The sequence below is a fragment of the Vagococcus proximus genome, from assembly GCF_029143285.1.
Classification (GTDB): domain Bacteria; phylum Bacillota; class Bacilli; order Lactobacillales; family Vagococcaceae; genus Vagococcus_D; species Vagococcus_D proximus.
In genome coordinates, this window is record NZ_JAPDSH010000001.1 from 57,113 (window position 1) to 287,798 (window position 230,686).

General features: G+C 35.7%; 212 protein-coding genes, 1 other RNA gene, 2 pseudogenes and 2 other annotated features (2 of these 217 cut by a window edge). Of the genes and pseudogenes, 173 read left to right on the plus strand and 42 right to left on the minus strand.

Annotation, left to right across the window (positions count from 1 at the left end; genetic code table 11):
• From OL233_RS00320 to OL233_RS00360, 9 genes are all read left to right on the plus strand, one after another.
• Window positions 1–1,031, plus strand: the 3' portion of a protein-coding gene (locus tag OL233_RS00320; protein ID WP_275470390.1) for an APC family permease. 400 nt of this gene lie to the left of the window's left edge; the window shows 1,031 of its 1,431 coding nt (coding positions 401–1,431); its start codon lies beyond the left edge, outside the window; the stop codon is at window positions 1,029–1,031.
• Between the two features lie 126 nt (window positions 1,032–1,157).
• Window positions 1,158–1,844 carry a TetR/AcrR family transcriptional regulator gene (locus tag OL233_RS00325; RefSeq protein WP_275470391.1) on the plus strand — a complete coding sequence of 229 codons (687 nt, stop codon included), beginning with the start codon at window positions 1,158–1,160 and terminating at the stop codon, window positions 1,842–1,844.
• Window positions 1,838–3,565, plus strand: a complete 1,728-nt coding sequence (locus tag OL233_RS00330) for an ABC transporter ATP-binding protein (protein ID WP_275470392.1) — start codon at window positions 1,838–1,840, stop codon at window positions 3,563–3,565. Before OL233_RS00325 ends, OL233_RS00330 begins: the two co-directional genes overlap by 7 nt.
• On the plus strand, window positions 3,562–5,412 hold the full coding sequence (locus OL233_RS00335) for an ABC transporter ATP-binding protein (RefSeq protein ID WP_275470393.1): 1,851 nt from the start codon (window positions 3,562–3,564) through the stop codon (window positions 5,410–5,412). Before OL233_RS00330 ends, OL233_RS00335 begins: the two co-directional genes overlap by 4 nt.
• Window positions 5,413–5,529: 117 nt before the next feature.
• Complete coding sequence (locus OL233_RS00340; RefSeq protein WP_275470394.1) at window positions 5,530–6,285, plus strand: CppA C-terminal domain-containing protein; 756 nt, start codon at window positions 5,530–5,532, stop codon at window positions 6,283–6,285.
• 193 nt (window positions 6,286–6,478) lie between these two features.
• A complete protein-coding gene (gene murA / locus OL233_RS00345; protein ID WP_275470395.1) occupies window positions 6,479–7,741 on the plus strand; it encodes a UDP-N-acetylglucosamine 1-carboxyvinyltransferase in 1,263 nt (420 codons plus the stop codon).
• A gap of 3 nt (window positions 7,742–7,744) precedes the next feature.
• Window positions 7,745–9,046: a transcription termination factor Rho gene (gene rho, locus OL233_RS00350; RefSeq protein ID WP_275470396.1), complete on the plus strand. Its 1,302-nt coding sequence runs from the start codon at window positions 7,745–7,747 to the stop codon at window positions 9,044–9,046.
• Window positions 9,047–9,143: 97 nt separating this feature from the next.
• The gene (locus tag OL233_RS00355; RefSeq protein WP_126831085.1) at window positions 9,144–9,407 is read left to right on the plus strand and encodes a type B 50S ribosomal protein L31; all 264 of its coding nucleotides are present in this window, start codon (window positions 9,144–9,146) and stop codon (window positions 9,405–9,407) included.
• A gap of 123 nt (window positions 9,408–9,530) precedes the next feature.
• Window positions 9,531–10,031, plus strand: coding sequence for a P-loop NTPase family protein (locus tag OL233_RS00360; RefSeq protein WP_275470397.1), 501 nt, complete (start codon window positions 9,531–9,533; stop codon window positions 10,029–10,031).
• Window positions 10,032–10,069: 38 nt separating this feature from the next.
• On the opposite strand, the gene OL233_RS00365 is transcribed toward OL233_RS00360, so the two are convergent.
• A complete protein-coding gene (locus OL233_RS00365; protein WP_275470398.1) occupies window positions 10,070–10,459 on the minus strand; it encodes a phosphate-starvation-inducible PsiE family protein in 390 nt (129 codons plus the stop codon).
• A 184-nt stretch (window positions 10,460–10,643) separates the two neighbouring features.
• Between OL233_RS00365 and OL233_RS00370 the strand changes: the two genes are divergently transcribed.
• Entirely contained in the window at window positions 10,644–12,638 is a 1,995-nt protein-coding gene (locus OL233_RS00370) for a bifunctional metallophosphatase/5'-nucleotidase (RefSeq protein ID WP_275470399.1), read from the plus strand.
• 46 nt (window positions 12,639–12,684) lie between these two features.
• Here the strand turns inward: OL233_RS00370 and OL233_RS00375 are convergent, their stop codons facing one another.
• Entirely contained in the window at window positions 12,685–13,512 is an 828-nt protein-coding gene (locus tag OL233_RS00375; RefSeq protein ID WP_275470400.1) for a helix-turn-helix domain-containing protein, read from the minus strand.
• 223 nt (window positions 13,513–13,735) lie between these two features.
• On the opposite strand from OL233_RS00375, the gene OL233_RS00380 reads away from it, so the two are divergent.
• The 4 genes from OL233_RS00380 to OL233_RS00395 all read left to right on the plus strand — a co-directional run bounded on the left by OL233_RS00380 (window position 13,736) and on the right by OL233_RS00395 (window position 19,343).
• Complete coding sequence (locus OL233_RS00380) at window positions 13,736–15,277, plus strand: MFS transporter (protein ID WP_275470401.1); 1,542 nt, start codon at window positions 13,736–13,738, stop codon at window positions 15,275–15,277.
• A 13-nt stretch (window positions 15,278–15,290) separates the two neighbouring features.
• Window positions 15,291–15,677, plus strand: coding sequence for an HsmA family protein (locus OL233_RS00385; protein WP_275470402.1), 387 nt, complete (start codon window positions 15,291–15,293; stop codon window positions 15,675–15,677).
• A 139-nt stretch (window positions 15,678–15,816) separates the two neighbouring features.
• Window positions 15,817–17,547, plus strand: coding sequence for an ABC transporter ATP-binding protein (locus tag OL233_RS00390; RefSeq protein ID WP_275470403.1), 1,731 nt, complete (start codon window positions 15,817–15,819; stop codon window positions 17,545–17,547).
• 14 nt (window positions 17,548–17,561) lie between these two features.
• Entirely contained in the window at window positions 17,562–19,343 is a 1,782-nt protein-coding gene (locus OL233_RS00395) for an ABC transporter ATP-binding protein (RefSeq protein ID WP_275470404.1), read from the plus strand.
• A gap of 41 nt (window positions 19,344–19,384) precedes the next feature.
• Here OL233_RS00395 and gnd (OL233_RS00400) read toward each other — a convergent pair whose 3' ends face one another.
• Complete coding sequence (gene gnd / locus OL233_RS00400; RefSeq protein WP_275470405.1) at window positions 19,385–20,281, minus strand: phosphogluconate dehydrogenase (NAD(+)-dependent, decarboxylating); 897 nt, start codon at window positions 20,279–20,281, stop codon at window positions 19,385–19,387.
• 167 nt (window positions 20,282–20,448) lie between these two features.
• On the opposite strand from gnd (OL233_RS00400), the gene OL233_RS00405 reads away from it, so the two are divergent.
• The 4 genes from OL233_RS00405 (at window position 20,449) to OL233_RS00420 (ending at window position 24,114) form a co-directional block, all read left to right on the plus strand.
• The gene (locus OL233_RS00405; RefSeq protein WP_275470406.1) at window positions 20,449–21,300 is read left to right on the plus strand and encodes a MurR/RpiR family transcriptional regulator; all 852 of its coding nucleotides are present in this window, start codon (window positions 20,449–20,451) and stop codon (window positions 21,298–21,300) included.
• 106 nt (window positions 21,301–21,406) lie between these two features.
• Window positions 21,407–22,150: a threonine/serine exporter family protein gene (locus tag OL233_RS00410; protein ID WP_275470407.1), complete on the plus strand. Its 744-nt coding sequence runs from the start codon at window positions 21,407–21,409 to the stop codon at window positions 22,148–22,150.
• A gap of 7 nt (window positions 22,151–22,157) precedes the next feature.
• Window positions 22,158–22,631, plus strand: a complete 474-nt coding sequence (locus OL233_RS00415; RefSeq protein WP_275470408.1) for a threonine/serine exporter family protein — start codon at window positions 22,158–22,160, stop codon at window positions 22,629–22,631.
• A gap of 217 nt (window positions 22,632–22,848) precedes the next feature.
• Window positions 22,849–24,114, plus strand: a complete 1,266-nt coding sequence (locus OL233_RS00420; protein WP_275470409.1) for a YeeE/YedE family protein — start codon at window positions 22,849–22,851, stop codon at window positions 24,112–24,114.
• A gap of 17 nt (window positions 24,115–24,131) precedes the next feature.
• Here the strand turns inward: OL233_RS00420 and OL233_RS00425 are convergent, their stop codons facing one another.
• On the minus strand, window positions 24,132–25,046 hold the full coding sequence (locus OL233_RS00425) for a LysR family transcriptional regulator (protein ID WP_275470410.1): 915 nt from the start codon (window positions 25,044–25,046) through the stop codon (window positions 24,132–24,134).
• Window positions 25,047–25,219: 173 nt separating this feature from the next.
• Between OL233_RS00425 and OL233_RS00430 the strand changes: the two genes are divergently transcribed.
• From OL233_RS00430 to OL233_RS00450, 5 genes are all read left to right on the plus strand, one after another.
• Window positions 25,220–26,512, plus strand: coding sequence for a YeeE/YedE family protein (locus OL233_RS00430; protein WP_275470411.1), 1,293 nt, complete (start codon window positions 25,220–25,222; stop codon window positions 26,510–26,512).
• 64 nt (window positions 26,513–26,576) lie between these two features.
• Window positions 26,577–28,280: an FAD-dependent oxidoreductase gene (locus OL233_RS00435; protein ID WP_275470412.1), complete on the plus strand. Its 1,704-nt coding sequence runs from the start codon at window positions 26,577–26,579 to the stop codon at window positions 28,278–28,280.
• Between the two features lie 99 nt (window positions 28,281–28,379).
• The gene (locus OL233_RS00440) at window positions 28,380–29,159 is read left to right on the plus strand and encodes an ABC transporter permease (RefSeq protein ID WP_275470413.1); all 780 of its coding nucleotides are present in this window, start codon (window positions 28,380–28,382) and stop codon (window positions 29,157–29,159) included.
• Window positions 29,160–30,200 carry a taurine ABC transporter substrate-binding protein gene (locus tag OL233_RS00445; protein ID WP_275470414.1) on the plus strand — a complete coding sequence of 347 codons (1,041 nt, stop codon included), beginning with the start codon at window positions 29,160–29,162 and terminating at the stop codon, window positions 30,198–30,200.
• 15 nt (window positions 30,201–30,215) lie between these two features.
• The gene (locus OL233_RS00450; protein WP_275470415.1) at window positions 30,216–30,995 is read left to right on the plus strand and encodes an ABC transporter ATP-binding protein; all 780 of its coding nucleotides are present in this window, start codon (window positions 30,216–30,218) and stop codon (window positions 30,993–30,995) included.
• A 38-nt stretch (window positions 30,996–31,033) separates the two neighbouring features.
• Here the strand turns inward: OL233_RS00450 and OL233_RS00455 are convergent, their stop codons facing one another.
• The 7 genes from OL233_RS00455 to OL233_RS00485 all read right to left on the minus strand — a co-directional run bounded on the left by OL233_RS00455 (window position 31,034) and on the right by OL233_RS00485 (window position 38,245).
• Entirely contained in the window at window positions 31,034–32,020 is a 987-nt protein-coding gene (locus OL233_RS00455; RefSeq protein ID WP_275470416.1) for a tRNA dihydrouridine synthase, read from the minus strand.
• A 135-nt stretch (window positions 32,021–32,155) separates the two neighbouring features.
• Window positions 32,156–32,320, minus strand: coding sequence for a hypothetical protein (locus tag OL233_RS00460; RefSeq protein WP_275470417.1), 165 nt, complete (start codon window positions 32,318–32,320; stop codon window positions 32,156–32,158).
• A 70-nt stretch (window positions 32,321–32,390) separates the two neighbouring features.
• The gene (locus tag OL233_RS00465; protein WP_275470418.1) at window positions 32,391–33,506 is read right to left on the minus strand and encodes an NAD(P)/FAD-dependent oxidoreductase; all 1,116 of its coding nucleotides are present in this window, start codon (window positions 33,504–33,506) and stop codon (window positions 32,391–32,393) included.
• A 68-nt stretch (window positions 33,507–33,574) separates the two neighbouring features.
• A complete protein-coding gene (locus tag OL233_RS00470) occupies window positions 33,575–34,462 on the minus strand; it encodes a cation diffusion facilitator family transporter (RefSeq protein ID WP_275470419.1) in 888 nt (295 codons plus the stop codon).
• A 184-nt stretch (window positions 34,463–34,646) separates the two neighbouring features.
• Window positions 34,647–36,554 (minus strand): PTS fructose transporter subunit IIABC, encoded by a 1,908-nt coding sequence (locus OL233_RS00475; RefSeq protein ID WP_275470420.1) that lies wholly within the window; start codon window positions 36,552–36,554, stop codon window positions 34,647–34,649.
• 13 nt (window positions 36,555–36,567) lie between these two features.
• Window positions 36,568–37,491: a 1-phosphofructokinase gene (gene pfkB / locus OL233_RS00480; protein ID WP_275470421.1), complete on the minus strand. Its 924-nt coding sequence runs from the start codon at window positions 37,489–37,491 to the stop codon at window positions 36,568–36,570.
• 1 nt (window position 37,492) lies between these two features.
• Window positions 37,493–38,245, minus strand: coding sequence for a DeoR/GlpR family DNA-binding transcription regulator (locus tag OL233_RS00485; RefSeq protein WP_275470422.1), 753 nt, complete (start codon window positions 38,243–38,245; stop codon window positions 37,493–37,495).
• A 195-nt stretch (window positions 38,246–38,440) separates the two neighbouring features.
• Between OL233_RS00485 and OL233_RS00490 the strand changes: the two genes are divergently transcribed.
• On the plus strand, window positions 38,441–38,959 hold the full coding sequence (locus OL233_RS00490; protein ID WP_126831061.1) for a YehS family protein: 519 nt from the start codon (window positions 38,441–38,443) through the stop codon (window positions 38,957–38,959).
• Between the two features lie 35 nt (window positions 38,960–38,994).
• Here the strand turns inward: OL233_RS00490 and ypfJ are convergent, their stop codons facing one another.
• From ypfJ to OL233_RS00505, 3 genes are all read right to left on the minus strand, one after another.
• Window positions 38,995–39,891 (minus strand): KPN_02809 family neutral zinc metallopeptidase, encoded by an 897-nt coding sequence (gene ypfJ, locus OL233_RS00495; RefSeq protein WP_275470423.1) that lies wholly within the window; start codon window positions 39,889–39,891, stop codon window positions 38,995–38,997.
• A gap of 159 nt (window positions 39,892–40,050) precedes the next feature.
• Complete coding sequence (locus tag OL233_RS00500; protein ID WP_275470424.1) at window positions 40,051–40,773, minus strand: amino acid ABC transporter ATP-binding protein; 723 nt, start codon at window positions 40,771–40,773, stop codon at window positions 40,051–40,053.
• Window positions 40,773–42,221, minus strand: a complete 1,449-nt coding sequence (locus OL233_RS00505; protein ID WP_275470425.1) for an ABC transporter substrate-binding protein/permease — start codon at window positions 42,219–42,221, stop codon at window positions 40,773–40,775. Before OL233_RS00505 ends, OL233_RS00500 begins: the two co-directional genes overlap by 1 nt.
• A gap of 220 nt (window positions 42,222–42,441) precedes the next feature.
• Between OL233_RS00505 and OL233_RS00510 the strand changes: the two genes are divergently transcribed.
• The 10 genes and pseudogenes from OL233_RS00510 to nifJ form a co-directional block, all read left to right on the plus strand.
• Window positions 42,442–43,413 (plus strand): ribose-phosphate diphosphokinase, encoded by a 972-nt coding sequence (locus tag OL233_RS00510; RefSeq protein ID WP_275470426.1) that lies wholly within the window; start codon window positions 42,442–42,444, stop codon window positions 43,411–43,413.
• A 333-nt stretch (window positions 43,414–43,746) separates the two neighbouring features.
• Window positions 43,747–44,367 carry a sugar O-acetyltransferase gene (locus tag OL233_RS00515; RefSeq protein ID WP_275470819.1) on the plus strand — a complete coding sequence of 207 codons (621 nt, stop codon included), beginning with the start codon at window positions 43,747–43,749 and terminating at the stop codon, window positions 44,365–44,367.
• Between the two features lie 204 nt (window positions 44,368–44,571).
• Complete coding sequence (locus OL233_RS00520; protein WP_275470427.1) at window positions 44,572–45,099, plus strand: YqeG family HAD IIIA-type phosphatase; 528 nt, start codon at window positions 44,572–44,574, stop codon at window positions 45,097–45,099.
• Window positions 45,099–46,208 carry a ribosome biogenesis GTPase YqeH gene (gene yqeH, locus OL233_RS00525; protein WP_275470428.1) on the plus strand — a complete coding sequence of 370 codons (1,110 nt, stop codon included), beginning with the start codon at window positions 45,099–45,101 and terminating at the stop codon, window positions 46,206–46,208. The genes OL233_RS00520 and yqeH overlap by 1 nt, the downstream gene beginning before the upstream one ends.
• 44 nt (window positions 46,209–46,252) lie before the next feature.
• A complete protein-coding gene (yhbY, locus tag OL233_RS00530) occupies window positions 46,253–46,564 on the plus strand; it encodes a ribosome assembly RNA-binding protein YhbY (protein WP_275470429.1) in 312 nt (103 codons plus the stop codon).
• Between the two features lie 23 nt (window positions 46,565–46,587).
• The gene (locus OL233_RS00535) at window positions 46,588–47,184 is read left to right on the plus strand and encodes a nicotinate-nucleotide adenylyltransferase (RefSeq protein WP_275470430.1); all 597 of its coding nucleotides are present in this window, start codon (window positions 46,588–46,590) and stop codon (window positions 47,182–47,184) included.
• Complete coding sequence (yqeK, locus tag OL233_RS00540; RefSeq protein ID WP_275470431.1) at window positions 47,177–47,776, plus strand: bis(5'-nucleosyl)-tetraphosphatase (symmetrical) YqeK; 600 nt, start codon at window positions 47,177–47,179, stop codon at window positions 47,774–47,776. The genes OL233_RS00535 and yqeK overlap by 8 nt, the downstream gene beginning before the upstream one ends.
• Window positions 47,777–47,791: 15 nt before the next feature.
• On the plus strand, window positions 47,792–48,145 hold the full coding sequence (rsfS, locus tag OL233_RS00545) for a ribosome silencing factor (protein WP_437184394.1): 354 nt from the start codon (window positions 47,792–47,794) through the stop codon (window positions 48,143–48,145).
• Between the two features lies 1 nt (window position 48,146).
• Window positions 48,147–48,884, plus strand: coding sequence for a class I SAM-dependent DNA methyltransferase (locus OL233_RS00550; protein WP_275470432.1), 738 nt, complete (start codon window positions 48,147–48,149; stop codon window positions 48,882–48,884).
• A 194-nt stretch (window positions 48,885–49,078) separates the two neighbouring features.
• Window positions 49,079–52,627 (plus strand): annotated as a pseudogene (nifJ, locus tag OL233_RS00555) (pyruvate:ferredoxin (flavodoxin) oxidoreductase); the annotation flags it as partial.
• A gap of 19 nt (window positions 52,628–52,646) precedes the next feature.
• Here nifJ and OL233_RS00560 read toward each other — a convergent pair.
• A complete protein-coding gene (locus tag OL233_RS00560) occupies window positions 52,647–53,132 on the minus strand; it encodes a hypothetical protein (RefSeq protein WP_275470433.1) in 486 nt (161 codons plus the stop codon).
• Window positions 53,133–53,299: 167 nt separating this feature from the next.
• Here OL233_RS00560 and OL233_RS00565 point away from each other — a divergent pair, with 167 nt between their 5' ends.
• From OL233_RS00565 to OL233_RS00665, 21 genes are all read left to right on the plus strand, one after another.
• Window positions 53,300–54,301: a LacI family DNA-binding transcriptional regulator gene (locus OL233_RS00565; RefSeq protein ID WP_275470434.1), complete on the plus strand. Its 1,002-nt coding sequence runs from the start codon at window positions 53,300–53,302 to the stop codon at window positions 54,299–54,301.
• Window positions 54,302–54,365: 64 nt separating this feature from the next.
• Window positions 54,366–55,991 carry a glycoside hydrolase family 13 protein gene (locus OL233_RS00570; RefSeq protein WP_275470435.1) on the plus strand — a complete coding sequence of 542 codons (1,626 nt, stop codon included), beginning with the start codon at window positions 54,366–54,368 and terminating at the stop codon, window positions 55,989–55,991.
• Between the two features lie 133 nt (window positions 55,992–56,124).
• Window positions 56,125–57,006, plus strand: coding sequence for a diadenylate cyclase CdaA (gene cdaA, locus OL233_RS00575; RefSeq protein WP_437184393.1), 882 nt, complete (start codon window positions 56,125–56,127; stop codon window positions 57,004–57,006).
• Complete coding sequence (locus OL233_RS00580; RefSeq protein ID WP_275470436.1) at window positions 57,006–57,974, plus strand: CdaR family protein; 969 nt, start codon at window positions 57,006–57,008, stop codon at window positions 57,972–57,974. The genes cdaA and OL233_RS00580 overlap by 1 nt, the downstream gene beginning before the upstream one ends.
• Before the next feature lie 29 nt (window positions 57,975–58,003).
• Window positions 58,004–59,359, plus strand: coding sequence for a phosphoglucosamine mutase (glmM, locus tag OL233_RS00585; protein WP_275470437.1), 1,356 nt, complete (start codon window positions 58,004–58,006; stop codon window positions 59,357–59,359).
• Between the two features lie 373 nt (window positions 59,360–59,732).
• Window positions 59,733–61,547, plus strand: a complete 1,815-nt coding sequence (gene glmS, locus OL233_RS00590; RefSeq protein WP_275470438.1) for a glutamine--fructose-6-phosphate transaminase (isomerizing) — start codon at window positions 59,733–59,735, stop codon at window positions 61,545–61,547.
• A 134-nt stretch (window positions 61,548–61,681) separates the two neighbouring features.
• A complete protein-coding gene (locus OL233_RS00595) occupies window positions 61,682–62,395 on the plus strand; it encodes a glucosamine-6-phosphate deaminase (protein ID WP_275470439.1) in 714 nt (237 codons plus the stop codon).
• Window positions 62,396–62,552: 157 nt separating this feature from the next.
• A complete protein-coding gene (locus OL233_RS00600) occupies window positions 62,553–63,755 on the plus strand; it encodes a hypothetical protein (protein ID WP_275470440.1) in 1,203 nt (400 codons plus the stop codon).
• A gap of 33 nt (window positions 63,756–63,788) precedes the next feature.
• Window positions 63,789–64,529: a tRNA (adenosine(37)-N6)-threonylcarbamoyltransferase complex dimerization subunit type 1 TsaB gene (gene tsaB / locus OL233_RS00605; RefSeq protein ID WP_275470441.1), complete on the plus strand. Its 741-nt coding sequence runs from the start codon at window positions 63,789–63,791 to the stop codon at window positions 64,527–64,529.
• Window positions 64,480–65,076 carry a ribosomal protein S18-alanine N-acetyltransferase gene (gene rimI, locus OL233_RS00610; RefSeq protein ID WP_275470442.1) on the plus strand — a complete coding sequence of 199 codons (597 nt, stop codon included), beginning with the start codon at window positions 64,480–64,482 and terminating at the stop codon, window positions 65,074–65,076. The genes tsaB and rimI (OL233_RS00610) overlap by 50 nt, the downstream gene beginning before the upstream one ends.
• Window positions 65,051–65,503: a ribosomal protein S18-alanine N-acetyltransferase gene (gene rimI / locus OL233_RS00615; protein ID WP_275470443.1), complete on the plus strand. Its 453-nt coding sequence runs from the start codon at window positions 65,051–65,053 to the stop codon at window positions 65,501–65,503. Before rimI (OL233_RS00610) ends, rimI (OL233_RS00615) begins: the two co-directional genes overlap by 26 nt.
• A 19-nt stretch (window positions 65,504–65,522) precedes the next feature.
• Complete coding sequence (gene tsaD, locus OL233_RS00620; protein ID WP_275470444.1) at window positions 65,523–66,536, plus strand: tRNA (adenosine(37)-N6)-threonylcarbamoyltransferase complex transferase subunit TsaD; 1,014 nt, start codon at window positions 65,523–65,525, stop codon at window positions 66,534–66,536.
• A 196-nt stretch (window positions 66,537–66,732) separates the two neighbouring features.
• Window positions 66,733–67,512, plus strand: coding sequence for a 30S ribosomal protein S2 (gene rpsB / locus OL233_RS00625; protein WP_126831030.1), 780 nt, complete (start codon window positions 66,733–66,735; stop codon window positions 67,510–67,512).
• 144 nt (window positions 67,513–67,656) lie between these two features.
• Entirely contained in the window at window positions 67,657–68,532 is an 876-nt protein-coding gene (gene tsf / locus OL233_RS00630) for a translation elongation factor Ts (protein ID WP_302470505.1), read from the plus strand.
• Window positions 68,533–68,681: 149 nt separating this feature from the next.
• Window positions 68,682–69,404 (plus strand): UMP kinase, encoded by a 723-nt coding sequence (pyrH, locus tag OL233_RS00635; protein ID WP_126831028.1) that lies wholly within the window; start codon window positions 68,682–68,684, stop codon window positions 69,402–69,404.
• A gap of 1 nt (window position 69,405) precedes the next feature.
• Window positions 69,406–69,963 carry a ribosome recycling factor gene (gene frr, locus OL233_RS00640; protein WP_275470445.1) on the plus strand — a complete coding sequence of 186 codons (558 nt, stop codon included), beginning with the start codon at window positions 69,406–69,408 and terminating at the stop codon, window positions 69,961–69,963.
• A 262-nt stretch (window positions 69,964–70,225) separates the two neighbouring features.
• Window positions 70,226–70,915 carry an undecaprenyl pyrophosphate synthase gene (gene uppS / locus OL233_RS00645; protein ID WP_437184395.1) on the plus strand — a complete coding sequence of 230 codons (690 nt, stop codon included), beginning with the start codon at window positions 70,226–70,228 and terminating at the stop codon, window positions 70,913–70,915.
• A gap of 42 nt (window positions 70,916–70,957) precedes the next feature.
• Entirely contained in the window at window positions 70,958–71,764 is an 807-nt protein-coding gene (locus tag OL233_RS00650) for a phosphatidate cytidylyltransferase (protein WP_275470447.1), read from the plus strand.
• 209 nt (window positions 71,765–71,973) lie between these two features.
• Window positions 71,974–73,260, plus strand: a complete 1,287-nt coding sequence (gene rseP / locus OL233_RS00655) for an RIP metalloprotease RseP (RefSeq protein WP_275470823.1) — start codon at window positions 71,974–71,976, stop codon at window positions 73,258–73,260.
• Window positions 73,261–73,294: 34 nt separating this feature from the next.
• The gene (locus tag OL233_RS00660) at window positions 73,295–75,007 is read left to right on the plus strand and encodes a proline--tRNA ligase (RefSeq protein WP_275470448.1); all 1,713 of its coding nucleotides are present in this window, start codon (window positions 73,295–73,297) and stop codon (window positions 75,005–75,007) included.
• Between the two features lie 87 nt (window positions 75,008–75,094).
• The gene (locus tag OL233_RS00665; protein ID WP_275470449.1) at window positions 75,095–79,432 is read left to right on the plus strand and encodes a PolC-type DNA polymerase III; all 4,338 of its coding nucleotides are present in this window, start codon (window positions 75,095–75,097) and stop codon (window positions 79,430–79,432) included.
• Window positions 79,433–79,457: 25 nt separating this feature from the next.
• Here the strand turns inward: OL233_RS00665 and OL233_RS00670 are convergent, their stop codons facing one another.
• Window positions 79,458–80,279: a metallophosphoesterase gene (locus tag OL233_RS00670; RefSeq protein WP_275470450.1), complete on the minus strand. Its 822-nt coding sequence runs from the start codon at window positions 80,277–80,279 to the stop codon at window positions 79,458–79,460.
• Between the two features lie 260 nt (window positions 80,280–80,539).
• Here OL233_RS00670 and rimP point away from each other — a divergent pair, with 260 nt between their 5' ends.
• The 9 genes from rimP (at window position 80,540) to hemW (ending at window position 89,093) form a co-directional block, all read left to right on the plus strand.
• Entirely contained in the window at window positions 80,540–81,013 is a 474-nt protein-coding gene (gene rimP, locus OL233_RS00675; protein WP_126831021.1) for a ribosome maturation factor RimP, read from the plus strand.
• Window positions 81,014–81,045: 32 nt separating this feature from the next.
• Window positions 81,046–82,221: a transcription termination factor NusA gene (nusA, locus tag OL233_RS00680; protein WP_275470451.1), complete on the plus strand. Its 1,176-nt coding sequence runs from the start codon at window positions 81,046–81,048 to the stop codon at window positions 82,219–82,221.
• Between the two features lie 19 nt (window positions 82,222–82,240).
• Window positions 82,241–82,540, plus strand: coding sequence for an RNase P modulator RnpM (gene rnpM / locus OL233_RS00685; protein WP_275470452.1), 300 nt, complete (start codon window positions 82,241–82,243; stop codon window positions 82,538–82,540).
• Complete coding sequence (locus OL233_RS00690) at window positions 82,530–82,835, plus strand: YlxQ-related RNA-binding protein (protein ID WP_275470453.1); 306 nt, start codon at window positions 82,530–82,532, stop codon at window positions 82,833–82,835. The genes rnpM and OL233_RS00690 overlap by 11 nt, the downstream gene beginning before the upstream one ends.
• A gap of 12 nt (window positions 82,836–82,847) precedes the next feature.
• A complete protein-coding gene (gene infB / locus OL233_RS00695; protein ID WP_275470454.1) occupies window positions 82,848–85,403 on the plus strand; it encodes a translation initiation factor IF-2 in 2,556 nt (851 codons plus the stop codon).
• Window positions 85,404–85,430: 27 nt separating this feature from the next.
• Window positions 85,431–85,781: a 30S ribosome-binding factor RbfA gene (gene rbfA, locus OL233_RS00700; protein WP_126831016.1), complete on the plus strand. Its 351-nt coding sequence runs from the start codon at window positions 85,431–85,433 to the stop codon at window positions 85,779–85,781.
• Between the two features lie 125 nt (window positions 85,782–85,906).
• Window positions 85,907–86,824 (plus strand): tRNA pseudouridine(55) synthase TruB, encoded by a 918-nt coding sequence (gene truB / locus OL233_RS00705; RefSeq protein ID WP_275470455.1) that lies wholly within the window; start codon window positions 85,907–85,909, stop codon window positions 86,822–86,824.
• Window positions 86,825–86,843: 19 nt separating this feature from the next.
• Window positions 86,844–87,785, plus strand: coding sequence for a riboflavin biosynthesis protein RibF (gene ribF / locus OL233_RS00710; RefSeq protein WP_275470456.1), 942 nt, complete (start codon window positions 86,844–86,846; stop codon window positions 87,783–87,785).
• Window positions 87,786–87,932: 147 nt separating this feature from the next.
• Complete coding sequence (gene hemW, locus OL233_RS00715; protein WP_275470457.1) at window positions 87,933–89,093, plus strand: radical SAM family heme chaperone HemW; 1,161 nt, start codon at window positions 87,933–87,935, stop codon at window positions 89,091–89,093.
• A gap of 382 nt (window positions 89,094–89,475) precedes the next feature.
• Here the strand turns inward: hemW and OL233_RS00720 are convergent, their stop codons facing one another.
• Window positions 89,476–91,023 (minus strand): YfcC family protein, encoded by a 1,548-nt coding sequence (locus OL233_RS00720; protein WP_275470458.1) that lies wholly within the window; start codon window positions 91,021–91,023, stop codon window positions 89,476–89,478.
• Window positions 91,024–91,565: 542 nt separating this feature from the next.
• Here OL233_RS00720 and hrcA point away from each other — a divergent pair.
• From hrcA to OL233_RS00785, 13 genes are all read left to right on the plus strand, one after another.
• Window positions 91,566–92,597, plus strand: a complete 1,032-nt coding sequence (gene hrcA / locus OL233_RS00725) for a heat-inducible transcriptional repressor HrcA (RefSeq protein ID WP_275470459.1) — start codon at window positions 91,566–91,568, stop codon at window positions 92,595–92,597.
• Between the two features lie 38 nt (window positions 92,598–92,635).
• The gene (grpE, locus tag OL233_RS00730) at window positions 92,636–93,217 is read left to right on the plus strand and encodes a nucleotide exchange factor GrpE (protein WP_275470460.1); all 582 of its coding nucleotides are present in this window, start codon (window positions 92,636–92,638) and stop codon (window positions 93,215–93,217) included.
• A 49-nt stretch (window positions 93,218–93,266) separates the two neighbouring features.
• Window positions 93,267–95,099: a molecular chaperone DnaK gene (gene dnaK / locus OL233_RS00735; protein ID WP_275470461.1), complete on the plus strand. Its 1,833-nt coding sequence runs from the start codon at window positions 93,267–93,269 to the stop codon at window positions 95,097–95,099.
• 167 nt (window positions 95,100–95,266) lie between these two features.
• Complete coding sequence (gene dnaJ / locus OL233_RS00740) at window positions 95,267–96,421, plus strand: molecular chaperone DnaJ (RefSeq protein ID WP_275470462.1); 1,155 nt, start codon at window positions 95,267–95,269, stop codon at window positions 96,419–96,421.
• 222 nt (window positions 96,422–96,643) lie between these two features.
• Window positions 96,644–97,576, plus strand: a complete 933-nt coding sequence (locus tag OL233_RS00745) for a metal ABC transporter substrate-binding protein (protein WP_275470463.1) — start codon at window positions 96,644–96,646, stop codon at window positions 97,574–97,576.
• Between the two features lie 131 nt (window positions 97,577–97,707).
• Window positions 97,708–98,838, plus strand: coding sequence for an alanine racemase (alr, locus tag OL233_RS00750; protein ID WP_275470464.1), 1,131 nt, complete (start codon window positions 97,708–97,710; stop codon window positions 98,836–98,838).
• A gap of 28 nt (window positions 98,839–98,866) precedes the next feature.
• Window positions 98,867–99,313 carry a class Ib ribonucleoside-diphosphate reductase assembly flavoprotein NrdI gene (gene nrdI / locus OL233_RS00755; protein WP_275470824.1) on the plus strand — a complete coding sequence of 149 codons (447 nt, stop codon included), beginning with the start codon at window positions 98,867–98,869 and terminating at the stop codon, window positions 99,311–99,313.
• 101 nt (window positions 99,314–99,414) lie between these two features.
• Window positions 99,415–100,356, plus strand: coding sequence for an AEC family transporter (locus tag OL233_RS00760; protein WP_275470465.1), 942 nt, complete (start codon window positions 99,415–99,417; stop codon window positions 100,354–100,356).
• Window positions 100,357–100,433: 77 nt separating this feature from the next.
• Window positions 100,434–101,783, plus strand: a complete 1,350-nt coding sequence (locus tag OL233_RS00765) for a DEAD/DEAH box helicase (RefSeq protein WP_275470466.1) — start codon at window positions 100,434–100,436, stop codon at window positions 101,781–101,783.
• A 236-nt stretch (window positions 101,784–102,019) separates the two neighbouring features.
• Window positions 102,020–102,952 (plus strand): alpha/beta hydrolase, encoded by a 933-nt coding sequence (locus tag OL233_RS00770; protein WP_275470467.1) that lies wholly within the window; start codon window positions 102,020–102,022, stop codon window positions 102,950–102,952.
• A 14-nt stretch (window positions 102,953–102,966) separates the two neighbouring features.
• On the plus strand, window positions 102,967–103,905 hold the full coding sequence (locus OL233_RS00775) for a DUF7278 family profilin-like fold-containing protein (RefSeq protein ID WP_275470468.1): 939 nt from the start codon (window positions 102,967–102,969) through the stop codon (window positions 103,903–103,905).
• 327 nt (window positions 103,906–104,232) lie between these two features.
• Window positions 104,233–106,872, plus strand: coding sequence for an alanine--tRNA ligase (gene alaS / locus OL233_RS00780; protein WP_275470469.1), 2,640 nt, complete (start codon window positions 104,233–104,235; stop codon window positions 106,870–106,872).
• A 65-nt stretch (window positions 106,873–106,937) separates the two neighbouring features.
• Window positions 106,938–107,447 (plus strand): GNAT family N-acetyltransferase, encoded by a 510-nt coding sequence (locus tag OL233_RS00785; protein WP_275470470.1) that lies wholly within the window; start codon window positions 106,938–106,940, stop codon window positions 107,445–107,447.
• A gap of 8 nt (window positions 107,448–107,455) precedes the next feature.
• Here OL233_RS00785 and OL233_RS00790 read toward each other — a convergent pair whose 3' ends face one another.
• Window positions 107,456–108,286, minus strand: a complete 831-nt coding sequence (locus tag OL233_RS00790) for a Cof-type HAD-IIB family hydrolase (RefSeq protein ID WP_275470471.1) — start codon at window positions 108,284–108,286, stop codon at window positions 107,456–107,458.
• A 146-nt stretch (window positions 108,287–108,432) separates the two neighbouring features.
• Here OL233_RS00790 and OL233_RS00795 point away from each other — a divergent pair, with 146 nt between their 5' ends.
• From OL233_RS00795 to OL233_RS00865, 15 genes are all read left to right on the plus strand, one after another.
• Window positions 108,433–109,353 (plus strand): hypothetical protein, encoded by a 921-nt coding sequence (locus tag OL233_RS00795; protein ID WP_275470472.1) that lies wholly within the window; start codon window positions 108,433–108,435, stop codon window positions 109,351–109,353.
• A gap of 121 nt (window positions 109,354–109,474) precedes the next feature.
• The gene (gene murC / locus OL233_RS00800; RefSeq protein WP_275470473.1) at window positions 109,475–110,809 is read left to right on the plus strand and encodes a UDP-N-acetylmuramate--L-alanine ligase; all 1,335 of its coding nucleotides are present in this window, start codon (window positions 109,475–109,477) and stop codon (window positions 110,807–110,809) included.
• A 134-nt stretch (window positions 110,810–110,943) separates the two neighbouring features.
• On the plus strand, window positions 110,944–111,408 hold the full coding sequence (locus OL233_RS00805; protein ID WP_275470474.1) for a MaoC/PaaZ C-terminal domain-containing protein: 465 nt from the start codon (window positions 110,944–110,946) through the stop codon (window positions 111,406–111,408).
• Window positions 111,409–111,425: 17 nt separating this feature from the next.
• Entirely contained in the window at window positions 111,426–112,124 is a 699-nt protein-coding gene (locus OL233_RS00810; protein WP_275470475.1) for a Bax inhibitor-1/YccA family protein, read from the plus strand.
• 125 nt (window positions 112,125–112,249) lie between these two features.
• The gene (gene polA, locus OL233_RS00815) at window positions 112,250–114,904 is read left to right on the plus strand and encodes a DNA polymerase I (protein WP_275470476.1); all 2,655 of its coding nucleotides are present in this window, start codon (window positions 112,250–112,252) and stop codon (window positions 114,902–114,904) included.
• A gap of 63 nt (window positions 114,905–114,967) precedes the next feature.
• Window positions 114,968–115,804 carry a DNA-formamidopyrimidine glycosylase gene (gene mutM, locus OL233_RS00820; RefSeq protein WP_275470477.1) on the plus strand — a complete coding sequence of 279 codons (837 nt, stop codon included), beginning with the start codon at window positions 114,968–114,970 and terminating at the stop codon, window positions 115,802–115,804.
• Window positions 115,805–116,398 carry a dephospho-CoA kinase gene (coaE, locus tag OL233_RS00825; RefSeq protein ID WP_275470478.1) on the plus strand — a complete coding sequence of 198 codons (594 nt, stop codon included), beginning with the start codon at window positions 115,805–115,807 and terminating at the stop codon, window positions 116,396–116,398.
• A 168-nt stretch (window positions 116,399–116,566) separates the two neighbouring features.
• Entirely contained in the window at window positions 116,567–117,028 is a 462-nt protein-coding gene (nrdR, locus tag OL233_RS00830; RefSeq protein WP_275470479.1) for a transcriptional regulator NrdR, read from the plus strand.
• A 23-nt stretch (window positions 117,029–117,051) separates the two neighbouring features.
• A complete protein-coding gene (locus OL233_RS00835) occupies window positions 117,052–118,455 on the plus strand; it encodes a replication initiation and membrane attachment family protein (protein WP_275470480.1) in 1,404 nt (467 codons plus the stop codon).
• On the plus strand, window positions 118,455–119,387 hold the full coding sequence (gene dnaI, locus OL233_RS00840) for a primosomal protein DnaI (protein WP_275470481.1): 933 nt from the start codon (window positions 118,455–118,457) through the stop codon (window positions 119,385–119,387). The genes OL233_RS00835 and dnaI overlap by 1 nt, the downstream gene beginning before the upstream one ends.
• A 128-nt stretch (window positions 119,388–119,515) precedes the next feature.
• On the plus strand, window positions 119,516–120,085 hold the full coding sequence (locus OL233_RS00845; RefSeq protein WP_275470482.1) for a YceD family protein: 570 nt from the start codon (window positions 119,516–119,518) through the stop codon (window positions 120,083–120,085).
• Window positions 120,086–120,148: 63 nt separating this feature from the next.
• Window positions 120,149–120,331, plus strand: coding sequence for a 50S ribosomal protein L32 (gene rpmF, locus OL233_RS00850; protein ID WP_126830950.1), 183 nt, complete (start codon window positions 120,149–120,151; stop codon window positions 120,329–120,331).
• A gap of 199 nt (window positions 120,332–120,530) precedes the next feature.
• Window positions 120,531–121,946: an NADP-dependent phosphogluconate dehydrogenase gene (gene gnd, locus OL233_RS00855; protein ID WP_275470483.1), complete on the plus strand. Its 1,416-nt coding sequence runs from the start codon at window positions 120,531–120,533 to the stop codon at window positions 121,944–121,946.
• Between the two features lie 159 nt (window positions 121,947–122,105).
• Window positions 122,106–122,792, plus strand: coding sequence for a response regulator transcription factor (locus tag OL233_RS00860; RefSeq protein WP_126830948.1), 687 nt, complete (start codon window positions 122,106–122,108; stop codon window positions 122,790–122,792).
• Complete coding sequence (locus OL233_RS00865) at window positions 122,792–124,294, plus strand: HAMP domain-containing sensor histidine kinase (RefSeq protein ID WP_275470484.1); 1,503 nt, start codon at window positions 122,792–122,794, stop codon at window positions 124,292–124,294. The genes OL233_RS00860 and OL233_RS00865 overlap by 1 nt, the downstream gene beginning before the upstream one ends.
• A 58-nt stretch (window positions 124,295–124,352) precedes the next feature.
• Here the strand turns inward: OL233_RS00865 and OL233_RS00870 are convergent, their stop codons facing one another.
• The 4 genes from OL233_RS00870 to OL233_RS00885 all read right to left on the minus strand — a co-directional run bounded on the left by OL233_RS00870 (window position 124,353) and on the right by OL233_RS00885 (window position 127,624).
• Window positions 124,353–125,351, minus strand: a complete 999-nt coding sequence (locus tag OL233_RS00870) for an inorganic phosphate transporter (protein ID WP_275470485.1) — start codon at window positions 125,349–125,351, stop codon at window positions 124,353–124,355.
• A 12-nt stretch (window positions 125,352–125,363) separates the two neighbouring features.
• Window positions 125,364–125,984, minus strand: a complete 621-nt coding sequence (locus OL233_RS00875; protein WP_275470486.1) for a DUF47 domain-containing protein — start codon at window positions 125,982–125,984, stop codon at window positions 125,364–125,366.
• Window positions 125,985–126,248: 264 nt separating this feature from the next.
• Complete coding sequence (yidC, locus tag OL233_RS00880) at window positions 126,249–127,211, minus strand: membrane protein insertase YidC (RefSeq protein ID WP_275470487.1); 963 nt, start codon at window positions 127,209–127,211, stop codon at window positions 126,249–126,251.
• Between the two features lie 137 nt (window positions 127,212–127,348).
• Complete coding sequence (locus OL233_RS00885; protein ID WP_275470488.1) at window positions 127,349–127,624, minus strand: acylphosphatase; 276 nt, start codon at window positions 127,622–127,624, stop codon at window positions 127,349–127,351.
• A 152-nt stretch (window positions 127,625–127,776) separates the two neighbouring features.
• Between OL233_RS00885 and OL233_RS00890 the strand changes: the two genes are divergently transcribed.
• The 9 genes from OL233_RS00890 (at window position 127,777) to OL233_RS00930 (ending at window position 137,104) form a co-directional block, all read left to right on the plus strand.
• Window positions 127,777–128,538, plus strand: a complete 762-nt coding sequence (locus OL233_RS00890) for a TrmH family RNA methyltransferase (protein ID WP_275470489.1) — start codon at window positions 127,777–127,779, stop codon at window positions 128,536–128,538.
• A gap of 108 nt (window positions 128,539–128,646) precedes the next feature.
• Window positions 128,647–129,153 carry an HD domain-containing protein gene (locus OL233_RS00895; protein WP_437184396.1) on the plus strand — a complete coding sequence of 169 codons (507 nt, stop codon included), beginning with the start codon at window positions 128,647–128,649 and terminating at the stop codon, window positions 129,151–129,153.
• 85 nt (window positions 129,154–129,238) lie between these two features.
• Complete coding sequence (locus OL233_RS00900) at window positions 129,239–129,571, plus strand: winged helix-turn-helix transcriptional regulator (RefSeq protein ID WP_275470490.1); 333 nt, start codon at window positions 129,239–129,241, stop codon at window positions 129,569–129,571.
• Between the two features lie 53 nt (window positions 129,572–129,624).
• Window positions 129,625–129,846 (plus strand) — a binding site (T-box leader).
• 60 nt (window positions 129,847–129,906) lie between these two features.
• A complete protein-coding gene (gene pheS, locus OL233_RS00905) occupies window positions 129,907–130,956 on the plus strand; it encodes a phenylalanine--tRNA ligase subunit alpha (RefSeq protein WP_275470491.1) in 1,050 nt (349 codons plus the stop codon).
• 1 nt (window position 130,957) lies between these two features.
• Window positions 130,958–133,375: a phenylalanine--tRNA ligase subunit beta gene (gene pheT, locus OL233_RS00910; protein ID WP_275470492.1), complete on the plus strand. Its 2,418-nt coding sequence runs from the start codon at window positions 130,958–130,960 to the stop codon at window positions 133,373–133,375.
• Between the two features lie 128 nt (window positions 133,376–133,503).
• Window positions 133,504–134,028, plus strand: coding sequence for a hypothetical protein (locus tag OL233_RS00915; RefSeq protein WP_275470493.1), 525 nt, complete (start codon window positions 133,504–133,506; stop codon window positions 134,026–134,028).
• Between the two features lie 6 nt (window positions 134,029–134,034).
• Window positions 134,035–134,724: a cytochrome c biogenesis CcdA family protein gene (locus OL233_RS00920; RefSeq protein WP_275470494.1), complete on the plus strand. Its 690-nt coding sequence runs from the start codon at window positions 134,035–134,037 to the stop codon at window positions 134,722–134,724.
• 21 nt (window positions 134,725–134,745) lie between these two features.
• The gene (locus tag OL233_RS00925) at window positions 134,746–135,306 is read left to right on the plus strand and encodes a TlpA family protein disulfide reductase (RefSeq protein WP_275470495.1); all 561 of its coding nucleotides are present in this window, start codon (window positions 134,746–134,748) and stop codon (window positions 135,304–135,306) included.
• A 124-nt stretch (window positions 135,307–135,430) separates the two neighbouring features.
• Window positions 135,431–137,104 carry a formate--tetrahydrofolate ligase gene (locus OL233_RS00930; RefSeq protein WP_275470496.1) on the plus strand — a complete coding sequence of 558 codons (1,674 nt, stop codon included), beginning with the start codon at window positions 135,431–135,433 and terminating at the stop codon, window positions 137,102–137,104.
• 40 nt (window positions 137,105–137,144) lie between these two features.
• On the opposite strand, the gene nhaC is transcribed toward OL233_RS00930, so the two are convergent.
• Complete coding sequence (nhaC, locus tag OL233_RS00935) at window positions 137,145–138,527, minus strand: Na+/H+ antiporter NhaC (protein ID WP_275470497.1); 1,383 nt, start codon at window positions 138,525–138,527, stop codon at window positions 137,145–137,147.
• A gap of 13 nt (window positions 138,528–138,540) precedes the next feature.
• Window positions 138,541–138,693 (minus strand): hypothetical protein, encoded by a 153-nt coding sequence (locus OL233_RS00940; RefSeq protein ID WP_275470498.1) that lies wholly within the window; start codon window positions 138,691–138,693, stop codon window positions 138,541–138,543.
• Window positions 138,680–138,873: a binding site (T-box leader), on the minus strand. Its footprint overlaps the gene before it by 14 nt.
• A 143-nt stretch (window positions 138,874–139,016) precedes the next feature.
• Between OL233_RS00940 and OL233_RS00945 the strand changes: the two genes are divergently transcribed.
• The 14 genes from OL233_RS00945 (at window position 139,017) to OL233_RS01010 (ending at window position 155,181) form a co-directional block, all read left to right on the plus strand.
• The gene (locus OL233_RS00945) at window positions 139,017–139,967 is read left to right on the plus strand and encodes a LacI family DNA-binding transcriptional regulator (RefSeq protein WP_275470499.1); all 951 of its coding nucleotides are present in this window, start codon (window positions 139,017–139,019) and stop codon (window positions 139,965–139,967) included.
• Between the two features lie 128 nt (window positions 139,968–140,095).
• Entirely contained in the window at window positions 140,096–141,772 is a 1,677-nt protein-coding gene (locus OL233_RS00950; protein WP_275470500.1) for an alpha-glucosidase, read from the plus strand.
• Between the two features lie 22 nt (window positions 141,773–141,794).
• Complete coding sequence (locus OL233_RS00955; RefSeq protein ID WP_275470501.1) at window positions 141,795–143,561, plus strand: glycoside hydrolase family 13 protein; 1,767 nt, start codon at window positions 141,795–141,797, stop codon at window positions 143,559–143,561.
• Between the two features lie 124 nt (window positions 143,562–143,685).
• Window positions 143,686–144,945, plus strand: coding sequence for an extracellular solute-binding protein (locus OL233_RS00960; protein ID WP_275470502.1), 1,260 nt, complete (start codon window positions 143,686–143,688; stop codon window positions 144,943–144,945).
• A gap of 103 nt (window positions 144,946–145,048) precedes the next feature.
• A complete protein-coding gene (locus tag OL233_RS00965) occupies window positions 145,049–146,353 on the plus strand; it encodes a carbohydrate ABC transporter permease (RefSeq protein WP_275470503.1) in 1,305 nt (434 codons plus the stop codon).
• 1 nt (window position 146,354) lies between these two features.
• The gene (locus OL233_RS00970) at window positions 146,355–147,203 is read left to right on the plus strand and encodes a sugar ABC transporter permease (RefSeq protein WP_275470504.1); all 849 of its coding nucleotides are present in this window, start codon (window positions 146,355–146,357) and stop codon (window positions 147,201–147,203) included.
• A gap of 6 nt (window positions 147,204–147,209) precedes the next feature.
• Window positions 147,210–148,046: a hypothetical protein gene (locus tag OL233_RS00975; RefSeq protein WP_275470505.1), complete on the plus strand. Its 837-nt coding sequence runs from the start codon at window positions 147,210–147,212 to the stop codon at window positions 148,044–148,046.
• Window positions 148,047–148,069: 23 nt separating this feature from the next.
• Window positions 148,070–150,340 (plus strand): glycoside hydrolase family 65 protein, encoded by a 2,271-nt coding sequence (locus tag OL233_RS00980; RefSeq protein ID WP_275470506.1) that lies wholly within the window; start codon window positions 148,070–148,072, stop codon window positions 150,338–150,340.
• Between the two features lie 62 nt (window positions 150,341–150,402).
• Window positions 150,403–151,062: a beta-phosphoglucomutase gene (gene pgmB / locus OL233_RS00985; RefSeq protein ID WP_275470507.1), complete on the plus strand. Its 660-nt coding sequence runs from the start codon at window positions 150,403–150,405 to the stop codon at window positions 151,060–151,062.
• A gap of 126 nt (window positions 151,063–151,188) precedes the next feature.
• A complete protein-coding gene (locus OL233_RS00990) occupies window positions 151,189–151,728 on the plus strand; it encodes a TetR/AcrR family transcriptional regulator (RefSeq protein ID WP_275470508.1) in 540 nt (179 codons plus the stop codon).
• 37 nt (window positions 151,729–151,765) lie between these two features.
• Window positions 151,766–152,098 (plus strand): DMT family transporter, encoded by a 333-nt coding sequence (locus OL233_RS00995; protein WP_275470509.1) that lies wholly within the window; start codon window positions 151,766–151,768, stop codon window positions 152,096–152,098.
• On the plus strand, window positions 152,099–152,410 hold the full coding sequence (locus tag OL233_RS01000) for a DMT family transporter (RefSeq protein WP_275470510.1): 312 nt from the start codon (window positions 152,099–152,101) through the stop codon (window positions 152,408–152,410). It begins immediately after the preceding gene.
• Window positions 152,411–152,567: 157 nt separating this feature from the next.
• Window positions 152,568–153,338: an ABC transporter ATP-binding protein gene (locus OL233_RS01005; protein ID WP_275470511.1), complete on the plus strand. Its 771-nt coding sequence runs from the start codon at window positions 152,568–152,570 to the stop codon at window positions 153,336–153,338.
• Window positions 153,339–153,342: 4 nt separating this feature from the next.
• Entirely contained in the window at window positions 153,343–155,181 is a 1,839-nt protein-coding gene (locus tag OL233_RS01010) for an FtsX-like permease family protein (RefSeq protein WP_275470512.1), read from the plus strand.
• Window positions 155,182–155,254: 73 nt separating this feature from the next.
• Here OL233_RS01010 and OL233_RS01015 read toward each other — a convergent pair whose 3' ends face one another.
• From OL233_RS01015 to OL233_RS01030, 4 genes are all read right to left on the minus strand, one after another.
• Window positions 155,255–155,596, minus strand: a complete 342-nt coding sequence (locus OL233_RS01015) for a YxeA family protein (RefSeq protein WP_275470513.1) — start codon at window positions 155,594–155,596, stop codon at window positions 155,255–155,257.
• Between the two features lie 129 nt (window positions 155,597–155,725).
• The gene (locus OL233_RS01020; protein ID WP_275470514.1) at window positions 155,726–156,355 is read right to left on the minus strand and encodes an NAD(P)-dependent oxidoreductase; all 630 of its coding nucleotides are present in this window, start codon (window positions 156,353–156,355) and stop codon (window positions 155,726–155,728) included.
• Window positions 156,356–156,433: 78 nt separating this feature from the next.
• Window positions 156,434–156,847 carry a DUF2871 domain-containing protein gene (locus OL233_RS01025; protein WP_275470515.1) on the minus strand — a complete coding sequence of 138 codons (414 nt, stop codon included), beginning with the start codon at window positions 156,845–156,847 and terminating at the stop codon, window positions 156,434–156,436.
• Between the two features lie 13 nt (window positions 156,848–156,860).
• The gene (locus OL233_RS01030; RefSeq protein ID WP_275470516.1) at window positions 156,861–157,481 is read right to left on the minus strand and encodes a TetR/AcrR family transcriptional regulator; all 621 of its coding nucleotides are present in this window, start codon (window positions 157,479–157,481) and stop codon (window positions 156,861–156,863) included.
• Window positions 157,482–157,661: 180 nt separating this feature from the next.
• Here OL233_RS01030 and OL233_RS01035 point away from each other — a divergent pair, with 180 nt between their 5' ends.
• The 5 genes from OL233_RS01035 (at window position 157,662) to OL233_RS01055 (ending at window position 163,896) form a co-directional block, all read left to right on the plus strand.
• A complete protein-coding gene (locus OL233_RS01035; RefSeq protein ID WP_275470517.1) occupies window positions 157,662–158,108 on the plus strand; it encodes a hypothetical protein in 447 nt (148 codons plus the stop codon).
• Window positions 158,109–158,120: 12 nt separating this feature from the next.
• Window positions 158,121–158,627: a GNAT family N-acetyltransferase gene (locus OL233_RS01040; RefSeq protein WP_275470518.1), complete on the plus strand. Its 507-nt coding sequence runs from the start codon at window positions 158,121–158,123 to the stop codon at window positions 158,625–158,627.
• Window positions 158,628–158,791: 164 nt separating this feature from the next.
• Window positions 158,792–159,232 carry a MarR family winged helix-turn-helix transcriptional regulator gene (locus OL233_RS01045; RefSeq protein ID WP_275470519.1) on the plus strand — a complete coding sequence of 147 codons (441 nt, stop codon included), beginning with the start codon at window positions 158,792–158,794 and terminating at the stop codon, window positions 159,230–159,232.
• 142 nt (window positions 159,233–159,374) lie between these two features.
• A complete protein-coding gene (locus tag OL233_RS01050; protein ID WP_275470520.1) occupies window positions 159,375–161,141 on the plus strand; it encodes a glycerophosphoryl diester phosphodiesterase membrane domain-containing protein in 1,767 nt (588 codons plus the stop codon).
• A 292-nt stretch (window positions 161,142–161,433) separates the two neighbouring features.
• Complete coding sequence (locus tag OL233_RS01055; RefSeq protein WP_275470521.1) at window positions 161,434–163,896, plus strand: SpaA isopeptide-forming pilin-related protein; 2,463 nt, start codon at window positions 161,434–161,436, stop codon at window positions 163,894–163,896.
• Window positions 163,897–163,928: 32 nt separating this feature from the next.
• Here the strand turns inward: OL233_RS01055 and OL233_RS01060 are convergent, their stop codons facing one another.
• Both OL233_RS01060 and OL233_RS01065 read right to left on the minus strand, forming a co-directional pair.
• The gene (locus tag OL233_RS01060) at window positions 163,929–164,360 is read right to left on the minus strand and encodes a hypothetical protein (RefSeq protein ID WP_275470522.1); all 432 of its coding nucleotides are present in this window, start codon (window positions 164,358–164,360) and stop codon (window positions 163,929–163,931) included.
• A 1-nt stretch (window position 164,361) separates the two neighbouring features.
• Complete coding sequence (locus OL233_RS01065) at window positions 164,362–165,804, minus strand: helix-turn-helix domain-containing protein (protein ID WP_275470523.1); 1,443 nt, start codon at window positions 165,802–165,804, stop codon at window positions 164,362–164,364.
• Between the two features lie 339 nt (window positions 165,805–166,143).
• Here OL233_RS01065 and OL233_RS01070 point away from each other — a divergent pair, with 339 nt between their 5' ends.
• Entirely contained in the window at window positions 166,144–166,347 is a 204-nt protein-coding gene (locus OL233_RS01070; RefSeq protein WP_275470524.1) for a hypothetical protein, read from the plus strand.
• Window positions 166,348–166,361: 14 nt separating this feature from the next.
• Here OL233_RS01070 and fni read toward each other — a convergent pair whose 3' ends face one another.
• From fni to OL233_RS01095, 5 genes are all read right to left on the minus strand, one after another.
• Complete coding sequence (gene fni, locus OL233_RS01075; RefSeq protein WP_275470525.1) at window positions 166,362–167,435, minus strand: type 2 isopentenyl-diphosphate Delta-isomerase; 1,074 nt, start codon at window positions 167,433–167,435, stop codon at window positions 166,362–166,364.
• Between the two features lie 21 nt (window positions 167,436–167,456).
• Entirely contained in the window at window positions 167,457–168,542 is a 1,086-nt protein-coding gene (locus tag OL233_RS01080; RefSeq protein WP_275470526.1) for a phosphomevalonate kinase, read from the minus strand.
• A 29-nt stretch (window positions 168,543–168,571) separates the two neighbouring features.
• A complete protein-coding gene (gene mvaD, locus OL233_RS01085; RefSeq protein ID WP_275470527.1) occupies window positions 168,572–169,543 on the minus strand; it encodes a diphosphomevalonate decarboxylase in 972 nt (323 codons plus the stop codon).
• Window positions 169,521–170,483 (minus strand): mevalonate kinase, encoded by a 963-nt coding sequence (gene mvk / locus OL233_RS01090; protein ID WP_275470528.1) that lies wholly within the window; start codon window positions 170,481–170,483, stop codon window positions 169,521–169,523. The genes mvaD and mvk overlap by 23 nt, the downstream gene beginning before the upstream one ends.
• A gap of 235 nt (window positions 170,484–170,718) precedes the next feature.
• Window positions 170,719–171,492, minus strand: a complete 774-nt coding sequence (locus OL233_RS01095; RefSeq protein WP_275470529.1) for a peptidylprolyl isomerase — start codon at window positions 171,490–171,492, stop codon at window positions 170,719–170,721.
• Window positions 171,493–171,683: 191 nt separating this feature from the next.
• On the opposite strand from OL233_RS01095, the gene OL233_RS01100 reads away from it, so the two are divergent.
• The 9 genes from OL233_RS01100 (at window position 171,684) to OL233_RS01140 (ending at window position 181,287) form a co-directional block, all read left to right on the plus strand.
• Entirely contained in the window at window positions 171,684–172,775 is a 1,092-nt protein-coding gene (locus OL233_RS01100; protein ID WP_275470530.1) for a DUF871 domain-containing protein, read from the plus strand.
• Between the two features lie 468 nt (window positions 172,776–173,243).
• Entirely contained in the window at window positions 173,244–174,071 is an 828-nt protein-coding gene (locus OL233_RS01105) for a 3D domain-containing protein (RefSeq protein WP_275470531.1), read from the plus strand.
• Window positions 174,072–174,196: 125 nt separating this feature from the next.
• Window positions 174,197–175,513: a GTPase ObgE gene (obgE, locus tag OL233_RS01110; protein WP_275470532.1), complete on the plus strand. Its 1,317-nt coding sequence runs from the start codon at window positions 174,197–174,199 to the stop codon at window positions 175,511–175,513.
• Window positions 175,514–175,636: 123 nt separating this feature from the next.
• The gene (locus tag OL233_RS01115) at window positions 175,637–176,167 is read left to right on the plus strand and encodes a DUF1269 domain-containing protein (protein ID WP_275470533.1); all 531 of its coding nucleotides are present in this window, start codon (window positions 175,637–175,639) and stop codon (window positions 176,165–176,167) included.
• 33 nt (window positions 176,168–176,200) lie between these two features.
• Window positions 176,201–177,151 carry a ribonuclease Z gene (rnz, locus tag OL233_RS01120; protein WP_275470534.1) on the plus strand — a complete coding sequence of 317 codons (951 nt, stop codon included), beginning with the start codon at window positions 176,201–176,203 and terminating at the stop codon, window positions 177,149–177,151.
• Between the two features lie 9 nt (window positions 177,152–177,160).
• Window positions 177,161–177,961, plus strand: a complete 801-nt coding sequence (locus tag OL233_RS01125; RefSeq protein WP_275470535.1) for an SDR family NAD(P)-dependent oxidoreductase — start codon at window positions 177,161–177,163, stop codon at window positions 177,959–177,961.
• A 16-nt stretch (window positions 177,962–177,977) separates the two neighbouring features.
• A complete protein-coding gene (locus OL233_RS01130) occupies window positions 177,978–178,388 on the plus strand; it encodes a lipopolysaccharide assembly protein LapA domain-containing protein (protein WP_275470536.1) in 411 nt (136 codons plus the stop codon).
• A gap of 68 nt (window positions 178,389–178,456) precedes the next feature.
• A complete protein-coding gene (gene recJ / locus OL233_RS01135; protein ID WP_275470537.1) occupies window positions 178,457–180,760 on the plus strand; it encodes a single-stranded-DNA-specific exonuclease RecJ in 2,304 nt (767 codons plus the stop codon).
• A gap of 14 nt (window positions 180,761–180,774) precedes the next feature.
• Entirely contained in the window at window positions 180,775–181,287 is a 513-nt protein-coding gene (locus tag OL233_RS01140) for an adenine phosphoribosyltransferase (protein ID WP_275470826.1), read from the plus strand.
• A gap of 81 nt (window positions 181,288–181,368) precedes the next feature.
• On the opposite strand, the gene OL233_RS01145 is transcribed toward OL233_RS01140, so the two are convergent.
• Window positions 181,369–181,986: an acetate uptake transporter gene (locus OL233_RS01145; protein ID WP_126830844.1), complete on the minus strand. Its 618-nt coding sequence runs from the start codon at window positions 181,984–181,986 to the stop codon at window positions 181,369–181,371.
• A 243-nt stretch (window positions 181,987–182,229) separates the two neighbouring features.
• Between OL233_RS01145 and OL233_RS01150 the strand changes: the two genes are divergently transcribed.
• The 4 genes from OL233_RS01150 (at window position 182,230) to nth (ending at window position 186,698) form a co-directional block, all read left to right on the plus strand.
• Window positions 182,230–182,877 carry a lysozyme family protein gene (locus OL233_RS01150; protein WP_275470538.1) on the plus strand — a complete coding sequence of 216 codons (648 nt, stop codon included), beginning with the start codon at window positions 182,230–182,232 and terminating at the stop codon, window positions 182,875–182,877.
• A gap of 34 nt (window positions 182,878–182,911) precedes the next feature.
• Window positions 182,912–185,227 carry a cation-translocating P-type ATPase gene (locus OL233_RS01155; RefSeq protein WP_275470539.1) on the plus strand — a complete coding sequence of 772 codons (2,316 nt, stop codon included), beginning with the start codon at window positions 182,912–182,914 and terminating at the stop codon, window positions 185,225–185,227.
• A gap of 104 nt (window positions 185,228–185,331) precedes the next feature.
• Window positions 185,332–186,033, plus strand: a complete 702-nt coding sequence (locus OL233_RS01160) for a DnaD domain-containing protein (RefSeq protein WP_275470540.1) — start codon at window positions 185,332–185,334, stop codon at window positions 186,031–186,033.
• Between the two features lie 20 nt (window positions 186,034–186,053).
• Entirely contained in the window at window positions 186,054–186,698 is a 645-nt protein-coding gene (nth, locus tag OL233_RS01165; RefSeq protein ID WP_275470541.1) for an endonuclease III, read from the plus strand.
• 41 nt (window positions 186,699–186,739) lie between these two features.
• On the opposite strand, the gene OL233_RS01170 is transcribed toward nth, so the two are convergent.
• Window positions 186,740–189,193, minus strand: a complete 2,454-nt coding sequence (locus OL233_RS01170; RefSeq protein ID WP_275470542.1) for a PBP1A family penicillin-binding protein — start codon at window positions 189,191–189,193, stop codon at window positions 186,740–186,742.
• Entirely contained in the window at window positions 189,177–189,818 is a 642-nt protein-coding gene (recU, locus tag OL233_RS01175) for a Holliday junction resolvase RecU (RefSeq protein ID WP_275470543.1), read from the minus strand. Before recU ends, OL233_RS01170 begins: the two co-directional genes overlap by 17 nt.
• Before the next feature lie 71 nt (window positions 189,819–189,889).
• Between recU and OL233_RS01180 the strand changes: the two genes are divergently transcribed.
• The 5 genes from OL233_RS01180 (at window position 189,890) to hemH (ending at window position 193,547) form a co-directional block, all read left to right on the plus strand.
• Window positions 189,890–190,426: an SLOG family protein gene (locus OL233_RS01180; RefSeq protein WP_275470544.1), complete on the plus strand. Its 537-nt coding sequence runs from the start codon at window positions 189,890–189,892 to the stop codon at window positions 190,424–190,426.
• Window positions 190,427–190,522: 96 nt separating this feature from the next.
• A complete protein-coding gene (gene gpsB, locus OL233_RS01185; RefSeq protein ID WP_126830827.1) occupies window positions 190,523–190,885 on the plus strand; it encodes a cell division regulator GpsB in 363 nt (120 codons plus the stop codon).
• A 21-nt stretch (window positions 190,886–190,906) separates the two neighbouring features.
• Window positions 190,907–191,274: RNase P RNA component class B (gene rnpB, locus OL233_RS01190), an RNA gene on the plus strand.
• A gap of 86 nt (window positions 191,275–191,360) precedes the next feature.
• Entirely contained in the window at window positions 191,361–192,515 is a 1,155-nt protein-coding gene (locus tag OL233_RS01195) for a THUMP domain-containing class I SAM-dependent RNA methyltransferase (RefSeq protein WP_275470545.1), read from the plus strand.
• A gap of 84 nt (window positions 192,516–192,599) precedes the next feature.
• Complete coding sequence (hemH, locus tag OL233_RS01200) at window positions 192,600–193,547, plus strand: ferrochelatase (protein WP_275470546.1); 948 nt, start codon at window positions 192,600–192,602, stop codon at window positions 193,545–193,547.
• A 30-nt stretch (window positions 193,548–193,577) separates the two neighbouring features.
• Here the strand turns inward: hemH and OL233_RS01205 are convergent, their stop codons facing one another.
• On the minus strand, window positions 193,578–193,985 hold the full coding sequence (locus OL233_RS01205) for a ribonuclease HI family protein (protein ID WP_275470547.1): 408 nt from the start codon (window positions 193,983–193,985) through the stop codon (window positions 193,578–193,580).
• Between the two features lie 76 nt (window positions 193,986–194,061).
• Between OL233_RS01205 and OL233_RS01210 the strand changes: the two genes are divergently transcribed.
• Entirely contained in the window at window positions 194,062–194,502 is a 441-nt protein-coding gene (locus OL233_RS01210; protein WP_275470548.1) for an EbsA family protein, read from the plus strand.
• A gap of 14 nt (window positions 194,503–194,516) precedes the next feature.
• On the opposite strand, the gene OL233_RS01215 is transcribed toward OL233_RS01210, so the two are convergent.
• Window positions 194,517–194,723, minus strand: a complete 207-nt coding sequence (locus tag OL233_RS01215) for a cold-shock protein (protein ID WP_275470549.1) — start codon at window positions 194,721–194,723, stop codon at window positions 194,517–194,519.
• A 215-nt stretch (window positions 194,724–194,938) separates the two neighbouring features.
• Between OL233_RS01215 and OL233_RS01220 the strand changes: the two genes are divergently transcribed.
• The 18 genes from OL233_RS01220 (at window position 194,939) to OL233_RS01305 (ending at window position 213,663) form a co-directional block, all read left to right on the plus strand.
• Window positions 194,939–195,652: a CBS domain-containing protein gene (locus OL233_RS01220; protein WP_275470550.1), complete on the plus strand. Its 714-nt coding sequence runs from the start codon at window positions 194,939–194,941 to the stop codon at window positions 195,650–195,652.
• Window positions 195,652–196,107 (plus strand): signal peptidase II, encoded by a 456-nt coding sequence (gene lspA / locus OL233_RS01225; protein ID WP_275470551.1) that lies wholly within the window; start codon window positions 195,652–195,654, stop codon window positions 196,105–196,107. Before OL233_RS01220 ends, lspA begins: the two co-directional genes overlap by 1 nt.
• Window position 196,108: 1 nt before the next feature.
• Window positions 196,109–197,011: an RluA family pseudouridine synthase gene (locus tag OL233_RS01230; protein ID WP_275470552.1), complete on the plus strand. Its 903-nt coding sequence runs from the start codon at window positions 196,109–196,111 to the stop codon at window positions 197,009–197,011.
• 206 nt (window positions 197,012–197,217) lie between these two features.
• Entirely contained in the window at window positions 197,218–197,751 is a 534-nt protein-coding gene (gene pyrR / locus OL233_RS01235) for a bifunctional pyr operon transcriptional regulator/uracil phosphoribosyltransferase PyrR (RefSeq protein ID WP_275470553.1), read from the plus strand.
• A gap of 192 nt (window positions 197,752–197,943) precedes the next feature.
• Window positions 197,944–199,230 (plus strand): solute carrier family 23 protein, encoded by a 1,287-nt coding sequence (locus OL233_RS01240; RefSeq protein ID WP_275470554.1) that lies wholly within the window; start codon window positions 197,944–197,946, stop codon window positions 199,228–199,230.
• 24 nt (window positions 199,231–199,254) lie between these two features.
• Complete coding sequence (locus OL233_RS01245; RefSeq protein WP_275470555.1) at window positions 199,255–200,172, plus strand: aspartate carbamoyltransferase catalytic subunit; 918 nt, start codon at window positions 199,255–199,257, stop codon at window positions 200,170–200,172.
• Window positions 200,172–201,461 (plus strand): dihydroorotase, encoded by a 1,290-nt coding sequence (pyrC, locus tag OL233_RS01250; RefSeq protein WP_275470556.1) that lies wholly within the window; start codon window positions 200,172–200,174, stop codon window positions 201,459–201,461. Before OL233_RS01245 ends, pyrC begins: the two co-directional genes overlap by 1 nt.
• Window positions 201,461–202,546 carry a carbamoyl phosphate synthase small subunit gene (locus OL233_RS01255; protein ID WP_275470557.1) on the plus strand — a complete coding sequence of 362 codons (1,086 nt, stop codon included), beginning with the start codon at window positions 201,461–201,463 and terminating at the stop codon, window positions 202,544–202,546. The genes pyrC and OL233_RS01255 overlap by 1 nt, the downstream gene beginning before the upstream one ends.
• 1 nt (window position 202,547) lies before the next feature.
• Window positions 202,548–205,727 (plus strand): carbamoyl-phosphate synthase large subunit, encoded by a 3,180-nt coding sequence (gene carB, locus OL233_RS01260; RefSeq protein WP_275470558.1) that lies wholly within the window; start codon window positions 202,548–202,550, stop codon window positions 205,725–205,727.
• A gap of 24 nt (window positions 205,728–205,751) precedes the next feature.
• The gene (locus OL233_RS01265; protein WP_275470559.1) at window positions 205,752–206,528 is read left to right on the plus strand and encodes a dihydroorotate dehydrogenase electron transfer subunit; all 777 of its coding nucleotides are present in this window, start codon (window positions 205,752–205,754) and stop codon (window positions 206,526–206,528) included.
• Window positions 206,525–207,445: a dihydroorotate dehydrogenase gene (locus OL233_RS01270; protein WP_275470560.1), complete on the plus strand. Its 921-nt coding sequence runs from the start codon at window positions 206,525–206,527 to the stop codon at window positions 207,443–207,445. The genes OL233_RS01265 and OL233_RS01270 overlap by 4 nt, the downstream gene beginning before the upstream one ends.
• Window positions 207,445–208,173 carry an orotidine-5'-phosphate decarboxylase gene (gene pyrF / locus OL233_RS01275; protein ID WP_275470561.1) on the plus strand — a complete coding sequence of 243 codons (729 nt, stop codon included), beginning with the start codon at window positions 207,445–207,447 and terminating at the stop codon, window positions 208,171–208,173. The genes OL233_RS01270 and pyrF overlap by 1 nt, the downstream gene beginning before the upstream one ends.
• A complete protein-coding gene (gene pyrE / locus OL233_RS01280) occupies window positions 208,160–208,786 on the plus strand; it encodes an orotate phosphoribosyltransferase (protein WP_275470562.1) in 627 nt (208 codons plus the stop codon). Before pyrF ends, pyrE begins: the two co-directional genes overlap by 14 nt.
• Before the next feature lie 24 nt (window positions 208,787–208,810).
• The gene (locus OL233_RS01285; protein ID WP_275470563.1) at window positions 208,811–209,509 is read left to right on the plus strand and encodes a carbonic anhydrase family protein; all 699 of its coding nucleotides are present in this window, start codon (window positions 208,811–208,813) and stop codon (window positions 209,507–209,509) included.
• 120 nt (window positions 209,510–209,629) lie between these two features.
• The gene (locus tag OL233_RS01290; RefSeq protein ID WP_275470564.1) at window positions 209,630–210,544 is read left to right on the plus strand and encodes a Gfo/Idh/MocA family protein; all 915 of its coding nucleotides are present in this window, start codon (window positions 209,630–209,632) and stop codon (window positions 210,542–210,544) included.
• Window positions 210,545–210,573: 29 nt separating this feature from the next.
• The gene (locus OL233_RS01295) at window positions 210,574–211,323 is read left to right on the plus strand and encodes an HAD-IIB family hydrolase (RefSeq protein WP_275470565.1); all 750 of its coding nucleotides are present in this window, start codon (window positions 210,574–210,576) and stop codon (window positions 211,321–211,323) included.
• A gap of 150 nt (window positions 211,324–211,473) precedes the next feature.
• The gene (locus tag OL233_RS01300; RefSeq protein WP_275470566.1) at window positions 211,474–212,715 is read left to right on the plus strand and encodes a chloride channel protein; all 1,242 of its coding nucleotides are present in this window, start codon (window positions 211,474–211,476) and stop codon (window positions 212,713–212,715) included.
• 78 nt (window positions 212,716–212,793) lie between these two features.
• Window positions 212,794–213,663: a DUF975 family protein gene (locus OL233_RS01305; protein ID WP_275470567.1), complete on the plus strand. Its 870-nt coding sequence runs from the start codon at window positions 212,794–212,796 to the stop codon at window positions 213,661–213,663.
• Between the two features lie 40 nt (window positions 213,664–213,703).
• Here OL233_RS01305 and OL233_RS01310 read toward each other — a convergent pair whose 3' ends face one another.
• Window positions 213,704–214,138, minus strand: a complete 435-nt coding sequence (locus OL233_RS01310; protein WP_275470568.1) for a universal stress protein — start codon at window positions 214,136–214,138, stop codon at window positions 213,704–213,706.
• 183 nt (window positions 214,139–214,321) lie between these two features.
• Between OL233_RS01310 and OL233_RS01315 the strand changes: the two genes are divergently transcribed.
• The 6 genes from OL233_RS01315 (at window position 214,322) to OL233_RS01340 (ending at window position 222,892) form a co-directional block, all read left to right on the plus strand.
• On the plus strand, window positions 214,322–217,120 hold the full coding sequence (locus tag OL233_RS01315) for a helicase C-terminal domain-containing protein (protein WP_275470569.1): 2,799 nt from the start codon (window positions 214,322–214,324) through the stop codon (window positions 217,118–217,120).
• A gap of 76 nt (window positions 217,121–217,196) precedes the next feature.
• Window positions 217,197–217,673: a cell wall elongation regulator TseB-like domain-containing protein gene (locus tag OL233_RS01320; RefSeq protein WP_275470570.1), complete on the plus strand. Its 477-nt coding sequence runs from the start codon at window positions 217,197–217,199 to the stop codon at window positions 217,671–217,673.
• A 41-nt stretch (window positions 217,674–217,714) separates the two neighbouring features.
• Window positions 217,715–219,031, plus strand: a complete 1,317-nt coding sequence (gene asnS / locus OL233_RS01325; RefSeq protein ID WP_126830778.1) for an asparagine--tRNA ligase — start codon at window positions 217,715–217,717, stop codon at window positions 219,029–219,031.
• Window positions 219,032–219,310: 279 nt separating this feature from the next.
• The gene (locus OL233_RS01330) at window positions 219,311–220,990 is read left to right on the plus strand and encodes an ABC transporter ATP-binding protein (RefSeq protein ID WP_275470571.1); all 1,680 of its coding nucleotides are present in this window, start codon (window positions 219,311–219,313) and stop codon (window positions 220,988–220,990) included.
• An 89-nt stretch (window positions 220,991–221,079) separates the two neighbouring features.
• Window positions 221,080–221,835, plus strand: coding sequence for an alpha/beta fold hydrolase (locus OL233_RS01335; RefSeq protein WP_275470572.1), 756 nt, complete (start codon window positions 221,080–221,082; stop codon window positions 221,833–221,835).
• Window positions 221,836–221,953: 118 nt separating this feature from the next.
• Window positions 221,954–222,892 carry an NPCBM/NEW2 domain-containing protein gene (locus tag OL233_RS01340; RefSeq protein WP_275470573.1) on the plus strand — a complete coding sequence of 313 codons (939 nt, stop codon included), beginning with the start codon at window positions 221,954–221,956 and terminating at the stop codon, window positions 222,890–222,892.
• A gap of 8 nt (window positions 222,893–222,900) precedes the next feature.
• Here the strand turns inward: OL233_RS01340 and OL233_RS01345 are convergent.
• Window positions 222,901–223,023, minus strand: a pseudogene (locus OL233_RS01345) (transposase); the annotation flags it as partial.
• A 659-nt stretch (window positions 223,024–223,682) separates the two neighbouring features.
• Between OL233_RS01345 and OL233_RS01350 the strand changes: the two are divergent.
• The 9 genes from OL233_RS01350 to OL233_RS01390 form a co-directional block, all read left to right on the plus strand.
• Window positions 223,683–224,324: a hypothetical protein gene (locus OL233_RS01350; RefSeq protein WP_275470574.1), complete on the plus strand. Its 642-nt coding sequence runs from the start codon at window positions 223,683–223,685 to the stop codon at window positions 224,322–224,324.
• Window positions 224,314–224,724 (plus strand): hypothetical protein, encoded by a 411-nt coding sequence (locus tag OL233_RS01355; RefSeq protein WP_275470575.1) that lies wholly within the window; start codon window positions 224,314–224,316, stop codon window positions 224,722–224,724. Before OL233_RS01350 ends, OL233_RS01355 begins: the two co-directional genes overlap by 11 nt.
• A gap of 769 nt (window positions 224,725–225,493) precedes the next feature.
• A complete protein-coding gene (locus tag OL233_RS01360) occupies window positions 225,494–225,676 on the plus strand; it encodes a hypothetical protein (protein ID WP_275470576.1) in 183 nt (60 codons plus the stop codon).
• A 138-nt stretch (window positions 225,677–225,814) separates the two neighbouring features.
• A complete protein-coding gene (locus tag OL233_RS01365; RefSeq protein ID WP_275470577.1) occupies window positions 225,815–226,282 on the plus strand; it encodes a hypothetical protein in 468 nt (155 codons plus the stop codon).
• A gap of 96 nt (window positions 226,283–226,378) precedes the next feature.
• A complete protein-coding gene (locus OL233_RS01370) occupies window positions 226,379–226,957 on the plus strand; it encodes a hypothetical protein (protein ID WP_275470578.1) in 579 nt (192 codons plus the stop codon).
• Between the two features lie 545 nt (window positions 226,958–227,502).
• Window positions 227,503–227,946 (plus strand): CopY/TcrY family copper transport repressor, encoded by a 444-nt coding sequence (locus tag OL233_RS01375; RefSeq protein ID WP_275470579.1) that lies wholly within the window; start codon window positions 227,503–227,505, stop codon window positions 227,944–227,946.
• Between the two features lie 24 nt (window positions 227,947–227,970).
• Window positions 227,971–228,183, plus strand: a complete 213-nt coding sequence (gene copZ / locus OL233_RS01380; protein ID WP_275470827.1) for a copper chaperone CopZ — start codon at window positions 227,971–227,973, stop codon at window positions 228,181–228,183.
• Window position 228,184: 1 nt separating this feature from the next.
• Window positions 228,185–230,401: a heavy metal translocating P-type ATPase gene (locus OL233_RS01385; RefSeq protein WP_275470580.1), complete on the plus strand. Its 2,217-nt coding sequence runs from the start codon at window positions 228,185–228,187 to the stop codon at window positions 230,399–230,401.
• A gap of 240 nt (window positions 230,402–230,641) precedes the next feature.
• Window positions 230,642–230,686: the 5' portion of an acetate and sugar kinases/Hsc70/actin family protein gene (locus OL233_RS01390; RefSeq protein WP_275470581.1), read on the plus strand. It continues 468 nt past the right edge of the window; the window shows 45 of its 513 coding nt (coding positions 1–45); the start codon lies at window positions 230,642–230,644; the stop codon falls past the right edge of the window.

A 230,686-nucleotide genomic window follows, 5' to 3' on the forward strand; every position in this document is an offset into this window, starting at 1 on the left:
TTTTCTTGATTTTCCTATGGATTGCTTCAAAAGGATTAACAACACTTAAAATGATTGGTAACATGGCAGGAACTGCAATGTTCGTTATGTCATTACTATTTATCTTATTAGCAGTATCAGCTCCAGCTTTAACGGGTTCAGATATTGCGACACCAAATATGGGTCAAATTTCAACTTATATTCCTAAGTTTAATTTCTCATATTTAACAACAGTTTCAATGTTAGTATTCGCAGTAGGTGGTTGTGAAAAAATCTCACCTTACGTAAATAATACTAAAAACCCATCTAAAGAGTTTCCTAAAGGGATGTTAATTTTAGCGGGTATGGTTGCAGTCTGTGCACTATTAGGTTCAGTTGCAATGGGTATGATTTTTGATGCTAATAATATTCCTGAAGATTTAATGGTTAATGGTGCTTATGAAGCATTCCAACGTTTAGGTGTGTTCTATAATGTAGGACCATTATTCGTTATTTTATATGCGATTGCTAACTCATTAGCACAAATTTCTGCATTAGCATTCTCTATTGATGCACCACTTAAGATTTTACTTTCAGATGCGGATCCTAACTATATTCCATCTAAATTATCTAAAGTAAACAAAAAAGGAACACCGGTTAATGGTTATATCTTCACTGGTATTCTGGTAACGATCTTAATCGTATTGCCTTCATTAGGTATTGGTAACATGAATGAATTATTCAAATGGTTAACAAACTTAAATTCAGTTGTAATGCCTATGCGCTACATGTGGGTATTCTTGGCCTTTATCTGGATTAATAAAAAACATACTGAATTCGAATCAGACTATAAATTTATTAAAAATCCTAAAATTGGTTATATCGTAGGTTGGTGGTTATTCTTATTCACAGCATTAGCATGTATCTTTGGTATGGTACCAAAAGTAGACTATGCGACTCACCAAACAGAGTATATTTTCCAATTGGCTTTAAATATTGCGACACCAATCGTTTTAATTGCATTAGGTATGATTATGCCTGCCATTGCACGTCGTGAGCAAGCTAAAAAATAATATTTTTAAAAGAAGTAGCTATGAGCTGCTTCTTTTTTTGTTGCAATATGACAGGTTGTCATATATAATGACGTAGTGTCATATGACAACCTGTCATATATTTTGGAGGAGAATGGAGGAAACGTAATGCCTAAGGAAACTTTTTTTAATTTACCGTCAGAAAAGCAAGAACGTTTGATGGAAGCTGCTCAAAAAGAATTTTCAAGAGTACCCTTACAAGATGCGTCAATTGCTAAAATTGTTAAGCTTGCAGGGATTTCACGTGGTAGTTTTTATCAGTATTTTGAAGATAAAGATGATTTGTACTACTATTATTTCGACACGTTACGTTTGTCTAGTAAGAGCGATTTTGAAAGTTTATTAAAGCAGTCTAATGGTAATTTATTTGAAGCAGCGGTAGTCTATTTTAATCGTTGGTTTGAAGAGGCATTGTATGGTCCAAACTCAGCTTTTTATAAAAATCTGTTTATGTATTTAGATTTTAAAGGAACAGCACGAGTTTCACCTGAAATTTCTCAAGAAGCTCATTACGCGAAACTTAAAGAACAACGTAAATCAGAACATAAAGAGAAAATCGAAACGATGATGGATATTATCGATACAAGTCAATTGAGATTTTCGAATGATAAAGAACTGATTATGCTAGTTAAATTAGTGACGGGTATGATGTTTACATCGATTAACCATGCGTATAAACAGGAAGTACGTGGTGAAAAAGTGAGTGTTAGTGACATCAAAGAAGAGTTTGCAACAAAATTGGGTTGGTTGCAATATGGTGTGTATAAAAATGAGGTAGGTGAAGATGAATGTTAAAAATAGTTAAACGTATGTCCTTAGTGTCGGTATTTGTAGCTTTGGGCTTCATGTTGGTTCAGGTAATGAGTGATTTGTATCTACCAACACTAACATCTAATATTATTGATAAGGGAGTTGCTCAAGGCGATATTCCTTATATCTGGTCTGTGGGTGGTGTTATGATAGGATTTTCTTTTATCAGTATACTAGCAGCAATTGGAAATACTTATTTTGCAACAAAAGAAGCACAAAAATTAGGAAAACAATTACGTTCTGAAATTTTCTCTAAGGTGAGCCACGCGTCTCATAATCAAATGGATAAATTTGGGACGGCATCTTTGATTACACGTACAACAAATGACGTGAATCAAATTCAGATGGTTGCTCAAATGTTTTTACGTCTGATGATTCATGCTCCGATTACATTAGTGGGGGCAAGTTTCTTGGCGTACCAAAAAAATGCTGAGTTAACGAAGGTCTTTTTAATTACGATTCCAATTTTAATTGTCTTTATCGGAATTGTGATGTACTTTGCGGTTCCTCTATTTAAGAGCATGCAAAAGAAAACAGATAGACTCAATTTAGTTTTCCGTGAAGGTTTAACGGGAGTTCGTGTTATTCGAGCTTTTAATCGTGGAGACTATGAAGCAGATCGTTTTGATGAAGCCAATCACGATTTTGTTTCAACAGCAATTAAAGTAAATACAATTATGGCTATGATGATTCCGATTGTGACAGTTATTATGAGTGGAACGACAATATTAATTGTATGGCAAGGCAGTCATTTGATTGCTGATATGAAAATGGAAGTAGGGCACATGATTGCCTTTATGACTTATGCGACAGAAATTTTAATTAGTTTCTTAACGCTATCTATGATTTTCATTATGGTTCCTCGTGCACAAGCATCAGCGGTTCGTATCAATGAAGTTCTAGATTTAGAAGATGATTTAGAACAACCGAAAACACCAACAGCGTTATCTACTACTCAAGAGAATGTATCATTAGAATTTGATCACGTGGATTATCGCTATAAAGGGGCTGAAAATCTAGCTCTTAAAGATGTTAATTTTTCACTAAAAGGTGGCGAAACGTTAGCTATTATCGGTGGAACAGGGTCTGGTAAAACAACTTTAGTTAATCTAATTCCCCGTTTCTTTGACATTGAATCTGGCGAAATTAAATTAAACGGTGTTCCAGTTAACACAGTGGATAAAGAAGAATTAGTCGATCATATTGGATTTGTTCCACAAAAAGCAATGTTATTTACAGGAACAATTAGAGAGAACTTACAGTATGGGAAAGAAAATGCGATAGATGAAGAATTGTGGCATGCATTAGAAATTGCTCAAGCTAAAACCTTTGTCTCTGAATTAGAAGAAGGCTTAGATAGTCACGTTGAACAAGGTGGAGGGAACTTCTCTGGCGGACAACGTCAACGTCTATGTATTGCTAGAGCCTTGGTCAAAGAGGCAGACGTCTTTGTATTCGATGATTCGTTCTCCGCACTTGACTTTAAAACAGATGCTAAGTTACGTGACGCACTTAAAAAAGATATTAAAGAAGAAATTGTCGTTATTGTAGCCCAACGTATTAGTACCGTTATTGACGCAGATTTAATTTTAGTAATTGATGAAGGTAAAATAGTAGGGCAAGGAACGCATGATGAGTTAAAAGAATCATGTGAAACCTACCAAGAAATTATTAGTTCTCAAATGAGAGAGGAGGAGATTGCATGAGTGGAAGACGTGGTGGACCAGGAGCAGCTTTAGGAACGAAGCCTGAAAAGGCAAAAAATTTCTGGGGAACAACGAAACGTTTACTTAGATATATGTCCAAACGTGCGTATGCGATTCTATTAGTATTTGTACTAGCAATCGCAGCAACTATCTTTCAAATTAGTACACCTAAGGTATTAGGTAAGGCAACAACCGAAATTTATAACGGAATTATGAAAGGGGTAGCTCAAGCCAAAGCAGGAACACCTCTTGAAAAGTTTCCAATTGACTTTGATAAAATCGGTCAGATTTTATTGATCGTTATTGGGATGTATGCTATCTCAGCAATCTTTAGTTTCACCCAACAATTTATCATGACACGTGTTTCACAGCGTACAGTGTACCAAATGCGTCAAGAGTTAAAGGTGAAAATGAATAAAGTACCGATTCATTATTATGATACGCATTCAAATGGAGATATTATGTCTCGTGCAATTAATGATATGGATAATATTTCGAGCACGTTGCAACAAAGTTTGACACAATTTGTGACGAGTATTGTGACAGTAGTCGGTGTCTTGGCGATGATGTTATCAATTAGCTGGCAATTAACATTAGTTGCGTTAGCAACTGTTCCGCTAAGTTTGATTGTTGTAATGGTAGTAGCGCCTAAATCCCAAAAATACTTTAGCCAACAACAAAAAAGTTTGGGACTATTAAACAATCAAACCGAAGAAACTTATGGTGGTCACAATGTTATTAAAAGTTTTAATTATGAGTCTCAAGCTATTGAAGTATTTGAAGAACAAAATGAAAAATTATATGAAGCAGGACGTAAAGCTCAATTTATTTCTGCGATGATTATGCCTTTGATGAACTTCATAAAAAATATTGGGTATGTTTTAGTTGCGGTACTTGGTGGGATCAAAGTAGCAAATGGGAACATGGATTTAGGGGATGTTCAGGCATTCTTACAATATACCAAACAATTCTCACAGCCTTTAACGCAAATTGCCAACTTGATGAATACCATTCAATCAACAATTGCTTCGGCGGAACGTGTCTTTGAAGTCTTGGATGAACAAGAAATGTCAGATGAAAAATCTGATTATCCTGTAGTTGAAACGTCTAAAAAAGTAATTTTTGATGATGTCCAGTTTGGGTACGATGAGTCAGAATTATTAATGACAGGGTTTGATTTAGAGGTAGATGAAGGCGAAATGATTGCTATCGTTGGCCCAACAGGTGCTGGTAAAACGACGCTTATTAATTTATTAGAACGTTTCTATGATGTTAGTGGTGGTTCTATTAAATTAGACGGTCAAGATGTTCGAGATATGACACGTGAAGAATTACGTGCCCGTTTCTCGATTGTCTTACAAGATAGCTGGTTATTCACCGGTTCTATTTACGATAATATTCATTACGGTAACCCTAATGCGACAGAAGAACAAGTTTATAAGGCAGCTAAAGCAGCCCATGCAGATGAGTTTGTTCGTCGCTTACCAGAAGGTTATGATACAGTATTAAATGAAGATGCAAGTAATATTTCTCAAGGTCAGCGTCAATTGATTACCATCGCACGTGCGTTCCTTGCTAATCCTGAAATTTTGATTTTAGATGAAGCGACTTCAAGTGTAGATACACGTACTGAAGTATTAATTCAACAAGCAATGAATCGTCTACTTAAAGGTAGAACAAGTTTTGTAGTAGCTCATAGATTATCTACTATTAGAGATGCAGATAATATCATTGTTATGAATCAAGGGTCTATTATGGAAACAGGAAATCATGATGTCTTAATGGCTAAAAATGGATTTTATGCAGATTTATATAATAGTCAGTTTTCTGATACAGTTGAGATGTAAAAAAGAGGGTTTCTTTTTAAAAGAGACCCTTTTTTTTTGCGTATTACTGTTAATTTTGGAAAAAAAATGATAGGATAACATTTGTTAAATATTTTCTAGAAAGGTAGCGAAAAAAACATGTTGACTGGCCGACTATTAGCTCCTGTGTTAGATGTTATTGCTCTGAAAGTTAAAGATATTGATAAGGAATTGTTTTTTTATAAAGAACTATTGAATTTAGATGTTTTAATTGAAGAGAATGGGATTGCTTACGTAGGAACTAAGGCTAATAACGACACCCTTTTCTCGTTATATGAAGATCCAGATAGCTACAAAACGACGGAAAATCGTAATGGATTACTTGACTATTCACTGTACTTCCCAACACGGGAGTCCTTTGAACAAGTTGAGACTAATTTTAGAAACGCAAATTACAAGTATGAGTATTCAAAAGTAGGCCAAGGCTTAAAGATAAATGTAGTTGACCCAGAAGGAAATCATTTATCGATTTGTTTTGAAGAGGCGCTTTATTTTGAAAATAGTGCCCCTATACTGGGAAAGATTAAGTTGGATGTTGTTGATGAAGAAAAAAGTCATGTGTTTTATCAGAAAATATTAGGTTTTTATACCCAAACTTATAAAGAAAGACGTATCTATCAGCCTAGCAAAAATAAAATTGGTGCGCTTCAATTTGAGATGCGTTCAGGACTACCAAGTGAAGACGATGTTTTGGGGCTGGATTATTTAGCATTTAAAATGCCAAACAAACAATCTATTGCACATCTTTCAAATTATTTAAAAGAAAATAATCAAGAATTTTATTTAAGTAGGGCAGGGGATTTACTTCAAATAGATGATCCAAATGGGATTCATTTGTGGTTCTATCTTAGATAAATTGATGTTATATGAACAGTTTTTTTAAAGGGGTTCAAGAAATTGCGTAAGGTTATTGTTTTATAGATGATTTTAGGTATAATTAATAGGTACTTTTTTATAATCAAAAACTGTGATAAAATAAGTAAGATTGAAGTAAAAAAATTACTAATGAAAAATAACTGCTCAGCAGTTTTAAGGAATGTGAGAAAATATGAAAAAATTTGTTATTAACGGGGGAAATCCTCTAAAAGGTGAAGTGACAATCAACGGAGCGAAAAACAGTGCGGTGGCTTTAATTCCTGCAGCTATCTTAGCGGACTCTCCTGTGACATTAGATGGTATGCCAGATATCAGTGATGTCCATTCATTAAAAGAAATTCTTGAAATTATGGGTGTTAAAGTAACATTAAAAGATAATCAAATGGTAATTGATCCAACAGGTATGGTTTCAGTACCAATGCCAAGTGGTAAAATCAGCAGTTTAAGAGCATCATATTACTTTATGGGTGCTTTATTAGGTAAATTTGGCGAAGGTGTTGTAGGACTTCCTGGAGGCTGTTTCTTAGGACCTCGTCCAATCGACTTACACATTAAAGGATTTGAAGCATTAGGTGCAGATGTTAAAACTGAACACGGTGCAACTTATTTAGATGCCACTAAAGAAGGGCTTCAAGGAGCACGTATTTTCATGGATGTTGTTTCTATTGGCGCAACAATCAATGTGATGTTAGCAGCTGTTAAAGCTGAAGGACGTACAATTATTGAAAATGCAGCAAAAGAACCTGAAATTATTGATGTAGCGACATTACTAAATAATATGGGTGCTAAAATCCGTGGCGCAGGAACTGATGAAATCAGAATTGATGGTGTTAAAGAATTACATGGTTGTCGTCATACTATTATTCCTGATCGTATTGAAGCAGGAACTTATATTTCAATGGCTGCAGCAGCTGGTGAAGGTGTTTTAGTTAAAAATGTTATTCACGAACATATTGAAAGTTTTATTTCAAAATTGGAAGAGATGGGTGTTGAACTTGAAATTGGAGAAGATTCAATCTTCGTTCATCCTATTAAGGAACTAAAAGGAACAAGTATCAAAACACAACCTTATCCAGGTTTTGCAACTGATTTACAACAACCGTTAACACCACTTATGTTATTAGCTAAAGGCGAAAGTACATTAGTTGATACGATTTACCAAAAACGTGTTAATCATATTCCTGAATTAGCTCGTATGGGTGCAGATGCTCGTGTTGAAGGTAATTTAATAATCCTTGAAGGACCAAATAAATTACAGGGTGCAGAAGTTGCCGCAAGTGATCTACGTGCTGGAGCATGTTTAGTTACAGCTGGACTTATTGCCGAGGGTGAAACAAAAGTAACAAATGTAGAACATATCTTAAGAGGGTATGATTCAATTATTGAGAAATTAACAACTTTAGGTGCCGACATTCGAATGATTGAAGAGGACTAACCTATGATAAAAAGTGCTAAAGATTATTTAACAATGGGGGAACTTGAAACAAAAACCCTAAAAGAATTGTATACTTACGCTAAAGACTTTAAGATTCCTTATTATAGTCAAATGAATAAGAAAGAATTATCCTTAGCCGTCATTAGAGCCCAAGCTGAAAAGCAAGGGTTCTTTATGATGGAAGGGGTTTTAGATGTTGTATCTCAAGAAGGGTATGGTTTTTTAAGACCGATTAATTATTCTTCTAGTCAAGAAGACATCTATATCTCATCTTCTCAGATTCGTCGTTTTGACCTGAGAAATGGGGATAAAGTAGCAGGGAAAGCTAGACCGCCTAAAGAATCAGAGCGTTATTATGGGCTGATGCATGTTGAGTCTGTTAATGGTAAAAATCCGGATGAAGCAAAGCAACGTCCACATTTTCCAGCACTAACAGCTCTTTATCCTAATAAGCAATTGAAGCTGGAAACAACTAAAGGTCGTTTAAGTACGCGAATGATTGATTGCTTTGCGCCAGTTGGTTTTGGTCAACGTGGTTTGATTGTAGCACCGCCAAAAGCAGGTAAAACATCAATTATTAAAGAAATTGCTAATGGTATTACAGAAAATCATCCAGAAGTAGAATTGATTGTTTTATTAATCGATGAACGGCCTGAAGAAGTAACAGATATTGAACGTAGCGTAAAAGCTGATGTTGTATCATCAACTTTTGATTTACAACCTCAAAACCATACACGTGTGGCTGAGTTAGTTTTAGAGCGTGCAATGCGTCTTGTAGAAGATAAACGTGATGTTGTTATTTTAATGGATAGTATTACTCGGTTAGCGAGAGCTTATAACTTAGTCGTTCCGCCAAGTGGTAGAACATTAAGTGGAGGTATTGATCCTGCCGCTTTATTTAAGCCTAAACGGTTCTTCGGTGCGGCTCGTAATATTGAAGAAGGTGGAAGTTTAACTATTTTAGCAACTGCTTTAGTTGATACGGGTAGCCGTATGGATGATGTGATTTATGAAGAGTTTAAAGGAACTGGTAATATGGAATTACACCTTTCTCGTGAATTAGCAGAGCGACGTATTTTCCCAGCAGTTGATGTGAAACGTTCTGGCACACGTAAGGAAGATTTATTATTGTCTGAGGCAGAATTGGAAGAAGTTTGGCACCTAAGACGCCATATGAAAGGTGATTCGTTAGAGTATACAGATCAATTACTTAATTTCTTACGCAGAACAGATAATAATAAACAATTATTTGAAGCGTTTAGATCAGTAAAGTCAAAAGACAAACCAGCTAAAACTAAAAAATAGATTGTCACACTTATACAAATGTGTTATCATATTAGTGTTATAAACATAAAAACAACTCTGATTCAGCAAATGACTCAGGGCAAAGGAGAGCTTAATTATGAAAGAAAATATCCATCCTAATTATGTGCCTGTAGTATTTATGGATTCAACTACTGGATTCAAATTCTTATCAGGTTCAACAAAAACATCAGAAGAAACTGTTGAATGGGAAGATGGTAACACATACCCATTAATCCGTATGGAAATCAGTTCTGACTCACACCCATTCTACACTGGACGTCAAAAATTCACTCAAGCAGATGGTCGTGTGGATCGTTTCAACAAAAAATATGGTCTTAAAGACGAAAACGCTGCTGAATAATTTTATCTCTGATAAAACTATTAAACTCAACGTTTACAAGAGTTCATCCTTTGTGGTGAGCTCTTTTTTATTATGTATAAAAAAATAAATTCATTTAATAAGCTAATAAATTGGAGGGTGTGTATGAGTACATTAGTTATTTTAAGAGGAAATTCTCGTAGTGGAAAAACAACCACTGCTAAATTAATACAAGATTCTTTCCCTAGGGGAAAAGTTATGGTTATTTCTCAGGATGAAATTCGCTTAAGAATGCTAAATGTTAAGGATAGAAAAGAAAATCCTACAGCTTCATTAATCAAGCATATTGCGGAATTTGGTAAAGGGTGTGCTGATATTGTATTGATAGAAGGAATATTAGGGAATAAAATTTATAGAGAAATATTTCTAGAGTTATCTAAATTTTTTGATGAAAATGTTTTGATATATTATTATGATATACCTTTTGAAGAAACTTTAAATCGTCATAGTAATAGTGGAAAATCAAATTTATTTGGCAAGGATAGAATTAAGTCATGGTGGTTAGATAAAGATTATCTAGGATTACCAGGTGAAGTATTATTAACCAGTGAATTAAAACAAGAAGATGTGGTTAGCCTTATAGTAAATGATCTGACACATCAATAGTTACATAAAAAAACTCTCTCACAATTTGTGGGAGAGTTTTATTTGTTAAATCGTTTGAGTAGGACAATAGAACCTACCAACACTAAAATTGCAATGGCTGTTAAAAGCGTATCCAGTGCCGAGCTAGGATTACCTATTGTATGTCTCAAGATAGACGTAATCGTAATGTAAATCAACATGTTAACAGGAATATGGTGTGATTCTTGTATATAAGTAAAGACCATAACAATGAATTCAAATAGCAAGAAAAAAAGTAAGACTTCGTCAATGACAAGTAAGGTTTCACTGTTATTTGCAATTAATTTAGCAATTGAAACAAGTTTAAGAACCATTTCAGCTGCAAGTCCTAAGGACAGGACGATTAGAAGTAAATCGATTATCGTTGTTGCGGTTGATACTATTGTTTTAGTAAGTTTTGAATTTTGCATAAAAGCTCCTTTAATTAACTAATACTTAAATTTTACAGATAATGAGTGTTATTATCAAATTTAAAGTTTGTGAAATATGATTTTAAAATTAATTAAAGTAAAAAGTACGAAAACTCTTGAATGAAAACGCATACAATGTTAAAGTGAAATAGCTTTAAATATCTAATAAAGGGGTCCTGGATTTATGAAACATTGGAAAGTACTATCAAGTCAAGTGGTATTAGCAGCAGTTTTAGGTGTAGGAATGACCGGTTTAGGAACAAAAGTTGAAGCAGCAGAAAATACTATTCCAATCCAAATGTTAGGATTGAATGATTTTCATGGCGCTATTGATGCGACATCTACAGCATTCATAGAGGATGAGAAATATGAAGATGTCGGACGAGTAGCTAACTTAGCTGTCCATTTAAATGAAGCAGAGGCTGAATTTAAGAAAGGCAATGATAAAGCTGAAACAGTTCGATTACAAGCAGGTGATATGGTCGGGGCAAGTCCAGCGAATTCAGCATTATTACAAGATGAGCCAACTGTCAGAGCTTTTGATGCAATGAATTTTACAATAGGGACACTAGGAAATCATGAGTTTGATGAAGGTCTCAAAGAATTTAAACGAATCATAGATGGAAAAGCGCCAGTTAGAGAAGATTTTGGTGAAAATATGGATGACAAACTTTGGGATGTGGTGGCTAACTATCCGAGAGAGGCTTCAAAACAAGAAATTGTTGTCGCAAATATTGAAAACAAAACAGATGGTGATCATGGCAAGAAAGGTGAAATTCCTTATGGTTTTAAACCTTACACGATTAAAACATACGGTGAAGGTGATGAGGCAGTTAAAGTAGCTTATTTAGGAATTGTGACTTCTGAATTCCCTAATTTAGTACTAGCTCAGCATACTCAAGATTATAAAGTGTTAGATGAAGCTGAAACAATGGCTAAATACTCAAAAGAGTTACGAGAAAAAGAAGGTGTTAATGCGATTGTTGTCGTGTCACACATAGCAGCGACAAGTAATAAAGGTGAGGTTCAAGGCGAGATTGTTGATATCATGTCTAATGTGGATAAATTAGATCCAGAAAATAGTATTGACGTTGTATTCGCGGGTCATAATCATCAATTTACCAACGGTGTGATTAAAGGAAAAAATGATGTAAGGATTGTTCAGAGTACCTCACAAGGAAAAGCGTATATTGACTTGCGTGGTGAATTAGACCCTGAGACAAAAGATTTTGCAAAGACACCAGAAGCAGAAATCAAGCCGACGACAGATGTTGATGAAGAGAAACAGGACAAAGACGTTCAAGCTATTGTGACAGAAGCTAATGACTTAATAAAACCTATCACAGAAGCTAAAGTAGTTTCTGCTGATACTGAAACGTTAACAAAAGATGCTGAAGGCCGTCAGGTGATTACAAAGGATTATAATGCACACAGTGAGTCTCCACTGGGTAATTTAATAACAGATGCGCAATTATATATGGCAAATAATGAAGAATTAAAAGATGAGAATGGTAAGGTCGTTAAAGCAGACTTTGCTCTTACTAACAACGGTGGAATACGTGCTGATTTAATCGCAGACAAAGAAGGGAACTTCACTTGGGGGGCTATTCAAACGGTTCAACCATTTGGGAATATCTTACAAGTTGTTGAAATTAGCGGTAAAGATTTACGAAGTGCATTGAACGAACAACACAAAAATGGAAAGTTACATTATTTCTTACAAATTTCAGGATTAAACTATACTTACTCTGGTGTAGGCGATGATTTTGAAGTTATTGATATAACTGATAAAGATGGTCACGCTATTAAAGATGATAAAAATTATAACATCATTATTAATGACTTCTTGTTTGGTGGTGGTGATGGCTTTAAGAGTTTCACAAAAGGAAAACTTTTAACAGCGATGGATACAGATACGTCGATCTTTGTTAATTACTTCAAAAAACTAGAAGCAGATGGTGAAAAGGTAAAAGCGCCTGAAGTAGGACGAAAAGTAGAAGTAAAAGCGGATAAAAAAGATAAAGCTAAAGATGAAAAAGAAGCGACTTCTGAAACTAAAGAAGAACAAGATTCAGAAGTTAAAAAAGATATAAAATCTAATAAAGGAATTATCGGGGCTGTTGCGGTAGTTATTATTGGAGCGATTGTTTATTTCATGCAAAAAGGTAAAAAAGAATAGAAGTTGTAAAAAATAAAAAACGTCGAAGAGAACTCTTCGGCGTTTTTTATTTTTTTTCGACTTCAGAAGGAGAGATGCCGTAATGTTTTTTAAACAATTTACTAAAGTGATAAGCATCTTGATAGCCAACACTTTCCGCAACCTCTTTTACTGTAATATTTTGATTTTGAAGAAGTAATTTAGCGCGATTTAGTCTGATTTTGATTAAATAATTTATAGGGGAGTCGCCAGTTTCTTCTTTGAAGACTTTAGAAATATAGGTAGAACTTATGTACATTAAATCAGAAAGGCGGTCTAGACTAATATCTTCGGTATGGTGTGTTTCAAGATAATAAATAATATTATTCACAATACTTTGTTTTTCTTTATCAGATTCTTTTTCATTTAAAATCGTGTCATCAAGTAGAGCACTTTTATCACTTCTTAGGATAAGGACAATAATTTCCATAACTAACGTTTTAATAAGCGCTTCATAGCCAATTGATCGAGTATTTTTTTCTTCAATTATTTTCCAACACAGATTAAAAAAGTCATGCTGTTTTTCACCTAAATTAATGATAGGTGAATTAAAAGGGAAATGGTCTCTTTTGTAACCTTCAAGTGAGATATTTTTAATTCCGATATGCATTTGATGACTAGTTGTATTAGCCAATTGATTATCTTGGTGTTGTTTTCCGGGATTAAAAAGCATCACGGTTCCAGCTGTTGCAGTCACTATTTCATTTTCAACGATGTAGTGAGCCTGTCCCTCTAAGACGATTGAGATTTCAGGAAAGTTATGTGCGTGCATGCGCCCCTGACTTTCTTCGGTTCCCCAACAATCAAATGCATAAAGTATTTCTGGATTGAATGTTTTACTATCTATTTGTAGCATTTTCTTAACCCCTAGCATTTTAATTTACTAGTCTATTGTACCTTATTTTAAAAGTAAATGTAGCGGTTACATCCTATGTTTTGTAGTATTTTGTCATAGTGACAGATAATTTAGTCAAAGTACCTAAGAGATTTAGCTGTTGACATAGTGACACTGTGTCACTATAATAAATAACAGTTAGGTGACACTGTGTCACTATTAAAAAAAGAAAGAGATGAGAGGAATGGAACACGTAGCGAAAAAAGACACGACTAAATTAGCAATGATGGTTTTAGTGTTAGGTGTATTTATGTCAGCGTTAGATAACGGCATTATTTCTGCGGCGTTAACAACAATAAATTCATCGTTTAATGTTTCTGAAGTTCAGGGATCATGGGGAATTACGTTATATACATTAGGGATGGCGATATCAACTCCTATTATTGGAAAGTTAGCAGATAGATATGGTCGTAAGAAATTATTTATGATTGAAATTTCAGTCTTTGCTTTAGGATCACTTTTAGTGGCTTTAAGTCCAACCTTCACTTTATTTTTAGCAGCCCGTTTTATACAAGCACTGGGTGGAGGCGGAATTTTTATCATTGCAAGTTCGTTTGTTTTAACAGTATTTCCTAAAGAAAAACAAGGTGGCTTATTGGGAATGCTCGGAGCAGTTAATGGGATTGCTTCTGTCGTTGGTCCAAATGTAGGGAGTCTAGTTCTTAATATGACTGGAAAGTGGCACTGGTTATTTTTAATTAATTTACCAATTGCCATTATTATTATTGTGACAGGTTTAATGTGGATACCAGAAACGAAAATTAACGTTATGAAACGTACAGATTATTGGGGTACGGTGTTATTAAGTTTGGGAATTTTAAGTTTCATGTTAGCTATTACAAATCTTCAACAAAGTGATTTATTAGGGAGTTTATTAAGCACTAAAGTTTTAGGTTTCTTAGTTTTAGGTGTTGTTTTATTTGTTGGATTATTCTTACTTGAAAAGGCGAATGAATCAAAAGACGTAGATGCGATATTAGCTTATCATTTACTAACAAATCGTAATTTTATGCTGACTCTTTTAATGGGGCTATTAACAGGAACCTTAATTGCGATTTTTGTTTATATTCCTAGTTATGTGGAACATCGCTTAGGCATTTCAGCGAACCAAGCAGGTGTTTATATGTCCGGAATTGGACTTGCTTCAATCGTCGGTGCTGGTAGTGGTGGACGCTTCGTAGATAAGAAAGGGGCTCGACAAACTATTTTAATTGCGAGTTTGATTTCTTTTGTTGGATTTGGAAGTATGGCTTTCTTTAGCACGTCAACAACGAGTTTCCTAGTAACATCATCAGTGACAGGTCTCGGTTTTGGTATGTTAATGGGAGCTCCTCTGTCTGTTCTAGCTTCAGAAGCAGCAGGAGAAGAAAAAGGGTCTGCATTAGGGACCTTATCAGTAAGCAGACAAGTTGGGTTAACAATAGCTCCGACTTTATATGCAGCCTTGATTCAAAATGGTTTTGAACCTTTATTACCAAAAATTAAACAAACTGTTTCAACAGAATATGTAGCGGATAAACTAAGTGATTTAAATACCTCATCAGTTGAATCTATGTTATTAGGAATTAAAGAGGTGCCAAATGGTCCAGAAAAATCTCAAATGTTAGACATTTTTTATCATACAGCACACACAGCTTATCAACACATGTTTTTGATGAGTTCTATAGCATCGGCTTTAATTTTAGTCTTTGCCTTATTATTAAAACAAAAAAAGAAAACAAATTAAAAGGAGTATAGACATGAGTACAGAATTAATATTAGCAAGCGGTGCAATGATGATTGCCCTAGTTTTATACAGTATCGGAGTTTTTGGGGAAAAATTAAGTGGAACAATTCAATTTAAACATTTAGTCTTTTTCTTTGGTGGGTTGATATTTGACACAACAGGAACAACGTTGATGAATCAAATCGCAAAAGGTAATGGTGGCTCACAATTTGGATTACACCAATTAACAGGAGGAGCGGCTCTTATTCTAATGGGATTCCATTTTATCTGGGCAATTTGGGTGTATAAAAAAGGCAGTGACGAAGCAAAAGAAAAATTCCATAAATTCAGTATCGGTGTTTGGACATTATGGGTGATCTCATTTGTGTTAGGTATGCTTGTAGGCATGGGAGTTTTATAAGAGGTAGGATGAGACGTAGATAATTTATCTACGTCTTTTTTTATTAAACACTATTCTCCATCACTCTAAACAAAATAATACATTCAATTGTGACTGAGAATGACTTAATCTAAAGCAAGTAATAAAAGGAGGTTTCATTATGAATAATTTTCAATGGATTTGGAGTTATATGAAAAAAGATGTTGTGAAGATCATTACTGCTATTATTTTATTAATTATTAGTTCGTTACTTATTATTATTAATCCACTTTTGAGTGGTCGAATTATTGATGATGTTTTGACAAATCAGGAAACAGGTTTACTTGTTCCTATTTTACTAGGGATGATAGTTGTTACAGTGCTACGTTCGATTTTACGTTACCTGTATCAAATAACGTTTGAGAGGATTGGTCAAAACGTTATTTTTGAAGTTCGTGAAGATATGTTTTTGAAACTTCAAGAACTTGATTTTGATTTCTTCAATCATACTCGTGTTGGTGATATTATGGCTCGTATGACAGGAGATACAGAGGCGATCAGACATTTTGTCTGTTGGGTAACCTATAATATTTTAGAGTGTATTTTCTGGTTCTTAGCGGCTGTTATTGTGATGGGAACAATTAGTTGGAAGCTAATGCTATGTTTAGTAGCAATAACGCCTTTAATTTTCATTTTAACGCAAAAAATGTCAAAAGAGGCTCACCCTGTATTCTTTAAAATTAGAGAAAGCTTCTCTAAGCTAAATTCAATGGTAGAAGAAAATATCAGTGGTAATCGTGTAGTTAAGGCTTTCTCAAGAGAAGCTTATGAAATAGAAAAATTTAATGAACGCAATGAAGATTATAAAAAGCGTAATATGGATTCTGCGAAAGTTTCTAAAAAGTATTTGCCATGGTTAGATGGCTTTGCTGGTAGTTTGAATTTAATTGCTTTAGTAGTGGGTGGCATATTTGTTATTCAAGGAAGTATGACAATAGGGGATTTAGTAGCTTTTAATGGTTTTTTATGGATGCTTAATATGCCTATGCGTATGAGTGGATGGCTGATTAATGACACTCAACGTTTCCAAGCGTCATGTATTAAAATTAGAGAAATGATTACTACTGAATCAAGTATTACAGTTGAAACAGAAAAAGATACGAAGATTATGCAGGGGTATGTTGATTTTGATGATGTAAGTTTTCATTTTTCAGATGATCCAGATAATTTTGTTTTGGAAAATATTTCATTTTCAGCTAAACCTGGTCAGACAGTGGGGATATTAGGTGAAACAGGTTCAGGTAAGACAACGTTAGTCAATCTCATTGCTCGTTTTTATGATCCGACTTCAGGTCAGGTATTGATAGATGGAATCAATGCAACAGAATGGCCTATTCGTAATTTACGTGAACACATCGCGATGGTTATGCAAGATGTTTTCTTATTTTCAAATACAATAGAAGAAAACATAGCATTTGGAAATCCGTATGTAGATGCTAGTTATATCAGACGTGTCGCTGAGATTGCTGATGCGAATGCTTTTATTGAGCGTATGCCAGAAGGCTACGGTACGATTGTTGGCGAACGTGGTGTAGGGTTGTCAGGTGGTCAAAAGCAACGTATTTCGTTAGCGAGAGCACTAGCTAAGGACCCATCTATTTTGATTCTAGATGATACAACATCAGCAGTAGATATGGAAACGGAAACTAAGATTCAAACAGAATTAAATAAAATAACTCAAGATAAAACAACATTTATTATTGCACACCGTATTTCATCAGTAAGAGAAGCTGATTTAATTTTATTGCTTGAAAAAGGGCGTGTTGTAGAGCAAGGGACTCACCAAGAACTGGTTGAAAAAGGTGGCGAATACTTCAAAGTCTATCAAAAACAATTGGGTGAAGAGGTTTAGAAAGGAGGAGTACTATGGCTAGAAATACCTATGATAAAGATGAAGAGTTACTTCAGGAATTTAACTGGAGCTATTATAAACGTTTAGGAGTTTACATTGTTCCTTATAAAAAAGCGTTATTAAAAACGCTGGCTGTCATTATTTTTGCAAATATTGCAGGAATGATTGGTCCGTATTTTACGAAGTTAGCAATCGATGAAGCTATTCCGAATAAAGATATTAAGCAGTTGATGGTATTAGGTATTATCTTTTTACTATCACTTATTGCGATTGGTATGAGTATGAGGTATCGTATTCAGTCTATTACTGAAATCGGGCAAGATGTGTTAAAAGATATGCGTTCTTCTATTTTTGTTCATTTACAAAAATTACCCTTTTCTTATTTTGATAATCGTCCACACGGTAAAATATTAATTAGGGTCGTTAACTATATTAATACGTTGAGTGATTTATTGAGTAACGGATTGATTAATTTAATATCTGATATATTTAGTGTCATTATTACATTAGTTGTGATGTTTATGATTGATGTTAAGTTAACATTATACAGTTTGATTTTGTTACCAGTTTTATTTGTTCTTGTGATGTTTATAAAAAAACTTCAACGTAAAGCGTATCAAGAATTGAGTAATAAACAATCAAATATGAATGCGTACATCCATGAAAGTATTTCAGGTATTAAGGTTACACAATCATTTGCGAGAGAAGAAGAAAGTTTTGAGAATTTTTCTAAGATAAGTAATGCTTACCGTGATTCATACATGAAGGCTGTAAAAGTTCAATTTTTATTATGGCCAGCTGTTCAAAATATTTCAGTGATAACAACGAGTTTAATTTATTTTGTAGGAATTCGTGGATTAGGTGTGGATGTTTCAACAGGAACATTAATTGCATTTATTGGTTATATTAATAATTTTTGGAACCCTGTTATCAACATTGGGAATTTCTATAACTCATTAATTACTGCTACAGCTTATCTAGAGCGTATATTTGAAACAATGGATGTTGAACCTGATATTAAAGATTTACCTGGGGCGATTGAAATGCCTGAAATTAAGGGGAAAGTGACATTTGAAGATGTGGTGTTCCGTTACGAAGAGGGACGTAATATTTTAGATGGGATTAATTTTACAGTTAATCCTGGTGAGAGTATTGCTTTAGTAGGCCCGACGGGTGCAGGGAAAACAACTGTTATTAATTTATTAAGTCGATTCTATGATGTAAATGAAGGTGAAGTAAAAGTTGATGATATCAATGTTCGTGATGTGACATTAGAGTCATTAAGAACTCAAATGGGTGTTATGCTTCAAGATACCTTTGTTTTTTCAGGAACAATTTTGGAAAACATTAGATATGGTAAACTGGATGCCTCAGAGGAAGAAGTTATGGAAGCCGCAAAAGTAGTAAGAGCCCATGATTTTATCAAAGATTTAAAAGATGGCTACCACACTGTGGTAGAAGAAAGAGGAAGTACTCTATCAGCAGGGCAACGTCAGCTTATTTCATTTGCTAGAGCACTTCTTGCTGATCCTAAGATTTTAATTTTAGATGAAGCAACATCAAGTATTGATACGAAAACAGAAGAGCTGTTACAAATTGGGTTACAACAGCTTTTAAAAGGAAGAACATCATTCATTATTGCCCATAGATTATCAACAATCAAAAATAGTGATAAGATATTCTATATTGATGGAGGAAAAGTGGCTGAAGCAGGTAATCATGATGCTTTAATGGCAGAAAGAGGGCTATACCATCACTTGTACCAATCACAATATGACTTACTGAAAGTCGATTAAAAAAGGAAGGACGTTTAAACGTCCTTCCTTTTTTCTGTGTCCTATTTCTTTTCAACAGCATGACCACCGAAGCCATTACGTAAAGCAGCTACGACTTTACCTGTAAATGTATCGTCGTATAATGAGCGATTACGCATCATTAATGATAAAGCAATAACAGGCGTAGGGATTTGATAATCTAAAGCTGTTTCGATTGTCCATTTTCCTTCACCAGAGGCGTGCATGACACCTTTGATATTGTCTAATTTAGCATCTTCTTGGAAAGCTTCTTCAGCTAATTCCATTAACCATGATCGGATAACTGAGCCGTTATTCCAAACTTTTGCAACAGCTTCTAAATCATAATCAAAAGGTCCGCCTTCTAAAACATCAAAGCCTTCAGCGATGGCTTGCATCATACCGTATTCGATACCGTTATGAACCATTTTTAAGAAGTGACCACTGCCGACTTCTCCTGTATACATGTAGCCATTCTCGATTGCAATACTATCAAATAGAGGTTCAATTTCTTTAAAGACATTTTTATCGCCACCAATCATCAGACAAGCCCCGTTATTAGCGCCGCTTGTTCCACCACTTGTCCCACAATCAAAGAAGAAAATACCTTTTTCTTTTAAGTCGATACCGTGTTGTTGAGAAACTTTGTAGTTAGAATTACCACCGTCAATAATGATATCTCCTGGAGTTAATAGAGTGCTTAATTGATCTAGTACAATTTGTAACGGCTCACCGTTAGGAACCATAATCCAAATGATTTTCTTTTCGGGTAGGGCATTAACAAATGCTTCTAAAGTCGCTTCAGTTTTGACACCTGCGCGTTTAGCATTTTCAAGACTGTCAGGCATAACATCTGTTCCAACTACAGTATGTCCTTGACGCGCCATATTAATTGCTAAGTTCAATCCCATTTTTCCTAAACCGATAATCCCAATATTCATAATGTGTTCACTCCTGTGAAAGTTTTATTTATTAAAGTTAGTATAAAATAAAATTTTATTTTATGCAACAACAAATAAAAGTTTTATTTTTTTAGTGACATGGTATAATCAAGAAAAGTAAAAAAGGTTTTTAAGACCTAAATAAAAAAGTCAAAGGAGTTTTCAACATGAAAAATCCCATTGAAGTAAAAATAAACACAATTTATCGTGATATAAGTCGTAAGGAGCAACAGGTTGCAGATTATATTTTAAATTTTCCCGATCAAATTATTCATCAATCGATTGGTGATTTATCTAGGCAACTGGGGATGGCAGAATCAACTGTCTTCCGTTTTTGTCAGCGGTTAGGCTATAAAGGCTATAAAGAATTTAAAATAGATTTAGCCTCAGTTGTTCAAAGTGAAAGAGCAAAAGAGCATGTTATATATGAGGGGATTACTGAAAAAGATAGCCCACGCGAAATTGCTCAAAAAGTATTTGCGTCTAACCAACAAGCCTTGCAAGATACGATTGATTTATTAGATGATAAGCAAATGACAGCAGCTGTTAATATTCTAACCCAGTCTGAAAAAGTGATTTTCTTTGGGAGTGGGGGTTCTAATGTAATTGCTTTAGATGCCTTTCATAAGTTTTTAAGAAGTCCGCTTAACGTGGGATGTAATACTGATAATCATATTCAGTTGATGGAATCGGCTCGTATGGGTGAACAAGATTGTGCGGTGATTATTTCACATTCTGGACAAAGTCAAGATAGTTTACAAATTGCTGGACTGGCTAAAAAAAATGGTGCGAAGTTAATCGTTATCACTAGTTTTTTATTGTCACCATTGGCAGAACTATCAGATTGTTGTTTGTTATCCACATCAAAAGAGATTGACTACCGACCAGAAGCTTTGGCGACACGACTCACTCAACTAAGCTTGATTGACGCATTGTATGTGAATGTGATGTACCAAAATATAGAAAAATCTGAAAAGTCATTAGAACAAATTAGAGGAGCTATTTCAATCACTAAGTAATTCTTAATATTAGATACTTTATGGTTGTCATTGCCTGTTTGCCTTGTTATGATGAATGTGAAAAAAGCTTGACCAGAGACAAGCATTTATAGAAAGGAGGCAGTTCATGGACCATAAAGAGTACTTACTTGAGACATGCGCCCTAGCAGGAAAGGTTATGCTAGAAAATGGAGCAGAGATGTACCGTGTGGAGGATACAATGAATCGTATTGCCGCATGTAAAAATGAAGTAGGGAAGAGTTTTGTGACTCAAACTGTCGTATTAATGGGGCTCGAAGGTACGCAGAAAATCCAAATGGAACGTGTAAGCGAACGTACAATTAATCTAGGTAAGGTTTCAGCTGTAAATGATTTATCACGCTTGTTATCTCGTGATTTGATTGATATAAAGGAATTAAATAAACAGTTACGTGAGCTTCAACGTGTGATGCCTCCTTTAGAGCCTGTCTTAAAAACGATTTGTGCCATTTTAATTAGTGCGAGTTTAATGATCTTACTAGGTGGGACATGGGCTGACTTTATTCCAACATGTATTGTTGGAGCAGGAGGCTATATTGCGTACTTGCTAAGTGCGAATTATTTAAGATTAAAATATGTGGATGAGTTTGTTGGTGCTTTTGTAATGGGAATTTTAGCTTTTTTAATGTTAAAAACAGGGTTTGGCCATTCGTTAGACGATATGATTATTGGCAGTATCATGCCACTTGTTCCTGGTGTGGCATTAACCAATACCGTTCGAGATTTACAGGAAGGACACATTTTATCAGGGATTTCGCGTGGTGTTGAAGCGCTAATTATAGCCTTGATGATTGGTGCCGGTATAGCGGTCGCCTTCAGTGTGATGGGGTAATCATAGTATGACAATATCAGTATTTATATTAAAATTTATTGAGCAATTTGCCCTAAGCTTTATATCTGCTGTAGGATTTGCTATTATTTTCCAAGTTCCTCGAAACAGAATTATATATAGTGGTTGGGCTGGTGCAGGTGGTTGGATGATCTATTGGTTCTGTTTATTAATCGGAATGGGTAATATTATTTCTACTTTTATTTGTGCCTTATCTATTGCGTGGATTAGTTACATTATTGCGAGAAAACTGAAAACGCCGGCTACTTTATACAACATCCCAGGAATTACATCAGTCGTTCCCGGTGGGACATCATATAAAATGACGTATAGTTTACTAATTGGGGACTATCATCAAGCTGTCGAACATGGTATTCAAGTGATTGCCTTAGCAGGAGCCATTGCAGGCGGGTTAATCTTTTTTGAAGTGGCACGACGTAATTTTAAAGAAGGCTTAGTCCCTAAAATACAAAAAAGAAGATAAAATAAGTCACGATTGTGGCTTATTTTTTTAGTGTTTTTTTGCACAAATGAAAAGGGTCTATCGACTGGATAATAGTGTTTTTTTTGCAATATGTATATTTTCTAGGTGGAATTATGAAAAAAATGTGAACTTCTTTTGAATTTTTTTATAAAAAGCTGTTCTCTTTTTCACAAAGGTGAGGTATACTTTGGTTAGAAAAAAGAAGGAGTTGTAATTTATGGAGAAGAAAGACAAAATTATCGGTTTTATTTTGTTAGCTGTGTTACTTGCAGGAGGACCTTTTGTATTAGAAACAAGCGCGTTATATTTCCGATTAGTTATTGGGTTAGCGTTAGGATACACGTTATCTAGGTCTTATACAGGATTTGCGGGTAGTGTTAACAGAGCTTACAACACAGGTTCAACAAAATTAATGAGAACATTAATGTTTATGTTTGTGATTACAGCAATTATCAATGTCGCGTTTTTATTATTTGCTCAAGATTTAACAGCTTATGATTTATCAATTAATCCAATTAATTTAGGATTAGTATTAGGTGGTATTCTATTTGGCTTTGGTATGTCATTTTCATCATGTTGTGCATCTGGTGTGTTAACAGATTTAGTGACAGATTTACCAAGAGCGGGGATTACGCTAATTTTCTTCTGTTTTGGTGTATTTATTGGTTTCCCAGTTCAAAGTACACAATCATGGATTACTGATTCATGGTTCACATCTGAAACAGGGGCTAAATTTGCTAAAGGTGTTTATTTCCCTGACTGGTTCAAATGGGATGGCTTAGATGGTTATTTAGGTGCTACTATTTTAACGGTTATTTTAGCAGCTGTCGTTATTTTCTTATCATTCCGTTATGAACAATCTCGTCGTAAAAAAAATACATACACTGGTGTGCTATCAGAACGTATGCAAGAAGTTAACGAACCAATGGATATAGAAAACTTCGAGTTAGCAAGTGACACAACATATAATAGAGTGTTTGTTAAGCCTTGGACGCTACAACAAGGTGCGTTCATCATTACAATAATTTTTGCTTTACTTATGGGCGTTACGAAAAGTGGTTGGGGTGCCTCAACACCTTATGGTTTCTGGTTTGGTAAAGTATTAACGATTTTTGGAGTATCTGCAGAGAGCTTAGCAGATTTTACCCATAAATCAGCAGATGTATACGGTGGTCCACTACTTTCGAATGGTGTCACTGTTCAAAATTTTGCAATTTTCTTAGGAACACTAGTCTTCATTCTAACATCAGGTTTATTTATGAAAACAATGCGTGCTATTCCTAGATTAACAGTCAAAGATGCAGGATTGTATGCTCTTGGTGGATTATGTATGGGATTCGGTACTCGTTTATCTAATGGGTGTAATGTTGGGGCGCTATATACACCAATTGCTCATTTTTCATTATCAGGTTGGATCTTCCTAATTACCTTAGTTGCAGGTGGAATTTTAGGAAATAAATTTGCAAAACGTCTTAATGGATAATAATAAAAATAACCATGCTAAAATTTAGCATGGTTATTTTTATCATGTTTCAGACCTTCTTTTAAAAGTAGTTTCCTAAATTTTTTGATAGGTTGAGAGGCAAGTTGGTTATTTTTCAACACGAGTGAAAAGGGATAACCGGTTGTATCCCCATTTGTAATGGCTATTTTTTCTAATTTACCTTTTTCTAAGTCTTCATTAACTGACATATGATAAAGAAAACTGATGCCTTCTCCATTTTGTACAAGCGATTTAATCAAATTAATATGACCAACCGTCGTTTGTTTAGGGAAGTCTTTGGTTGTTAAACCGTGTTTGTGAATTGCTGTACTCCAACTTCCATAAATACCTGAACCTGTTTCCCGCAAAATAATAGTTTCAGAAGTCAGGGCACTTAACGGGACTTTGGATCCAGCTAAGTGATGATTAGGGGGGCAGATACAAACAATTGGCTCATGAATAAATATATCTGATGTATAATCCTCTTTATTAAAAGGGCCAGAGACGAGCGCGATATCAATATCCCCATTATCGAGTTGTTCCAAAAGGTGGGTCGTATTATCAATTAGTAGTTTAACTTTGATTCCTTCTTGTTCTGAGAATGTTCTGACAATATCCCAAATATAAAATTCCCCAATGGTTAGACTGGCTCCTATAACGAGAGGCTTGGTATCATAGGATTGTTTAAGTTTAGCTTTAAGGGTGTTTATCTCAGTGTTTAGACCTAAAAGTTGCTCTTTTAAAAAGTGACCTTCATTTGTTAATCTTAGTTGATTTTTCTTATAATCAACTAACTTCACTTCTAAATGATTTTCTAAATACTGGATATGTTTCGTAACAGCAGGCTGACTTAGGTTAAGTTGTTGAGCAGCTTTTGTATAGTTAAGTGTTTCAGATAAAATAATAAATGTTTCATAACGATAATCAAGCATAAAAGTAATCTCCTCATGGTTAAGATAGGATAGGTTATAAATGAAAATTATGTACAAACTCGCTTATAACTTTTTGTTATACCAGTATAACAAGTTGGTATTTCAAAAACAACACATCTGGTCTTATAATAAAAGTATAGAAAGTGAATTATATCACAAAGGAGAGAGATGTTATGGAAGGGAAAAAAATTAATAAGCAACAATTAGTTGGAGCTCTGATTGTTATTGCTTTATTAGTAGGATTTGGTTTTTATTTAAACTCTTTAAAAGCAGTTTTACCCATTCAACTTTTATCAGGTGTTGCTTTAGGTGTTGTTTTAACAAAAGCCCGCTTTGGTTTTGCTGGTGGGATTAAACGGATTTATGTTAGAGGTGAAGGCAGTTTAACGAAAGCACTTCTAATTATGTTAACACTAACAATGATTGTATTTTTAGGTGTTCAGTGGTTTGCAGCTCAAAATGGAGCAGTTGCAGCATTTAGCGCATTAGAAGGTCAAACTATTATTCCAGGTACTCAAAATGTTCATTTTACTAATATTGCAACAGTTCTTGGTGGCATCATCTTCGGTATGGGAATGATTTTTGCTGGAGGGTGTGCATCTGGGACATTAACAGATATGGGTGAAGGAGAAGGTAGAGCATTATTAGCATTTATCTTCTTTATCTTAGGATCTATACCAGGCGAGCTGGCACGTTACAGTGTGGATCAATCAGCTCTTGGTAAAATTGGTGTTCAAGCGTACTTACCAGATTACTTCGGCTATATTGGTGCGTTCGTTGTATCGATGATTGGGGTCTTCGTTCTTTACGCTATAACTGTCAATTATGAGAAAAAACGTAAACTTGAAGGAACGTATGCTGATCCTCTAGGGGATTGGGAAGAGTTTGAAAAACCATTAGAAGCAACTGATAAAGATGGTTTTTGGAGTTATGCAACGTACCATAAATTCTTTGTTGAACGTTTAAGTTTTAAAATGGCAGCGGTTTGGATTGCGGCGATTTGTAGTTTTATCTTACTAACAACAGGTAAACCTTGGGGTGTAACAAGCGCTTTTTCAAAACTGGCCGTATTCTTATTACAACCTTTAGGTCTTAACTTCACATCACCAGGTTTAGAAAAAATAGTTGCGGGTGTAGATGGTGGGATGTTAATGGATGGTGGGACTATCCGAAATCTAGGAATTGTGGCTGGAGCTTTAGTAGCTTTCTTATTAGCAGGTCGTTTTTCATTCAAATTTAAAATGACAGCAAAAGATGCTTTGTACTATGCAATAGGTGGCTTAATGATGGGATTTGGTGCTCGCTTTGCTAAAGGTTGTAACGCTGGGGCTCTGTATTCTTCAATGAGTACATTCTCAATTTCAGGCTGGATCTTCCTAATTGCGATGTGTATTGGTGGTATGGTAAGCTTAAAAGTGTTTGCAGGGAAGATGTCAATGATCCCTGGACCAAGAAAAAATAAGTAATAATAACAGTAGGTAGTCAGTGTAATAATTATATAGATCAACTAAATTTTAGGAGGAATTATAAATGAGTAAACGTATTTTAATCGTCGGCGGTGTCGCAGGTGGAGCTTCAGCAGCAGCAAGAGCACGTAGATTGGATGAGTCAGCAGAAATTATTATGTTTGAAAAAGGACCTTTCGTTTCATTTTCTAACTGTGCATTACCTTTCCATTTAAGTGGAATTGTAGAAGAAGCTGAAAACTTAGTCCTGATGTCACCAGAGGTTTTCCGTAAACAATACAATATTATTGCGCGTGTAAACAGCGAAGTAATGTCAATTCAACCCGATGAGAAATCAATCGTAGTAAAGGATTTAACAACCGGTGAAGAAAAGACTGAAAAATATGATGAACTTGTTTTATCTCCAGGGGCTAACCCAATTTTACCAGCAAGTATTAAAGGAATTGATAAAGAGCATGTCTTCTCAGTTCGTAATGTACCAGATATTGATAGCATCAAACGTTATATCGATACAAATAATGTAGAAGATATTGTTGTTGTTGGTGGTGGATTTATTGGGGTAGAAGTCGCAGAAAACTTACACTTAGCTAAGAAAAATGTAGCATTAATCGAAGCAGCTAATCAAGTTATGGCACCATTCGATTATGATATGGCTCAAATTTTACATAAAGAAATGATTGATAATGACATCAACTTAATTTTAGAAGACGCTGTATCTGAAATTACAGAAGATAAAGTTATTTTATCATCAGGTAAAGAAGTAAAAGCGGGTGCTGTGATTATGGCAATCGGTGTAACACCTGAAACTAAATTAGCTCGTGAAGCAGGTTTAGAAATTGGTGTAACTGGTGGTATTAAAGTAAATCATCATTACTTAACATCAGCTCCTAATGTGTACGCAGTAGGTGATGCAATTGAAGTAACACATAAACAAACTCAAAAACCAACTCGTTTAACATTAGCAGGCCCTGCGCAACGTCAAGCGCGTGCTGCAGCTGATCACATGTATGGTAGAACGTACCGTAATACAGGTGTTATTGGTTCATCAGTTATTCAATGTTTCGAGATGAACGCCGCTTCAACAGGTTTAAATGAAAAAGATTGCCAACGTGAAGGAATTGCTTATCAAACAGCGTATGTTATTCCAAAAGATCGTGTTGGGTTGATGCCAGATGCTAACCCATTATTCTTCAAACTAATCTTTGCTGATCCTTCAGGTCAAATTCTAGGAGCGCAAGCAATGGGTAAAGGTAATGTGGATAAACGTATCGATGTTATTGCAACTATGATTACAATGAACGGTAATTTAGAAGATCTTAAAGAGTTAGAATTATCATATTCTCCAATGTTTGGAACAGCTAAAGATGTGGTAAATATGGCTGCTTTAGTTGGCTTAAACGTTTTAAATGGTGATTTCAAACAAGTACCTGTAACTAAAGTGAGAGAATTAGTAGAAAGCGATGCCTTTATCATTGATGCTCGTGAAGAAAGAGAATATGCTGCTGGTCATTTAAATAATGCAGTGAATATTCCATTTAGCCAATTCCGTGATCGCTTATCAGAAATTCCAAAAGATCGTCCAGTATACGTTCACTGTTTATCAAGTCAACGTAGTTACAATATGGTTAAAGCATTAGGTATGTTAGGCTTTGAGAATGTTCATAACTTAATGGGGTCATTCTTAGGAATAAGCATGTACGAATACTATAATGACGTAGTTAAAGGCCGTCAACCAATTATGACAGACTATCGTTTCGATTTGTTATAAAATAAAATTTCTTATATGATAGAAGAAATTGACATGAAAGAGGTTGGGTCAATCCTAACCTCTTTTCTTGTCATAAATCAATAGAAAAGTTGGGTGACTATGAAAGAACAAAAAGAAAAATCTTATAAGTCATATACATGGATAACATGGTTTGTTATTTTGGGTATCTGGTTTATTGCGACAGAAAGTGGATTGGTAGCTTCTCGCTTGGTACCCTCACCAGTTCAAGTTGTTAAAACGTTTTTTAAAATTGTTAAAGAAGGATATAATGGTGTCTCTTTTTGGTCTCATTTAGGAATTAGTTTGTACAGACTAGCTTTATCTTCATTTTTAGCACTTATTACAGCGATACCATTAGGTTTAATGAGTGGGTTCTTTAAACCATTTCGTGCGATTGTGGACTCGATTGTTCAATTTTACCGCCCTTTACCACCATTAGCGTATTACACGTTACTTATTTTATGGTTAGGGATAGATGAGTCTTCAAAGGTAATGCTGTTATTCTTAGCAGCGTTCGCACCTATTTATTTAGCGTGTGTGTCTGCGGTTTCCAATATTAATCCAGATTTGATATTAAGTGCTCAATCATTAGGAGCTTCTAAAAAAGAAGTTTTCAAAACAATAGTATTACCAGCTTGTTTACCTGAGATTTTTACAGGATTAAGAACAGCGATTGGTGTAGCTTATACAACACTTGTTTCAGCGGAAATGGTCGCTGCTACATCAGGTGTAGGTTGGATGGTTATTGATGCTTCTCGTTATTTAAAGAGTGACGTAATGTTTGTAGGGATTATATTATTAGGAATTACTGGTGTGTTACTAGATATCGGTGTTCGTAAATTGGAAGAAAAAGTCGTGTTCTGGAAGGGGAAAGAATAGATGAAGAAAATATTTAAAAGAGTCGTGATGTCATTAGGAGTGTTAGCGACAGCAGGTATACTTGCAAGTTGTGGTGGTAAAGAAGAAGCTGGTAAGGATGCGTTACCTAAAGAAGTCAATATTGGTATTATCCGTGTACCGAATGATAAACAAGTTGCGATTTCAGAAGATTATTTTAAAGAATATTTTGAAGACAAAGGAATTAAAACGAATTTTATGTTTTTTGATTCAGGTGTAGCGGCAAATCAAGCATTCGCTTCAGGAAGTATTGATTTTGCAGAAATGGGATACACCAATGCAGTGGTTGCATTGTCGACAGATATTCCAGTTAAATTAATTTGGTTACACGAGATTTTAGGTTCAAACGAGGCTTTAGTTGTACCGAAAGATTCTAAAGCAAAGGAAGTTAAGGATTTAAAAGGAAAAAAAATTGCCACACCGTTCAGTTCAACCTCTCATTATAGCTTATTAAATGCCTTGACTGAGGCAGGTATAAAAGCCGATGTTAAACTACTTGATATGCAAACAAGTGAAATCGTAGCAGCTTGGGAACGTGGTGATATCGACGGAGCGTATACATGGGAGCCGACGTTAAGTGCGATTAAAGAAACTGGTAAAGTCCTAACAGATAGTAAAGAATTAGCAGATAAGGGGTATCTAACAGCGAATATTGATTTAGTTCGTGAAGACTTTGCTAAAAAATACCCAGATTTGGTTAGCGATTATATCAAAGTTTTAAATAAAGCTGTTTCATATTATGAAAAATCACCAGAAAAAGCAGCAGAAGCAGCAGCTAAACCGTTAGAAATAACACCGGAAGAGGCGTTAAAACAAATGAAAGCTACTACTTGGTTATCAAGTGAGAAACAAATTTCAGCAGATTTCTTGGGAACAAGTGATAAACCAGGAAACTTCCATCAAGTTTTTATGGATACAGCTAACTTCTTGAAAGAACAAGGATCTATCTCGGAAGTACCTACGATGGAAGAAATTAATGATTTTATTGAGTCATCATTCGTTGAAAAATCGCTAGAGAAATAAGAGGTGATATAAGAGATGTCAAACACAAAAGAAGCGATTATATCAGTCGATAACGTGAGCGTTTTTTATGACGGCAAACAATCGAAAGTTCCAGCGATTGAAGAGGTTAGTTTAGAAATTGAGCAGGGTGAATTTGTTTGTTTAGTTGGTCCATCTGGGTGTGGGAAAAGTACGTTGCTGAAAATTATAGCGGGATATATCCAGCCTAGCCAAGGAAAAGTGTTTATGAAAGAAGAAGAGATTTCCCAAGCAGATTGGAGACGAGGGGTTGTATTTCAGTCGCCAACACTTTATCCGTGGTTAACAGTAAGAAAAAATATTGAATACGGGCCTAAAGTTCGAAAAGTATCAAAGGAAGAGTGTGCTAAGTTAAGTACGTATTACTTAAATGAAGTTGGGTTAACTGATTTTGCTGATCATCATCCATATGAACTATCTGGAGGGATGAAGCAGCGTGTATCTTTAGCAAGAGCTTTAGCTAATCAACCAGAAATTATCTTAATGGATGAACCATTTAGTGCGTTAGATGCGATTACACGTGTGAAAATGCAAGATTTTTTACGTGAGATGTGGCAAAAAAACAATCAAACGATTTTACTGATTACCCATGATATTGATGAAGCTTTGGCTTTAGGTACAAAAGTGGCTATTATGAGTAAAAATCCAGGTAAGATTGAAAAAATTATCGATGTAGATTATTCTAATAAAATTATGATGGATTCTAATTATGAGTTTGAAAATGATACAGCCTACATCCATGATAAATCAGAAATATTAAAAATGATTTCTGAATAAAAAACCTGTCAGCACTTTTGCTGACAGGTTTTTTTAGTTTAATCTTCTAATGTGTCTTGAGGTGCGGGACCTTTATAGAAGTCGGCTAAAATTTGTCTAACCTCATCTGTTGATTTTGTTGTCATTAATTTGACACGTAAATCACTGGCTCCAGGGAAACCTTTGACGTAAATCTTAAAGAAACGGTGCAAACCTACAATGTTGCGTGGAATTAATTCAGAATAGTGGTCTTGTAAATCAAGTTGCATTTCAAGAAGACCTAGTAATTCTCTAGCACTATGTTGAGTTGGATTTCTTTCAAAAGCGTATGGATTTCTAAAAATACCACGGCCAATCATAATACCGTCTACCCCATATGTTTCTGCAAGTTCTAAACCTTGAGTACGGTCAGCGATATCACCATTAATCGTAATTAATGTATGTGGTGCGTGTTTATCACGAAGTGCCATTACGTCGGGGATTAAATCCCAATGGGCATCCACTTTACTCATCTCTTTTCGTGTACGTAGGTGTATGGAAAGGTTAGCAATATCTTGTTTTAAAACATGAGTTAACCAAGGTTCCATTTCATCTAATGAATCAAATCCTAAACGTGTTTTCACACTAACAGGCAGACCACCTGCTTTGGCTGCTTGGATTAACTCAGCAGCAACCTCAGGACGTTGGATTAGTCCGCTACCTTTACCACGACCTGCAACATTAGGAACAGGACACCCCATATTAATATCAATTCCTTTAAAGCCCATCTTAGCTAAATCGATACTCATTTTTTCAAAAAATTCTGGTTTATCTCCCCAGATGTGTGCGACCATAGGGTGTTCGTCTTCGGTAAAAACTAAACGTCCGCGGACACTTTCAATGCCATCAGGGTGGCAGTAACTATCAGAGTTAGTAAACTCTGTAAAAAAGACGTCTGGTGCGCCTGCTTCTTTGATAACGTGTCTAAAAACAACATCAGTTACATCTTCCATTGGTGCTAATACAAAAAAAGGCTTAGGTAATTCTGCCCAAAAATTAGTAGTCATGTGATACTCTCCATTTCTATACTCAGTGTCAGTTCTGACAAAACACTATTATTATACTAAGAGTGAGGGAAATAAGCAAAGGCTTGAAATGAGCCTAATAAAAAATCCTCTAAATAGACTTTAGAGGATAGCATATTAGTTGTCTTCTTTTTTTACTGCTTCTTCTTTTTTTAAGAATTTGTCAGCTTCAGCTTGTGCTTCTTCAGCGCGTTTTTTCATTTCATCAGCGTAAGGATCAGCAAAACCGAAATCTTCAAAACGCTTTTCTAATTTGTCATTTTTCTTTAGTTTAATACTCATTGTAAAAAACCTCCATAATTTTGTGTCATTTATTTTATTAGTATACCTTGTTTTATAGCGATTGTCTTATTTATTTTTTGAAAATGTAAGGGGATGTTGTATAGTTTTCAGGCTGAAGGACACTTACTTCCCCATATAACCAGTCAATAAGCGTTTTGGCAATAATAGGACCCGTTGTTAGACCAGATGAACCTAAACCACTTGCTACAAGTAGACCTGGTAATTCTGGAATTTCACCAAAGAAAGGTAAAAAGTCAGACGTATAGGCACGTGTGCCGACACGAACTTCCGAGATCGTTTCATTTTCAATAGAAGGGGCTAGTGGATAAATACTTTCGACCATCTCTGCTACAACCTGATTATCAACCGTTAAATCATAGTTTTGGTCATTTTCGTGAGTAGCACCAATTAAAAGCGAGCCATTATCAAAAGGAATAATATCACTTTCACCTTGAGGCATGACCACTGGCCAATTAGTTGTGTTTTGTTTCGTTTGGAAGTGTGCTAATTGTCCTTTTTGCCCTCTGACATCAACTTCAAATCCTAAAGGGCCAATCAATTCAGGTAGCCAAGCGCCTGTTGCAACGATTACTTTATCAAATGTTTGTGTGGAGCCATCAGTTAGATTTAAACGATACCCGTTATCACATGGTGTGAGTGATGTGATACGTTGTTTAATAAGTGTACCATTTTGAGCAATAAAACCAGCTTGCAATTGCTCAATTAATAAGCGACCATCAACACGTGCACCACCTGAAACAAATAATGCTGAGGAGTGAGGTGTTAAAAGTGGCATCTTTTCTTTGATTTGTTCAGGAGAAAGTAAGGCGATATCTCCGATTTCAGGAGCTTCTTGTTTACGCTCTGTTGCAAGATTAATTAGTTTGTCTAATAAGGCTTGATTTTTTTTGAATAGAAGTGTGCCTACTTGACGGTAACAGGTCGTTTCTGTGACCTTACTAAGTTCGTTTATCATGCTTGGGTATAGAGCGGCACCTGATTTGGCTAAATTATACCAATTTTTATTACGGCGTTGTGATAACCAGGGAGAGATAATCCCAGCTGCAGCACGGGTAGCTTGCCCAGTTTCGTCATCGAATAATGTCACGTCATCTTCAGGGTGTTGGCTAGCATAAAAAGCAGCGCTTGAGCCAACAATTCCACCACCAATAATAGCTAATTTCATAAGAATCTCCTTTTCTTAAATAGTAGTCTTCTTTATTATAACGTAAAAAAAGAAGAGTGGAGACAAAATTAATTGTCTAACTCTTCTTTGTAGGGTTCAACATGAACATCAGTATCGAATACTTTATATTTAATACTTAACATGATTTCAATTTGTTCGGTAATATCATGACTTTCTTCTACTGTCATGTCACCGTCCATTAAAACGACCACATCTAAAAAGATATTGGCTCCATAAGTACGGCCGCGGATATCTGCTACATCAATAATACCGGGAATAGCTAAAATATCTTTACGGTAGGTTTCGATTTCTTCTTCAGAAAATCCGTCAGATAATGAGAAGGCACTCTCTGAAAAGACCTCTAGACCTGTTTTAATAATAATAAGTCCAACTACAAGAGCAGCGCCATTATCTAGCCAGTGCCAATTAAAGCTAGCTGCTAAGATTGCAATGGCAGTACCGATACTGGTATAGGCATCCGATAAATTATCTTTTGCAGCTGCAAGAAGGGCTTGACTATTGACTCTCTTAGCAAGGTTACGATTATAAAGGTAGACACCTAGCATTAGAGCGGCTGAAAAGACACCGACATAAGCGGCAATAGGGTCTGGAGAAGTTGTCGTGTGATTTAAAAAAGCTTTAATGGAACTAATTAAGACTTGTCCACCTACAACGACCATAATAAAAGAGGTCACCATACTGGCCACAGTTTCAACTTTCCAGTGTCCATATCGGTGATTATCGTCTGCAGGGCGTCTTGCCAGTCTTAATCCAATCAAGACTGCTAGTGAGGCGATAATATCAGTGAAGTTATTTAAACCGTCAGCACGTAAGGCAGAAGAATCAGCCCAGACGCCGACTGTTAATTTTAATACAGCGATTAAGATATAAGCAAGAATACTAATGACCGCTCCTTTTTCAGCGGCTTTAAGCTCTCTGTAACGTTCTTCAATCATGTATAGTCATCTGCCTTTCTTTTGAAACTAGATATCGATTATAACAAAGGGTTAAAGCTATTTCTATAGATAAGGGTAGCCGAAAGAATAAGACTTTTTTCATGAAAAATGATGTTTCGTATGCTTTATTTTCATGAAAGGGATGCATACAAAAAATGACTTCCTTATAAGGAAGTCATTAAGATTAATTATTGACTGGTTTACGCATTAGGCCGACAATCACAGCACTAATAAGAGAACCTAGTAAGATAAAGCCGATGTATAAGAATGGCTTGTTAACTAATAAGATTACAAAGATACCACCATGTGGCGCCATTAATTTAATTCTTAAGCTACTAACAAGAGAACCTGTAATAGCTGAACCGACTACAAAACCTGGTAATGTACGAAGAGGGTCTTGTGCGGCAAATGGAATAGCACCTTCTGTAATGAATGAGGCACCCATTACTAAGTTAGTTAGACCAGCTTGTTGGTCTTTTTGAGAGTATTTATTTTTAAATAATAACGTTGAGAAGAAAATAGCCAAAGGCGGAACCATTCCACCAGCCATAACAGCAGCCATGACAGTACTACCACCTGACACAACTGAAGCGGCAAGTGTTCCTGTACCGAAGACATAGGCTGCTTTATTCACTGGGCCACCTAAGTCAATTGCCATCATACCAGCTAATAAAGCACCAAGTAGGGCGGCATTAACGCCAGATAAGTTATTTAAGAAATCATTTAGACCAACATTGACAGCTTTCATTGGGATATTCACAAGTAACATCAGTAATCCTGTTACAAGAACACCGAAGAAAGGATAGAACAAGATAGTTCTAATACCAGCTAATGATTTTGGTAAGTTAGCAAATAATTTTTTAAGACCTAACATCACATAACCGGCAAGGAAACCTCCAATTAAGGCACCTAAGAAACCTGCACCTCCAGAAGCAGCCAGAGCACCAGCAACAAAACCTGCTACAAGACCAGGTCTATCGGCAATACTTGAGGCAATAAATCCAGCTAATATTGGAAGCATAAAGCCAAATGCTGCATCTCCAATTGATTTTAAATAACCAGGGAAAGCATTGTATGATCCAAGATTTTTTAATTGATCTTGAGGAACGCCCATTGCTTGGTCAAGCATGAAGGCTAGAGCGATAACAATACCACCCCCAATAACGAAAGGTAACATGTTACTAACACCATTCATTAAGTGTTTGTAGATACGGCTACCGACTGTCCCTTTTGATTGTTCAGCACTGTCGTCAGAAGATGATGCTGAGTTATCCCCATGATAGATAGGGGCATCAGCTTGACTAGCTTTTACTAATAACTCTTCTGTTTTTCTAATGCCATCACTTACAGGACGATTTAATAAAGGTTTACCGTCAAAACGAGCCATTTCAACTTGTTTATCAGCTGCAACGATAACAGCTGTTGCACGTTCGATATCTTCTGATGTTAAACGATTTTTAACACCGTCTGACCCGTTAGTTTCAACTTTGATTGAAATTCCCATTTCTGCTGCTTTATTTTTCAAAGCATCTTCTGCCATGTAAGTATGGGCAATACCTGTTGGACAAGCTGTAACAGCAACAACAAAAGGTTGTGAGTTGTCTGTAGGAACCATTTCCTTAGTTGGAGCTTCTGGTTCTGTTGTTGCTTCTTTAAATAAACGAATAACGTCGTCTGATGTTTCAACTGTTTTAAGACTTGCTACAAATTCTGGTTTGATTAATAAACGAGATAGGCTAGCAAGTGCTTGTAAGTGAGTATCATTTGCGCCTTCTGGAGCGGCAATCATGAAGAATAAGTGTGTCGGTTGGCCGTCTAATGCTTCGTAATCTAAGCCTTCTTCGCTTTTAGCGAATAAGACAGTAGGGGTTACAACCGCTTTATTTTTAGCATGTGGCATGGCGATTCCATCGCCTAAACCAGTAGTTGTTTGCTCTTCACGAGCGATAATACCTTGTTTAAATACTTCTTTATCAGAGATGCAATTTTCTTCGGCTAATTTATCGACCATTTCTGTAATAGCCGCTAATTTATCCGTGCTTTTTAAATCTAAAATCATCACGTTTGGGTTTAATAACTCGATAATATTCATGTGAGACTCCTTTTTAGTTTAGTATTTTTAAAGTGACTTGCGGTAATAAGTTAACAATTTTATCTTTAGTAGCTAAATCATCAGAGAAGGCTGTAGCACTTCCAGATGCGACCCCGTATCTAAAGGCGTCTTCTAATTCTGATTGAGCATTGGCACGGTTGAGTTGGCTAATAAAACCAGCAACCATTGAATCCCCAGCCCCAACAGAGTTTTTTAAATCGCCTTTAATAGGGGGAGCGAAGACAGTTAAGTCAGGTGTAATAAGTAGAGCACCATCTTTTCCCATTGAAACAATAACGTTTTTAGCCCCACGTTTTAGTAATTCTTGCCCATAAGGGACGATATCTTCGATTGTGACAAGAGTGGTATCAAACATTTCACCAAGCTCATGATGATTGGGCTTGATAAGTAACGGCTGATGTTCGAGTGATTCAAGTAAGGCGTCACCTGTCGTGTCAATAATGAATTCAGCCCCTTGTTTAGTAATAAGAGCAATTAGTTCTTGATAAAAATCAGAAGGAAGTGCCCCAGGTATACTTCCTGCAAGGACGACTAAATCATCTGATGTAAGAGAAGATAATTCTTGTTTCAGCTCTGAAATGTTTTGTTCAGTTAAATCAGGACCTTGCCCATTTATTTCGGTTTCTTGGTCAGCTTTTAATTTAACGTTAATACGTGTATCGGTTTTAACAGGTGTAAAACGAGTGGTGATTTTTTCTTCAGTTAGTGCCTCTTCAATGAAGCCACCAGTGAAACCGCCAATAAATCCTAGTGCAGTAGAATCAACATCTAGGCGTTTTAAAATACGTGACACATTAATACCTTTTCCCCCTGGGTATTTATCTTGGTTCTCCGAACGGTTAACGGATCCGGTTTTTAAAGTATCAAGTCTAACAACATAGTCGATAGATGGGTTAAGTGTAACAGTGTAAATCATATTAATTGACCTCCTGGATTGATAGTAACGGTTGATAAATTTCTTTGATGTTATCGGGCAGAATAGTGGTTAAGACCGTTCCTTGATCTAATTCTGCGACTTTAGCAAAAGAAACTTGATTGAATTTTGTTTCATCTGCTAAAAAGTAAAATCGTTCACTCTGATTAATAGCAGCGGTTTTCATTAACGCTTCATTAGGGTCAGGGGTTGTAAAACCCGCTTCAGGATGGATACTGTTAATCCCCATAAAGGCTTTATCAAAGTGTAAGCTTGCAACGTGTTGTAAACTGAAATTATCTACTGTCGCACGAGTTTTCAGTTTGATGGTTCCACCGATAATTAAAGTGGGGATACCTGATTGAATCAAAAGTGAAGCATGATAAACCGAATTTGTAACAACGGTTACATCTTTTAAATGGGTAAGGAGTGGAATCATTTCATAAGTGGCAGTTCCTGCATCAAGATAAATAATATCACCTTCATGAACGAGTGAAGCAGCGTAACGTGCGACTTGTTTTTTTGCATCAAGATTAGCTGTTGCTTTTTCAGCCATATCAGGTTCGTCGGTTACTTTTGCAAGTCGTTTTGCTCCACCGTGAACACGTTTTAAAAGACCTTGTGCTTCAAGTTCTTGTAAATCACGTCTAATAGTGGATTCAGAAGCTTCTAGTTCAAGCATTAAATCTTTAGATTTTACAATTTTATTAGTTTCGAGTGCGTCTAAAATTAGTTGTTGACGCTCATCTGTTAGCATAACGTCACCTCATTTCATATTAAGTTTAGCATTATTTTTAATCCGTAACAATCAAAAACGGTCAAACCTTTCAAAAACATTCAAAAAGGGAGGTTTCTAATGAGAGGAGAGGTGTCATACAATAAAGGGTGCAATCTTTTTCGTAACGTTATATAATAACGAGAGAAACTGCTAGGAAAGAAAGGATACAAATCAATGAATAATAATGATAAATTGTTGCGTCTGCGCTATGCGTTAGATTTAAAAGATGTTGAAATGGTAGAAATTTTTAAATTAGGTGGAATTGATTTAACAAAAGAGGAAGTTAAAGCACTTTTAACACGTTTACCTAAAGATGAAATAACAGAAAATGAGTTTGATGAAAACATCTATCAAGAAAAATGTAATAATCGTACATTAGAATCATTTTTCAATGGGTTTATCACGTACAAAAGAGGGAAGAGACCTCTAAAACCTGGTGAAGTTGAGAAGCCAATTAAGTACACGTTAACGCATCAAAATGCAAATAACGAAATGCTTAAAAAATTAAAAATTGCCTTAAAATTAACAAGTGATGATATGTTAGATATTTTAGATGAAGCAGGCGTCCGTATTTCTAATAGTGAGTTAAGTGCTATCTTAAGAAAAGAAGGTCATCGTAATTATCAAATGTGCGGAGATAAATTTGCGCGTAACTTTTTAAAAGGCCTAACTCTTATTAATAGAGGCGAATAAAAAAGACTTAGCCGTTTTGGCTAAGTCTTTTTGTTTTAGTCTAAATCTAAATTAGTCGCACTAAATGTGTCACCATGTTGGAAATCACCGTATTCATAACCACGGTAGAACCAGTTTTTACGTTGTTTAGATGTGCCATGAGTGAAGCTATCAGGGACAACGAATCCTTGGAATTTCTTCTGAAGAGTATCATCACCGATACTGTTTGCGGCAGTTAAGGCTTCTTCAATATCACCAATTTCTAGAATAGGTTGGCCGTTATATGTTTTATCATTAATGTAACGTGTCCAAACACCAGCATAATAATCGGCTTGGAGTTCCATACGAACTTGGTACTTATTATATTCTTTTGTTGAAAGTTGACGTCTTAAACGATTCATCTGGTCTGAGATTCCTAATTGTTCTTGAACGTGATGTCCTACTTCATGAGCCACGACATAAGCCATAGCAAAATCACCTTTTGCTTTAAATTTATTAGCCAGCTCATCGTTAAATGATAAGTCTAAATAAACTTTCCTATCTCCTGGACAGTAAAATGGTCCAACTGATGAATCAGCTGATCCACAAGCAGTTTGAACACGACCTGAGTAAAGCACCATTTTAGGTTGTTCATAAGGCATGCCTTCACGTCTAAATTCATCTTCCCAAAAATCTTCTAAATGACCAAAAACGACGGAGATAAATTCTTTACGATCTTTAGTTTGCTGTGAATCTTGTTGAGTGCTTCTAGCTGGTGCTGGGTTAGGTACTGTATTTAATATAGAAGAAAGACCACCACCGCCACCAAATAATAACATCATTGCAATAAGGACAAGTGTTCCAACACCGCCACCACGAGCCATATTGCCAGTAGGAAATCCACCCATACCACCAGAACGATTGCCCGTTCGGTCTTCTACGTTGTTACTTTGTCTTTGTCCGCGCCATTTCATAATATACACCTCAAATTAGTATTGTCATATTCTTTACTATTATAGATAGTTTAAAGGCAATATTCAAATAATTCGTATAAAAATAAAAGAATGATTAAAATAAAACAACCGCCCGCTTTCTTATTTTTAAGAAAGCGTAGGCGGTTATAAAATGTTTAGTTATAGAACTTTACTTAAAAAATCTTGAGTTCTAGGGTTTTGAGGGGCATCAAAAATAGCATTGGGATGACCTTCTTCTTGAATAATGCCATCAGCCATAAAAATAACACGATCAGCTACTTCTTTTGCAAAGCCCATTTCATGGGTCACAATAACCATCGTCATACCGTCTTTAGCTAGGTCTTTCATAACTTGTAATACTTCACCAACCATTTCAGGATCAAGAGCAGAGGTGGGTTCATCAAATAACATGACATCGGGTGCCATTGCAAGAGCTCTTGCAATGGCCACACGTTGTTTTTGACCTCCGGAAAGTTGATTTGGGTAAGCTGATTCTTTGTCAGCAAGGCCGACTTTTGCCAGTAAATGCCGACTATTTTTTTCCGTAACATCTAACGCTTCTTTTTTTACTTTAGTGGGGCTAAGTGTTAGGTTTTCTAAGACCGTTTTATGAGGGAATAAGTTAAAGTTTTGAAATACCATTCCCATTTTTTGTCTAAGTTGATTAATATCTGTTTTTTTAGACGTCAATTCTTGCCCTTCAAATTCAACAGAGCCTGAAGTAGGTTCTTCTAGTAAGTTTAGACAACGAAGGAGGGTACTTTTACCACTTCCAGAAGGGCCGATAATGACAACAACCTCTCCTTCATTAATAGTTAAATCGATACCTGTTAAGACGTGATTAGAACCAAAATCTTTATGTAAGTCTTTTATAGTAATCATTAATTTTCCATTCTCCTTTCAGCAACACCAATTAAACGAGATAAACTAAACGTTAAAATAAAGTAAATAATAGAAACAATGACGATCGGTAAGAAAGGTTTAAAGCTAGCTCCTTGGACGACTCCTGCTTGGAACATTAAATCGGAAACCCCAATGACTGAGACCACAGAAGACTCTTTGATGACTGTGACAAATTCATTGGCTAAAGCAGGGAGAATATTCTTAATAGCTTGAGGGAGGACAATTAATTTCATACCCTCATATTCAGTCATACCAAGAGAACGAGCAGCTTCTAGTTGACCTTTATCCACAGCATTAATCCCCGCTCTGATAATTTCAGCGACATAAGCAGCACTATTTAAAGCAAGAGCGATACAGCCAGCAGTTAAGGCATTAACATCGAGACCTAATGAGGTTGTACCGAAATACACTAGAAAAATTTGAACAAGTAGGGGTGTACCACGAACATATTCAATATAGATAACGGCGAATGTTTTGATTAATTTTGTTTTAGAAAGTTTCATAAAAGCCAAGATTGTTCCTAACACTGCACCACTTAATACTCCGACTAACGCTAAGAAAATAGTGTAGAAAGTTCCTTTAGCAAAATTACCACCATATTTTTCAAAAAAGCTAGTATCGTCAGCTAACATAAGTTTAGCAGCAGCTTCTTTATATGACGGCATTAGGTCTTGCTCATCGATTTGTTTAATACTTTTATTTACTGCAGTTAAAAGTTCAGGTTGTTCTTTTTTCAGTGCGATTGCAAGTTCTGAATCGCCCTCTTTAAATTTTACATCAGCAAGTGATAATTCGCTATTTTGCGACACATAAGCTTCGGCCACAGGACCTTCTAAAACAATAGCATCTACTTTTTTATTTTGTAGGGTCATAATCATGTCAGTTACTTTTTGAAGAGAGATGATTTGGGCACCAGTTAGTTCTTTTCGTGCTAATTCTTCTTGAGTCGATTGTTTCTGTGCGCCAACTTTAGACTGAGAAAAATCAGCCGTTGTTTTAAATTTGTCTTGGTCTTCTTTTTTAATAATTATTTTTTGATCGAGTTGTAAGTAGGGATTAGAAAAGGCCACCTCTTTTTCCCGTTCAGGAGTGGGAGCCATGCCTGAAATGATGAGGTCTACTTTTCCTGTTTGTAGTGAGCCGAGTAAGGCATCAAAACCAAGTTCCTCAATTTTAAGTTTAACACCAAGGTCCTGGGCAATTTTTTCTCCCATAGAAACATCAGCACCTACCACAGTATCTTTTCCATTTACTGTGGCATGGAATTCATAGGGAGGATAGTCAGCACTCAGGCCGATAGTTAAGGTTCCTTGTTCTTTAATACGTTCTAAAGTTGTTCCTTCAGATGCATAAATATTTGGAGTAATGAATAAAAAGCTAAGGATAGTAAAGAGTAAAAGTGGTAAAGAGATACGGTTGATTTTCATAATAGCGCTCCTTCTGTTAAGTTATAAAATGTATATTATCATTAAATATTCACAAAAACAAGTATCTTATGTATAAAAATGCAAAATAAAGCATAAATAGAACGTCGGTTTAAAAAAATGAGTAAATGAGTGATTTTATATGAAAAACACTGTGAAATCTGATAGAATATAGAAGATAGTGTGCAGCGATGTACTCATAAAAATTATATTGGAGGATGTTATGACACAGTCAGAACTGGGATCACAATTAAAACTTTTTAGTTTAAGTTCAAACCAAGAATTAGCAGAAAAAATTGCATCAGTAGTAGGAGTACCATTAGGAAAATGTAGTGTTAAGCAATTTAGCGATGGTGAGCTTCAAATTAATATCGAGGAAAGTGTTCGTGGTGATGAAGTTTATATCGTTCAAGGAACAAGTTATCCAGTAAATGATAATTTATTAGAGCTTTTAATCATGATCGATGCTCTAAAACGAGCAAGTGCAAAAACAATTAATATTGTTATGCCATATTTCGGTTATGCAAGACAGGATAGAACAGCTAAACCAAGAGAACCAATTACAGCAAAACTTGTTGCAGATTTAATTGAAAAGGCGGGAGCGACACGTCTCTTGACTTTGGATTTACATACGGTTCAATTGCAAGGATTTTTTGATATCCCAGTTGATAATTTATTTACAATGCCTTTATTCGAGGAACATTATCTTGCAAAAGATTTAATGGGAGAGAATATTGTAGTTGTATCACCGAAAAATAGTGGAGTGGGTAGAGCTCGTGTTCTAGCGAAATATTTAGATGCGTCACTTGCCATAGTGGATCAATGTTCAAATGATGAGAGTGAAAGAGAGAGTTATGTGATTGGTAATGTCGAAAACAAAACATGCATCGTTGTGGATGATATTATTAATACAGGTCATACATTAGCCGTAGCAGCAGATGTTTTAAAAGCAGCTGGAGCAAAAGATATTTATGCATGTGCGTCTCATGGTTTATTTAATGGAGATGCAGCGTCTATATTAGCTAAGGCACCATTTAAACAAATTAGTGTAACTGACTCTATTAAACTACCTGAAACAGTTGATTTACCGAATCTAGAAATTATTACATGCTCAAGGTTGATGGGGGATGCTGTTAATCGTATTTATAAGAATATTGCAATGAGTCCATTATTTGGTTATCATAATAAATCATAAAAAAACATCGACATATGTCGATGTTTTTTTGATTAACAGTTAAATGAACAAAAAAATAGCCGCCTGAGTTTACTCAGACGGCAAGGAGATTTTATTATTTACTTTGGAGGAGTAAATAATGAAAAAGTTTGTTAGGGTTGTTTCTTGGTATGTATATATAATATACGTTAAATGTGAATTATTTGTGAATAATATATAATTTTAAAATGAAGACACCTTTTTTATAAAATAACAATAATTTGTGGATTGAAAAACATAAAATAACAAAGTAAGATATAATGGAAGCGGTAACTAATAAGATATATTTAGAGTATGAGGAGAATAAGTATGAGGATAAGAACAGAAAAAGAGAAAATGTTAGCAGGGGACATGTATATGGCGGACGACCAAGAATTACGTGAGGATTTTTTTGCTTGTCGTCGTTTAACACGTTTATTTAATCAAACAAAAGAAACTGAATTAGAAGATAGAACAGAATTATTAAAACAGTTGTTAAAAAAAACAGGTTCAGAATTTTACATTGAACCGCCATTTAGATGTGATTATGGGAAAAATATATCAATAGGTGAAAATTTTTATGCGAATTTTGACTGTATCATGCTAGATGTAGCTAATATAATTATTGGAGATAATGTGATGTTTGCACCAAGAGTGAGTTTATTCACGGCGGGGCATCCTTTAGATACTGACATTAGAAATTCGGGATTAGAGTTTGGCTCTGAAATAAAAATAGGAAATAATGTCTGGATTGGTGGCAATACTATATTAAATCCTGGAGTGACAATTGGAGATAATGTGGTTATTGGTTCGGGTTCTGTTGTTACAAAAGATATACCGGAAAATAGTATTGCAGTGGGCAATCCATGCCGAGTATTACGAAAGGTAACAGCAGAAGATAAAAAATATTGGCAAGATAAGCATGCCGTGTATTGGGAAGAACGAAATAGTAACTAATTCAGATAAAGATAATAGGTCAAAAAAGAGTAAGGTGTGGTTAATATCTTATTCTTTTTTTGCATTCTCTTTTAAATAGGATGAAATAAACCTCAAAATAAGTTATAATAGTAAGGATAATAGGGGTACTGTCTAGTACGCCTGTTTTTTAAGTTCAGATGAAACATTAAGATAAGTAAACTGAACAGCTTGAAAGGAGCTACTATGTTTTTAAATTACAAACCAACATGGATGCTAGAAGCAATCTATCAACTAACGCCGGAAGAATTAGCGAAGCATGATATTAAAGCTGTTTTGACGGATTTAGATAATACGTTAATCGCATGGAACAATCCAGATGGTACGGAAGAATTATTAAATTGGATTGAAAGTATGAAAGCGGCAGGAATTCCTGTTATTGTTGTTTCTAACAATAAAGCAGAACGTGTCGAGCGTGCGATTTCTCATTTAGGTTTAGATTATGTAGCGCGCGCGCTTAAACCCTTTACAAAAGGGATGAACGAGGCGGCTAAAAAATTAAACTTACCAAAAGAAAATATTGTAATGGTAGGAGATCAGTTGATGACGGATATAAAAGCCTCTAATAGTGCGGGGATTCGTTCAATCTTAGTAAAACCTATCGTGTCATCTGATGCGTGGAATACGAAACCTAATCGTGCCATGGAAAAAATGATTATGACACATTTAAAGAAAAATAACTCTGATATGAAATGGAGAGGTGATTTATCATAATGGAAGAAGAAATTCGTTGTATAGGATGCGGATCAGAAATTCAAACAGAAAATAAAGAAGGTTTAGGTTATACACCTAATTCGGCTTTACAAAAAGGACTAGAATCTGGCGATGTGTATTGCCAACGTTGTTTTAGATTGCGTCATTATAACGACATTCAAGATGTTGAGTTAACTGATGATGATTTCTTAAGATTATTAAATGGAATCGGACAAGAAGATGCTTTAATCGTCAATGTGGTTGATATTTTTGATTTTAATGGGAGTTTAATTCCAGGTCTTCATCGTTTTATCGGAAATAATCCCGTTCTTTTAGTAGGGAACAAGGTGGATATCTTACCGAAATCACTTAAACGTGGTAAATTAACACAATGGATGCGTGAACGTGCTCATGAAGCAGGTCTACGTCCTGAAGAAGTGATGCTTACAAGTGCTAAAAAACCAGCTGAGATGGAAGATTTGCTAAAAACGATTGAAAAATACCGTAAAGGCCGCGATGTGTATGTCGTAGGGGTAACGAATGTTGGAAAATCAACATTAATTAATGCGATAATTAAATCAACAGCAGGTGTTCAAGAGTTAATTACAACGTCGCAATTCCCAGGAACGACATTAGATAAAATTGAAATTCCTTTAGAAGATGGTAAAAACTTAATCGACACACCAGGAATTATTCATAAATTCCAAATGGCTCATTACTTAGGGAAAAAAGACTTAAGAATCGTAGCGCCAACTAAAGAAATTAAACCTAAAGTTTATCAATTAAATGCGGGACAAACATTATTCTTAGGTGGACTAGCTCGTTTTGATTATATTCAAGGTGACAAAACATCATTTATAACGTATGTTTCTAATGATGTGGATATTCACCGTACTAAGACTGAAAAAGCAGATGAATTTTACAAAAAACATGCAGGTGGGTTATTAACACCACCTCAAGCTGACGAGGTAGGGGACTTCCCAGAACTTGTTCGATTTGAATTTTCAGTTAAAGAAAATACAGATATTGTCTTTGCGGGTCTAGGTTGGATTACAATTACATCACCATGTGTTGTGGCTGGCTGGGCACCAAGAGGCGTAGATGTATTACGTCGTAAAGCATTAATTTAAGAGTTGACTCACTTGAGAGATCATTAGAAAAGAGGCTATATACAATGGAATTAAGAGGAAAACAAAAACGCTTTTTAAGAAGCGAAGCACATCATTTAAACCCAATCATTCAAATCGGTAAAGGTGGGTTAACAGAATCAGTTATCGACCAAATCGAAGAAACATTAGAACGTCGTGAATTAATTAAAATCAGTTTATTACAAAATACAGATGAGGTTGCAGATGACGTAGCTGAAGCGTTAACACAAGCTATCAACTGTGATGTTGTTCAAATTATTGGACGTGTCTTAGTGGTATTTAAACCATCATCAAAAGAGAAATTTCAAAAAATCTCAATCGCTGTTCGTAAAATTTAATTTTAAAGGAGTGTTGAGGGAGTTTGGCTGGAAAAACACAAAAAAAAGAACGTGTTGGGATATTAGGTGGTAATTTTAATCCGGTACATTACGCTCATCTAATTGTAGCAAGCCAAGTGTATCATCAGCTAAAGTTAGATAAGATTTATCTCATGCCATCGTTTGAATCACCGCATGTTGACCCCAAAAAAACGATCTCAGCCTCCCATAGGATTGAGATGTTAAAGCTAGCATTAGTAGAAGATAGTTCTTCTATGGAAATTGAGACAATTGAAATTGAACGTCAAGGTAAAAGTTACACCTATGACACAATGGCAGAATTGACGTCCCAACATCCAGAAAAAGACTATTATTTCATCATTGGTGGCGATATGGTTGACTATTTACCAAAATGGCATCGTATAGATGACCTTATAAAAATAGTACAACTTGTAGGTGTTAATCGCCCGGGTTACCCTTTAACATCAGACTATCCTGTTAAGTGGGTAGAGGTGCCGATGATGGATATTAGTTCATCTTATATTCGAGAGAAGATCTCGACTGGAAGCACAGTAGATTACCTCTTACCTAAAAATGTGATAGACTATATAGATAAGAAGGGGTTGTATCAATATGGCTAATACTGAACTGATTTATAGCGAAGAGTTTAGTCCGCATACACGAGACGTATTGCTTGGAAAAGTGTCGTCACAAATGAGTGCGAAACGTTTTACTCATGTATTAAGAGTAGAAGAAATGGCACTAGAATTGTGTGAGTTGTACCAAGGAAATCCTGAAAAAGTCAGCATCGCTGCTTTGACTCATGATTATGCTAAAGAGCGCCCAGACGATGAGATGATTCAAGTGATAAAAGACAGTCATTTGTCGGATGAATTAATTTCATATGGCAATGCTATCTGGCATGGTGTTGCAGGTGCAGAACTTGTGAGAGATGAGCTTGGCATTACGGACGAGGATATTTTAGATGCCATTAGATGCCATACAACAGGCGCAAAGGAAATGAGCTTGTTAGCTAAAATCATCTACGTAGCAGATTATGTTGAACGTGGCCGAGACTTTCCGGTTGTTGCTGAGGCAAGAAAAATCGCATTATCAAATTTAGATGAAGCAGTCGCTTTTGAAACAAAACAAACATTGCTATATTTGGTAAAACAAGAAGCGCTGATTTATCCAAAAACATTAGAAACATATAACCATTGGGTTGTTAAATAATAGGAGGGAATTATCATAGAAAGCAAACAGTTATTAGAAGTAGTAGTAAAAGCAATAGACGACAAACGAGGCGAGGAAATTATCGCATTGGACGTACAAGGTATCTCATTATTAGCGGATTACTTTGTTATTTGTCACGGTAACAGCGAAAAACAAGTTGGGGCTATCGTTGATTCAGTAGCTAATGCGGCACGTGAACAAGGGATTGAAGTAGGACGTATTGAAGGGAAAGATTCAGGTAAATGGGTATTAGCAGATTTAGGCGATATCGTATTACACGTCTTCCACGGAGAAGAACGTAGCTTCTACAATTTAGAAAAATTATGGTCAGATGCACCAATGGTCGACGTAACAGGTATGGTGGACTAGATTGTTATATAAGACATTCGCTTTAGTCTATGATGAGGTAATGGACCCATTTCTTTATACAGAATGGTTAAACTTCACGAAAAGACACTTACCAACGGATACAAAACGTATTTTAGAATTAGCTTGTGGGACAGGTGCTCTTGCTTGTGATTTTTCTCGAGACGGTTATGAAGTAATTGCAGTCGATCTTTCAGAAGAAATGTTATCAATTGCTAGTGAACGTGCGGAAGAAGAAGGCGTTGAGGTTCAATTTGTTCAAGGCGACATGATGGATTTATCAGAGTTGGGGACATATGAAGCGATTACGTGTTATTCTGATTCACTCTGCTACATGCCAGACCAAGAATCCGTTCAGCAAGTGTTTGATTCAGTTTATCAAGCTCTTGAAGAAGGCGGCACCTTTATGTTTGATGTTCATTCTATTTTCCAAGTTGATGAAGTATTCCCAGAATACAGTTACCATTATCAAACGGATGATTTTGCATTCCTATGGGATAGCTATCAGGGTGAAAAAGACCATAGTATCGAACATAATTTAACGTTCTTTGTTAAAGAAAATCCTGAAGATGAGAAATTTATTCGTCATGATGAACTTCATCAAGAGAGAACGTACTCGCTTGATAATTACTATAGAATGTTAGAGAGTGCCAACTTTACTAATATCGAAATTTATGCAGATTTCACAGATGAAAAACCTTCAGAAAATTCAACACGTTGGTTCTTTGTTTGTAAAAAATAAACGTTAAACTAACAAACATGTACTGCTTACCAGTATGTGTTTGTTTTTTATTATAAATAGGGTTGAAAAGATTGTGAAACTATTAAAATAAAAGGTTTATCCTTACTAAAAGTAACATTTTCGTTTATACTACTAAGTGAGAACCCTATTTAGGTCTAGTGTTATTAATAAAACAAGAGAAGGAAGCGACTCAAATGAGACAAAGAAAAACAATGGATGGAGGCACAGCAGCGGCTTACATTTCCTATGCATTTACTGAGTTAGCAGCGATTTATCCGATTACACCTAGTTCAAGTATGGCTGAACTAGTAGATGAATGGTCAGCTGAAGGTAAAAAAAATATATTTGGTCATCCCGTTAAAGTAGTTGAGATGCAATCAGAAGCTGGTGCAGCTGGAGTAGTTCATGGTTCACTTAAATCAGGAGCCTTAACGACAACCTATACAGCCTCACAAGGCTTATTACTTATGATTCCAAACATGTATAAAATGGCAGGAGAATTATTACCTGCAGTTTTCCATGTAGCAAGTCGTGCTGTAGCAACCAGTGCGTTAAGTATTTTTGGAGATCACGGAGATGTGATGGCAGCTCGTCAAACAGGTGTTGTGATGCTAGCTGAAAGTACTGTGCAAGAAGTAATGGATTTATCTGCAGTAGCCCATCTTGCTGCAATAGAAGCAAGTCTACCTGTTATGAGTTTCTTTGATGGGTTTAGAACCAGTCATGAAATTCAAAAAGTAGATATTTTGGAGTACGATGAAATAAAAGGGTTAGTGAACCAAGAGAAACTCGCTGAATTTAGAGCGAAAAGTATGAATCCAAATCATCCTCATATTAGCGGAATGAACCAAAATGATGACATTCATTTCCAACAACGAGAAACAGTTAATTCTCATTATTTAGCAGTGCCAGGCATTGTTCGTAAGTACATGCAAGAGATTAATACGTTACGCGGAACAGACTATGATTTGGTTAATTATTACGGAGCAGATGATGCGGAAGAAGTGATAGTCTCTATCGGCAGTGTGGCACCTGTGGTCCAACAAACTGTAGATTACTTAAACGCCGGTGGTCGTAAAGTCGGGCACATCAATATTAGATTATACCGTCCATTCCCTGTAGAGGATTTCTTAGCGTGTGTTCCTAAGACAGTTAAATCGATGGCTGTTTTGGATAGAACAAAAGAACCCGGTGCTGGTGGTGAACCGTTATTATTAGATGTTCAAAGTACTATGTATAACTCAGAAGCACGTCCTGTAATTATTGGGGGACGTTATGGCTTAGGCTCTAAAGATTGTACACCTGACCAAATTGTTGCAGTATTCGATGAGTTGAAACGTTCAAAATCAGAAATGAAAGAACGTTTTACAATTGGTATCGTTGATGATGTGACACATCTATCACTCCCAACATCAGGCAAACTTGATTTAACGCCAGAAGAAACGTTCCAGGCGAAATTCTGGGGATTTGGTTCTGACGGAACGGTTAGTGCGAATAAATCTTCGATTAAAATTATTGGAGATTATACGGATTTATATGCGCAAGGTTATTTTTCTTACGACTCTAAAAAAGCAGGTGGCTTGACTGTTTCACATCTTCGTTTTGGGAAAGAGCCGATTAAATCTACGTACTTAGTAGAAAATCCAAATTTTGTAGCGTGTCATAATTCTTCTTATCTTTATAATTATGACTTGTTAAAAGGACTAAAACCTGGTGGGACATTCTTACTCAATACGATTTGGACAGAAGACCAGTTGGTTAAAAATTTGCCAAGTCAGTTGAAAAAAGAATTAGTCGAGAAAAATATTAACTTTTACACGATCAATGCAATGGCCTTAGCAAAAGAAGTAGGTCTCGGTCAACGAATTAATACAATTATGCAGACTGCATTTTTTGAGCTAATGGATTTAATTCCACAAGAAACGGCAATCAGTCTAATGAAAGACCAAGTCCAAAAAGTCTATGGTAAGAAGTCTCAAACGGTTGTTGAGAAAAACTTTGAAGCTATTGATAGAACTGTTGCGTTATTAAATAAAGTAGAAGTATCGGAAGAGTGGTTAACAGATACTGTTGAAGTAAAAAAAGATCCTGAAGATAAACCGTCATTTGTCTTCAATATTGTGGATCCAGTAAACAGACAAGAAGGAAACTCTCTAACAGTAGGTGATTTAAAAGCGAACAATATGACTGATGGTCGAATGCCATTAGGAACCGCTGCCTTTGAAAAACGAGGTATTGCCTTAGAAGTTCCAGTCTGGGATGTGGATAAATGTACGATGTGTAATGAATGTGCCTTTGTCTGTCCACATGCTGCTATCCGTCCATTCCTAGCAGATGATGAGGAGATGGAAGACGCGCCAGAAGGGTTTATTACCCGTGAAATGCGTGGGGCAGATGGGCTTAATTACCGTATCCAAGTGTCATTAGAGGATTGTACGGGATGCGGGTTATGTGTAGAAGTTTGTCCAGCAAAAGGTAAGGCTTTAGAAATGAAACCATACGAAGAGATGAAAGAAGAAGCGATTAACTGGGCCTTTGCTATGACCTTAAAAACAAAAGATAATCCAGTGAAGCTGGGTTCTGTTAAAGGATCACAATTCCAAAAACCATTAATTGAGTTCTCTGGTGCTTGTTCGGGGTGTGGTGAAACGCCTTATATTAAATTATTAACACAGCTATATGGCGACCGTTTGATGATGGCTAATGCAACCGGTTGTTCATCAATCTTCGGAGCAGCAGCACCGTCAACGCCTTATACAACGAACGATCAAGGACAAGGTCCAGCTTGGTCTAATTCATTATTTGAAGACAATGCGGAGTATGGTTATGGTATGTACCTAGCAAACAACTCACGTCGAGAATACCTTGCAGGCAAAATGCTAGAAGCTTTGAATTTATCAGTACTTTCTGACGATTTAAGAGCGCTCATGACGGATTGGTTAGAACATATGGCAAGTAGTGAAGGGACACAACAACGTGCCCAAAAACTTAAAGTAGTTTTAGCTGAAGAACAGTCTAAACATGAGTTGCTAGCTGAAATTTACGACGGCCATGACTTATTTGTTAAGCCTAGTCAATGGATTATTGGTGGCGATGGTTGGGCATATGATATTGGCTTTGGTGGATTGGATCACGTTATTGCAAGTGGAGAAGATGTGAATATCTTAGTTATGGATAATGAAGTCTACTCAAATACTGGTGGTCAAAAATCTAAAGCGACACCGATGTCTGCAGTAGCAAAATTTGCAGCTGATGGTAAGCGCGGTGGTAAAAAAGATTTAGGTGTGATTGCCATGAGTTATGAACATGTTTATGTGGCTCAAATCTCATCAAGCGCCAACCAAATGCAGACGATTAAAGCGATTGAAGAAGCTGAAAAATTCCCTGGGCCATCCCTTATCATTGGGTATACCCCATGTATTGAACATGGTATATCTGGTGGAATTACAATTCAACAAGCGAAAGATGCAGTTGAAACAGGTTACTGGTCACTTTATCGTTATAACCCATTATTAGCTGAAAAAGGTAAAAACCCAATGACGATTGATTTCAAAAAACCTGATTTCACTAAGATGAAAGAGTTTATGAAAACTGAAACCCGTTTTGCGAGATTAAGTTCGATTGATGAAGATGTTTCAGAAGAGTTGTTTGATGAAACAGTAGCGCAAGCGAAAGCGAGATTCTACCGCTACGCAAGGATTGCAGGACAAGAAGAAAAAATTAGAGCGAAACTGGAAAAAGAATAAAAAAACGCTGATTGGATTATATCCGATCAGCGTTTTTTAGAATGTCATCACCCCAAAGTAATTTAGCTTCTTCTTCTAGTTTTAAGACAATAGTTTGTGTGTCTTTAGGTAGACTACTGTGAGTTAGATCGATAGAGCCGTTGTTTAGCTGTATATGTTGTTCATTATCTTCAACTGGAGAATCTATAGAACCTTGTAAACTTATTTCTAGTTCAGAATTATATTTTGGCCAAATAATCAATCCGTAATCATTATTTTCGGTATTAATAGCTAAGTTACCAGTGAAACTACCGTAACTAGGGTATTTCACATTTGCAATATAGTGCTTAGTAGTGTTGATTTTGTGATAAGAAAAATGTTTAATTGTAGTATCAAAATTAGTGATATAGGAATGATAGGAATTTCTGACATAAAAATAAGCCGCATTGTAAACAAAAAATAGAGTGAGAATTGATGTGCTGATAATTAGTATTAATTTCTTCTTTTTCTCTATGCGAGACATAAAATAGCCACCTTTCTTTAACCAAGGATTATTTTCCTCTGTTTTTATCGTACACTTATTTATTTAAAAAGTAAATACTTGTTTTAATTGACACGGTAAAGTGATAATGTTATTCTTTCATTATTAATAGTAAACGTTTACGTAATATTTTTGAAAGGGGGAATGGTATGACGTTATCTATGGTTGAAATTGCAAAACGTGCAGGTGTTTCAGTAGCGACTGTCTCAAGAGTGATGAATAAAAAAGGCGGTTACGGCAAAGCGACAGGTGAAAAAGTTGAAGCGATTATTAAAGAAGCTGGTTATCAAAAAAATGAAATGGCTAGTGGATTGAAGCGGAAATTCACACGGTCGATAGGTGTTATTATTCCCAATGTGGTTACTAATTATTTTGGATTAATTGTTGAAGGGATAGAAGAAGAAGCACGAAAAAATGGTTACTCAATTTTATTAGCACACAGTGGTAATGGTGGAGAGCATTTTGAACACGCGTTAGCAACGCTAACAGAAAGACGTGTAAGTGGCTTGATTTTTGTTTCAGTCCAAACCACAGATGATGACTATGATTTGGTAAAGCAGTCAACTATTCCCCATATTTTTATATCCTCGGATTCTGATACGCAAGACTTTTCTAAAATTAAGATTGATGATTATCAAGCTGCTTTAGAGGCTACTCGTTATTTAATAGGAAAAGGTCATAAAAAAATAGGTTTGGTGGGACTTAATCCTACAGATAAAGTAGCGGGAGAACCTCGTATTAAAGGCTATAGACAAGCATTTGAAGAAGCTAATCTACAACTTGATGAGAGTTGGATTATTTCTGGTGATTTTGGTGTAGAGACTGCTGAAAAGGGTGTTGAAATAAGCCTTGACCAGGTAGACATGACCGCTTTATTTTGTGCCAGTGATGAGGCTGCAATTGGAGCGATGAAGGCTTGTCGCAAAAAAGGACTGAATGTACCAGAAGACATTTCGATTATGGGGTTTGATGATTCAACTACGGCGAAATTATGTTACCCAGAATTGACAACGGTGCATCAGCCTTTATTCGAGATGGGACGTCAGTCAGTTTTTAAATTAATACAAGCAATTGAAAATAATGACGTTATTGAGAGTGACATTGTACCATTTAATATTATTGAACGAGAGTCAGTGGTAAGTCTAACTTAAAATGCGTCATTGCATTTTAAATAAAAACGTAAACGTTTACGTTTACGTGAGAAGGAGAATAGTTATGCAAAAAAAATGGTGGCATGATTCGGTTGTGTATCAAATTTATCCAAGAAGTTTTCAAGACAGTAATGGGGATGGCATTGGTGATATTCAAGGTATTATCAGCAGATTAGATTATTTAAAAAAATTAGGAATTGATGCATTGTGGTTAAGTCCAGTTTTTGAATCGCCGAATGATGACAACGGATATGATATTAGCGATTATCGTAATATTATGGCGGAGTTTGGAACGATGGAAGATATGGATGAGTTGATTCGAGCATGTAACGAACGAGGCATTCGTTTGATAATGGATTTAGTTGTTAATCACACATCAGATGAGCATCCTTGGTTTATCGAAGCGAAAAAATCTAAAGACAATCCATACCGTGATTACTATATCTGGCGCGATCCTATTGAAAGGGATGTTCCAAATGGGTTAGGTTCTACTTTTAGTGGTCCGGCTTGGGAATTTGATGAGACGACTGGGCAATATTATCTACATTTATTTAGTAAAAAACAACCTGATTTAAACTGGGAAAATAAAAAAGTACGCGAAGAAGTCTGGGACATGATGAACTTCTGGTTAGATAAAGGAATCGGTGGGTTTCGTATGGATGTGATTGATTTAATTGGCAAACAGCCTGATAATGAAATCACAGGTAACGGACCAAAACTACATGAGTATCTACATGAAATGAATAAAGAAACGTTTGGGCAACATGATGTTATGACAGTTGGAGAGACATGGGGAGCAACGCCCGAGATTGCTAAACTGTATTCTGATCCTAAGCGTGATGAATTATCAATGGTTTTCCAATTTGAGCATATCGGATTAGATGAAGTACCTGGAAAAGAAAAATGGGACTGGCAAGCATTAGATTTTAAAGAATTAAAACGTATTTTTTCAAAATGGCAAACGTGTTTTGATGGAGACGGATGGAATAGTTTGTTCTGGAATAATCACGATACACCTCGTATTATTTCAAGATGGGGCGATGATTCTGAAGAATACCGTGAGTTAAGTGGTAAGATGTTAGCGACGATTCTTCATATGCAAAAAGGAACGCCTTATATTTATCAAGGGGAAGAAATTGGTATGGTCAATACACCCGTTCAAACTATTTCTCAGTTAGATGATATTGAAAGTTTAAATATGTACCATGATCGTCTAGCTAAAGGATATTCAGAAGAAGAGATTTTAACTTCAATTAATAAAAAAGGGCGCGATAATGCTCGTCGTCCAATGCATTGGAATGCTGAAGAGAATGCAGGGTTTACAGACGGAGAACCGTGGTTAGCTTTAAATCCTCGAGTAGAGGAGATTAACGTTGAGCGAGCATTAAATGATCCATATTCTATTTTCTATCATTATCAAAAATTAATCGCCTTAAGAAAGAATAACCCTATCGTTGTTTGGGGAGAATATCGTGAATTATTACCAGAAAGTGATACGTTATATGTTTACGAGCGTTCGTTTGAGGGGGAGTGTTGGGTAGTTATTGCTAACTTTACAAAAGAAAGAGTTAGTTATGATCTTGAGGAGAATACACCAATGGAGATTATTTTAAGTAATTACGAGGACTTGCTACAAGAGGGTGTTAGTTTACAGTTAAGACCTTATGAAGCAGTTATTTTAAAGTATTAATACTAAGACAGTATCTAGTGAAGACTAGCTACTGTTTTTTATTTTGAATGGTCTAGTCATTACGGTATAGTTTTCTCACGTTTTATAATGTGATATACTAAGAAGGATAACTGAAGCATAAGGAGTGACGACCGTGATACAACAGTTTTATAATTTATTTAAACTTGAAACATGGCAAGATATCGTCCACAATTATGTACTAACACCTAATTTCTTAATTAATGTATTGGATATTGTAGTTGTTTGGTATTTGATATATAAATTATTCAGTCTTCTAAAGGGAACAAAAGCGGTTCAATTGTTAAAAGGGATTGCTGTAATCATCATTGTTCGAATTATAAGCATGATTTTGGGTCTAAATACAGTATCGTGGTTGATGGACCAAGTAATTACGTATGGTGTGATTGCCGCCATTATTATTTTCCAACCTGAGGTAAGGCGTGGTTTGGAACATCTTGGTCGTGTTGGGTTTCTTAACAAGACCCAAAAGAGTGAACGAAAAGACATTGCGATGGTAAAATCATTAGATAAAGCTATCGAGTATATGTCAAAGCGTAAAATTGGTGCCCTTATCACAATTGAAAAATCAACAGGATTAGATGAGTATATCGATACAGGTATTCCTATTAATGCCACCATTACAGGTGAGTTATTGATTAATATCTTTATACCGAATACACCTCTTCATGATGGTGCTGTTATTATTCAAGGTGATAAAATTGCTGTAGCATGCGCGTATCTACCGTTATCTGAAAATGAAACTATTCCAAAAGAATTTGGGACAAGACATAGAGCAGCGGTAGGGGTCAGTGAAGTGAGTGATGCCCTGACAATTATTGTTTCTGAAGAGACTGGTGCAGTAAGTTTAGCCCAAGATAATCAACTGCATGCACACCTTTCAAGGGATGAGTATTACGCTATCTTGAAAAAAGAATTGGTTCATGAAAAAGAAGTTGAAAAAGAATCATTATTCCAATCGTTCCTTGATGGTTTTTCAAAAGGAGGCGGTAAGTAATGGAGAGATTAGCTAATAGTAAGTGGTTTACTAAAGTATTAGCTTTAGTTTTTGCGTTATTACTTTTTATGAATGCTAATTCAGAAAAACGGCCATCCTTAAATGATACATCGCCGAGTATTTCTGCTGTAGCGGATAATGTACCTATTCAAGTGAAGTATGATGAAAGTAAGTATTATGTGACGGGATTTGATCCAACTACTACTGTTTATTTAAAGAGTAATAATAAAGTTTTGTTGGATAGCGAATCTCACGAACAAACTCGCGGATTTAAAGTTGAGGCAGATTTAACTTCCTATAAAGAAGGAACATTTGAAGTCCCTTTGAAAGTTAAAAATTTAAATGGTGCGGTAAGTGCTACTTTAAAGGATCAGGCCATTAATGTTACGATTGAAAAACGTGAAACAAAACGTTTTAAAGTCACGCCTGTAGCAAATGATAACCTGCTAAAAAAAGGATATGACTTGGAAAGTATGACAAGTGATCCAGCTGAAGTGGAAATCACTGCTGGTAGTGAGACGTTAAAACAAATTAAGAGTGTCAATGCATTTTTAGAAGACGATCGTGATTTATCTGAAGGTATGACGAAAAAAGTAAGTTTGGTTGCGTTGGATAAAGATTCTAACAGTATGAGTGTTATTATGGTTCCGCCTACTGTTAATGTAAGCTTAAAAATTTCAGCTCCTTCAAAAGCAGTTCCTCTTGATATCAAACAATCAGGGAAGATTGCTTCAGATATAAAATCATTTGAATTTATTCCAGAAGTTAAAAATATAACTGTCAAAGGTTCAAGAGAGTCATTAGAAAAAGTTGATAAAATTCAGTTATTTATTGATACGACAAGTATTACAAAAGAAAGAACAAGTTCTTATCAATTAATTGCCCCAGATGGTGTTGAAGTTGAACCCAAAGTGGTAACAGTAAATACTGTACCTCGATATATAAAAGATGATAAAGATAAAGATTAAAATAATGAATAGTAATGGAGAGATATAACATGGGAAAATATTTTGGAACAGATGGTGTCAGAGGTGTTGCGAATCAAGAATTAACACCAGAATTAGCATTTAAATTAGGTCGTTGTGGAGGATATGTCTTATGTCAACATCACGAAGGAGACTCTAAACCTCGTGTTTTAGTTGGGCGTGATACACGTATTTCAGGCGAATTATTAGAAACTGCACTTGTTTCAGGTTTATTATCAGTTGGGATTGAAGTATTCCAGCTAGGTGTTATTCCAACGCCGGGTGTTTCTTATTTAACTCGTTTACAAAAAGCAGCAGCAGGTGTTATGATTTCGGCGTCACATAACCCAGCACAAGATAATGGGATTAAATTCTTTGGTCCTGATGGCTTTAAATTAGTTGATTCTCAAGAAGCTGAGATTGAAGCATTATTAGATGCGACAGAAGATACATTACCTCGTCCGTCAGCAGACGGTTTAGGAACACTGGATGATTTTCCAGAAGGTATTTTAAAATATTCTCAATTCTTAACAGAAACAATTGAAGGGGATTTTGAAGGCATTAAAGTATGTTTAGATGGCGCTCATGGAGCGACAACCCCACTTGTTAACCGTGTATTTGCAGATTTAGAAGCAGATTTTTACACTATGGGGACAAGTCCAAATGGCTTGAACATTAACGATGGTGTAGGGTCAACACATCCAGAGCGTTTAGCTGAATTAGTTGTAGAAAAAGAAGCAGCGATTGGGTTAGCTTTCGATGGCGATGGCGACCGTGTTATTGCGGTTGATGAAACAGGTAAAATTGTTGATGGTGATAAAATCATGTTTATCTGTGGTAAGTATTTATATGAAAACGGCAAACTTAAGAAAAATACAATTGTTTCAACTGTTATGAGTAATTTAGGTTTCCATAAAGCGGTTGAAGCTGAAGGTATGGTTGCTTTAGCAACTCAAGTAGGTGACCGTTACGTTGTAGAAGAAATGCGTAAAAATGGGTATAATTTTGGTGGAGAGCAGTCAGGTCATATGATTTTCTTAGATCATAATACAACTGGCGATGGTATGTTATCAGGGATTCAATTAATTAATGTGATGAAAGAAACTGGTAAGAAATTATCAGAATTAGCATCAGAAATTGAAGAATACCCACAAAAATTAGTTAATATTAAAGTATCGAATAAAAATGGTGCAATGGAAGTTCCTGCTATTAAAGAAGCCATTGATGAAGCAGAAGCTGAAATGAACGGCGATGGACGTATCTTAGTTCGCCCTTCAGGAACAGAACCTTTACTACGTGTTATGGCAGAAGCCCCAACGATTGAAAAAGTAAATTATTATGTAGATAAGATTGCAGATGTTGTACGTTCTGAAATCGGATTAGACTAGTCATTTCTTTAGACTCGAGATTAAATTCTCGAGTCTTTTTTTAAAATCAGAACAGAAATATCTATACCAATTTTATTTTAATGTGGTATACCAATTTTATTTATTTTAATTAAAAGGTTGACTTATATCTCGTCTGATAGTATTATAAATCTTGTTTCTATGGTTGGTTTATGTATCTATATATCTATACCAATTTATTTTATAGCGCCAGACCTATATGATAGGTGACGAGGAAGAGTTTATCGAAAATTCGGCGGGTGACTCTAGGGACTGCACCCTAAAGGTTTAATTAAAAACTAGTTGTAAGGCTAGAACAAAGATTAAACCACGCAGATAGAAACAAAACTAAACATAAGAAAGTAGGAGTTTAACTATGTGCGGAATTGTTGGAGTAGTAGGAAGTAGTAATACAGTAGAGGTTTTATTAAATGGATTAGAAAAATTAGAATACCGTGGTTATGATTCAGCAGGTATCTGTGTAGCTGGACAAGATGGAGAAACGACGTTAGTGAAGTCAGTTGGACGTATCGCTGAACTTAGAAATAAAGTTGGAGCAGACGTAACAGGAACGACTGGGATTGGTCACACACGTTGGGCGACTCACGGTGTGCCATCAGAAAATAACGCTCATCCTCATACAGTTGAAGGCGGTCGTTTTACATTAGTTCATAACGGTGTTATTGAAAATTTTGAAGAAATCAAAGCGGACTATTTATCAGACGTTAACTTTATAGGGCAAACGGATACAGAGGTTGCGGTTCAATTAATCAATCATTTAGCTATTTCAGAAAAACTTTCAGCTAAAGAAGCTTTAAGAAGAGCATTAGAAATTATTAAAGGCTCATATGCCTTTGCTTTAATGGACATAACAGAACCAGAAGTAGTTTACGTTGCTAAAAATAAAAGTCCATTATTAATTGGTTTAGGTGAAGAATTTAATGTTATTTGTAGTGATGCGATGGCAATGATTTCTGAAACTAAAACATTCTTAGAAATAATAGATGGTGAAATCGTAACAGTCAAAGCTGATGGTGTTACAATTGAAACTCAAACTGGCGAAACAGTTGAACGTGCACCTTATGAAGCTCAAATTGATGCGGCAGATATGGAAAAGGGAACATACGCTCACTATATGTTAAAAGAAATCGATGAACAACCAGCTGTTATGCGTCGCTTGGTTCAAGAATATACAAATGCTTCTGGTGAATTAGAAGTAGATGAAGAAATCACAAGTAAATTAAACAACAGTGATCGTGTTTATATTGTAGCGTGTGGTACAAGCTGGCATGCTGGCTGGGTTGGTAAAAAATTAATTGAAAACTTAACAGCGACACCAGTTGAGGTACATGTGGCTAGTGAATTTGCTTATGACATGCCAATTATTTCTGAAAAACCATTCTTTATCTTTATTAGCCAAAGTGGGGAAACTGCAGATAGTCGTCAAGTATTAGTTAAAGTTAATGAGTTGGGTTATGATTCAATGACACTAACAAACGTTGCCGGTTCTACTTTATCAAGAGAAGCACAAACAACGATGTTACTTCATGCAGGTCCTGAAATTGCAGTAGCTTCAACTAAAGCTTATACAGCTCAAATCGGTGCGCTAGCTATTCTTGCTAAAGTAGCGGGTGTGGTAAATGGCAATGAAAACGCAGTGGCATTTGATTTAGTCCACGAGCTTGGTTTAGTTGCGAATGCGATGGAAGTATTAGTAAATCAAAAAGAAATAATTGCTGATTTAGCACAAGAAAAATTAAGTACAACACGTAATGCATTCTATATTGGTCGTGGTCTAGATTACTTCGTATCAATGGAAGCAGCGCTAAAACTTAAAGAAATTTCATATATTCAAGCAGAAGGTTTTGCTGCAGGTGAATTAAAACATGGAACGATTGCCTTGATTGAAGAAGGAACTCCTGTTATCGGTCTTATCACGGAAGAAGTGATGGGAAGTCATACTCGTGGTAACCTAAAAGAAGTAGAAAGCCGTGGGGCAGATACATTGGTTATCTCAATGGAAGGTCTTGAAAAAGAGGGCGATAACATTATCTTACCGAAAATCAATACATTATTAACACCACTAGTAAGTGTTATTCCGGTTCAATTATTAGCTTACTATGCAAGTTTACAACGCGGTTTAGATGTTGATAAACCACGTAACTTAGCGAAAAGTGTAACAGTAGAATAAAGAGTTGAAAGAGTGTTCATTATGAACTCTCTTTTTTTGTTGTTTTCTCTCAGTTAAGTCTTGCTAAAAATAGAACTCTGTTCTATAATTGGACTATACCACATTGGACTATACCGAAATGGAGATGACAGATTATGAATATTATTAAAGTTAAAGATCAAGCAGAAGGCGGAAAAAAAGCTTTTGAACTTATTCAATCAGCGATGAAAGAACGTAATGCTAAAGTTTTAGGTTTAGCAACAGGTAGCTCACCGATTACAATGTATGAAGAAATGGTTAACAGTGATGTTGATTTTTCTGACATGGTTGCTATTAACTTAGATGAATACGTTGGTTTATCAGAAACAGACTCTCAAAGTTACCGTGTTTTCATGAATGAAAACTTATTTAATAAAAAACCTTTCAAAAACTCATACGTACCAAACGGCATGGCTGAAAATGCTGAAGAAGAGTGTGCTCGTTATGATAGCATTATTGAAGAAAACCCTATTGATTTACAAATTTTAGGAATTGGAACAAATGGTCATATTGGGTTTAACGAACCCGGCACACCATTTGATTCATTAACACGTAAAGTAGATTTAGTAGAGTCAACTATTGAGTCAAATAAACGTTTCTTTGAGAAAAAAGAAGATGTTCCAACTCAAGCTTACTCAATGGGAATTGGTTCTATTCTGAAAGCGAAAGAAATTGTTTTAGTTGCTTATGGTGAGTCAAAAGTTAATGCTTTAAAAGGAATGATCGAAGGCGAAATAACTGAAGATTGTCCAGCTAGTGCATTACAAAAACATCCTAACGTAACAGTTATTGCAGATGAAGCAGCGTTATCAGGCTTGTCTTCTTTATAATTAGTAACAAAAACCTCGTCATTCAGTTGGCGTGGTTTTTTTAATTTGTCAGTAACATCTGTTTAAAATCATAGTTTTTACTAGGGATGTTTGGTAAAATGAAAGAGAATTTCATACTTTTATGAAAGTATGAAAGAGCTGGAAAGGACGATGAATGATGTTAATGTCGGAATTAATAGAAGAGTTTATTTCGTTAGCAATTAAAACAGGAGGCTGGATGGTACTTGATCGCCTGTATTTAAAAAATAAAATAGTTGGGATTATTGGTGAAGAAACGCTAGAGGAGTTGTCTCAACAAAAAGTGGGAGAGCCTATTGAAGATGCTTTAACAACTCTTGTAGAGAGTGTTTCAGAATTCAAAAAATTAGGAATGGGTCAACGTCAGGAGTTAGAAACACAACTAGCGGATATTTTAACCCCGCCTCCTTCAGTAGTAAATGCGCTATTTGCGCAGCGTTATGAGAAAGACCCAGAGGATGCCACTCGTTATTTTGCAGAGGTAAACAGCGTCAATCATTTTGTAGGGCCAGTGAAAACACCTGTTGTCGAAGGTGATATTCATGTTTGGGATAGTTCTATTAGTTTAGCAGATACAACTGAGGAAACAGGTCGTTGTCCGCTATGTATGTCTAATGAAGGGTTTGAAGGGGATAGTAAAACAAAAAATCGCCAAACGCAACGTTTAATTCGTATGAATTTATTAGGTGAAACATGGAACTACCAATTTGAAAGAAACCCACTGTTTGAACAACAAGCCTATTTTTCATCAGAAAATCACGAAGAGATGACGTATGGTAAAGATAGAATTGAACGATTAGTAACGCTTAGTGATATTTTTCCGCATTATTTTGTAGGTGAAGCGGGAGGGATGACTCCAAGCGGTTTTAGTGAAGAGAATATCGAGCATGCGTCATTTTATGGGGCGATTGGACAAGCTCCTTTGAGTAAAGCGACGGTAGCACAAACGAGTAGCATGAGTTTATTTCCATCCATTGAAGTACAAGAATTAGACTGGGTGATCCCGGCTATTAGATTAGTTGGAAAAGATAAAACAATGTTAATACAAGCGGCTCATTTTGTAGAGGCGCTAGTTTTAAAACACGTGTTAGAGTCTTCAAGTGAAGATAGAGAGTACGGATTACCGTTGGTGATTGAAAAAACGGATAAGGGGTATCTTTTAACCTTAGTGTTAGTTAATCCAAGTGTGTTGTCAGAAACGAGTTTAGATTTCTGGGAAATTATTGGGTGTGTGAATGTAACGAAAGAATCATCTAAAGAAGAAACACTGGAACAGGTCACAACGCTATATGAGTTAGTATCTCAAGGGATAAAGGTAGCCGATTATTTAGTTGGATTATAATAAAGCATCAGCTTAAAAGTGAGGAAAGTAAAAATGAAAGTATTAGCGATAGATACGGCCAATCAAGGATTGGGTGTGGCCTTAGTAGAAGAGGGTAAAGTAGTCGGTAATTATTTAGGCATGGCAAGCAAGAACCATAGTGTAACGTTAATGCCAGCTATTGATTTTGTAATGAAAGCTAATAAATGGTCACCTAAAGACTTAGATAGGATTGTTGTAGCTAAAGGACCAGGATCTTACACTGGTTTAAGGATTGGTGTGACAACAGCTAAAACATTAGCGTGGACATTAGAGATTGATTTAGTCGGTGTCTCAAGTTTAGCCGCAGTGGCAAGTAATTCAAAAGGGTATGAAGGCCTGATTGTTCCATTGTTCGATGCTAGACGACTAAACGTCTATACGGGAGCTTATAAATGGGTGAAGGGCGAACTTGAAACAATTATAGAAGACCGTCATAGCTCATTAGAAAATTGGTTGGACTGTTTAGTCACGCAATTTTCAGATGAGACCATTCGTTTTGTTGGAACAGATGCTGTTCTTTTTGAAGAGATGATAAAAGAAAAACTACCTAAAGTAGAATTTGTTTCGGCAGGTGGTGTGAATGAAGTCAATGCTAGTTCACTAGCATTGTTAGGCCAAGAGATGGAACCAGTAGATTCTATAGAGGCCTTTGTGCCTGTTTATTTGAAAAAAGTAGAAGCAGAGGAAAAATGGCTGGAGAAAAATGAAGAAACAGGAAGTAACTATGTCGAAAAAATCACCTATACTAGCTAAGGTAAAAGGGAAGCTTCCTAAAAGAATGACTTATCCTGAAAAAAAAGTAGAGCTAAAAGATGAAACGTATTTCTTACGGGAGGTTCGTTATATTGATATTAAACAACTGATAAAGATTGAGAAAAAAGTCTATAACGGTGAAGTACCTTGGGGACGAACGGCTTTTTTAAGCGAAATGAACGGCTCAATCCCCGTGCTGTATTTAGTTGTTGAACATGAAAAAGAGTGTGTGGCATTTTTATCAGCTCGTTTTGAAAATGGTGATGGTCATATTTCTAACCTAATTGTTGACCCAGAGTTTCAAGGTAAAGGCTTAGGATTGCTATTGCTTACAGAATTAAAAAAAATGGCAATTAAACATGGGTACGGCTCACTTTCTTTAGAAGTGAGGGTAAGTAATTTAGATGCTAAACGTATTTACCGCAAATTTGGCTTTGAATCAAAAGCGATAAAAAAAGAATATTATTATAAAGATAAAGAAGATGCACTTGAGATGATTTATCTTTTTGAGGATAAAAAAAATGATAAAAAGAAAAAAAGCGTATGATTACAGTGAATTAGCTCAGGTGTTAGTTCTAGTAAGTGAAGCGTCTTATCAAACTGGATCACCGTGGAAAGAAAATCAGTTCCTAGAGGATCTTACGCATGATAAAAGTGAGTATTTAATAGTAGAAGAAGAGGGTGAAATCACGGCCTATCTTGCTTTTCATATCTTATTTGATGAGATTGAGATCATTAATTTAGCGGTGTTGTCTACTAAAAAAAGAAAAGGTTATGCTAAAGCATTACTTAATGAGCTAAAAGAATATGCAAAACAAGAAAGATGCCGTGCTGTTTTTCTAGAAGTTAGAGAAAGCAATGAACCAGCGCGTCAGCTCTATACTAAGAATGGTTTCATTCAAACAGGAAAGCGCAAAAATTATTATCATTATCCTGTAGAAGATGCCATTTTGATGATGTTAAATTTAAATTAAAGATGAAAGGGATGCTACTGTGGAAGACAAGAAATATATTTTAGCAATTGAAAGCAGTTGTGATGAAACCAGTGTTGCTGTTGTTTCGTTAGAAAACGACTTAGTATCAAATGTTGTAGCGTCACAAATACTAAGCCATAAACGATTTGGTGGGGTCGTACCTGAAGTTGCAAGTCGCCATCATGTTGAACAAATTATAAGTTGTATGGAAGAAGCTATGACTGCAGCCTCGGTGACAGTGGAGGATTTAGAAGCAGTTGCTGTCACTGAAGGACCAGGCCTTGTCGGTGCACTTCTTATAGGGATTAGTGCGGCCAAGGCGTTTGCGTGGGCAAATGAGTTACCTTTGATTCCTGTGAATCATATGGCGGGACATATCTATGCAGCAAGCTATGTGAAACCATTAGAATTTCCGTTAATGGCCCTATTAGTTAGTGGCGGCCACACAGAATTAGTCTATATGCCAGAGCATGGGGAGTATAAGATTATTGGTGAAACGAGAGATGATGCAGCTGGAGAAGCCTATGATAAGGTTGGACGTGTGTTAGGATTAGAGTATCCATCAGGAAAAGAAATTGACGAGTTAGCCCACCAAGGGAATGATACGTTTAATTTTCCAAGAGCGATGATAAAAGAAGATAATTTAGACTTTAGTTTCAGTGGTCTGAAGAGTGCATTTATCAATACTGTTCATAATGCAGAGCAAAAAAATGAAACATTAGATCGATTAGATTTAGCAGCGAGTTTTCAAGCAAGTGTTGTAGAGGTCTTAACGAAGAAAACATTAGACGCATGTGGGGAATACCCTGTTAAGCAATTAGTTGTTGCAGGTGGAGTTGCAGCCAATAAAGGCTTACGCCAAGGTTTAACAGATGCTTTTACGACAAGCTTCCCTAATGTTGAATTAATCATTCCACCACTAAATTTATGTGGGGATAATGCAGGGATGATCGGGGCAGCGGCATTAGTTGAATACAAAAAAAATCACTTAGCAGGTTGGGATTTAAATGGTAATCCAGGACTAAGTTTATAAGATAGACAAGTTAAACTTAGGTAATCGTTAAGTTTAGCTTGTTTTTTTTCGAAATACATTATATAATATCATAGGTATTGAAAATATCGATACCAAAACCACATCTTAAGGGATCGGTGAAGTGGTGCTTGCTTGCAAGTTCTTGACCAGTTGAACTTAAGAGAGGAAATCTAAAAACCAAATGGAGGAAACAAAAATGGCAGTAATCTCAATGAAACAATTGTTAGAAGCCGGCGTTCATTTTGGACACCAAACACGTCGCTGGAACCCGAAAATGAAGAAATATATCTTCACAGAAAGAAATGGTATCTACATCATCGACTTACAAAAAACTGTACGTCTTGCTGATGATGCTTATAACTACATGAAGAAAGTCGCTGAAGATGGCGGAGTTGCTTTATTCGTAGGAACTAAAAAACAAGCTCAAGAAGCTGTTAAAGAAGAAGCTACTCGCGCTGGTCAATACTATGTAAACCACCGTTGGTTAGGTGGAACTTTAACTAACTGGGATACTATCCAAAAACGTATCGCTCGCTTAAAAGAAATCAACAAAATGGAAGAAGATGGCGTATTCGATTTACTTCCTAAAAAAGAAGTTGCTGGTTTAAACAAACAACGCGAACGTCTTGAAAAATTCTTAGGTGGTATCGCTGATATGCCAAGAATTCCAGATGTTATGTTCATCGTTGACCCTCGTAAAGAGCGTATTGCAGTTCAAGAAGCTCAAAAATTAAACATTCCAATCGTTGCTATGGTTGATACTAACTGTGATCCAGATGAGATCGATGTTGTTATCCCATCAAATGACGATGCAATTCGTGCAGTTAAATTAATTGCTGGAAAAATGGCTGATGCTTTCATCGAAGGAAACCAAGGTGAAGATCAAGTTGTTGAAGAAACTTTCGCAGCAGATAAAGCTGAAGATACTACTTCAATCGAAGAAATCGTTGAAGTTGTTGAAGGCGACAACGCTTAATAAGCTTTTTAATAATCTTTAAACTTGAGACTGTCTCAAAGGCTATTGATCGGTTGGCGAAAATAAGTAGCCTAGACTTCCTTTGAGGCAGTTTTTTTAAACAAATATAACTAGACACATCTATAATTAGGAGGAAATAATATTATGAAAATTACAGCTGCTATGGTTAAAGAATTACGCGACGCTACAGGCGTTGGTATGATGGACGCTAAAAAAGCATTAGTTGAAGTTGATGGAGATATGGATAAAGCCGTTGACTTTTTAAGAGAAAAAGGATTAGCAAAAGCTGCTAACAAAGGCGACAGAATCGCTGCTGAAGGTTTAGCTAACGTACACGTTGCAGGAAATACTGCTGCTATCGTTGAAGTTAACTCAGAAACAGATTTCGTATCTAAAAATGAAATGTTCGTTGATTTAGTTGCTAAAATCGCTAAATTAGTTGCTGAAAACAAACCAGCAAACATGGAAGAAGCTTTAGCTATTACAACTGAAAATGGAACTATCGAAAAAGAATGTTTAGAAGCTACTACTGTTATCGGTGAAAAAATTAGCTTCCGTCGTTTCGAATTAGTTGAAAAAACTGATAACCAAGCATTCGGTGCTTACTTACATATGGGTGGACGTATTGCTGTTCTTACAACAATCGACGGTACTACTGACGAAGATATGGCGAAAGATATTGCTATGCACGTTGCAGCTATCAACCCTCGTTACGTTTCTAAAGATCAAGTATCTGCAGAAGAATTAGAACATGAAAAAACAGTTCTTACTGAACAAGCTTTAAATGAAGGCAAACCAGCTAACATCGTTGAGAAAATGGTTGTTGGACGTATGCAAAAATTCTTAGCAGAAATCTGTTTAGTAGACCAACCTTTCGTTAAAGATCCAGACTTAACAGTTGCTAAATTTGCTGCAACTAAAGATGCTACAGTTAAATCATTCATTCGTTTTGAAGTAGGCGAAGGTATGGAAAAACGTGAAGAAAACTTTGCGGAAGAAGTAGCTAACCAAATGAAATAATCAAACTGTCTCAACTTTTTGAGAGGGTTGGGAACGCAATTACGTGTTAATTGCGCTCCCTTTTTTTAGGCAAAATCAGACTTTTTAGACTGAAAGCACTTAATAGCTGTGTTAAAATGACTATAGGATCATAAATGGAGGGAATAGAGATGGAACAACCTAAATATAAACGCATTATTTTAAAAGTGAGTGGAGAAGCTCTTGCTGGAGAGGCTGGCTTCGGTATTAAACCGCCAGTTATTGAAGAAATTGTGAAAGAAATTAAAGAAGTTCATGATTTAGGTGTAGAAATCGCTATTGTTGTTGGTGGAGGAAACATTTGGCGTGGAACTATCGGTGAAGAAATGGGTATGGAACGTGCACAAGCTGACTATATGGGGATGCTTGCGACAGTTATGAATGCTCTTGCTTTACAAGATACGTTAGAAAATATTGGGGTTGGCACTCGTGTTCAATCTTCAATCGAAATGCGTCAAATTGCTGAACCTTATATTCGTCGTCGTGCAGTACGTCACCTTGAAAAAGGCCGTGTTGTTATCTTCGCAGCAGGTACAGGTAATCCTTACTTCTCAACAGACACAACAGCAGCTTTAAGAGCGGCTGAAATTGAAGCAGATGTTATTTTGATGGCTAAAAATAATGTTGATGGTGTCTACTCAGCTGATCCTAAAGTGGATTCAGAGGCAACTAAATTTGAAGAATTGACTCATTTAGATGTTATTTCAAAAGGGTTACAAGTTATGGATTCAACAGCAAGTTCACTAAGTATGGACAACGATATTCCACTTGTTGTCTTCAACTTAAATGAACCTGGAAATATTAAACGAGTTTGTTTAGGTGAAAACATCGGAACAACCGTAAGGGGGAAATAAAATGGCAAAAGAAATCTTAGCATCAGCTAAAGAGAGAATGACTAAAGCGGAAGACAGCTTACGTCGAGAATTAGGTCAAATACGTGCGGGACGCGCTAATGCAAGTCTTTTAGATCGTATTCAAGTAGATTATTATGGTGCTCCAACTCCATTAAACGCTATTGCATCAATTAACGTACCAGAGGCTCGCGTCTTAATGATTACACCATTTGATAAAACAGCTTTAGAAAACATTGAAAAAGCTATTATGGCAAGTGATATCGGAATTAGCCCAGCTAATGATGGTAATGTTATTCGTTTGGTTATTCCACAATTAACTGAAGAGCGTCGTAAAGACTTAGCTAAAGAAGTTGGTAAATATGCTGAATCAGCTAAAGTAGCTGTTCGTAACATTCGTCGTGATGCAATTGACGATCTTAAGAAAAAAGAAAAAGCTAAAGAAATTTCTGAAGATGAGTTACGTGTATTTGAAAAAGAAGTTCAAACTTTAACAGATAACAGTACAAAATCTATTGATGAGATTACATCTGAAAAAGAAAAAGAACTATTAGACGTATAAAAAAGAGGGCCGTGAATTCGGCTCTTTTTTTTATTTTGTTAATAAAAATTAAAAATCAGTTAATATGTTACTTAAATGTAAAAATAACTCCAATTAATAGGACTTTTTAAGGACTTTTTGCTACAATAAACGATAGAAAGAAATGTTTAAGGGGAGGCATACAATGTTTCGTTTATTTCCACAAAAAGAGAAATATCAACAAGGAACAAAAGAATGGTCATTTGATACAAATGGACCTATTCCACAACATATTGCTGTCATTATGGATGGTAATGGTAGATGGGCTCAAAATAGACGATTACCACGAGTAGCAGGACATAAGGAAGGCATGAATAATGTCAAAAAAATAACGAAGCAAGCAAGCCAACTGGGTGTAAAAGTTTTAACCCTGTATGCTTTTTCAACTGAAAATTGGAAAAGACCCACTGAAGAAGTGGATTTTTTAATGCAATTACCAGTAGACTTTTTTGATACATTTGTTCCAGAGCTAATAGAAGAGAATGTTCGAGTTGAGGTGATGGGGTATACAGAGTATTTACCTGAGCATACCCAAAAAGCAATCAAGGATGCAATGGATCAGACAAAAGCTAATACTGGTATGGTATTAAATTTTGCACTTAATTACGGTAGTCGTGCCGAGATTCTAACAGCAGTGAATAAGGCTGTAGAGGACGTAAGAGCAGGAGCAGTTGAAGGTGAGATAACAGAAGAAATATTATCTGGCTATATGATGACAGCTAATTTAGGTTCAGAGTTACAAGATCCTGATTTATTAATTCGTACAAGTGGTGAAGAACGCATAAGTAATTTTTTATTGTGGCAAATTGCTTACAGTGAGTTGTTCTTTACAGAAGCCTATTGGCCTGATTTTGATAGCAAACATTTTGAAGAAGCACTTGCTTCATATCAAAAAAGAAATCGTCGGTTTGGTGGATTAGACGAATCTAAATAGATAGAAATAAAAAAGAAGTAGTGGAGAGGAAGTTACATTCAAATGAAGCAACGTGTTATTACGGCAATTATTGCTCTAATTTTATTTATTCCTGTTATTATTTTTGGAGGTTGGGCAATTGAAATAACAGCAACAGTATTGGCTGTGATCGGAGTATATGAGTTATTTAGAATGAAAGGAATCGAATTTAAAAGTATTGAAGGTGTATTAGCTAGCTTGGCGACAATCGCGTTAGTCTTTCCGATTCACAAATACTTAGGATTTATTCCTGAAGGAACAGATGTTTTGAGTATCTTTTACATTTTAATTATGGGATTCTTAGCTTTAACAGTTTTTTCAAAAAATACGTATTCAATTGAGCAAGCTGCATTTCCTGCGCTTGTGACACTGTATGTTGGTATGGGGTTTAAGTATTTCTTACTTGCTCGTGGAGAAGGTCCGAGTCTGGTCATTTTAATGTTTGGTTTAATGGTAGTTTGGACAACTGATATTGGAGCATACATGTTTGGTAGAGCATTTGGTAAAAATAAATTAGCACCAAACGTGTCACCTAATAAAACATTAGAAGGCTCTGCTGGTGGTATCTTAAGTGCGGTTGTTTTCGCCTTGATTTACTTAAATTTCTACCCAGCACAAGAATATTTTGGTTTTAATTTAGTGTCAATGATTATCTTTACTATTATCTTCTCAATGGTTGGGCAATTTGGTGATCTTGTAGAATCAGCTTATAAACGCCATTTCGAAGTTAAAGATTCTGGTAAAATATTACCTGGTCATGGTGGTATTTTAGATCGATTTGATAGTATGTTATTCGTATTCCCAGTTATGCACATACTAGGATTATTTTAATAAAAAAGTTCAACTTGCGTCTTAGCGAGTTGGACTTTTTTTGTTTGTGAAAGAGCACCTATTGTTTGGAGAAAACAATTTTGGCGGTTTTCATTATTTATGTTAAAATATAGGGAGGTACATTATTAAGTAAGAGGTATCTTTAAAATTAAATAAATGTGGAAACGCATGAAGTCATCCTAAGAAAGTGGGGAGTGTGATAGACAGTGATTAAAACAATATTGACCTTCTTATTCGTATTCTGTGTTATCGTTATAATACATGAATTAGGTCACTTTATATTTGCGAAACGATCAGGTATTTTAGTCAGAGAGTTTTCTGTGGGAATGGGGCCAAAATTATTTTCACATCAAGGTAAGGATGGAACAACCTATACAGTCCGTATGATTCCAATGGGCGGTTATGTCAGAATGGCTGGTTTAGGTGAAGAAGAGGTTGAAATAAGACCAGGACAACCTATTTCAGTAGAACTTGATAAGGATAATGTGGTGACACGACTTAATACAAGTTCGAAAGTTCAACTGACTAACAGTGTTCCAATGGAGGTCATTCGTTACGACTTAGAAAATGAGTTATATGTGACAGGTTACCTATATGGTGATATTGAGCAAGAAACACGTTACTCAGTGAATCATGATGCGACAATTATTGAAGAAGATGGAACAGAAGTTAGAATTGCACCAACTGATGTTCAGTTTCAATCAGCTAAATTGTGGCAGCGTGCGTTAACCAATTTTGCAGGACCATTATTTAACTTTATTCTAACGTTTGTAGTTTTTACGATTGTATTGTTTATGCAAGGCGGTGTTAAGCAACCTGATATGAGCAGTGTGATCGGTGGAGTTGAAAAGGGCGGTATTGCTGAAACAGCCGGTATAAAACCTGGTGATAAAATTATTGAAATTGGTGGTGAAAAAATTGCTGATTTCGATGCCATTGGGACTGAATTAACCGCTCACAAAAATGAAGACGTTAAGGTTGTACTGGATCGTGATGGTAAGGAAAAAGAGGTCACTCTGAAGCCTAAGTCTAAAGAACTTGAAGATGGTACGAAACGAGTTATGATAGGCATTACATCAGGCACGACTTTTACTAAGTTAACTTTTGTTGAAAAGTTAAAATCAGCTGCTAAGCAAACACTTATCAGTGCAACAGTAATTTTTGTCGCACTTAAAGATTTAATCATGGGCTTCAGCCTAAATAAGTTGGGCGGACCTGTTATGATTTTCCAAGTATCTTCACAAGTTGCCAATGAAGGAATGATTATGATTCTTAATTTCATGGGTATGCTGAGTGTCAATTTAGGTATTATGAATTTATTACCTATTCCGGCTTTAGATGGTGGGAAATTACTGCTTAATCTATATGAAGCAATCAGAAGAAAACCGTTAAGTCCTGAAAGCGAGGGGAAAATCACATTAGTTGGTTTTGCTTTCATGATGATTTTAATGATTTTAGTAACATGGAACGATATCATGCGCTTCTTCTTTAGATAACTAAAAGGAAGCTTAAAATAAGGGAGATTATAAAATGAAACAATCAAAAATGTTAATTCCAACATTAAGAGAGACACCAAATGATGCTGAAATCGTAAGTCATCAAATGCTATTACGTGCGGGGTATATCCGCCAAGTAACGAGTGGCGTATACAGCTACTTACCACTTGCATACCGCGTGTTAGAAAAAATTAAAAAAATCATGCAAGAAGAATTTGAAGCAATCGATGCAACTGAAATGTTAATGCCTGCTTTAGTTCCAGCTGATTTATGGAGAGAATCTGGTCGTTATGAAACATACGGCCCGTTATTAATGAAGTTGCAAGATCGTCATGGCCGTGATTTCTTATTAGGACCAACACATGAAGAAACATTTACTGATTTAATTAAAAATGAAATTAGTTCATACAAACGTTTACCATTATCTTTATACCAAATCCAAACAAAATACCGCGATGAAAAACGTCCTCGTTCAGGTCTATTACGTGGTCGTGAATTCATTATGAAAGACGGCTATTCATTCCATGCTTCAGAAGAATGTTTAGATAAAGGGTATCATTTATATGAGTCAGCTTACTACCGTATCTTTGAGCGTTGTGGTTTAGAATTCCGTGCAATTATTGGAGACGGAGGTGCTATGGGTGGTAGTGACTCTAAAGAATTTATGGCAATTGCTGAAGTTGGAGAAGATACAATTTGTTACTCTACAGAAGGTGATTACGCAGCTAACTTAGAAATGGCAACAAGTCTTTACACGCCTAAAAATTCACATGCTACTGTTTTAGATTTAGAAAAAGTAGCAACACCAGATGTTGAATCAATTGAGGACGTTGCAAACTTCTTATCAATCGAAGCTTCAACAGTTATTAAATCAGTATTATTTATGGCAGATGAAGCGCCTGTTATGGTATTAGTCCGTGGCGATCACGAAGTGAATGATGTTAAACTTAAAAACTATTTGAATGCTGATTTCTTAGAACCTGCAACACCAGAAGAAGCAGCGAAATATTTCGATGCAGCGTTTGGTTCTCTTGGACCAGTCAATGCACCTGAGGAAGTTAAAATTTATGCTGATTTATACATTCAAGATATGGAAAATGCTGTAGTTGGGGCTAATGAAACAGGTTTCCATTTATTAAATGCTAATAAAGGTCGCGACTTTGAGCCAATTGCTTATGAAGATTTCCGTGTTGTTCAAGAAGGTGATATTTCTCCTGATGGTGAAGGAACACTTAAATTTACAAAAGGGATTGAAATTGGTCATATCTTTAAATTAGGCACACGCTATAGTGAAGCAATGGGTGCTACAGTTTTAGATGAAAATGGCCGTGATACTCCAGTTATTATGGGATGTTATGGTATAGGCGTAAGCCGTTTAGTTTCAGCCATGGTTGAACAAAATGCAGATGAAAATGGTATGAATTGGCCAAAAGGGTTAGCACCGTTTGATGTTCACATCGTACCAGTTAACGTTAAAGATGATGCCCAAGTAACGCTTGCAGCTGAAATTGAAGGTTTAATGGAAGCAGAAGGTTATGATGTATTAGTTGATGATCGTAAAGAGCGTGCAGGTGTTAAATTTACAGATGCTGATTTAATCGGCTTACCAATTCGTATTACAGTTGGTAAAAAAGCAGCAGAAGGTATTGTTGAAGTTAAAATCCGTAAAACAGGTGAAACATTAGAAGTCAAGAAAGATGAGATTGCAAGTACATTAAGTATTTTATTAAATCCTTCTGAAGACTAATTTTCGATAAACGAAAAAAGTGAGGCGGTCAGCGTTGTTAAAGCTTGGCTGTCTCTTTCTTTTGACTAAAGAAAAGGAGGAGCTTATATGTCATTAAATCCAACAGAATTATTTGAAAAACTTCTGGATCAAATGGGTTTAGAAGAAACGTTTAGAAATCAACCAGCCCTCTTAAATGGAAAAGTTGAAAAAGTAGTGGTCCATAAAATCAGTCGATGTTGGGATTTCTATTTAAAATTTGATACTATTTTACCCGTTAATTTATACCGTTTAATGAGCCAAAGATTGGAGATGGCCTTTAAAGATATTGCAAAAGTTAGAATGACGATTGCAAGTGACCAAACTACTGTAACGGAAGATGAAATTCAAAGTTATTGGGACTTGAGTATTGAGGCGTCAAATTGTAACCGTTCGGTTGTTGATAGTGCACTAAGAGGACAAGTCCCTCTTTATAAAGACGGTAAAGTCGTTTTATTAGTGGAAAATGAAGGGGTTATTGATTATTTGAAGCAGCAATATTTGCCAGCTGTTGAGGATGCTTATCTTTCATTTGGGTTTCCAAAAATAAAAATTATTCCTGAGCTTAACTTGGCTCAAGCGGAAGCTAATAAAGAAGCCTTTATGGCACGTCAACAAGAGCAACAAGAACGCATGATGGCTGAAGCTGCAGCTGCCATGGAAAAAAATGAACAAATGAAACAAAAGAAAAAAAGTGAACCAACAGCACTTGACGGACCCATTCAAATGGGTAAACCGATTAATCCTAGTGAAATGATCATGTCGATGGCCGATATAACCGAAGAGGAACGCAGTGTTGTTATTGAAGGATATGTCTTTGATGTCGAGGTTCGTGATTTACGTTCGGGGCGTCAAATCTTAACAGTAAAAATCACTGATTATACCTCATCATTCTCAGTGAAGAAATTCTCAAATGGTGAAAAAGATGAAGCTATATTTGCAGCTATCAAAAAAGGGATGTGGCTAAAAGTTCGTGGTGGTATTCAAGAAGATACCTATGCGAGAGATTTAGTTTTGAACGCTAGAGATATGATGGAAGTTCATAAAAAAGGTCGTGTGGATACCTCCCCAGCTGATAGCAAACGAGTTGAGCTACATATGCACACTAATATGAGTACAATGGATGCCATAACTGGTGCCAGTGAGTTAGTAGCTCAAGCTGCCAAATGGGGCATGCCGGCAGTTGCAATAACGGACCATTATGGTGCTCAAAGTTTCCCTGATGCTCATGGAGCTGGAAGAAAACATGGTATTAAAATTTTATATGGGATTGAAGCTAATGTCGTAGATGATGGTGTGCCGATTGCCTATAATCCTCGACACCTATCTTTAACAGACTCGACTTATATTGTATTTGACGTTGAGACCACAGGGTTATCTGCGGTTTATGATACGATAATTGAGTTAGCCGCAGTTAAGATGCATAAAGGAAATGTTATTGAAACGTTTGAAGAATTCATTGATCCAGGTCATCCTCTTTCTCAAACCACAATTAACTTAACTGGTATTACTGATGATATGGTACGCGGTTCGAAATCAGAAGAGGAAGTACTGAGACTATTTAAAGAGTTTTGTGGCGACGATATTTTAGTAGCTCACAATGCTAGTTTTGATATGGGCTTCTTAAACACCAGTTATGAAAAATACGATATAGAAGAAGCTCCTAATTCAGTGATTGATACCCTTGAATTGTCTCGATTCTTACATCCTGAGTGGAAAAGTCATCGTTTAAATACGTTAGCTAAGAAATATGGCGTTAATTTGGAACAACATCACCGTGCGATTTATGATTCAGAAACAACAGGACATTTGTGTTGGATATTCTTGAAAAAAGCACAAGAAGAACATGGTATTACGTATCATGATGAATTAAATGAGCATATTGGTGAAGGGGATTCTTATAAACGTGCCCGTCCTTTCCATGCGACTATCATGGCGACAACTCAAGCAGGGCTTAAAAATCTATTTAAACTAATCTCAATGTCTAATATTGATTATTATTATAGAACACCTCGTATTCCTCGTTCGCAATTATCGAAATTACGCGAAGGTTTAGTTGTAGGTTCGGCATGTAGTGGTGGTGAAATTTTTGAAGCGATGATGCAAAAAGGGGTAGAAGAAGCCAAGAAGCGAGCTAAGTTCTATGATTATATTGAAATAATGCCTAAGCCAGTTTATGCGCCACTTATTGAGCAAGAGTTGGTTAAAAATGAGCATGATTTAGAAGAGATTATTACAAACTTAATTAAGATTGCTGATGAACTTGAGAAACCTGTAGTAGCAACAGGGAATGTTCATTACTTAAATGAAACAGATGGTATTTATCGTAAGATTCTTGTGAATTCATTAGGTGGAGCTAGTCCTTTAAACCGCCATAGTTTACCTGAAGTTCATTTTAGAACAACGAACGAAATGTTAGATGAGTTTGCATTCTTGGGTGAGGAAGAAGCCAAGCGTGTTGTTGTAACGAATACACAGTTGGTAGCCAGTTGGTTTGACGAGATTACCCCAGTAAAAGATGACTTGTATACGCCGAAGATTGAAGGGGCCGAACAAGAAATTACAGATTTGAGTTACAATGAGGCGAAAAAACTGTATGGTGACCCACTACCAGATATCGTTGAGAAACGTTTGAAAAAGGAATTGGATAGTATTATCGGGAATGGGTTCTCGGTTATCTATCTGATATCTCAAAAACTTGTTCACAAGAGTTTGGAAGATGGCTATTTAGTAGGGTCTCGTGGTTCGGTAGGCTCAAGTTTTGTTGCGACGATGACCGGTATCACAGAGGTTAATCCTCTAGCTCCTCATTATAGATGTCCAGACTGTCAATATACTGAATTTTTTGAAGATGGTTCGGTAGGGTCAGGTTTTGATTTACCTGAAAAACCATGTCCTGAATGTGGTGCTCGTTTATTTAAAGACGGACATGATATTCCGTTTGAAACCTTCCTTGGTTTCCATGGGGATAAAGTTCCCGATATTGATTTGAACTTCTCAGGAGATTATCAAGCGGAAGCTCATAACTATACGAAAGTATTATTCGGTGAAGAGTATGTTTACCGTGCGGGAACTATCGGTACAGTTGCTGATAAGACAGCGTATGGATTTGTAAAGGGGTATGAACGTGATAATAACCTCAACTTTAGAAATGCTGAAATCGATCGTTTGGCAAAAGGGTCTACTGGTGTTAAAAGAACGACTGGACAGCATCCAGGGGGGATTATTGTTATTCCTGATTATATGGATGTTTATGATTTTTCACCAATTCAATTCCCAGCAGATGATCAAAATTCAGAATGGAAAACAACCCATTTTGATTTCCATTCGATTCACGATAATGTATTAAAACTTGATATCTTAGGTCACGATGATCCGACGGTTATCAGAATGCTGCAAGATTTATCAGGGATTGATCCTAAAACAATTCCAACCGATGATCCTGAAGTGATGAAAATTTTCTCAGGCCCACAGGTACTTGGCGTAGAGCCAGATCAGATATACTCTAAGACGGGCTCTTTAGGTATTCCTGAATTTGGAACACACTTTGTACGTGGGATGTTAGAACAAACTCATCCAACGACATTTGCTGAGTTATTACAAATTTCAGGACTGTCACATGGTACTGATGTATGGCTAGGTAATGCTGAGGAACTGATTAGTAAAGGTCAAACAACACTGGCAGAAGTAATCGGTTGTCGTGATGATATCATGGTTTACTTGATTCACAATGGGTTGGAAGATGGTCTTGCCTTTAAGATTATGGAAAGTGTGCGTAAAGGGAAAGGTATCCCTGAAGATTGGCAAAAAGAGATGCGTGATGTAGGGATTGCGGAATGGTATATTGAGTCATGTTTGAAAATCAAGTACATGTTCCCGAAAGCCCATGCGGCAGCTTATGTTTTAATGGCGCTACGTGTAGCCTATTTCAAAGTTTATTATCCAATCCTTTATTATGCAGCATACTTCTCTGTACGTGCGGATGATTTTGATTTGGTCGCAATGTCAAAAGGTAAAGAAGCAGTCAAAACTCAAATGAAAGAAATTAAAGATAAAGGCCGAGAAGCTTCTACTAAAGAGAAGAATTTACTGACTGTATTAGAGTTGTGTAATGAAATGTTAGAGCGTGGTTATACGTTCCAAATGATTGATTTATATAAATCAGATGCAGAAAATTTTGTAATAGAAGGTAATTCATTAATAGCACCATTTAGAGCGGTTCCTGGTTTGGGGAATAACGTGGCGAAACAAATAATGGTAGCGCGTGAAGAACAAGAATTCTTATCTAAAGAAGATTTAGCTACTCGTGGTAAAGTATCGAAGACATTAATCGAATACATGACGGATAATGGTGTCTTAGAAGGTTTACCAGATGAGAACCAATTGTCACTGTTTGATATGTTATAAAAAAAGAACCTAACCAGTTTACTGGTTAGGTTCTTTTTAATGTAATGGAAATCAGATGAGGCTTATTATTAATTCTAAAAGGGAAACGGCTATTGCTCAAACCACGACTGACCACTAATTGAGCAGTACTATTAGGATGGTTGTAGCATCCGCTAGTGTAACGAGGAAAAGTACCTTGATGTGGTGATAAAAGACCACCTATGTAAGGAATCCGGATTTGTCCGCCATGAGCATGTCCAGAGAAGATAGCTACAAGGGGAAGTCTACTAAGGTTTTTAACATAGTCTGAGAACAATTCTGGATGATGAGCTAAAACAAAGACAGTTGGAAGTTTTTCTAGACTATCTATAAGTTCAGAATCAAGTGTTGTTACAGTGTTTTTCAGACCAACGATGCCAAATTCTTGTCCGTTATGAGTCAAAATGATGGCTTCATTTTCTAAAAGGGTAGCATGAGAGTCGTGCATAAGCTTTCGCCATTTTTGATAATTGTTACATGAGGTTTCGTGGTTTCCTTCAATAACAAAAGTAGGCGCAATTACAGCAATTTGAGTGATAACAGTTTGAATAAGTGAGGTATCTAAGTCTTCAGTTCGGTCTATGGTGTCCCCTGTAATAAAAATAAAGTCAGGTTGAGTATCTTTAATACGTTGTATGAAAAGGTCGATATCAATTCTAAAACGTCGGAGGTGAATATCAGAAATATGGGTAATTTTAAGGTCTTCTAGGGGTGTAGGCAAGTCTTTTGTTGTTATTATTAAGTTCTCGGTATCAAGTTGACGATTAGTCCAATATCCGTAACCGCAAAATAGAGAGATAAGTATAACAAATAATGTAATAGTAAGCATAAATAACAACTCCTTTTAATATGAGTCAAGTATAGTGGAGTTTAGAGTGGGCTAGCAAGAAATACTAAAGGTCTTATGGGAAATTTAAAAAGCTTAACCTTACCTTAACTGTCACCGTAATGTAGATATAATGCATGGTAAGTTGAGTTTTCTGAAAACATATGCTATAATATTCCTAGATTGATACTGTCGAAAGAGTGAGCGCACCCCGCTCACTCTTTTTGATAGACAAGCAGATTCCCGTGAAGGAGGCGAATGATTTGAGTAGTGTAGTGGAAACTGTTACAGAGGTTGTCACACCAATTTTGGAAGAGCAAAACTTTGAATTAGCAGATTTAGAATTCGTGAAGGAAGGTAAAAACTGGTTTCTAAGAGTCTTTATCGATAAACCGAATGGCATAGATATTGAAGAATGTGCCCTAGTTAGTGAAAAACTTAGTGATGCAATGGACCTTATGGATCCGGATCCAATCCCACAAGCATACTTCTTAGAAGTATCGTCACCTGGAGCGGAACGTCCACTTAAAAAAGAATCAGATTATGAAAATGCTCTAGGAGAGTACATTCATATTTCATTATATTCTATGGTGGAAAAAGACAAACAATTCGAAGGGACGTTGAAAGAATTAACACCTGAGACGTTAACCTTAACAGTAAAAATAAAAACTAGAGTTAAAGACATCACTTTCGACCGTAGCAATATTGCTAAGGCAAGACTAGCGATTCAGTTTTAACCAGCATAAAGATAACGGAGGCTAAGTAAAAGATGAGTAAAGAAATGTTAAATGCTTTGGATGCATTGGAAGTTGAAAAAGGCATTTCAAAAGAGATAGTGATTGAAGCATTAGAAGCAGCGTTAGTATCTGCCTACAAACGTCACTATGGACAAGCACAAAACGTTGAAGTTGAATTCGATTCAAAAAAAGGTAACATTCATGTCTATGCTGTAAAAGAAATTACAGAAGAAGTGATGGATTCACAATTAGAAGTGAGTTTAGATGAAGCCTTAAAATTAAATGGTGCCTATGAATTAGGTGATACAGTTCGTTTTGAAGTAACACCAAAAGATTTTGGACGTATTGCTGCACAAACAGCAAAACAAGTTATTTTACAACGTGTTCGTGAAGCTGAAAGAACAATCATTTATAACGAATTCAGTGCTTATGAAAATGAAATCATGCAAGGAATTGTTGAAAGACAAGACCATCGTTATATTTATGTAAATCTAGGTAAAATTGAAGCGGTATTATCTCGCCAAGATCAAATTCCTAACGAAGTTTATCAACCACATGACCGTATCAAAGTTTACGTATCTAAAGTTGAAAATACCTCAAAAGGCCCACAAGTATTTGTTAGCCGTAGTCATCCAGACTTATTAAAACGTCTATTCGAACAAGAAATTCCAGAAGTTTATGATGGAATTGTTGAAATCGTAAGCGTGGCTCGTGAAGCTGGCGACCGTGCTAAAGTTTCAGTGCGTTCTCAAGATGAAAACGTTGATCCTGTCGGAACATGTGTCGGTCAAAAAGGTCAACGTGTTCAAGCGATTGTTAATGAGTTAAAAGGTGAAAATATGGATATTGTTGAGTGGAATGAAGACCCAGCAGTATACATTGCAAATGCCTTAAACCCTGCACAAGTCGTTGAAGTAACATTTGATGAGAGTGGTAAAGCATGTACGGTAGTGGTTCCTGATTATCAATTATCATTAGCGATTGGTAAACGTGGTCAAAATGCCCGTTTAGCAGCTAAATTAACAAACTTAAAAGTAGATATTAAATCTGAAACTGATATGGCAGCGATTCGTGAACAACAAGCAGCAATGCCTGTTGAAGAAGAAGTGACTGTTGAAGAACCAGTTGAAGTAGTAACTGCTGAAGAAGTTGTAGAAGAAATCGTAACGGAAGACGTTACAGAAGAAGTTTCTTCAAACGAAGAGTAGAAAATAGGAGGCGATAGAGATGAAACAACGTAAAATTCCTTTAAGAAAATGTGTTGTATCAGGCGACATGAAGTCTAAAAAAGAAATGATTCGTATTGTACGTTCTAAGGAAGGTGTTGTATCCATTGATCCTAGTGGAAAAATGCCAGGCCGAGGCGCATACATTTCTATTGAGCCGACTATTGTCCAAAAAGCTTGGGACAAACGCATTTTAGATCGTTCTTTAAATGCGACGATGACTGATGAATTTTATCAGGAATTATTAGATTACGTCAGTCATCAAAAAGCGAGACAGGAATTATTCGGAAATGACAAATAACGAAAAAGCATTAAATCTTTTAGGTATGGCGATGAGAGCGGGCCGTTTAGTGTCAGGAGAAGAATTGACATTAGCGGATATTCGTAATCAACAAGCTAAACTAGTATTCGTGGCAAATGATGCAAGTGACAATACCATAAAAAAAATTAAAGATAAGGGAACTTTTTATAACGTCCCTGTTATAAATGAGTTTTCACAAGTGGAACTGAGTGCTGCCATTGGCCGTAGTCGTATGATTATCGGTGTATGTGATAGTGGCTTTGCCAAGAAGTTCCAGGAGTTGTTATCAAAATAGGAGGGTGATTGCATGGGTAAAAAAAGAATTTATGAATTAGCTAAAGAATTAGATCAATCAAGTAAAGTTGTGGTTGATAAGGCTCATTCACTTGGTATGGATGTTAAGAACCATATGGGTTCAATTAGCGGCGACCAAGAAAAAGAACTAAGACGTGCATTCGGCGGAAAAGCTAAACCAGCTACTACGCAACCAGTCCAGTCTAACAAAGCAACAACTGGCAATAAATCTGAGGTTAAACAACCTCATGCTTCAAAAAATACAGATCAAAGAAAAGGAAGTACAAAGGCACCAGCAAAACCAGCGCAACAACGTGCCAATACACAAAACTCTATGACAAATAAACCAACTAATTCTTCCGCTCAAGGAAAAACAAGCCGTCCACAAGGACAAAACAATACAAATAACAAACGTCCACAAGGGCAAAATAACACAAATAGCCGTCCGCAAGGTCAAGCTAATACAAACAACCGTCCTCAAGGACAAAACAACACAAATAGCCGTCCGCAAGGTCAAGCTAATACGAACAATCGTCCACAAGGGCAAAACAACACAAATAGCCGTCCGCAAGGTCAAGCTAATACAAACAATCGTCCGCAAGGTCAAGCCAATACAAACAACCGTCCACAAGGTCAAGGAAATACTCAAGGCGGTCAAGGTAGCAGCTATCAAGGACGTAATAACAATAACTATCGTGGTGGTGGCCAAGGTGGCTACAACAATAACCGCAATCGTTATAAAAAAGGACGCAAGAAACAATATCCAGCGTCAAATAAACCTGCTGTTCCAGCACGTAAATTTAAAGAATTACCAGAAGTTTTAGTTTATACAGAAGGTATGAACGTTGCAGAAATTTCTAAAAAAATCTACCGTGAGCCAGCTGAAATCATCAAAAAATTATTCATGATGGGTGTTATGGTTAACCAAAACCAAGCACTAGATAAAGAGACAATTGAATTATTAGCTGTTGATTATGGTATGGAAGCAGAAGAAAAAGTAGCGGTTGACGTTGCTGATATCGATAAATTCTTCGAACCAGAAGCTTTAGTAGAAGAAAACTTAGCAACACGCCCACCAGTTGTAACTATCATGGGTCACGTCGATCATGGTAAAACAACATTACTTGATACATTACGTAACACAAAAGTTACTGATGGCGAAGCAGGTGGAATCACTCAGCATATCGGTGCTTACCAAATTCAAGTAGACGGTAAAACAATTACATTCTTAGATACTCCAGGACATGCGGCTTTCACAAGCATGCGTGCACGTGGTGCGAGTGTTACTGATATTACAATCTTAGTAGTAGCAGCTGATGATGGTGTTATGCCACAAACAATCGAAGCAATTAACCATGCGAAAGCGGCAGATGTGCCAATTATCGTAGCAGTTAATAAGATTGATAAACCAGGTGCTAACCCTGAAAATGTTATTGGACAATTAAGTGAACACGGTCTTATTCCAGAAGCTTGGGGTGGGGATACAATTTTTGTTGAAATCTCAGCAAAACATAACACTAATATTGAAGAATTATTAGAAAATATTCTATTAATTTCTGAAGTTCAAGAATTAAAAGCAGATCCAACTCAACGTGCTATCGGTAGTGTTATCGAAGCTCGTTTAGATAAAGGTAAAGGTCCTGTTGCAACATTGTTAGTTCAACAAGGAACATTACGTGTAGGAGATCCTATCGTAGTAGGTAATACTTTCGGACGTGTTCGTACGATGACAAATGATATTGGTCGTCGTGATAAAGAAGCTGGCCCAGCTACACCAGTAGAAATCACTGGTCTTAATGATGTTCCTCAAGCAGGCGATCGTTTTGTTGTCTTTGAAGATGAGAAAACAGCTCGTCAAGCAGGGGAAGAAAGAGCAAGCCGTGCTTTATTAGAACAACGTAATACAAACACTGTTGTAACATTGGACAACTTATTTGATAGCTTGAAAGATGGCGAAATCAAAGATGTTAATGTTATCATCAAAGCTGACGTTCAAGGTACTGCAGAAGCTTTAGCTGCAAGTTTACAAAAAATTGAAGTTGAAGGCGTACGTGTTAAGATTGTCCATTCAGCAGTTGGTGCGATTACTGAGAGTGACGTAACATTAGCTCAAGCAAGTGGTGCGATTGTTGTTGGATTTAACGTTCGTCCAACAATTCAAGCGCGTCAACAAGCAGAGCAAGATGAAGTAGATATTCGTTTACACAGTATTATCTATAACGTTATCGATGAAATCGAAACAGCAATGAACGGTTTATTAGAACCTGAATTTGAAGAAAAAATTACAGGTCAAATGTTAATCCGTGAAACATATACAGTATCAAAAGTTGGAACAATTGCAGGGTGTTATGTAACTGATGGTTCAATCAAACGTGATTGTGGCGTTCGTTTAATTCGTGATAACATTGTTATCTTCGAAGGTAAACTAGCAAGCTTGAAACGTTTCAAAGATGATGCTAAAGAAGTTAAAATGGGATTTGAATGTGGTGCGATGATCGAAGACTACAATGATATCAAAGTTGATGATGTGATTGAAGGATTTGAAATGGTCGAAATCAAAAGAAAATAAGTCCTAAGAAAGAAATGAGGGAGTTTCATGGCTAAATTTCGTGATAGACGAGTCGGTCAAGAAGTTCAACGTGAAGTCAATGATATTCTTCAAAAACGTGTACGTGACCCACGCGTCCAAGACGTAACGATTACAGATGTGCGTGTGACAGGTGATTTACAACAAGCGACTATTTATTATAGTATCCTCTCTGATAAAGCTTCTGATATGCAGAAAGCTCAAAAAGGATTAGATAAAGCGACTGGTTTAATTCGTAAAGAATTAGGCCAACGCTTACGTATCTATAAAACGCCTGAATTAATTTTTGAGCGTGATGAATCAGTTGCTTACGGTAACAGAATTGATGAATTGATTCGCAATTTGAACAAAAATGATTAATAAAAAACCAACCTAGTCATAACTAGGTTGGTTTTTTTGTTGAGTAAGAAAAAGCGAGAAAGTCAGTAATAAGGCGAATAATATGCTATAATAAACGGGTTATTAGAAAAAAGTGAGGTAACGACATGGACGGAATATTACCATTATGGAAAGAACGTGGCATGACGAGTCATGATTGCGTATTTAAATTAAGAAAAATACTAAGAACTAAAAAAGTGGGACATGGCGGAACGCTAGACCCTGATGTTGATGGTGTATTACCGATTTGTATCGGAAAAGGCACTAAAATTATTGAATATATTCAAGACAGTGGTAAAACATATATTGGCGAAATTACATTAGGCTATTCGACAACAACTGAAGATGCGAGTGGTGAGATTGTTGACCGCCAAGATGCACCAATGGATTTGACGACAGAAGAGATAGACAAAGCTATGGCAGAAATGGTAGGAACAATTACTCAAGTTCCGCCGATGTATTCAGCTGTTAAAGTAAATGGTAAACGTCTTTATGAGTATGCAAGAGAAGGATTAGAAGTAGAGCGTCCAGAGAGAAAAGCAGTAATCGAGTATTTTAATCGTACAACTGAACCTGTATTTAATGAAGAAGAAAAAACAGTGTCATGGCGTTTTGAAGTAGGGTGCGGTAAAGGGACTTATGTCAGAACGTTGTCAGTCGATACGGGTCTTAAATTAGGTGTACCTGCTCATATGTCTGACTTAACTCGTATTGGTAGTGGTGGATTTAAGGCGGCTGATTGTTTAACGTTAGCTCAAGTGGCAGAAAAAATGGAACAAGAAGAGAAAGACTTCTTACAACCTATTGAAAAAGCGATGACGATTATGCAGCGATTGGATTTAACAGGTCAACAGTATTCAGTTGTAAAAAATGGTGGCTTCTTGATGAAATCAACATTACCAGATAATTTAGATTACAGTGACTTGATCGCAGTGCACTATAATAATTTGCTAGTAAGTATTTATGGGGAACACCCAAATAAAAAAGAAGTGATTAAACCAATAAAAGTATTACGAAATGAGTAATTAAAGGGAGTCGTTTGACGTGGAAATAATTGAAATTCATCATCCGTATAATGAGAGCCAATTACCAAAAGAAGAGGTCGTATTAGTTTTGGGCTTCTTCGACGGTGTTCATCGTGGCCATCAGGCCGTTATTAATCGTGGTAAAGAGGAAGCGAAAGCTAAAGGGTTAAAGCTTGCTGTTATGACATTTAATCAGCATCCCTCAATTGTTTTTCAAAAAATTGACCCTACAACGATGACTTATTTAACAACAGTTGAACAAAAAGCAAACCATATGGAAAAATTAGGTGTTGATATTTTATATGTGATTGAATTTACATCATCATTTGCAAGTCTAAGTCCACAAGCATTTGTTGACCAGTATATGGTTGGCTTACATGCTAAAAGTGTCGTAGCAGGCTTTGATTACACATATGGACCACGTGATATTGCGACTATGGCTAACTTACCTAACTATACGCAAGATAGGTTAGACGTGATTACAGTACCTAAATTAGAAGACCATGATGTTAAGGTGAGTTCTACAGAAATAAGAGACTTTTTAGCCGCAGGAGATATGGAAAAAGCCACTGAATTTTTAGGCTATATCTATAGTATTGAAGGAACAGTGGTTCACGGTGATGCGCGTGGTAGAACATTAGGTTTCCCAACTGCTAATATAAAGGTATCTCATCTTACTCGTCTACCTCGTAAAGGCGTTTATGCAGTAAAAATAAAAGTAGCAAATAAATGGCATGAAGGAATGGCTCAAATTGGTCGAAATATTACCTTTGAACCTGGACGTGATATTACAGTTGAAGTAAATATTTTAGATTTTAATCAAGATATTTACGGTGAGCAGGTAGCTGTCGAATGGTACCATTATCTTCGTGATGAAATCAAATTTGATGGAGTTGAGGGTTTGATTAAGCAACTTAATCAAGATAAAGTTGATACAGCTGAGTATTTCTCCACTCTTTAATAGTAAAAGCATGAAGCTATCTTAAGTTTCATGCTTTTTTGTTGTTATAAAATAAACGACATCAGGAGCGCTCTTATGGAAAATATGTTATTCTAATAAGATAGGATAGAGTAATTAAACTCTAGAGTGAAAAGGAGATAAGTGCGTATGTTAGATAAAAAAATAACGCCTTTAGATAAAGTATCAGCGTATATACATATTCCGTTTTGTGAGCATATTTGCTATTATTGTGATTTTAATAAAGTATTTTTAAAAGGGCAACCAGTGGATGAATATATCCAAGGCTTATTAAAAGAGATTCGTTTAACAATAGAAAAGTATCCCTGTCAAGTTGTGGACACCTTATATGTGGGCGGTGGAACGCCAACTTCTCTGACTGCCTCTCAATTAGATGTGTTATTAAAAGGACTACGTGATTTATTACCCTTTGTTGAAGGAAATGAATTTACTGTAGAGGCGAACCCGGGAGATTTAACAGAAGAGAAATTAACGGTGATGAAGACACATGGTGTGAATCGTTTATCTATGGGCGTTCAGTCTTTTGACGATAGACTTTTAAAAAAAATAGGACGCAAACATTCGGCTCAAGATGTATACGACACAATGAAAATTGTTGAGAAGTCTGGATTAGACAATGTAAGTATTGATTTAATCTATGCGTTACCGGGTCAGACATTGGAAAATTTTGAAGACACGTTGGATAAAGCCATTGCTTTAGGACTGCCTCATTATTCGATGTATTCTCTTATTTTAGAGAACAAAACTATCTTTAATAATTGGGCAAGACAAGGTAGATTGAATTTACCGACAGAGGATATTGAAGGGGATATGTTTGATTTAGCAGCTGAAAAAATGGATAAAGCAGGCATCTTTAAATATGAAATTAGTAATTTTTCAAAACCAGGTTTTGAAAGCAAGCATAATTTAGTATATTGGGACAATCAGCATTATTACGGATTTGGGGCCGGAGCCAGTGGCTATTTAGGAACAGAGCGTTACCGTAATCATGGTCCGATCCAACATTATTTGCAACCTTTACGAGAAGATAGATTACCGATTATTGAAACGGAAGAACTCTCTCGTAAACAAATAATTGAAGAAGAAATGTTCTTAGGTTTAAGAAAAATCGAGGGTGTGTCATTGGCCTCATTTGAAAATAAGTTCGAACAACCACTTGAGACTATCTATGCTTCTGTTTTACCAAAATTAAAAGAAGAAGGATTAATTAAAGAAGAACAAGGCTTTATCCGTTTGACCGATAAAGGTTTAATCTTAGGTAATGAAGTCTTTCAAGAGTTTATTCAATAGAAAAAGCCAACCCAATTTTGGGTGGCTTTTTCTTTTTTTCTAGAGATAAAAAGTATATTATTTTTTATTTAATGAGTACAATACTGTCATTTAAAAGTAATAAGCTAAATAGAGAATGTAAAGAGAAACTAAAAATCCTATTATGATGATAGTAAATGACAAGTGGAAGTATAGGGTAGTTAGGTTGATAAGGGAGGCTAACACTAAGAGTAATGAAGAGGAGATACTGTTGATAGATGTTGGTTGTTTAAGTTTCATATCGCCACCGCCTTTTTCTGCAAGTATAGCATGAGGGATGAGGGGGCATAGGTTTCTTTTTTAGACAATTAGACAACTAAAAAAGACTAGAACAAGTTGTTCTAGTCTTTTAATACTTTTAAATTTAGATGTAAACTCCAACACCTAGTAAGATAATAGCAAGTGCACCAATTGCAATCATAAGTGGTGTAACAAATTTCAACCATTTATCGAATGAAATGTTAACCATTGCAAGTGACGCAAGAACTAAACCAGTTGGTGTGATGAATGAAATGATTCCTTGACCCCAGTTATAAGCATCAACAATGATAGCACGGTCGATACCTACAACGTCTGCAAGTGGAGCCATAACTGGCATTGACAGCACAGCTAAACCTGAAGATGATGGGATGAAGAAGCCTAATAGGATAAATACGAAGAACATCACAGTTGTAAAGACAACCCCACTCATGTGAGAAACGCCATTACTTAACCAGAACATTAATGTATCACTAATTTTAGCATCTTCCATGATGATTGTAACCCCGCGGGCTAAACCAACTACAAGAGCAACTCCTAGTAAATCAGACGCACCGGTAATAAATTCACCGACAAATGATTTTTCATCAAGACCACTAATAGCAGCCATGATAAACGTAACGCCTAAGAACAATGCTGAGATTTCAACGAATCCCCAGCCCCAATCTTTAACACCGAATACCATGATAACAAATGAAGCAGCGAATACTGTTAATAGAATTTTTTTACGAACATCGAAAATTAGTTCTTTTTCATCAACAGTTTCTTTTAAGAAGTGTGCTTCTAACTCTTCTTTTTGATCGAAGATTAATGATTCAGAAGGGTTCTTACGAACACGTTCAGCGTAACGAATAGTGTAAGCAATACACATAATAGTTCCGACAACTAACATGATTAAGCGTAAGCCCATACCATCAGTAAAGTTAATACCTGCAGTGTTTGAGGCAATAACAACTGAGAACGGGTTAACCGTAGAAGCCATCGAACCGATAGAACTTCCTAAGTAGATTGTGGCAATCGCAACAAGGGCATCATAGCCTGCAGCCATGAAGATTGGTACTAGGATTGGGTAAAAAGCGACAGTTTCTTCTGCTAATCCGAATGTTGTACCTCCAATAGCGATTAAAGTAGAGATAATGATGATTAACCATTTTTCTTTACCTTTTAAACGTAATGATAAAGCATTCATACCAGCATTGAAGGCACCTGTTTTATTGATAACCCCAATGATACCACCTAAGATTAAGATGAATGTTACAATCTCAATTGATTGAGCAAGACCTTGGATAGGGGCATGTAAGAAATTCTTAACTGCTCCAAATACGCCAGGGCGTTTTTCGTCTAACTCTTTGTAGCTACCAGGTACTGCTACAGGTTTTTTGATCGAACCGTCTTCAAATTTAGAGATATCGATTTTGATATCTTTATTTTTTAAGAACTCTTGATCAGCAGGAACAGTGTTAGCCGCATCCTTTTTAGCATCTTCTTCAGTCATACCAGCTGGAACGATTGTAAATGTCTTGTCGTCATTGTACTGAATCGTTTCAAATTTACCGGCAGGAATGAAATAAGTTAGTCCCATAACTAATAATAATACGATTAAAATGACAGTATAGGCCGATGGGAAACTAAACTTTTTTTTCTTTTTCTCCATAAAATTAACAACTCCATTCATTATTTTTTCTGTCTCATACATTATAGGTGGATTTCAAGGATTGGACAACCATTTTATGAGTATTATTAATTTTAAATGAGAATAGTGGTCGAGTACTCTATTAATAGTGGATATAATTAATAGAAACCTGTATTTATATACATTAAACGTATGAAAGACTAATAAATTACCATAATAATGAAGCGCTTTCCTAGTTGGTGTGACGAGTGAATTCTCATTTATGATAAATGGGTATTATTTGTATGTTTTTTTGAATTATATTAAAATTAAAATGGGAAACAAATGAGCTTGTATAAAAATGTAATGGTTTTTATGAGTCAATTCAAGAACCATTTATTAGAAAAAGAAAATATTTAAGCCTGACAATATTATAATATAGTAGAAAAAAATTTAGCAGTCGTAGGTATAGAGTGCTAAAAAAAGAGTGTAATCTGTTGACAAATAAATAAAGGGTTGGTATAGTTATACTTGTAATTAGCACTTAGGTGTTTCGAGTGCTAACATAAAAGAGGTGAGTGAGGATGCTAACAGAACGTCAATTAAATATATTGGGTTTGTTGATCCAAACGTATACCTCGTCTGGTGTACCAGTCGGATCGAAGACACTTGTTGATGCAGGTATCAAAGCAAGCTCTGCTACAATCAGGAATGATTTAAGCACACTTGAGGAAGTTGGATTTATCGAAAAGACACATTCATCCTCAGGTCGTATTCCATCTGTTAAAGGTTACAGGTATTATGTAGATAACTTGTTAAAACCTTCTGAGGTAAGTAAACAGGAATTATCTCTAATAAAGGGTGCCTTTGGTCAAGAATATCGAGCAATTGATGATATTATTGCAAAATCAGCACAAATTTTGTCCGACTTAACGAGTTACACAGCTTTTTCATTAGGACCAGAAGTAAAAGAGCGAAAGTTAACAGGATTTAGAGTTGTACCACTTAATAATCATCAGTTAATGGCAATTATCGTGACAGATCGAGGAAATGTAGAAAGTCAGGTTTTTACAATACCAGACGGCGTTTCTGCTGAAGATATTGAAAAGATGATTAAGATTATTAATGACAAATTAGTGGGTCAGCCTTTATTAACTGTTTATCACAAACTCCGAACTGAAATTCCAATGATTCTTCAAAAGTATTTCCATAGTCCAACAGGGATTATGACACTGTTTGATACGATTATGGGTCAAGCTTTTGAAGAAAGGGTCTTTGTAAGTGGCAAGATGAACTTACTAGATTTGGATGTGTTATCAGATGTGTCGCAGTTTAAATCTGTTTATTCTTTGATGGATAATACAGATCAACTTACGGCATTAATTGCGCCAACAGAAGCAGATATTGATATTAGGATAGGGAATGAACTTGAAAATGATTTACTAACTAATATGAGTTTAATAACAGCTTCTTACGAAGTAGCCGGACATGGTAAAGGAACGATTGCTCTTTTAGGGCCAACGAATATGTCCTATGAAAAAATGTTAGGTCTTGTTGATGCTTTTAGAACAGAATTGTCACAAGAATTAACTGACTATTATCGACTATTAGAGTGACCTTAAGTTAATAGGGTTAGAGAAAGGGAGTTAAGAAATTGACTGAAAAGCATGAAGAAGTAGAAAAAGAAGAAGTAGTAGAGACGGATGAGGAAAAGCAAGCTAAAGTAGATGCTATCTTGAACGGTGAAAAAACTACTGAGCAATCTGAAGAAGAAACAGTTGAAAAATCTACTGAAGAATTATTACGTGAACAACTTTCAGAAATGGAAGATAAATATTTACGTGCGCAAGCAGAAATTGCTAATATGCGTAATCGTAACATTAAAGACCGTGAAGCAGCAGCTAAATATCGTTCGCAAGATTTAGGTAAAGAATTATTACCAGCTATCGATAACTTAGAGCGTGCTTTACAAATTGAAGTAACAGATGAACAAGGTGAAAGCCTTAAAAAAGGAATCGAGATGGTAATGGAAAGTCTATTACATGCCTTAAAAACGGCTGGTATCGAAGAAATTCCTGCTAAGGGTGAAGTTTTTGATCCTAATTTACATCAAGCTGTACAAACAGTACCTCTTGAAGACGGACAAAAACCTGATGAAATTGTTCAAGAATTACAAAAAGGTTACATCCTACATGATCGCGTCTTAAGACCGAGCATGGTTATGGTTGCACAATAAATTAGATTTGTTAAAAAATTAAATTCACATATAAAAGGAGAACGACATTATGACTAAAATTATTGGTATTGACTTAGGAACTACAAACTCTGCAGTAGCTGTATTAGAAGGTGGAGAAGCTAAAATTATTCCAAATCCAGAAGGTAACCGTACAACTCCTTCAGTAGTATCATTCAAAAATGGAGAAATCCAAGTAGGGGAAGTTGCAAAACGTCAAGCCGTTACAAACCCTAATACAATCGCTTCTATCAAACGTTACATGGGTGAAGCGGGTTATAAAGTAGATGTTGAAGGAAAATCATACACACCACAAGAAATCTCAGCGATGACGTTACAATACTTAAAAGGTTTTGCTGAAGACTACTTAGGTGAAGAAGTAACAAAAGCTGTTATTACTGTTCCAGCTTACTTCAATGATGCGCAACGTCAAGCAACTAAAGATGCTGGCCGTATTGCTGGTTTAGAAGTAGAACGTATTGTAAACGAACCAACTGCAGCAGCGCTTGCTTATGGTTTAGATAAAACAGATAAAGAAGAAAAAGTATTAGTATTTGACTTAGGTGGCGGTACATTTGACGTTTCTATCCTTGAATTAGGAGACGGCGTATTCGATGTATTATCAACAGCTGGTGACAATAACTTAGGTGGGGATGACTTTGATAACAAAATCATCGATCATTTAGTTGCAGAATTCAAAAAAGAAAATGGTATTGATTTATCACAAGATAAAATGGCAGTTCAACGTCTGAAAGACGCTGCTGAAAAAGCTAAAAAAGATTTATCAGGTGTATCAAGCACTCAAATTAGCTTACCATTCATCACTGCTGGTGAAGCTGGACCTCTTCATTTAGAATTAAACTTAACTCGTGCTAAATTCGATGAATTAACAGCTGATTTAGTAGAAAGAACTAAAATTCCAGTACGTCAAGCACTTAAAGATGCTGGTTTAACTCAATCAGAAATTGATGAAGTTATTTTAGTTGGTGGTTCAACTCGTATTCCTGCAGTTGTAGATGCTGTACAAAAAGAAACGGGTAAAGATGCTAACAAATCAGTAAACCCGGATGAAGTAGTAGCAATGGGTGCTGCAATCCAAGGTGGCGTTATCACTGGTGACGTTAAAGATGTTGTATTATTAGACGTTACACCATTATCATTAGGTATCGAAACAATGGGATCAGTATTTACTAAATTAATTGATCGTAATACAACTATTCCAACAAGTAAATCACAAGTCTTCTCAACAGCAGCAGACAATCAACCAGCAGTAGATATTCACGTGTTACAAGGTGAACGTCCAATGGCAACAGATAACAAAACGTTAGGTCGTTTCCAATTAACTGATATTCCAGCTGCTCCACGTGGTGTGCCACAAATCGAAGTAACATTCGATATTGATAAAAATGGTATCGTAAACGTATCTGCTAAAGACTTAGGTACTCAAAAAGAACAAACAATTACAATTAAATCATCTTCAGGTTTAACAGATGAAGAAATTGATAAAATGGTGAAAGATGCTGAAGCAAATGCTGAAGCGGATAAAGCTCGTAAAGAAGAAGTGGACTTACGTAATGATGTAGATGCTTTATTATTCTCAGTTGATAAAACTTTAGGCGAATTAGAAGGTAAAGTTGACGAAGCTGAAGTTAAAGAAGCAGAAGCAAAACGTGATGAATTAAAAGCTGCAGTTGAAGCAAATGACTTAGAACAAATGAAAACTAAACGTGACGAATTAAACGAAATCGTTCAAGCGTTAACAGTTAAATTATACGAACAAGCTGCTGCTGCTCAAGGTGCTGCTGAAGGTATGGATCCAAACGCTGCTCAAGGTAGTGCAGATGATGTTGTAGATGCTGACTTTGAAGAAGTAGACGACAAATAAGAGTGATTTAGGAAAAAGCCAAAGCACCTCGCTTTTGGCTTTTCCTACTTATTGAGGAAGAATATGTATTTAGTTTAAGTAGACTGTTTAGGTATCTCTAAAATTATGGTATGCTAATGAAGTTGAAGACAAGCTAACTAATCTAGAAAAGATGTGGAGGGAAACCCATGGCAAAACGCGATTATTATGAAGTGTTAGGTGTGTCCAAGGGCGCGACAGCGGATGAGCTAAAAAAAGCTTACCGTAAACTGTCTAAAAAATATCATCCAGATATTAATAAAGAAGCTGACGCAGAAGATAAATTCAAAGAAATTTCTGAGGCTTATGAGATTCTAAGTGACCCTCAAAGAAAAGCTGCGTATGATCAGTATGGTCATGCGGGTACAGATCCAAACTACGGCGGAGGCGGCGGTTTTGGCGGCTTCAGCGGTGGAGGAGCTGGTTTTGGTGGGTTTGAAGATATATTTGAATCATTCTTTGGTGGTGGCGGTCGTTCATCTAATCCGAACGCGCCAAGACAAGGGGCTGATTTACAATACTCATTAGACCTAACGTTTGAAGAAGCAGTTTTTGGTGTTGAAAAAGTGATTAAATTCAACCGTGAAGACAGTTGTAAAACATGTGATGGTACCGGTGCTAAACCAGGGACATCACCTGTTACATGTTCTAAGTGTCATGGACAAGGAACAATCCAAGTTGAACGTCAAACACCACTTGGTCGTATGATGACACAACAAACGTGTGATCAATGTGGTGGTAAAGGACAGACTATTGCCTCACCATGTAATGACTGTCACGGAACAGGTCATACAAAGAGCAAACACAGCGTGAAAGTAAATGTTCCTGCTGGTGTTGAGGACGGTCAACAAATGCGTTTATCAGGACAAGGTGAAGCAGGAATCAACGGCGGACCGTATGGCGATTTATTCGTAGTATTCCGTGTTGAAGACAGTGATATTTTTGACCGAGATGGTTCTGAAATTTACTATGATTTACCAGTAAGTTTTGTTCAAGCAACGCTTGGTGATGAAGTAGAAGTACCGACGGTTCACGGTAAAGTGAAATTAAAAGTGCCAGCTGGTACACAGTCAGGTACAACATTCCGTCTAAGAGGAAAAGGGGCAACCCGTCTTCGTGGAACTGGAACTGGTGACCAACAAGTAACGGTTAAAATCATTACACCTAAGAATTTAAATGATGCTCAAAAAGAAGCATTAAAAGCTTTTGCTAAAGCTGGTGGCGACCAAGTTCCAGATGAAGAAGAAGGATTCTTGGATAAAGTAAAAGATGCGTTTAGTTTCGATCAAAAACGTAAAAAATAAGAATATGTCTCTTAAAAAAGAGAACAAGTTGAATATTTTTGACTTGTTCTCTTTTTTTGCTATTAAATTTATGAAATTTGATCTAATAAAGCTAATTTATTTTTCTTGCATTTGTAAATCAATATGGTATACTTCTAAAGTGTAATAGTTACGGTTTACGAATGCGATGTGGTGAGCAAATAAATTGTGAGTATTACATCAGTTAATAAAGGAGGAAGAAAAATGAAAAAAATAGTAAGCCTTTTATCACTAGCTGTTTTAGGATTAGTTTTAACAGCTTGTGGTTCTAATGAAGAAAAAACTAAAGCATCAGATAAATTACAAGTAGTGACAACCTTTTATCCAATGTATGATTTCACTAAAAATATTGTAGGGGATAAGGCTGATGTAAGCATGCTGATCAGCGGTGGAACAGAGCCACATGATTATGAACCAAGTGCGAAAGATATTGCACGCATTCAAGATGCAGATGTTTTTGTTTATAATTCAAACGAAATGGAAACGTGGGTAGAGAGCGTTTTAGCAAACATTGATAAGAAAAAAACAAAAGTAATTGAAGCAAGTAATAGTATTGAATTAATGGAAGGATCTGAACCAGAAGAAGACAAAGAGGCGGATGATAGTCATGAGCATGGTTTAGATCCTCACGTTTGGTTAAACCCTGTTCTTGTGAAGAAAGAAGTTGCTGCTATTAGTGATGGGATTATTGAGGTAGATGGAGATAATAAGACGACGTATGAAGAAAATACAAAGAGCTATCAAGATAAATTATCAGAATTGGATAACACGTTTAAAGAAGCTTTTAAAGATGCAAAAAAACGTGAGTTTGTTACGCAACATGCAGCTTTTGGTTATTTAGCAAAACAGTATGATTTAAACCAAGTGTCAATTTCAGGGATTTCACCTGATCAAGAACCGAGTCCTAGCGAATTAGCTAAAATTGAAGATTTTGTTAAAAAAAATAAAGTTGATTATATTTATACGGAAGAATTAGCCTCAAGTAAAATTGCAGAAACAATTGCAAATGCCACAGGGGCGAAATTAATTGATCTCAATACACTTGAAGGATTATCAAAAGAGAAACAGAAATCTGGTAGTGATTACATCAGTGAAATGAAAGAAAATGTGAAAGCATTACAACAATCTATAAAATAAAGAAAAAGCCGTTCGATATTATCGATCGGCTTTTTTAATTATTACTTAAGGCCAATAGAAAAAACTAGTAAATTTTACTTGTAAGGCTTACTATATTAGAATAGATATAGAATTTTATAGGGGGCTTTATCATGGCAGTAGGTTATCTAAGACCGACAAAAGGCGTCGTAAATTGTCAGGCTATTTATAATAATATTAAAGCAGAGCAACAACACATCAAAAATAATGCGGAGATTTATGCTGTGGTAAAAGCAAATGGTTATGGACATGGCGCTGTGAAAGTTGCAGAGGTCGCAAAAAAAGCAGGAGCAACCGGATTTTGTGTGTCAATCTTAGATGAGGCATTAGAGCTTAGAGAAGCAGGGTTTAAAGAGCCAATTTTAATTCTTGGTGTAGTTGATCCTCGTTACGTTTATCATGTCATTAAAGAAAATTTATCATGTGCGGCAATCAGTTTAGAGTGGTTAGAAGCAGTCTTGGAAGAATGGCCAAAAGAAGAAGTTGGTAAATTAGCCATTCACGTAAAAATTGATACAGGTATGGGACGTTTAGGATTACGTACAGAAGAGGAAATGAAAGAAGTACTAGACTTTTTAGAAAAGCATCCACAATTTTATTTAGAAGGGTTATTTACTCATTTTTCTAAAGCGGATTCTGCGGATGAGTCACATTTGAAGGTTCAACAAGAGCGATTTTCAAAAGCAATTATGATTTTTCCAAAAGATATTCCTTACGTTCATACGTCTAATTCAGCAACAGCTTTATGGCATGACAATTGGAAATCGAATTTGATTCGTTTAGGAGCTTCAATGTACGGTCTTAATCCATCAGGTAAAGAGTTGAAAACACCTTATAAAATTGAGCAAGCCATGTCTGTTATTACAGAGATTGTTCAAGTGAAAAAAGTACCAAAAGGGGAAGCCTTAAGTTATGGTGCGACCTATTATACCAGTGAAGACGAATGGATAGGAACACTACCAATAGGGTACGCTGATGGCTTTACTCGTGATTTTCAAGGGTTTGAAGTCTTGGTAGATGGTGTACGATGTCCGATAGTTGGTCGAGTATGTATGGACCAATGCATGGTGAAATTACCTAAAGGCTATCCAGTTGGTACAAAAGTTGTTATTTTTGGTCATGATCGAAAAGGAAATAGTATTTCGTTCCAAGAAGCTGCTGAATATATTGAAACGATTAATTATGAAATACCGTGTGTCTTATCAGAAAGAGTGCCACTTGTTTATGTTAATGAGTGTGATTAAATAAAGTTAAAGGGGTCAGAAAATGTCAATCCATATTTTATTTTTTTCAATATCAGGAAATACTCGAGCTTTTGTCAAAAAATTAAGCGAATATGCGATAGCTTGTCATGAAGAGGATGGGTCTAAGCCAGTAGTGACATTTAAAGAGATTACAGATGACAGTTTATTTGAAGAAATGCCAGAGCCTTTCTTTGCCTTTGTTCCTACCTATTTAGATGGTGGAAATGGTGCAGAGAATGGCACAAACGAAATTATGACAAATACATTAAGCGAGTTTATCGAGTTTAAAGATAATCGTCGAAAATGTCTTGGAGTAGTTGGGAGTGGGAATAAAAACTTTAATTGGCAGTATTGTTTAACAGCTAAGCAGTATGCAGAGCGATTTGATATTCCTATGGTAGATGATTTTGAGTTAAGAGGGACACCGACAGATGTTGAAAGAGTGTATCAAAATTTAGTTAAATATGTAGTATAATAGAAACTTGTAAAATGGTGAATAACACATTTTACAAGTTTTTTTTGGTTCGTTAAATGTTATACTTGTGAGATAGATTACTAAATGAAAGAAGGAATTTGATGTTAGAGTCGTATTTAAACATTATGGTTGTATTTGCACTTGTTCTGATGGGGTATATTTTGTCATGGAGAGGGATGTTTGATAAAAACTTGATGGGGGTATTCTCAAACCTTGTTTTGACGATAGCGTTACCCTTTAACATGTTTTTAAATATTATCGAACGATTTACTAGAGATGAATTTTTAAGTTTATTCAAAGGGATGCTATTACCAGCACTTTCGATTATTATTACTTTTGGAATTAGTTGGGTTTATGCACGTTTAACTAATGTTGAAATTACAAGACGTGGTGTTTTTAAAACGATGTTTACCGCATCCAATACCATATTTATGGGCTTGCCGATTAATTTAGCTATTTTTGGAGAGGTATCGGTACCGTACGTCTTACTTTATTATATTTGTAATACAACATTCTTTTGGACAGTTGGGATTTATTTAATTTCTGGAGATAGTCAAGATCCGACTATTGAACAAGTTAAGATGGATCCATTAGGTGTTATTAAATTATTGTTATCACCAGCGATGTTAGGCTTTATTATTGGTTTAATTTGGATGTTACTAGGTATTCCAGAAATCCCAGTTTTAACTAAATTTGCAACACATTTAAGTAATTTAACAACACCAATTTCGATGTTTGTTATCGGAATGATTATTTATCAAACAGGGATTAAAAATCTCCGTATGACAAAAGATACATTCGGTGTTTTACTTGGTCGTTATTTAATATCACCATTAGTTGTAATTGTATTATCTTGGTTCATCCATGTACCAGATTTGATGTTAAAAGTTTTTATTATACAATCAGCGATGCCGGCTCAAAATACAATGCCAGTTTTAGCGGAAAGATATGGAGCAGATGCTGAATTTGCAACGACAACACAAGCTTATACATTCATCTTGTATCTCTTCATTATTCCGATATTAATCGCGATAGTTCACTAAAACCTTAGATATAGCTGTTATTCTGTGCTATAATGCTACAGTGCAGATATTTTAGAGAAGAGGAAGAGGTGACCATTTTGGGAACATTTAAACAATTTAATTTAAAAGCTTATTTAGAAGAAGCTTTAAAGGATAAAGGGTTTGTTACACCCACTGAAGTCCAAGAAACATTAATACCTGTTATTAAGAAAGGCCGTAGCGTTGTAGGCCAATCACAGACAGGTTCAGGAAAAACACACACATTCTTATTGCCATTAATGGATAAGATTGATCCATCTAAAGATGAGGTCCAAGTACTTGTAACCGCACCAAGTCGTGAGCTAGCTAATCAAATTTATGAGGCAGCTGTTCAATTAGCAGAACATAGTGAAGAAGAAATTCGTGTCGGTCGCTATGTTGGAGGAACTGATAAAAAACGTCAAATCGCTAAATTACAAAAGCAACAACCGCATATTGCAATTGGAACACCAGGTCGTGTGCTTGATTTGATGAATGAAAAAGCGTTAGGTACGCATACTGCTACAGCATTTGTTGTCGATGAAGCGGATATGACCCTTGATTTAGGATTCTTAGAAGATGTTGATAAGATAGCATCAAGTTTGCCTGGAAACTTACAAATGTTAGTTTTCTCAGCAACTATTCCAACTAACTTGAAGCCTTTCCTTAAAAAATACATGGAAAATCCTGTTATTGAGCATATCAAACCTAAATCAATTATTTCTGATTCAATCGATAACTGGTTGATTTCAACTAAAGGTAAAAATACAAATCAATTGGTTCACCAAATTTTAACTGTTGGTCAACCGTACCTTGCTATTGTATTTGCTAATACAAAACAAAATGTTGATGATATTGCAAATTACTTAAAAGCTCAAGGCCTGAAAGTAGCAAAAATTCATGGTGATATTTTACCTCGTGAGCGTAAACGTGTCATGAAACAAGTTCAGAATCTTGAATTCCAATATGTTGTTGCTACAGATTTAGCTGCTCGTGGGATTGATATTGAAGGTGTTTCTCATGTTATCAATGCTGAAATTCCAAATGATTTAGATTTCTTTATACACCGTGTTGGTCGTACTGGACGTAATGGTATGCAAGGAACTGCGATTACGCTCTATGACCCAAGTGATGAGCGAGCGATCAATGATTTAGAAAAATTAGGCATTCATTTCACACCTAAAGAAATTAAAGGTAAAGAAGTGGTAGATGGTTATGATCGTAACCGTCGTACGAAACGTGATCGTACTAAAAAAGAACTAGATATTGAAATGATTGGTTTAGTTAAGAAAAAGAAAAAGAAAATCAAGCCAGCATACAAGAAAAAAATTGGTTGGGTTATTGCTGAGAAAGAGCAAAAGACACGTAAGATTGAACGTCGTGCTCAAGCTCGTGCAATGAAGAAATCAAAAAAAACAAAACGTAAATAAATTAAAAGTTGTTTTATGCCTAGCATAAAACAACTTTTTTTCTTAAGATTCAAGTAGATGAATTAAATTTAATTGTTTTTATTTTGTAAGAAAGAATAAAGTTATTGGACTTATTCCTGTTTTAAGTGTAATATAATCGTTTTTTTAGACGTAGAATTCAAATCGTAATAGTTTGATTTTCAAAATTTATTGCTATAATAGGTAGGGTTAATAATAAAAAGAATGAGGTTGACTATATGAAGGTTAAAATAATGATTAGTATTGTAACAGTTGTTGTGCTTATTTTAGGTGGTTTAGGTTGGGGTGTAAATTATTTATTTAATTATGCTATTGTTAGAGGAGATAAGGATTTTATCAGTGCAGAAGCTGCTAGTGGTGGTAAATCTAAAGGTTATGATTCTTGGGAATTTGCTGATGAAAAACCAGTAACGCTTACCCAAAAAACGAAAGAGGGTCTGACATTAAAAGCGACTCATTTTAAACAGAAGCAAGAAGGGACAGCTAAGTTAGCGATTGTAGCACATGGTTACACAAGTGATGGCATGCATATGAAAGATTATGCTAAAATGTTTTATGAGATGGGATATGATGTCTTAGTTCCAGATGCTCGTGCTCATGGTAACAGTGAAGGTGAGTATATTGGATTTGGTTGGCCTGACCGTTTAGATTATTTAAATTGGATTAAGCAAATGACAGATGCTTATGATAACGATGTTGATATTGCGTTATATGGTATCAGCATGGGAGCGTCAACAGTCATGATGGTTTCGGGAGAAAAATTACCTGACAATGTTAAAGCGATTATCGAAGATTGTGGGTATGATACAGTAGAAAACGAATTAAAACATCAACTAGGTGAAATGTTTAATCTGCCATCGTTTCCTTTAATTCCAATTACGTCACAGTATTCAAAATTACGTGCAGGATATGATTTCAAGGAAGCTAGTGCTGTGAAGCAACTCGAGAAAAATAAATTACCAATGTTATTTATTCACGGAGATAAAGATGATTTTGTGCCGACAAAAATGGTTTATCCATTATATGAAGCAACAAAAGGACCAAAAGAATTAGTCATTGTTGAAGGTGCAAAGCACGCAGAAGCCTTTACACAAGACGCTAAGAAATATCAAGAAATGGTGTCAGGATTTTTAGCAGACTATATCAAATAAGGAGTGTTATGAAGATGAACTACTACGATTATCTACAACAAGAGAATTGGCTAATGTTATCAAATGAGCAGATGCTATCCCTGTATGATGATGTGATTTCAGCGTTTACAGCACCAAGTGTAACAGTAGAATCAGTTCGAGTGTCTAATGTATTATTACCAAATAGACAGTTAAGGACATTGGTTATTCGATTAGATAAGCAAGATTTTATTTTTGTTCCAGGACAAAGAGGTGTCTCGCTTGGAAAATTAAGAGAACGTAGTAGTGAACCGGAAACACTTATTGAGATAAAGGATTATAGAAGCGAGTCGCAGTTTAGTCCAAGACGATTGACGGATATTGTACCGATGCTAGTATGTTGTGAAAGTGATAGACCAGGCGCTAAGTTAGACGGAAGTTATAATACGGTGACAGGAAAGTACAGTGGAAAGAATCTCAATTCTGATAGTATTTGTTCTCATGTCGAAGAAAATTTGGTTCAGCCTCAAAGTATTGAAGAAGCCCTAACATGGGAGTATCCAAAAGTTATACGGTTAAACGAAGAATTACTAGCTAAGCAAAATAATGCTAACCCTGACCACTATGCTATCTATAGAATTAAAGAGTTAACGTATAGTGAGTTATTAATGGATCTATGTGGGTATAACATACAATTGTTACCTGAGGATAATTTTGAATATTTATTTATGCCGACTATCGGACTTCCAGGAATGAGTAACTCAGCTCAAAATGTAATGGTACTCGATAATGAAGGACTACTACCGGATTTGTCTATCCAGTTAGTCCCTGATGATGTTCCGCTTCTTACAGATCAAGTGGAAATTCAGAAACAAATTGTAACAGCAAGTGAATGGGAGAGTGCCAGTTATAGAGTTCCTCATAATATAACGCCGCAGTCTGTCTTGAAGCCAGAAGAGATTGCTTACCGTAAGTGTATCTTATTGCAACCTTAATCAAGGTAAATCGTATTAAAGTGGTAAGTTAAAATTGACTTTTTAAGATTTATTGCTTATAATTTTTAAAGGAAAAGGATATATTTTTGAGTACGTTTTGTTCAGAGAACTTTTTGAAATTGCTGAGAGAAAAGTCAAAACACTTTTAAGATGCTCCCTTTGATAGATTGGCAAGAAATTGTCACGCATCCCTGCGTTATCGGGCTTAAGAGGTAATGAAAGTCAAACATCATTGCAAACAAGGTGGTACCGCGCAGCAGTCGTCCTTGTTTTGCATGGTGTTTTTTTGTTATTTAAAATGCTTTTATACAAGGAAGGAAGAAAACAATGAAAAAATTATCAAGTAGTCAAGTTCGTCAAATGTATTTAGACTTCTTCAAAACTAAAGGACATACAGTAGAGCCAAGCGCGTCACTAGTTCCAGTTAATGATCCTACTTTATTATGGATTAACTCAGGTGTTGCGACACTTAAAAAATATTTTGATGGGTCAGTTGTCCCTGAAAATCCAAGAATTGTAAATGCTCAAAAGAGTATCCGTACAAATGATATTGAAAATGTTGGACGTACAGCACGTCACCATACCATGTTTGAAATGTTAGGAAATTTCTCAATTGGGGATTACCAAAAGAAAGAAGCAATCCACTGGGCATGGGAATTCTTAACAGACGAAAAATGGATTGGATTTGACGTTGAAAAATTATACGTGACAGTCTATCCAGAAGATAAAGAAGCACGTCGTATTTGGGAAGAAGAAGTAGGCTTATCAACTGATCGTGTTGTAGATGTAAAAGATAACTTCTGGGATATCGGTGCTGGTCCATGTGGTCCTAACTCAGAAATTTTCTATGACCGTGGAGAAGAGTTTAATGATGTTGCTGAAGACGATCCAGAAAACTACCCTGGTGGCGAAAATGAACGTTACTTAGAAATTTGGAACTTAGTATTCTCAGAATTCAACCATACATTAGAAGACACATATGAACCACTACCTAACAAAAATATTGATACGGGTATGGGCCTTGAGCGTATGCTTTCAATTATTCAAGATGCCCCAACTAACTTTGAAACAGATTTATTTGTTCCGATCATTGAAGCGACAGCTAAATTAAGTGATGGTCAAAAATATGGTAAAGATGGTGCAATTGATACATCATTTAAAGTAATCGCTGACCACACACGTGCTGTAGCTTTTGCTATTGGTGACGGCGCTTTACCATCAAATGAAGGTCGCGGTTACGTGTTACGTCGTTTATTACGTCGTTCTGTAATGCATGGTAAAAAATTAGGTATCCACAAACCGTTTATGTACCAATTAGTACCAGTAGTAGCGGATATTATGTCATCATATTACCCAGAAGTAACAGAAAAAATGGACTTCATTCAAAAAGTTATCAAAACTGAAGAAGAACGTTTCCACGAAACAATCAATGATGGTTTACAAATTTTAACAGACTTAATTGAGAAATTAAAAGCTGACAATAAGTCAGAACTTGCTGGTAAAGATATTTTCAAACTTTATGATACATTCGGTTTCCCTGTTGAATTAACAGAAGAAATTGCAGAAGAAGCAGGACTTACAGTCGATCACGCTGGTTTTGAAAAAGAGATGGAAGCACAACGTGAACGTGCGCGTTCAGCTCGTAATACGGATCAATCTATGAATGTTCAATCAGCATTATTAACAGATATTAAAGAAGAAAGTACATTCATCGGGTATGATAAAACTGAGGCGACCGGTACATTATCAGTTATCATTGCAAATGATGCGGTAGTAGAGTCAGTAGCGACAGGCGAAGCTCAATTAATCTTCAATGACACACCATTCTATGCAGAGATGGGTGGACAAACTTACGACACAGGTATGATTACAACTGAAGATGGTAGCATTGTAGCGACTGTATCAGACGTTCAAAAAGCACCAAATGGTCAAGCTCTTCATAAAGTTGAAGTAACAGCTGAACTTAAAAAAGGTCAAACTTATGTGTTGAAAGTAGACCGTAACCGTCGTATTAAAGTTCTTAAAAACCATACAGCGACTCACTTATTACATCGTGCACTTAAAGATGTGTTAGGCGATCATGCTAACCAAGCAGGATCACTTGTAACACCAGAACATTTACGTTTTGACTTTACTCACTTTGGTCAAGTTACCGCAGAAGAGTTAGCTCAAATGGAACAAATTGTAAATGAAAAAATTTGGGAAGCGTTAGTAGTTGAAACAGTTGAAACGGATGTTGAAACGGCAAAAGAAATGGGTGCTATGGCATTATTCGGTGAAAAATACGGTAAAGAAGTCCGTGTTGTAAACATTGGCGGCTACTCAATTGAATTATGTGGGGGAACTCATGTAACAAATACATCTGATATCGGCGTATTCAAGATTTTATCTGAATCAGGTATCGGAGCAGGTGTTCGTCGTATTGAAGCTGTTACAAGTAAAGAGGCTTACGATGTGTTATGCGAAGAAGAAGGCTTCTTAAAACAAATTGCAGGCTTAGTTAAAGCTCCTCAATTAAAAGAAGTACCAAATAAAGTAGAGCAGCTACAAAAACAATTAAAAGAATTACAAAAAGAAAATGATAGCTTAAGTGCGAAATTAGCAAGCCAACAAGCGGGAGATGTTTTCAAAGAAGTGAAAGAAGCAAATGGATTAACGTATATCACAGCTGAAGTAACAGTGAAAGATATGAACCAATTGCGTCAATTAGCCGACCAATGGAAACAAAAAGAATTATCTGATGTTTTAGTTTTAGGAACAGCTCAAGGTGAGAAAGCTAACTTATTAGTTGCTATGTCTAAAGCGGCTAATGAAAAAGGCTTCAAAGCTGGAGACTTAATTAAAGCAATTGCGCCACTTGTAGGTGGTGGCGGTGGCGGACGTCCAGATATGGCTCAAGCGGGTGGTAAAAACCCAGCAGGCATTAAAGACGCTCTAGCTGAAGTAACAACTTATTTAACTAAATAATCAAAGTAAGAATTCTGTCAGCCGAAAGACTGACAGAATTTTTTTCTAAAGGAAGGGAGACAGGTATGGAATTTAGATTGGCAACATGCAAAGATAGTCAAAAAATCCAACAGATTTTTGACCAAGGCACTGCTTATTTTAAAGAGTTAGGAATTGACCAGTGGCAAGATGGTTATCCGAATGAAGACGTTATTAGTGATGATATCAGTAAGAAGCAATGTTATGTGGCTTGTGATAAGAATGATATTTATGGTGTCATTGTCATGACGTTGATAGAAGAAGATGATTATTTAACTGTAGAGGGTGGAGCTTGGCGTTATGAGGGAGACTATGGTGTTATACACCGATTAGCTGTGAATAAGAATTATCCCGCTAAGGGCCTTTCTTATGAGCTTGTAGCTTATGCTGAGCAGATGGCACTAGAAAAAGGACGAATGATTATGCGTGTCGATACACATAAAGATAATTTAGGGATGCGACATCTTTTAGCTAAAAGTGGCTATCAGTACATAGGTGATTTGATGTTGAGTGGAGGGCTACCTCGTATTGGACTGGATAAAAAATTAAAAAGCTAGAATGGCGTTTAGGCCGTTCTAGCTTTTTTTAGAATAAAATGCTCAATAGCTTCCGCTACAGCACTATTATTGTGGTCGTTTATACAAATGTAATCGGCTTTTTCTTTTAACTCAGGGACGGCATTTGCAACAGCAACACCGGTACCTGCAAAATCAATCATTGTACGGTCATTCATATTATCTCCAATTGCGATAATTTCTTCCGGCTTAATTCCAAGTTCACCGCTTAGTTCTTTTAGCGCACGCCCTTTATTAACACCTAATGGGTTGAATTCTAAGTAACGACCAGATGAGTAGTTGATATCGAGTTGTTGTTTTAACTCTTTAGGTAGAGAAGCTTCAATGGCTTGGAGTTTTGACATATCATCACTTTGGAAGTTTATTTTTAAAATAACATCCTCAGTAAAAGGAGTGATGTTTAAATTATCTATAAGGGTTAATTTATCTGGATCATCTAAAAAATCGTGCTCACTTTGATTCATGCGGTAAGTATAAATGTGCGAGAGACTAAAGACATGGATTAATACATCTAAGTCACGCCCTAGTTCAAAAAGTTGAGTGACATGAGATTGCTCTAAATTTGTTTGTCTAATAATGCGATTATTTTTATTTTCAGTGGTAACGCCTCCGTTGAAGGAGATAGAGTAATAGTTTTCCTTATCGGCTAAATGGAGTGTTTTTAAGATAGTTTGAAAATCTTCAAAGCGTCTACCAGAAGCAATTATGATCTTGATTCCAAACTCACTCAAAGTGTTCAAATATTCTATGTTTTTATCTGATATTTTACCTTCTGATGTAATAAGTGTTTCATCGACGTCAGTTACTAAAAGTTTATACATGAACTCATCCTTGTCTCTATGGTTTTTTTATTTAACTATCGTTTAATTAATAATATAAGATTTCATTTAAAAATACTAGAAGTATTCAGAAACCTTTAAAAATATGATACACTATTGATGATAGATAATAGAAGGACTGATAATTTATGGATAGATTTGAAGAGAAAAGAGAAAAGTTTAGATTCCCTTTATTTGATGATGCAGAACCTGTCAAATTACCAGAGGAAAAACCCCGTCATCTATTTCAAAATCAAGAGTCATTTGATGTTAACACAGATGAGAGTATAAGTAAAAGTTCAACTGTTACAGAAACAGAAGTGTCTGATAAAGAAGATACGAACCGAGATGATGATCTAGTGACGTTACAGAATGAAACTTCAGAAAAATTTGATTTCTCGTATCAGGGTCCACCTATGGAAAAACCAATCATAGAGATGAAAAAACCAATTTTTTATAATGATCATCACGTTAGTTTTGAAGAAAAGAAAAAAGTGGATAATTCCCACCATAAACCTAATTTTAAAGCAGAAATTATTGAAGAAAAGTTAGAAAGAAAAAGTAGTAAACTACCAAGTTATGTTGAGGATGAACAGTATAGACCGGTTGCTAGACATCATTTTGTTCCACGTAAGATTCCAAGTCAAATAGTTAAGCACACCCCTAAAGATAGTGTAGAAAAGATAGAATCAAAAGAAATTTTAGAACGCTTAAAAAAGCCGACTTCAAGTTACATGTCATTTGACTTAGAGGCGACAACTATTTATAAAGAGTCGGATGATGTCACTATTGAGCATTCAACAACGAGTGATTTTTTATCAGATATTCCAGGTATATTTGATGAGGTGCCGATTGTTTCTGACCCTGTTTCTGATGACGAAAAAGCGGAAGAAATTCCGTTAACACGTCAAGAATTTAAAAAATTGAGTAAAAAAGGTGATGTTGATTTACCAGCTATCACTAAGAAACAGCAAAAGGAAACGAAAACATCTCGTTTAGATAGAGGACTGGGAAGTATTATAGAAGAACAGTTAGCGTCAAATAAAAAATCACAGTATTTTGATTTTTAATTTTAAATATTAGAATCAACTGAATGTTTTTTATTGAAATCTTTCTGAATATATATGATAATAAACAATGCTAATAGAAAATGAGTTACAAGTAATTTTAAAACCAGAAAAGAGGCTTTTTATGAAAACGCAAGAACCAATCTATCATTTCGTTGGAATTAAAGGTGCCGGTATGAGTGCTTTGGCATTAATTCTTCATGAAAAAGGTTATCAAGTACAAGGCTCTGACATTGAAAAATACTGTTTCACACAACGTGAGTTAGAAAAAGCAGGTGTTTCAATTCTTCCTTTCGATGAACATAATATTAAACAAAATATGATTATAATCGCAGGTAATGCTTTTGAAGACAATCACCGTGAAATACAAGAAGCTTTGAAAAAAGGCCTTCAAGTGGTCCGTTATCACCGTTTCTTAGGAGACTTTATCAAAAACTTTACTAGTATTGCAGTGACGGGATCACACGGAAAAACAAGTACAACTGGGATGTTAGCACATGTTTTTAGTGGTATCCAACCTACAAGTTACTTGATTGGTGATGGAACTGGACACGGTGTAATGGATGCTAAATATTTTGCATTTGAGGCGTGTGAATACCGTCGTCACTTCCTTGCATATTCTCCAGACTATGCAATCATTACAAATGTAGATTTTGATCACCCAGATTACTATAAGAGTATCGATGATGTTTTTGATGCGTTCCAGACATTTGGTAGTCAAGTTAAAAAAGGTATCGTTGCTTTTGGTGATGATGAACAATTAAGAAAATTAAAAACAGACGCGCCTATTTATTATTATGGAACAAAAGATAATGATGATTTTCAAGCTAAAAATATTGAACGCACAACAACAGGATCAGAATTTGATGTGGTTTATAAAGGTGAGACGATTGGTCGTTTCACTGTACCGGCGTTCGGCATGCATAATGTCTACAATGCATTAGGTGTTATTGCAATTGCGCATTTAGAAGGACAAGATATGACTAAAGTCGCAACTGAATTAGTAACATTTGGTGGCGTAAAACGTCGTTTCAGCGAGAAAAAAGTGGATGATATGGTTATCGTAGATGATTATGCACACCATCCAGCTGAAATTCGTGCGACTATTGATGCTGCACGTCAAAAATACCCTGAAAAAGAAGTCATTGCTGTATTCCAACCGCATACTTTCACACGTACAGTAGCCCTATTAGATGAATTTGGTGAAGCGTTGGATTTAGCAGATCATATTTATCTATGTGATATTTTTGGTTCAGCTCGTGAAGAAGTAGGGGATGTGAAGATTGAAGACTTAGGTAACAAAATTACCAAAGGTGGTTCAGTCATTTCTGAGGACAATGTTTCTCCATTATTAGATTTCCATGATGCCGTTGTTGTATTCATGGGTGCAGGAGATGTCCAAAAATTCCAACGATCTTACGAAACATTACTTGGAACAACACGAAAAAATATTATGTAATCCTTAAGACAGCCACAAAACGGCTGTCTTTTTTTTTTCTTATAAATCGGACTTAAGACTGAGTTAAACCGCTTGCTCTTTTTTTTGTATTTGGTACAATTAATAGTATTAAAGATGGAGGTGTCATTGATAAAATGATCATAAAGCCCAAGAAAATTGGCAAGACAATTGATGAAATTGAAGAAGGACAATCATTAAGTGTAACGGAGACAATTGAGGATAGCCAACTCCTTTTATATTTAGGTATTACAAATGATTCTAATCCTCTTTATATTCAACATGAGTATGCGAAACAAACAGAATACGGTGAGCCGATAGTTCCATCTGTACTTTTAATGGGTATTATCACAAGTGCTATATCTAAGCATTTACCTGGTCCAGGTTCTCATGTCGTAAATTTTTCAATTAACTTCATGGAAGAAGTTCGTCATTATGAGACAGTGACTTTCCAGTTTGAAGTGATTAAAGTCGATAAGATGAAAGATGTTGTAACGATTTCAGTCGAAGCAACAAATAGTGAAGAAAATCGTATTCTTGATGCAGTAGTGATGGTTAAACCACCAGTACTATTAGCAGAAGAATCAGAAGAAAATAATTAGATTTAAGGAGAATGTAAATGAATAATTATAATTATCAAGAAACGTCAACAAATGTTGGCTTGCAAGCCTTTTTTGCTCGCGTATATGCCTACTTAGGTGTAGGTGTTGCGATTAGTGGTGTCACGTCATACTTAGTTTTAAATGTATTTGCAGAGCAAGTATTCGGTATGATGGTAGGGAATACAACGATGAAGCTTTTATTACTATGGGTCGTAGAAATAGCACTAGTTTTATTTTTAAGTGCGAAATCAGTAAAAAATCCAGGATTAGCTTTTGCTGGTTTTATCGCCTATGCGGTAATTAACGGTGTAACACTAAGTTTCACCTTAGCAATGTATACAGGCGCAAGTGTTGTTAAAGCTTTCGTCGCTGCATCATTAACGTTTATAACAATGGCTATTGTTGGATCGGTAAGTAAAAAAGATTTATCGGGTATGGGTCATGCAATGAGAAGTGCTTTAATCGGGATTATCATTGTTATCTTAATAAATATTTTCTTGAAGAGTTCAGCATTAGATATGTTTGTATCAATCGCAACAGTACTTGTCTTCTCAGGTTTAACAGCGTATGATCATCAAAATATTAAACGTATGTACTATCAAGTAGGGAATACGTCAGCAGCTAAAGGTGTTGCGATTAACTGTGCATTGCAACTTTATTTAGACTTTATCAACTTGCTAATTGCCTTCTTAAGAATTTTTGGCAGCAGAGATTAAACCTAAAGAGTTACCCTAAAAAGGGTGGCTCTTTTTTTGTGGGAAGAGTAGGTCAAAACATCGCAATATCTCCTAATTTTTGTTAAACTAAATAGATAAGAGTGAATAGAGAATGGAGCTTTAATATGCCTAAAAATAAATTATTATTGATAGATGGAAATAGTATAGCGTTTCGTGCGTTTTATGCTGTACAAAATTATGAGTCATTTAAAACGAAAACAGGTCTACATACTAATGCAGTTTTGTTTTTTAACAACATGCTAGAAAGTATTTTAGAAAAAGAAACCCCAACACACGTTTTAATTGCCTTTGATGCAGGGAAAACAACATTCCGTCATGCCTTCTTTGAGGACTATAAAGCAGGGCGTTCTAAAACACCTGGTGAATTTAAAGAACAAATGCCTTACATTCGTGAGTTGATTGAAGCACAGGGCATCGAGCATTATGAATTAATGGACTACGAAGCAGATGATATTATTGGAACGCTTGCGAAACAAGTTGCTTCAGATGAGTTCGAGGTCGTGGTTATCTCAGGAGATAAAGATTTAACTCAATTAGCAGAAGAAAACATTCGTGTCGAAGTAACATCACGTGGGGTTAGCGAACTTGTAACGTACACACCGGAATTCATTAAAGAAAAATACGGTCTTGAGCCTCTTCAAATTATTGATATGAAAGGTTTAGCTGGAGATAATTCAGATAATATCCCAGGCGTGACACGTGTTGGGGAAAAAACGGCTCTTAAATTGCTTCATGAATATGGAACCGTTGAAGGCTTATATGAGCATATTGATGACTTAAAAGCGAGCAAGATGAAAGAAAACTTGATTAATGATAAAGAACAAGCGTTGATGAGTAAGCGACTTGCAACGATTGATATTAAAGCACCAATAGATGTAAACGTTGAGAATCTTACCTATGAAGGAAAAAATCTAGAAAAACTAATTCCATTCTACCGCCAAATGGAGTTTAAACAATTATTAAGTAAGCTTGATACGAGTGGGTTAGGCGAAAATTCCGAACCCATGGAAGAGGTTAAGTATCAGTTTATAGAAAAATATGAAGATATTTCTGAAGAGATGTTTGGACCTAATATGAGTTTTTATGTGGAGACGTTAGATAAAAATTACCACACAGCAGAAGTAGAAGCCGTGGCTTGGGGAAGTAAAGATACTATTTACGTGGCTCTAAAAGATGAAGCTTTACATTCAGAAAAAATGAAAAAATGGTTGGAAGACACTAATCAAACTAAAAATGTTTATGATGCCAAAGCAAACTATGTTTTATTAAGACGATATGATATTGAATTATCAGGTATTGCTTTCGATAGTTTATTAGGCGCTTATTTGATTGATACAAATGATAAGAGTGAAGATTTAGCAGCACTTGCCTTCAATCATGAGTATTTCTTACTAGAGAGTGATGAAGCAATTTACGGTAAAGGTGCGAAAATGGCTATACCAGAAGATCAAATTATTTCGGAGCATTTAGCGCGTAAAATCATCGCCTTGGAGTATTTAAAACCTGTCCTGATGGAGAAGTTAGAAGATAAAGAACAAACTGATTTATTCTTTGAGATGGAACTTCCGCTGTCTAAAGTTTTAGGTAAAATGGAGAGCACGGGGATTACAGTGAATGCCCAACGTTTGCAAGAAATGAAACAAGAATTTGCCATTCGCTTAAAAGAAATCGAAGAGCGCATCTACGAACAAGCAGGGGAAGAATTTAATATTAATTCGCCTAAGCAATTAGGTGTTATCTTGTTTGAGAAGATGGAACTTCCTGTTATTAAGAAAACAAAAACGGGTTATTCAACAGCTGTTGATGTATTGGAACAGTTGAAGGACCAAGCCCCAATCGTGTCAGATATTTTAGATTATCGTCAAGTCGCGAAGATTCAATCAACTTATGTTGAAGGGTTGTTAAAGGTTATTCAGTCAGATGGTAAGATTCATACACGTTATGTTCAAACCTTGACACAAACAGGTCGTCTAAGCTCTGTAGACCCTAATTTACAAAATATTCCCGTTCGATTAGAAGAGGGACGTAAAATCAGACAAGCCTTCGTTCCGAGAAGTGCTGACTGGCAAATCTTTTCGTCAGATTATTCGCAAATTGAATTGCGCGTTTTAGCGGATATTGCAAAAGATGAGCATATGCGAGATGCCTTCTTAGAAGGTCAGGATATTCATACAAGTACGGCCATGCGTGTTTTTGGTGTGGAAACACCTGAAGAAGTGACAGGAAACATCAGACGTCAAGCTAAAGCAGTAAACTTTGGAATTGTCTACGGCATCAGTGATTACGGTTTATCTCAAAATCTAGGAATTAGCCGTGCTGAAGCCCAACGTTTTATTGATACTTACTTTGAGAAGTATCCTGATATTAAAACATACATGGAAGAAATCGTAAGGGATGCTAAAGATAAAGGCTATGTGGAAACATTATGGCATCGTCGCCGTTATCTACCCGACATTAATGCCCGTAATTTCAATATCAGGTCATTCGCTGAAAGAACGGCTATTAATACACCTATTCAAGGAAGTGCGGCTGATATCTTAAAGATTGCCATGATTGAAATGGCGAAACGTCTAAAAGAAGAAAAAATGGAAGCGACAATGTTGTTACAAGTTCATGATGAGCTCGTATTTGAAGCACCGAAAAGTGAGATACCTAAACTAGAGGCATTGGTTAAAGATGTAATGGAAAATGCTGTAGCGTTATCAGTGCCACTTAAAGTAGATAGTAGTACCGGAGAAACATGGTACGACGCAAAATAATGAGGTGAAAGGTTGAGAGTAATCCTCTTGACCTTTTTATCTGTCAGTAAGAGGAGGACTAGTATGCCTGAGTTACCAGAAGTCGAAGCTGTCCGTATAGGATTAGAGCAGTTAGTAAAGGGAAAAGAAATTAAAGAGGTTGTTGTTAACTGGGGACGTATTATCGAATCGCCGGAGGTTGAAACATTTAAGAATGAGTTGATAGGCGAAGTATTTGAGCGTTTTAATAGAAGAGGAAAATTTTTGATATTAGGACTGACTCATTACGAGTTGATTTCGCATTTAAGAATGGAAGGGAAGTACGAGTTTCATTCGTCAGATGATGAGGTTCAGAAACATACGCATGTTATATTTAAATTCACAGACCATACAGAATTACGTTATTTAGATGTTAGAAAATTTGGTCGTATGACACTAGTACCGAAAGATGAAGCCTCTTCATACAAAGGTATTCAAAAGTTAGGTCCGGAACCAATTGAATCAGATTTTGAATTAGCTATTTTCTCAAAACAGTTAAAGCGGTCAAGTAAAGCAATCAAACCGTTATTGTTAGATCAAAAATTAGTAACGGGTTTAGGGAATATTTATGTTGATGAAGCATTGTTTGAGGCTGCTATCCATCCTGAACAGCCAGCGGACACATTGAGACCCAAAGAAGTTGCGGCGTTGCATAAAGCTATTATCACGGTTTTAGGACGTGCAGTAGAGGCTGGAGGCACGACGATAAGAACTTATAAAAATGCTTTAGGTGAGGCTGGAAAGTTTCAACATGCTCTGAATGTTTATGGTCAAACAGGTACGCCATGCCCTATATGTGGAGAGCCTATTACAAAGACTAAAGTTGCTCAACGTGGCACTCATTATTGTACAAGGTGTCAAAAGTTAAGGAGGGTCAAATAAATGACATTTTTTTTAGGTTTAACAGGAGGGATTGCGACAGGTAAATCAACTGTTAGTCATTATTTTTCTGAACAAGGCTATCCAGTTATTGATGCTGATAAAGTTGCTCGAGAGGTCGTAGAGCCCGGAACATTGGGCTTAGAAAAAGTTGTTGCAGCGTTTGGTACAGGCATTTTAACACAGCAAGGTGAATTGGATCGTCAAAAGTTAGGTCAGCTTGTATTTAGTGATGTTTTGAAACGAAAAAAACTTGATGCGGTTTTAGATGGTGAAATAAGACAAGCTATTGATAAGGAAATGGAAGATTATAAATTTAGAAATGAACCCTTGGTTATAGTTGATATTCCCTTGTTATATGAAGCTGGATATGAGACGTTAATGACAAAAGTGATGGTTGTTTATGTATCAGAAGAAATCCAAATTAAACGCTTAATAGAAAGAAATTCGTTAACTCAAGAAGAGGCTAGGCAGCGAATGAACAGTCAATTATCAATTGAAATAAAAAAAATGAGAGCTGATTTTGTTATTGATAACAGTGGGACAAAAGAAGAAACGAAACGGCAAGTTTTAGGTTGGTTAGATAAAAAAGGTTAAAATTACTAAAAAAGCTGTTTTATACGGCTTTTTTTTTCTGTTTTTAAACGATAAGACGAATGTATTGATAGGATAGTTGCTATACCAATAGCCCTTTTCATGCTATAATGACACTATAATTAGGACAAATAGCAAATTAAAAATAGAGAAGATAATTGAGGTGATAGCATGCAATGTTCAAAGTGTCAGTATAACGGATCACGGGTAGTAGATAGTAGACCTTCTGACGAAGGAAGAGCAATTAGACGACGACGCGAGTGTGAATCATGCGGCTTTCGATTCACTACATTTGAACGTATAGAGGCGACACCCCTGCTCGTCATTAAAAAAAATGGCGGACGTGAAGAATTTAATCGAGATAAGATTTTGCGAGGGTTAATTCGATCGGCAGAGAAACGTCCAGTTTCTATGGAACAAATGGAGCAAATCGTGGACCAAGTTGAAAATAAAGTGAGAAGTTTGGGTGAAAATGAAATTTCAACAACACTTATTGGTGAATATGTTATGGAAGAATTGGTTAATTTAGATGAGATTGCTTATATTCGTTTTGCAAGTGTTTATCGCCAATTTAAAGACATGAGTGTTTTCTTAAAAGAGATGCAAGAAATTTTAGATAAAGAAGATAAATAGATAAGGAAGGAGATTGTTAACAAATGAATACAGCATGGAAACAACTCCATCCACAAGATAGTTTTACGGTGAAATTGAACCGCCCAGTAACGATAGAAGACGAACAAGTTCTAAGTTATTTGTATCAACCAATAATTGGAATAGAAGCATTTGGCTTGTATCATGCCTTTTTAACAGCCATTCCAGTGAATGATTTTGAGAGTGACGAGCAATTTCATTCAGAATTATTCAATCAATTAAATATCGATTTACCGAGTGTCTTTAAAGCGCGAGTTAAGTTAGAAGGGCTGGGTCTGCTCAGAGTATTCGTAAAAGAAGAAGGAGCAAGACGTCAATTTCTTTATGAGTTATACCCACCACAAACCGCAGCAGAATTTTTAAAAGATACAGTCTTAAGTCTTCTATTAGTTGATAAGATTGGCGAAGAACGTTATGAAAAATTAACAACACGTTTTGCTATCCCGAAGGTAGACCGTTCAGAGTATCAAGAAATCACTAAAAAATTTGTTGATGTTTATCAGTGGAATCAAGAAGGGATACATAGTCAAGAAAAACTATTGTCTGAAACAAAGGAGAAATTTACTCCGGAGGATGCAGTAAAACCAACTGTGACGGATTCGACATTCGATTGGTCTTATTTTTTAAGTCTGTTAGACAGTTTGTATGTGGATAAAACACATCTAGAGACTGAAGTAAAAGAGATGATAGTTACGGTTCATCGTTTATACGGTATCGATGAGTTAGAGATGAAAAAAATACTGGAACCAGAAATTGATTATGTGACGAACCAAGTTAATATTAAGCAGTTCAGACAAAGTATTATAAAAAAATATCATGTGGGTAAGAAGCAAACTAAACCAGAACCTGTTGAAGATAATACGTTGACCTCTGAAGATCAAGAAACGAAGAGACGTAACACACTTCTAAAAAAAGGGTATTCTGAAGGTGAAGTACAAGTTATTTTATCAAGTGAAACGATCAAACCAATGGTCTTTTTATCAGCTATAAAAAAACAAAAAGGTGGATTTGTAGCCATTGAGGAACGTTGGGCTGTTGAAAATTTAGTAAGAGATACAGGCCTACCAGATGCTGTCATTAACGTTTTAATACATTTTGTATTGGTGGTTAAAGATAATGCGACATTTGCACAGAAGTATGCTAATGCTATAGCAAATGACTGGGCACAAGCAGGAATAAAAAAACCAGAAGATGCGGTTACAAAAGCAAAAGAAGTGAGTTCTTCTAAAGCGAAGAAAACGCGTTCCTATGGTTCAAAAGGTTACAATAATAAATCTGTTCGTAAAGAAAGTGTACCGGAGTGGGTAGGAAAAGAAAGAGATGAAAAACCTATTTCTAAAGAGTCTGATGATTTTATAAATGAAAAGATTAGAAAACTTCGTGAGAAAAAGAAGGAAGGTGAGTCATAGTGGAAAATGTAGGGGATGAAATGGTAAAGGTTATGGCAAAAAATGATCGAATAGAAGAATTTAATAAGTTAGTCCGTGAAGTTATGCAGGACAGTGATGTTCAAACTTTTATTGCTGAAAATAGAGAAAAATTAACTGATGAAGATATTTCAAAAAGTTATGCTAAGCTTTATGAGTTTGTTCGTGAAAAACGTAAATTTAAATTGAATGATCCAACTATGATAGCTCCAGGTTATGAACCAAAACTGGTTATCAACTATCATTCAATCGATGTAATATATGAAGAAACTGAAGAGTTGCTTGCAAAAAAAGCAGAAGAGAAACTTCGAAGACGAGTTAAATCTGTTGGTGTATCTAAAGATGTACGTGAAGCAAAACTTGAAAATTATATCAGAACTCAAGAACGTGAACAAGCGTTAAGAGAAGCTTTATTATTCATTGACTCTTATATTGAAAACCCAAAACAATTTCATCAAGGCATGTATCTTCAAGGGTCATTTGGTGTTGGAAAAACATATTTACTTGGGATTATAGCGAATGAGTTAGCAGAGTATGGGATTGATTCAAGCTTAGTCCACTATCCGACACTGTTAGATGAGATGAAGCGTTCATTTAAGGACAATAGTACTGGTGATAAAATTGATGCGGTTAAGAAAGTACCTGTTCTAATGCTAGATGATATCGGCGCTGAAGCGATGACAAGTTGGGGAAGGGATGATGTTCTTGGCGTTATCTTACAATACCGTATGCAAGAACAATTACCAACCTTTTTCAGTTCAAACTTAAGTATGAACGAGTTAGAAAATGAACATTTTACAGTGAGTCAAAAAGGTGAAGTTGAACCAATGAAAGCTAAGAGAATCATGCAACGTATTCGTTATTTAGCTAAAGAAATTGAATTAATCGGAGAAGATCGTCGTTTGAACAAGTAAGTAACATATATCAATCCTAATTAAAAATGAAAGAATGCAACAGGTTATAACGGGGTGTCAAGAAAATCTCATTGACAAACATATGAAAGCCTAGTATAATAATTTTTGTTGCTTAGAGGTGATGGAAAATGAAATGGTCATTATTAGAATTAAAAAAATACAAAGAAAGTCCGTTAGAGTTTTCAGAAGTAATTGATGTCAATGACACGATTACAAAACGTGAACCTGGGATTTTGTCTGTAGCACCTGTGACAGTTACAGGGACAATCAGTGTTAGCAATGATGGATATATTGCGACATTTACGATTGATACAGTGATGACATTAGCATCAACTCGTTCGTTAGAACCTGTGCCGTATCCGTGCAACTTAAATGTTGTAGAGTTTTATATGACACCTGAGCAATATGCGAGTCAAAAAGACCTTTTATCTGATGAAGATATCGTTATGATTCTTGAAAAAGACTTAATTGATTTATCTGAAGCAGTAGAAGATCACTTGATTTTATCAATCCCCTTACAAGTTTTAACTGAATCTGAACAAGAAACAGATGCGACTGTTAAAGGTAACGATTGGGAATTAATGTCAGAAGACGCATATTACGAACAACAATTGCAACAAGATAACACAAATATTGATCCTCGTCTTGCAAAATTGTCAGCTTTATTAGATAATAGTAAAGATTCCGATGGTGAGTAAGATTGGAATAGATAGCGAAAAGCATTTGTTTTTTGCTAAATGATTTAAGGAGGTGTAGTTAATATGGCAGTACCTGCTAGAAGAACTTCAAAAGCTAAAAAAGCTAAGCGTCGTACGCATTACAAAATGTCAGTACCTGGTATGAGCACATGCTCAAACTGTGGCGAAATGAAACGTAGCCACCACGTATGTCCAGCTTGTGGTCATTACGATGGTAAAGACGTATCAGCAACTAAAGAAGCATAATAACATTTTTGAAATGTTAAAATCCCTTAGACAACCATGGAGTCTAAGGGATTTTTTTGTTGTCTAAAAATGACTGCGATAAATTAAGCGTGTTTTATTTAAATATTGTTTAAAATAAGTTATAATCATGATAAAGTAAAAAATACTTAAAAGACACTTGTTCTAATGGTGTTACTTTTAGTTACTAGGAGGATATAACATGTCAAAACAACAAATTGGTGTTGTCGGAATGGCCGTAATGGGTAAAAATTTAGCATTAAATATCGAAAGCAGAGGATACTCAGTTTCAATATTTAACCGTACAGCTTCAAAAACTGAAGAGGTTATTGCTGAACATTCAGATAAAAAATTAGTTCCTACCTATACTGTAGAGGAATTTGTAGCGTCATTAGAAAAACCACGTCGTATTATGTTGATGGTTAAAGCTGGAGATGCGACAGATAAAACAATTCAAAGTTTATTACCACATTTAGATAAAGGTGATATCTTAATTGATGGTGGAAATACGTTCTTCCAAGATACGATTCGTCGTAACGAAGAATTAGCTAACTCTGGGATTAATTTCATTGGTACGGGTGTATCAGGTGGAGAAGAGGGTGCGCTTAAAGGTCCCGCTATCATGCCAGGTGGACAAAAAGAAGCTTACGATTTAGTTGCGCCTATTTTTGAACAAATCGCAGCAGTAGCTGAAGATGGTAAACCATGTGTGACATACATTGGTCCGAACGGTGCAGGTCATTATGTGAAAATGGCTCACAACGGAATTGAATATGGTGATATGCAGTTAATTGCAGAGTCATATGACATCTTAACTAAACTACTAGGGTTATCAGTTGAAGAGCTAGCAGAAATCTTTACAGAGTGGAATAAAGGCGAATTAGATAGCTATCTAATTGAAATCACGTCAGATATCTTAACTCGTAAAGATGACGAAACAGGAAAACCGATTGTTGATGTTATTTTAGATGCTGCTGGAAATAAAGGAACAGGTAAATGGACAAGTCAAAGTGCGTTAGACTTAGGTGTTCCGCTACCACTTATTACAGAGTCTGTATTTGCTCGTTATATTTCAGCCATGAAAGATGAACGTGTAGCAGCAAGTAAAATTATACCTGCGCCTGCTGTTAAAGCATTTGATGGCGATAAAAAAGAATTCGTTGAAAAAGTACGTGAAGCGTTATACTTCAGTAAAATTATGAGTTATGCCCAAGGGTTTGCTCAATTACGTATTGCATCAGAAGAATTCGGTTGGGATTTAGAATATGGTGAAATTGCTAAAATTTTCCGTGAAGGATGTATTATCCGTGCTAAATTCTTACAAAAAATTACAGATGCTTACGAGCGTCAAGCTGACCTTAAAAACTTGCTACTAGATGAGTATTTCAATGAGATTACTCAAAAATACCAACAATCAGTTCGTGATGTTGTAGCGGTAGCAGTACAAGCGGGTGTACCGGTACCAACATTCTCATCTGCAATTAGTTATTATGATTCATATAGAAGTGAAAACCTACCTGCAAATATTATCCAAGCGCAACGTGATTATTTTGGTGCTCATACATATGAGCGTAAAGATAAAGAAGGAATCTTCCATTACGATTGGTATACTAAATAAAACTAAAACTACTTATCTATTAAAAGATAAGTAGTTTTTAGTTTTTGTTCACATGTTATTTTAATAGAGGTTAAAATATACCATAGCTTTTTTAACCAAGAATCGTTATAATAAAGGGTAGGAATAGTAGTATTCTATCAAAGAAGGAGATTACACTAGATGAGTAATATTTTAATCATTGAAGATGAAAAGAATTTAGCCCGTTTTGTTGAATTAGAATTGAAACATGAAGGCTATCATGTTGAAGTTCATTATAATGGACGTACAGGCTTAGAAGCAGCTTTAGCTGGAGATTGGGATGCCATTCTCTTAGATTTAATGTTGCCTGAATTAAATGGTTTAGAAGTTTGTCGTCGTATTCGTCAAACTAAAAATACACCAATTATTATGATGACAGCACGTGATTCTGTTATTGATAGAGTTTCAGGATTAGATCATGGTGCAGATGATTATATCGTAAAACCCTTTGCTATTGAAGAATTATTAGCAAGATTGAGAGCGTTACTTCGTCGTATTGACATTGAAGGTGATAAAAATATCATGAAACAAACAACATTGTCTTACCGTAATCTAACGATTGAAAAAGAGAATCGAATTGTTAGACGTGACAATGAAGTGATCGAATTAACCAAACGTGAGTATGAGTTATTATTAGCTTTAATGGAAAATGTTAATGTTGTTCTAGCACGTGATGTGCTACTTAATAAGGTATGGGGATATGAAACAGAAGTAGAAACAAATGTAGTAGATGTTTACATTCGTTATCTTAGAAACAAAATTGATGTTCCAGGAGAAGAGAGTTATATTCAAACTGTCCGTGGAACAGGTTATGTGATGAGATCGTAATGTCTGCCTTTAGAAAAGAAATAAAATCTTTATTTAAGTCCAACTTAGTCATTACGGTTAAGTGGACTTTATTAACGTCTACTTTTATCTTTATCCTCTTTACAACGTTTGCTCTTATTACTTATAAGACAAGTACGGATTTAATGGTTAGAGAAGAAAAACGTAATGTGAAGCATACCTTAAACGAAATTTCTAAACGTCTATCGGAATCAGAGCATGATCTTACTTTGAAGGATACGATTTTTTATTTAAAAGATTCGTCAGATATGGGACTAAATAATAACAGTGAAAATATTATTCAATTGAATAGTTTTATTGCTGAATTATCTCAGCCCGAATTAGCTGCTACAGTCTACAACAAAGACAAAGAGTTAGTTTTTGAAACCAAAGACTATAATTTGAAATACCGAGGGTCAAATGTAAAAGAAACGAAGGAAGTAGAAATTGAGAATAACACAGGCTTTTTAGCTACTCAACCTGTAAAAAATAAAGAAGGCAAGCTAGTTGGCTATATTCAGTTATTTTACGATTTGAGCTTGGTTCATGGTATTAGAAGTAAATTATTAAGTACCATGATTTTACTTGTGGCAGCCGGTGTTATAATTAGTCTGTTATTAGGGTTTATGTTATCGTCATATTTCTTAAAACCACTTCGCAAGATGACTCATGTTATTAATGTTATTAAAAGTGATCCACAGTCTCAAATTCGTTTACCTGAAATGAAATCGAAAGATGAATTTTCTGATTTAGCAGAAGTCTTTAACGATATGATGGATCGTATGCAGAAATTCATTGAGCAACAGCAACAATTTGTTGAAGATGTTTCGCATGAATTGAGAACGCCTGTGGCGATTATAGAAGGCCATTTAAAGCTTTTAAATCGATGGGGTAAGGATGATCCAGAAATCCTAGAGGAGTCCTTAGAAGCGTCATTACAAGAGATTATTCGCATGAAGAGTTTAGTTCAGGAGATGTTAGACTTATCCCGATTGGAACAAGTTGAATTCCAACACAAAAATGATATCTCTATGGCGAAAGAAGTGACTCATCAGACGTTTAATAACTTTCAGATCTTATATCCGGACTTTACCTTTATCTTAGATGATGCTCTATTCTCGGAGCGTAAGGTAAAAATTTACCGTCATCATTTCGAACAATTATTAATTATTATTTTAGATAATGCGGTTAAATATTCGAGAGATCGTAAGGAAATTCATATGTCTGTTGCTTCGACAAGAGACCAATTGGAAATTGCAATACAAGATTTTGGAGAAGGGATTTCTGAGGAAGATCTTGCTCAGATTTTCAATCGTTTCTACCGTGTAGACAAAGCAAGAAGTCGTCATAAAGGTGGAAATGGCCTGGGATTATCAATTGCTAAAGAGCTTGTAGAGAGCTATGGTGGTAAGATCTTAGCTGAGAGTGCAGTGGGCGTAGGAACTATTTTTAGAATATTCTTACCGATGGTTGAACTCCCTAAAAAAGAAGAAGATGAAGCGTAGAGCTTCATCTTCTTTTTGTATAAAAAAATCGACCTCGGTAAGAGATCGATTGTTGTAATTAAACAAATAAATGCAAGACTGTGAAGATAAGTGCTGAGATAATAATTGAGATAGGTAATGTAATAATCCAAGTGAATAACATACGTTTACCTGTGTCCCATTTAACACCTTTAGGTCTATGTGATGTACCAACACCCATAATAGAAGAGCTGATAACATGAGTTGTACTAACTGGTAAGTGGAATAGAGTAGCACTAAAAATTACTAATACAGAACTGACATCAGCTGCAACACCTGTAACAGGTTTAATTTTCATAATTTTTCCACCGACAGTTTTGATGATTTTCCAACCACCAATACTTGTTCCGATAGCCATAGCTGTCGCACAGGCGATTTGAACCCAGTGTTGAACTTCATCACCAGATTGCATGCCATTTGCCATAAGGGCCATTGTAATAATCCCCATAGCTTTTTGAGCATCATTTGTTCCGTGAGTATAAGATTGTAATGCGGCAGTTAGAATTTGGAAAATTCTAAAATTCTTATTCGCACGAGATAGATTGTGATTTTTAAAAATAGTTTTAATAATGCTATAAACGATATACCCAACAATAAAAGCAATAAATGGTGAAATAATTAAACCACCAAAGATTTTAATGAAACCAGAATACTTAATGGCTCCGAATCCTTCAGATGCAATAGCAGCACCGGCGATAGAACCGATTAAAGCATGTGATGAACTACTAGGAATACCATAGTACCATGTTACTAAGTTCCAAATAATAGCAGATAATAGGGCAGCAAGTAGAACAAGTTGCATGTTATCTAATTTAACAGGATCAACGATCCCGCTTGTAATTGTTTTAGCAACACCTGTAAATGAAACAGCACCAAGGAAGTTCATTACAGCAGCTAATATAATCGCATGTTTTGGTTTTAAAGCTTTAGTTGAAACACTTGTTGCAATGGCATTGGCAGTATCATGGAATCCATTGATAACGTCAAATGCTAAGGCAGCAATAACAATCAGAATAGTTAAGACTAACATTTGATCCATTTAAATTGCCCCCTATGCGTTCTTCATAACAATTGTATTTAAAGTTTTAGAAACATCCTCACAGAAGTTTGCGATTTCTTCTAAATCTTCATAAACTGTTTTATAGCGAATGATACGGATTGGGTCTTCTTCTTCTTGGAATAGTGCAAGTAAAGCTTCGCGGTATAAATCATCACATTTTGATTCATGTTGTTTGATTTTTTTAGATAAGCCATTTACTTCTTTTAATTTTTTAGTAAAGATGTAATCAACTGCTTCAGCAATTTCTTCTGTCGCGCCACAAATTTCTGCAGCCATTTTAGTGATAACATCGTTAAATTTTGATAAGTGACAAATTTCAAATGATAAGGCAGCTTTTTCCATTGAATCTAAAACATCGTCGATACGGTTTGTTAATTCTAAGATATCCTCACGTTCAATAGGTGTGATAAATGTATCATTAAGCTCTACGATCATGTCGTAAACTAATTTATCTCCTTTAGATTCATAGTTATTAATGGTTTCAGAAAAGATAGCGACATCTTCAGGTTTCTCAAGAGAGAAAGATGAAAAATATGTTGCGGCTTCTTTTAGATTCACCGTCATGTCATGTAGTAACTCACCAAACTGATCTTTTTTATTTCTTGAAAACATTTTTAAAACTCCTCGCTAGTTAAATTTTATTTTTTTACCAACTACTTCCACATGGTAACATAAATAAATTCATTTAACTATGTAATTTTCTGTATTATTTGAAAAAAAATGAAAAATAATTTAATGGGGTTATGAAAAGGCTGTAATTACTGATGTATAAGGTTTTATGAATAGTCCTATAACTCTTTTTATCCCCGTTTTTTTCAAAAAAAAATGAAAGAAAAACTCCTTCTTGAATGTTATTTTCAAGAAGGAGTTTTGTTATTATTTACGTTGTTGTTTACCAGCATTACGACCGTTTTTTGGTTGTTTATTATTTAACTGAGCGTTTCTTGGCTTAGCTGATTTTGTTTGGTACGTTTTATTGACTTCTTTTGGTTTTTCGGTAGGTGTCACAACGGCTTTAGGAGGATTCTTTTTGAATTCTTCCGCAATTTGTTTACGAATACGTGGTTTTTGGTAAAGATTTGAAATCAGTGTTTGGATACAGCTGAAAATCCCTCCAACTACCCAGTAAAGTGTTACGCCGGCAGGTGAACTTAATGAAATAAACCCAATCATCATTGGAGACATGAATAACATCATCTTCATTTGTTTTTTCTGTTCCTCTGACATGCCAATTGTACTCAAGTAACTTTGTAATAAGTAACTTAAAGCAGCTAGGACTGTTAGGATCATATTTGGTTTACCTAAGTTAATTCCTAAGAAAGTAGCACTTTCAATACCAGGCATATACTTGATCGTAAAGAATAGAGCAGTAAAGATTGGCATTTGAATAAGGAGTGGTAAACATCCCATTCCACCAAACATACTCATGTTATTGTCTTTGTATAAAGCTTGGAGCTCTTGATTGGCAGCCATTTGTTCTTGAGGTGTTGTTGCTGCTTTTTGTTTTGCTTGAATAGCAGACATCTGCGGTTTCAAGTATTGCATTTTTTCTGATTGATAGCTGGCTTTTTTAGTTTGGTGTAAGCCAAGTGGCAGGATAATCGCACGTACAATTAAGGTAAAGACGATAACGGCTAATCCATAATTTCCACTAAAGATATCAACGAAATAGTTGATTAAATGACTCATTGGTTCTACTAAGAGGTTGTACATCCAGCCATCACCAGTTGGTTTTCCAATATTTGGACCAGACTTATAAGTTTGGACACAACCTGATAACGTTAAAACTAATCCGAAAAGTCCTGATGCTAAAAGACCTTTTTTAAGCGATTTTTTCATTATATTCTTCCTTTACTTCTAAATTTACTGATAATGTTAACTATAATAGATTATGACTTAATTTTCAATCAAATAAAAAAATAAACAGAAAGCGTATTCCTTGTTTAATTATTTCTTAAGGATTAGGTGAGATGACTTTAATAGGTGACATCAAAAGCTGTATAGTTTGGTAGAACATCTACAAAGTTAATTATCACATTATCAACGCGACCGCTTGGTGTGGGAGAAGCTTCTACTAAGGAAATGAATTTCTTTAATTTTGTTTCATCACCTGTTGCTTCTATATAAACAGAACCATCGGGTAAATTTTTTACAATACCTTTAATGCGAAGTCTGTCCGCTACCATTTTAGTAGTGATACGAAACCCGACATGCTGCACTCTTCCTTGAACTGTTAATTTTACATGATTCATTAATAACTGCCTCCTATAAAAGTTAATGTGATACTATTATTGTACGATATTCTTCTAGTTATACAACTGAAATATGGATTAGTATAGTAGGAATAAGAAGAGAATGCTATAATTGATGGATAATAAAATTATAAAGTTAGGTGACGACTGAAATGAAAGAAATTACATCTACTAAGAATGCTTATATAAAAGAATTAAAAAAATTAGATAAGAAAAAATACCGTGATGAAACAAATCGTTACATCGTTGAAGGTGAACATTTAGTCCAGGAAGCAATAAAAGCTGGCGCGGCAATAGAGGGCGTTCTTTGTACTGAAACAGGGCAAATGTTATATGAAGATATGGCAAAAGAAGTGTGTATTGAAGACGTTTATTTAGTGACAGAAGAAGTGATGAAGAGCTTGTCATCTGTACCAGCTCCACAAGGTATTATAGCTGTAATCAGAAAAGGAAAAGAAGAGGCGATTCCTCAATCAGGGACGTTCCTTCTATTAGATGGCGTTCAAGATCCGGGGAATGTTGGTACAATGATCCGAACAGCTGATGCTGCAGGAATTAAGACTGTTATTTTAGGTGAAGGAACGGCTGATATATATAATTCCAAAGTTTTACGTTCTATGCAAGGTAGTCATTTTCATGTAACCGTTCGTCAAGCTGTCTTAACGGAAGTGATTGCCGAGATGAAAGAAAATAATATTCAAGTTTACGGAACAGAATTAAATCCAGAAGCTGTCTCGTACCGAACAGTGGAAAAAGCAAATGAATTTGCTCTTGTTATGGGAAATGAAGGACAGGGTGTATCCAAAGAAGTATTAGCCTTAACAGATAAACAATTATATATTCCGATTGTGGGTCAAGCTGAGTCATTGAATGTTGCTATTGCAGCGGGAATTTTAATGTTTTCATTAACTTAAAATGACAATTCTTACGATTTGTTTAATTTAAGGTGCTTAAATGGACTGTTATATCTGTTGGTGGTAAGATTAAGATGTAGTAAAAGTATATCTTAATGGAAAAGGATGATGAATGGATTGAAGCATGATTGGCAAGCCGATGAAGAGTACATGTCGTATATTGAAGATTTAATTAACACTGAAGAAGTTCAAAAGTTGGGTGAATTTACGCAGCATCACTATTCAACGCGTTTGGAACATTCGATTTCAGTATCATATATCAGTTACCGTTTAGCTAAGAAATGGAAAGGGAATGCGCGTTCCACTGCTCGTGCGGGATTGCTACATGATCTGTTTCACTATGATTGGCGCACCGAAGAGTATGATGGCGGTACCCATGCTTATGTTCACCCTCGCGTGGCCGTAAAAAATGCAGAAAAAATTACAGAGTTGTCAGATTTAGAACGTGACATTATAATTAAGCATATGTGGTTGGCAACAATTGCCCCTCCGCGTTATAAAGAAAGCTATATCGTAACGATGGTCGATAAATACTGTGCAGTAAACGAAGTGGTTGTGCCAGTTTATCACAATGCGAAACATAAAGTGACGTCGTTTTTTAAAATGGCGAGCTAATCTAAGCAAGTAAAAAACAGTCAAAGCAAAGTCTATTGGCTGTTTTTATTTTGAAAGAGACAGAAGGAAGTGGGGAGGTTAAGGTATGAACGAAAGCGACTGTAAAGAACGTCAATTTCAGCTGTGTCCCAAATTTGAAAAAACATTCTCGATTTTAGGCAAACGCTGGAATGGTTTAATTATTGATGTTTTACTTGAGGAAGGCTGTCAGCGTTTTAGTGAATTAGCTTTGAAAATTCCTGAAGTGAGTGACCGAGTTTTAGTTGAACGACTCAAAGAATTAGAAGCGAATGAGATTGTAACACGTTGTGAAGATTGTAAAAATAGTAAAAAAGTGGATTATTGTCTGACAGAAAAAGGGAAAGATTTGAAGCAAGTTATGTCAGAAATCCAAACGTGGGCTGAAAAGTGGATTTAGTCAGTCTGAACTTGACCTAGCCATGTTATTCATGTAGACTAATTGGTAATAGAAGAAAAACATTGCGGGAAACTAGTAATTTAGTTATGAGATGTCTCAGGGAGCATTGGCCACTGACTGAAAGCCAAGCACGGATCACTAAATGAATTCACTTCCTAAGTTGTCTAACTAAACATTAGACCGGTGTCGTAGGACATCGTTACCAACAATAAAGTGTATGGCAAAGTTTAACTTTGCTATAAAATAGGATGGTACCGCGAGATCTCGTTCCTTATATATAAGGAATGGGGTCTTTTTTTGTTTTCCTCAATTATAAAAAAAGGAGTGACAGAGACATGTCTTTAAAACAGCAATTAGAAGCGTTAAAAGAAGAAACATTACAAAAGATTTCAGCAAGTGATGCGTTAAATGATTTGAATCAAATCCGTGTTGAAACATTAGGTAAAAAAGGTCCAATCACAGAAGTATTACGTGGGATGAAAGATTTATCTGCAGAGGAGCGCCCAGTAGTAGGGAGCTTTGCCAATGAAATTCGTGACCATTTAACAGAAAAATTAGAAGAAAAGAAAGTTCAATTAGAAGAATTAGAATTGAACCGTAAACTTGCTAAAGAAACACTTGATGTAACGCTTCCAGGTAAAGAATTAGTTCAAGGAACAAGCCATGTTCTAACACAAACAATGACAGAGATGGAAGATATTTTCTTAGGAATGGGCTACCAAATTGTGGAAGGCTTTGAAGTAGAACAAGATGAGTATAATTTTGAGCGTATGAATTTACCAAAAGATCACCCAGCTCGTGATATGCAAGATACGTTCTACATTACAGAAGAGTTGTTATTAAGAACACATACCTCTCCAGTTCAAGCTCGTACAATGGAAAAACACGATTTTTCTAAAGGTCCTCTTCGTATGATTAGTCCAGGTAAAGTATTCCGTCGTGATAGCGATGATGCAACACATAGTCATCAATTCCACCAAATCGAAGGATTAGTCGTGGATAAAAATATTACAATGGGCGATTTAAAAGGTACCCTTGAAGTAGTTATGAAAAAAATGTTTGGTGATGACCGTGAAATTCGTCTACGTCCAAGTTACTTCCCATTTACTGAGCCTTCAGTTGAAGTGGATGTGAGCTGTTTCAAATGTGGCGGTAAAGGATGTAACGTTTGTAAAGAAACTGGTTGGATTGAGATTTTAGGAGCGGGTATGGTTCATCCTAACGTCCTTAAAATGTCTGGTATTGACCCAACAGTATACAGTGGGTTTGCTTTTGGTATGGGGCCAGACCGTATTGCAATGTTACGTTACGGGGTTAATGATATTCGTAATTTCTATCAAAATGATGTTCGTTTCTTAGAACAATTTTCAGTAAAGGAGAAATAATATGTTAGTTTCTTATAAATGGTTAAACGAATTAGTTGATTTATCATCTGTTACACCAGATGAATTAGCAGATAAAATGTCTCGTACAGGGATTGAAGTTGAAGAAGTAAACGTTCCTGAAGAAGGACTTAAAAAAATCGTCGTAGGTGATGTAAAAGAATGCGTGCCACACCCAGATAGCGATCATTTATCAATTTGCCAAATCGATGTAGGTGAAGAAGAACTTTACCAAATCGTTTGTGGTGCTCCGAATATTGCAGCGGACAAAAAAGTGATTGTAGCATTACCAAACTCACGTATAGCGGGTAATGTAAAAATTAAAAAAGGTAAAATGCGTGGCGAAGTATCATTAGGAATGGTATGTTCACTTCAAGAGCTAGGTTATGGCGATAGTGTTGTACCAAAAGCTTATGCTGAAGGGATTTACTTCATGCCAGAAGAAGCAAAAGCTGGCGAGCCTGTCTTTTCATACTTAGCGATGGATGATGCGATTGTTGAATTATCAATCACACCAAACCGTGCAGATGCGTTAAGCATGCGTGGTGTTGCTCATGAAGTAGCGGCTATTTACCGTAAAACACCAACATTCCCAACAAAAGAATTAGTTGAGGATACAACTGAAAAAGCGAGCGATTACTTGTCAGTAAGTGTGGCAGATAAAGAGGATACACCTAATTATCGTATGCGTATTGTGAAAGATGTGACAGTGAAAGAAAGTCCATTATGGTTACAAACACGTTTAATGAATGCCGGCATTCGTCCAATTAACAACATGGTAGATGTGACGAATTATGTCTTATTATTATTCGGTCAACCTTTACACGCCTTTGATTATAATGAATTAGGATCAAAAGAAATTTTAGTTCGTCGTGGTCAAGTAGGAGAAAAATTAGTGACACTTGATGGGGAAGAACGTGAGGTTACGCCTGAGAATATCGTGATTACGAATGGTCAAAAACCATTAGCATTAGCTGGTATTATGGGTGGTCAAGAGTCAGAAATCACTGAAAAAACAACGACGATTGCGATTGAAGCAGCAACGTTCGATGGAATTGTAACGCGTAAATCAGCGAAACAATTTGGCTTGCGTAGCGAATCAAGCAGCCGTTTTGAAAAAGGGATTAACTTAGATACAGTAGCAGAAGCTTGCGAATTCGCTGCAGCGATGATGGCTGAATTAGGTGAAGGAACAGTTGTTTCTGGTGAAGTTGTAGCAGAAGAAACAAAAGCACCTGACACTAAAGTAGCGATTGAATTATCACGTATTAATGGTTCTTTAGGAACTGATCTAACAGTTGAAGCAGTGAATGAAATTTTAACAGCTTTAGATTTCAAATTTGAAGTGACGGGTGAAAGCTATGTGATTTCAATTCCTGGACGTCGTTGGGATATTTCAATCGAAGCAGATATCATCGAAGAAGTAGCACGTATCTATGGCTATGACAATTTACCATCAACTTTACCAAGTGGTGAAGCCTTACCAGGTGCTTTAACAGATGACCAACGTTTAATTCGTGCCATCCGTGAGTCAGTTGAAGGAAATGGTCTAACAGAAGCGATTAGTTATGCGTTAACAATCGAAGAAAAAGCAACACAATTTGTGCTAGATAAAGCTCCAGTTGTGGCTCTTCAATCACCTATGAGTTCTGATCGTGCGGTATTACGTCAAAACTTAATCAGTGGGTTATTAGAAGACGTGGCTTACAACACAGCTCGTAAAAATAATGATGTAGCGTTATATGAAATCGGTAAAACATTTAAACAAGAAGAGGGACAAGCTCTTCCAACTGAAACACGTTCATTAGGTTTCGCCTTAACAGGTTTAAGAGAACAAGGAAGCTGGCAAGTTGCCAAAGCACCTGTTGATTTCTATGTGGCTAAAGGTATTGTTGAAAGTATCTTGACAACTCTTGGTTTAACGGAAGCGACAACATTTGTTGCGACAGATGAATTAAAAGAGATGCACCCAGGACGTACAGCATTCTTAATGGCAGGGGAAGAAGTGATTGGTTTTGTTGGTCAAGTTCACCCATTAACTGCTAAAGCCTATGATATTAAAGAAACGTATGTAGCTGAAATTAATTTAGAAAAATTACTAGCTATAACAAGCACTGGCATTAACTATGCCCCTGTTTCTAAATTCCCGGCAATGTCGCGTGATATGGCATTATTAGTGGATGCGTCTATCTCTAATCAAGCATTAGTTGATACGATTAAAGCGAATGGCGGACGTTTCTTAACAGATGTGACATTATTTGATATCTTCCAAGGTGAAAAACTAGGAGCAGATAAAAAATCAATGGCTTATTCATTAACATTCTTAAATACAGAGGCAACTCTAGTAGATGAAGAGGTTACAAAAGCAATGGATAAAGTTCAAGCTGCATTAGTTGAAGAATTTTCAGTTGAAATTCGTTAAAAATAATAATAAGGAGTCTGTCTAATGACAGGCTTCTTTTTTGTACAAAATTAAGGTTTGTTTGAAGCTAAAAGAAAGACTAGTGGTGTGGGTATATGTTATATTAATGGTTCGAAAAGGAGACTATTATGAAAAAAATTATAATTGCGCTAGCGGCAGTTTTACTTGGTGTTGCTGCGTATATAGGCTTTAGACCGGAAACAGAAGCCTCGAAAGAATCTGACACATCAAAAATTAAACAGACTCAATCTGCTAACCATACAAAAAAAGAAGAGGATGCTAAGGATTTTAAAAGCTATAATGAAACCTTAATCAAGGACATCTATGGTGCTGAGGATAATCAGTCACCAAATGAAAAACGCGAGAGCCTTTCAAAACGTATGACACCAGAATTAGTAGATATGATGTGTCGTCCTATTGGGGATCCTAATGCTAAGCAAAAAAGTCAAACTAAAATTGTAGAGTCCACGATGCTAAGTGTGAAAGACTTGGCTAAAGATGAAAAAGAAACAGTGACTCGTTTTGTGATTGAGGCGCCAACAGGGAAACAATTTCCAATGGCAGCGAAAGCCCATTATAAAAAACAAGACAAGAATTGGATCATGGATAAGGTAGAGCCTGTTCAGGAAGAACAAGAAGCTAAGGGGGAATAGAATAAAATGACGTTATTTTTAATTTTATTTCTAGAAGGTATTTTAACTTTCATCTCCCCGTGTATTTTACCTTTAATGCCGGTTTATGTATCGTATTTTGTGGGGAGTTCGCAGTCTCAAAGTACACGTACGGTACTTTCAAGGGTTGTGACGTTTACATTAGGATTTTCTACCGTCTTTGTTTTGATGGGACTATTTTCAGGTAGTTTATCTCGATACCTAATTGCTTACCGTAGAGAAATTCAAATGGTAACGGGGGTACTTATCGTCATTGCTGGTCTAAAGATAACAGAATTAATACCTGTTCTTAATAAATTAAATGTGTTGCAATTGGGATTGAAAAAAACCGTTGCTATAAAAGAAACAAGTGGCTTAGGAACATTCTTTTTCTTTGGCACACTTTTTGCACTAGGATGGACACCTTGTCTAAGTGCTTATCTAGGAACAGCATTAATGCTAGCTGCTCAAAGTCAATCCGCACTTTTAGGTGGTGGGTTATTACTCGTCTATTCAATTGGAATGAGTATCCCGTTTGTTTTAACCACATTCTTACTGACGCGCTTTACATCAGGCATGATTTGGATCAAACAGCATTATCGCCAAATCAATATTATCTCAGGTATCTTAATGGTACTTGTAGGTTTAGCGATCATGACAGGTTGGGTTGATTATTTACAATTGTTAGTAACACGTTAAAGTATAGGAGGAAAGTTTGGGATGAACAAGAAGAATTGGCTATTAGTTTTACTAGTACCTGTCTTATTAATAGGAAGTTACGTATTGTATCAGAAGTTAACATCAAACTACGAGATACCAGTGGCTGCACCGGAACCTTCTATTCAAGAGGAAGAAAAACTCATTACAGATGAAAGTTTTGATTTTACATATGAAGATAAAAATGGGAAAAAGGGCAAGCTATCTGACCATAAAGGCAAACCTATTGTCGTAAACTTTTGGGCAAGTTGGTGTCCACCGTGTCGCGAAGAAATGCCATTATTTGAAAAGATGAAAAAAGAAAATCCAGATGTCGATTTCTTATTTATCAATCAAGCGGATGGGCAGCGCGAAACACAGGAGTTAGCACTAGAGTTTTTAGAAACAAATGGGATTGATATTGAGACTTATTTTGACAAGACCACAGATACTGGTTATAAATACGGGTTAGCCGCGCTTCCTGCAACGGTCATTATCGACCAAGAAGGTGTGATTCAAGGGAGAATTATGGGACAAGTATCAGAAGAGGCTTTAAAAAATGGCATAGAGTTGATTAAAGAGTAGCCTTTAAGTGAGGCGCTCTTTTTTTATAGGTTTATTTCTTAATAAAGAGGGGGAATAATGGTAGAATAGAAAAAGCGAGAAAAGGGCAGGTTAAATCGATAACCTGACAAAAGGAGGCAATAGGATGACAGACTATTTATCAGATATTGAGATTGCTCAGAAAAATGAAATGACATTTATTGAAGAAGTAGGAGCTAAGATTGGTTTAGACCGTCAAACATTAGAGTTTTACGGGAATTATAAAGGGAAGATTGATGTTAACCAGCTCAAAGATAAAGAAGAGAAAGCTAAGGTAGTCTTAGTAACAGCCATTACCCCGACACCTGCAGGCGAAGGGAAAACAACAACCGTTGTAGGCTTAGGAGATGGTTTAAATTTAATTGGCAAGAAAGCGGTCATTGCTTTAAGAGAACCCTCATTAGGACCTGTGTTTGGTATTAAAGGTGGGGCTGCTGGTGGTGGGTATGCGCAAGTCGTGCCAATGGAAGACATTAATTTACATTTTACAGGGGATTTTCATGCAATAGGTGCAGCTAATAATTTACTGGCGGCTCTGTTGGATAATCATATTCATCAAGGGAATACTCTTAAAATCGATGTTAATCGTATTAACTGGAAACGTTGCGTGGATATGAATGACCGTCAATTACGTCAAATTGTTTGTGGTCTAGGTGCTCGTGTGAACGGTGTCCCTCGTGAAGATGGTTTTGAGATAACTGTTGCTTCAGAAATTATGGCGATTTTATGTTTAGCAAATGACTTAAATGATTTAAAAACACGCTTAAAACAAATTATTGTGGCGTATGATTATGAAAATAACCCGGTAACAGCAGGGGATTTACAAGCAGAAGGTGCGATGACGGCTCTTCTTAAAGATGCGATTAAGCCTAACTTAGTTCAAACGCTAGAAAACAATCCAGCAATCATTCACGGTGGGCCTTTCGCCAATATTGCTCATGGCTGTAATTCAGTAATTGCAACAAAAACAGCTATGAAGTTAGGCGATTATGTGGTAACAGAAGCTGGTTTTGGTGCTGACTTAGGTGCAGAGAAATTCTTAGATATAAAATGCCGACAGTCTGGTGTTAGACCATCTGCTGTTGTAGTCGTTGCTACCATTCGTGCCCTTAAAATGCATGGTGGGTTAGGTAAAGGTGACCTACAAACAGAAGATTTAACAGCTCTTGAAGCAGGCTTGCCAAACTTACTTAAACATGTAGAAAATATGACAGATGTATACGAGTTACCTACAGTTGTCGCGTTGAACAAATTTCCAACCGATACAGATAAAGAAGTGGCCTTGGTTACTGAAAAATGTGCAGCACTTGGCGTGAAAGTTATTTTATCTGATGTCTGGGAAAAAGGTGGAGAAGGCGCTCGTGACTTAGCAGAGGAAGTCGTTGCTCTTGCAGAACAACCAAGCGAGCTTAAATTTGCTTATGAAGAGTCAGATAGTATTGCTGAAAAAATTGAAAAAATAGTTACAAAAGTATACGGTGGTGCGACTGTCCAATTTGCACCAGCTGCTAGAACGATGATGGCGAAATTAGAAAGTTTAGGGTTTGGTAATTTACCTGTGTGTATGGCGAAAACACAATACTCTTTATCGGATAATCCTAAATTATTAGGTCGTCCTACTGACTTTACAGTAGAGGTTAGTCGTATGAAAGTATCTGCTGGAGCAGGTTTTATCGTTGTTTACACAGGTGATGTGATGACGATGCCGGGTTTACCAAAAATCCCAGCAGCTAATAAAATAGATGTAACCGAAGATGGTATGATTACTGGATTATTTTAAATAAACAAAAAGACAGGTCCAATTGGATCCGTCTTTTTGTTTAAGCTGATACAGTTTCTTTTTTGCTAAGACCAATCCCAGTAAAGCCAGATAAGACGGATAGGATAGGGCAAAGTAAATTAAAGAAACAGAAAGGTAAGTAAGCAAGCGTGCTCACGCCAAGGGTTTGGGCCATAAAGACACCACTAACCCCCCAAGGAATTAGCGTATTAAGTACAGCACCAGAATCTTCCAAGGCACGAGATAGAGCAGTTGGAGCTAGGTTACTTTTATCGAAAGCGGGTTTCATCGCTTTACCAGGTAAAATAATGGCTAAGTATTGCTCCCCAATCATGATATTTGTCATAATTCCACCGAAGACGGTTGCGGCAATCAAAGAGCCATTTGAGGTAAGTTTAGTCGTAATGGGAGCCATTAATGCGTCGATAATCCCAAAATTAATAAGTAAACCGCCTAAAGTTAAAGTCAAAATTATAAGTGAGATTGAACTTAGCATGCTGATTAGTCCACCACGAGTTAGGAGTGTATCTAGTTCAGTGACCCCTATTTTGGAAACAAATCCATTTTCAATAAGATCAGCAATCTCGCTTAGACGAATCGCTGGATTTTGAATGAAAAGTAAGCCGATTGAAAGAGCTATGTTGCTTAATAGAGTTGCAATAGCTGGGACTTTCATAATTGAAAAAACAACCATTAAAATAATCGGTAAAGCAGACCACCATCCAATAGTGAAATGAGAACTTAAGGCCGTCGATAATTGTGTGACTTCAGCTAAATTTGCGGTAGCTGTAGTTTGTCTTCCTAAAATAAAGAATAACACTGTGGCAAGTGCAAAAGCTGGAATAGTCGTCCACATTAAGTTACGAATGTGTTTAAATAAATCTGTACCGGCTATAGCAGCTGATAAGTTCGTACTGTCAGAAAGTGGTGACATCTTATCACCAAAAACAGCACCTGAAATGATGGCTCCTGCGATAAGAGCGGGGTTGAATCCAAGAGCTGTTCCCATTCCCATTAAGGCTAGGCCAATCGTTGAAGCTGTAGTAAAGGCACTACCGATTGATGTTCCAATAATAGCGCAAACGATGAAAGTTGAAGGAATAAAGAAATTAATATTAATTAATTTAAATCCGACAACCATCATGGCAGGAATAACTCCTGCTGCAATCCAAGAGGCTATTAGAGCACCTATGAGAAGAAAAATTAACATTGGGATAATCCCTGTAGAGACTCCTTCAATAATGCCTTTGTGAATGTCATCCCAGGTAATTTTTTTAAACCGCCCCCATACCAGTAAAAGGGCAATGGTTAAGATGATGGGGGTTGTTGGGCTCATATTAAATTTGATTACGGCTGTTCCTAAAATCGTAATCATGATGATGAAAATAAGTAATGCTTCTTTGAACGTTATTTTTTTTGTCATGTGTAAAATCCTCCTAGTTATGTGTAAGTTCTGCTGTCATAACTGAAAGACGATAACGAGCAATCCCTCCCACACTGCGTGACGTAATAATAAACATAATAATGCCTCCTAATAGTTTTTGAAATAAAAAAGTCCCAGCTAGCTCTAAAGCTAACTGGGACGACATAGTCGTGGTACCACCCAAAATTCCAAGTCGAATATGACTTGCTCTTATAAGCGTTAACGAGCTTAACCGACTCTTTTTGTAAAAGGTGTAATTCACTTATTCATCCTGATTGACTTGCACCGACCGTCAACTCTCTGTACGCTAAAATGAAAAGCTACTAAATCTTTGAAGAGTAATTTGTTTGATATACTATCTCATTAAATCAAAGAATAGTCAACATTAAACTCTGCAAGTGATTAGTAATTTATTTTCATCATTGGCATTTTATAATTTTAAAGTTATAATCATAATGAGATTGAGTAAGTGTTTGAAAGGGGCAGTTTATGGTTACCTTAGCAGATGTAGCACGTAAAGCGAACGTGTCCAAAATGACCGTGTCACGTGTGATTAATCATCCTGAAAAAGTAACGGATGAATTAAAAGAATTAGTTTTTAATGCAATGAAAGAGTTAAATTATACACCAAATGTTGCCGCAAAGGCCTTGGCGAACAATAGAACACAAGTCATCAAGATGGTTATTTTAGAAGAGATGGATACAACAGAACCATATTATATGAACCTTTTAATGGGAATTTCAAAAGAGCTAGATAAAAATCAATATTCTTTACAATTAGTAACTGAAAATAGTTTCGATATCGGTCAATCAGATGGCTACATTATCACAGGTATGCGTGATAAAGATTATGAATGGATTGGTCAGATGGATAAACCAGTTGTCTTATTTGGAGAAAATCGTTATGGTCATGATTTTGTAGATACTGATAATATGCAGGGGACAACATTATCAACGGAACATGCGATTGAAAAAGGATACGAGCGGTTAGTATTTATTGGGATAGATGTCAAAGAAACCTTTGAATTTTCGAGGGAAGCTGGCTATATTAATACCATGCAAAAAGCACAACGTATTCCAGAAATTTATCGCTTTGATAATCGTTCTAGATACAGTACGGCATTTATTGAAGAAAACTTTTCGACGTTTGAAAAAAACACGTGTTTTATATGTAGCTCTGATCGTCTGGCTCTAGGAATCGAACGAGGCTTACTTAATAAAGGAGCGAAGATTCCTGAAGATTATGCTGTCATTGGTTATGACGGTGTGTTTTTAGATCAGATTGCTTACCCACAATTAACAACAATCAAGCAACCTGTTATTGAGATGGGAAAATCATGTGCGAAGATGTTATTAAATAAATTGGAACAAAAAGGAGCACCTCAAGGACATCTTTTCTTTGAACCTAAGTTAATAGTTAGAGAGAGTAGCTCTCGTTAGTAAAAAGCAAGCGATAAATTTATCGTTTGCTTTTTTTGTTATCGGTATCACGACTTTCTTTATTGTTGTTACATGTAACATTAGGTATTCTAAGAATGTGAGTTACAAGAAAAAGAGGAGGTTAAGAGATGACTTCTAATTGGTGGCAAGAAGCAATCGTCTATCAAATTTATCCAAAGAGTTTTAAAGACAGCAATCATGATGGGATAGGCGATATTAAAGGAATTATTGACGAATTAGATTATATTAAAAGCCTAGGTGTAAACACATTATGGCTAAACCCCATTTTTATTTCACCACAAATTGATAACGGTTACGATATTTCTAATTATTATGCAATAGATCCTATTTTTGGGACGGAAGAAGAATTAGAATTATTCATAGAAGAAGCACATAAACGAGACTTGAAAGTGGTATTTGACTTTGTTTTAAACCATACTTCAAAACAACATCCATGGTTTCAGGAAGCTTTAAAAGGACCGGACAATATTTATAGAGACTACTATATTTGGGAGAAACCTAAAGAAGAGGGTGGCTTACCGAATAACTGGGCTTCTTTTTTTGGTGGATCGGTATGGGAAATGGATGAGAAAAGTGGCGAGTATTATTTCCACTTATTTGATAAAGAAATGCCTGATCTAAATTGGGAAAATGTAGAAGTGAGACATGCTATGTTACATGTTGCTAAATATTGGTTAAGCAAAGGAATAGATGGCTACCGACTTGATGCTTTTATTCATATGGCTAAGGCAGATTTATCGTTGAATGTACAAGGGATACCAGAGGGAGAACTTGCAATTGCGGAAGACTATTATGCAAACTTACCAAAAGTTCAAGACTATTTAGCCGAATTTATCGGAGAGCTTAGAACTATAAAACCTGATTTATTTATATTAGGAGAGGCAGCTTCTGCAACGTCAGAACTAGCAAGAGACTATACAGATTCGGATCGAAATCAGTGTGATACGGTTGTAAGTTTCCGTTACTTCCCAGAGCGAGTGGTTGAAAAGAATGATAAAGTACCAGAGAGTCTACTAACTAAAGAGTTAGATGTGAGCACCTTCAAAGCAACTATGAATGAGTGGCAAGAGGCGTTAGCGGGAGAAAGATACCCAACACTATATTGGAATAACCACGATATGCCGAGACTTGTTTCGAGATTTGGTGATGATAGACGTTACCGAGATGAGAGTGCCAAGATGTTAGCGACGGTGATGTACTTGATGAGAGGATTGCCAGTGTTGTTATACGGTGAAGAAATAGGCATGAAGAATTTGGTAAGTCATGATGTCTCGGATTTCCAAGCACCAGAGGCAGTTAGTTATTATAAGGATATGCTGGCTAATGGGATTAGTTCTGAAGAGGCATTGGCACGTTTATCTAGTGTAAACAAAGAGGCTAGCCGAGGTGCTATGCAGTGGTCTGAAGAGAGTTATGCAGGTTTTTCATCGGTTAAACCGTGGAGCGGTGTTAATGAAGAACAACTGTACAATGTGCGAGAGCAGTCTCAGGACAAAGAAAGTATTCTAAGTTATTACCAAGCCTTATTAGGTTTAAAAAAAGAACGACTATTCTCACAAGGTGGGTTTGAATTACTGCCGACATCAGATGAACTCATCGCTTACCGTCGTTGGACTGAGGAAAACGAAGCACTTGTTATTGCGAACATGACGAATAGAAGTGGCCCGATAGAAGTAGCAATTTCACTTAATGATTATGAAATAGTACTGTCAAATCTTACTAATACTAGTGAGAATCTTAAAGAATTACCGCCATATGGTGTGATTGTATTGATAAAAAAATAAAAATGTAAAAGAGGGATAGATTATGGAAAGAGCAGCTTTATTACACAGACCAGATAGTGAGTACGCTTATTTATATGAGAAAGATGAGTTTCATATTCGTTTAAGAACAAAACGAGACGATGTTAAAGCCGTACATGTGATTAAAGGAGATCCTTATTTAATCGATCAAGATAAATGGTATCAAGAGTCAGAACCGATGATAGTATTAACACAAACCGAAGATTTTGATTATTGGTTCATTAAAACATCGGCGAAGTACCGCCGTTTACAGTATGCTTTTCATGTTATTGGGACAGATGGTGAGGAAGTCTTTTACGGTGATCGTGGGATTTTCCCTTGCACAGAGGAAACAAAAGCCGGGGCAGCTAACTATTTCAGAATGCCTTATTTCCAAGAAGTAGATAGATTTAAGTCACCACAATGGGTCAAAGATACGATTTGGTATCAAATCTTTCCAGAACGATTTGCCAATGGCAATACATCAAATGATCCTGAAGGGACATTACCTTGGGGAAGTAAAGCACCTGATAGAGAAGATTTCTTTGGTGGCGATCTGCAAGGTGTGATTGATAATTTAGATTACTTAGTTGATTTAGGGATTAACGGCATTTATTTCTGCCCAATTTTTAAAGCACATTCGAATCATAAATATGACACGATTGATTATTATGAGATTGACCCAGACTTTGGGGATAAAAAGACGTTTAAAACATTAGTAGAAGAAGCTCACAAACGTGGCATAAAAATAATGCTAGATGCGGTCTTTAATCATATGGGTTACCATTCACCACAATGGCAAGATGTGATTAAAAATGAAGAAAAATCAGAGTATGCCGATTGGTTCCATATCCACAGTTACCCAGTTGAATTTGGAACAAATGGAAATGAAGAAGGCGCGACAACAGTATCGTATGACACGTTTGCTTTCACACCAAGAATGCCAAAATTAAATACAGCTAATCCTGACGTTCAAAAGTATTTACTTGATATAGCAACGTATTGGATTAAAGAATTTGATATTGATGCGTGGCGTTTAGATGTGGCAAATGAAGTGGACCATAATTTCTGGAAACTATTCTATAAAGAGACTGTTGTACTAAAAGATGATTTTTACATACTAGGTGAAATTTGGCACTCGTCTCAAAGTTGGTTACAAGGCGATGAATTCCATGCTGTGATGAACTATGCATTTACTGAAACAATCGAGAATTTCTTTGTTTACGAAGGAATTTTAGCAGATAAGATGATTAGCGGTTTGAATGAGCAATTAATGTTATACCGCCAGCAAACGAATGAAGTGATGTTTAATATGTTAGATTCACATGATACGGCACGTTTGTTAACCATTGCTAAAGAAGATAAAGAAGTGGCTAAGATGACATTAGCTTTTACTTTCTTACAACATGGACAACCATGTGTGTATTATGGTACAGAGGTCGGTATGACAGGTGAGAATGATCCAGATTGTCGTAAGTGTATGGTATGGGACAAAGAGGAACAAGATTTGGTTTTCTATGAGTTTATGAAAGAACTAATTGCACTTAGAAAAGAGAATCAAGAAACTTTAACTAAAGGCTCACTAGAATTTATCTTATCGGATAATGACAGACAAGTTGTTGGATTTGAAAGACGTACAGTTGACCAAGTTATTACAGCTTACTTCAATCGAGGGAACGAGGACTATGTTATCAATCCAGTAGATTCTCAAACGATTGCTATGAGTCAAAATTATAATAAGGCTGAAAAGGCAGTAGGCTCTAAAGGATTTGTTATTTTTAAAACAAAATAATAAGTAGAATAAGATGTTATCGGTAACACTTGTAAAGCGCTTGCAATGATACGGGTAACACTTAATAATAAGAGTGTAAGTTAAAGTAAACGTTTAACCAAAACTATTAGGGGGTAAGGAAACAATGAAAAAATCTTGGAAAAAAGCTGGTTTAGGTCTTTTAGTAGCAGGTGCAGCATTAGGTGTTGTAGGATGTGGCAATTCGAAAGATAAGGCAAAAACAGAAGTAGATGACAAGGTATTGGAAGTTACTGTCGATAAAGGTTATATCAAATATTTAAATGAAATTAAAGGCTCATTTGAAAAAGATAATGGTGTAAAAGTTAAATTAAATGAACGTGATATGTTTGAACAATTAGATGCCCTTGCATTAGATGGTCCTGCTGGAAAAGCACCCGATGTGATGATGTCAGCTTATGATAGATTAGGACCACTTGGACAACAAGGTCATATTGCTGAAGTAAAACTTGGCAATGAAGCTGATTATAATGAAACAGATAAAAAGCAAGTGACAGTCGATGGCAAATTCTTCGGTGAACCTGCGATTATCGAAACATTGATTATGTACTATAACAAAGATTTAGTAAAAGATGTTCCAGTGACATTTGATGATTTAGAAAAACTGTCAAAAGATCCTAAATTTAATTTTGAAGCAGAAAAAGGAAAAAATGTTGGGTTCTTAGCAAAATGGACTGATTTCTACTCAGCATACGGTTTATTAGCAGGTTACGGTGGTTATGTCTTTGGTGACAATGGGACAGATCCAAGTGATGTTGGATTAAACAGTAAAGGTGCTGTAGAAGGTATCGAGTATGCTAATGAGTGGTTCCAAAATATTTGGCCTAAAGGCATGCAAGATGTGAAAAGTGCTGGCGACTTTATCGATGATCAATTTATCAATGGTAAAGCAGGGGCAATCATCAATGGACCATGGGCAGCAAATGGTTATAAAGAAGCCGATGTTAATTACGGTGTAGCGAAAATTCCAACACTTAAAAACGGAAAAGAATATCAAGCGTTTGGTGGCGGTAAAGCGTGGGTAATGAGTAACTATTCAAAACGTAAAGAAATAGGGCAAAAATTCATTGATTTTGTGACAAATTCAGAAAATCAAGAAAAACTATTTGAAATAACAAATGAAGTTCCAGCAAATAATAAAGCTCGCGAAAAAGCGGCATCAAGTGATGATGCGATAACAAAAGCGGTTGTTGATCAATACGAAAATGCTGATCCGATGCCAAATATTCCAGAGATGGGTGAAGTTTGGGCAGGTGGCGAGAACTTAATGTTTGATGCGGCTTCTGGTAAACAAACAGCTCAAGAAGCAGCCGATGCAGCAGTTAAAGTAATCGATGATGCGATTGCACAAAAATATACTAAATAAAACGACCAGTTCCTATTATAGAAATAAGGTATGATCTAGTTTAGTGTTTCGGCAGAGGAGCTTCTTCCTCTGCCGAATTCTTTTAAAGAAGAGGAGAAAGACGATGGATAGAACAGTAACCAATCCAAAAGATGTGAAAAAAGCAACACTCTATTCCTTAATACCGGGTGGAGGACAGCTTTATAATGAACAAAAATTTAAAGCAATTGTATTCTTTGGTATTTTTCTATTATTTGTCATTGAAATGATTAGTTTCGGTGGGGCAGCTTTTCAAGGATTTGTAACATTAGGAAGTACCCCAATTGAAGATCATTCACTATTTTTAATGATAGAAGGAACCCTTCAAATTATAATTACTGCGATATTTTTAATCTTCTACGTGTTGAATATTCGAGATGCTAAAGCTGTTGCGAAACAGTGGAATGCAGGAATGACAGTTAACACGACAGCTAAGGGCGTTACAGATAATGTGTTAGAGAATGGATTTGCTTATCTTTTAACATTACCAGCTTACTTAGTTATGACGTTTACAATTATCTTTCCGGTTTTAGTAACATTATTTATGGCTTTTACGAATTATGATTTTTATCATATTCCTCCAGCGAGTCTAATTGACTGGGTAGGATTTAAAAATTTCTTTAGTATCTTTTTCTTAAGCTCTTACCGAGATACCTTTGGGGCCGTTTTTTCATGGACAGTTATTTGGACATTGTGTGCGTCAACGTTACAAATTGTTCTAGGTGTCTTCACAGCAGTAATTGCTAACCAAGAATTTATTAAAGGAAAACGAATTTTCGGGATTATCTTCTTATTACCATGGGCAGTTCCAGCCTTTATTACAATTATGAGTTTCTCAAATATTTTTAATGACAGTATTGGTGCGATTAACTCTCAAGTTATTCCAATGTTAAACCATTTACCGTTTGTTGATATTGGTGCAATTGCCTGGAAAACAGATCCATTTTGGACAAAAGTAGCAATTATCATGATTCAAGGCTGGTTAGGTTTCCCTTATATTTATGTCATGACAACAGGTATTTTACAATCTATCCCAGGTGAATTATACGAAGCTGCGAAGATTGATGGCGCAAATGCAATGGCACGTTTTAATAAGATAACCTTGCCGATGATTTTATACGTTGCAGCACCAATCTTTGTTACACAATATACAGGTAACTTTAATAACTTCTCTATGATTTATCTCTTTAATAATGGTGGGCCTGGTAGTGTTGGTGGTGGTGCAGGATCTTCAGATATCTTGATTTCTTGGATTTATAAATTAACAACAGGAAATTCACCACAATATTCAGTTGCAGCAGCAGTCACATTATTGATTTCTGCAATTGTTATTTCAATTTCATTAATTGTCTTTAAGAAAACCAAAGCATTTGATATGGAGGGAATGTAAGATGAAAAAAACTCATTCATATAAACGAACCGTTGCACTGAGTAAATTCTTTACGTACCTATTCATGGTCGTGTTATCAATTATTATTATTTACCCATTATTAATAACAGTAAGTTCAGCTTTTAAGGCAGGAAATGTGAGTGCCTTTAGTCTAGATTTTAATAGTAAATGGACATTGAGTAATTTCCAACGCTTATTTTCAGAAACGTTATATGGAAGTTGGTATAAAAATACGTTAATCATCGCAGTTCTAACAATGGTTTGCCAAGTAATAATCGTAACGTTATCTGGTTATACTTATAGTCGTTACCGCTTTGTTGGGCGTAAAAGTAGTTTGAAACTGTTTTTAATTATTCAAATGGTTCCAACAATGGCAGCTTTAACAGCCTTTTACGTTATGGCATTTTTATTAGACGCGTTAGATCAATATTGGTTCCTAACTTTAATTTATATTGGGGGCGGGATACCAATGAATACGTGGTTAATGAAAGGTTATTTTGACACAGTTCCTTATGATTTAGATGAATCAGCAAAACTAGACGGGGCAGGCCATTTCAGAATATTCTGGCAAATTATTTTACCGTTAGTGAAACCTATGATTGCCGTTCAAGCATTATGGGCATTTATGGGGCCATTCGGTGATTTCATGTTGGCACGTTTCTTACTTCGTTCACAAGAAAAAATCACTGTAGCTGTAGGTCTACAATCATTTATTAGCAATTCTAAAGATCAAAAAGTTGCCTTATTTGCAGCAGGAGCAATCCTGATTGCAGTTCCGATCGTAACCTTATTCTTCTTCTTACAAAAACATTTTGTATCAGGATTATTGGCAGGCGGAACGAAAGGCTAAAAAAGGATGAAAACAATGACAAACTTACCATTCCCATTAAATTATTTTAAAAATAGTATGCGACCAGAGACGGTATTTACAGGTAGAAAATCATTAAAGCTACATCAACTTTTAGTTGTCTTTATCTTTTTAACGTCGTTATTACTTGTTCCAGTAACTCTAAACGTTGCTAAAAACCCAAGTATTTCGTTAGAAACGTTGATGCCATCTGCTTTTTCACGATTAGATAAACAGACAGTGTCAGCGATAAAAGAAGCTGACATTAGTGAGGGGAAATTAAATGAAACAGCTCACGTATTCTTAAATGAAGATAAAACTGTTGGCTTTAATTTAACAAAAGAAGAGATGGCAAAACTTTCAAGTGGGATTAGTTTTAATCAAACAGGAATGAGTTTAAAAGATAAATCAGGCTATGCCTTTGATGTAGCCTATTCGAAATCATTTTCTTTGGCGGATAGTCAAACGTTAGATGAATTTAAAAACTCTATCAGTCAAGAATGGTTGATTCAAAATAAAGGATTTGTAGCCCTAACTCTTATCATGATGAGTGCAGGAATGATTTTCATGAGCGAGTTGGTGTTAGTGATTGGAGGGGCCTTCTTTATTTGGGTAACACGTTTTAATGAAGCCTCTTCAATTAAAACATTCCGTGAATCTGTTACGTTGATACTCAATGCTATGGGATTAAGTAGTGTTTTAGCAATGGTTGTTGGGTTAATAAAATTTGATATGACCATTGTTTTAAGCATTCAATCATTGGGACTTGTCGTGATGTTATTAGCAGTATTTGTTAAGACTAGGTTTAACGAAGACCAAACACTTAGAAAAATGAAGCAAGCATAATTTAGTTAGAGGAGAATCAGACGATGTTCAAACGATTATTTGATATTGATCCGTGGAAGATCAAGACAACAGAATTGGCAGTAGAGGATATGAGGTTACAAGAGAGTTTAACTTCAATTGGAAATGGCTATATGGGGATGCGTGGTAACTTTGAAGAGGGCTATTCAGGTGATTCGCATCAAGGCACGTATATTGCAGGTGTTTGGTTTCCAGACAAAACACGTGTCGGTTGGTGGAAAAATGGCTACCCTGATTACTTTGGTAAAGTGATTAATGCGACTAATTTTATTGGGATAGATGTTGTGATTGAAGGAGAGAAAATCGATCTTGCAACAACAACTTATCGTGATTTTTATTTAGAATTGGATATGAAAACAGGGGTATTACACCGCGAATATACCGTTGTAAAAGAGGGCTTAGAAGTTAAATTAACATTCGAACGCTTCATGAGTGTTGCTACACAAGAGTTAGCGCTTGTTAAAGTGACGGCGGAATCATTAAAAGGTCAAGCTACTATTGAGCTGACACCAAAACTAGATGGTAATGTGACCAACGAAGATAGTAATTATGATGAAGTCTTTTGGATTGAAAAAGCACGTCACGTTGGCGAACAGAATTATCTAACAATGGAAACGTTGGAAAATCCATTTGGGACACCTCGTTTTTCTGTGACAACTAGTATGAAAGTTGTCACAAAAGAGGGGTCAAAAGTAACGAACGAAAGTGAAAAATATGTAGCAGAAACATACAGTTATGTATTAGTTCCAGGTTCATCTATTAGTTTGGAAAAATATGTGGCGGTAACAACGAGCCGCGATATTGTAGAAGCCGAACAAGCTCCTAAAGGTGAGGGTATCTTAGAAAGTGCTGTTGAGCTAGGTTGGGACACGTTAAAATCATCTCATATAACAGAATGGCAATCACGTTGGGATAAAGCAGATGTCATCATTGAAGGAGATGATGAAGCGCAACAAGGCATGCGTTTTAACATTTTCCAATTATTTTCAACTTATTACGGTGAAGATGCCCGTTTAAATGTGGGACCGAAAGGCTTTACTGGTGAAAAATATGGTGGTGCTACTTACTGGGATACGGAAGCGTATATTGTACCGATGTACTTATCGGTAACAGGAAAAGAAGTTAGTGAACAATTACTGAAATACCGTCATCAACAACTAGATGGTGCTTATCATAATGCGTCACAACAAGGGTTAAAAGGTGCGCTTTACCCAATGGTTACTTTTACAGGAGTGGAGTGCCACAATGAATGGGAAATTACGTTTGAAGAGATTCATCGTAATGGTGCGATTGCTCATGCGATTTACAATTATGCTACCTATACAGGGGACGACAGTTATCTTGTCAATGAAGGGATAGATGTCTTAGTTGCAATTTCAAGATTCTGGGAAGATCGTGTCCATTTTTCAAAACGTCGTAATCAATACATGATTCACGGTGTAACTGGACCAAATGAATATGAAAATAATGTTAATAATAACTGGTACACAAACACCATTGCAACTTGGGTCTTACGTTTTACGTTAGAGTCGCTTGAAAAAATATCTGCGGATAAGTTAAAAGAATTAGCTATCACTGAAGATGAAAAAGCAAAATGGCAAGATATTATCGACAAGATGTATTATCCAACCGATGAAGAGTTAGGGATTTTTGTTCAACACGATACGTTCTTGGATAAAGACTTACGCCCAGTTTCCGAATTACCTAAAGAGTGCTTACCGCTTAATCAAAATTGGTCTTGGGATCGTGTATTACGTTCACCGTTTATTAAACAAGCGGATGTCTTACAAGGGTTATATTTCTTAGGACATGAATATACTAAAGAAGAGAAACAGCGCAATTTTGATTTCTATGAACCAATGACTGTACATGAATCCTCACTATCAGCGTGTGTGCACAGTATTTTAGCAGCTGAATTAGGCATGGAAGAGAAAGCAGTAGAACTTTATGCCAGAACAGCTAGATTAGATTTGGATAACTACAATAATGATACAGAAGATGGTTTACATATTACCTCAATGAGTGGTGGATGGTTGTCTGTTGTTCATGGTTTTGCTGGAATGAGAACACTAACAGGAAAACTTGAATTAGCACCCTTTACGCCAAAAGAATGGGATGGTTATCGTTTCAAACTGAACTATCGTGAGAGACTGCTTGAAGTAGATGTAACAAAAGAGCAAGTCAAAATTACTCTATTAGAAGGTGAGCCATTAGATGTAACGTTATTTGACGAAACTATTTTACTTGAAACTGAGTTTGTCAAAGCATTAAATTAAACTTAAAAGTAACCAGATAATGTTCGATTATTTGGTTACTTTTTTTAAAAGGGTGGAGAAAAATGAGTGTTAAAGGATTTATTTTTGATTTAGATGGTGTTATTACAGATACAGCAGACTATCATTTTGAAGCATGGAAAAATCTTGCCTCAAATTATGGTATTACGATTGACCGTGAATTCAATGAACAGTTGAAAGGCATTTCTCGTATGGATTCTTTAAATCGAATCTTAGAGTTCGGTGGACGAAAAACTGAGTTTACAGAAGCTCAAAAAGAAGCGATGGCAGCGGAAAAAAACGGAGAGTACGTTAAGTTAATTGAAAAAATGACACCGGAGCACATCTTACCTGGTGTTTTAGATTTTTTAACTGAGCTTAAAAAGCATAATTATCTACTTGGATTAGCTTCGGCAAGTAAGAATGGTCCTGTTATTTTAGAGCGTCTTAATTTAAGTGGCTATTTTGATACAATTGTTGATCCTTCGTTGTTAGCTAAAGGTAAACCAGATCCAGAGATATTCTTAACCGCCGCACGTCAACTAGGGTTAAAGCCAGAGGAATGTATAGGAATAGAAGATGCATCAGCTGGTATTGAATCCATCAATAAAGCAAAAATGTTTTCAGTAGGTGTAGGAGATAAAGAGTCGATGAAAGAAGCAAATTACAGACTTAGTAACACATCAGAATTATCTTTAGAAAAAATTTTAAATAGATTAAGTTAAAAATCTTAGCCGCTTAGGCTAGGATTTTTTTTAGGATTAGATTGACTTTTTATAAAAGGTATCTTAAAATAGAAACCGACTGTTCGTTTTGTTTGTGAATAATAAGTTAATAAAAGGAGTGGAACTATGAATTTATCAAAAGTTGAAGAAAGAAAAAAATATATATTAAGAAGTGCCAGTGAGTTATTGGCAGAAAAAGGTCTAACGGATATTACAATCGATGAGGTCGCGAAACAAGCCTGTTTAAGTAAAGGTGGCGTGACGCATTACTTTAAAAATAAAGATCAATTATTAGTAGAATTAGCTAATATGTTAGATGAAGATTACCTAGATAGAATTGAAAATGAAGCTGCAAAACATGAAGAGGCTAAAGGTGTATGGACAAGGGCGTTATTAGGAGTAGCTGATTTAGATCTTTTGGGAGAAACTGAGATAACAAATGCCTTAGTTGCTGGAGCAATGGCGAGTCAAAAAGAAGGTAACGATGCAAAAAGTTTTGAAGTTATCCAATCTAAATTAGTATCAGATGGTTACGATCCAGTACTTGCTACTATTATTCGTTTAGCGATTGATGGTTTATATTATGCTGAATTATTTAAGGCAGAACCTCTTGATCCTAAACTTAGAAAAGACGTCTTTGATCGTATGATTTCATGGACAGAATAATCACATTAAAATTAAAAATCGAAATGAGTGAATGAGTATGACGAAGGAATGGTTAAAAGTAGTGTTTGCCTCACTGTTTGAATTGGTATGGGTCAGTGGTTTGGCTCACGCTTCGACAGTATTAGAGTGGGTGTTAACAGCCATAGGAGTAGTGGTTAGTTTTTATTTACTGACATCATCCGTTAAAAAGTTACCCATTGGGACAGTGTATGCAGTCTTTGCAGGCCTAGGGTCAATAGGAAGCATTATTGTAGGTGTTACATTTTTTGGAGAATCAATTAGTCTATTAAAGATTGTCTTTATGGGAACTCTATTATTAGGTATTATTGGTCTGAAATTAATTGAGACAGACAAGGATGAGGTGAAATAGATGCATTGGTTAGCTTTAGTAGGCGCAGGCTTGATGGAAGTATTAGGTGTTTGGAATATTAAACGCATTGCAGAGGGGAATAAAAAAGCAATTGTTGTTGCATTTTTTACCATGGGAAGCAGTTTGCTGATGTTATCATTTGCCCTTCAGACGATTCCGATGGGCACAGGTTATGCCATTTGGACTGGAATAGGAACAGTGGGGACAGCCATTCTTGGAATTATTTTATATAAAGATTCAACAGATATTAAGCGTTTAGCGTGTATTGCTTTAATTTTAGGATCTACAATGGCGCTTAAATTATTATCATAAAAAGAAAGAGCATAATTGCTCTTTCTTTTTTTTTGCTCATGTGACAAAAGTGTTAGATGAGTCAGATGAATTGTAAGATGAATCAGAGGTCATTCTTATTAAGGGAGAGTAAACTAATGGTATAAGATAAAGCGCACAGCGCATAGGAGGAAATAAAATGACAGAAAAAGTACTAGAAGTTTCTCATATAAAAAAAGTTTATGGTAAAAAAGGTGAAAAACAACATGAAGCAATCAAAGACATGACCTTTGATATAGAAGAGGGAGAGTTTGTTGGGATTATGGGACCTTCAGGTTCGGGGAAAACAACGCTACTTAATCTTTTATCAGCGTTAGATAATCCGACAAACGGTGATATTAAAATATCTGGTAATAGTTTAACTGGGTTAAAAGACTCACAGTTGTCAGATTTTAGAGCAAAAAATATCGGCTTCATTTTTCAAGATTTCAATTTATTAGAAAATTTAACCATGAGACAAAATATCGGCTTACCGTTATCACTTCAAGGTGTATCTCATGCAAAAACTAAGAAAAAAGTTCAAGACATCGCTCGTATATTGGATATTGAAAGAATATTAGGAAACTATCCTACAGAGGTCTCGGGTGGTCAGAAACAACGTGTAGCAGCTGCGCGAGCATTGGTTCATAATCCTGCTTTACTACTGGGAGATGAGCCGACAGGAGCCTTAGACTCGAAGAATGCAAAGAATTTACTAGGCGCCTTAAAAGATCTTAATGAAGATTATAAAACAACGATTTTAATGGTAACTCATGACGCGGTAAGTGCGAGCTATTGTAAACGTATCTTATTTATTCAAGATGGTGTGATTTATCGTGAGTTATTCCGCAGCGGAACACAGCAAGAATTTTATCAAGAAATTTTAGCCGTACTAGCAGGGTTAGAATTAGATAAAGAAAGTTTGGTGTAAGTTTATGATGTTAAAATTATCCTTAACCAGCGTGAAAAAACGTTGGCAAGATTATCTTGTATTAATGATGGGTCTCATGATTTCTATCGCTATTTTCTACATGTTTCAAACACTCTCTTTAAATTCAGATTTTTTAAAAGAAAACATTCCTGCGATTCAAATGGTCGTTTTTGTTTTCCAATTAGGAGCAATCTTACTTGGAATGATAACGGTAGTCTATATTTTATATGCGAATTCATTCTTACTTTCAATGCGGAAGAAAGAATACGGCATGTATATGATGTTAGGAGCTAAAAAACGTAAAATTAGCCAAATGATTGCTATTGAAACTATTTTTATTGGCTTACTATCAATGGTTATTGGTGGTTTAGTAGGGACGGGTTTAGCTCAAGTAATGGGAAATTATCTGAGTAAAGCAATTGATTTACCGTCAAAAACGTATGTTGCGTTTGTGCCAATGGCATTACTTGTTACAGTAATTTTCTTTGGTATTTTATTTATCATCACAACGATTATTAATGTGACGAAGTTTAGAAAAACAAGAACACTTGATTTACTCTATAGTGAAGGTCAGTCTGAACGTCGTAAAAAGCGTCCTATGATTACGGTTATAAAAATGATTATTTCACTTGTTTTAATAGGAATTGGCTATTACTGTATGATGAATATGGAAAGTTTACAACTGATTGGTGTCTTTATAGCTATCTTTACTATTACACCAGGGACCTTCCTATTCTTTGGTTCATTAGTACCTGTAGTAGTATCATGGATTAAAGGTATGGAAAGATATAGTAGTAAAGGGATTCGTATTTTTACGCTGTCTCAATTAAGTTTTAAAGCGTCATCACTAGCAAGAGTATTAGGCTTAGTGACCATGTTATTAGCATTATCATTAGGAGCAGTAACAGTAGGTCAAGCCTTTAAAAACTTTTCAGAAGATATTCTAAAGGTGACTTACAATGATGTGGTAACATATAATGCGACAAAGGAAATTCAAAACGAAATTGATCAATTAGATACGAAAGAAAAAATTCATTATAAATCTAAAACAAAAGATGGAACAACTTATTTTGTAGCAAGTGAGTTTGAAAAAGCACCACTGTTAATGCAAGAAGAAGGAAATGTTGAAAATCCATTTATGAACCCAATTGTTCCAGTAAAAAATTTAAAAGTGGACCACGAGTATTCAAGTCAAACAAAGGGTGAATACTACATAACGCATGCTTTTTCTCAATTGGCTGATAGCTATAGCACAGAAAATATCTTTGCTTTAACCTATAAAGTAGTCTCACAAGAAACGTTTAATTCTATTGAAGCGAAACAAAATGATGTCCAAGTCGTTCGTGTTGAAGATTATATGGCACAAGTTGATCACTTCAAAAAAATTCATGAGTTAGAAAAGGCGAGAAATCCTAAAGCGGCTAGCAATATGAGTAAATATGATATGTATCAAAGTGTTCAAGGGATGGCGAGTGGGTTTATGTTCATGGGCTTCTTCCTAGGCTTTGCATTCTTGGCAATGCTTGCAAGTTGTTTGATGTTTAAGATTTTATCAGGAGCGTATCAAGATGTAGCAAGATACGATATGTTACACAAAATTGGGGTGAGACGTTCGTTACTCGTAAAATCGTTGAGTAAAGAGATTTTTATTATCTTTTTAGTACCTGCTTTATTAGGTGTGGTTCATGTGTTAGTAGGTTTAAAAATGTTCACGATATTTATACCAAATCCGTACGAATATATAGCCTTGCCATTCGCAGTGTACAGTGTTGTTTACTTTATTTATTATCTTGTGACGACACAACTATATAAAAATATTGTTTTACCAAAAACAAAAGAATAAGAAAAAGACTGGGAAATTTCTCAGTCTTTTTTTTGCATAGTGAGATAATAAAAAAAGTAAAGGCGATCAGCCTTTACTTTAAATGGGAGAGTGCTTTAGTTGGAATATGTTCTTCTTTTAATTCTTCCCAACTTGTTACACCGTATCGTTTACTAATTGTTAATTTAAGATAGGCGTTTCGCTTAATTGGGCGACCAATCGTACTGTTAAATTCAACTTCTCTTTTAGTACCATCTGCATCATAGGCAGGGAGGTTGTAAGTATAGTCAGGAAAAGGTTCTTTTCCGCCACGTGTAACAACCTTGCCGTTGGTTGTTATTTTTGTATAGTAATCTTCCCGACCGTAAAAGTAGCGATAGCTTCCAATTAGAGACCCAATCATAATCAAACAAAGTAATAGTATTATTTTTTTCATTTCTCTCATCCTTTCAAAATGTATCTAAATACAGTATGAATGAGAGTAAGAAGATGAGCCATTTCTATAGGTTGCAATCCTCTAACATTATTGTAAGATGTAAAAAAAACTCAAGCCTAGGCTTGAGTTTTATTTAGAAACAATAGAGATATGTTCTTTGTCGAAGCCAGTATTTTCAATAATATCAAGAAAACCTTTAGCATAATCGCCATAACTAATATAACTTTTGTTATCCGTGTTAAGAGTCAAATGATTTGTGGCAATTGTATAGTGACCTGTCGTTTCACCTTCGAAATCAAAATCAGCAGCAGGGCTTACATAAGTCCAATGAGTTGCTTTTGTTGCTTTAAGTTCTTCCAAAGCGGCAAACATACTTTTTGCGACAGGTAAAAATGCTTCAGGGAAATCTTCTGTTTCGAATAAACGAGTCGTTTCTTCGTCATCAACAAACAGACTTCCTGCTCCACCTACAACGTAAAGTCTAGTCGTACCGTGTTTTAAAATTTTTGCCAAGTGACGAAGTGACGTTTGATGAAGTTGTGGCATAATTTTAGGTGCGTTAAACGCATCTACTAAAATATCGAATTCGGCCACTTCTTTTTCAGTCAAATCATATAATTCTTTTTCAATAAAAGGAACATCTTGCATTAACTTTTCATGATTTCTGATTAGAGCAGTGACCTCATGCCCTCGTTTTATTGCTTCCAAAAGTAGGAGAGTCCCTTGTTTACCAGTTGCACCAACAATACCTATTTTCATTCTAACTCATCCTTTCGTAATAGCGCTCTATACTCCATGCTAAGCCTTATTTACCAAAAGGTCAATGAAATTGATTTTTTATTTTTGAACTAACTTAACAGCTTTTGAAATTGAATGGAATAATAATGCTAATCCAACAGTCATAATGATGTGTCCAAGGCCTGCAATACCTGAAATAGCTGGTCCAGTTTCAGTTCCTAAAACAGTCATAGTACCGTGGAAAATCATCATAGCTAGTGATAATAGTAATCCAACGTTATAAACAATATAGAATTGGTTAAATTGTTTGAATTGAGATAAGTTGAAGTTCTTTTCTAAAAGTAACACGATTAAGAACATCATCATTCCTAATACCAATGTGTGTGTATGTGTGACAGATAATTGTGTTGTCCCTTCAAAGTCTTGGATTTTTGTAAACTCGCGGTAGAAAACACCTAGGGCTAATCCAAAAATAAGGTAAAAAGTACTTGTTTTAACTAATTTGTTCATCATAATAATAATTCTCCTATTCGTCTTTTAATATGCCATATTTCAGCCATTTGATTCGGCGATTGTATTGGTCTAGTAGCTCTGTTTGATCCCAATCATTTACAAAATAATCATTGAGACACTGATGTATAACAGGAACAAGGACCTTAAAAAAATCTAATAGTTCTTGTTGTGATGTTATTTTTAAGTTGTCAGTTTTCATCATCTTAGTAAAATCTTTAGGAGCTGTTTTTGTAAACGTTGCGTGTTCCTCTTTTTTAGCAAGCTTATGTTCCGTAATATAAGATAAGTTAAGTGTGACAACTTTAAAGTAATCATGATATTTATCAGTTGAGTAAGCATCCACTAACTCAAATAAATAGGTTTCTAAGCCTACAAACAAGTCACCCTCTGCTTTTTTTATTGCATCCATTACAGTTCCGTGTGCTTCTCCTGTTACGGTGTGATAGAGGTAATGATATAAATCTTCTATGTCTTCGAAATACTTGTAAAAACTACCACGTGATATTTGGCTATCGCGAACTATATTTGCAACAGAAGCGTCATGAATACTTGCTGTTGAAAATTCTTTTAAAGCGGCATCTAAAACGATGGTCTTTTTTTCTATTGGTAAGTTAAAAAAGGTCTCTTTGGGCATGGTGTCACCTCCAATTATTAAATGTGGTTCTGAACCAACTACTACTTAAAATTATAGGTGACAGCATGTCACTTGTCAAACTAATGGCATCATAAAGAGGTTAGCGAGCTTGAAATAGATTTCAATAGAAGAATTATGTTAAAATAGGGTGGTAAACTAACTAGATTAAAGGGGTGTCTTATGGGATTATTAACTGATTTATTAGGCGCAACAGGGTTAAATGAAAATAGAAAAGAAATTTATTTAGAAGAGAGTGGGCAAGAACCTCAAGGAACAGCACAGGAAGCTATTCAGAAGCAATTGCAGACATTGGATAGGGCGGCTAGAGGTATTCCGTTAGAGGCAGGGCAAAAGGCGGCTGTTGATATAACAGAACGCATGAAAAAAGCTGCCCGTAATGGCGAAACAAAAGTCACCTATGACCAACCTAGTTTAGATGATATTTTGGGCTCAATCTTTGGGGAAAAAACTGTACCAAAAGTCGAGCAGCATAATGGTGTTGAAGATGTCTTTGGAGACATACTAGGTGAGATAGGAAAAGAATTGTCTAATAAAGGAGCTAAGACTAAGCGTGATGGTCGAGTCATGTCTATTGATTTATCAGATATCATGGATAGTTTGAAATAAAGGGGTGTCACGATGAAGATTGAAACAGAACGACTAATTATTAGGTCGTATAAAGATGAAGATAAAAAAGAGGCGCTTTTATTTCTAGGTGATGAAGAAACCATGTATTTTTTACCTGAAGAAGTTTTTGATCTGGCTAAAGTGTCTGAGTTAATAGGGAAACAAAAGAAAAAAGAAGAGTATTTTGCTGTTGAGTTGAGAGAAACAAATCAAGTTATTGGCCATCTATATTTCGCAGCTTTCTTTGGCGATCACTCATACGAAATTGGCTGGGTATTTAATAAACAATTTCATTCTAAAGGCTATGGTTATGAGGCAGCAAATGCTATTATGACTTATGGTTTTGATCAACTAACTATTCATAGAATTATTGCAACGTGTCAGCCTGATAATCATGGTTCTTATAAACTTATGGAGAAACTAGGAATGAGAAGAGAAGGATTTTTCAAGCAATGTATTCCCGTTAAAGATGAATGGTGGGATGAGTTTTACTATGCAGTACTAGCATCTGAATGGTAGGTTTGAATACAGTTATAAGTCTAAATGTGTAATAATGATTCATTTTGTATGTTTTTTGTCATTTCTTATCAAAAAAAAATATGAAAAAGCTTACTTTTTAATTGTACTTCTTATTAAATAGACGTATTATAAGAGTAAGAAGGTGTTAAGGAGGTTGTTGTTGCATGATAAAGGCCAATGGTCACAAAGTAAATGCTTCGATTAAGTCGTTTTTAAATTACCTGATATTTTTAGAGAAACAATTAGCAGATGATTCGTTTAATTTCAATGAGATTAGGATAATCTTTGAAATTTGGGAACAAGGAGAGTTGTCAGCTAAAACAATTGAGACAGAATTAGATTTGGATAAGGGATACACCAGCCGTATTTTAAAAAGGTTAGTGTCAGAAGATTTGGTTCAAAAAGTTCAGTCTGAAGAAGACAAACGTTTATTCTATGTTTCCTTTACACCTAAAGGGAAGAAAGTCGCCCAAAAACTATATAAAAAATATGAAACTATGATAATGGATGATTTTAATCAGTTATCGTCAGATGACCAAAGGAAATACCTCGATGCACTAGAGGTTATTCAGAAAATAGAAGCAAATAAAAGGAAAAAAATTTAAACTAACCGTTACAATATGGTTAGTTTTTTTTGTTTAGTAAAATTAGTAGCTTATAAACGAGGTTATACAGAGTAATTACTTGAATTAGTGTGTAAGTGGGTATATGGTTAGAGTAAGAAGTATAGGATGGAGGAGAAGACTCATGGGAGAGATAGTCATACATATAAAAAACTCAATAAGTAGAATTTTGACTCACAAGAAAACATATCTAAAGAGTACTATCTTTTTACAAGGTATCCGATTGCTGTTTGTTTTACCACTGTTATCTAGTCTTTTTTATCTCATTTTAAATCATTTGAATATTTCAAACTTAACGGACCAGACCGTAACATTGTTTTTTAAAAGTCCAATAGCCTTACTTTTGTTAGCTATATGGTTTTTATTAATTGTTTATTTTATATTTTATGAACTTGGCTTTTATTTCTTATTAGGAATAAGACAGAGAAAAGGTCAAGATGTGAGTTTTAAATCATTAACAGTAGAATTATTAAAAAAAGCACGCTATTTTCTTTCAACACATTTCTTAATTATAGGAAGTTATTTTTTATTAGTGCTCCCATTGGCATCGTTGGGATTTAAATCAGAACTATTAAAATCAATAAAAATACCTGATTTTATCGTAGATGAATTGTTTTTAACAGCAAAAGGCAAGTACTTATGGTTCATCGTGATGTTTATATTAGCTTACCTTTCAATGAGACTGTTATATGTTGTTTACTACTTCGTAGAAGAATCAAATAGAACATTAGGAGAGGCTATCAGTTTAAGTTGGAAAAGAAGTAAGCATAAATTCTTAAAAAATATGATGACGTTACTATTGGTAGCAGCTGTAATATCAGTTTTGTCATTAATAGCCGTATTGATTATAGGTCTGCCACTTCTTGCTAGTGATATATTAAAACCATCCTTATCACCGTATGTAGCAGGTTGTGTTTTGACTTTAATGCAGATGTTATTATTTTTTGGTGGTGGACTTATCCAAGCGCTAATAGTTAATGTTGTTATTGAAACGATTATCGGGAAAGAAAGTGAAAGTTTAGAGAAAGAGAGAGCTTATATTAAACCAAAACCAGCCTTAGTAATAATTGGTATAGTACTATTTGTTGGATTAAGTGTTGTAAATATGTGGTCGGTTACAACTTTGATTTATCAACCACAGACAACTATGATTGCACATCGTGGTTTGATGAAAGGTGGAATAGAAAATTCTATTGGTTCTTTAGAGGCTGCAGCCTCTAGTGATGTTGAGATGGTTGAAATGGATATCCAAGAGAGTAAGGATGGAAAATTTATTGTCTATCATGACACTAATTTAAAACGGTTAACAGGTACTTCTAAAAATACCTATGATCTTAATCTAGAAGAACTTACATCCTATGAAATGAAGCAAAATGGATTTACGGAAACTATTCCCGACTTAGCGAGTTATATCGATAGGGCTAAGGAGTTAGGGATTAACTTACTTGTAGAAGTTAAACCACATGGGAAAGAATCAAAAGAGATGGTTGATAATTTAATCAACTTACTTGAGGAAAAGAAAGTAGCCACTGATTATATCGTTCAGTCGTTAGATAAAGATGTTTTAGATGAAATTAAAGAAAAAGCCCCTTACATTAAAACCGGTTATGTTATTCCGCTAACAATTGGGCATGCACCTAAATCAGATCATGATATATATGTTATTGAAGAGTTTTCAGTAAACGAGAAGTTAATATCAGAAATCGAAGAATTAGATAAAGAAATGTTTATTTGGACAGTGAATAAAGAAGAACTACTAAAAAAATATTTGAATTTAAATGTAGATGGTATTATTAGTAATAATGCTGATGTCGGTGTTATTATAAGGTCGGATTTAGAGGAAGAAAAACCGCTGTATGAACGCGTAATTTTGATGCTAGAGAACATGTAAGTACTAGAGTGAAACCAATAATGATGAAAAGAGTATGTTTTTTTATAGCTTATTTATTATTATTGGTTTTTTATGTTTTTTGAAAATTTTTAATGAAAATAAATTGAATAATCGTTTCATATTAGGTCATATAAGCTATAATAAAAACTGTAGAGTCAAATAATACTTTTTTTAACGAATGAATTAAAAGTTGATTTGTGAGTGATGTATTGTTTTTCTTTTTAGACTTTAAAAAGGGTGAAACCATCATTCATGAATTTTGAATATAAAGTCAAAAAAGGAGACTGATATTATGAAAAAACTAGTAAAAAAAGGTATTGTTTTATTAGCATCAATATCTATTTTAGGTGCTAACCTTGCGCCAACACTTGCAGCAAGCGAAGTAGCCCAAGAAACAAATGTAACGGCTGAGTTTAATGAAGCACCAACGCAAGAAGGTGTTCAAGTGCAAGAAGAAACACTAACTACTGAAATCGAAGTCATGGAAAGTAGTGAGTCAGAGGTAGCAACTGAAAGTTCTGAATCCTTAATGAATGAAAGTTCTGAAGTAACTGAAGAAGAGATACAAGGTACAGATTTAAGTTCATCAGATAGTGAAAACTATGGCGAAACGGAGACATCTGCGACTGAAGAACAAGCAGCGATGAGACCCTATAAGGAGATTGAATTTGATTTCACTGGTGAATTTCAACGTGAAGATGGAACAGTCATAAATTCAGGTGAAAGTGTTGGTATTCATGAAAATACACGTGTGGAGTACGAATGGAGTATTCCAGATGGTGTAGAAATCAAAGAAGGCGACACGATGACCTTCGATTTTCCAGAGCAATTAAAAGCGACTGGCAAGGCTGAGTTTCCAATAACAAACGAAAATGGAGATATTATTGGAAATGCAAAGGTTGATCCAATAACAGGTCAAGTTGTCGTAACATTTACAGATTACTACGAAAAAAATCCAGAAGATGGTCGTCATGGTACTGTAGGTTTTACCACAAAGTGGAAAGAAGAGACCATAAATGTAGAAGAGGATGTCCCATTAGAAATTGGTAAAGATGGTGAAATTATTGTAACCGTTACGCCACCTGGAGAAGGAGACCCTAATGAAATACTTCAAAAATGGGGCGAAACAATTGAGAATGGAACAAAAACATCTTGGATTGTTAGACTAAATTACGCAGGTCAAACAATTAAAAATGCTGTTTATACGGATACGTTAGGCTCAATGCAAGAAATGATACCTACTGAAATATTTGGATACTATGGCCATTATGATAGTAGTGGTAATTTTATTCGAACGTCTGAAATTCCAACCGAACAGTTCATTTTAAGTGACACAGGCTTTTATGTTGAATTAGGCGATTTAGAAAAACCTGAAGCTTCAGTAGAAATCTATTACAACACAAAAAATATTGATGAAGGAAATTCACCTCATTATGAAAATTCGGGTAAATTAACAGGAACGAATATTGAGGAGAAAGAAATAACAGTTCAGACACCAGAAACTGGAAATAGCGGTTCTGGAACAGGTGATAACAAAGGCATTGTTAAAGTGAAAAAAGTAGACTCTACAGATGAAACTAAAACTTTAGCAGGAGCAGAATTTGATATCCTAGGCAAGGATGGTAAAGTAGTTCAACATATTGTGACAGATGAGAGTGGCCAAGCAAAATCTAAAAATTTAAGTATTGGTGACTACACATTAGTCGAGACTAAAGCGCCAGATGGCTACGAATTAGATTCAACGCCAATCCCAGTTAAAATAGAAGCTAACGGTGAAGTGAGTGTTATAGAACTAACTATTACGAATGACCCTACTGCGCCACCACTTGGAAGTATCAAACTAACTAAACAAGACTCTAAAGATAAAACAAAACGTTTGGCAGGAGCCGAATTTGATGTTTTCAATACGGAAGGTGAAGTTGTTGGGAGCCTTATAACAGATGAAAATGGCGAGGCTATTTTAGAAAATTTACCGTTAGGCGATTATACAATTGTTGAAACAAAAGCACCTGATGGTTATGAATTAGATCCAACGCCAATTACTGTGACAGTACTAGAAAACAAAGAGTCGAATACAGTGTCAGTTACAGTTGTAAATACTGAGATTCCTAAAAAAGGAACGATTGAAATCATTAAAGTTGATGATGAAACAGGTGTGACTTTAGCGGGTGCTGAATTTGATATTAAAAATACTGAAGGTGAAGTTGTTGGGCATATCGTAACGGATAAAGATGGAAAAGGTAGTCTTTCAGATTTAGAGTTAGGTGACTATACGATTATTGAAACAAAAGCACCAGATGGCTATGACTTATCAGAAAAAGTTTACACTATAAGTGTGGTTGAAAATGAAACAAATACAGTAACAATTGAAATTGAAAATACTAAAATTATTCCAATGATTCCAATTGTACCAGGTAAGCCAGTCATTCCGTGGACACCGATTGTACCAGGTAAGCCAGTCATTCCATGGACACCGATTGTACCAGGCAAACCAGTTATACCGTGGACACCGATTGTACCAGGCAAACCAGTTATACCGTGGACACCGATTGTACCAGGTAAACCGGTAATTTCAAATAAACCGATTGTACCAGGTAAACCAGTTATCCCTAATAAGCCGGTAATGCCTAAGGTGCCAAATAAAACTATTTCAAAATTACCACAAACAGGTGAAAGAAAAGGTAGCACAGTTTTAATTGTACTAGGATTTGTTCTTATTGGATTAACATCACTTCTTTATAAACATAATTATTAAAAAAAAACTCTAATCCTAGGATTAGAGTTTTTTTAGCGATTAATTGATTCGGACATAGTTCCCATCCAGTTACCCAAATATGATGTTTCTTGAACGGCTTCTGGTGGTAGACCTCCGGAAGGGTTGCTACCATTTAGAACCATAGGAGTTTTAGCTAAAGATATTGAGTCATTAAAATAATCTTCATTGTATTTTTCAGACTTAGTGTTAGTATTACGATCTTCTTTTTTATAAAAACTAACAACTTTTGCTTTTGTTTTGACATTATCCGGTGCTTTATTTCCAATATTCACTGGTGGTGTTACTTCTTTAGTTGAGTCTTGAGGTGCAGTAGCTGTTTCCTGTTCTTTTGTGTGACGCTTAACGTAAATTGTCTTTTCACTAGCATTGTCTTCGGCAGCGTTAGCTTGTTGAAAAAGTAGCAGTGAAAAAAGTGCCGCAGTGGATAGGCGTTTTAACTTCATATTATCTCTCCTGTTTTAAGGCAATAAGTGTATTACCAAGTATTTTCCAGTCGTTTGTAGTTGGAGGATTTCGCCATATTACTTGCGGTATACGATATTCATAGGTTGCAAAATCTGAAATATAAAGACTGGTTTCATCTGTTATTATATCATCAAAATGAATTTCTAACGAGTTGAATGATCGAATATTATTTTTTATATGCTCAGTATAACTATCGCCACGAGAAAAGTCGACACAGATATGTATTGGAGCTTCAAATGTACTCACGGGTAGTAAGGTAAGTAGTGCAAATAATAAGTCATAATAAAGCAAGATATTTTCGGGATTTGAAAAATCATTTTGTTCAATTAATTCAAGGTAAGTCATTATGACACCACTAACATTAGGATATAGCTCAGAATATTGCTCATATGAGGTTTTATCATAGAAACTATCTATTTGATAGCTGTAAAAGAAACGTTTAAAGAATATAGAATAACATTTTTTTTCTAGTTTGTAGTAATTAAGACTATTAATTTCTAGATAGTTCATATTGATTAAAAGTTTTAGAAACTCATTAGAACGTTCTACAACAATTTCAGGTATTTCAACGTTATCTAAAATCGTATCATAGTTAATAATTGTCTCTGAGAATAGAAATTCTAGTAAATATTGATATTCAGAATAGAAAATTAAATTATTTAATTCAGTTTGACTCATTCTTAAGAGTCTATTTTCCCAAACTTTAAAGAGCCTTTTCAATTCTAAAGAATTTTCAATATTAAAATTTCGATCTGCGCTAGGTTCGATAGTGAAGTTTTGATTGATTCTTAAATAGTTTATTGCTAGAAAGATTCTAAGTTTTAAGATTAAGTTAGGTGTTTTATTCATAGGAATAGCTTTGCTTAGTTCAAAAATAAGAGGTTCAATTTTTTTGAAAAGGGCTTCTTCAAAAGGGAATTCCATCCCTTTAAAGTAGAAATTAAACATTTCGAACGTTTTTAAACGTATTTGTCGTTCATCACCCACTAGTTTTTTATTATGAATTTTAATATCGTAAGGTTTTAAAATACCGTTTAAGTTTTTCACTAAAATATAAGCATTACTTTGACTAATACTTAAAGACTGCGTTAGCAGGTTAAAATTTTTACCATTTAAAAAATAAAACATAAATATTTTGAAATAGGGGGATTGTTTTAATAAAAGTAAGCGATATTGATTGATAACTTCAGTATTTATCCCAAAGGAAGTAAATTCCTTGTTGTTATTATTTTCAATAGAACAGTTAAATTGAAAACGTGAAAGTTCTTCTGTTAATTCATCTAAAAGATTAACAGATTTAAATGTTGAAAGCTCTGTAAATTCTTTGATTTTAACTAAGGTGATTGGAGAATGATTATTAGTTTCAAAGTGACCTAAAATCAATAATTTCTTTTCATCATTAGTTGTTAGTAAATTTATCACAATACACCTCCATGGTTCCTATATAGTATAATATAAAACAACCCTTTTAACAAAAAGAATTTTATAAATTTTAGTATATTCTACTAATTTTGGAGAAAACAAAAAAAATGAAGTGTTTGTTGAGAAAAAAGTATAGTTTTTGGGTCTTATATAGTTTATTATTAAGTTGCAGAGGGAAATAAAGTTATATATAGGTTGATATAATACTTAAGCGTTGTTCGTTAAAGGTATCTTTAGTGGTAGAGTGATAAGTTCTTAAAACTTGCTATTTTATCTTTTAGTTATATTACTTTTGGAAGAATGCTGCATTAATAACACAACAAATGGAGGCTGAATCTTATGAATAATATCAATGCTTTTGATCCGGTTATGGTTTATAAAGTTGTTTTTGAAATTAAAGGAAAAACACTTTCACGTTGTATTGTAACGAATATCGATGAGTCTGAAGAGAGTGTTTTAGCTAGGTTACAATCAACATTGATTGATCCTAATTTCAAAGTTATTGAAATTATTACTGAAGATTATGGTTGGAGTTGTGCATGAAAATACCCACGCCCTTAGGCGTGGGTATTTTTTTGTCTATTAGAAAATTGTAAGCTGTCAATCATTCTATTTTGACACCAGGATGTCAATGAAGGAGAAAGTATAATATCAGATTTTATTAAGTGGGGAAGTGTTTGCGCTCCTAAGAGCGTCATAATTGTTTTGAGTTGTTCTTGCCACAGAGTAACCGTTTCACATGTTTCATCAATTCCTTTTTCTTGAATCAAGTGTAAAAATTGACCAGAGAGACCACACGACTTAGCACCTAATGAATAAGCTTTAATCATATCTAGTGGTGTTCTTATACCACCAGAGGCAATAATATCAAGTGATGCGTGGTTATTATAGGCTTCGAGAAGTGAGATAACAGTAGACTGGCCCCAGTCTTCCAAGAAGTCTAAATCATTATGAGGACGACGTGCATTTTCAATAGCGGCGAAATTTGTTCCACCACGGCCACTTATATCAATAGAAGCGACACCAATAGATTTCAATAGTTCAATAGTTTCACGACTCATACCAAAGCCAACTTCTTTAACGATGACAGGGACTCCGACTTGTTCAACCATTAGCTGGATGGTATTTAACCAATGATCAAACTGTCGTCCACCTTCAGGCATTACAAGTTCTTGAGCTGCATTGACATGGAGCTGCAAGGCATTAGCTTGCAGGATATCGACAGCACGCTTACCATTCTCAACAGAATGTTCAGCTCCTAAATTAGCAAATAAAATACCGTTTGGATTGATTTCCCGCATGATGCTGTAACTTTTAATGACTTCGGGATGTTTAAGAGCTGCACTAATTGAACCAGAAGCCATAGCAAGCCCTGTTTCTCTAGCTACTGTAGCAAGATCTCGGTTAATTTGATAAGTGTTCTCACTACCACCAGTCATGCCATTAATGAAAAAAGGGGTGTCAAATGTCAGGCCTGCAACGGTTGTAGTAATCGAAATATCATCATAGTTTACTTGTGGTAAACTATGATGAACAAATTTCAAGGCATCAAAATCACTGCTAGTTTCAGGTGTATAAAATTTATTAGCAAGTAAAACATGTTCATCTTTTCTATTTATATGTATAGACATGACTTAAAATCTCCTTATGTCTTAAATTTCAATACTTGTTTTTTCGTAATGAACGCTAACAGGGAGATGACTAATCTCTGACTTTTCCCAGTCTTTAATAAGTGGGATTGTATCAATCGATTTATCAATAATGACAATGCCACAATCTCCGCCACCAGCACCAGAAGATTTTGCAGCACCGTTATAATCTTCCGCAATTTCGCATAAATCAAACAAACTAGCCGTTTCGATATGAACGCCACTATTAGCACCAAGATGCTGAAGAAGCTTGCGGTTGCGTCTTATCCCTTTTTGAATAATAGCAAGATTTTGATTTTTGAAGGCATCTATAATTGTATTAACAGTTTCGACACTATTTTTTAAGAAAATGTTGTAATAGTGGTCAACTTCACTAATTTCTTCATTAAGTAAATCAACTAATTGAGTTGTTGAAGCAGGTGAACCAGTCCATCCGATAATTAAATTTAAATTTTCAGGAGGAGTAAGTGGTTCAATTTTTAATTTTGGCCATTCTTTTTGTATAAGAGAATGAATCGAATGTGTTTTTAGTTTTTCTAAAACCCACGATCGTTCAAAGCAAGCATAAGCAACCCAGCCGCCAAAACTACTAGCAGCTAAGTCGCCAAACGAGCCGTTACTTTTAATTGATAAGTGTGTAAGGGCTGCTAATTTATAAACGAGTAGGGGAGCACAATCTACATTATGAAATTTTAAAAGTGCTTTAATAGTAGCCACAGTTACAGCTCCACTTGAACCTAGACCATATTTCCGACCATCTTTGTTATCTAAGTCACTTTCAATTTCTAAGTCAAAGAAGCTTAGTTTTTTCCCTAATTCTTCTAGGTAGGCTTCTGTTGTCGTAACGGCTTGTGAGACATAGGCAAAAGGATTTTCTCTTTCATCAATGTAGAATTGACCATTTTTACGCGTCCATGGAATACTAAGTCCGTTAGAGTAGCTTGAACGAATGGTTCCTTGCCCAATTGTTTCTTTTAGATTTACAGTTATATATTGATCAAGAGCTACTAAAATAGCAGGGTGACCAGGTTCTAAAACAGAATATTCACCGGCGATATATAACTTACCGGGAGCACTTGCTTTTATCATGACATACGTCCTCTCTGGGCATTTGAATTTTAAATAAGTTCAACGCCACCGCCAACTTTTGAAATAATCACGGGATTATTTGGGAAGGCTTTTTTTAATAATGTTTGAATAGCCTCTGCTTCTGATTGTCTGCAGAGTATTTTTACATTAGGTCCAGCATCCATTGTAAAGTAACACTGCCAACCTTGTCCACGTATTTCACGAACTTTTGCTAAAACTTCTAAAGAAAGAGGTTCCATATAAGTAAAAGGAGGTAATGCGCCAAGCATTGTACCATGCATTTTCATACCATTGGCTTCAGTTATAAGTCCAACTTGCTCAAAATCTTTTGTATGGATGGCCTGTTTTATATCTTTTAAGTCTTTTGTAGCAGATTCAATCCAGCTCGGATAAAAATTAGACGTTTCGACAGTTAACTGCATACCTTCACGACTAGAAATTGTTTTTTGTTTTGTGTTAACTGCAACAGTAATCATGGCAATATCCCAGCTAGCGTCATCTACAGGAACAGCCAGGCTATTTTCATTACAATCACCCATTTGCCACTCAACAAAACCACCGTATAGGCTGCGTGTTGCGCTACCACTTCCTCGTCTTACATAGGTAGAAAGTGTAGAAAGGTCCATATTCATTCCAGTAATACTATTCATAGCAGCGCCTAGGGCAGCAAAGGCGGAAGCTGATGAGGCTAGTCCAGCTGCTGTAGGAACGAAATTTTGACTACTAACATGAATGGGAGTAGTACACCCAATTTCCTGTCTAAATAAATCTAAGAAACGACTGATCTTCTGTGTTTCTTTTTCACTTTGTTCTTCATGATTTAAAATAAAGCAATCTTTTTCTATGTCTGTATTAAATTCAACAGAAGTTTCTGTGTAAAATTCATCCAGTGTTAGAGAAAGACTACTATTCATTGGAAGAAACAGTTCAGGATCTTTTTTACCCCAATATTTAATCAACGCAATATTAGTATGCGCTTTAGCTTTGGCTGATTGTTTCATTAATATCACTCATTTCATAAAGCCAAGTTTGTTTGGCTCCGTTATTTTTTAAAGCAGTAGTTATGTGTTCAGCATCTTTTTTATTGTTGGCAAGGGCAATCATACATCCTCCAGCGCCACCACCTGTTAATTTTGATCCTAAAGCGCCATTTTCTCGTGCTACTGCAATTAATGTATCCAATTCAGGACTGGACACACCTAATAAAGACAAAAGGTGCTGTGCCTCATTAAAAGTACGACCAAGTTCAACTGACTGATTAGACTCAATAAAGTGTTTACTTGAGTAGGCTAGTTGACCAAGTTGATATATAGCCGAATGACAAGGGCCATTTTGTTGTTCATCTTCGTATTTTTCTGCAATGGAAGCGACTACTTGTTTAGTTCGTCCCGTGATTCCAGTATCTGCTACTATTAATACAGCATTTAAATTTAATGAGATGGGCTCAGGTGATTGGCCTCTTATAAAGAAAAAGGGTGTGTCGCTACTTGTCATTAAAGCGTCTATACCACTAGGATTTCCATGAGCAATTTTTTCTGATTCATTAACTATTTGAAGTAGTAGGCTATATGGTAAGTTAACATTAAAATAATCAAATATAGCTCGGACCGAGGCCACTGCAACAGCGGCACTGGATCCCATACCTCGTTCAGCAGGTATATCGCTCACAATGTTAATAGCTAATGGTGTATGAGTTTGCTTTATTTTTTCTAAGGAAAGTAAAATGGCTTTCTTTAGGCTATCTAAGAGTTCAGGCATATCATCCAATAGACCATTATAAAATGCGCAATCAATGGTAGTTTTTGTAGTAGAGGAGGTAACCAGTGCTTTTATATTAATGGCAGAGAAAGGTAGGGCAATACTAGGTTCACCATAGACAACAGAATGTTCACCAATTAAAATGATTTTTGCTGATGAATAGCCGATCCCGATTTTCTTCATAAGTGTTCCTCCTTATTTTAGTTTCTACTATTAATATAGTGTTTTATTTAAACACCAACTAACCTATTTTAAAATAATTATCTCATCTTTGCAAACATGGAAAAGTGGGAATTTATTTGTTAAGTTAATTTTAACGTTTCATATGAAATAAGTCTGTTTATACTTATTATTTTTATAAATTCTTTATAAATAAAAACAGCATCTAGAAGTAGGTTTCTAGATGCTGTTTTATTTATTATTTTGCTTCTTGGATAACTTTAATTTTTTTAATTTTAATATCTTTTTTAGGTTTAGACTGTTCGCCTTGTCCACTATCTTCAACTTTTGTTTTAGCAATTTTGTTAACAACGTCCATACCGTCAATAACTTGACCGAATACTGAATATTGGAAGTCTAGGAACGGGACACCACCTTTTTTATAGGCTTCTATAATCTTTTCCGGATAGTCATCTAATAGAAGCCCATCTGATACATTCTTATCATTCTGTACAATATAAAATTGACTTCCTTGTGTAGGAAGAGCAACATCACCACCGGTTCTAGCCATAGCTAGGGCACCATTGATATGATACAGCTGATTTGAAATTTCTGGAGCGAATTCTTCTTTCCAAATACTTTCACCGCCAGTACCATCACCTTTCGGGTCACCTGTCTGAATCATAAAGTCTTCAATAATACGGTGAAATTTAACGTCATCATAGTATCCATCTTTAGCATGTTTCATAAAGTTCTCAACAGCTTTAGGAGCTTGTTTAGGGAATAATTTAATTTTAATTTTACCTTCCGTTGTATCCATTTCTACAGCGGACTCATCCTTAGCGATGTCTTTACTTAGTTGTGGTAAGTCTAGAGTATTTAAATCAACACCCTCAGTCACTTCAGTTGTTTCAACTGTAGCTTCTTCCGTGGTTTGAGTTGTTTCTTCTTTATTACCGACAGAACAACCACTAGCCAACACAGCTGTTAATGATAAAGCTGCTAAGCTTACAATAAATTTATTTGATTTCATTTTATCAGATCCCTCATTCTTTTAGTTTATAATGTTTATAATATCAAATATTTATAAAAAAAAATAGGGCTATTATAAAATACACAAAATTATAATCATATATATACCAATCATTATAATATATAGACTAATTTAACTAGGGTTGTTATAATAACGATAGCAATAAAATATTTTTATCGGAGGCGGAAAATATGGGAAAATTAGGAATCTCTATCTATCCAGAACGTTCAACATTTGAAAAGGATCAAGCGTATTTAGATTTAGCTCACAAGTATGGGTTTAAGCGTGTCTTTACAAGCTTACTTCAAATTGAAGACGATAAAGAAAAAGTTTTAGCTGATTTTAAAAAAGTAGTGGATTATGCTAACAGTCTAGATATGGAAGTCATGGTTGATATTAATCCTAGTCTATTTGAGCAATTAGAAATTTCATATGATGATTTATCGTTCTTTCATGATATGGGAGCAGATGGTGTTCGTTTAGATATTGGATTTACAGGCGCTGAAGAAGCAAAAATGACGCGTAATCCGTATGGTATTAAAGTGGAGATTAACATGAGTACAGGGACAAGTTATGTTGATAATATTATGACGTATTCGCCAAATGTTAATAATCTTTTAGGATCACATAATTTTTATCCGCATCGTTATAGTGGCTTAGGGTATGAGCATTTTGTTTTTTGTTCTGAGAAATTCAGAAAGTATGGAATTAATACAATGGCATTTGTTAATTCTCAAGCAGCTACATTTGGACCATGGCCAACACAAGATGGATTATGTTCGCTAGAAGATCACCGAGAATTAGAAATTGGAACCCAAGTGAAACATTTAGTTTTGACAGGTTTAATTGATGATATTCTTATTGCTAATGCCTATGCATCGGAAGAAGAAATGAAGGCTATGTCGGAAGCATTTTTTGCTGATTATCCGAGTATTAAAGTTGATCCTGCAGAGGATATTACTGAGGATGAACGTGAAGTTTTATTTAATAATTTACATAGTTATCGTGGTGATCGTTCAGAATATATTTTACGTTCAACAATGACACGCATCAAGTATAAAGACCTACCTTTCCCAGCTCACAACACAGAGGATATGAAAAAAGGGGATGTCCTGATTGACAATGTAGGATATGGTCAATATAAAGGAGAGACACAAATCGCGATCAAAGAAATGAAGAATGATGGCAGAGTAAACGTTGTTGGAAAAATATCTACCGATGAACTATTCTTGTTGGATTTCTTGAAACCTTGGTCTAATTTTAAATTAGTAGAAAATAAATAATTTGATAAAACCAACATCTAAAAACTGGTGTTGGTTTTATTTTATATATAATAGTAGAAACTTGATTTATAATTTTAGAGAGTTTAATCAGTTGAAAGTATATTCTTATTTGTTTTAAGACAAAATGCTACTTATATGTCTTCTTATTATTAAAAATAGGTCATAAATTCAAATAATATTTGTCTTATTTTTGAAATATATGCTGAAAATTGATGATTTTGACTTGTTAAATTGTCTAAAAAATAAATTTTTTTAAAAAAAATTAAAAAGTATGTCATATTTCTTTAAACTAAGAATAGCGATAAATCAGGGTTTAGTGAGTGTGGGTTCAAAAAATGACAAGTAGATTGACTTGACTTAATCTTCTATTAATCATCTTGATATTTGGCTGTAACAATTCCTTGTTATGATTTGTATGTTCTCAAGTACGAGACAAAAACAGATAATTCTAAAGGAGAATCTTATATTATGAATTTTAAAACAAAAGTATTCGGAATTGTTGCAGTGGCAACAACTACAGTAGGTTTGGCATCTGCAGCATTGGCTGATACACTTTATACAGTAAAAAAAGGTGATACATTATCACAATTATCATTAGATTATTTAGGAGCTGCTAACAAGTTTGAAGAATTAGCAGACAAAAACAACATTAAAGATGCGAATTTAATCTTTGAAGGTCAAAAATTAATTCTTTCAGAAGATGGTGAAATTTCAGTAGCTACTCCAGAAGAAGTTGCTAAAACTCCAGAAGTAGAAACAGTTCAAGAAGCTGTTGAAGTAGCAAAAGAAGAAAAAGTAGAAACAACAGAAACAGAAGAAGCAATTACTGAAGAAACAAAAGTAGAAGCAACAGAAACAGAAGAAACAACTACTGAAGCAACAGAAGTGGAAACAACAGAAACAGAAGAGGCTACTACTAAAGCAACAGAAGTAGAAACAACAGAGACAGAAGAAGCAACTACTGAAGCGGTAGTTAAAGAAGAAACAGTTAAACCGGAGCAACATAAAGAAGTGTCTGGTCGTACGTTAACAGTTCAAGCAACGGCTTATGATGGATTTGGTATGGGTGGTATGACTGCAACTGGTTACCAAATTACAAGTCCTAATGATAAAGTCATTGCGGTAGATCCAAGTGTTATCCCATTAGGTAGTCGTGTTTATGTTGAAGGTTATGGCGAAGCGATTGCTGCAGATACTGGTGGCGCAATTCAAGGAAACATCATTGACTTAAATATGGGTCAATCAGATGCTGTTGCTTGGGGCCGTCGTTCAGTACAAGTTACTATTTTAAATTAATAATTTAAACTGTAGAATGAGAATTCTACAGTTTTTTTCTTTTAAATATAGTATTTGATGGACAAACGCATAGATAACACGTAAAATGAATAAGAGACTTTGAAATAGATTAGGAGGACAAAAATATGTCCATGTTTTTAGATCAAGTAACAATTGATGTTAAAGCCGGTAAAGGTGGAGACGGAATGGTTGCTTTTAGAAGAGAAAAATACGTACCCGATGGTGGACCAGCTGGTGGAGATGGTGGCCGAGGTGGCGATATTATTTTAGTAGTAGATGAAGGTTTACGTACACTTATGGATTTCCGCTTTAACCGTTTCTTCCGCTCAACTCCAGGTGAAAATGGAATGAGTAAAGGAATGCATGGTCGTGGGGCTGATGACACTTATGTGGCCGTTCCCCCAGGGACAACAGTTAGAAATGCAGAAACAGGCGTGTTAATAGGAGATTTATTAACACACGGACAAGAGTTGCTTGTCGCTAAAGGTGGACGTGGCGGACGTGGTAATATTCGTTTTGCCTCACCAAGAAATCCTGCACCCGAAATTGCAGAAAATGGTGAGCCTGGTGATGAAAGAAAAATTGAATTAGAATTAAAAGTCTTAGCAGACGTTGGTTTAGTAGGTTTCCCATCTGTCGGTAAATCGACTATCTTGTCAGTTGTTTCAAAAGCACGTCCTAAAATTGGCGCGTACCACTTTACGACACTTGTTCCTAACTTAGGAATGGTATCGATTGAAGATGGTCGTAGTTTTGTAATGGCAGATTTACCAGGACTTATCGAAGGTGCTTCTCAAGGTATTGGTTTAGGGACACAATTCTTACGTCATATTGAGCGCACTCGTGTTATTTTACATGTTATCGATATGAGTGGGATTGAAGGTCGAGACCCTTACGACGATTACTTAGCCATTAATAAAGAATTAGAGTCACACAATATGCGTCTTTTAGAACGACCACAAATTGTTGTCGCTAATAAAATGGATATGCCAGATGCAGAAGAAAACTTAGAGAAGTTTAAAGAAAAATTATATGCAAATGTAGAAGATGAGTTTGCAGATAAGATTCCAGTATTTGCGATTTCAAGTTTATCAAATCGTGGGTTAGATGCTTTATTGAGTGCAACTGTTGACTTAGTAGAGACAACACCAGAATTCCCATTATATGACCAAGAGTCATTAGAGGAAGAAACGGTTCGCTATGAATTCACACCAGAGGAACGCCAATTTGATATTTCTCGTGATGATGATTCTACTTGGGTTCTTTCAGGTGAATACCTAGAGAAATTATTCAAAATGACTAACTTTGATCATGATGAGAGCGTGATGCGTTTTGCGCGTCAAATTCGTGGTATGGGTATTGATGAAGCGTTACGTGCTAAAGGTGCTATTGATGGCGATTTAGTTCGTATCGAAGACTTTGGATTTGAATTTATCGATTAATTTTATAAAACCAAGAATGTTAAGCATTCTTGGTTTTATTTTGTACTTTTTTTAGTAGATTAGTTTCAAGATTTACTATTTATTGATACAATGAAGAGGAAGAAAAACTAAAGGAGTGATACCATGAGTAGACGTGTTATTGTGCTAAATTTTGATATAGAAAGTAAAGCATATCAAGCTTTTTCTGAAATAAAGAAATTACATGTATCAAAACAAATCAAAGGGGAACAATTAGCTGTTGTCAGACATAGTGAAGATGGAAAACATCAGTTTGAAATCAAAGATTTTATTGATTTTACAGGAAATAATCATAGTGCAAAAGATAGTACTATTGGCATGTTTATTGGTTTATTAGGCGGTCCGTTAGGAATGATGTTTGGTTGGTTTGCAGGAAGTATGATTGGTGGAGCAAAAGATGTCAAAGAGGTGAAAGAAGCAACAGCTATTTTTGAATTTGTCGCGTCACATATCAAAGAAGGTGAAACATCAGCACTTATGATTGCGGATGAAGATGATAATCGTCCACTAAATGATTTGATTTTTAATCAATTAGGCGGTCATATTAACCGTATTGAATTTGAAGAGGTTGAAGAGGCGATTGAATCTGCTCAAAAAATGGAAAATGAAGCAAAATCAGAAACTGAGGACAACTAGTTCACACAGTTTTTAATAGAAAGTTAGGTAATTATGGAGATAGAATTTTTAGGCACAGGTGCTGGGGTACCAGCTAAGCAGAGAAATGTCACGAGTATGGCATTAAAATTATTAGATGAGCGTAATGCTGTATGGTTGTTTGATTGTGGTGAAGGGACGCAGCAACAGATTTTGCGTACAAATTTAAGACCTCGTAAAATTGAAAAGATATTTATAACTCATTTACATGGTGACCATATTTTTGGTTTACCAGGTTTACTGAGTAGCCGATCTTTTCAAGGAGGGGAAGAACCTCTAACTATTATTGGTCCTAAAGGAATTAAAAACTATGTGGAAACGAGTCTAAAAATTTCTGAATCTCATGTCAAATATCCTATTATTTACAATGAGATTGATGAAACGGGTGTGATTTTTAAAGACCACCAATTCACTGTGTCGTGTTTACCTCTCGATCACCGTATTAAATGTTATGGGTATCGTATTGAAGAGGCTGACCATGAGGGTGAACTTCAAGTAGAAGCATTAAAAGAGCTAGATATACCAGCTGGACCCCTATATGGCCGTTTGAAAAAAGGTGAAAAAGTACAGCTTGAAGATGGGCGTATTATTGATGGTAAAGATTTTGTTGGTCCTTCTCAAAAGGGGCGCATCGTTACCATACTAGGTGATACTAGAAAACATCATAATGCTGAAATACTAGCAAAAGATGCAGATTTATTAGTACATGAAAGTACATTTAATAAGAATGAAAAGAAATTGGCTAAAGCGTACTTTCATTCAACAACTGAAGAAGCTGCGGAGGTTGCTAGAGATAGTGGTGTAGAGAAGCTAGTACTAACTCATATTAGTGCGAGATATGTAGGCAATAGTGCACGTGAATTAGAAAATGAAGCGAAAGATATTTTCCCTAATTCTCAAATAGTACGTGATTTTGATTGTATTGACATTCCATTTAAAGGGAATGAAGAAAGTGAAACGATATAGGGTGTAGATGTGAAAAAAAATAAAAATTTATTAAACCAACGTGTTTTAATTACAGGTGCTTCAAGTGGTTTAGGGGAGCAATTAGCTTACGAGGTCTCCAGAAGAAAGGGGACAGTTGTTCTAGTAGCTCGTAATGAGGAAAGATTATCTGAGGTTCTAGAGAAATGTGAGGAAGTATCTGGTCAGGAAGGTTATATTTTTCCGATGGACTTGTCAGAAGAGAATGACTTCTCTTCTTTTAAATCTGTATTAAAAGAAGAAGTGGGACAAATTGATATTTTAATAAACTGTGCAGGTTTTGGTTTATTTAAAGACTGCCTCGATTTCGATAAGAAAGTCATCAGTGAGATGTTTCAAGTAAATGTACTTTCATTAATTGCATTGACTCAAGAAATTGCGAGTTCTATGAAAAAAAGAGGACATGGTCAAATCATTAATATCGCCTCTCAAGCTGGTAAAATGGCTACCCCTAAAGGTAGTATTTATGCAGCAACGAAATTTTCAGTAGTCGGTTTTTCAGATGCCCTTAGATTGGAATTAGCTCCTTTTGGTGTTAAGGTTCTAACAGTCAATCCTGGTCCGATTAAGACGAATTTCTTTGATCGTGCAGATGAGACAGGTCACTATTTAAAATCTGTTGAAAAAATTGCATTAGATCCTAAAAAATTAGCTATACAAGTTATGAATGCATGTTACACATCTAAGAGGGAAGTCAATACGCCTAAAATAATGGCATTAGGAAGTAAGTGTTATGTTTTATTTCCTAAAATAGGAGATTTCTTTGCAGGTAAAGTTTTTAATACTAAATAAAAAGTGGGGATAGTACGTGAAAGATCATGGTAAGTTAATTACAGGATTTCTTTTAGTTTGTGTCGTTGTTATTTTTTCAGTTATTAATACAAGAAGAGTGGTTGTTAATTTTGGTATTGCTGAAATTACATCACCGTTAATTTTTATTATTCTAGGTTCAGCCATTTTAGGAGCATTGATTGTGTTTATAACGTGGTTCTCAAATTTTTGGAAACAGCGTAAAGAATTAAAAAGTTTGAAAAATGAGCTAAAGGATTTGAAAGAAAATTTTGACGCTAAAATGAGTGATGCTGTGATAGATATTAAAGCTGAATTAGCAACTAAAGATGAAGAAGTTAAAATGTTAGAGACTCGATTAGAGAATTTAACTAGAGAACAAGAAGTGGAATTAGATACGACGGCTTCATTTATAAATGAAGAAATTTAAACCTGATACGTTCAGGTTTTTTGTTTGATGACGATTTTGTTATAATTGATGTGGTTAGGAGTGATATATTGAAGAAATCAAAATACGCATGGCAATTATCTGAAGAAGCAGTTAATACTGTTGAGATAGAAAACTGGTTGAAAGAGAAATCATTGCCTTCTTTTTTAGCCCCTATGTTATGGAATAGAGAAATAAGAACAACCGAAGAGTTAACGTTATTCTTTGAACCGAGTATTGAAGCGATTCATGATCCTTATTTAATGTATGATATGGAAAAAGCAGTAGTGAGAATACAAGAGGCAATTGCTTTAGGACAACGTATATTAATTTATGGTGATTATGATGCGGATGGTATTACAAGTACAACCGTTTTGAAAGAGGCTATTGAAATGGTTGGTGGAGAAGTGTCCTTTTACCTTCCAGATCGTTTTAAAGATGGATATGGCCCAAATAAAGAGACCTATGATCGATTAATTAGTGAATTAGGAATAGAATTACTTATAACAGTAGATAATGGTGTAGCCGGTCACGATGCGATTGCCCATGCAAATAGTTTAGGTGTAGACGTTATTGTAACAGATCACCATGAAATTCCAGCAACGCTACCTGATGCATTTGCGGTAGTTCACCCAAGACATCCAGAGGGGCATTATCCGTTTGGTGATTTAGCGGGTGTTGGCGTTGCTTTTAAAGTAGCAACAGCATTGTTAGAAGAGGTCCCAGAGGAAATGTTAGATTTAGTAGCCATTGGAACAATTGCTGATTTAGTATCTTTAACTGGAGAAAATAGAGCATTGGTTCAGTTTGGTTTAAAACAAATTCAAAGTGCCCAACGCATAGGGTTAAGAGCACTTTTTGAAAAAATAGACAATGAACAATCCACAGCTACTGAAGAAGCAATTGGCTTTGGAATTGCCCCACGGTTGAATGCGATAGGACGTTTAGGTGATGCAAGCCCAGGTGTAAGACTTTTGAGTACATTTGATGAGGATGAAGCAGAGCAACTAGCTGACGAAATTGACGCTATAAATGTGGAACGTCAAGAAATTGTGAAGGAAACCGTAAGTGAAGCTATGGCTCTTTTAGAAACAAAACAAGATCAAGGAATTTATGTTTTGGCTAAAGAGGGATGGCATCAAGGCGTTTTAGGTATTGTCGCTAGTAAAATTGTTCAAGAGACAGGACGACCTGCACTAGTATTAGGGATTGATGAAGAGACGGGTATAGCAAAAGGTTCAGCTAGAAGTGTTGAACAAGTGAGTTTATATGATGCTATGAATGCTGTTAGTGACCTCTTTACGCATTTTGGTGGTCACCATATGGCTGCTGGTATGTCACTTGAAAGAGAAAATCTTGAGAAACTAGAAGTAGGGCTTAATCAATATGTTTCAGCTTTAAATGTAGATTTTAGTGAGGGACCGCCGCTTGCTGTTGAGGCATCGTTGTCTCTTAGTGAAGTAGGAATAAGTCAAATTCAAGGACTAACATTGTTAGCGCCATTTGGTACAGATAATCCAGCTCCTTATTTCTTATTTGAAAATTGTGCTACGAAAGATATTAAGCAAATAGGAGCGGATAAAACACATTTAAAATTCCAGTTGATAAATGAAACGGATCAATTAGATTGTATAGGATTTGGGTTTGGCTCTGATTCATCTGACATAGCAACTGCAGAAAATCTTGAAGTGGTGGGTCAACTTGCAATTAATGAGTGGAATGGCCATCGTAAACCCCAATTATTTGTAAAAGATTTTAAAGTTTCAGGGCAGCAAGTATTTGATTGCCGTTCAAAAGTTTTTAATAGAGTTGATTTTAATGAAGAAGAAACATTATTCATTGTCTCAACAAAGAAAGAGTACGATCACTTGAAAAAAAATGGTACGGCTTCTATTTTTCTATTAGGAGAAACTACTTTGGATGACGTAACAAAAGACTGGCAAATGGTTGTTGTTGTAGAGTGTCCAGTCAAGGTTTTAGATTTGAAAGAGGTTTTAGATCAATTGAATTATAGTCAGTTACATTTGTACTTAATTTCTAAAGAGCAATGTTACTTAAATGGCATGCCGAATCGTGATCAGTTTGCAGCATTATTCAAGTTTATCGCTCAATATAGTAATGTAGATATTAGATATAAATTAAACGATCTTTCCTCATTTTTAAAAATAGACAAAAATTTACTTATTTTTATGATTCAAGTGTTTTTTGATTTAGGATTTGTTACAATAGAAAACGGTATCATGTCAAAAGTAGAAAATCCGACACAACGCAAATTGGAGGAGAGTCTATTATTTGAAGAAAGACAGCAAAAAATTGTATCAGAGAAGTTTTTATTATACAGTAGTGTCAGCGAGCTTCAAGCTTGGCTCTCATAATAGGAGGATTAATGATGAATTTAAAAAATTATATTGCAAGTATTCCAAATTATCCAGTTGAAGGTGTGACATTTCGAGATATCTCACCACTTATGGGTGACGGAGAAGCCTACCGTGAAGCAACAAAACAAATTGTTGATTATGCAAAAGAAAAACAAGTAGACATGGTCGTTGGGCCCGAAGCGCGTGGCTTTATCATTGGGTGTCCAGTAGCATACGAGTTAGGCATAGGTTTTGCTCCCGCACGTAAAAAAGGAAAGTTACCTCGTGAAACGATTGAAGTGGATTATGGTTTAGAATATGGTTCTGATATTTTAACGTTACATAAAGATGCTATTAAACCAGGGCAACGTGTATTAATTTGTGATGATTTACTTGCAACAGGAGGAACAATCGAAGCGACAATTCAATTAATTGAAAAATTAGGTGGAGTAGTAGTAGGGTGTGCCTTCCTAATCGAATTAATGGAATTAGAAGGTCGTAAGAAAATTGAAGGTTATGAGATTTTCAATTTAATGGAGTTTTAATAGTAAAAGAAGAAAGTCGAAAGTCTTTCTTCTTTTTTTATACAAAAAAACTCGCAACACAAGGTTACGAGTTAACTGTTATTACTTCTTTTTGAAAATACCTAATGGTTTACCTACTGGTAAGAAAGTGTAACCAAAGTGTTTGTTTAATACTGCAGCAGCACAGCCGTAGAATGATAGTAATGAGATACCTAATTCTGAGTAAGCTGCTAAGTTATGGAAGAAGCCTTCAGCAATTCCTAGAGTTGAAAGAGCTAATCCGATGAATAAAAAGTTAATTAGTGTAAAGATTGCTAATAAAACTTTATGTGTTTCAGTTGCGCCGATTGTCATGAAGAATGTGAAGATTAAATAACCGATAAAAGCGAAACCGATTTGTTTAGGATCGTAAATCGCTTGTAGAGATTCTCCAAATAGTCCATTTTGTATCATCCAAGCCATAGCAGTACCTAACCAGAAAAAGCCGTAAGCGAAGAATGCAGTCGCACCAAATACGTTATTTTCTTTCGCGTCATAAGCTGCTGCGACGATTTGTAGTAGACCACCTAAGAAGATAGCCCAAGGGATGACACCGCCAACACCTTCAGTCCAACCTAATTTTTGTGACGAGGCAACAAGTGTTACCATAGCTAACCCGAATAATCCAATTCCTGATGGGTCAATCAGGTGATGTTTCACGATAATTTCTTTGTTTTCCATAATTCTCTCCTTAAATGAAATAAATAAGACCAACCTGTTAAAAATATCACACTGGAAAAAGCATGTCAAATATTGATTAAATTATTTTTCATTTATTTTATTCAAAGTCTATTATTATCTAAAAAATTGTTAAAGAAGTTATGGAAAACTATGAAATTAAGGTCATTCATAGTATGATGGTAATCTAGGCATAATTTGAATTTTTGCATAAAATTCAATCGAAATAGAAAGGTTTTGAATAAAATGAGTCGACGAAATAAAAAGAAGCGACATGTTATTGGAAATGTCGTCAGAATAATACTCTTAGTGGTAATATTCTTTGGTATTTATCGATTTTATATAGTAAAAAGTCAGGTTGAAGAAGTGAAATTATGGAAACCGGTAGTAATAGAAGAAGCCAGTCGTTATGGTTTAGAGGAATTTGATGATGTCATTTTGGCGATTATCTTAACTGAAACGAAAGGTGAGCATATTGATTTAATGCAAAGTAGTGAAAGTAAATATGGTGAACAAAATCAAATCACCTCATCTGAAGAAAGTATTAAAAGTGGAGTTAAGCATTTAGCTGAAGTTTTGACTCAGTCTCAAAATGAAGGAACTGATATTTGGACAGGGGTCCAGGCTTATAACTTTGGAAGTAACTATATTCCATATGTACGAGATAATGGTGGTAGGCATAATGTTAAGATTGCAGAACGATACTCTAGAGAGGTCTTAGCGCCGTTACTAGGAAATAATAACAATAAAAAATACAGATATTTGACTCTTAGAGCTTTAAAATATAATAAAGGGCATCTTTACATCGATGGCGGCAATTTTTTCTATGCAGATATTGTAAAATGGAATATGGCGGTATTAGATGTTATGAGTAAAATCCCTTGGTTTAGTTAAAATTCACACTTGATGAGATGAGGAATGTAAAGTCATGGAAAAATTTATAGAGAAGCAAAATGGATTAACAACGGAAGAAATAGCAACGCGTATTGATGAAGGAAAGCAAAATAATTTTGAAGAAAATGTGTCGAAATCAACAAAAGATATTTTTAAAGATAATATTTGGACGTTATTTAACTTATTAAATTTAGTTATTGGTATTTGTTTAATAATGGTAGGTGCATTTAGTAACTTAGCTTACCTAGCTATTATTGCTGTTAATATTATGATTGGAATTTATCAAGAAATTCATGCTCGGAATTTAGTTGCTAAATTATCTATTCTAGCAAAAGAAGAAGCAACTGTCATTCGTAATGGTAAGAAGCAAGTGATTGATGCTACTGAATTAGTAATAGATGATATTGTTATTTTAGCAGCAGGTGAGCAAATACAAAGTGATATGACTGTTTTAGCAGGTCGTGCGGAAGTGAATGAGTCACTATTAACGGGTGAGTCAGATTTAATTGTTAAGGAAGAAAGTAGTGAGTTATTATCAGGAAGTTTCTTATCAAGTGGGCAAGTAGTTGCTAAAGTTATTCATGTAGGGAAAGATAACTATGCAACTAAGATTGCATTAGAAGCGAAAGTTCATAAGCCTGTTCAGTCAGAATTAGTGAACTCTATTCGTAAAGTATCCAAATTTACAAGTTATATCATTGTTCCATTAGGTTTGATACTCTTATTTGAAGGTCTATTTTTAAGACAAAGTGATCCTAAAGTAGCTGTTGTTGCCGCAGCTGCCGCATTACTTGGTATGTTACCAAAAGGATTAGTGTTATTAATTAGTATTGCACTAGCAACAGCCGTAACCAAATTGGCAAAGAAACGTATTTTAGTTCAAGATATGTATTCAGTAGAAACTTTAGCTCATGTTGATATGTTATGTTTAGATAAAACAGGGACGATTACTGAAGGTAAAATGAAAGTTCAAGATGTGGCGTTGTTAGATGAAACCTATGAGGAACAATTAGATGATATTATCGGTAGTTACCTTGCAGCAACTAGTGATAATAACATTACAATGAAGGCGATTAGAGATGCTTTTCCAGAAAAAAATACATACGAGGCAACATCAGTTTTAACATTTTCATCTGAAAGAAAGTGGGGCGCTGTTAATTTTGAAGGTTTAGGTGGGATTGTTTTAGGAGCACCTGAGCGTTTAGTTTCAGCTGAAGATTTACCTCCTCAAGTCTTACATGGTCAAGAAGAAGGCTACCGTGTTTTAATGCTAGCTATTAGTGAGGGTGAGGACGTTTCTGAAGATGGTTTTAGAAATCTTAAACCATTAGCCGTATTTGAAATTGATGACCCAATTCGTCAAAATGCTGACCAAACATTAGATTATTTAAGAAAAGAAGGCGTTGGTATCAAAGTTATCTCAGGAGATAATCCTGTAACAGTATCTAATATTGCACGACGTGCGGGATTAGTTGGATATGATTCATACGTTGATTTATCAGATTATCAAGACGAAGCATCGGTTAGAAAAGCAGTAAATGAATTCACGGTATTTGGTCGCGTGTCACCTAAGCAAAAACAAATTTTAGTTAATGAATTACAAGCACAAGATCATGTTGTGGCAATGACAGGTGATGGTGTTAATGATGTACTTGCCTTAAGAGAAGCCGACTGTAGTATTGCAATGGCAGAAGGGGACAGTGCGACACGTCAAATCGCTAACTTAGTGTTACTTGATTCTGATTTTACAACATTACCAGATGTATTATTTGAAGGTCGTCGTGTTGTTAATAATGTGACAAAAGTAGCGAGTGTCTTCTTTATCAAGACAATTTATTCATTTTTCTTATCTATTATTTGTATGCTAACAACATTAGCATTTCCGTTTGTACCTATTCAAATCACATTGATTGATTTGGCGATTGAGGGCTATCCAGCGTTCTTCTTATCGTTTGAAGGAGATAAACGAAAAGTAACGACTAAGTTTTTACCAACAGTATTGAAAAATGCTTTTCCAAATGCCATGTTAGTATTGATGAATATTATTGCGGTATACTTTATTAGTCAAAATAGAGGCCTTACAGGTCTTGAAACAACAACATTGATGTATTACTTATTAATTGGTGTAAGCTTGTTAGGTGTAATCAGAGCGTGCTTACCACTTAATCCATTACGTGTGTTTTTAATTGTCACAACAGTAATTGGTATCTACGTGGCTGCGATGTTATTCCATTCTATTCTATTTATTGGTCTATTAACTGCAAATACGTTACCAATTTTTATAATTATGTTATTAATTACGATTGTTTTACGTTTATTAATTTCAGCCTTTGTTTACAAAAAGGCGTAAAAGTCGCAATCATGCGGCTTTTTTTTCTGACATTTTATGTGACAAGTGATCAGAGAAGTTGCTATACTGATAGAAGAAGAAAGTGAGTGATAGATATGCTAGGTATGGTAGATTATTTAACAGCAGGTGAGACTGTTGTTTCAAATATGATTTTAGATAACTTTAGTAAACTGGGAATGACTCATCAAGAGTTAATTCTGTATTTAAAATTAAGGCAATATGAATGCAAAGGAAACGATTTTCCTGATTTAATGATGATTAGTAAAGAAATAGGTGTATCATCAGAAGAAATATTCAGTATGTTAGAAGGGTTATTATCAAAAAAAATTGTGAAATTAACGACTCATACTAATGAACAAGGTCAAACAGGGGATCGTTACGATTTAACAATGATATATGAAAGGCTCGATCAATTAAATAAAGCCAAACATGTTGAAGAATCTAGACAATCAGAACAAATTAAAATTCAAGAGCTCTATCAAACATTTGAGAAAGAGTTTGGTCGTCCTTTATCTCCATTTGAACTTGAAACTATCAGCATATGGTTAACAGAAGACAACTACCAACCAGAACTTGTTATACTTGCTCTTAGAGAAGCAGTACTTAATCAAGTTTATAGTTTAAAATACATTGATCGTATTCTATTGAACTGGGAGCGTAAAAATATTAAGACGAAAGAGCAAGTCGCTCAAGACCAACAAAAGCGAAAAAAATCATTATCAGAAAAAGAGGTTGCCTCTGCGCAAGCTAAGCATGAAGAGGAGCTACCAACGGTACCTTTGTTTAATTGGGCTGAGGATAAATAACTTAGAAGTGAGGTTATAATATGTTGTCAAAAGAAAAAACACTTGAAGTATTAGCGATTATGGCAGAAATGTTTCCAAAAGCTGAGTGTGAATTAACACATCGAAATCCTTTTGAATTAGTCATAGCAGTTGCACTTAGTGCTCAGGCTACAGATGTTTCAGTTAATAAAGTCACACCAGCACTTTTTGAAAAATACCCGACACCAGAAGCGTTTGTAGCTGCTCCCGTTGAGGATATAATGGAAATGATTAAAACGATTGGCCTATATAGAAATAAATCCAAAAATATTAAAGCCTGTTGTAATATGTTAATAGAGCGTTTTAATGGTGAAGTACCTCAAACAAGAGAAGAACTAATGGCACTACCTGGTGTGGGCAGAAAAACTGCTAATGTTGTGTTAGGAGATGCTTTTGACGTTCCTGCCATTGCGGTAGATACTCATGTTGAACGTGTTTCAAAGCGTTTAAGACTTGTAAAGCAAGGGGCATCAGTATTAGAAGTTGAAGAAGCTTTAATGAAGAAAATACCGAAAGAACTGTGGGTAAAAACACATCATCGCATGATATTTTTTGGCCGTTATCACTGTGTTGCTAGAGCACCAAAATGTGAATCATGTCCAGTTTTTGAGTATTGTCAAGAAGGAAAAAATCGGTTGAAGGTATAAAAAAACACTTAGAACAATATGTTCTAAGTGTTTTTTATTTACTATTTATCATCGCCACCTGCAGCTGCCGGTGGTTCAGTAGCTGGCGGTTCAGTAGCCGGTGGTTCAGTAGCCGGTGGTTCGGTAGCCGGTGGTTCGGTAGCCGGTGGCTCAGTAGCCGGTGGTTCAGTAGCCGGTGGTTCAGTAGCCGGTGGCTGAGTAGCCGGTGGTTCAGTAGCCGGTGGCTGAGTAGTTGGCGGCTGAGTAGTTGGTGGCTGGGTAGTCGGTGGTTCAGTAGCTGGTGGTTCAGTAGTCGGTGGAGCTGTTTGTTGACCACCACCAGTAGTTGGTGCTTCTGTAACATTATTTTGTCCTGAATTGTTGTTCCAGTTGTTTGAATTTTGATTAGTGTCGTTCGCATTCCAATCATTTTTGGAAGAAGTATCTTTTGTATCGCTATTATCTGACCAAATTGGCTCTTGTTTCATATTAGCAGTATTTTTTTTCTTCTTCTTAGCTTTTTCGTTAACATGGTTAAGGACGTATAGTTCTTGTCCTACTTTAGATACATTTTCAGGTATTTCCCAATCAGGTGTTTCAATATCTTTTGATAAATACGTCATTAATGTTTTGTAAATCAACATCGCTATATTTTGATCTTGTTTACTAATAGCGTGGCTATATTTGTGATAGCCTGTCCAAACAGAAATCGTATAGTTTCTCGTGTATCCAACGAAACTGATATCAGGAGCGCCATAATAAGCGTCGCCTGTTACCTGATCTAAGAAATCTTCAGCGTAATTTGATGTACCTGTTTTACCAGCATGTGGTAGTCCAGGGATATTTGCTTCGTTACCAGTACCTCGACGTAGAACGTCTTTAAGCATATCTGTGATGATATAAGCTGTTGACTCTTTCATTGCGCGAACACCTTTAGGTTTGAAACTAGCCTCACGTCCATCAGGTAACGTTATTTTATTAACGTAGTAAGGTTTGTAATAAGTTCCACCATTAGCAAAGGCACTATAAGCACCAGCCATTTGAAGGGAAGAAGGGTCTCCTGTAATAGCGTTTGATAGATAGAAATCATCGCCATAATCAATACCTAAACCTCTTAGGAAATCTCCAGCATCTTCTAATCCAACTTCTTCTAATGTTTTAACAGCTGGGACATTACGAGAATCAACTAATGCTTCACGCATTGTTATATTTCCTCGGTAGCGATTGTCATAGTTCATAACTTTATCATTAGTACCAGGGAATGTATAAGGAGCATCTAAAATGTATTTAGCACTTGAATAGCCAAAATACTCAATAGCCGGAGCGTAATCTGTAATAGGTTTAACAGTTGATCCGAAATCACGTTCTGCGGTAACCGCAAAGTTCTCACCTAATTGAATATTATCAGGCACATGACGGCCTCCAATTTGTGCTAGCACTTGTCCGTTATTGGGATTCATAATAGTAATAGCTGTTTGAAAATCTTTGTCTGGATAATCAATATATTTATCTGAATTAACAACTTGGTAAAGGTATTTTTGAGCATCTAAATCAAGATTAGTATGAATGTCCAAACCATCTGTGTAGATATTTAATTTTGAATTATCCTTAACCTCATCAATCACTTCTTTAATGTAGTTATCAATTATTTTTGCATCTTTAGAAATTTCTTGATTAACAATTAATCCTTTATTAATAGGTTCTTCAATAGCTTTTTCATAATCATTTTTAGAAATAGCTTTATCTTTATGCATTTCAGCTAACACTAAATCACGACGTTTTTTAGCTGCTTCAGGATGAAGTATTGGGTCATAATCCGTTGGAGCTTGTGGGATTCCTGCTAATAACGCTGTTTGTGCTAAATTTAAATCTTTTAGTTCTTTACCATAGTAACCCTTAGCGGCAGTTTCCATTCCATAAAATCGATTAGACATATAGACTTTATTTATATAGTAATTGATAACCTCATCCTTCGATTTTTCACGTTCGAGTTGGATAGACATCCAGGCCTCTTGGATTTTTCGACGGTAAGTTTGATCTTTAATATCAGTGGAAAAGAAAGATAATTTAATCAGTTGTTGAGTTAATGTACTACCACCTTGACGATTATTCCCTTTTAAGTTAGAAATAGCAGCTCCCATAATACGGATGGGATCAATTCCAATGTGTTTTTCGAAGCGTTTATCTTCAATAGACGTAATAGCTTGTTTTAACTGTTTTGGTACTTCGTCAATTTCAGCAAGCTCACGCTTTTCTTCACCAACTTCATAAATTATTTTTCCTTTTCGGTCAAATATTCTAGAAGATAGGCTATCAGCTAACTTACTTTCTTCAAACTTAGGACTGTCTTTAATGATGGTATATAGAAAACCAGCACCCGCTATGAATAAAATACAAAGAATAGCAAGTAGCCACATGAAGAAGCGGACAATCCACTTACGTTTTCTTTTTGATTTTCGACTTTTTTCAGCTCGAATGGCTTGTTCTAATGGATCAGAACTAGTGTCTTTTGGCATGATTGTGTGTCTCCTTCTCGATATGTGTTCTTAATGCAGTTATATACGGTATTCTTGGGTTGAATCCAGTATGTATTTCTATACCTTGCTCTTCTATCAGAGGAAGAGGGATAGATTTACGGTTCTGTTCTTTATTTTTCCAAAATGTGATAACTAGATCACTTTCAATGAAAAAACAACGTTTTAAGCTTGAGAACCAAAGTAAAACAAAAGCTATTCCACCATGTTCTGTACAAGCTTTCATATGATTAACTTGATGTTCATGAAAGTTATTCAGTGGAAATGATGTTTTATTTTTTGTTTCTTTTGCTTCAAAATCAAGATGGTACCCTTCATAAACGCCATTATAATCGGTTGTTGAGGCTTGTTTAAAATAAGCTTCACGTATAACCGCAGCACTCCGTGAGGGGTAATCCACTTTAACAATTTGTATAGGGGTAGGTTTTTTATGAACAAGTGCAATTTGTCGCTCCCTATAGTACTCATTACTTTGATTAATAGCCTCCTCAAAGGTCATTCCTCTATTGGCGAAAGTGTGAGTAGGTGATGCTTTTTTTACTTGCTTTTTTTGAGGATTCGGCTCACTATTAGAGTAAGTCGTTCCATTTGGATAATTGAATCTCATGGTAAGTCACACTCCTGAAGTTTATTATACCAAAAAACGTATTATAATGGAAAGGGTAGTGTCATATTAAGATGAAAAGAGTCTATATTTCTGGCTATAGGAGTTATGAACTTGGTGTTTTTAAAGAAGATGATCCTAAAATTAAAATTATTAAGAATGTTATAAAAAAAAATATTGTCCAATTAATCGAAGAAGGTTTAGAGTGGGTGATGTTAGGTGGGAATTTAGGAGTTGAAATGTGGGTATGTGATGTTTGTATTGAGCTAAAAGAAGATTACCCTGACTTATCGCTTGCTGCTATTTTCCCTTTTGAGGGATTTGGCGAACAATGGAACGAAAAGAATCAAATTCAGTTAATGAAATTAAAAACTCAGGCGGATTTTTGTGAGGCAACCTCTCATAAACCTTATGAAACACCACAGCAACTGCGCAATCATACTCAATTTCTATTATCACACACTGATGGAGCACTGCTCATTTATGATGAAGAGTATCCAGGTAAGACGAGTTATCTCTATAAAGATATAAAAAAGTTACAAGAACAAGGGAATTATGAACTATGGCAAGTGACGATGGATGATTTACAAAATTCTCAGGAACATTATTAAACTGATTGATTTTCCTAGCATTATTGGGTACAATAAAATTATTAGTGTATAAATAATATAGAAAAATTGATTTAATAAATTAATGAGGTGCTGAAAATGACAAAGAACTATGAGGCAAGAGAAATCTTACAAAAAGAATTTAAAACTAAAATGCGCGGTTACGATCAAATTGAAGTAGACGAGTTTTTAGATGGTATCATTAAAGATTACGAATCATATGCTCGTGAAATTTTAAGTTTAAAAGAAGAAAAGGAACGTTTATTAGCTAAGGTTGACCAATTAACTAAGAGTCAAGCGACGTTATCACGTATTAAACAAGAGCCAACACAATCAGCTACAGGATCTACGAATTTTGATATTCTAAAACGTTTATCAAACTTGGAGAAAAAAGTGTTTGGTGATAAAATTATGGAAGCAGAAGATGCTGAAACTAATTTAGATGAGACAAAATCATTCTAATATAATATAATTAATTTTGTAGTTTTCGGATAATCGCGGTTTAGCTTGACTAGGCTGAGGAAAGTCCATGCTCGCACAAGCTGCGATGCTTGTAGTGTTCGTGCTTAGCGAAAAAATAAGCTAAGGTACCTGTTAACAGGTAACGGCAGATAAAACTCCTAAGGCTTCGGCTATGGGGGAGTAGTCTTGAAAGTGCCACAGTGACGAAGTAACATTAGAAATGGTGTTAGTGGAACGCGGTAAACCCCTCGAGCGAGCAACCCAAACTAAGGTAGGGGCACTCTTTTTTAGGAAATGAACAAGAAAAGAGACAGATATATCTGTAGACAGATGATTATCATTATACTTTTTTTCCTGAGAAGGTATGATACAGAACATGGCTTATAGAAAACTACAAGTTATCAGGATTTCCTTCCATAATTGGGAGGATTTTTTTTCGATTATAAATAAATACCCAGAAAAGGGAGCCGATAAAATGAAACAATTTAAAATTATAGCAACAGCAGCAAGTGGTATGGAAGCACTTGTAGGAAAAGAATTAAGAGATTTAGGAATTGAATGTCAAGTTGAAAATGGTAAAGCTATTTTTCACGGGGATATCGAAACAATCGCAACAGCAAATTTATGGTTAAGAACTGCTGACCGTATTAAAATTGTTGTAGGTGAATTTAAAGCCGTAACATTTGATGAATTATTTGAAAAAACAAAAGCGTTGCCTTGGGAAGATATCTTACCGATGGATGCAGAATTTCCAGTAGCGGGAAAATCTTTAAAATCAACATTGTTTAGTATTTCTGATTGTCAAGCCATTACCAAAAAAGCAATCGTAAGTCGTTTAAGTGAGGTATATCATAGATATGGCCGTTTACCAGAATCAGGAGCTAAATTTCCATTAGAAGTTGCTTTATTAAAGGATCACGTGACGATTACTTTAGATACCACAGGACCTAGCTTATTCAAACGTGGTTACCGTTTAGAAAAAGGTGGAGCACCTCTTAAAGAGAATATGGCAGCGGCACTTGTGATGCTAACGAGCTGGCGTAAAGACCGCCCTTTTTATGATCCCGTATGTGGATCGGGGACTATCTGTATCGAAGCGGCTCTTATGGGGCACAATATTGCACCAGGCTTTAACCGTGAATTTTTATGTGAACAGTGGGATTGGGTTGATGCGGCTATTTTTGAAAAAGTACGTATGGAAGCCGATGCCAAAGCTGATTATGATATCGAATTAGATATTATGGGATCAGATATTGATGGTAAGATGATTCAAGTGGCACAGCGCAATGCTGAAGAAATTGGATTAGGTGATTCAATTGTCTTTAAACAAATGCAATTAAAAGATTTTACAACTGAAAAAGAGTACGGCGTTATTGTAGCAAATCCGCCATATGGTGAACGTTTAGGTGAAGAAGAAGCCGTTCAACAATTATATCGTGAGATGGGTGAAACTTATCGTCCGCTTAAAACATGGAGTAAATATATTTTAACAAGTGACTTAACATTTGAAACTCATTATAAAGCTCGTGCAACTAAAAAGCGTAAGCTATACAATGGTGCGTTAAGAACGGATCTATTCCAATACTGGGGTACTAGACCACCACGTGCACCTAGAGAATCTAAAGAGTAAAAAAAGGAACTGACCTAGTCAGTTCCTTTTTGTATTGAGAATCATTCTCAATACAGCTATAATGAGAGGGAAAGGAAGATGATTATGAAAAAGAAGGGAATTTTGATTGCTAACATTGGGACGCCAGATAAACCTGAAAAAAAAGAAGTTAAGCACTATCTTAAACAATTTTTAGGAGATCACCGTGTTATAGACACACCGAGATGGAAATGGTTACCAATTTTGCACGGTATTATTTTAAACACACGACCTAAGAAGTCGGCTGCTTTATACAAAGAGATTTGGACAGAAGAAGGGTCGCCATTATTAGTCTATACAAAGGCGCAAGCTAGATTATTACAAGAACAACTACCAGATTATTCTGTACGTTTTGGTATGGCGTATAGTGAACCATCTATCTCGGATTCTCTAATGAAATTCGAAGAAGAAGGAATAGAAGAGGTTACAATTATTCCGTTATATCCTCAATATTCAACAACGACGACAGCGTCAATTAACGATGCGGTATTTAAGCATTATCTGAAGCAAGAAAATATGCCTCATTTACATTTTGTAAGAGAGTTTACTGATCACCCGTTATATATAAAGCTATTAGCGAAGCAAGTGGTAGAGGGTGTTCAAAAATACAATCCTGATGAAGTTATTATTTCATATCACGGTATTCCAGTAAGTTACGTTGAAAAAGGTGACCCTTATCAAGAGCAATGTCAGGCAACAACAGATGCCCTGCTCTCAACATTAGAAATTGATACACCTATTAGAGTGTGTTATCAATCGAAATTCGGTCCTGCAGAATGGTTAACACCCGCTCTTGATCTGACTTTAATGGGACTTCCTAAAAAGGGAATAAAAAAAGTTTTAGTCATTACACCAGGTTTTGTGTCGGATTGTATTGAGACAATCGAAGAAATTGAAAGTGAAAATCATGATTATTTTATGGAAAATGGCGGAGTAGAGTTTAATTATATCCACCCTTTTAATGATTCACCTGAATTTATAGACTTACTTGTTTCATTGGTTGAAGATAAATAAAAAAGAATCACGAGTTTTCGTGATTCTTTTTTATTTTATAGTCTTAATCGCTTTTTGTAACCCTTGCCTGGCAAGATGATCTGCTCCTTTATTTTGCTTTTCAGGGATCCATTGAATAATAATTAATGGAAATTTAGGAAGAAGATCTTGAATGTCTTTTAGGTAAGGAAAAAATAATTTGTTCTGAGTGTAACCTTTATCTATTGTCTCTGCGACGACTTTGCTGTCTGTGTATACAAGTGTTGTATCGTGAATCGTATTTTGTTCCAGAGCAAGGGTCAAAGCAAGTCTTAGACTGGCAAATTCAGCCTCATGATTACTCATAACTGAAAGAGGGAAATGGTATTGCCGTTGAATTGTCCCATCAATAAAAACGATACCTGATCCACTAGGTCCTGGATTGCCTTTAGTTGAGGCGTCAACATAGATTTTTAACATCTGTAAAGCTCCTATTCTTATTCGTTTAGTTTTATGGTAGTATAGAATATATCATTATGAAACACAAGGAGTTTGTATGAACGAAAAAAAAGTTACAAATCGATACCGTTGGCAACCAGAAATAGCAACAAGTCTTATTTATTGGTCATTTAGTTTTGGGTTATTATTTTTAAGTATTATTGCCTTATTAGAGCAAAAATCGCTTAATGCACTTAGTATTTTATTTTTAGTACTAGCATGTGGGTTTATCTACATGGGGTGGTCGCGTTACTTCGATTTAACAGATAATCACTTAATTATCAGAGCAATACTGAGAAAAAATAGTCTGCGTTTGAGATTGTCAGAGATAAATAAAGTATCAGTAGGGACTAATGGCTTTACAATTAAAATGCAAAATAACGAGGTTTATACTTTAATTATGAGTAAAAAAAGTTTAGCTCGTTTCGCAAAACATATTCAAAAAAAAGAAACGTTTGCTGGTGAAGTTATTAGTGCAAAAAAAGAGTCGACTAATTAGTTAGTCGGCTCTTTTTATTTCTCTATTAAAGTGACATTAGTTGCTTGGAGACCACGATGGGCTTCCTTGATATCAAAAGTGACTGGCTGATTTTCTATCAATGTCTTAAAACCGTCGCTATTAATCCCTGTAAAATGAACGAAAATTTCTTCGCCTTCGTCATAAGTAATGAAACCATATCCTTTTTTAGCGTCGAACCATTTAACCGTACCATTCGCCATCTTACATTCCTCCAATGAGTTAATTAGATACCTATGCTTATTATAGGATTCTTTGGTAATTTGGTCAACTAAACTTAGTTTAGTTGAAATAAAATAGAAGGGACTAAAAGAGAAGGGGGAATAAAATCTATTTGGCTTTTTTCGTCATTAACTGTTATTATAGTAAGGTGACACACCATTCATTTAAACGTCATTTTACTGTGAGGGATGTAGCAATGAAAACAAGAGCGGACGAATTTTTAGCAACATTTAATCGAATTGAAAAATGGATGCAAGAACAGTATCAAGGAAAAGGGACTATTGGTTTCACTGATTTGGTGAGACGTTTATCTAAACGTCCAGACCTCCTTGTCAAAAAATTTCAAGATGATTTAATAGAAATTGCTCAATTAAGAAATGCGATTGTGCATGATAGAATATCTCCGAATTTTATTATCGCAGAGCCTAATGAATGGATTGTAAAGAAAATTAAAACAATTGAATCCGATTTAAAAAGACCGGAAAGAATTGTCCCTAGGTTCAAAAAGAAAGTTATCGTTTTTAGCAAAGAAACAAGCCTAACTACGATACTTGACCGAATGGCAAAAGATGGTTTTTCTCAATTTCCTATTTATGATAAGGGTGAAATTGTGGGTCTTTTAACAGCAAATGGTATTGGTTTATGGCTAGCAGCTCATGGCAAAAATAATCAGATAGATGTTAAAGGTCAATCGGCAGCAAGTGTCTTGCAAACAGATCGAAAAAAAGAGAATTATAAATTGGTCTCTAAAGATGCCTTTGTTTTTGAAGGAATGGAATTATTTTTAAATGATCCCACTATAGAAGCAATTCTAATTACAGATAATGGTAAAACAACTGGAAATCTTTTGGGATTAATTCGTCCAAAAGAGTTTTTTCAAGCGTATTATGAAGAGTGGAGGAAACGTTAATGCTAGTATATTTAATAGTAGCCGCTGTAGTGATTATTGTTGATCAAGCCGTCAAATATGCGGTGATGAATTCAATCGAGATTGGTGAAACCGTGTTTCATAATCCGATACTATCACTAACTCATTTACATAATGAAGGGGCAGCTTGGAGTATGTTGGAAGGTAAAATGTGGTTTTTCTACATTATTACAGCTGTAACATGTGCCGTTGTTGTTTATATTTTAGCTAAGAATTTACAAAGTAGTAAGTGGTTAACAATTGGTTTAAGTTTAATATTAGGTGGGGCAATTGGTAATTTTATTGACCGTATTCGTTTGAACTTTGTGGTGGATATGTTCCAAGTAGAATTTTTTAATTTTCCTATTTTTAATGTAGCAGATATGGCCTTAACTGTCGGGGTTGGGTGTGTCTTTATATATATTTTACTCGACGAAAAATTAGACAAGGTGGACTAACATGGAAGAAAAATTAAACATGATCGTAACCGATCAAAAGGGTAGAATAGATAAAGTAATCGTAGAAACATTTAAAGAGTTTTCTCGTTCTCAAATCCAACAATGGTTAAAAGATGAGTTTGTAACAGTAAACGGTGAAGTGGTTAAAGCTAACTATAAAGTTAAAGCTGATGATACTATTGAGATTATTCGTCAAGAACCTGTTGAATTAACAGTTGAAGCTGAAAATATTCCACTTGAAATCGTGTATGAAGACGAAGATGTGGTCGTAGTTAATAAACCTCAAGGGATGGTCGTTCATCCATCAGCAGGACATCCATCAGGGACAATGGTAAATGCACTACTTTACCATATTAAAACTTTATCAAGTATTAATGATGTGATTCGTCCAGGGATTGTTCACCGTATTGATAAAGATACATCTGGTTTATTGATGGTTGCTAAAAATGATGAAGCTCATGAATCATTAAGTAAACAATTAAAAGATAAAACAGCTACACGTCGTTATGTAGCATTGGTACATGGTGAAATTCCTCATGAAAAAGGAACAATTGATGCTCCAATCGGACGTTCAAAATTAAATCGTCAATCTCAAGCTGTTATTGAGGGCGGAAAACCTGCGGTCACTCACTTCAAAGTGATTGATAATTTTGAAGAATTTACATTAATTGAGTGTCAATTAGAAACAGGTCGCACGCACCAAATTCGTGTACATATGCAATATATTAAATTCCCTATCGCAGGTGATCCATTATATGGACCACGTAAAACATTACCTGGTAATGGGCAGTTCTTACATGCTAAAGTTTTAGGCTTTACGCACCCAAGAACAGGAGAAGAGATGTATTTCGAAGCGCCACTTCCACCGTTATTTGAAGAAACTTTAGCAAATTTACCAAAATAGCTTGCATTTAAGTTTGAATACGTGTAAAGTACGATATAAGAAATAACACACAACTAAACATCACCTTTAAGAATAGTCCCGTGAGGCTAAGAAGGCACAACAGATGAGCTAGTAGTAGTCTCAGTCTGTCTACAGGATAACTATACACTCCTGCCTTTCTTAGTAAAGGTAGGAGTTTTTTGTTGTGATAAAAGGAGGCGACCACTATGGTAGAAACAGAAGTAATTGATGAGGTCACAATGAAACGCATTTTAACTCGTATGACGTATGAGATTATTGAGCGTAATAAAGGGATTGAAAATCTTGTATTAGTTGGGATTAAGACAAGAGGCGTTTATATCGCAAAACGTATTTCAGAGCGTCTGCACCACTTAGAGGGTTTAGAACTTCCAGTAGGTGAATTAGATACAACGATGTACCGAGATGATCAAGGGTTTGACCCTAGCGTTAAACCTGACTTAACAAAATCATCAATGCCAGAGGAGATTGCTGGTAAACATGTTATCTTAATTGATGACGTTTTATATACAGGCAGAACAATCCGTGCAGCACTCGATGCGGTGATGGATTTTGGACGCCCAGAAAAAATTTCCTTAGCAGTTTTAGTGGATAGAGGTCACCGAGAGTTGCCGATCCGCGCAGACTATGTAGGTAAAAATTTACCAACAGCCGCGACAGAAAAAGTGGTTGTAGAGATGGTAGAGACAGATAAACAAGACCGTATTTATATTCAAAAATAAGGTTATAATTAAATAGTTGCTTTTTAATTTAGTACAGAGAGACTGAGAAAAGCATTGAATTCTGAAAGCCTAGGGACGGACTGCGTCACTAGGAACTTCTTCAGGGTATCTTTGTGAGAACCTCATCTTAGTATGTACTAGGATGAGGTTTTTTTCTTACACAAAAATAGAGTAGAAGTGGAGCGAAATAATATGACAGAGACAACAAAAGAATTTAGAAATACAGATGCGGTACTAGACATAAAGGATAAACCCAAGCCCTTACAGTGGTTCGGACTAAGCTTGCAACATTTATTTACGATGTTTGGGTCAACAGTTCTTGTTCCAATCCTGGTCGGAATTGACCCGGGAATTGCCTTACTAAGTTCGGGATTAGGAACGCTAGTATACATGGCAACAACAGGAGCGAAAATTCCAGCTTACTTAGGAAGTAGTTTTGCTTTCATACCAGCGATGCAAATGTTAATGAAATCAGAAGGCTATCCCGCAGTCGCTCAAGGTGCTTTAACTACTGGTTTAGTTTACGTGATTGTAGCTCTGATCATTAAAAAAATTGGGTCGGATTGGATTAATAAATTACTACCTCCGATTGTAGTAGGGCCAGTAGTAATGGTAATTGGATTGGGACTTGCAGGAAGTGCCGCTCAAAATGCCATGTTAACGCCAACTGGTGACTATAGTCCCAAATATATTGCAGTAGCACTTATTACATTAGGCTTAACGATTATCTTCAACATGTTTCTAAAAGGATTTATCGGTCTACTCCCTATTTTATTGGGAATTATTTCAGGATACGGTGTGGCAATGCTCTTCGGAATTGTAGACACGCAGCCAATTGTAGACGCAGCTTGGTTTGCTTTACCAAACTTCGAAATACCATTTGTGAACTACGAACCTAAGCTTTATATCGGAGCAATCACAACGATGGCCCCTATCGCGTTTGTCACAATGACGGAACATATCGGTCATATTACAGTATTAAATAAATTAACGAAACGAAACTACTTCGAAGATCCAGGGTTATCACGTACGATTTTAGGAGATGGGTTAGCTCAAATTTCAGCGAGTTTTGTTGGCGGACCGCCAGTAACAAGTTACGGTGAAAACATTGGTGTTCTTGCGATAACACGTGTTCATAGTGTCTTTGTACTAGGAGGCGCAGCAGTATTAGCAATAATTTTAGGATTTATCGGAAAAATCAGTGCGGTTATCTTAAGTATACCGGGACCTGTTATCTCAGGGATTAGCTTTATCTTATTCGGAGTCATCGCGTCAAGCGGACTTAAAATTTTAATAGATAACAAAATTGACTTTGATAAAAAACGGAACTTAATCATTGCCTCTGTCATCTTAGTAGTTGGTATCGGCGGGCTAATGTTTAAATCAGGGCCATTCGAATTATCAGGAATGGCACTTGCCACATTATTCGGAATTGTATTAAATCTTGTCTTACCAGAAAAAGCATTTAGCGAAAAATAAAAGATAGAAAGAAGGTTAGAGAGTATGACGATTGCAAATTTAAAACATCTTTTAACAATTGAAAGTTTAAAAAATGAAGAAGTGATGCAGTTAATCGAACGAGCACAGGCTTTTAAAGCAGGTGAAACGTGGCAAGCGCAGGCTGAACCAGTTTTTGTAGCAAATCTATTTTTTGAAGACAGTACGCGAACACATAAGAGTTTTGAAGTAGCCGAGCATAGACTAGGGCTCAATGTTATCCCTTTTGAAACAGCCACAAGTTCTATCAATAAAGGTGAATCGTTATATGATACTATCCTTACGCTATCAGCATTAGGTGTCTCCGCTTGTGTGATTAGACATCCAGAAGAAGATTATTATCATGATTTGATTGAAAGTCCTACGATTCGGACAGCTATCATAAATGGGGGTGACGGCAGTGGGCAACACCCTTCACAGTGTCTACTAGATATGATGACCATTTATGAAGAGTTTGGGACGTTTAAAGGGTTAACGGTTGGAATAGTCGGGGATTTAAATCATTCACGAGTAGCAAAATCCAATATGGCACTTTTAAGACGCTTAGGGGTAACCGTCTATTTCTCAGGACCGAGAGAGTGGTTTAACCCGAAGTTTGAAGCATTTGGTGAGTATTTCGAAATAGATGAGTTAGTAAAAAAAGTTGATGTTTTGATGTCACTAAGAGTTCAGCATGAGCGTCACAATACAGGAACTGTTTTTTCAAAAGAGAGCTATCACGAACAATACGGGTTAACGGTTGAGCGCAGTAAGTTTTTAAAACCAGAAGCAATTATCATGCACCCGGCGCCGGTTAATCGTGATGTCGAACTGGCAGATGAACTGGTTGAGAGCTTACAGTCCAGAATCGTAAGTCAAATGACAAATGGGGTCTTTATGAGAATGGCAATTTTAGAATCTATCTTAGAAGGGAAGTCGTTATAATGAAACTTTTACTAAAAAATGGGCAGGTCGTATCAGAACATAATCAAACCATTCCAAGTGATATTTGGATAGAGGATAAAAAAATAAAAGCCATCGGATTAGATTTTGAAAAAGAAGGGATCGAATTTGATAGAATTGTGGATTTGGATGGACATTTAGTAACACCAGGATTAGTTGACCTTCATGTCCACTTTAGAGAACCTGGTTTTTGTCATAAAGAAACGATTGAAACTGGAAGTAAGGCGGCTGCAAGGGGAGGCTACACAACAGTATGTGCCATGCCAAACTTAAACCCAGTTCCTGATACATTAGAAAAATATAACGATTTAAAAAATAGAATTGAACAAGACAGTGTGATAAAAATCCATCACTATGCGCCGATTACGCATTCACTTAATTCAGAAGAAATTGTCGATATGGATGAGTTAACGAAAGCAGGTGCCCCAGCTTTCACTAATGATGGTGTCGGTGTTCAGACTGCTGGGACAATGTACTTGGCAATGAAAGAAGCAGCAAAGAATAACAGACCACTGGTGGCGCACACGGAAGACGAGAGCTTATTGTTCGGAGGCTGTATGCATAAAGGGAAGAAATCAGAGGAGTTAGGGTTACCTGGGATTATGAGTGCGACCGAATCCTCACAGATTGCTAGAGACTTGCTCTTAGCAGAAGAAACAGGTGCTCACTACCATATCTGTCATGTGTCAACAAAAGAAAGTGTTCGTATTATTAGAGAAGCGAAACGGGCCGGTGTAAACGTAAGCTGCGAGGTTTGTCCTCATCATTTAATTTTAGCCGATCACATCATTACAGAAGACCACGGCAGATTTAAAATGAATCCACCACTTAGAGCAGAAGACGACAGACAAGCTTTAATTGAAGGGTTACGAGATGGCACAATCGATTGTATCGCAACCGACCATGCCCCACATTCAGAAGAGGAAAAAAATCAGAGCATGCTCAATGCTCCATTTGGGATAGTCGGCAGTGAAACGGCATTCTCATTAATGTATACCCACTTTGTAAAGGCAGGCATCTTTACATTAGAGCAAGTTTGTCGATGGATGACAGTTGAGCCAGCAAGATTATTTAATTTAGAAGCAGGGTGTTTGCAAGTTGGAGGCTCAGCAGACATTGCGGTTTTTGATATTGATACAGAAGTAGATATTGAAAAAGAAGACTTCTTATCAAAATCATGTAATACCCCATTTCTTGGGTGGAAAGTTTTAGGAGAAACCGTTCTGACAGTAGTCGACGGTACAATTGTTTGGGAGAGAGGGGACGCATAATGAAACGAGTATTAATACTAGAAGACGGTACAACATTTTATGGAGAAGGGTTTGGTGCTGAGCGATTAACAACAGGAGAAGTTGTTTTTACAACAGGAATGACTGGCTATCAAGAGGCCATAACAGATCAAAGTTTTAACGGTCAGATTATCACCTTTACCTACCCCTTAGTCGGAAATTATGGCATTAACCGTGATGACTTCGAGTCAATCGAACCTACTTGTCAAGGCGTAGTCGTCGGTGAACACGCACGAGTACCTTCAAACTGGCGCAGTCATCTCTCACTAGATAGTTTTTTGAAAACTAAAAATATACCAGGCATCTCTGGTATTGATACCCGAAAATTAACCCGAAAATTAAGAGAGGAAGGCACGATTAAAGGTTGTATTGTTGATGCAGGTGATGAGGTTAATATTGATCATGCTTTTGACGCACTTAAAGCAACAGTAATGCCAACTAACCAAGTGGCACAAGTGTCATGTAGTAAGCCTTACCCAAGTCCGGGAACAGGCAGAAATGTAGTGGTCGTAGATTTTGGATTAAAACACAGTATTCTTAGAGAATTAAGCAAACGTAACTGTAACATTACCGTATTGCCATATGATACAACAGCCGAGGCTATCCTAACTCTAAAACCTGATGGTGTCATGTTAAGCAATGGACCTGGCGATCCAAAAGATTTACCAGAAGTTCTAGAAATGATTAGAGGGATTCAAGGGAAGGTGCCAATCTTTGGAATTTGCTTAGGACACCAATTATTCGCCTTAGCCAATCATGCCGATACTTATAAAATGCGTTTTGGACATCGTGGTTTTAACCATCCTGTCAGAGAAATTGCAACAGGTCGTGTCGATTTCACCTCACAAAATCACGGATATGCGGTTGACCCTGAAAGTATTGACGATGAGGTCTTACTTATTACTCACCGTGAGATTAATGATGAGACAGTTGAAGGGCTAAAGCATAAGAGTTACCCAGCCTTTACGGTTCAATTTCATCCAGATGCAGCACCGGGTCCTACAGACGCACTGTACTTGTTTGATAACTTTATGGATTTAATGGATACATGGAAGGAGACTCTTTAAGATGGCAAAACGAACTGACCTAAAAAAAATTATGGTGATAGGCTCTGGCCCAATAGTAATTGGGCAAGCCGCAGAATTTGATTATGCAGGAACACAAGCTTGTCTTGCACTTAAAGAAGAAGGGTATGAGGTTATCTTAGTTAATTCAAACCCAGCGACAATAATGACGGATAAGGAAATCGCAGATAAAGTTTACATCGAACCGATTACGTTAGAATTTGTCTCACGTATCTTAAGAACGGAACAACCTGATGCGATTGTACCAACTTTAGGTGGTCAAACAGGACTAAACATGGCGATGGAATTAGCAAAATCAGGCATATTAGAAGAGTTGAACATTGAATTATTAGGAACAAAACTATCAGCTATAGATCAAGCTGAAGACCGTGATTTATTTAAACAACTGATGGAAGAACTAGATCAACCGATACCTGAAAGTGACATTGTAACAACAGTAGAAGAAGCGGTAACATTTGCAGCGACAATCGGTTACCCTGTTATTGTTAGACCTGCTTTCACGCTAGGTGGAACAGGTGGCGGTATGTGCGACACGCAAGCTGAATTAGAGGCGATTTGTGAGAATGGCTTAAAACAATCTCCAGTGACACAGTGCCTAATCGAAAAAAGTATTGCAGGGTTTAAAGAGATTGAATATGAAGTGATGCGAGATAGTCATGATAATGCATTAGTTGTTTGTAACATGGAAAATTTTGATCCTGTAGGTATTCACACGGGTGACTCAATTGTATTTGCGCCAACACAGACCCTTTCAGATGTTGAAAATCAAATGTTAAGGGAAGCATCGTTAAAAATCATCAGAGCGTTAAAAATCGAAGGCGGTTGTAACGTCCAGCTGGCTCTTGATCCACATAGTTTTAACTACTATGTAATTGAAGTTAACCCACGTGTGAGTCGTTCATCAGCTCTTGCGAGTAAAGCGACAGGCTATCCTATTGCGAAGTTAGCGGCTAAGATTGCAGTTGGCTTAACATTAGATGAAATGTACAATCCAGTAACTGAAACAACCTATGCTCAGTTTGAACCAGCTCTAGATTATGTGGTAGCTAAAATTCCACGCTGGCCTTTTGATAAGTTTGAAAAAGGTGAACGTCTACTTGGGACACAGATGAAGGCGACAGGGGAGGTTATGGCGATTGGACGCAATATTGAAGAAGCGTTGCTAAAAGCTGTCCGTTCCTTAGAAATAGGAGCGCCTTATATGGAATTAAAGGAGTTGGCCGAGTGTACGGATGATGCCTTAATTGAAGGAACCGTTCGTGCGAAAGATGATCGACTTTTCTACTTGGCAGAAGCGATTAGACGTGGCTATACGATAAAAGAATTATCAGAGCTGACGAAAGTTGATTTGTTTTTCTTAGATAAATTGCTTCATATTATTGAATTAGAACAGGAATTAGTAACATCTAAACATGACGTGGCTGTTTTAAGGCATGCTAAGAAGTATGGCATCCCAGATGTGAAAATCGCCGAACTTTGGGGTGAAAGTGAATCAGAAGTTAGAGAATTTCGAACAGCGAACCATATCCAACCTGTCTTTAAAATGGTGGATACTTGTGCCGCAGAGTTTGAATCAGCAACGCCTTACTTCTATAGCACTTATGAGGAAGAAAATGAAAGTCTCGTATCAGAAAAAGAATCAATCCTAGTCTTAGGTTCAGGACCAATTCGAATCGGGCAAGGGGTAGAATTTGATTACGCAACGGTTCATTCAGTAAAAGCAATCCAAGAACTGGGATATGAAGCTATTATCATGAACAGTAACCCTGAAACAGTCTCGACGGATTTTTCAATCTCAGACAAACTTTATTTTGAACCACTAACATTAGAAGACGTTCTAAATGTTATCGAATTGGAAAAACCTAAAGGTGTCATCGTTCAATTTGGTGGACAGACAGCCATTAATTTAGCGGAGCCTTTATCAAAAGCAGGCGTTAAAATCATAGGAACAACAATTGAAGATTTGGATCGTGCGGAGAACCGTGATTTATTTGAACAAGCCTTAAAAGAATTAGACATTCCTCAACCTCCAGGTGATACGGCAACAAGCAGTGAAGAAGCGGTGGCGATTGCAAGTCGAATAGGCTATCCAGTCTTAGTTAGACCAAGCTATGTTTTAGGTGGCCGAGCAATGGAGATTGTTGAAAATGAAGAGGATTTGAGACGTTATATGGTAGAAGCGGTTAAAGCCTCGCCAGAACATCCAGTTTTAGTTGATAGCTATTTAGTCGGGATGGAGTGCGAAGTCGATGCAATCTGTGATGGGAAAGAAGTACTCATCCCTGGCATCATGGAACACATCGAACGTGCGGGTGTTCACTCGGGAGATTCGATGGCCGTCTATCCTCCACAAAATTTAAGTGAGGAAATGAAGGCAACGATTGCCGATTATACGACTCGCTTAGCTCTAGGATTAAATTGTTTAGGGATGATGAATGTTCAATTCGTTATTCATCAAGATGTGGCGTATGTCATTGAAGTTAACCCCCGAGCAAGTCGAACAGTACCATTTTTAAGTAAAGTAACGGATATTCCAATGGCTCAAGTGGCGACACAATTAATTTTAGGGAAAACATTAAAAGAATTAGGCTACGCTAAAGGACTAGCACCTGAGAGCAAGCAGGTTCATGTTAAAGCACCGGTCTTCTCCTTTGCTAAGTTATTAAAAGTTGACACCTACTTAGGACCAGAGATGAAATCAACAGGTGAAGTTATGGGAACCGACCAAACTTTAGAGAAAGCTCTTTATAAAGCCTTTGAGGCAAGTGGCATGCATCTTCCGACCTATGGTTCAGTCTTGTTGACAATCGCAGATGAAGCAAAAGAAGAAGCGTTAGAAATTGCCAAACGTTTTGCAGCTATCGGCTACCGTTTAGTGGCAACAGAAGGAACTGCAAAATTCTTAGAAGCATCTGGTTTAGGTGTGACTGAGATTTCTAAAATTGCCGATGAGACAGGACGTACGATATTAGACTATATTCGCGAAGGAGATGTTCAAGTCGTCGTTAATACCATGGATAAAAAACGGACAGTTGCAACAGATGGTTTCTTGATTAGACGAGAAGCTGTTGAACATGGTGTCCCATTATTCACTTCGCTTGATACAGCACGCGCTATTTTAAAAGTATTAGAATCACAAGCCTTTAACGTTAAAGCATTGTAAGAAAACACATTCTAGGAGGAAACCATGAAGCAAGAGATGATGACAATCGTGACCCAACGATTATTAGCCCCACAAATTTATGAGATGACCTTAACCGGTGAGTTGGTTAAGCAGATGATTATACCTGGACAGTTTTTACATTTAAAAGTACCGCGTGCTGACTTACTTTTGCGCCGCCCTATTAGTATAAATAAAATCGATCACGAGAAAAATGAGTGTGCGATTATATACCGAGTAGAGGGAGATGGAACAGATGTATTAAGTCAGTTGCAATCTGGAGATAAGGTAGATGTGATGGGGCCTCTTGGAAATGGCTTTCCAATAGAAGAGGTGAAAAAAGGTGAAAAAATTCTGATTATCGGTGGCGGTATCGGAATTCCACCTTTGTATGAATTAAGTCGTCAGTTAGTAGCAAAAGGTGCTGAAATCATCAATATTCAAGGATTTAGAAACCGTGAAACCATCTTTTTTGAAGAGGAATTTAGAGAACTCGGTGAGATGCACATCGCCACATCAGATGGGAGTTATGGTACGGAAGGCTATGTTTGTAAAATTTTGGATACACGACTAAAGGAGTTTAACCCAGACGCGGTTTATGTGTGTGGCGCAAATGGAATGTTGAAAGTGGTAAATGAACGCTTTATCGACCATCCAAGAGCATACCTATCGCTTGAAGCTCGTATGGCGTGTGGTATGGGTGCGTGTTATGCCTGTGTTTGTCCAAAAGCTAATAGCGAAACGGAGACAATGCGAGTATGTAAAGAAGGCCCAATAGTAGCGACAGGGGAGGTAGCACTATGAATCGATTAAGCGTATCATTACCAGGTTTAGAGTTGAAAAATCCAATCATGCCAGCCAGTGGGTGCTTTGGCTTCGGTGAAGAGTATGCCGATTATTATGATTTAAGTGAATTAGGGGCCATCATGGTAAAGGCGACAACAAAAGAATTACGCCTAGGTAATCCCATGCCTCGAGTAGCAGAAACAACGAGTGGTATGCTAAATGCGATAGGACTTCAAAATCCAGGTTTAGAAGACGTTATGGCGAAAAAATTACCTTACCTTGAACAATTTAATGTCCCGATTATTGCGAATGTGGCAGGAGCTACAGTAGAAGATTACGTAGCGGTTTGCCGAGAAATAGGAAAAGCACCTAATGTGAAAGCAATCGAGCTTAATATTTCGTGTCCTAACGTAAAAGAAGGGGGTATTGCTTTTGGGACTGATCCTCAAGTGGCCTACGACTTAACGAAAGCAGTGAAAGAAGTCGCTACAGTACCGGTCTATGTTAAATTATCACCAAATGTAACAGATATTGTGCCAATTGCTAAAGCAATCGAAGCAGCTGGAGCAGACGGGCTCACGATGATTAATACATTACTGGGAATGAGAATCGATCTTAAAACCCGCCAACCTATTTTGGCGAATCAAACGGGTGGCCTATCAGGACCAGCTATTAAACCTGTGGCAATTCGCTTAATCAAACAAGTAGCAGAAGCAGTCACGATTCCAATTATCGGGATGGGTGGTGTGGCGACCGTTGATGATGTGCTAGAAATGTATATGGCTGGAGCAAGTGCAGTTGCCGTCGGAACGGCTAACTTTGTAGACCCTTATATTTGTCAAAAATTAATTCAAGCGTTACCTAAACGAATGGATGATTTAGGAATTGAAACACTGACACAATTAATTGAAGAAGTGAAGGGGGAACGTAAGTAATGAAAAGACCGATTATTGCATTAGATTTACCAAGCCGTCAGGCGATTGATGACTTTTTAAGTCACTTTCCAAAAGACGAGTCATTGTATTTAAAAGTTGGAATGGAATTATATTATCAAGAGGGGCCCGCGATTGTGAGATATTTGAAAGAATTAGGGCATGATATCTTCCTTGATTTAAAAATGCATGATATTCCTAATACTGTAGAACGTGCGATGAAAGGAATTGCTGGTTTAGGAATCAAGTTAACTAATATTCACGCAGCTGGTGGGAAAGAAATGATGGTGGCAGCAGTGAGAGGATTAGAGACGGGGAAACCTTCTGCTCAAACACGACCTCAACTTATCGCAGTTACTCAGTTGACGTCCACATCAGATGAACAAGTTAAAGAGGAACAGTTAATACCAGTCGGCGTTTCAGAAAGTGCGAAGCATTATGCAAGGTTAACACATGAGAGTGGAGTGGATGGTGTAGTTTGTTCAGCCTTAGAGGTTGAGGCAATTAAAAAGGCAACAGCATCCGACTTTATCTGTTTAACACCTGGCATTAGACCTAAAGGTACAGAAATTGGAGATCAAAAAAGGGTGGTGACACCAGAGATGGCTTATACAATTGGATCTGATCTAATAGTCGTTGGCCGTCCCATTACTCAAGCAGAAAATCCTTATGAAGTCTATCTAACAATAAAAAAAGAATGGAATGGAGAGAAATCAGATGCCAACACCTAGTCAATTAGTCGCTCAAAAATTATTAGAAATAAAAGCGGTTAGCTTGCAACCGACAGAGCCGTTCACATGGGCAAGTGGGATTAAAAGCCCAATTTATTGTGACAATCGTTTAACAATGGGATTTCCAGAAGTGAGACGCTTAATTGCAGAAGGCTTAGCTGATAAAATAAAAGAATCTTATCCAGATGTTGAGGTGATTGCAGGAACAGCAACTGCTGGCATACCTCATGCTGCTTGGGTATCAGAAATTCTTAATCTACCAATGATTTATATTAGAGGAAAAGCAAAAGGACACGGTAAAGGCAATCAAATTGAAGGGGGTCTTCACGAGGGGCAAAAGGTTGTGATTATAGAAGATCTAATTTCAACTGGAGGCAGTGTTTTAGAAGCAGTAAGTGCGACTGAAGAAGCAGGCGCAAGTGTGCTAGGAGTGATGGCTATCTTCACCTATGGATTACCAAAAGGCATACAGGCTTTTGAAGAAGCGGGTGTAACGGTCGATACCTTATCAAGTTACGATATTTTAATCCAAGAAGCCTTAGAAATTGACGCAATTAATTCTGATGAGTTAAAATTATTACAAAGCTGGAAGCAAGACCCAACGGCTTGGTAATAAGATAAAATAGGGAGTGATTGGATGACAATACAACATATTTACACAGAGAAAAAGGAAAAGTTAGCTGATTTAGCAGCCTTACCTTTAAAAAACTTTGAAGATGGGATGCAAGTTTTTCAGTACCAATCACCTATTGATTTTGGGGATGTTAAGGAAGTTGTTTCGGAACCAGAATTAGATTTAACTCTTCATTATGAGACAGAAGAATACAAGCAAGATGTTTTTGGTGGATCGTATCACTTAGTCCCACTTGAAAATAAAAGCTACTTAACATTTGAAGGGCAACGTTTTGATTTAGTTGATATTCATGTCCATTTTCCAAGTGAACATACCTTCAAAGATCAAGCGAGCAAATTTGAATTCCATATCGTACATGAAAGTGCTGAGGGAGAGAACTTAGTTATTGGTATCTTATACGAAGGAGTAGAAGATGAGTATCTAGAAGAAGGACCTGAGAGACGTGATGTCATGAAGGAGCTTTTCTTAGAACGAGAGAATATGACTTTTAATCCAAAAACATACTTACCACAGCCGTTAAGTTACTATCATTTTGTAGGCTCACTAACAACGCCACCGTACTCTGGACCAGTATTATGGTTCATGATGGATGAGATGCAGTACGCGAACATGTCTATCATTAAACGAGTAAAAGAGCATGTGCCGATTAACAATAATCGTGTCACATTTGATCTACAAGATCGTATTATTTATCATAATTAATAAAGGAGTTGGGAGTCTGATTAGGCTTTCAACTCTTTTATTTTAATAAGCCGTAGAAATTTGCTATACTTTTAAAAGAAGTCAGCCATTTTAGGCAGAGAAAAGTGAGGACGATAAGAGATGAAAATAGGTGTTATGGGCTTAGGTAATATCTGCCAAAAAGCTTACTTACCGATAATGAATAACATGAGAGCAGATATTGATTGGCATTTTTATTCACGTCAAGAAGAAAAATTAAAGGCATTACAGCAACAATTTGGGTGGCAAAATGTAACAACAGATTTTGACCAGTTTTTATCATCAGGCATCGAAGCTATTTTTATTCACACACCAACAGCGACACATAGTGAGCTTATTAAACAATTTTTAACAGCAGGTATCCACGTGTTTGTCGATAAACCAGTAAGTGAGGAGTTTGATGACGTTCAAGAATTACACGACTTAGCGGCTGAAAAAAACTTAGTATTAATGACAGGATTTAACCGACGTTATGCGCCGTTAAACACTGAACTGAAAAAGGTAGCGGATAAACGTTTAATTATCGCTCAAAAAAATCGTATGCAGCCTAAGACGGACGTAAAATTTGAAGTCTTCGATATGATGATTCATATGGTTGATACGACGCTGTATTTATTAGATGAGCCGATCGAAGAAGCAAGCTATGAGGTCGTGGCGACAGAAGATGGACGTTTAAGACGGGCGATGATTTTATTTAAAACAGAAAATACAACTGCCATAACGTCAACCAATATGGAGGCAGGTGCTCATACAGAGACGGTTGAAATCCAAGGTTTAACTGGAACTTATACTGTCTCTAACTTATCTGAATTAGTAAAAAACGAACGAGGCACTGTTCAAATAGAAGGGTTTGGTGACTGGGAAAATACCCTAGCGAAACGTGGGTTTAAACAAGCGATTGACTTGTTTGTTGATGTGCTTAAAACACAAGATAAACGTGTTGTAGAACTAGCTGAACAATCGTTAGTGACCCATTATTATGTTAATAAATTATACCAAAGCTATTTGGAAAATTAGGGTTTAGGTATGTTATAAGGAGGAGTAGTATGAATTTTGTTTTTGATATGGACGGGACAGTCTGTTTTGATGGCATGACGATAGACCCGAGAGTGACGTCATTTTTAGCGGAAGAAATCCATCGTCATCCATCACATCAGCTTGTTTTTGCATCGGCTCGGCCAGTGCGTGATATGTTACCACTGCTACCAACTGATCTAAAGGATTGTCATTTAATTGGGAGTAATGGCGCTATGCATTATAGTGGATTAGAAGCCAAATGGTTTGAAACCATCAAAAAAGAAGATGCTTCTTATATTCGTGAGTATGTCTCACATAAGCAGCTAGATTATTTATTTGATGACAAATGGAATTATGCGTGCCAAGGTGACACATTGAGTTTACTTAGAAGTCGTTTAGATATTTTAAAGAAAGCACAAAATGTAGCGATTACGGCTGTTCATGAGCCTGTTAAAATTTTGGTGAGTAACTACTTAAATGAGACAGAATTAATGACAGATTTTGCTCATCTTGGTGTAGATTGTAATATATATCCTACAGAGCGCTGTTTAGATGTGACAAAAACGGGTGTCAATAAAGCATCAGCAATTGAAAAGGTTCTCGACGGGGCTTCTTATGTGGCCTTTGGAAATGATAGAAATGATAAAGAGATGTTACGACAAGCTAGTTTTGGTGTGGGCGTGGGGTCTAGTCAAGAGATAAAAGAGATTGTGGATAGGATGGTAGAAGAAAACCCATTACAAATTATCCAACAAGTGAAACAAATTTTAGCAAGTTAGCTAGATAGTTGTATTTTATTTTAGTAGGACTTATGGTAGTCTTAAGATAATAAAATAACAAGTTGAGTGAGGACATTTACTAATTGAGAGGCATGACCTGTCTTCTTTTAGTAGATGTTTTTTCTTTTTTGATAGGAAAGGTCGAACGTGATGAAAGTAAACAGTCAAATTAAAAGTCTCGGTATCTGGTTAATAGTGAGTAGTATGATTGGAGTGGGGATGGGGCTCCTGTCTGCCTTTTTCTTAAAAAGTTTAGCGGTCGTAACAGCGATTCGAGAGACGAATCCTTGGTTATTACTGGGTTTACCTTTAGTAGGAATGACAACAATCTATTGTTACGAGCGATTTGGTGGTGAGTCTAAGCGAGGAAATAATTTAGTGATTGAACGAGCCAATGGCGGGCAGGAAAAAATCCCCATGCAGCTTATTCCTCTAACCTTATTTGGTACAATTGCGACTCACCTATTTGGTGGTTCTGTTGGCCGTGAAGGAACAGCTGTTCAAATGGGAGGAGCCTTAGCAGAAAAAGTGGCCTCGTTGTTTAAATTAGGACCTCTTGATAGAGAAATAGTTATTATTTGTGGTATAAGTGGGGGATTTAGCAGCGTGTTTGGTACACCGTTTGCGGGTTGTATGTTTGCCCTTGAAGTTCTTTGTATTGGTAAATTAAGAACACCTGCTTTAATACCAAGTCTTATAACGGCCCTTGTAGCTTACGGCACAACGGTTTTATTAAAGGTCAGTCATACTCATTACCAAGTTGGAGAGTTACCCAGTTTTAGTGTAGCTTTACTTTTAAAATTGTTAGTGTGTGCTATCTTGTTTGGTCTTGTAAGTCGATTATTTAGTTGGGGAATTCGTCAATTAAAAGAGACATACGCAAAGTTTATTAGGAATCCGATTTTAAGAATTGGTTTTGGAGCAATACTAGTGCTTATGTTAGTCCTATTGATGGGGACAACTCGTTATAATGGATTAAGTTTACCACTGTTGGAAGAGGCTTTTAGTGGGGAGCATCATACCTGGGATTTTCTAAATAAACTAATATTAACAGTCTTCTCGTTAGGTGCAGGTTTTCAAGGTGGGGAAGTGACACCGTTATTTGAAATTGGTGCTACGTTAGGAGCGACCTTGGGCCAAGTGTTAATAATTCCTGTCGGGTTTGTAGCAGCTCTTGGCTTTATAGGTGTCTTTTCAGGAGCGACCAACACACCTATAGCGTGTTTAATAATGGGGATAGAGCTATTTGGAGAGGATATGATAGGGTGGCTATTACCTATTAGTGTGATAAGTTACCTTGTATCAGGACAAGTTGGTATTTATAGTTCACAACAACATTCTACTACTAAATTAGGACTGATTAAAAAAAATATGATTTTTTATAAAAAATAGGTTTAATACTTAATTTACCATAAAAATAAGTGTTGTTTTATGGTAAACTTAGACTATTAATTTTTAGGGGGAAAAGTTTTGTTTAAAACAAGTGCAACATTAAAACGTGATGCGAAACATATGTTAAAAGGACGTTGGAAAGATGCAATTCTATTAAATATTGTGCCATCATTATTAAAGGTATTTTCTGTTTGGATAATTTCTATTGTTCTTGCAGGTGGTGTTTTTCTTGCATTAGTATTAGGTTCAGTAATAACTGATGAGGGAACGGTATCACCAAGAACAGAACAAGTAGGTGGGGACATTTACGATAATGGAGACCTAGAAGGTGATGACTTTGACAGCCTTTTAGAAGAGTCCGAAGATAATTTTGTAAATTCAAGTGGTAATGCAGGTTCTAGTATATGGAGTGCGCTCATTTCAATACTGATTGGATTTATGACTATTGGGATTTCATTTACATTTATTGAAATTTATCGTGATCCAACACGTAAAATCACACCAATGGCGGATCAATTTAGAATGTTTAATGGTAAAGACTTTGTTCCATTGTTTCTAATTCAATTATTAATGACTGTTTTTACAGCATTATGGTCAATGTTATTCGTAATACCAGGAATCATTAAGTCATACTCTTATTCACAATCTTTTTATATTTATAAAGATTTATCAGAGCATGCTGAAACAACAAGTGTTAGTGCAACTAGCTATATAACAGAAAGTAGAGCTTTGATGAATGGCCATAAAGGTCGCTTATTCTATATCGATTTAAGCTTTATCGGTTGGCATATTGTATGTTGGTTAACATTAGGTTTAGGTTATTTTGTATTGTACCCATATATTAATGCAACAAAAGCCGCTTTTTATCGTGATTTATCAAAAGATCGTTATACGGCTGCTGCAGCAAATGCAACAAATACAGATGAAGCTGAATGGACAAATTTTTAAATTAAAAATACTCCTCATGAAAATGAGGAGTATTTTTTGTTTATCTTACAATTAGAACCGGACATTTAGCGTGAGTTGTTACATAATTTGTAGTTGACCCAATTAAGAGCTTATCTAGACCAGATTTACCTGTTGAGCCAATAACAATGAGATCAATAGCAAATTCTTCGGGAACTTCTGTAGCAATTATAGTCCTGATTGAGCCTTCTCTGAGGATAGGTACCACTTTTTTTATGTTTTGTCTCTTAGCATCTTCAGAGAGTCTGTCTAATTCTTCATGTGCTTCTGCAATTCTTTCTTCTAACAACCCTTCAATTACGTAAGGGGCAAAGGGGTCAATACGTGTGTCAACAACTTGTAAAATAATTAAGTCAGCATCGTTTTGTGAAGCAAGTGTAACGGCTTGTTCGAATGCAAGTGTGGCATTTTTAGAACCATCATACGCAACTAATATCTTTTCATAACGTTGGAACATAAGTAAAACCTCCTTTTCTTTTTGTATCTTTATTATACCAACTTCTTTTAAATAAAGGAAGTAAACGCTTTCTTTTCGGTTGGAGGTACAGAGAATTTGTTTTTTTAATGAAATGATAGGTGAAAATAGGTATAATTTGAAATGAGAGTTAGTAGATTAGGATAGAAGAAAGTAGGGACGGTCGTGGTAAAAAGTCAAATGTATGCTGTTGTCGATTTAGAAACAACAGGAACCAATCCAACAACAGACCGTATTATACAGTTTGGTTGTGTCTTTATTAAAGACAATCAAATTATATCGACGTATGCAACAGACGTTAATCCAAAGTGTAAAATACCAAAACATATTGAAAAATTAACAGGTGTTAGCACTCTTCAAGTGGCAAATGCACCGTATTTTGAAGATGTTGCTCCTGAGATTGCTGAGATGCTAAAAGGATGTGTCTTTGTTGCTCATAATATTTATTTTGATTATCACTTCCTAAGTCAAGAATTGAGTCGTTGTGGCGAGGAAGAGTTAACATTAGCAGGAATAGACACAGTTGAACTGGCACAACTATTTCTCCCGACAGAACCAAGTTATCGTCTTGGAGATTTAGCAGAAGCCTATGGGTTTACACATGATAGACCTCACCAAGCAGATAGTGATGCGGAAGTAACCGCAGAATTATTGTTATTAATAGAAGAAAAAATGATGTCATTGCCAATCGTAACATTAACTTCAATTGTTAAGCTTGCAGGCCCATTAGGGATGAATACAAAGGATTATATTGAACTAGTGTTGGAAGAGATGTTAAAAGATGTCCCGCCGTTACAAAGTGGCATACAATTAATCGGAGGATTGGCTTTACGCAAAAAAGAAGTTCCCACGTTATCAGTCAATGAAGCCGCAGTTTATCCTGAAAGTAAAGCGAAGAAGGTGAAACTTTACGCAGAAAAATTTGATTACCGAGCTGCACAAGGAAAAATGATGAACATGGTTCACCGATTTTTTACAACGCCTTTTCAAACAGAACCGATTGAAAAAGTGGACCGGTTTGCTGGGAAAAATATCGCTATAGAAGCTTCTACAGGAAGTGGTAAATCATTTGGTTATTTATTACCGTTAAGTTATCTTGCGACTAAGGAAGAGCCTGTGATTATTAGTACAGTTTCAACTGTTCTACAGACACAACTGGTGACGCGTTCAATCGCAGAGGTTAATCGTTTAAGACCAGATGCTTTATTAGGGACTTTGGTAAAAAGCCATCGTCATTTTATCGATTTAGAGCGATTTTCTGCAAGTTTGGTGTCGCCAGTCCCGCAGAAACAGTATGCGATTTATCAAATGAGGCTATTAGTCTGGTTAACAGAAACTGAAACAGGCGACTTTGATGAATTAAACTTAACGAATTTGAACCATGCCTTATTCAGACATGTCAGACATCAAGGCGTCGGCTATTTGTCTGAAACTTCTGATTTTTATGACGTTGATTTTTGGAGACACCTTCAAAAGAAAGTCGCTCAGAGTAATGTGATTGTAGTCAATCATGCCTTTTTGTGTGAAGAAAATCGCAGAGAAACACCGTTATTACCTGAAAGCAAGTATTTAATTATAGATGAGGCTCATCATCTTCCAGAAATAGCACAACAAACATTGGCACGTCAGATTAATAGTTATCAATTTAGTAAACTATTGGCAGGTCTTTTTTATGAGGATGACCGACAAGTTGAGTTAAAAGCATTGTGGGAACAAACAGCATGGCAAAGTTGGTTACGCCCACTTAAAACGTGTGTAACAGAATTAGCTGATTTATTTGAGGATTTAAAAGAAGATATTATAGAGGGAATTTTAATAGATGCAGGTGGTCAACAAGATCAAGAGTGGTTAGTGACGAATGAGATTCTAGGTCGTATGCCCATTTATACAAGTAAAAATGTAGAACAGTTGCTATTACTTTTAAAGGATGCGGTAACTCTTTCGGAAAAACTAGAAGAGGCTTATCAAGCAGAAATTGATAAGTTTACCATAAGTGATCGTGCCTTGATGATGCAGTGGTTGTCAGAGGTAGAGGAATTGAAATCGTATCGAGAGTTCTTTGTCCAATTTGTAGCCACGAATCGAGAGGGACTATTGAGATGGATTATGATTAATAGTAAAAATCAACAGTTAACGGCTTTTTACTCTGACTTGGAAGCGACCACTGTTACGAATGCAACCTGGTACCAACGCTATGAAAAAATCCTTTATACAGGTGGAACGATACGCGCCGGAAAGGATACTCAGTTCTTGGGTAGAAGCTTAGGACTCGAGTACCTGCCCTTTAAATCAGTTCCATCAGCGTATGATTACAGTAAACAAGGCAGGATATACGTCCCAACAGAAGCAGTTAATCAGCAAGTCGTCAGTTCTTCGGAAACAATTCAGTTTATTTGTGAGACATTGGAGAGACTTATGAGTGAACAAACGCGGTCTGTTCTCGTTTTATTTAGTGCTCATCATCAACTTCAAACGGTTTATCATCGTTTAAATAAGACGTTAGGTGAAGGACAGGGAATCGAAGTTTTAGGTCAGGGGATATCAGGATCACGTGAGAAAATCATCAAACGATTTGAACACGCTAATCAAGCTCTGTTACTTGGTGCAGCCTCATTTTGGGAAGGGATTGATTTACCTGGAGAGAGTCTTGAAGTGATTGTTGTGACGAAACTACCGTTTGATTCTCCAGATCGTCCTTATGTTAAAGCCAAATATGAGTCTTTAGCCAATCAAGGTGTTGATTCCTTTTATAAATATGCATTACCGAAAGCGTGTATTAGATTAAGACAAGGGTTTGGTCGTCTCATACGTTCAGAAACAGATAAAGGAATTATGATTATGCTGGATCCGCGTTTTGTCAAAGCAAAATACAGTCCGACCTTAATAAAAGCTTTACCACAAGATTTACCGATTATTGAAAATAATGTCACTGAAATACTGAAAGATATGAAAGATTTTCTCTAAATATCTAGATTTGACAGTCACAACAGTGTAATATTCTGTTATAATATAAAAATACGATTAAAAAAAGGAGGCTGAAATGAGGAAAAATATTTTAATTGGAATAAGCTTTGTTTTAGTTACCTTTATTTTCACCACAATAGTCTTTGTGATTCGAGGAAATCGTCCGATGGTTCAAGCTAAAAAAGAAGCTATAACCATTGCAAGCAAACACGCTGATCTAAAATCAGTAGATAAATTTTATTGGTTTACTCGTAAAGAGACCACGTATACTCTTGTTGGGAAAAATGCTAAAAATGAAGGCATTATTGTTTTTATTCCAGAAGATGGTAGCGAATTAACAGTCTGTAGCCAAGCTGATGGTATTACAGAAAATGAAGCACTAAAAGTGGTTGATGATGAAATTAAGCCCCATCGTCTTCTAAAAGTTTCCCTAGGTTTGGTTGAAAATGATCCCACTTGGGAAGTAATGACAGAAGATGAAGATGGTGTTATTTCTTATTATCTTGTTGATTTTGGAATTGGTAAGATTATCGGAAGTATGACAAATGTTTAAAATGTAAGTAAAACTTATTAATTATAGAATGGAGAAAAGACATGAAAACAGTACGTATTATTGATTCAAAAAAACATGTAGGCGAAACAGTTAAAATCGGAGCCTGGATTGCAAATAAACGTTCAAGTGGTAAAATTGCTTTCTTACAGTTACGTGATGGCTCAGCTTTCTTCCAAGGTATCGTTGTAAAAGCTGAAGTATCAGAAGAAGTATTTGAAAAAGCTAAATCATTAAGCCAAGAAACAGCTGTTTATGTGACAGGTGAAATTCGTGAAGATTCACGTTCAAAATTTGGTTATGAAATCGGTGTAACTGATATCGAAGTAATCGGTGAAAGCCATGATTACCCAATTACACCAAAAGAGCACGGAACAGAGTTCTTAATGGACCACCGTCATTTATGGTTACGTTCATCAAAACAAAATGCAATCATGCAAATCCGTAATGCTATTATTTATGCAAGTTATGATTTCTTTGCTAAAAATGGGTTCATCAAATTCGATAGCCCAATTTTATCAGGAAATGCTGCTGAAAATACAACTGAATTATTCGAAACAGATTACTTCGGTCAACCTGCATTCTTATCACAATCAGGTCAATTGTACCTAGAAGCTGGCGCAATGGCTTTAGGTCGTGTATTCGACTTCGGTCCAGTATTCCGTGCTGAAAAATCAAAAACGCGTCGTCATTTAACAGAGTTCTGGATGATGGATGCTGAGTATCCATTTGTAACGCATGATGAGTCTCTTGATTTACAAGAAGCTTACATCAAAGCATTAATCCAAGGTGTATTAGATAATGCCTCATTTGCTCTTGATACATTAGAACGTGACACAAGCTTATTACAAAAATACATTGATACACCATTCAAACGCGTATCTTACGATGATGCTATTTCATTATTACAAGAACATGAAGCGGATGAAGATACCGATTATGAGCATTTAGAACATGGCGATGACTTTGGTTCTCCACATGAAACTTGGATTTCAAATTACTACGGTGTGCCAACATTCATTATTAACTACCCAGCAAGCTTTAAAGCTTTCTATATGAAACCTGTACCAGGTAACCCTGAACGCGTTTTATGTGCTGACTTATTAGCGCCAGAAGGTTACGGAGAAATTGTTGGTGGTTCTGAACGTGAAACAGATTACGATGCTTTACGTCAAAAAGTCATTGATTTTGGATTAGATCCAAAAGATTATGAATGGTACTTGGAACTTCGTAAATTCGGATCAGTACCTCACTCAGGTTTTGGTTTAGGTCTAGAACGTATGGTGACATTCGTTGCAGGAACTGAACATATCCGTGAAGCTATTCCATTCCCACGATTATTAAACCGTATTGAGCCATAGAGATAAATTTAAGTTAAACCTCCTAATTTTTTAGGAGGTTTTTTATTTGATTTAAGACTCTGGAGCTTAGTAGTAAGGATCTGCTACACCATTTGATTTGAAGGAGCAAAAAGAAAGCGTTTACTTGTGTTGATTCATATTATAGAATTAAATATCGGCCTGTAGCAGATAAATATTTTTAAAGAGGAGATAATAATGAATAGTATTAGATTTTTTGTTAATTACTGTTGGACACATAATAAAAAGTACATAATTTATACATTAGTATATCAATTGTTAATGTCAATTTTACCGTTATTATTAGTTGTATTTCCAAAATTCATTATAGATGAATTGGTAGGTTCTAAAAGAGTAGAGTATCTAGTTCTTTACGTATTAATACTTTTAGGCTATCAGCTGATAGGAGGATATTTGGCAAATATTTTCAAAAAAAAGGCCTTTATTGAGAAATCACTACTTTTTATCAAGTTTCAATCTGAGTTAACTAAAAAAATGGCAACAGCAGATTTTGAAAGAATAGAAAGTTCCGAATTCTTAGATCAAAAAGAAAAAGCCTCTAAATTTTTATATGGGGAGGGTCAAGGTTTTGGTGCTGTTTTTGATAATTTTGCTAGTATTATTGGTAATCTAATTATTTTTATAGGAATTATCGGAATTATTTCAACTTTAAATATTTTTTTGTTATTTATTTTTGTATTATTATCTATCGCTACTAGTTATTTTGATAATAAAACAAAGCAAAGTCATGTTGAGTGGGATATGGCTAAATCCCCAATTGAAAGAAAAACAAACTATTTGATTAATCTAGTTGAGTCTTTTCAGTATGCTAAAGAAATTAGGATTTTCAATCTTTCATCATGGCTGACAGCCAAAGTAGATAAACATTTGAGTGAAGGGAATAATTTTTATACCAAACAAATTGAGGCATCTGTTAGAGTTGAAACTATTAATTTGATTTCTAGTTTTATTAGAGATGCTGTAACCTATTTATTTTTAATATCTCAATATTTAACAAACAAAATATCAATAGGAGCATTTTCTATGTATGTGACATCTATTGCCACATTTAGTTCATTGTTAAAACAAGTATTGGAAAGTTTGGCTACGATTAGGCAATATGAAAATTACTTTGAGGCGCTATCTTTATATCTACAAGTGACACCTGTAAAAAAGAATTTGGTTACAGCTGAGAGTTTGCCTACAGACTTTATTGACATGACTTTTAAAGAGGTCTGGTTTAAATATCCTGGTGCAGATGACTATGCTCTAAAAAAAATAAATTTTAAAATACGTGCAGGAGATAATATAGCGATAGTTGGAGAGAATGGATCAGGTAAAACAACTTTAATAAAATTGATCTGCCGATTATATGTTCCGACAAAAGGAAAAATATTAATTAATGGTTTAGATATACAGGATTTTGAAATTGAAGAGTATTCGAAGTTGATTTCTTCAGTTTTTCAAGATTTTAAATTATTCTCTTTTAGTATCAGAGAGAATTTAGTATTCGAAAATAAAAATAATATATCTGATTGCTCGATGTATAAATCATTGAAAGATAATGGTTTTAATATTGATAAATATCAATTTGGTCTAGAAACATCAATATATAAAAATTTTGATATCACTGGTTTTGAACCATCTGGTGGAGAAGGACAAAAAATAGCTCTAGCGCGAGCAGAATTAAAGAATGCTCCAATTATAATACTTGATGAACCAACAGCTGCAATGGATTCAAAAGCTGAACTTGAGTTATATTCGCGATTTAATTTGTTGACCAAAAATAAAACAGCCTTTTACATTTCACATAGACTGGCCAGTACTAAATTTTGTGATTATATTTTTTGTATAAAAGAAGGTGAAATAGTTGAAAATGGGTCTCAAGAAGAGTTGCTTTTAAAAAATGGAATTTATAAAGAACTTTACGAGATGCAGTCGGAATTATATGTAGTTAAATAGGTTATTTTTAATCATATATTTTGTATCTTTTCCGAACACCCTTTATAGTAAAAGTAGGCACAAAAGTAGATTAAGTAGAGGTGAGGCAAATGTTGAAAATTAGAGAACGACATATACATGATATACCTGTTCTTGAGGTGATAGATGAAAAGTACTTAAATGAACCAAGACCTCTTATTATTTTTTATCATGGGTGGCAGACTAATAAAGAATTACTATTGACACAAGGAAGACGTTTAGCAGATAAGGGATTTCGAGTGATATTGCCTGATGGGATGCATCATGGTCAGCGCAAAGTAGCTGAGAAGTCATCAGTTCCTTCTGTAACATTCTTTTCAACCATACAATATAATTTAATCGAGTTTGATGTCATCATTAGATATTTCAAAGAACGTCAATTAATTTTAAAGGATAGAATTGGTGTCGGTGGCTATTCAATGGGGGGGATGACTGTAGCAGGACTCTTGACTCAACATCCAGAAATAAAAGTAGGAGCAAGTATTATGGGAACGCCTAGCCCAGTAGAGTATGCGGCTTCTATAAGAAGTGTAGCTGCAAAAAGAGGTTATCACGTGCCATCGTCGCTTGAAGAGATTCATTCATGGTTGCCTCAATTTGATTTATCAGAATTACCTGAAAAAGTAGCAGGCCGCCCTTTGTTAGTTTGGCATGGGACTGAGGATGAAAAAATCCCTTATGATCCCGTTGAAAAGGCATATCAGAAAATGATGGCAATGGAGTCAGGTAAGAGTATACAGTTTTTAAAAGGGGAGAATGAAGGGCATCTTGTAACGATTGACTTAATGGAAACTATTGCTGATTACTTTGAGGAATATATGGCGTAACGAAATTGATTTATAAATTCATAAGCTTAATGTAAGTAATATAGTAAAAAAAACTCTAATAACGGTTTCAATAAAAGTGTTATATTGATATAATACTTTTATTGAAAAGGAGGATTTTATGAAAAATTACATCGTGATAGCTATTATTCTAATCAGTGTGGGGGTATCAATCTTCGGTTACTATAGATTGAAAATTGATAATGATAAGAGAGAGAAGAAAGATTTTTTAGCGCTATTTATTGGACAATTGATTCCATTATTTGCGTTAATTCTACCAATGTTATTTCCGCAAGAGGGGACTAAGGTTTTCTTTCCTGAGATGGAAAAGAAAATTGAAGAAAATAAAACATTGAAAAAGGAAATTTCAGAAAAGGATAAAATTATTTCTAATTCGAACTTAGAGGAAGATAAATTAAATAAGAAGTTAAAAAATCTAAGTGCTAAGAATTATGCTGACTTAAAAAAAGTGAATTTGGTTGAAGATGGATTAAAAAAAGATAATCAGATTTCTATAGCTACAGTAGATGATTCGCAGTATATTGAAGCAAAAGATATGGCATCAATATTAGATCAATCTATTCAGTATGATGAAGTAGATGGTAATTTATATGTTGGTGGAAAATCAGGTAAAGTGACTAAAGAAGCATTAGTTGATGATTATTCTATTTTGTATAGTGGGAGCAATTATCAAAGTTTTGGGGACGCTGAGCGTGATATTCCTGAAGATTATACGGTTGCGGGGAAAGAAATATCGGATGGTTTTATTATAGGAAGTAGCAGTTATCAAGATAGTTATGTCCTTATAAGATTAGATGATAAGTATTCTTCGATTACTTTTGATGTAGGAAAAGCGGATATAACTAAAGGTAATGATATAGAGAATGGAAAATTAAGCATTGAATTGGATGGTAAAGAGAAATATAAAGAGACAGTTAATGCTGAAATTGCGTCACAACAGTATCAGTTTGATGTTACAGGAGCTAAAACATTAAAATTAAGTATGACTAAAAGTTCATCAGAATTTGCTTTTTATAATGTGACATTCACAAAAAAATAGGCTCTACGTCAAATGCTGTGTATAACGTTAAAATTAATCATAATACGGTGTTTAAAGTTTAAAAAGTTTCTATAGCCATAGGCTACTCGTTTAATAACCTTTATTTTGTTAATACTCCCTTCAAGAGGTCCCATTCGTGTAAGAGTGATAATCAAAGGTGTTCTGTATGCGTGATAAGTGATGTGAGAGTATTCTTAACGAGGTGCTCATATAAGATGAAATCAATGGTTTCGACTGGAGAACAGAGTCTTTAAATCCATTAAAATCATTTTATTTTGAATAATAACGGAAAATTTTTCAGTTTATTCAAACAAGAAATGTATTACGGAATCATTTTCACTAGTTTTGAAGAATTCAAAATGAATTTATTATTATTAGCACGATCGAATTGAGGCTAAATTTGGTGAGTCGAGTCTCTTGTTGTTTAAAATTAAAATAAAAAGGAGTAGATTTCTCTACTCCTAAAAAGTCCAACTTTTGGGGTTCACTACAAATCCCTAGCTTTCTTTCCCGATTTAATACAAGTTTTTTTCATTACATAAGCTAAATCATAAAAAAGCCAATTTTTTTTTAAACTGATTTAAATATTAAATTTTAAAAAAATACAGATTGAATTTATGAGTATAATAATGGAGTGGCAGTTATTATTATTTGTGAGATAGGCACTAATTTTATTTGGCTGTTGTTTATAAAAAAATTGAAATATAGTGCACTAGTTCTTGTATGTTTAGAAAAAATAGCGGGATTGAATAGTGTGAATCAGACAATTAGAGGGGACTAGATAAGAAGAATGCTAACTAACAAACTCATCCAGACAAAAGCTAATCTTGGAAAAATATATGAATTAAGAGAAGCAGATAAGGTTATTGGTAGAACTGAAATACCACTAACTTTTAAAAGACAGATTAATAGTTCAATAGCAAATAAAAATTATAAATTACAATTTTCTTATATTCAAGAGGCATTGAACTGGTTTGTCCATTCTAAAAATATGAAATTACTTCCCTTTCAAATTTACGATGAAACGAATGTGTTGGTGGGGTCGGTATGCGAAAGAAGAGCAAGACGATTTTTTGGTTATTCTTATTTTGAATTAATTTACAAGGGTGAGTCTTACTATTTTTATAAAATAGGATTAGGAAAAAAAGGATTAAAAATACTAATGTATAACGCTGAGGATAGTCAAGTGGGGTTAATTGAAAAAGATAGTGTGTTCTATGATAACAAAAGAACTTACACCATACATACTTTAAATAGACACTATCAAATGTTGGCGTACTTTTTTTCAGTCTATTTCAACAACGCCTTTTATTCACCAAATGAAGTGGTAGGTAAATCGAAACATGTTGAGTATGAGTACACGTTTAATAAAGAATTAAAGAATAAATATGATCCGAGTTTTTTAGAAAGAAGGTATGAAGATGAGAAATAAATATAAGTTGTTTTTTCTTCTTTGCGCAACGGTGTTTATTATGGCAAGTTGTTCAGGATCAAAAAACATTCAGAAAAAATGGAAAGCGGAAGATGCGGTTAATAAAGTATTTTCAATAGAATTTAAAGATAAGGAAATGATTGTTTCAAATGAAAACAAGACTGAAAAACTAGCATACAAACAAAACGCGGTTGGCGTATCTAATGGAATAAAATACTATGGTATAACTGTTAACAATCAAAGTTATTCTGTGATATTTCCTGAGAAAGGAAACGAGGAATTGGCGTTATTGATGAGGATATCAGGAGATGATTATTTAGATGGGACGCTAGTCTACGCCATGAATACGAAGGAACAGCCAGACTACAAAGAGTATGCAGTAAAATTTTTAAATAATTAAATAGATTGTTTAAAAGGTCATGAAGAAGTTGATGAGAAAGAGAAGCTGAGGTAATTGCTTCTCTTTTTTAGTAGTTCACTTAACATTGCCAAAAAAATAACGACATCAAAAATGATCGCGAAGTATGGGGGAAGGGAATTTACAACTGGTATTTCTTCGTTGGATGTTACTTTTTGATTGAATCATGGTCTGTAGCGTTAGTAAGCGCTGCAGTATTAGCTAATCCTATAGCTATAGCAGTTGGTATAGCTTTTGCAAATAACTGGCTTTGAGATGATTTCAAAGGTGTAAAAAATTTCGAAGATAATGTGGACAATGCGGTTGTTTCTGGATGGAATAAAGTATCTAATAAAGTTGGAGATTTTTTTGGAGGAGTTTTTGCATGATAAATAATTCGGAAATCAAAAAAAGGTGAAGTTTATAATATCTCTTTTGATAATAAAAAAGTAATAGTAGGTTGGGTATTGTTATTAACCCAAGAAAATGAAGAATACCTGATAAGACAAAATACAGGAATAATCGGATTAGGAAAACATAAAATTAGTCGGAAAATCTATAAATCAAATATAGATTTTAGAAATAAAATAATCTCTAAAGATGAAATGAAGAAAGCCATGAAAAAAAATCAGAACACAATTATATTAGTGTTTGCTGTAGTGATAATATTAATTTCACGTTTGCTTTTTTTACGGTAACAATATTTTAAACAAAAAAGTAAGTGAATACTTAATAATAAGAACAGACAAATAATATGAAAAATCAAATATTATTGCTAATAGACAGTGTCGTTTATTTAAGTGAAGGTATTGTTCCATTAATGATTGTGACGAGACAACCAATTCTTCGTATAAACAACGTAGAATGTTGTCTAGATTATGCGGCTGGTTTCGTATTGAATACAGCTATTGATTTTGTATATGATAAATTGAAAAAACTGTTGGGAATGCAATAAAAGCAGGAGTAGATTGGATGGGGCATTATGGAAATAATTACAAAAGAAAAAGAAAAATAAAAATATACTTATTTGTACACTAATCATGAAAATAAGACAGCTATTTACTACGAAGGGAAGTATCAACATTTTTATAAATTGAAAAATCAGAATTTTGATAAAAAGTGGGGATTTGTTTCATTATTCCTAGCGCCGTTAAGTTTGATTTTAAATAATAATGTTCTTGGAGGCATTATAATAAATTACTTTCTTGCCTGTTTCTTGGGTTTGATTTTAGGCTGTATATTCTTATTTTTTCTCCACCGTTCGTATTCCTCAAATCAATTAACTAAAATAAATTTGAGTATACAAGAAATTGAAGGTTGTATAATAAATTTTAAAAAAATAAAAGGAATAAAAATAGTATTATTACTGGTATGGATTTTCTTTTTCATTTTGATATCGGTTATGTTCTTTGATGAAACAAACTATACTTCGTTACTTTGTGTAAGTATACTATGCTGTTTTTTATTGCCACTTATGAAAAATATGAATTTCATTAGACATAGAAGAGTAACTAGATCATTGGAAGAATTATTAAATCAAATGAAAGTAGGTAACTTATAATCGAATTGTAGGTTATTTTGATTATGCGGGCTGTTTTTATTCCCAAGGTCAATTGACTTTATGGGACACATTAATAGTTAAGATTGGAGTTTTTCTATGAGAAGATATATTTGGTTGGGAGATAGTAAATATGGTGGAAGCGTATATTGGGATAAAAAAAGAGATGTCGCAGTTAGAGACGGAAGTATAAAAGTATCTGCAAAGAAAAGTAAATCAAATAAGTATCTAATTGGTGGACTTTTTGTTTGTCTTATTATCATTAGAGTGATTCCTTTATTTTTTAAAATGAAATCTATTAATAATGAAATTGATAATATTAGCACGATAGTGTTTGCTATCTTTTGGGCAACGTTATTGACGCTAGTCATAAATCGTATGATGTATGGAAATAGTGAAGACTATACTGATACTAGCCTTGAAGATGCGATGCATGCAATCAGAAGTACTGGCTATTTGGAGAATCCATTGATTTTTATGCTCTTAGACAAAAGGCTTCATTACATGGTATTAGTTTTAGTTGTATTGTTTATTTCTTTTGGGCTATCTCAGGCAATACCTGATTTGAATAGCTTACAAGAATTTATTCGTATACCAACTATGATTTTATTTATCAGTATACCCGTTTATATGCTCTATCTTGTAAATTTTAAGAAAGACAATAGGTTGAAATTATGATTATAATAAAGGAGTTTTTTCTTTCTATAATTTTAGGAGTAGCAATCGCAGGATTATTAATTGTAATTTTTGTGAATAACCCTCAAACGTGGTATAAAACAGCTAAAAAAATCAAGTGTAAACTGAAAGATAAATAAAAATGTATAGATAGATTGAATAGTTATATTGAAGAAATTACTGAGTAATGAAGTTTTTATATAAAAATAAAGTTCTAAATTATCAAGTTTAGTTTTAAAAATAAAAGTTTACAATCAGGGATTACAGTTGATGTTGTTCTGTATGTTTTTAACAATATTTATAGTTCACATGAATATTTTTGGACGAAAAAATATACAATGATTTAATCAATAACAAACACGAGAAACCTTAAACCTAGAAATTTTGACATATACTAATGCATTTGTAGATGTTGTATCAAAAGCTAGAGCATAGCCTCTAGCTTTTTTGTTTTTCGGTTATTTATCGTTGACAAATGTAAACGCAGAGGGTAAACTTGATTTGTAGGATTACAAACGTAAACACTAAATGAATGAGGAGGGTCAGTAGTGAAGTCAGATGTTATTAAAATTAGTGAAGCAGAGTGGGAAGTGATGCGTGTAGTATGGGCTCAAACTAGAACAACCAGTCCGGAAATCATTTCTCATTTAAGTGAAACAAAAGAATGGAAACCGGCGACGATTAAGACGCTCCTCGGTAGATTAGTCAAAAAGGGAATGCTTAAGACAGAAACTCAAGGAAATAAATTTATATATGAAGCATTGGTCACTGAAGAGCAAACAATACGCAGTGCAACAGCCGAATTATTTTCTCGTATTTGTGCTAAAAAAGTAGGGAAAACGATAGCAGAGATGATAGAGGAAGCAGAACTGACTCGTGATGATTTAGTATTGATTCAGCAAGCACTCATTGAAAAAGAAAAAACAGCAGTTGAAACGATCGCCTGTAATTGTATTCCAGGGCAATGTGATTGTCCAGACCATAAAAATTAATAGAAAATGAAAGAAGGATTAATGATGAAAAAAGTAGAGTTTAATGTAAAAGGAATGTCGTGTGAGCATTGTGTCGCAACGGTTGAAAAAGCAGTGACAGAATTAGAAGGCGTCAAAAAAGTTAAAGTGAACTTAAAAAAAGAAAAAGCGACGGTGAAATTTGATGAGTCATGTTTGACAACACATGATATTATTTCAGCAATCGAAGCGAAAGATTTTAATGCAGAGGTGATGTAAGATGGCAGATAGTAAACAAAATAAGTTGGAAACACTAGCGATATCAGGTATGACTTGTGCTAACTGTTCAGGTCGTGTTGAGAAAGAATTAAATAATCAACCAGGTGTTAAGTTGGCGACTGTTAATCTAGCGACCGAGCGAGCAACAATTGAGTACGAAGCAGATCAAACCTCAGTTGAAAAATTAATTGATAGCATTGAAGCGATTGGCTATGGCGCATTACGTTATGATGAAGCGCATAAACGTCAAATTGAAGAAGAGCGTGAACAAGAAGTATCAAAAATGAAACGTGACTTGATTATCAGTGCTACGTTAAGTGCACCGATGGTTGTTGGCATGATTTTGATGATGTTAGGATTGGATAATCCAGTTGTTACCTTTATTCATAATCCGATTGTTCAATTAATCTTAGCAACTCCTGTTCAATTTTGGATTGGTGCTCGTTTTTATAAAGGAGCCTATCATGCGATTAAAACTAAAGCACCTAACATGGATGTGCTCGTTGCTCTTGGGACGTCAGCTGCGTACCTTTTGAGTATATACAACGGCTTTATTAGTAAAACAACACATGATTTATACTTTGAAAGTAGTGCTGTTATTATTACTTTAATTTTATTAGGTAAGTTTTTAGAGCAGCGTGCCAAAGCTAAAACAAGTGGTGCGATTAAGCAATTGATGACGTTACAAGCGAAAGAAGCAACTGTTATTCGTGGTGGGAAATCAATTGTTTTACCAATTGAAGATGTGGTAGTAGGCGACCGTATTCAAGTCAAACCTGGTGAACAAGTTCCTGTAGATGGTACTGTAATAGAAGGACATACGACACTTGATGAAAGTATGTTAACTGGCGAAAGTCTACCTGTTGAAAAACAAGCAGGAGATTCTGTATATGGCGGGACTATCAATACCACGGGGAATGTTATTTTTGAAGCGAAACAAATAGGCTCAGAAACAGCGTTGTCTCGTATTATCCGTATGGTTGAAGAAGCGCAAGGCTCAAAAGCGCCTATTCAAGCGGTAGCTGATAAAATCGCTTCAGTATTTGTACCGATTGTTCTTGTATTAGCTTTACTTACGTTGATTGTGACAGGACTTGTGACTAAAAATTGGGAAACAGCTCTGATTCACAGTGTGTCTGTTTTAGTTATTGCATGTCCGTGTGCGTTAGGTTTAGCAACACCGACCGCTATCATGGTGGGGACAGGATTAGGTGCTAAAAATGGTATCTTAATTAAGGGCGGCGAAGCCCTTGAACGTGCGGCAAGAATTGATGCCATTGTTATTGATAAAACAGGAACGCTTACAAAAGGAAAACCAGTGGTCACTGAATTTGAAGTGGAATATGACCTTGGTGATCCTTATGTGGTATTAGAAAAATTAGCCTCTTTAGAGAAGTTATCGGAACATCCCTTAGCGCAAGCTATTGTAAGTTATGCTGAAGAAAAAGAGGTTAATACCGATCTACCGGTCGTTGAGTTTGAAGCAATCGTAGGTTCTGGAGTTAAAGGGACAATTGATGGTAAAACTTATAATGTAGGGACCCGTCGCTTGATTGAACAACAAGGGATTGTGATTACTCTTGGCCAATTAGAACGTGTTAGTTTACTCGAAAGTCAAGGCAAGACAGCCATGTATTTAGCAGATAAAGACCGAGTGATTGCGATTGTAGCTGTAGCAGATGAAGTCAAAGAAAGTTCAAAAGAAGCGATTCAGCAACTTCACGATAAAGGGATTGAAGTCTTTATGTTAACAGGTGATAATCAGCGTACAGCCGAATTTATCGGGGAACAAGTTGGTTTAGATAGTCGCCATGTTTTTGCAGAAGTCTTGCCTGAAGATAAAGCGAATTATGTTCAAACCTTGCGTGACCGTGAGAAATTTGTAGCGATGGTCGGAGATGGTATCAATGATGCACCAGCATTAGCAGTAGCTGATGTAGGGATTGCTATGGGGACAGGGACGGATATTGCTATGGAAACAGCGGATGTTACATTAATGACAGGTGATTTATTACACTTATCTAAAATGACAACATTATCAAAATTAACCATGAGTAAAATCAAACAAAATTTATTCTGGGCGTTCATTTATAACACAATTGGCATACCATTTGCAGCTTTCGGATTATTAAATCCAATCGTAGCAGGTGGGGCAATGGCCTTTAGTTCAGTAAGTGTATTGCTTAATTCCCTAAGTTTAAACCGTAAAAAATTATAGAAAAAACGAGTCTCTACGTTAAGAGGCTCGTTTTTTAGTTAGCCTAATATTAGATGGTAGAGTTTTTAAATTTAAAATGAACAATTATCAAGCATTTTAAATGAATATGAACTTTTTTGACTTTTTGTGAATGTGGGTAAAACTGAATATGAATTTATTTTTTATTATAAAAAAGACTAGCATTACATTAATTAAAGCGCTATCATTTTATTGTAAGACGAATAGAAAGGCGTGTGAGTGATGACGAGTGTCTTAGCGATTGATTTGGGTGGCTCATCTGGACGA

Excerpts from the sequence above, each read along its gene's own strand:
- murA (WP_275470395.1), top strand. The coding sequence starts at position 6,479 with ATGAAAAAATTTGTTATTAACGGGGGAAATCCTCTAAAAGGTGAAGTG.
- gnd (WP_275470483.1), top strand. The coding sequence starts at position 120,531 with ATGTCAAAACAACAAATTGGTGTTGTCGGAATGGCCGTAATGGGTAAA.
- OL233_RS01095 (WP_275470529.1), bottom strand. The coding sequence starts at position 171,492 with ATGAAATCAAATAAATTTATTGTAAGCTTAGCAGCTTTATCATTAACA.
- OL233_RS00650 (WP_275470447.1), top strand. The coding sequence starts at position 70,958 with ATGAAGCAACGTGTTATTACGGCAATTATTGCTCTAATTTTATTTATT.
- polA (WP_275470476.1), top strand. The coding sequence starts at position 112,250 with ATGCCTAAAAATAAATTATTATTGATAGATGGAAATAGTATAGCGTTT.
- OL233_RS00900 (WP_275470490.1), top strand. The coding sequence starts at position 129,239 with ATGAACGAAAGCGACTGTAAAGAACGTCAATTTCAGCTGTGTCCCAAA.
- alaS (WP_275470469.1), top strand. The coding sequence starts at position 104,233 with ATGAAAAAATTATCAAGTAGTCAAGTTCGTCAAATGTATTTAGACTTC.
- OL233_RS00355 (WP_126831085.1), top strand. The coding sequence starts at position 9,144 with ATGAAAGAAAATATCCATCCTAATTATGTGCCTGTAGTATTTATGGAT.
- OL233_RS00405 (WP_275470406.1), top strand. The coding sequence starts at position 20,449 with ATGAAAAATCCCATTGAAGTAAAAATAAACACAATTTATCGTGATATA.
- murC (WP_275470473.1), top strand. The coding sequence starts at position 109,475 with ATGAAAACGCAAGAACCAATCTATCATTTCGTTGGAATTAAAGGTGCC.
- carB (WP_275470558.1), top strand. The coding sequence starts at position 202,548 with ATGGCAAAACGAACTGACCTAAAAAAAATTATGGTGATAGGCTCTGGC.
- OL233_RS00445 (WP_275470414.1), top strand. The coding sequence starts at position 29,160 with ATGAAGAAAATATTTAAAAGAGTCGTGATGTCATTAGGAGTGTTAGCG.
- mvk (WP_275470528.1), bottom strand. The coding sequence starts at position 170,483 with ATGAAGAAAATCGGGATCGGCTATTCATCAGCAAAAATCATTTTAATT.
- OL233_RS01170 (WP_275470542.1), bottom strand. The coding sequence starts at position 189,193 with ATGCCAAAAGACACTAGTTCTGATCCATTAGAACAAGCCATTCGAGCT.
- hemH (WP_275470546.1), top strand. The coding sequence starts at position 192,600 with ATGAAAAAGAAGGGAATTTTGATTGCTAACATTGGGACGCCAGATAAA.
- OL233_RS00600 (WP_275470440.1), top strand. The coding sequence starts at position 62,553 with ATGTTAATGTCGGAATTAATAGAAGAGTTTATTTCGTTAGCAATTAAA.
- hemW (WP_275470457.1), top strand. The coding sequence starts at position 87,933 with ATGTTAGATAAAAAAATAACGCCTTTAGATAAAGTATCAGCGTATATA.
- OL233_RS01140 (WP_275470826.1), top strand. The coding sequence starts at position 180,775 with ATGAATTTAAAAAATTATATTGCAAGTATTCCAAATTATCCAGTTGAA.
- pyrH (WP_126831028.1), top strand. The coding sequence starts at position 68,682 with ATGGAACAACCTAAATATAAACGCATTATTTTAAAAGTGAGTGGAGAA.
- rpsB (WP_126831030.1), top strand. The coding sequence starts at position 66,733 with ATGGCAGTAATCTCAATGAAACAATTGTTAGAAGCCGGCGTTCATTTT.
- OL233_RS00955 (WP_275470501.1), top strand. The coding sequence starts at position 141,795 with ATGGAAAGAGCAGCTTTATTACACAGACCAGATAGTGAGTACGCTTAT.
- OL233_RS00770 (WP_275470467.1), top strand. The coding sequence starts at position 102,020 with ATGAAGGTTAAAATAATGATTAGTATTGTAACAGTTGTTGTGCTTATT.
- OL233_RS00565 (WP_275470434.1), top strand. The coding sequence starts at position 53,300 with ATGACGTTATCTATGGTTGAAATTGCAAAACGTGCAGGTGTTTCAGTA.
- OL233_RS00360 (WP_275470397.1), top strand. The coding sequence starts at position 9,531 with ATGAGTACATTAGTTATTTTAAGAGGAAATTCTCGTAGTGGAAAAACA.
- OL233_RS01320 (WP_275470570.1), top strand. The coding sequence starts at position 217,197 with ATGAGGAAAAATATTTTAATTGGAATAAGCTTTGTTTTAGTTACCTTT.
- pheT (WP_275470492.1), top strand. The coding sequence starts at position 130,958 with ATGTTAGTTTCTTATAAATGGTTAAACGAATTAGTTGATTTATCATCT.
- OL233_RS00490 (WP_126831061.1), top strand. The coding sequence starts at position 38,441 with ATGAATAATAATGATAAATTGTTGCGTCTGCGCTATGCGTTAGATTTA.
- OL233_RS00790 (WP_275470471.1), bottom strand. The coding sequence starts at position 108,286 with ATGTATAAACTTTTAGTAACTGACGTCGATGAAACACTTATTACATCA.
- OL233_RS00325 (WP_275470391.1), top strand. The coding sequence starts at position 1,158 with ATGCCTAAGGAAACTTTTTTTAATTTACCGTCAGAAAAGCAAGAACGT.
- OL233_RS00720 (WP_275470458.1), bottom strand. The coding sequence starts at position 91,023 with ATGGAGAAAAAGAAAAAAAAGTTTAGTTTCCCATCGGCCTATACTGTC.
- fni (WP_275470525.1), bottom strand. The coding sequence starts at position 167,435 with ATGTCTATACATATAAATAGAAAAGATGAACATGTTTTACTTGCTAAT.
- OL233_RS00475 (WP_275470420.1), bottom strand. The coding sequence starts at position 36,554 with ATGAATATTATCGAGTTATTAAACCCAAACGTGATGATTTTAGATTTA.
- OL233_RS01230 (WP_275470552.1), top strand. The coding sequence starts at position 196,109 with ATGGAAGAAAAATTAAACATGATCGTAACCGATCAAAAGGGTAGAATA.
- OL233_RS00890 (WP_275470489.1), top strand. The coding sequence starts at position 127,777 with ATGAAAGAAATTACATCTACTAAGAATGCTTATATAAAAGAATTAAAA.
- OL233_RS00390 (WP_275470403.1), top strand. The coding sequence starts at position 15,817 with ATGAATAATTTTCAATGGATTTGGAGTTATATGAAAAAAGATGTTGTG.
- OL233_RS00870 (WP_275470485.1), bottom strand. The coding sequence starts at position 125,351 with ATGGATCAAATGTTAGTCTTAACTATTCTGATTGTTATTGCTGCCTTA.
- OL233_RS00980 (WP_275470506.1), top strand. The coding sequence starts at position 148,070 with ATGTTCAAACGATTATTTGATATTGATCCGTGGAAGATCAAGACAACA.
- OL233_RS01335 (WP_275470572.1), top strand. The coding sequence starts at position 221,080 with ATGTTGAAAATTAGAGAACGACATATACATGATATACCTGTTCTTGAG.
- OL233_RS01210 (WP_275470548.1), top strand. The coding sequence starts at position 194,062 with ATGAACGAAAAAAAAGTTACAAATCGATACCGTTGGCAACCAGAAATA.
- OL233_RS00455 (WP_275470416.1), bottom strand. The coding sequence starts at position 32,020 with ATGACTACTAATTTTTGGGCAGAATTACCTAAGCCTTTTTTTGTATTA.
- OL233_RS01030 (WP_275470516.1), bottom strand. The coding sequence starts at position 157,481 with ATGCCCAAAGAGACCTTTTTTAACTTACCAATAGAAAAAAAGACCATC.
- OL233_RS01340 (WP_275470573.1), top strand. The coding sequence starts at position 221,954 with ATGAAAAATTACATCGTGATAGCTATTATTCTAATCAGTGTGGGGGTA.
- OL233_RS01040 (WP_275470518.1), top strand. The coding sequence starts at position 158,121 with ATGAAGATTGAAACAGAACGACTAATTATTAGGTCGTATAAAGATGAA.
- OL233_RS00975 (WP_275470505.1), top strand. The coding sequence starts at position 147,210 with ATGAAAACAATGACAAACTTACCATTCCCATTAAATTATTTTAAAAAT.
- pyrC (WP_275470556.1), top strand. The coding sequence starts at position 200,172 with ATGAAACTTTTACTAAAAAATGGGCAGGTCGTATCAGAACATAATCAA.
- alr (WP_275470464.1), top strand. The coding sequence starts at position 97,708 with ATGGCAGTAGGTTATCTAAGACCGACAAAAGGCGTCGTAAATTGTCAG.
- tsf (WP_302470505.1), top strand. The coding sequence starts at position 67,657 with ATGAAAATTACAGCTGCTATGGTTAAAGAATTACGCGACGCTACAGGC.
- OL233_RS01105 (WP_275470531.1), top strand. The coding sequence starts at position 173,244 with ATGAATTTTAAAACAAAAGTATTCGGAATTGTTGCAGTGGCAACAACT.
- OL233_RS01355 (WP_275470575.1), top strand. The coding sequence starts at position 224,314 with ATGAGAAATAAATATAAGTTGTTTTTTCTTCTTTGCGCAACGGTGTTT.
- rho (WP_275470396.1), top strand. The coding sequence starts at position 7,745 with ATGATAAAAAGTGCTAAAGATTATTTAACAATGGGGGAACTTGAAACA.
- yqeK (WP_275470431.1), top strand. The coding sequence starts at position 47,177 with ATGGCTAATACTGAACTGATTTATAGCGAAGAGTTTAGTCCGCATACA.
- OL233_RS01045 (WP_275470519.1), top strand. The coding sequence starts at position 158,792 with ATGATAAAGGCCAATGGTCACAAAGTAAATGCTTCGATTAAGTCGTTT.
- hrcA (WP_275470459.1), top strand. The coding sequence starts at position 91,566 with ATGCTAACAGAACGTCAATTAAATATATTGGGTTTGTTGATCCAAACG.
- OL233_RS00370 (WP_275470399.1), top strand. The coding sequence starts at position 10,644 with ATGAAACATTGGAAAGTACTATCAAGTCAAGTGGTATTAGCAGCAGTT.
- OL233_RS00570 (WP_275470435.1), top strand. The coding sequence starts at position 54,366 with ATGCAAAAAAAATGGTGGCATGATTCGGTTGTGTATCAAATTTATCCA.
- OL233_RS00940 (WP_275470498.1), bottom strand. The coding sequence starts at position 138,693 with ATGTCGTCCCAGTTAGCTTTAGAGCTAGCTGGGACTTTTTTATTTCAA.
- nth (WP_275470541.1), top strand. The coding sequence starts at position 186,054 with ATGTTGTCAAAAGAAAAAACACTTGAAGTATTAGCGATTATGGCAGAA.
- OL233_RS01350 (WP_275470574.1), top strand. The coding sequence starts at position 223,683 with ATGCTAACTAACAAACTCATCCAGACAAAAGCTAATCTTGGAAAAATA.
- OL233_RS01370 (WP_275470578.1), top strand. The coding sequence starts at position 226,379 with ATGAGAAGATATATTTGGTTGGGAGATAGTAAATATGGTGGAAGCGTA.
- OL233_RS00385 (WP_275470402.1), top strand. The coding sequence starts at position 15,291 with ATGAGTACAGAATTAATATTAGCAAGCGGTGCAATGATGATTGCCCTA.
- OL233_RS00470 (WP_275470419.1), bottom strand. The coding sequence starts at position 34,462 with ATGATTGAAGAACGTTACAGAGAGCTTAAAGCCGCTGAAAAAGGAGCG.
- OL233_RS01035 (WP_275470517.1), top strand. The coding sequence starts at position 157,662 with ATGGGATTATTAACTGATTTATTAGGCGCAACAGGGTTAAATGAAAAT.
- OL233_RS00335 (WP_275470393.1), top strand. The coding sequence starts at position 3,562 with ATGAGTGGAAGACGTGGTGGACCAGGAGCAGCTTTAGGAACGAAGCCT.
- OL233_RS00430 (WP_275470411.1), top strand. The coding sequence starts at position 25,220 with ATGGAAGGGAAAAAAATTAATAAGCAACAATTAGTTGGAGCTCTGATT.
- OL233_RS01195 (WP_275470545.1), top strand. The coding sequence starts at position 191,361 with ATGAAACAATTTAAAATTATAGCAACAGCAGCAAGTGGTATGGAAGCA.
- OL233_RS01070 (WP_275470524.1), top strand. The coding sequence starts at position 166,144 with ATGAATAATATCAATGCTTTTGATCCGGTTATGGTTTATAAAGTTGTT.
- OL233_RS01270 (WP_275470560.1), top strand. The coding sequence starts at position 206,525 with ATGAATCGATTAAGCGTATCATTACCAGGTTTAGAGTTGAAAAATCCA.
- OL233_RS00920 (WP_275470494.1), top strand. The coding sequence starts at position 134,035 with ATGACGTTATTTTTAATTTTATTTCTAGAAGGTATTTTAACTTTCATC.
- OL233_RS00835 (WP_275470480.1), top strand. The coding sequence starts at position 117,052 with ATGAATACAGCATGGAAACAACTCCATCCACAAGATAGTTTTACGGTG.
- OL233_RS01180 (WP_275470544.1), top strand. The coding sequence starts at position 189,890 with ATGAAAAGAGTCTATATTTCTGGCTATAGGAGTTATGAACTTGGTGTT.
- OL233_RS00435 (WP_275470412.1), top strand. The coding sequence starts at position 26,577 with ATGAGTAAACGTATTTTAATCGTCGGCGGTGTCGCAGGTGGAGCTTCA.
- OL233_RS00440 (WP_275470413.1), top strand. The coding sequence starts at position 28,380 with ATGAAAGAACAAAAAGAAAAATCTTATAAGTCATATACATGGATAACA.
- OL233_RS00485 (WP_275470422.1), bottom strand. The coding sequence starts at position 38,245 with ATGCTAACAGATGAGCGTCAACAACTAATTTTAGACGCACTCGAAACT.
- OL233_RS00785 (WP_275470470.1), top strand. The coding sequence starts at position 106,938 with ATGGAATTTAGATTGGCAACATGCAAAGATAGTCAAAAAATCCAACAG.
- OL233_RS01010 (WP_275470512.1), top strand. The coding sequence starts at position 153,343 with ATGATGTTAAAATTATCCTTAACCAGCGTGAAAAAACGTTGGCAAGAT.
- OL233_RS01310 (WP_275470568.1), bottom strand. The coding sequence starts at position 214,138 with ATGTTCCAACGTTATGAAAAGATATTAGTTGCGTATGATGGTTCTAAA.
- OL233_RS01050 (WP_275470520.1), top strand. The coding sequence starts at position 159,375 with ATGGGAGAGATAGTCATACATATAAAAAACTCAATAAGTAGAATTTTG.
- OL233_RS01300 (WP_275470566.1), top strand. The coding sequence starts at position 211,474 with ATGAAAGTAAACAGTCAAATTAAAAGTCTCGGTATCTGGTTAATAGTG.
- OL233_RS00660 (WP_275470448.1), top strand. The coding sequence starts at position 73,295 with ATGAAACAATCAAAAATGTTAATTCCAACATTAAGAGAGACACCAAAT.
- OL233_RS00375 (WP_275470400.1), bottom strand. The coding sequence starts at position 13,512 with ATGCTACAAATAGATAGTAAAACATTCAATCCAGAAATACTTTATGCA.
- pgmB (WP_275470507.1), top strand. The coding sequence starts at position 150,403 with ATGAGTGTTAAAGGATTTATTTTTGATTTAGATGGTGTTATTACAGAT.
- OL233_RS01385 (WP_275470580.1), top strand. The coding sequence starts at position 228,185 with ATGGCAGATAGTAAACAAAATAAGTTGGAAACACTAGCGATATCAGGT.
- OL233_RS00875 (WP_275470486.1), bottom strand. The coding sequence starts at position 125,984 with ATGTTTTCAAGAAATAAAAAAGATCAGTTTGGTGAGTTACTACATGAC.
- glmS (WP_275470438.1), top strand. The coding sequence starts at position 59,733 with ATGTGCGGAATTGTTGGAGTAGTAGGAAGTAGTAATACAGTAGAGGTT.
- OL233_RS00885 (WP_275470488.1), bottom strand. The coding sequence starts at position 127,624 with ATGAATCATGTAAAATTAACAGTTCAAGGAAGAGTGCAGCATGTCGGG.
- OL233_RS00990 (WP_275470508.1), top strand. The coding sequence starts at position 151,189 with ATGAATTTATCAAAAGTTGAAGAAAGAAAAAAATATATATTAAGAAGT.
- OL233_RS00670 (WP_275470450.1), bottom strand. The coding sequence starts at position 80,279 with ATGCTTACTATTACATTATTTGTTATACTTATCTCTCTATTTTGCGGT.
- OL233_RS00560 (WP_275470433.1), bottom strand. The coding sequence starts at position 53,132 with ATGTCTCGCATAGAGAAAAAGAAGAAATTAATACTAATTATCAGCACA.
- OL233_RS01240 (WP_275470554.1), top strand. The coding sequence starts at position 197,944 with ATGACAGAGACAACAAAAGAATTTAGAAATACAGATGCGGTACTAGAC.
- OL233_RS01285 (WP_275470563.1), top strand. The coding sequence starts at position 208,811 with ATGACAATACAACATATTTACACAGAGAAAAAGGAAAAGTTAGCTGAT.
- OL233_RS01295 (WP_275470565.1), top strand. The coding sequence starts at position 210,574 with ATGAATTTTGTTTTTGATATGGACGGGACAGTCTGTTTTGATGGCATG.
- OL233_RS01115 (WP_275470533.1), top strand. The coding sequence starts at position 175,637 with ATGAGTAGACGTGTTATTGTGCTAAATTTTGATATAGAAAGTAAAGCA.
- yidC (WP_275470487.1), bottom strand. The coding sequence starts at position 127,211 with ATGAAAAAATCGCTTAAAAAAGGTCTTTTAGCATCAGGACTTTTCGGA.
- OL233_RS00915 (WP_275470493.1), top strand. The coding sequence starts at position 133,504 with ATGAAAAAAATTATAATTGCGCTAGCGGCAGTTTTACTTGGTGTTGCT.
- rnpM (WP_275470452.1), top strand. The coding sequence starts at position 82,241 with ATGAAACAACGTAAAATTCCTTTAAGAAAATGTGTTGTATCAGGCGAC.
- OL233_RS01160 (WP_275470540.1), top strand. The coding sequence starts at position 185,332 with ATGGTAGATTATTTAACAGCAGGTGAGACTGTTGTTTCAAATATGATT.
- OL233_RS00365 (WP_275470398.1), bottom strand. The coding sequence starts at position 10,459 with ATGCAAAATTCAAAACTTACTAAAACAATAGTATCAACCGCAACAACG.
- OL233_RS00425 (WP_275470410.1), bottom strand. The coding sequence starts at position 25,046 with ATGCTTGATTATCGTTATGAAACATTTATTATTTTATCTGAAACACTT.
- OL233_RS01000 (WP_275470510.1), top strand. The coding sequence starts at position 152,099 with ATGCATTGGTTAGCTTTAGTAGGCGCAGGCTTGATGGAAGTATTAGGT.
- pyrR (WP_275470553.1), top strand. The coding sequence starts at position 197,218 with ATGGTAGAAACAGAAGTAATTGATGAGGTCACAATGAAACGCATTTTA.
- nhaC (WP_275470497.1), bottom strand. The coding sequence starts at position 138,527 with ATGACAAAAAAAATAACGTTCAAAGAAGCATTACTTATTTTCATCATC.
- OL233_RS01025 (WP_275470515.1), bottom strand. The coding sequence starts at position 156,847 with ATGATGAACAAATTAGTTAAAACAAGTACTTTTTACCTTATTTTTGGA.
- OL233_RS00500 (WP_275470424.1), bottom strand. The coding sequence starts at position 40,773 with ATGATTACTATAAAAGACTTACATAAAGATTTTGGTTCTAATCACGTC.
- OL233_RS00460 (WP_275470417.1), bottom strand. The coding sequence starts at position 32,320 with ATGAGTATTAAACTAAAGAAAAATGACAAATTAGAAAAGCGTTTTGAA.
- OL233_RS01215 (WP_275470549.1), bottom strand. The coding sequence starts at position 194,723 with ATGGCGAATGGTACGGTTAAATGGTTCGACGCTAAAAAAGGATATGGT.
- OL233_RS01015 (WP_275470513.1), bottom strand. The coding sequence starts at position 155,596 with ATGAAAAAAATAATACTATTACTTTGTTTGATTATGATTGGGTCTCTA.
- OL233_RS00330 (WP_275470392.1), top strand. The coding sequence starts at position 1,838 with ATGTTAAAAATAGTTAAACGTATGTCCTTAGTGTCGGTATTTGTAGCT.
- rimI (WP_275470442.1), top strand. The coding sequence starts at position 64,480 with ATGAAGAAACAGGAAGTAACTATGTCGAAAAAATCACCTATACTAGCT.
- OL233_RS01290 (WP_275470564.1), top strand. The coding sequence starts at position 209,630 with ATGAAAATAGGTGTTATGGGCTTAGGTAATATCTGCCAAAAAGCTTAC.
- OL233_RS00895 (WP_437184396.1), top strand. The coding sequence starts at position 128,647 with ATGAATGGATTGAAGCATGATTGGCAAGCCGATGAAGAGTACATGTCG.
- OL233_RS00595 (WP_275470439.1), top strand. The coding sequence starts at position 61,682 with ATGAATATTATTAAAGTTAAAGATCAAGCAGAAGGCGGAAAAAAAGCT.
- rpmF (WP_126830950.1), top strand. The coding sequence starts at position 120,149 with ATGGCAGTACCTGCTAGAAGAACTTCAAAAGCTAAAAAAGCTAAGCGT.
- OL233_RS01155 (WP_275470539.1), top strand. The coding sequence starts at position 182,912 with ATGGAAAAATTTATAGAGAAGCAAAATGGATTAACAACGGAAGAAATA.
- OL233_RS01150 (WP_275470538.1), top strand. The coding sequence starts at position 182,230 with ATGAGTCGACGAAATAAAAAGAAGCGACATGTTATTGGAAATGTCGTC.
- OL233_RS00415 (WP_275470408.1), top strand. The coding sequence starts at position 22,158 with ATGACAATATCAGTATTTATATTAAAATTTATTGAGCAATTTGCCCTA.
- nrdR (WP_275470479.1), top strand. The coding sequence starts at position 116,567 with ATGCAATGTTCAAAGTGTCAGTATAACGGATCACGGGTAGTAGATAGT.
- mvaD (WP_275470527.1), bottom strand. The coding sequence starts at position 169,543 with ATGAAACAATCAGCCAAAGCTAAAGCGCATACTAATATTGCGTTGATT.
- OL233_RS00690 (WP_275470453.1), top strand. The coding sequence starts at position 82,530 with ATGACAAATAACGAAAAAGCATTAAATCTTTTAGGTATGGCGATGAGA.
- OL233_RS00380 (WP_275470401.1), top strand. The coding sequence starts at position 13,736 with ATGGAACACGTAGCGAAAAAAGACACGACTAAATTAGCAATGATGGTT.
- gpsB (WP_126830827.1), top strand. The coding sequence starts at position 190,523 with ATGACAAAGAACTATGAGGCAAGAGAAATCTTACAAAAAGAATTTAAA.
- OL233_RS00925 (WP_275470495.1), top strand. The coding sequence starts at position 134,746 with ATGAACAAGAAGAATTGGCTATTAGTTTTACTAGTACCTGTCTTATTA.
- nusA (WP_275470451.1), top strand. The coding sequence starts at position 81,046 with ATGAGTAAAGAAATGTTAAATGCTTTGGATGCATTGGAAGTTGAAAAA.
- OL233_RS00845 (WP_275470482.1), top strand. The coding sequence starts at position 119,516 with ATGAAATGGTCATTATTAGAATTAAAAAAATACAAAGAAAGTCCGTTA.
- OL233_RS00450 (WP_275470415.1), top strand. The coding sequence starts at position 30,216 with ATGTCAAACACAAAAGAAGCGATTATATCAGTCGATAACGTGAGCGTT.
- yhbY (WP_275470429.1), top strand. The coding sequence starts at position 46,253 with ATGGAATTAAGAGGAAAACAAAAACGCTTTTTAAGAAGCGAAGCACAT.
- OL233_RS01330 (WP_275470571.1), top strand. The coding sequence starts at position 219,311 with ATGTCAATTTTACCGTTATTATTAGTTGTATTTCCAAAATTCATTATA.
- OL233_RS00860 (WP_126830948.1), top strand. The coding sequence starts at position 122,106 with ATGAGTAATATTTTAATCATTGAAGATGAAAAGAATTTAGCCCGTTTT.
- pfkB (WP_275470421.1), bottom strand. The coding sequence starts at position 37,491 with ATGATTTACACTGTTACACTTAACCCATCTATCGACTATGTTGTTAGA.
- OL233_RS00795 (WP_275470472.1), top strand. The coding sequence starts at position 108,433 with ATGGATAGATTTGAAGAGAAAAGAGAAAAGTTTAGATTCCCTTTATTT.
- obgE (WP_275470532.1), top strand. The coding sequence starts at position 174,197 with ATGTCCATGTTTTTAGATCAAGTAACAATTGATGTTAAAGCCGGTAAA.
- OL233_RS00865 (WP_275470484.1), top strand. The coding sequence starts at position 122,792 with ATGTCTGCCTTTAGAAAAGAAATAAAATCTTTATTTAAGTCCAACTTA.
- frr (WP_275470445.1), top strand. The coding sequence starts at position 69,406 with ATGGCAAAAGAAATCTTAGCATCAGCTAAAGAGAGAATGACTAAAGCG.
- OL233_RS01265 (WP_275470559.1), top strand. The coding sequence starts at position 205,752 with ATGAAGCAAGAGATGATGACAATCGTGACCCAACGATTATTAGCCCCA.
- truB (WP_275470455.1), top strand. The coding sequence starts at position 85,907 with ATGGACGGAATATTACCATTATGGAAAGAACGTGGCATGACGAGTCAT.
- OL233_RS00960 (WP_275470502.1), top strand. The coding sequence starts at position 143,686 with ATGAAAAAATCTTGGAAAAAAGCTGGTTTAGGTCTTTTAGTAGCAGGT.
- OL233_RS01020 (WP_275470514.1), bottom strand. The coding sequence starts at position 156,355 with ATGAAAATAGGTATTGTTGGTGCAACTGGTAAACAAGGGACTCTCCTA.
- tsaB (WP_275470441.1), top strand. The coding sequence starts at position 63,789 with ATGAAAGTATTAGCGATAGATACGGCCAATCAAGGATTGGGTGTGGCC.
- OL233_RS01205 (WP_275470547.1), bottom strand. The coding sequence starts at position 193,985 with ATGTTAAAAATCTATGTTGACGCCTCAACTAAAGGCAATCCAGGACCT.
- rnz (WP_275470534.1), top strand. The coding sequence starts at position 176,201 with ATGGAGATAGAATTTTTAGGCACAGGTGCTGGGGTACCAGCTAAGCAG.
- ypfJ (WP_275470423.1), bottom strand. The coding sequence starts at position 39,891 with ATGAAATGGCGCGGACAAAGACAAAGTAACAACGTAGAAGACCGAACG.
- uppS (WP_437184395.1), top strand. The coding sequence starts at position 70,226 with ATGGATGGTAATGGTAGATGGGCTCAAAATAGACGATTACCACGAGTA.
- rimI (WP_275470443.1), top strand. The coding sequence starts at position 65,051 with ATGATAAAAAGAAAAAAAGCGTATGATTACAGTGAATTAGCTCAGGTG.
- asnS (WP_126830778.1), top strand. The coding sequence starts at position 217,715 with ATGAAAACAGTACGTATTATTGATTCAAAAAAACATGTAGGCGAAACA.
- OL233_RS00410 (WP_275470407.1), top strand. The coding sequence starts at position 21,407 with ATGGACCATAAAGAGTACTTACTTGAGACATGCGCCCTAGCAGGAAAG.
- OL233_RS01100 (WP_275470530.1), top strand. The coding sequence starts at position 171,684 with ATGGGAAAATTAGGAATCTCTATCTATCCAGAACGTTCAACATTTGAA.
- OL233_RS00775 (WP_275470468.1), top strand. The coding sequence starts at position 102,967 with ATGAACTACTACGATTATCTACAACAAGAGAATTGGCTAATGTTATCA.
- OL233_RS00580 (WP_275470436.1), top strand. The coding sequence starts at position 57,006 with ATGGAGAGATTAGCTAATAGTAAGTGGTTTACTAAAGTATTAGCTTTA.
- infB (WP_275470454.1), top strand. The coding sequence starts at position 82,848 with ATGGGTAAAAAAAGAATTTATGAATTAGCTAAAGAATTAGATCAATCA.
- dnaJ (WP_275470462.1), top strand. The coding sequence starts at position 95,267 with ATGGCAAAACGCGATTATTATGAAGTGTTAGGTGTGTCCAAGGGCGCG.
- OL233_RS01245 (WP_275470555.1), top strand. The coding sequence starts at position 199,255 with ATGACGATTGCAAATTTAAAACATCTTTTAACAATTGAAAGTTTAAAA.
- gnd (WP_275470405.1), bottom strand. The coding sequence starts at position 20,281 with ATGAATATTGGGATTATCGGTTTAGGAAAAATGGGATTGAACTTAGCA.
- OL233_RS00340 (WP_275470394.1), top strand. The coding sequence starts at position 5,530 with ATGTTGACTGGCCGACTATTAGCTCCTGTGTTAGATGTTATTGCTCTG.
- OL233_RS00950 (WP_275470500.1), top strand. The coding sequence starts at position 140,096 with ATGACTTCTAATTGGTGGCAAGAAGCAATCGTCTATCAAATTTATCCA.
- OL233_RS00505 (WP_275470425.1), bottom strand. The coding sequence starts at position 42,221 with ATGAAAATCAACCGTATCTCTTTACCACTTTTACTCTTTACTATCCTT.
- mutM (WP_275470477.1), top strand. The coding sequence starts at position 114,968 with ATGCCTGAGTTACCAGAAGTCGAAGCTGTCCGTATAGGATTAGAGCAG.
- OL233_RS00760 (WP_275470465.1), top strand. The coding sequence starts at position 99,415 with ATGTTAGAGTCGTATTTAAACATTATGGTTGTATTTGCACTTGTTCTG.
- dnaK (WP_275470461.1), top strand. The coding sequence starts at position 93,267 with ATGACTAAAATTATTGGTATTGACTTAGGAACTACAAACTCTGCAGTA.
- lspA (WP_275470551.1), top strand. The coding sequence starts at position 195,652 with ATGCTAGTATATTTAATAGTAGCCGCTGTAGTGATTATTGTTGATCAA.
- OL233_RS00995 (WP_275470509.1), top strand. The coding sequence starts at position 151,766 with ATGACGAAGGAATGGTTAAAAGTAGTGTTTGCCTCACTGTTTGAATTG.
- OL233_RS00395 (WP_275470404.1), top strand. The coding sequence starts at position 17,562 with ATGGCTAGAAATACCTATGATAAAGATGAAGAGTTACTTCAGGAATTT.
- OL233_RS01220 (WP_275470550.1), top strand. The coding sequence starts at position 194,939 with ATGAAAACAAGAGCGGACGAATTTTTAGCAACATTTAATCGAATTGAA.
- OL233_RS01005 (WP_275470511.1), top strand. The coding sequence starts at position 152,568 with ATGACAGAAAAAGTACTAGAAGTTTCTCATATAAAAAAAGTTTATGGT.
- OL233_RS01255 (WP_275470557.1), top strand. The coding sequence starts at position 201,461 with ATGAAACGAGTATTAATACTAGAAGACGGTACAACATTTTATGGAGAA.
- OL233_RS01080 (WP_275470526.1), bottom strand. The coding sequence starts at position 168,542 with ATGATAAAAGCAAGTGCTCCCGGTAAGTTATATATCGCCGGTGAATAT.
- OL233_RS01055 (WP_275470521.1), top strand. The coding sequence starts at position 161,434 with ATGAAAAAACTAGTAAAAAAAGGTATTGTTTTATTAGCATCAATATCT.
- OL233_RS00520 (WP_275470427.1), top strand. The coding sequence starts at position 44,572 with ATGTTTTTAAATTACAAACCAACATGGATGCTAGAAGCAATCTATCAA.
- pyrE (WP_275470562.1), top strand. The coding sequence starts at position 208,160 with ATGCCAACACCTAGTCAATTAGTCGCTCAAAAATTATTAGAAATAAAA.
- recU (WP_275470543.1), bottom strand. The coding sequence starts at position 189,818 with ATGAGATTCAATTATCCAAATGGAACGACTTACTCTAATAGTGAGCCG.
- pyrF (WP_275470561.1), top strand. The coding sequence starts at position 207,445 with ATGAAAAGACCGATTATTGCATTAGATTTACCAAGCCGTCAGGCGATT.
- OL233_RS01145 (WP_126830844.1), bottom strand. The coding sequence starts at position 181,986 with ATGGAAAACAAAGAAATTATCGTGAAACATCACCTGATTGACCCATCA.
- OL233_RS00945 (WP_275470499.1), top strand. The coding sequence starts at position 139,017 with ATGGTTACCTTAGCAGATGTAGCACGTAAAGCGAACGTGTCCAAAATG.
- OL233_RS00965 (WP_275470503.1), top strand. The coding sequence starts at position 145,049 with ATGGATAGAACAGTAACCAATCCAAAAGATGTGAAAAAAGCAACACTC.
- copZ (WP_275470827.1), top strand. The coding sequence starts at position 227,971 with ATGAAAAAAGTAGAGTTTAATGTAAAAGGAATGTCGTGTGAGCATTGT.
- coaE (WP_275470478.1), top strand. The coding sequence starts at position 115,805 with ATGACATTTTTTTTAGGTTTAACAGGAGGGATTGCGACAGGTAAATCA.
- OL233_RS00665 (WP_275470449.1), top strand. The coding sequence starts at position 75,095 with ATGTCATTAAATCCAACAGAATTATTTGAAAAACTTCTGGATCAAATG.
- OL233_RS00420 (WP_275470409.1), top strand. The coding sequence starts at position 22,849 with ATGGAGAAGAAAGACAAAATTATCGGTTTTATTTTGTTAGCTGTGTTA.
- glmM (WP_275470437.1), top strand. The coding sequence starts at position 58,004 with ATGGGAAAATATTTTGGAACAGATGGTGTCAGAGGTGTTGCGAATCAA.
- OL233_RS00970 (WP_275470504.1), top strand. The coding sequence starts at position 146,355 with ATGAAAAAAACTCATTCATATAAACGAACCGTTGCACTGAGTAAATTC.
- OL233_RS00465 (WP_275470418.1), bottom strand. The coding sequence starts at position 33,506 with ATGAAATTAGCTATTATTGGTGGTGGAATTGTTGGCTCAAGCGCTGCT.
- OL233_RS00805 (WP_275470474.1), top strand. The coding sequence starts at position 110,944 with ATGATCATAAAGCCCAAGAAAATTGGCAAGACAATTGATGAAATTGAA.
- yqeH (WP_275470428.1), top strand. The coding sequence starts at position 45,099 with ATGGAAGAAGAAATTCGTTGTATAGGATGCGGATCAGAAATTCAAACA.
- OL233_RS00510 (WP_275470426.1), top strand. The coding sequence starts at position 42,442 with ATGACACAGTCAGAACTGGGATCACAATTAAAACTTTTTAGTTTAAGT.
- rbfA (WP_126831016.1), top strand. The coding sequence starts at position 85,431 with ATGGCTAAATTTCGTGATAGACGAGTCGGTCAAGAAGTTCAACGTGAA.
- OL233_RS01060 (WP_275470522.1), bottom strand. The coding sequence starts at position 164,360 with ATGAAGTTAAAACGCCTATCCACTGCGGCACTTTTTTCACTGCTACTT.
- OL233_RS00930 (WP_275470496.1), top strand. The coding sequence starts at position 135,431 with ATGACAGACTATTTATCAGATATTGAGATTGCTCAGAAAAATGAAATG.
- OL233_RS00810 (WP_275470475.1), top strand. The coding sequence starts at position 111,426 with ATGAATAATTATAATTATCAAGAAACGTCAACAAATGTTGGCTTGCAA.
- pheS (WP_275470491.1), top strand. The coding sequence starts at position 129,907 with ATGTCTTTAAAACAGCAATTAGAAGCGTTAAAAGAAGAAACATTACAA.
- OL233_RS00745 (WP_275470463.1), top strand. The coding sequence starts at position 96,644 with ATGAAAAAAATAGTAAGCCTTTTATCACTAGCTGTTTTAGGATTAGTT.